Below are 230,686 nucleotides of genomic sequence, written 5' to 3'. Positions count from 1 at the left end.
GCCGGGCACCTCCGGCCCCCCGCAGCCACGTTCCCGCCCCCCGGCTCGCTCCCGCCGTCCCGGGAAGAAGATCCGCTCAAGCGGGAGCAGGGATCCCGCCTGGACCGCGCCACGGGCCGCGCGGCGTAGGCTGGGCTCGTCACCGTGAAAAGGGAGGCGATCCGAAGTTGCACGCCGTAGGCATCTCGCGGCAGGCAGGCACCTCCGCGGTCCGCACCGCGGTCGTCTGGGACGTCCTGAGCGCCGTGCTGGCCGAGCGGGCGGCCGCGACCGGCCGCGACCGGCTCGACATCGTCGACGCCGGAGGGGGCACGGGAGGGTTCGCCGTCCCGCTGGCCGGCCTGGGGCACACCGTCACGGTCGTCGACGCGAGCCCCGACTCGCTGGCCGCGCTGGAGCGACGCGCGGCGGAGGCCGGAGTGCGGGTGCGCGCTCTGCAGGGTGACGCCGCGGATCTGGGGGAGCTGCTCCCGTCCGGCGACGCCGACCTGGTGCTCTGCCACAGCGTGCTGGAGTACGTCGAAGACCCCACCGGCGCGCTGACGGCCATGGCCGGGCTGCTGCGCCGGGACGGCGTGATCAGCGTGCTCGCCGCCAACCCTCTCGCCGCCGCGCTGCACCGTTCGATCGCCGGCCGATTCGACGAGGCGCGCCAGGTCCTGGACGACCCGCAGGGCCGCTGGGGCGACCGCGACCCCACGCCCAGGCGCTTCACCGGTGAGGCCCTGGAGGGGCTGCTGGCCGCCGCCGGATTCACACCCGGGCAGGTCCACGGTGTGCGGATCTTCGCCGACCTGGTGCCCAGCCGGCTGCTCGACGGCGAGCCCGGCGCGGCGCGGGCCCTGGTCGCCCTGGAGCAGGCCGCGGCGGCGCACCCGGTGCTCCGCGACATCGCCACCCAGTTGCACGTGCTCGGCCATCGGTGAGCCCGGCGTCGAACGCGTGTTCCCGTAGGATGGCGGCGTGTCGAGGAAGCAGCAGATTCCGCGTCCGGAGTCGGATCTGGGATCCGACGACACCGGCTGCCCGATCCTCCATGTCGACATGGACGCCTTCTTCGCCAGCGTCGAGCTGCGCGAGCGCCCCGAGTTGCGGGGCCTGCCCGTCATCGTCGGCGCACCCGGCGCGCGCGGCGTGGTGCTCAGCGCGACCTACGAGGCCAGGAGGTTCGGAGTGCACTCGGCGATGCCGATGACCCGGGCTCGCCGGATATGCCCCCAGGCGGTGATCATCCCGCCCAGTCACGGCAAGTACTCGGAGGTCTCCCGGGGCATCATGGCGCTCTTCGGGACGTTCACCCTCGACGTCGAGCCGGTGGCCTCCGACGAGGCGTTCCTCGACGTGGGCGGGGCACGCAAGCGTCTCGGGCGGCCGGTCGAGATCGCCCGCATGATACGGGAACGGGTCGTGCGTGAGCACGGCATCACCTGCTCGGTCGGCGTGGCGAACAGTAAATTCATGGCAAAGCTTGCTTCGCGTCACTGCAAGCCCGACGGTCTGTTCGTCGTACCGGCCGACCGGGTGACCGACTTCCTCCACCCGCTGCCCGTCGCGGCCCTGTGGGGTGTGGGGGAGCGCACCGAACGCTCCCTGACCCGGCTGGGCGTCAAGACCGTCGCAGACCTCGCCGGCGTTCCGGTGGCCGCGCTCCAGCGCGAGCTCGGCCAGGCGATGGGCGCCCGCCTGTCGGCACTCGCGTGGGGACGCGACGAGCGTCCCGTGACCCCGCACGCACCCGACAAGAGCATCGGCGCGGAGGAGACATTCGCCACAGACGTCGACGACCCCGTGGAGATCCGCAGGGAACTGCTCCGCCTGGCGGAGCGGGTGGCGGCCCGGCTCCGCCGGGGCGGCCACGCCGGCCGCACGGTCAGCGTCAAGCTCCGCCGCGCCGACTTCACCACGGTCTCCCGCTCCCGGAGCCTCCGGGAGCCCACCGACGTCGCACAGGTCCTGTACGGCGTCGCCCGCGACCTGTACACCGCCTCCGGCCTGGAGGGCGTCCCGTTGCGCCTGGTCGGCGTACGGGTGGAGAACCTCCACCCGGCCGACGGGGCGAGCCGTCAGCTCAGCCTCGGAGAACGCGAGAGCGGCTGGCGTGAGGCCGAGCAGGCGATGGACAGGGCCGCCCGCAGATTCGGCCGGGATGCCGTGCTCCCGGCGTCGCTAGTTCGCCCGCCGTTTGATGGAATGGATCCATGACTCCGCCTCCGGTTTGGACTACGTTGGACGTTTTCTTTCGTCTACGTCTACAGCCTCGTATTCTGGGGATAACCGACCGCGAGGTTCGGACACCCCGAGTCGTCCGTCACCGTCTTCCCCGTCCTGGGGCTGTCCTTGGGAGGCGCCGTGCCGCTCTCTGAGCACGAGCAGCGCTTGCTCGACCAGATCGAGCAGGCCCTCTACGCCGAGGACCCGAAGTGGGCCAACACCGTCAGGATCAGCGATCCACGCAGCCATTACCGGCGCCGCCTGGTGAAGGCCTCCATCGGCTTCATCCTGGGCATCGTCCTGCTGATGGTGGGCGTTGTGATCATCAACATCCCGCTCGGCGTCGGCGGTTTCGTGGTCATGCTCGCCGCGTGTCTGTGGGGCCTGTCCAGCTGGAAGCGGATGAACGGCTTCGGTGAGACCGCGGCCACGCCGTCCGACCAGCTGCGAGGCCGGCCCGGACGCCGCGGCGGCCCCCGCCAGAGCTTCATGGAACGCATGGAGGAGCGCTGGCGCCGCCGCCACGACGAGCGCTAGCGGAAGACACCGGCCACCCCCGGCGGCCGGTGCCCTTCTGACGGACGATGGGCCACTCCCGGCGGGAGCGGCCCATGTCGTCGGTGGTGTCCTCCGGCTCTCCGCTCAGGTGCTCTTCCCGGCCGGCCACCGCAGCCGGATGTTCCCCAGCCGGTCGAAGCCGTCCAGAAGCCGCCCGCCCGCCGTCCGCGCCCGCAGCAGCGTCGAGGGCGGCAGCAGCGCCGCGCGGATCCGCCGGCCCCGGCTGACCGTGGCGGCCAGCGCCCGCCGTACCGTCCGCATGTCCTCGCGCAGCGAGCCGGTCTCCCCGGCCGTCCTGGCGAAGAGCATCCGCTCGACCGCGGTGGCGATCCCGGACAGCGCCGCCGCCGCCTCAGGGGTGAGGGAGTGCTCGGCGGACAGCCTCCTGGCCAGTGCCCGCGGGCTCTCACTCGCCTGCCGCGACATGCCGTAGTCGTACAGGATGTCGTCGAGCTCCGCCCAGGCGGCCGCGACCGCGGGGCTCCGGCGCGCGCTTCTGACGGTGACGGGACCGGCCGGATCCCGGGAGCCGGGCCGCCCTCCGGGGGAGAGGGAACGGAGCCGGCGGGTCCGCAGCGCCCAGCGGAGCAACGCCGGAACCAGCGCCACCAGCAGGACGCCCACGACGCCGAGGCCGATCCACACGGCCGTCGGCACGCCCTCGTCGACCTGGACCGTCCCGCCGCCGAAGTCCTGGTCCAGCAACTGCTCGCGGCGGTTGTTCGCCGGGCTGTTCGGCTCGGTCGAGCCGTCGGCGCTCGACGACGGGGCGGCGGCCGGCTCGTCCGGGGTGCTCGGCGCGGTGACCCGGGGCCGGGTGTACGACGGCACGGTCGCGCTGCCCTGGCCCGCCCCGCCGGCCGGGGTGGGTTCGAACCTGAGCCACCCGGTGCCCTCGAAGTACAGCTCGGGCCAGGCGTGCGAGTCGTGGGTGCGCACCTGCCACTCGCCGGAGGAGACGCTGCCGCCGGTGTACCCGATGGCGACCCGGGCCGGGATGCCGAGGACCCGCGCCAGCACCGCCATGGAGGCGGCGAACTGCTCGCAGTAGCCCGTCCGGCTGCGGAGCAGAAAGTCCGTCAGCGCAGGGCCGTCGTGGCCCTGGGTGGCCAGGCTGTAGGTGAACCCGCCGTCCGAGGTGAAGAACTTCTGCAGCTGCATCGCCTGTTCGTACGGGGTGGCGTCGCGGTCGGCCACCCGCGCGGCGAGCCCCCTGATCTCATCCGGCAGGTCGGCCGGCAGTTCCAGGTAGCGTTCCCGGATCTCCTCCGGCGCCGTGCCCGCCGCCTTGAGCCGGTCCGCGTCGGCCTCCGGCTCGCCGGTGACCACCTCGTACGTCAGTCCCTCGGCGGTGTCGCGGGTGGAGAAGACCATGAGGGTGTCGCGGTCGGGACGCCAGTCGCCCTCCACCGTGATCCGGGCGGCAGGGTAAGGCAGGGGCAGGAAGCTCATCCGCTTCACCTCCTGGCTCACCCCGATCCGCAGGGTCGCCGGTTTGACGGGGACGTCGGGGCTCTGTCCCGGGGGCGACGGCAGCGGCCCCTCCGAGGTGCGGTCCTCGGGGCGCCCCCTGGGCTCCGACATCGTCCACTGCTCGCCGTCGAAGACGTCCAGCGAGTACATCCGCAGGTAACGCGGCAGGCTGTCGCTGGAGGTGTAGGTCAGGACGGTGGAGTTGCCCGGCAGGGAGAGCTGGCCGCGCAGGTTGACCATCGGGTTGGGGACGCTGATGGAGTTGCCGCCGCGGCCCTTGCCGTTGCCGACGCCGAAGCCGAACAGCGGGTCGGGTTCCAGCGTGGGCAGCAGCGCGGGCAGCAGGACGGCCAGCGCGACCGCGGTGAAGCCGATGCGCTTGCCCGACAGCCGCGGCAGCCCGTTGCCGGAGGACCACTCGGTGGTGAAGGACGTCGTCCGGCGCGCTCGCACCGTCCTGCCCCAGTGGCTGACCCGCTCCCGCCCGTCGGCGACCAGCAGCCCCAGGTAGCCCAGGGCCGCGAGGATGAACGCGGGCCAGCCGATCGGCTCGGCCACCACCGCGGCCGGGACGGTGAACAGCGCCAGCAGGGGAAGACCGGTGAGCGCCGCCCGGCGCAGCCGGACGGCCAGCAGGTCGACCGCCACCGCGATCACCCCGACACCGCCGCAGGTCAGCAGGACGATGCCGGTGCTGTCCGGCACCGGGGCGGCGAAGCGCTGGATGTCGGCGAAGCCCGCGGCCAGCAGGTCGCCCAGTTCGGCGACCGACCTCCCGGTGGGCACCACCCGGGCCCATGCGTCCTCGCGGGCGAACACCGCCGTCAGGTAGACCAGCAGCGCCGTCAGCTGGGCCGGTGGGGCCAGCCAGGCGGGCAGCGTCCGGCGGCCGATCAGCGCGCCGACCCCGGCCACGACCAGGATGGCGCCGAGGCTGGTCCAGAACCAGTCGTCGCCCTGGAAGAGGGGGTAGAGCGAGACGGCGACCGCCGCGGTCGCCGCGCCCGACGCGATGGGAAGTCTCATGAGTCACCTCTGACTGCCGCGAACCGCCCGCTCTGCGCGGCCTCATGCCACACGCTCGCGATGGAGACGCCGGAGGGCAGCCGCACGACGCGCCACCCCGCTCCTGCGAGCACCGCCCGCGCCGCCTGGAACCCCTCGTCCGGGTGACCGGTGTCCGGACGCTCCCAGCCGGCCACGTCCAACATCACCGCCACGCCGGTCATGTTGCCGTGCCTGACCCTGGCCAGTGCCCGGGCCTGCTCGGCGTCCATCGCGCCGAGCACGGCCACGACCAGCCCGTCGCCGCCGCCCTGACGCAGCGCGCCGACGCCGAACTCCAGCGACCGCGCGGCGCTGGCCCGCACCACGGCCAGGGTGTCCAGCAGCGACCAGCTCACCCCGCCGTCGGCGAGGTGCTCGGCGCCCTGGTCGGTGACCAGGCGCAGGCCCAGGCCCTGGTGGGCGAGCTGCACGCCGATGGAGGCGGCGGCGGAGACCGCCGTCTCGAACGACGAGCGCGGGCCCTCACCCCAGTGGGCGGAGCGGCGCGTGTCGAGCAGCAACGCCCCCCTGCTCTGCCACTGCTGCTCCTCGCGCCGCACCATCAGCTCGCCGCGCCTGGCGGTCGAGCGCCAGTGCACCCGGCGCAGGTCGTCACCCTGCCGGTACTCGCGTGGCGCCACGTCGTCGTCCCCGGCCGCGGCCACGTTCCTGGCGCGGCTGTCGCCGCCGCCGGCCCAGTCTCCGGAGAGCCGCACCTGGGGGAGCGGCACCACCCTGGGCGTCACCACCAGGCTGTCGCTGATGGTGAACGACCTGGTCAGCTCGACCAGGCCGAAGGGGTCGTTGATCTGGACGGAGAGCGGGCCGATGGGGAAGCGGCCGCGCAGGTCGGAGCGGACCCGGTAGTCGATCTCCCGGACACCCTGCGCCTCGATCCGGTCCAGGACGAACCTGGGCCGGGCGCCCAGCGCGTAGGGAACGGTGTCCTCGACCATCAGCAGGCCGGTCGGCAGCCGGGTGACGTTCTCCAGCCGCAGCGTCACGACGGCTTCGCCGCCCGCCTCGGTCCGGGGCGGGTCAAGGCGCCGCGCGCAGCTCAGCCGGTAGCGCGTGCGGGCCACCACCATGGCCGCCAGCAGCGGCAGGGAGATGATCAGCACGGCGATCCTGAGCAGGTCGTGCTCGCCGAGGAGGAAGGCGCACAGCAGCGCCGCGACGCCCGAGGCGAGGAAGGACCTGCCGCGGGCGGTGAGCGCCTTGAGGCCCGAGATCACCGTACCTGGGCCTCGGGGACGGGCACCCGGCGGACCAGGTCGGCGATCACCTGTTCGGGCAGGCGCCGCTGCCCCTGCGCCTCGAGGCTCGGCAGCAGGCGGTGCGCCAGCACGGGGACGCACAGGTCCTGCAGGTCGTCGGGGATGACGTAGTCGCGGTCGGAGAGCGCGGCGTGCGCACGCGCGGCTCTGACGAGCTGGAGGGTCGAGCGCGGGGAGGCGCCCAGCCGCAGTTCGGGCGACTGGCGGGTGGCGGTGACCAGGTCGATGGCGTACTTCTTGATCGGCTGTGAGACGTAGACGCCGCGCACCGCCTGGATCAGCGCCTTCACCTCGGCGGTGGTGGCCACCGGCTCCAGCTTGTCCAGCGGGGAGGCGGCGCCGTGCACGTCGAGCATCTCCAGCTCGGCCGAGGGAGCCGGGTAGCCCATGGCGATCCGGGCGGTGAAGCGGTCGCGCTGGGCCTCGGGGAGGGGATAGGTGCCCTCCATCTCGATGGGGTTCTGCGTCGCGATCACCATGAAGGGACTGTCGAGCCGGTAGGTGGCGCCGTCGACGGTGACCTGGTGCTCCTCCATGCACTCCAGCAGGGCCGACTGGGTCTTCGGCGAGGCCCGGTTGATCTCGTCGCCCACCACGATGTTGGCGAACACCGGACCGGGCTTGAACTCGAACTCCCGGGTCTGCTGGTTGTAAGCGCTTACTCCGGTGATGTCGCTGGGCAGCAGGTCGGGTGTGAACTGCACGCGGCGCACCGGGCAGTCGATGGAGCGTGCCAGCGCCTTGGCGAGCATCGTCTTCCCCACCCCCGGCACGTCTTCGATGAGGAGGTGGCCTTCGGCGAGCAGTACGGTCAAGGTCAGGCGGATGACGTCGCTCTTGCCTTCGATCACCGACTCGATCGACTCGCGGATCCGGTGCGCGGTGACCACAAGATCATCGAGCGGAGGTGAGACGTCATGGGTTACTGCCACCAGGCCTCCATGAGGGTGCGGCGGTTGCGCGCCGGGGATTCGTATTGCGGGGCTTTGTCGGCCCATGGTTCATTCTGTGTGCCGACACTACGGCGCTGTGCGTCCAGCGGCGACTTTATGTGGTCATTAGGGATGATTTCGGGTGAACAGCCCCAACGCGTACACCGGTTGTCGTGTTCCCGCCGTTCCCGCCGTTCCCGTCCGCGCGGTGCGCCGGTGCCGCGGCGGGTGGCGGGACGAGACGTGAGTCGGTGCGTCTTCCACCATTCTTACCCCTCTTACGGTTAATCTCCGGATCTTCCCGTTATCCGGACACCTTTTCGACACTTCGCGGACACATGCCGCGCCGCTTACCCCCCTCCACTCCACGCCACCCCTTCTGAACTGGGAAAACGGTCATCCGACCCGCCGTCGCGGCGCCCGGAATCAGTTGACGGTGGAGAGAAGTGGAGTATGGTGGTGCGCAGTGGAGGGCAGAGGCAGCGATGCCTGGCGCTCCGCTGGGCACAGGAGGTGGAGCCGGTGTTCCTCGGCACCCATCACCTGCGCCTCGATGACAAGGGACGGCTGTTCCTGCCGGCGAAGTACCGTGAGGAGCTGGCGGAGGGTCTGGTGATCACCAAAGGCCAGGAGCGCTGCCTCTACGTCTTTCCCGTAGAGGAGTTCCAGCGCATAACCGAGGCTCTGCGCAACGCGCCGGTCACCGCCAAGGCGGTCCGTGACTACAGCCGCGTCCTCTTCGCCAGCGCGTCCGACGAGGTCGCCGACAAGCAGGGACGCATCACCGTGCCGCAGGCTTTGCGTGAGTACGCCAGCCTGAGCCGCGACTGCGTGGTCATCGGAGCCAACACCCGGCTGGAGATCTGGGCCGCGAACGCCTGGGAGACCTATCTGGCCGATCAGGAGCAGGCTTTCGCCGATCTGTCGGAGGAGGTGCTGCCAGGGATTCTGTGATGCCACGGTCGACTCATCGGTGAATACGTCGTTCGGCGAGGTCTCCACCCGCAACCACCTGTCGGTCAGCTGATGCACCTTCCCCGGTGTCAGGTGACCGACGGACACGCGGGTGCGGATGGGGACCTGGCCGGACGGCCCCGGGGGTGGGGGCCAGATCAGGGACACCGGTGAGCGTCCGCCGCATGTCCGCGGACGGGCGCGGCGAAATGAGGGGGTTCGCGCTTCATGCGCGCCGAAGACAACAGCAACGAGGTTCAGGCGTCCGGCGGGCACATCCCCGTCATGCTCGACCGGGTGCTGGAGCTGCTGGCTCCCGCGCTCTCCCGCCCCGATCCGGTCCTCGTCGACGCCAACCTCGGCCTCGGCGGCCACGCCGAGGCGCTACTGGCCGCGCATCCCGCGCTCCACCTGATCGGGATCGACCGCGATCCCTTCGCCATCGAGCACTCCACCGCCAGGCTCGCCCCGTACGCCGGCCGGATCACCCTGGTCCGGGCGGTCTCCGACGAGCTTCCCCGCGTGCTGGCGGAGCTCGGCCGCCCCCGCATCGACGGTGCCCTGTTCGACCTGGGTGTCTCCTCCCCCCAGCTGGACGAGGCCGAACGCGGTTTCGCGTACTCCTACGACGCGCCGCTGGACATGCGGATGGACCGCGACCAGGAGCTCACGGCGGAGACCGTCGTCAACACCTACCCGGTCGCCGACCTCATCCGGATCCTGCGGGATTACGGAGAAGAACGATTCGCCCCGCGTGTCGCGCGGCTCATTACCAAGGAAAGGGCCAGGGAGGCCATAACGTCGACCAAGCGGCTTGCGGAGATCGTCCGTGAGGCCATCCCGGCCGCCACCCGCAGGACCGGGGGCAACCCCGCCAAAAGGACTTTTCAGGCGTTGCGAATCGAGGTGAACGCGGAGTTGACGGCGCTGGAACGTGCGCTCCCCGCCGCGCTCGACGCGTTGACGCTGGGCGGGCGCGCCGTCGTGCTCGCATACCACTCCCTCGAAGACCGGCTGACGAAGCAGGTTATGACCACGCGAACCCGGGATAGCAGTCCCCCCGGGCTCCCTGTCCCGCTGCCGGCTCACCAGCCGCGGTTCGCGTTCCTGACGAGGGGAGCCGAGCTTCCGAGCGAAGAGGAGGTGGCCCGCAACCCGCGGGCGGCCTCTGCCCGGTGTCGGGCGGTAGAGAGGATCCGTGAGGCAGTTGACGAGGAGTGACACAGACGTCCGCCGCACCGCGCCCGGCCGCGGTGCGCGACCCGTGCGCGTCCCCCGCGCCACGCCGCAGCGACGCCGCGGCGGCCCGGCCGGGCCCGCGCCCGTCGCGGACCAGGCCCCGCCGGTCAGGGCCGTCCGGCGGCCCCGTCCGGCGCGCGCGCCGCGGACTCCTTTCGTGCTGCTCGTGGTCGGCCTGCTCGGCGGCGGCCTGGTCAGCCTGCTGCTGCTGAACACCGTCCTCGCGCAAGACTCCTTCCGGGCCAGCGAACTGCGCAGGGACACCAAGCACCTGCGCCTGGAGAAGCAGGAGAAGGCCAACCGCAACGCGCAGATGGAGATGCCGGGCACCCTCGCCGGCAACGCCGAGAAGCAGGGCCAGCAGCCCGACTGGGAGACCTCGCGCGTCATCGTCCCCGACGGTTCGGCGGGACGGACCGCCAGCGAGAGCCTGAACCCCGTCGGACGGGAGCGGGCGGAGGGCACGGGCCGGTGAGAGAGACCGGCGGACGGGACGCCGGACCGGATCGCGGAGCCCCCGGCACCCCAGCCGGGGGCTCCGGTCGCCGGGCCCCCGGCGGTCCGGGCCGTCCCGCGCGGCCGGGAGGCGCCCCCGACGCCACCGGCAGGCCGGGCCCGGCCCGCGCCGGAGGACCCGCGTCCCCGGGCGCGCAGGAGGCGTCTGAGGGCCGTCCCGGGTCCGGTTCCGCGGGCAGGACGCCCGCGGAGGGGCCCGCGGGCAGGTCCTCCGGCTCCGCGGCCAGGACGGGCTCCACGGGCCGGTCGTCGGCGCGCTCTTCCGGTGGCGCGGGCGGTTCCGGCAGGCCCGGCGCCTCCGGCCGGGCGGCCACCCCGGACGGTCCCGCCCGGCAGGGCTCCGCCGGACGGCCCCCGGCCGCCGGCGGTTCCGGCAGGGCCGGTTCACCCGGGAGGCCTTCCAGCGGCGCGGGCGGCTCCGGCAGGGCCGGCTCGCCCGGCAGACCGGCTTCGTCGGGCAAGACCTCCGCCGACGGCTCCGCGGGCAGATCCTCCGGCTCCGCGGCCAGACCGGGCTCCGCGGGCAGGTCCTCCGTCCCCGGCTCCGCGGCCGGATCCGGTTCCACGGGCAGGTCGCCCGCGCGGCCTTCCGGCGGCGCGGGCGGTTCCGGCAGGCCCGGCGCCTCCGGCCGCGGCGGGGCACCGGAAGGTTCCGACCGGCAGGGCCCCACCGGCCGGCCGGCGTCCTCGGACCGCTCCGGAAAGAGCCGGGGCACCGCCGGAGGCGGCAGACAGGCTTTCCCGGGCAGGGCTTCCGGCCCCGGCGGGCCGGGCTCCGCGAGACGCCCGGCCGCCGGCGGCTCCGGCAGGCCCGCCCCCGCTCCGAGGCCGCCCGCCACCGACGGCCCGGGACGACCCGGATCGGCCGGGAGGTCCTCCGGCGCCGGCCGTCCGCCCGCCTCCGACGGGAACGGCGGCTCCGGCCGGCCCGCACGTCCCGCGACCGGCCGGCCCGCACGACCCGGCGGCCCGGACAGGCGCGCCCGCCACGACACGACCGGCGGGCCGGGCCGGACCCGGGGGCCCGCCGACCCGGACCGCCCCGGAACGGGCGGGCCCGCTCGTCGCGAGCGGTCCGCCGGACCGGGTGCGGGACGGCCCGCCGGATCCGACAGGCCCGGCAGACCTCCCCGGCCCGAAGGCCCCGGCCGCTCCACCCGGCCGGAGGGGCCCGGCAGGCCGGGCAGGGCGGAGACGGGCAGGTCCGCGCGCCAGGAGGCGGCGGACAGGCCCGCCGGGCCGCCCGGTCCCGACCGGACACGCCGGCCGGGACGCCCGCGCGGCGACGAGCCTCCGGCGCCCGCCGGGCGGGGCCGCCCCACGCCGGGGCACAGACCCGAGCGGCCCGGCGAGACCGAGCACACGATCAACGCCGTGCGCGGCCCGGGCGGCGGGGGCGGAACGAGACCGCCGCGGCCCCCGGCGCGGCCGGCCGCGGTGCTGCGCCTGGGCAACCCCCGCAGGCGCATCAACGTCGGCCTGGTCGTGATGACCTTCGTGCTGTCCATCTTCGCGGGGCGGCTCGTCCAGTTGCAGGGCCTCGACTCGAAGATCTACACCGCGGAGGCGGCCAAGCAGCGCGTCCACGAGGAGACGCTCACCGCCAGGCGGGGGTCGATCACCGACGCCAACGGCCACGAGCTCGCGGTGACCGTGGAGGCGCGCGAGATCTTCGTCGATCCCGCCGAGGTCGAGGCGGCCAAGCGCGACCAGGTGGCGACCGTCCTGGCCAAGGAGCTCGGCGAGCCCAAGGAGCGCGTCGCCGGCCTGCTGGCCAACACCGCCAGCCGCTACCAGAAGGTCGCGGTCGCCGTCCCGTCCGTGGCCGAGCGGATCATGGCGCACGGGTTCAAGGGCGTCGGCAGCACGCACCGCTACCGGCGCGAATACCCCGGCGGCGACCTGGCGGGCACCCTGCTGGGGTTCGTCGGAGACGCCGGCACCGGACTGGCCGGCCTGGAGAGCACCTTCGACAAGGTCCTCTCCGGCCGCGACGGCAAGCAGCTCGTCGAGACCGGCGCCGCGGGCCAGCGCATCCCGATGACCCGAAGCACCCAGCAGGCGCCCGTCGACGGCAGGAACGTGCGTCTGACGATCGACCGCGACATCCAGTGGGCCGCGCAGAAGGCCGTCGGCGAGCAGGTCGCGGCCACCGGGGCCCGCACCGGCAGCGTCATCGTGATGGACGTGCAGACCGGCCAGGTGTACGCCATGGCCAACGCCCCCGAGCTGGACCTGAGGAACTGGGCGAAGACCCCCCAGGAGAACTGGGCCAACCGCGCGGTGACCGAGGTCTTCGAACCCGGCAGCACCAACAAGGTCATCACCGCCGCCGCGGCCCTGGAATCGGGCGCCGTACGGCCCGGCACCGCGTTCACCGTCCCCGACCGGATCAGGTGCGCCGACCAGGTGCTGAAGGACTCCCACCCGCACGCCACCGAGCGCCTGACCTTCTCCGGCGTCGTGGCGACCTCCAGCAACGTGGGCACGATCCTCGCCGCGCAGCGGATCGGGGACCAGAAGCTCCACTCGATGCTGGAGCGCTTCGGCTTCGGCGCCAAACCGGGCAGCGGCCTGCCCGGCGAGGAGGCCGGCCTGCTGCCCGACTGGCGGACCTGGTCCGGCAGCCAGCGCTGCACGGTCGCCTACGGCCAGGGCGTCTCGGTGACCGCGCTGCAGACGGCCAGCGTCTACCAGACCATCGCCAACGGCGGCGTGCGCGTCACCCCGCAGATCGTGGCCGGCACGACCACCGGGAACGGCGCGTTCACCCCCTCCGCCCCGGGCAAGAAGACCCGGGTGGTCGGCGAGCGCACGGCCAAGGAGGTCACCGCCATGCTGGAGGCCGCGGTGAGCGAGCAGGGCACCGGCAACCTGGCGGCGATCGACGGCTACCGGGTGGCGGGCAAGACCGGCACCGCGATGCGCTACGACCCCAGCTGCCAGGGCTACTGTGGATACACCGCGACGTTCGTGGGCTTCGCCCCGGCCGACAAGCCCCGCCTGGTCGTCCTGGCGGTCGTCCAGGACCCGCGTGAGGGCTACTACGGCGGTGAGATCGCCGCTCCCGTGTTCAAGAAGGTGATGACGTTCGCTTTGAAGAGCTTGAAGGTTCCGCCGACCGGAACCCGGCCGTCCCCGGTGCGGATACGCGCCGGAGGGTGACGAGTGCCGGTACGCTCTCGCCGTGCGTCCCCCGTCGTCCATGCGACCTTCAACCAGTCCACCCCGTCCGCTCTCGGGGCTGGCGAGTCTGCTCGGCGCGCCGTCCGGCACGTCGCGAGCACCGCTGGCCGCCGTCTCCGGGGTCACCATCGACTCGCGCCGGGTCCGGCGCGGAGATCTCTACGTGGCGCTGCCCGGTGCCACGGTCCACGGGGCAGGCTTCTCCGCGCAGGCCCTCGCGGCGGGGGCCTGCGCGATCCTGACCGACGAGGCCGGCAGGCCGGCCGCGGTCGCGACCGGCCTGCCGGTCCTCGTGGTGCCCGACCCGCGCGCCGTACTCGGTCAGGTCGCCGCCTGGGTGTACGGGCACCCGGCGGCGGACGTGACGGTCATCGGCGTCACCGGCACCAGCGGCAAGTCCACCTCCACCTTCCTGCTGGAGGCCGGACTGCGGGCGGCCGGGCACCGGACCGGCCTGATCGGCGGAGTGGAGATCCACGCGGGCGGGTTGCGCTTCACGCCCGAGCTCACCACCCCCGAGGCCAGTGACCTGCACGGCCTGTTCGCCCTGATGCGCGAGCAGGGCGTCACCGCCGCCGCCATGGAGGTCTCCAGCCACGCGCTGGCGCTGGGCCGCGTCGACGGTGTCCGCTACGACGTGGCGCTGTTCACCAACCTGTCGCAGGACCACCTCGACTTCCACCGCGACCTCGACGACTACTTCGCCGCGAAGGCCAGGCTCTTCACCCCCGAGCGGAGCCGCGCCGGCGTCGTCAACATCGACGACGCCCACGGGCGCGCGCTCCTGGGCATCGCCGGGATCCCGATGACCACGTTCTCGGCCGCGGGCGCCCCGGAGGCCGACTGGCGGGCCGCGGACGTGCGCCTGGGCCCCGACGGCAGCGAGTTCCGGGTGGTGGGCCCCGGCGGCGTCGAGGAGGCCGCCACGGTGGCCCTGCCCGGCCCCTTCAACGTGGCCAACGCCCTGGGCGCGATCGTCGCCCTGGTGGAGGCCGGGGTGCCGCTGCGGGTCGCGGTGGCGGGCGTCGGCACCATGACGGGGGTCCCGGGCCGGATGGAACGCGTCCCCGGCGGGGACGACTTCACGGCCATCGTCGACTACTCGCACAAGCCGGGCGCGGTGGAGTCGGTGTTGCGTTCGCTGCGCGAGGTCGCCGCGGGCAGGCTCATCGTCGTGCTCGGCTGCGGCGGCGACCGCGACCGGGGCAAACGCCCGATGATGGGCGAGTCCGCCGCCAGACTGGCGGATGTGGCCATTCTCACCAGCGACAACCCCCGTTCCGAGGACCCCCTGCGGATCCTCGCGGAGATGATGGACGGAGTGCTGGGCGTTCCCCAGGACGGCCGCGCGCATGTGATCATTGAGCCGGACCGTGCCGCGGCGATCGACCTGGCGATCGGTCAGGCGGGCCTCGGCGACGTCGTCGTCGTGGCCGGCAAGGGCCATGAGCAGGGCCAGTACGTCGGTGACAAGGTGCTCCCCTTCGACGACCGGCAGGTCGTGGCCGACGCGATCGCCAGGCGGCGGAACCGCACCCGACGCCGAAGCACACATGGAGAGTAGGGAAGACGCATCATGATCCCGTTGCCGCTGGCCAGGATCGCCGAGATAACCTCGGGCGCCCTCACGGGCATGGCCGATCCGCGCGCGGTGGTGCGCGGTCCGGTCGTCATCGACTCCCGCGACGTCCGGCCCGGGGCGCTGTTCGTCGCCATCAAGGGCGCCCGCGTCGACGGGCACGACTTCGCCGCCCAGGCCGTCCAGGCCGGTGCGGTCGCCGTGCTGGCGGCCCGGCCGGTCGACGCCCCCGCGGTCATCGTCGGCGACACCGTGCGGGCCATGACCGAGCTGGCCACCGCCGTCTGCGCGGACCTGCCGGCGACCACCGTGATCGGCGTCACCGGCTCGGCGGGCAAGACCACCACCAAGGATCTGCTGGCCCGCCTCACCGCCCGGGTCGGCCCGACGGTCGCGCCGGTCGAGTCGTTCAACAACGAGATCGGCCACCCACTGACCGTGCTGAAGGCCGGGGAGGAGACCCGCTACCTGGTGCTGGAGCTCAGCGCGCGCAACGTCGGGCACATCGCCCACCTCACCCGCGTCGCCCCGCCGTCGATCGGCGTGGTCCTCAACGTCGGCACCGCCCACCTGGGCGTCTTCGGCAGCCGGGAGACCATCGCGCGGGCCAAGGGCGAGCTGGTCGAGGCGCTGCCCGCCGACGGCGTGGCCGTGCTGAACGCCGACGACCCGCTCGTGGCCGGGATGGCCGAACGCACCGCCGCCCGCGTCACCTGGTTCGGCCGCGGCGAGTCCGCCACCGTGCGGGCCGAGAACGTCGTCGTCGACGAGCGCGGGCGCGCGTCCTTCACACTGCGCACCCCCTCCGGCGCCGCCCCGGTGACCCTGCGCCTGTACGGCGAGCACGCCGTGGAGAACGCGCTGGCCGCCGCCGCGGCCGGCTACGAGCTCGGCCTGCCGGTCGCCGTCATCGCTGAGGAGCTGTCGGAGGCCGAACCCCGCAGCCGCTGGCGGATGGAGGTCACCGACCGCCCCGACGGGGTGACGGTGATCAACGACGCGTACAACGCCAACCCCGACTCCATGCGCGCCGCCTTCGCCGCCCTCGACGCGTTCGCCGGATCCCGCCGCCGTCTCGCGGTCATCGGCGCGCTGCGCGAGCTGGGCGAGGAGAGCGACGCGCTCAACGAGGAGCTGGGCCGCCTGGCCGGGAGCTCCGGCCTCGCCGCCCTGCTCGTCGTCGGAGGCGCCGACGCCGGTCCGGTCCTGGCCGGGGCGCTGGCCGCCGCCGGGCGGGCCGCGGACCCCGTCCCGGCCGACGTCCTCGCGGGCGCGCAGGGGGCCCCGGACGGCGCCGGAGGCCCGCCGGGCGACGGAGCGGGCGGTCCACCCGGCACGGGCGCGGCGTACGACACCGGGGCGCCCGGCGCCGCCGGGGGCACGTACGGCGCTCTGGCGGGCACTGCGACGCTGGTCTCGCACGCCGCCGACGTGACGCAGGCCGCCGCCGCGCTGTCGGCCCTCCTCGTCCCCGGCGACGTGGTGCTCCTGAAGGGGCCGCGCGCCGCCGGTCTCGAACGTGTCGCCGAGGCGCTGCTCGGGGGTGACGGCCGATGAGGGAGATCCTTGTCGCGGCCACGGTCAGCCTGCTGATCTCCATGCTCGGCACCCCGCTGGCGATCCGCCTGTTCTCCCGGCGCGGCTACGGGCAGAGCATCCGGGAGGAGGGCCCCTCCGGTCACCACGACAAGCGCGGCACGCCCACCATGGGCGGCACCGTCTTCGTGATCGCCTCGCTCATCGGGTTCGCCTGCGCGCACCTGTACAGCTTCACCCCGCCCACGGCCTCCGCGGTGCTGGTGCTGTTCCTGATGACCGGCCTGGGCGCGGTCGGCTTCCTCGACGACTTCATCAAGATCTACAAACAGCGCAGCCTCGGCCTGCGCAGCGGCGCCAAGGCCCTGGGCCAGCTCATCGTCGGCGCGGTCTTCGCGGTCCTGGTGACCCGCTTCCCCAACGCCTACCAGATCACCCCGGCCGAGACGCGCCTGTCGTTCCTGCGGGACTTCGGCCCGTCCATCGGCATCGTGGTGTTCACCGTCTGGGTGCTGGTCATGATCGTCGGTTTCTCCAACGCGGTGAACCTCACCGACGGCCTCGACGGGCTGGCCAGCGGCGCCACCGGCGTGGTGCTGGCCTCGTACGTGCTGATCGGCAACTGGCAGCTGCGCAACAGCTGCACCACCCAGCTCAGCCCCAACTGCTACTGGGTCCGCGACCCGCTGGACCTGGCCGTGGTGGCCGCGGCGGTGCTCGGCGGGCTCGTCGGCTTCCTGTGGTGGAACGCCCCGCCCGCCAAGATCTTCATGGGCGACACCGGGTCGCTCGCCCTGGGCGGCGTGCTCGCCGGTCTGGCGATCACCACCCGCACCCAGCTCCTGCTGATCATCTTGGCCGGCATGTGCGTGCTCATCACGATGTCGGTGATCATCCAGGTCGGTTTCTTCAAGATGACCGGCAAACGCGTCTTCAGGATGGCGCCGCTCCAGCACCACTTCGAGCTGGCGGGCTGGGCCGAGACGACCATCGTGGTCCGCTTCTGGCTGATCGCCGCGCTCTGCGCCGCGACCGGGCTCGGGCTGTTCTACGTCGAGTGGACGCCCATCCTGTGAGCCGCCGGGGGACGGACCGATGAGCACGACCGAGCACGACGATTCCGGCCGCCGGGCCGGTGGGGGAGGCCGCATGATCTGCGTCGCCGGCCTGGGGGTCTCGGGCACGGCCGTCGCCCGTGTCATGGCCGCCCGGGGCGAGAAGGTGATCGTCCTGGAGGGGCGGGACGGGGAGCGGGCCCGGCGGACCGCCGCCGAGCTCGCGGGGCTCGGCGTCGAGGTCCGCTTCGGCGAGCCCGCCGAGCCGCCCGCGGGCACCTCGCTGATCGTCACGACCGGCTGGCCGCCGCACCACCCCCTGATCACCGCCGCGGCGGTCGCCGGGATCGAGGTGATCGGCGAGGTCGAGCTGGCCTGGCGGATCCGGCCGGCCGGATCCGCGCCATGGCTGGCGCTGACCGGCACCAACGGCAAGACCACCGCGGTCCGCATGCTCACCGCGATGCTCACCGCGGCCGGGCACCGGGCGCTCGCCGTCGGCAACGTCGGCACCCCCGTCGTGGAGGCCGTCACCGGGCCCGGCGACGTGCTGGCTGTGGAGCTGTCCAGCTTCCAGCTGCACCGTTCGCCGAGCATCGCCCCGCTCGCCGCCGCCGTGCTCAACGTCGCGCCCGACCACCTCGACTGGCACGGCTCCATGCAGGAGTACGCGCGGGCCAAGGGAGAGATCTTCGCCCGTGCCGGGACGGTCGTGTACAACGCCGACGACGAGTGGGCCGTCCGCCTGGCCGCGCCGTACGGGAACGCGGGCCGTCCGAAGGCGCCGCGCCACGTCGGCTTCACCCTCGACGTGCCCAGACCCGGACAGCTCGGCCTGGTCGACGACCTGCTGGTGGACCGGGCGTTCGTGGACGACCCGGTGAGCAACGCCGAGGAACTCGCCTCCTTCGCCGACGTCCGCCCGTTCGCGCCGCACAACGTGGCCAACGCGTTGGCCGCCGCGGCCCTGGCCCGGGCCTACGGCGTGCCCGCCGCGGCGGTGCGGCGGGGGCTGCTCGACTTCGTCCCCGACCCGCATCGGATCGCGCACGTCGCCCGGGTCGCCGAGGTCGACTACGTGGACGACTCCAAGGCCACCAACCCGCACGCCGCCGCCGCCTCGCTGGCCGCCTACCCGTCGATCGTCTGGGTCGCCGGAGGACAGCTCAAGGGGGCCGACGTCGGCGAGCTGGTGCGCCGGGCGGCGCCCAGGTTGCGCGGCGCGGTCCTGCTGGGCGCCGATCGCGAGCGAATTCGTGAGGCTCTGGCGCGACACGCCGGGAATGTGCCGGTGGTGGAGGTGCCCGGGCAAGACACTGGGGTCATGGACCGAGTCGTCAGCGAAGCCGCCAGGCTCGCCGCCCCCGGAGACACCGTGCTGCTGGCCCCGGCCGGCGCCTCCCTCGACATGTTCAGCGGCTACCCGGCCCGGGGGGAGGCGTTCGCCCGGGCCGTGCACCGGTTGCGTGAAGCGCAGAACGGCTCCCCGAACGCATGAGGTCACGCGTTCAGGCCCGCCACCGGACCCTCCGCCCGGCCCTCGGCCCCGCCCTCCGCCCGGCCCTCGGCCCGCGGACGGCGGGCCGGTCGCCGGGGCGGGGCCTCCGGTCGCCGGGAGAGGGGTGAGGAGTGGTCTCCGAGGTCGATCGGCCGCTGAGCGCTGACTCCCCCCGAAGTCAGCTCGCGCAGATGAGGGATCTGCTGGAGCGTCCCCTCTTCTCGTACCACCTGCTCAGAGGCATCACCGTGCTGCTCATGGCCCTCGGACTGATGATGGTCCTGTCGGCCTCCAGCATCGAGGCGCTCCAGACGCGGGGATCGCCGTTCGCGCTCTTCGGGCGCCAGTTCATCGCGATGACGCTGGGCCTGCTGCTGATGTGGATCTGCTCCAGGCTGCCCGTCAGGTTCTTCCGGCTCGCCGGCTATCCGCTCATGGCGTTCGCGACGCTGGGCCTGGTCCTCGTGCTCTTCATCGGCCAGTCCGAGCTGGGCGCGCAACGCTGGATCTACATCGGTGAGCTGACCATCCAGCCGTCGGAGCCGGCGAAGCTGGCGCTCATGCTGTGGGGGGCCGACCTGCTGGCCCGCCGGGCGCGCGAGGGGGTGATCGAGTGGCGCAACCTGTTCATCCCGCTGATGCCGGGCACCGCGATCCTGGCCGTCCTGGTCATGCTCGGAAGCGACCTCGGCACCACGCTGGTGCTGGTGATGATCTTCCTCTCCCTGCTCTGGGTGGTGGGTGCGCCGCTGCGGCTGTTCGGCGGGATCCTCGCCGTGGCGGTGCTCGGAGCCATCGTCATGATCAGCACCGAGGGGTACCGCGCCGACCGCATCCGGGGTTGGCTGGATCCGTGGGGCGACGCCGCCAAAACCGGCTACCAGGCCGTTCAGGGGCAGATCGCCATCGGCAGCGGCGGCTGGTTCGGCCTGGGGCTGGGGTCCAGCAGGCAGAAGTGGAGCTGGATCCCGCACGCCGAGAGCGACTTCATCTTCTCCATCCTCGGCGAGGAGCTCGGCCTGATGGGCACGCTGGTGGTGGTGCTCCTGTTCGGCCTGCTCGGGTACGCGGGGCTGCGGGTGGCCACCCGGGTCAAGGACCCGTTCATCCGGCTCGCCGCGACCGCCACGGTCGCCTGGATCGTGGGACAGGCGATCGTCAACATCGGCGCGGTCATCGGCGTGCTGCCGATCACCGGCATCCCGTTGCCACTGGTCTCCTACGGCGGCTCGGCCCTGCTGCCCACACTGGCGGCCCTGGGCATGATGCTGTCGTTCGCCAAGCAGGAACCCGGGGCGCGCGAGGCTCTGGCGGCCCATGGCCCCGGACCGGTGGCGCGGGGCCTAAGCTGGCTTGGCCTGGCCGGTCCGGCCCGCAAGCGCCGGCCGGACCGCGGAAGACGATAAAGCGAGCGGAAGACGATAAGCGAAAGGACCGACATGAGGGTGGTCCTCGCCGGCGGCGGGACAGCCGGTCATATCGAACCGGCACTGGCCCTGGCCGACGCGCTGCGCCAACTCGACCCCACCGTCGGCATCACCTGCCTCGGTACCGAACGCGGCCTGGAGACCCGGCTGGTGCCGGCCCGGGGGTACGAGCTCCAGCTGGTCCCGGCGGTGCCGCTGCCCCGGAGCCTGACGCCCCAGCTGCTGACGGTGCCCGGCCGGTTGGCGGGCGCCATCAGCACGACCGCGGCCATCATGGACCAGGTCCAGGCCGACGTGCTGGTCGGCTTCGGCGGCTACGTGGCGACCCCCGCCTACCTGGCGGCCCGGCGGCGCGGCGTGCCGATCGTGGTGCACGAGGCCAACCCGCGGCCCGGGCTGGCCAACCGGCTGGGCTCGCGCCTCACCGACCACGTGTTCACCGGCCACCCCGACACGCCGCTGGGCGCCCGCGCGGAGTACGTGGGCATCCCGCTCCGCCGGGACATCGCCAACCTGGACCGGCTGTCCATGGGCGACAAGGCGCGCTCCTGGTTCGGCCTGGAGGCCGACCTGCCGACGCTTCTGGTCACCGGGGGCTCCCAGGGCGCCCGCTCGCTCAACCAGGCGGCCCTGGCCGCGGGCCCGGCGCTGCGCCGGTCCGGGGTGCAGGTGCTGCACGTCATAGGCCCGAAGAACACCCTGGAGGTGGAGCCGCCGCCCGGCGACCCGCAGTACGTCGTGCTGCAGTACGTCGACCGGATGGATCTGGCCTACGCCGCCGCCGACTTCGCCCTGTGCCGCGGCGGCGCGATGACGTGCGCCGAGCTCACCGCGGTGGGCCTGCCGGCCGCGTACGTCCCGCTGCCGCACGGCAACGGCGAGCAGCGGCTCAACGCCGCGCCGATCGTCCAGGCCGGCGGTGGCATCATGATCGACGACGCCGAGCTGTCCGCCGAGTGGATCGTCCACAACGTGCTTCCCATCCTGTCCGATCCCGAGCGCGTGGTCAGCATGTCGGAGGCCGCGTCCAGGATGGGCCGCAAGGACGCGGACCTGGCGCTCGCACACAGGGTGCTGCAGATCGCGGCACAGGGGAGGGGACGATGAGAGTGGTGAACGACGGATGAGCCTCGTCAAGCTGGTCGACCCGGTCGCGGCCGGTGATCTCGGGCGGGTGCACTTCATCGGGATCGGCGGGGCCGGGATGTCCGGCATCGCGCGCATCCTGCTCAAGCGAGGCGTGCCGGTCTCCGGCAGCGACTCGCGCGGCTCGGACCTGGTGAACGAGCTGCGGGAGCTGGGGGGCCGGATCCACGTCGGCCACGCCGCCTCGCACATCAAGGGCGTCGACACCGTCGTGGTCTCCACCGCGATCCGCGACTCCAACCCCGAGCTGGGTGAGGCGCTCCGCCAGGGGGTGCGGGTCATCCCCCGGGCCGCCGCGCTGGCCTCCGTCATGGCGGGCCGGACCGGCGTCGCCGTGGCCGGCACCCACGGCAAGACGACCACGACGTCCATGCTCACGGTGGCGCTGCAGAAGTGCGGCGCCGACCCCTCCTACTGCGTGGGCGGCCAGCTGGTCACCACGGGCCTGGGGGCGGACGAGGGCACGGGAGAGGTGTTCGTCGCGGAGGCCGACGAGAGCGACGGCTCCTTCCTGATGCTGGCCCCGGACATCGCCGTGGTCACCAACGTCGAGCCCGACCACCTGGACAACTACGGCGACCCGCGTGCGGTCTACGACAGCTTCGGCCGGTTCGTCGAGAGGATCGCCGCGACCCTGATCGTCTGCGCCGACGATCCGGGGTCGGCCGCGCTGGCGCCGGTGGCCCGTGCCCGCGGCCTGAAGGTGATCACGTACGGCGAGACGGAGGACGCGGACCTGCGGGTGGGGGAGATCAGGCCCGACGGGCTGGGCGTCACCTTCGAGGTCCGTGGGCACGGGCAGGTGCGCCTGGCCGTCCCCGGCCGCCACAACGCGCTCAACGCCGCCGCGGCGATCGCCGTGGCGGGGGAGCTGGGGGTGTCCTTCGCCGAGATCCGCGACGGCCTGGCCGCCTTCACCGGCGCCAAGCGCCGCTTCGAGGCCAAGGGCGAGGCGGGCGGGGTGGCGGTCTTCGACAGCTACGCCCACCACCCGACCGAACTGGCGGCGGACCTGCGCGCCGCGCGGGACGTGGTGGCGTCCTTCTCGGGCAGCGGCAGGGTGATCGCGGTCTTCCAGCCGCACCTCTACTCGCGGACCCGGTTCTTCGCCGACGACTTCGGCACCGCCCTCGGGCTGGCCGACGAGGCCATCGTGCTGGACGTCTACGGCGCCCGCGAGGATCCCGAGCCCGGGGTGTCGGGGGCGCTGGTGGCCGGCAAGGTGCCGCTTCCCGCCGAGCGGGTGGCCTACGCCCCGCAGCGCGAGAGCGTGCCCGCCCTGGTCGCGGGCCGGGCCCGGCCGGGTGACATCGTCCTGACCATGGGTGCGGGTGACGTGACCGAGCTGGGGCCCCGGATCGTGGCGGAGCTGGCCGCACGGTGACCCGTGCCAGCGGGCGCGGGTCGCCGGAGGGGGAGGGACTGTGAACGGGGTGTGGCGCTCTGCCTTCCTGGTCCTGCTCACCGTCGGGGTGGTGGGAACCGCGGCGTGGCTGGTGTTCTTCTCCTCGGTCCTGGGAGTGCGGGAGATCCAGGTGGCGGGCAACGCGGGTCTGCCCGCCGAACGGATCCGGCAGGCGGCGGGGGTGGCCAGGGGCACGCCCCTGGCGACGGTGGACGTGGCCGAGATCGAGAAGCGGGTCGGCGGGATCCCCCAGGTCGAGTCGGTGGAGGTCGGCCGCAACTGGCCGGGCACCCTGCGGGTGGAGGTCGTCGAGCGGGAGCCGGTGGCGGTGGTTCCGGTGTCGGGCAGGTCGGCGCTGATGGACCGGCACGGGGTCGTCATAGAGGCCAGGGACGTCGCGCCGCCGACGTTGCCGGTGCTCCGTGTCGACCGGCCGGGACCGTCGGACCCGGCGACCCGGGCGGGGCTCACCGTCATCGGCGCGTTGCCGGACGATCTGGCCCGCCGGGTCGCGGAGGTTCTCGCGCCTTCCGCCGAAACGGTGTCGCTGCGGCTCAAGGACGGCCGCGCGGTGGTGTGGGGCGGCGGCGACCGTCCGGCGGACAAGGCCCAGATCCTCGTTACGCTGCTCAAACGGCCTGCGGACACCTACGACGTGAGTTCACCCGACGTCGTGACGGTGAAATGATCTACCGGGATCGGGCGCGGCGCCGAAAAGGACGCCCGGCGACACGCCGGGCGCGCTTGCGGCGCGGTTAGTTGACCCGCCAGGAGCGCAACTCCTACTGTCCGTATCACTCCTCAGGTTGACATAAAGCTAAATCTCAACTTGAGGGTGAGGGTTTGGGAAACGACGGCACGGGACCCCGTGCCGCATGAAATTGCAAGTCAACGAGCGGAAAGGCCCCTCGTCGTGGCAGCACCGCAGAACTACCTCGCGGTCATCAAGGTTGTAGGAATCGGCGGAGGCGGAGTCAACGCCGTCAACCGGATGATCGAGGAGGGACTCAAGGGCGTCGAGTTCATCGCCATCAATACCGACGCCCAGGCGCTGCTGATGAGTGACGCCGACGTCAAGCTCGACGTGGGGCGTGAACTCACCCGCGGCCTCGGCGCCGGGGCCAACCCCGACGTCGGGCGAAAGGCCGCCGAGGACCACCGTGAGGAGATCGAAGAGGTCCTCAAGGGTGCCGACATGGTGTTCGTCACCGCCGGTGAGGGCGGCGGCACGGGCACCGGGGGTGCGCCGGTGGTCGCCAACATCGCGCGGTCACTGGGCGCGCTGACCATAGGTGTGGTGACCCGCCCCTTCAGCTTCGAGGGCCGGCGGCGGGCGATGCAGGCCGACGCGGGCATCGAGACCCTCCGCGAGGAGGTCGACACCCTCATCGTCATCCCGAACGACCGGCTGCTGTCGATCTCCGACCGGCAGGTGAGCGTGCTGGACGCCTTCAAGGCGGCCGACCAGGTGCTGCTCTCCGGTGTCCAGGGCATCACCGACCTGATCACCACGCCCGGTCTGATCAACCTCGACTTCGCCGACGTGAAGTCCGTCATGTCCGGTGCCGGTTCGGCGCTCATGGGCATCGGCCACGCCCGCGGCGACGACCGGTCGGTCGCGGCGGCCGAGATGGCCGTCTCCAGCCCGCTGCTGGAGGCCAGCATCGACGGCGCCCACGGCGTGCTGCTGTCCATCGCGGGCGGCTCCGACCTCGGCCTGTTCGAGATCAACGAGGCGGCCCAGCTCGTCTCCAACGCCGCCGCGCCGGACGCCAACATCATCTTCGGTACGGTCATCGACGACGCCCTGGGCGACGAGGTGCGCGTCACCGTGATCGCCGCGGGCTTCGACGAGCCCGCCCCGCAGCCCAAGCCGCTGCCGCAGCAGGCGAACCGTGCCCAGTCCGCGCGTCCGGCGGCCTCGCCGCCGGCGGCGCCTGCGGTCCGCGCGGTGGCGCCCACGGTGAAGGCCGAGCCCCGCCCGGAACCGCGGGCCGAGCACGCGCCGCCGCTGGTGCGGCCCGTCTCCACCCCGGCGCCGCCGGTGGAGCCCCCGGCCCAGCAGATCCACCCGGTTCAGCCCGTCCCGGCGATCTCGCCCGCCCCGCCGGCGGCGCCTGCGGTGGAACAGGCCGAGCCGCAGCGCGCGGAGGAGCCGTCCGCCCCGCCGGTGTCGATCCCGCGTCCGGCTCCCGAGCCCGCGCAGCCGACCCCGATCTCGGCCCGGGTCCCCGACCCGGCCCGGCGTCGTCCGGTGATCTTCGAGGAGCAGGAAGAGGAGCTCGACGTCCCCGACTTCCTGAAGTGACATTGCTCACGGCCGGGTGGGCGACGGATCACCCGGCCGTGACGGGGAGAATGGACTCCGCCGGTTTCCCAGCGTTCGAGCGGCGGAGATGTGACGGAGACAACACGACGTGACGAGATCGCGGCCGGGCTGGCGCGCGTCGAGGCGGAGATCGCCGAGGCGTGCCGGGCCGCCGGCCGTGACCGCAAGGAGCTGACGCTCATCGCGGTGACCAAGACCTACCCGGCCTCGGACGTACGGCTGCTGGCCGGGCTCGGGGTGACCGACGTGGGGGAGAACCGCGACCAGGAGGCTTCGGCCAAGGCCCGCGAGTGCGCGGACCTGAACCTCTCCTGGCACTTCGTCGGCCAGTTGCAGACCAACAAGGCCCGTTCGGTGGTCCGCTACGCCGACGTCGTCCACTCGGTCGACCGCCCGCGTCTGGCCGAGGCGCTCGGCCGCGAGGCGGCCGGCGCCGGCCGGCGTGTCACCTGCCTGGTGCAGATCGCCCTCGACGACGACCCGGACCGGGGCGGCGTACGGCCCGCCGGGGCCGCCGCGCTGGCCGAGGCGATAGCCGGTACCGAGGGGCTCGTGCTGGGCGGGGTGATGGCGGTCGCGCCGCTCGGCGCGGATCCCGGGCGGGCCTTCGCCAAACTGAGGGAGATCGCCCAGGAGGTGCGAGAGGCCCATCCGGGGGCGGACGTCATCTCCGCGGGCATGAGCGGCGACATGTCCCAGGCCATTGCCAACGGGGCGACACACCTGCGTGTCGGTACGGCGTTGCTCGGTCGCAGGAAGCCCTTCGTCAGGTAATGTCCCTTCAAGTGGGCCTTGGCGGCCGCGTACCCGGATAGTGGTCGAACGGTGATGGGTTCAGGAAGGTGTCGTTCCGCCCCGAACACATCGAAGTAAGACGGAGGAAGAAGCAGCGATGGCCGGCGCGATGCGCAAGATGGCGGTCTACCTCGGTCTTGTGGAGGACGACCGCTACGACAGGTACGACGGTTACCCCGACGACGACTACGACGACTTCGAAGAGGCCCGGCGTGACGTCGAGGAGCGGCCTGGCACGGTCCACGAGCGCGACGACGACACCGAGACCGGCGTACCCGCCCAGCGGCCCGCGACGGCGGTCCTGGAGCGCCGCACGACCGATCTGGCCCGCATCACCACGCTCCACCCCCGCACCTACAACGAGGCCCGGACGATCGGCGAGCACTTCCGGGACGGCACCCCGGTCATCATGAATCTGACCGAGATGGTTGACAGTGACGCAAAGCGGCTCGTTGATTTCGCGGCAGGTCTTGTCTTTGGCCTACATGGCAGCATTGAACGTGTTACCAACAAGGTGTTCCTGTTGTCCCCAGCCAATGTCGAGGTGACCGCCGAGGACAAGGCTCGAATCGCCGAACGCGGATTCTTCAACCAGAGCTAGAGTGCCACCATGAACAGTGACCGGCCGGACGGGTCCCGACGGGGCCGAGGGCGGCAGAGCGAAGTGGAGGCGGGGGCAGGCCGTGGGGATCGTTAGCGGGATCTTGGTCTTCGTCCTGTCCATCTACCTCGTCCTGCTGATCGGAAGAATGATCTTGGAGACGGTGCAGGCGTTCGCCCGCCAGTGGCACCCCACGGGTGTCGTCCTGGTACTGGCGGAAGCCGTATACACGGTGACCGACCCACCTCTCAAGTTCCTCCGCCGTTTCATTCCGCCACTCCGGTTGGGTACGGTGGCCTTTGACCTAAGCTTCACAGTGCTGTTCATTGTGGTCTTGGTCTTGATCCAGCTCGTGTCCGCGCTTCGTTGATCGGGTACCGTCCCTCCGGACAGACTCCAGGCGCGCCAAGGAGACCGAAATGCCGCTGACGCCCGCAGATGTGCGGAACAAGCAATTCAGTACGACCCGGCTCAGGCCGGGCTATGACGAGGAAGAGGTAGACGCCTTCCTCGATGAGGTCGAGTCCGAGTTGGACCGTCTCATCCAGGAGAACGAGGAGCTCCGCGCCAAGCTCGCGGAGTGCATGCGGGGCAAGGTCCCCGGCGGGATGGGCATGGCCATGGCTCCGGCCCCGGTCGCCGAGCCCAAGCCGGAGATGATGATGCCGCCCCAGCCGGAGCCGATGCGGGCTCCCGAGCCGGTCCAGCACCAGCAGCCCGTTCCCGTCGGCATGGGCATGCCCCCGGCCGAGGACAACATGGACACCGCGGCCCGAGTGCTCGCCCTCGCGCAGCAGACCGCCGATCAGGCGATCGCCGACGCCCGCCGGGAGGCGGACGAGACGGTGACCCGGGCCCGCCGCGAGGCCGACGACATCCTGGGCAAGGCCCGCCGCCAGGCCGAGCAGATCATCGGCGACGCCCGCGCCCGCGCCGAGACCCTGGAGCGCGACGCGCAGGAGCGGCACCGCCAGGCCATGGGCACCCTGGTGCAGACCCGTGACGAGCTTGAGCGCAAGGTCGAGGAACTGCGCAGCTTCGAGCGTGAGTATCGCAGCCGCCTGAAGCTGTACCTGGAGAACCAGCTCGCGGAACTGAACGTCGCGGCCGAGGGCAGCGGCGGGTTCCCGATCGTGAGCGGTCCTCCGGCGATGTCGCACGCCGTGACCCCCGGCCAGCCCACCCTGCAGAGTGCGCCGAACCCGTTCGGCGGTGCCGAGCCGTCGCAGCACTCGGGCGCCTTCCAGGGCGTTGACGGTCCGCACAACGACCGCCGCTAAGGTGTCGGGTCATCGTCTTGACCCGCATCCGGGAGTCTCTCTGTGATCCTCATCAGCGCTGGCCTGGTCCTCACGGCCATCGTCCTGCTCATCGCGGGATTCGTGCTGACCAAGCCGTTTCTGGTCATGTGGTCGATCGCGGTCAGTGTGCTGTCCGCGGTCTTCCTGGTGATCGGGGCGTTGTTACGCCGCCACGAGTTGTTCCCCGGCGCTTCCGCCGGGGCCTCTCCGCCCCAGCCCCCTCAGGGGCCGTTGCCCCCCGGTGCCGTCCCCGCGCCGCATGGCGTGCCGAACCGGCCTCCGGCGCCGCACGGGATGGTGCCGCCCGGTGTGCCGCAGGCGGCGGTCGTGCCGCCCGGTGTGCCGCAGGCGGCCACCGTCCCGCCCCAGCCGCGGCGCGGCCCGGCGGCCGGTCCGGCCACCGCCGTGAAGCAGGGCGGTCTGGGCGCCGAGGCGATCGTCCTGGTCATTCCCGGGCGTAAGCGCTACCACATCGCGGGATGCCGCCAGCTGGCCGGCCGGGATCATGAGGAGCTCACCCACGAGGAGGCACGGGAGGAGGGCTTCACGCCCTGCACCACGTGCCTGCCCGAGTTCACCGCGGCCCCCCTGCCGCAGGAGGCCCCGCCCGGGGCCAAGGAGACCGCCGGTCCCCCGGCCGCCGCACGGGAGCCCGCTCCCGCCGGGGGCGTCCCGGAGTCAGGTCCCCGAGAGCCCGGACCGCACGAACCCCACTCCCGCACATCCGGTTCCCAGCCCCCCGGTTCCCCTGAGCCCGACCGGCACGAGGCCACGGCCCGCTTCGTCCCGCCGTACACCCCCGTCACCCGGCAGGGGCCTTCGCAGGCTTCGCCGGTCGCCCCCGAGGCGCAGCCGGTGAGGCGCGACCCCCAGCCCGCGGCGGCCGAGAACGCGGTGTCCCGGGCCACGGAGCCCGAGGCCACGGTGTCCCGGCCTGCGGGGCCCGAGGCGGCGGTGTCCGAGGCGGCCCCGCCGTTGCGCGCGGCGAAGCCCGCCGCGCCGGCCGAACCGGCCGAACCGCAGGTGTCCGCCGAGCCCACGGTGTTCCTCGAGCCGCTGGTGTCGATCGAGCCCCCTGCGCCGGTCGAGCCCTCAGCACCGGCTGATCCCCAGGTGCCGGCCGAGCCGCAGGAGCCCGCCGAGTCCTCGGCGTCCACGGTGACCTCGTTCCCGGTGCTGCCGCCGATCCCCGAGATACCGCACGCCGAGTCCTCGGCCACGAACTGGTTCAGCCGTGACGAGGCCACCCGGTCGCTCCCGCCGGAGTCCGCCGAACCGTCCGCGGACGAGGGCGGGACACCCTCCGAGCAGGAGGAGGCATCCGCGGGCCGTCCCGCGCCGTCCGGCTCACCGGCCGCCGCTGAGGGGCCCGTAGCCGACGCCGGGGAGAGCTCCGGCCCCGTGCCCCGCACGGGCTCCGGAACGGCCCCGGCCGAGCCTGTGGCGGCCGGGCCGGAGCCGTCACGGGCGACGGGGGCCGACCCCGAGCCGGTCCGGACCGAGACGACCGGGTCCGCCGGGCCCGAGTCCGGAGAGATCGAGATCGTCGACGACGAGCCGGAGACCGGCGGAGCCGTCTCCGCGGGTCACGCCGACGAGGACGCCGATGAGGACCCCGAGCCGGTGGAGCCGGCCGAGACCGAACCCGGGCGGCCGACGGCGGCCGACTCCGCCTCGCCGCGGCCGGCGACCCGGACCACGGCCCCGGTCGCGTCACCCGGCCCCGACGACGAACGCGACGAGGAGGTCACCTCGCCCGGCGGTCTACCGGTGATCAAGGATGAGCCGCGTCCCGTCCCCGGAACGGGGAAGGCGGAGCCCGAGGCGGGCGGCGCGACAGTGAAGATCATCTCTGGTACGCGCCGCTTCCACGAAGCCTCCTGCCCCATCGTCAAGGGCGCCGACATCGGCGGCACCGGTGTGGAGACCATGTCCCGCGCCGAGGCTGAGGAGGCGGGTCTGAGCGGCTGCCCGATCTGCCGGAACGACCGCTAGGCGCGCCGGTCACGAGCGTCGCCGGTGGCGGGGGATCACCCGATCGACGGTGAGGACCTCCGGGGATGGAGCAGCCGTGCTCCATCCCCGGAGGTCTTCGCGTTCCGCCGGGCGGAACATCCGCCTCCACCGGCCCGCGGCGGGGTTCGCCGCCGCGGGACGGTGGGGTCAGGCCGTGACGCGCCGGAGCTGGAAGGTCAGGCCCAGGTCGCCGTCGTGGTGGACGGGCAGGCCGTCGGCCGAGCCCTCGGTGAAGGAGACGGCGAGCACCTCGTCGGCCACGGCGCCGCCCTGGGTGCGCAGAGCCTCGGCCAGCTCGGGGTCGCCGGTGGACCACCAGACGTCGATCCGGTCGCTGATGGCCAGGCCGGTCGACTTGCGGGTGTCCTGGAGCAGGCGGACGACGTCACGGATCAGGCCGGCGCGGCGCAGCTCGTCGGTGATGGTCAGGTCCAGGGCGATGGTCTCGCCGGCCCCGGACTCCACCGCCCAGCCCGACCTCGGCTGCTCGGTGACGATCACGTCGTCGGCACCCAGCTCGACCGTGCCCAGCTCGCCCGCGTCCACCGTGACCGGCGAACCCGAGCGGAGCGCTCCGGCCAGTGCCGCGGGGTCGGCGGCGGTGACGGCCGCGGCGACCAGCTTGGTCTGCGAGCCGAACCGCTTGCCCAGCGCCCGGAAGTTGGGCTTGACCGTGTACGCCACCAGGTCGGCCCCGATCCCGGAGAGGTCCTCCAGGTTCTTGACGTTGAGCTCGTCGGCGATCAGCTCGCGCAGCTCCGCCGAGAGGCCGGCCCAGCCGGGGGCGCCGACCAGGGCCCGGCCGAGCGGCTGACGGGTCTTCACCCCGCTCGCCGCGCGGGCCGAGCGGCCCAGCTCCACCAGGCGGCGCACCAGCGCCATCTGCTCCGTCAGCGCGGGATCCAGCAGTTCGGCGTCCGCCCGGGGCCAGGAGGCCAGGTGCACCGACCCCGGGGCGTCGGCCTGACGGAGGACGTCCCAGACGTGGTCGGTGGTGAACGGCACCACGGGTGCCATCAGCCGGGTGACGGTCTCCAGGCACTCGTACAGCGTGGCGAACGCCGCGGTGTCACCGGCCCAGAAACGCCGGCGCGAGCGCCGGACGTACCAGTTGGACAGGTCGTCGAGGAACTCGGTCAGCCGCCGCCCGACCCGGGCGGTGTCGAAGACGTCCATCGACGCGGTGACCTCGCTGACCGTACGGTGCAGCTCGGCCAGGGCCCAGCGGTCGATCAGCGGGCGCGCCGCGGGAGCGGGGGCCTCGGCGAGCCGGGACGGGTCCCAGGACTCGGCGTTGGCGTACAGGGTGAAGAACGACGCGGTGTTCCAGTAGGTGAGCAGGACCTTGCGGACGATCTCCTCCAGGGCGCCGTGGCCGACCCGGCGGGCCGCCCACGGGGAGCCGGAGCAGGCCATGAACCAGCGCAGCGCGTCGGCGCCGTGCTGGTCCATCAACGGGATCGGCTGGAGCACGTTGCCCAGGTGCTTGCTCATCTTGCGTCCGTCCTCGGCCAGGATCAGGCCCAGGCACAGCACGTTCTCGTACGACGACCTGCCGAACACCAGCGTGCCGACCGCCATCAGCGAGTAGAACCAGCCGCGGGTCTGGTCGGTGGCCTCGCAGATGAACTGCGCCGGGTACGCCGCGTCGAGCATGTCGGCGTTGCGGTGCGGCGCCCCCCACTGGGCGAACGGCATCGAGCCGGAGTCGTACCAGGCGTCGATCACGTCCGGCACCCGGCGCGCCTCGGCGCCGCAGGCGGGGCAGGGCAGCGTGACGTCGTCGACGTAGGGACGGTGCGGGTCGAGGCCGGAGACGTCGCGGCCGGACAGGCGGCTCAGCTCCTCCAGCGAGCCGACGCAGGTCACGTGCGACTCGTCGGCGGTGCAGACCCACAGCGGCAGTGGGGTACCCCAGTACCGGGAGCGTGACAGCGACCAGTCGACGTTGTTGCGCAGCCACTCGCCGAAACGGCCCCACTTGATCGTCTCGGGGTACCAGTCGGTCTTCTCGTTCTCGGCGAGCAGTTCGTCCTTGATCGCGGTGGTGCGGATGTACCACGCGGGCAGGGCGTAGTACAGCAGCGCGGTGTGGCAGCGCCAGCAGTGCGGGTAGCTGTGCTCGAAGTGGTTGCCCCGGTACAGCAGGCCGCGCTCGGCCAGGTCGGCCGTCAGGCCCTCGTCGGCGTCCTTGAAGAACTTCCCGCCGACCTGCGGCACGCTGTCCAGGAAGCGGCCGTCGGGACCGATCGGGTTGACCACGGGCAGGCCGTACCGCTTGCAGGTGGTCATGTCGTCGGCGCCGAAGGCGGGCGCCTGGTGGACCAGGCCGGTGCCGTCCTCGGTGGTGACGTAGTCGCCGAGCACCACGTAGTGGGCGCCGGGGATGTCGACCAGGTCGAACGGGCGCCGGTAGGCGGTGTGCTCCAGTTCGGCGCCGGGGAAGGAGGCCAGCACCTCGGCGTCCTCGCCCAGTGCGGCGGTCAGCAGCGGCGCGGCGACCACCAGCACCTCCTCGGAGCCGGCCGGTCGCGCCGCGACGTAGGTCACGTCGGGGTGCACCGCGACGGCGGTGTTGGACACGAGGGTCCAGGGGGTGGTCGTCCAGATCAGCAGCGACGCGCCGAGCTCGGCGAGCGGGCCGGAGACGGCGGGCATGCGGACGTAGACCGACGGGCTGGAGACCGTCTCGTAGCCGCCCGGCTGGCCCAGCTCGTGGTCGGACAGGCCGGTGCCGCAGCGGGGGCAGTACGGGGTGATCCGGAAGTCGCGGAAGAGGAGGTCCTTGTCGAAGATCACCTTGAGGGACCACCAGACGGACTCCACGTACGCCGGGTCCATCGTCCGGTACGCCTGGGACAGGTCGATCCAGTACCCCATGCGCTCGGTCATCTCTTCGAAGGCGTCGACGTGCCGCAGCACCGACTCGCGGCACCGGGCGTTGAACTCGGCGACGCCGTACTCCTCGATGTCCTTCTTGCCGGACAGGCCGAGTTCCTTCTCCACGGCGACCTCGACGGGCAGCCCGTGGCAGTCCCAGCCGGCCTTGCGGGGCACGTTGTAGCCCTGCATCGACTTGTAGCGGGGGAAGACGTCCTTGAAGACGCGGGCCTCGACGTGGTGCACGCCGGGCATGCCGTTGGCGGTGGGCGGTCCTTCGTAGAAGACCCAGTTGGGGCCGCCGGAGTTCTGCTCCACCGAGCGTTCGAAGATCTTGCCGTCCCGCCACCGGCCGAGCATCTCGTGCTCGAGTGCGGGCAGGTCAACCTGCGCGGGAAGAGAACGGAAATAGGCGGACATAACGGGTGGGACCTCCACGCGACGCTGAAACGGGCAGTGGTGTGGAGGGACGAGACCTCGCGGCCCCGCGGTACCACCCTCCTTGACCTTCACGGGGAAGGCCCTCTTCCTTCGGTCTGCGGCCGGGTCTACTGGGCCGTCGCGACCGCCTCGGCGGGCGTCGGGCTGTTCTTCCGGCGGCTCCGGGGTGATTTTCCCTCCGCGCCTCGCCCCGGGCTCGCACCGTCCCCGGGTCGCTCCCGCGAGGGGCAGCGGAGGTAGTTGTCCCCATCATCGCTTTGCAGGTTCCACACGATAACGCACCCGCACTGCGGAAGCTTCCCCATATCGGTGAGGGCTGGGGGGAATCAGGGGGAAGGGGCTGGATGTTACGGGAGTGGTAAACAATGCGGCGGGTCGTTTGCCGTTCTGTTATGGCGGACCTATGCTGCCCGCACCGTTTACCGCATCGGAGACGGTCCGATCGAGCGAGGAGGCCGCCATGGCCGCGACTGTGCGCGCTGGTGAGAGCGCGGTATTGCCGTCACAGAACGGTGTCGTCGTCACGTGGTCGGCCGAGGAGCTCGCGGAGGTGCGCGCGCGACTGGCCGAGGAGATCCAGGAGCTCAACCAGGAGATCGCCAGAGCGGAGTCCGAGATCGCGTCCGCAGACGTGACCGACGGCGCGGGCGACGACCAGGCCGACGCCGGGGCCAGGACGTATGAGCGCGAGCGTGAGATCGCCCTTACCCTGAACTCGCGCGATCTGGTCGCGCAGAACGAGCGAGCGATCGCCCGGATCGACGCGGGGACCTACGGAGTGTGCGAATCGTGCCATCAGCCGATCGGAAAGGAGCGCCTGCAGGCGTTCCCGAGGGCGACGCTGTGCGTGACCTGCAAGCAGCGGGAGGAGCGCCGCTGACCGGCGACGCCGCGGACGGGGCGGCGCCGGCCGCCCCGCCCCTGGCCCGGCGGCGGGTCGCCACGCTCATGACGGTCTTCCCGATCGTCTACGTCCTCGACCTCGTGACGAAGACGATCGTGCTGCGGACCCTGGAGGGCAGGGAACCGCTCGTGATCATCCCGGACCTCCTCCAGTTCCGGGTGATCTTCAACTCCGGGGCCGCCTTCGGCCTCGGTACGGGCCTGACGATCGTGTTCACGTGTGTCGCGACGGGGGTCGTGGTGGCGATCCTGCGCACCGCCCGCAACCTGCGCAGCCTGCCCTGGGCGGTGACGCTCGGCCTGCTGCTCGGCGGGGCGCTCGGCAACCTGACCGACCGCGTCTTCCGCTGGCCCTCGGGCTTCGGCCCCGGCAGGCCCTCGCCGTTCCAGGGGCACGTGGTCGACTTCATCGAGACCTTCCCCGGGCACTTCCCGATCTGGAACGTGGCCGACTCGGCGGTCGTCTGCGGCGGTATCCTCGCTGTCCTCCTCGCCTGGCGGGGATACCAGATCGACGGCACCCGCGACATGGAGCAGGGCGGGCAGGACGGAGAGGAGAAGAACGATGGCTGACCGGCGGAGTCTCCCGGTTCCCGACGGCCTGGAGGGCGAACGCCTGGACGCGGCCCTGTCACGCCTGTTCGGGCTCTCCCGCACCCGCGCCGCCGAGCTGATCGTCGCCGGTGACGTCCTCGTCGACGGCTCGCCCGCGGCCAAGTCCGACCGGGTCCACGGCGGCGCCTGGCTGGACGTGCTCCTCCCCCCGCCGCCCAGCGCGCCGATGCCGGTGGCCGAGCCGGTCCCCGGCATGCAGATCGTCTACGAGGACGACGACATCGTCGTCGTCAACAAACCGGTCGGCGTGGCCGCCCACCCGACCACCGGCTGGACCGGTCCCACCGTGATCGGCGGCCTGCTCGGCGCCGGGCACCGGGTGGCCACCAGCGGCGCGGCCGAGCGCCAGGGCATCGTGCACCGGCTCGACGCCAACACCACCGGCACCATGGTGGTGGCCAAGAGCGAGCACGCCTACTCCCACCTCAAGCGGGCCTTCAAGGAGCGCACGGTCGACAAGCGCTACCACGCGCTCGTCCAGGGTCATCTCGACCCCCTCCGCGGTACGGTGGACGCACCCATCGACCGGCACCCCGTCGGCGACGGCCGATGGGCCGTGGTGGCCGGTGGCAAGGAGTCGGTGACCCACTACGACACGGTGGAGGCGTTCCGGTCGGCGTCGTTGCTGGACATCAAGCTGGAGACCGGCCGGACCCACCAGATCCGCGTCCACATGTCGGCGCTGCGCCACCCGTGCGTCGGTGACATGCTCTACGGTGCCGATCCCACGCTGGCCGCCCGGCTGGGCGTGAGCCGCCAGTGGCTGCACGCGGTCTCGCTGGCCTTCGAACACCCCACGACGGGCGAGTGGATGTCCTTCACCACCGACTACCCGGACGACCTCGCCCTGGCCCTGGAACTGGTCGCGGCCGACCACTGACACCCGCGGGCCGCAGCCCCCGGGCCGGGCCGGCAGGCGGCCGGCGCCTTCTCACTTCGCCTTCCCCTTCCCCTTCTTTCCCTTCGTCTTGCCGTGGCCCTTCCCCTTGCTCTTTCCCCTGCCCTGGCCGTTCGTGACGGGGCCGCCCACGCTGCCGGCGGGCTCCACCCGTTCGCCGGAGAGTTCGTCCTCCTGACCGGTGCCCTCGTCGGAGCCGTCGCCGGAACCCTGCCCGGTGTCCGTGTCCTCGCCGGTGCTCCCGGAGTCGTCCCGGCCGGAGTCCTGCTCCGACTCCTCACCGGAGCCGCCGGAGCCGCCGGAGTCGTCGTTCCGGGAGTCGTCGTTCCCGGAGCGGCCGCCCCCCTTGTCACCGCGTGAATCGTCGCGCGGGCCCCCGTCCGACGGCCGGTCGGACGGCTCGCCGGAGGGCCTCTGGGTGGGAGCGGGACTCTCCTGTCCGGATCGGTCGGGAACCGGGAGAGCGGGGGAGGCGGACCCCTCCCCGGTGCCTTCGGGCCGGGCCGGTGCGGAGTCCTTCCGCGTGGGCAGCCGGGCCTGCTCGGGCCTGTTCTCCGGGGTACCGCTCTCGGCGGGCACGCTCACCGGGGCCGGTGGGCCGGCCGGGGGCTGCTCGGAGCCGTTGACGGCGACCCAGGCCGCCCCGCCCGAGGTCAGGACGAGGGCGAGCACTCCCGCCACCAGCGCGGACAGCGCCGGACGCCGCCGCCTCCTGCGAGGGGCCTCACCCGTGCCGGACCCGGCCGAGGAGGCGGGCTCCGGGGCGGGGCCGGACGACGACAGGGACGCCGCCCCGGACGAGGCCGCGGGTGCCGGTACGGGCGGGGAGGCAGGTGCCGGCATGGGCGGGGAAGCGGACGCGGGCCCGTACGAGGGCCCGGGTGCGACGTCTCCGGTCGCCGGCATCGGAGCGGCGGCCGATGAGACGCCCGGACCGGGAACGGCCCCGGCCCCCGGCGCGGGCACCGGCGCCGACAGGTCGATGGGCATGGTCGGCTCCGGCGAGGTGCCGTTCACCAGGGAGGCCAGGTGAATCTGCAGGTCGTGCGCGGACATGCGCTCCGCCGGATCCTTGCGGAGCAGACCGAAGATCACCGGGCCGAGCGCTCCGGCACGCCGGAGCGGTGGCGGCTCCTCGTGCATGACGGCGCTGAGCGTCGCCAGCGGGTGGGCCCGCTCGAAGGGGGAGCGGCCCTCGACCGCCATGTAGAGCGTCACGCCCAGCGACCACAGGTCGGAGGCGAACCGCGCCGGCCCGCCGTTCGCCCGCTCCGGCGCGATGAACGCCGGGGTGCCGATGAGCGCGCCGGTCCTGGTGACCGAGGAGTCACCTTCCAGCATGGCGATGCCGAAGTCGGTGAGTACGGCCCGGCCGTCCCTGGCCAGCAGGACGTTGTCCGGTTTGACATCCCGGTGGAGCACGCCCGCCTGGTGCGCGGCGAGCAGCGCTCCGAGCACCTCCAGCCCGATCCGCGCCACCCGCGCCGGGGGCAGCGGCCCCTCCTGTCTGATCACCGCGCCGAGCGTGCGGGAGTCGACCAGCTGCATGACGATCCACGGCCGGCCGTGCTCCTCGACCACGTCGTAGACCGTGGCCACCCCCGGGTGCCCGATCCGTCCGGCGGCGCGTGCCTCCCTGAGCGTCCGAAGGGTGAAGACCTCGCGTTCGGGGCCGGTCAGGTCAGGGGATGGGATGACCTCCTTGACCGCCACATGCCGTCCCAGCACCTCGTCACGCGCCCGCCAGACCGTTCCCATGCCTCCCCGGCCGATGTGCTCCAGCAGGCGGTAACGGCCTCCGATGATCTCCTGAGAATCGGACATGCGCCTCGACTACCCCTGAAAAGTGGTGACAATCAGGGCCCGGCGGATGACCCGCCGGGGGAGGGACGCCCTCCGGTGATCACCTCTCCGCTCCGGCCCGGCGCTGACCTGCGGGGCCGGGCGCTCCCCACCGGGGCACCGGAGGACGTGTATCGGTGAGGTAGATCTTCTACGGGCGAGGCATGACGGTCGCCGCGGGGACGCCAGGCCCGGCGTGCGCCGAGGCTCAGCCCAGCAGATACCGCGTCGCGGCGGTCACCACGGCCGCCACCGCCAGGACCACCAGGAACGGGGCACGGGCCAGCAGGGCCACGACGGCCGCGCCGAGCCCCGCGGTGCGCGGCCAGTCGACGTGGAGTTCCTGCCCGTGCGCGAAGGACTGCACCGCGATCAACGCGGCGAGCAGCGCCACCGGGACCAGCGCCGCGAAGCGCTGCACCCCCGGATGGTCGAGGATCCGGCGCGGCGCCGACAACCCGGCCAGCTTCAGCATGTAACACGCGGCGCACGTGGCGGCGACGGCCCACCAGATCGTCACTTCGGCCTCCTCAGCAGGACGGCGAGCGCGGCCACGGCCGCCAGCAGCACCGGCACGCCCGGCGGGGTGAACGGGGTCGCGGCCAGTGCGACCGCCGCACCGCCGCCCGCGACCAACCGTGAGGTCCGGGCCTCCCGTCCCCGGCCGGTGAGCCGGGGCCACAGGATGGCCAGGAACGTCGCGGGGCCGACCGAGTCCAGCCCGAACACCGCGGGGTCGGCGACCTGCGAGGTGCCCACCGCCCCGAGCAGGGTGGTGGTGTTCCAGGTGAGATAGAGGCTGGCGAACGTGACGAAGAACCCGGTCCTGGCCGACCGCTCGTCCGGCTGGGCCAGGGCGACCGCGGCTGTCTCGTCGATCACTCCGTGGGCCGCCGGCAGCCTGGCCCAGCCCCGTACGCCGAGCAGATCGGCGAGACGCAGGCCGTACAGGCCGTTGCGAGCCCCCAGCAGTATCGCACCCGCGGTGCCCGCGACCAGGCTGCCGCCGCCCGCGACGACGCCGACCAGCGCGAACTGGGAGGCGCCGGTGAAGGCGAACAGGCTCAGCACGCAGGCCTGCATGACGGTCAGCCCGGCGGTGACCGCCGCCGCGCCGAAGGCCACCCCGGCGAGACCCACCGCGATCCCCACGCCCAGTCCGTCCCTGATCGCCGAGGAACGAGTGGTCTCTTTCATGAGAAACGAGCTTATGTCCGTCTGTTAACCCTGGTCATGGCCGGCATACGGGTGGAGGCGCGCCGTCCATCCGGCCGGGGCCGCACCCCGCGGCGGCTCACGGCCGGAAGGTCCTGACGAACCGGTCGAAGTAGGAGGAGTCCCACTCCGAATCGGGGCTCTCCCAGTAGATCGCGTACGGATTGTCCTCGCGGGTGCGGAAACCGCGGTCCAGCACATGCCTGCGGACGCCGTCCTTGACGTAGGTGAACTCCCAGTCGGCGGCGGGCACACCCTGGTAGGTCAGCTCGGTCAGGCCGACCCGCTCGTACTCGGGCCACACGTTCTGGGCCGTCCCGGCCTGCTCCACCTTCTCCCAGTGCCGCAGCGGGTCCTTCTCGGGGTCTTCGGTCGACTCGATCCACAGGAAGGCCTCGGACCCCGGCTCCCGGAACTCCACCCGGTTGCGGCCCTTGGAGTAGGTGACCTCCCAGCCGCGGGGCACCGCGACGGAGAAGCCCAGCGGGTCGCGGTGCACCTTCCAGCCGGCGGGGATCTTCGAGCTGGGGGTGGGGGTCGCCTCGGGGGTCTCCTCCGCAGACGGCTCGGGAGTCTCGGCGGAGTCCGTCCGGCCGCCGGCGACCGGAGCGGTCGTCCGCGTGCCGCCCGGGTCGTCCGTCGCGCCGCCCGTGCCGCGCACGGCCAGCCATCCGCCGACCCCGACCGCCGCCACCAGTGCGACCACCCCGATCAGGAGCACCGGCCGTCCGGCCCGCGACCGCCTCACCGGCTCGTGCCCGCCCTCGGCGCCGTGCGAAGCCTGCTGCGGCCAGACTTCCGGCCGCGGGGGCTGGGAGTCGTACGGTGAATACCCGTGCCGGGTCGGAGCGGCCGGGTACGGCGGTTGCGGCGGAGGGCCCTGGTGGCCCTGCTGGCCCTGGTGTCCGCTGTGGGTGGGGTGTTCCTCAGGGGGTGCTGCGCCGAAGGGCGGCTGTACGCCGTGGCCCTGGTGTCCGCTGTGGGTGGGGTGTTCCCCGGGGGGTGCTGCGCCGAAGGGCGGCTGTACGCCGTGGCCCTGGTGTCCGCTGTGGGTGGGGTGTTCCCCGGGGGGTGCTGCGCCGAAGGGCGGCTGTACGCCGTGGCCCTGGTGTCCGCTGTGGGTGGGGTGTTCCCCGGGGGGTGCTGCGCCGAAGGGCGGTTGCACGCCGTAGGGGGTGGGGAAGCCGTAGGCCGTGGCGTCGGGCTGCAGGGGCAGCGTCGGGCGGTGCGGGGTGTTCCCCCCGGGGGAGGTGCCGCCGCCCCGCTCGGCCTGGCTCAGCAGGGCCTCGGCCTGCTCCGCCGTCATCCGCGCGGCCGGATCCCCCGCCAGCAGGCCGAGGATCACGGTGGCCAGCGGGCCGGTGTGGGACATCGGGCTCGGCTCGCCGTTGAGGACGGCCATCATGGTCGCGGCGGGCGTGGCACGCTCGAACGGCGGCCGGCCCTCCAGCGCCGCGTACAGCGTCGCCCCCAGGGACCACAGGTCCGACTCGGGGGTGGCGGGCAGGTTGTGCAGCCGCTCCGGCGGCAGGAACGCGGGGGTGCCGACCACGCCGCCGGTGCGGGTGATGCCCGCCTCCTGCGTCATGGAGGCGATGCCGAAGTCGGTCAGCACCACCCGGCCGTCGTCGGCCAGCAGCACGTTCTCCGGTTTGACGTCGCGGTGCAGGACTCCGGCGTCGTGCGCGGCACGCAGCGCGCTCAACACGCGCAGCCCGATCGCCGCCACCCGCTCGGGAGGGAGCGGCCCGCCGGAGCGGACGGTCTCGCCCAGCGACCGGGACCGGACCAGCTGCATGACGATCCAGGGGCGCCCGTCCTCCTCGACCACGTCGTGGACGACGACCACGGAGGGGTGGTCGAGCCGCCCGGCGGTCCGGGCCTCGCGGATCGTGCGCCGGTTCAGATCGGCGCGAGCCTCCTCACCCACTCCCCGGTAGTGGACCTCCTTGACCGCGACGACCCGGTCGAGGAGCTCGTCGTGGGCACGCCAGACCACGCCCATGCCCCCCTCACCGAGGGGTTCGAGCAGCCGGTAGCGGCCCGCGACCTTTCTTTCCGTCATTCCCGCAGCTCTTTCCGTCGTTCCCCCGGCCCTCTCACAGGCCCACGAATCGTAGCCGGTGCGGAGCCTCCCTCACTTCTTCGAGGAGAACGTCGCGGCGAACCCCTCGAAGTAGTGGAAGTTCTTCTTCCAGTCCTTGGCCAGGGTGTGCCAGTAGATCGCGTAGCCCCGGCCGCCCTTGGTGACGAACCCCCGGTTGAGCACGCGGGCCTTGCCCGAGCTCATGTTCCAGGTGAACTCCCAGTCGGCGGCCTTCTTCATGTAGTCGGCCTTCTCGATCCGGATCCGCTTGTATCCGGAGAAGGAGCCGCGGACGACGGGCTCCTGGTCGTACCAGTCCTGCTTCGGGTCGGGGCCGGGGTTCTCGGTGTACTCGACCATGACGTAGCTCGACCGGTTCGGCCCGCGGAACCAGACCTGCTGACCGGGCCGCTTGTCCACCTTCCAGCCCTTGGGCAGGCCGATGGAGAAGCCGTTGGGGTCCTTGTGCGTGTGCCAGCCGTCGGGCAGGGCGGACTTCGGCTTCGACTTCGTGGGGCTCGGCGAGGACGGCGACTCGGGCGACTGGGAGCCGGCCGAGCTTCCCGGGGACGCCTTCTCCCCCTTGCCCCGGCTCCCGGACTCGCTCGACCCACCGGACGGCGACTCCGACGTGGCCGGGTGTTTCCGCTGGGTCCGCTCCATCTCACTGCTGCGCATGCCGAGCCACCCGGCGACGCCACCGACGATCAGCAGCGCGGGCAGGAGCACCAGCAGGCCCCGTTTGATCGGGGCCGGCCGGGATTCCGGCTCCCGCGAGGTGACCATGGGGATGCCGGAGCCGTAGTCGTCGTAGGAGGAGGTCGCCGGCTCCGGACGGGGAGCGGGTTCGGTGCGGGCGGCCGGGACGGGCTCCGGCGCGCGTGTCACGGGGGTGCGTCCCACCGGAGGGAAGGGGTTGGGCCGCGCGGACGGGGCGGGTTTCGTCCGCGCCGGGGTGGACGCGGGCTTGCCGCCGGACGGCGGAGCGGACGTGGGGCTCGCCGCCTCGGCCGCCGCCTTGGCCGCGGACCCGGCGGCGGGGGATCCGGCCGCGGACCCGGCGGCGGGGGATCCGGCCGCGGACCCGGCGGCGGGAGGTTCGGCCGTGGACCCGGCGGCGGACGCGGAGAAGCCCACCGGGGAAGAGCCGGTCGCGGACGCGGAGGGCCGGGCGGCGGTGGACCCGGCCGCGGCGGGGGGTTCGCCCGTCGCGGCGGGGAACTTGGCCGTGGGAGCGGGTCGGCCCGCGCCGGTCACCGGCCTGGCCTTGGTGGTGGGCCGGTCGGCCTCGGCGTCGTCGCCGGCGGAGACCGCGCCGGGCTTGCGGGCCGGTGCCGGGGCGGGCGGGTTCCCCGCCTTCCCGCCGCTCTTCCCCTCCCGGGCGGTGGCGGCAGGCGCCACGGCCGCGCTCTCCTCCGCCTCCTCGCGGCGCGACGGCGCGGGGGCGGGCTTCTCCGGAGCCGTACCGCCGGACGCCGCGGGTCCGCGCGTCTTCGGGGCGGGGGCACCGGAGGCGGGTGTCTTCGGGGCCGGAGCCCCGGGTGCGGCGGCCTTCGGGTCCGCGCCGCCGGACGCGGCGGGTACGCCGGGTACGCCGGGTACGCCGCCCAGCTTCGCGCCGGTCTCCGGCACCTCCTCGGACCGGAAACGGGCCCCCGGGTCGGTCTCGTCCGCCGGGCCCGCGACCGGCATGACGGCGGTTCTGGCGGGCCGGGGCCGCTCGGGCTTGCTCTCCTCCTCGATCGCCCTGCGCAGCAGCCGTTCGGCCTGGGAGTAGGTCAGGCGCTCGGCGGGATCCTTGCGGAGCAGCCCCTCCAGGACCGGGGACAGCCGTCCGGCGTGGACCGGGGGTGCGGGCTCGTCGTTCAGGATGGCGTGCATGGTCGGCAGGGCCCCGCCGCGGTCGTGCGGGGGCTTGCCCTCCACGGCGGCGTACAGGGTGGCGCCGAGCGACCACAGGTCGGACTCGCGCTGCGCGCTCGCGCCTTTGATCCGCTCCGGCGGGATGAACGCGGGGGTGCCGGCGATGCCGGTCATGGTCAGCGCGGTCTCGGCCTCCAGCGTCGCGATGCCGAAGTCGGTCAGCACCACCCGGCCGTCGTCGGCCAGCAGCACGTTCTCCGGCTTGACGTCGCGGTGCAGAACCCCCTGGGCGTGCGCGGCCCGCAGCGCGTCCAGCAGTTGCAGGCCGATCTCCGCGACCCGCCGGGGCGGCAGCGGCCCGTCCTGCCGCAGGACCTTGCCGAGCGAGCGGGACTCCACCAGCTGCATGACGATCCAGGGGCGCCCGTCCTCCTCGACCACGTCGTGGACGACGACCACGTTCGGGTGGGTCAGCCGCCCCGCCGCGCGAGCCTCGCGCTTGGTGCGCCGGTTGAAGTCGTCCTGGGTGGCCTCGCCGAGCATGTCCGCGTAGCGGACCTCCTTGATGGCGACCTCGCGGTCCAGGAACTCGTCATGGGCCCGCCACACGATGCCCATGCCACCCCGGCCGATGGCTTCGAGCAGGTGGTAGCGGGAGGCGATACGGCGCCCCTCGGGCTGTGCTTCGGCCATCAACCGGCTTACCTCCTTCTAAACCCCCGAATCCTCTCACAGCCAAGTAAAGTGATCGACTCGCACGAACCCGTGTTGTCCATATGTCGAGACTCGATGTCCAGTGGGTGGCGGGTGCCGGGGACATGACCTAAGGTGGAACCCATGACTTGCTGTTTCGCGTTTACCGAGCCGGCTCCGGAGGGCCGGTCGTGACAGCGTGATCTAGCGACCAGCCGGAGCCGGCACGAGGCGGAGACGCGGAGTCTCTGCCTCTTTTCTGTTTCTGACCGACCGCCGGCTCGCGGGACGCGCGCCGGCCGACCACGGGAGCCGACATGTCGACCGCACGTCCGGAACGCGGAGCCGTACGGGTGGGCACGCTCACGGTGGGCGCCGGACCGGCCGTGGTGATCGGCGGTCCCGGTGCGGACGCCCGCTGGGTCAGCCCGGCCGAGCATCGCGGGCGGGCCCGCGCCGCCGGGTCCCCGGCCGAACCGCCGACCGGCCCCCCGGCCCAGTCGCCGACCGGGTCGCCGGTCGAGTCCACCGCCGAGTCGATGGCCGAGGCTCTGGGCAGGGTCCGTGCCCGCTGGGCGGGGCCGGTCCTGGCCGAGCCCCGGTCGGCGGCCGATCTGCCGGCCGCGGCGGGTGCCGACGGCGTGGTGCTCGGCGCCGCTCAGATGCGGGACCCCGCGCTGGTGCGTGCCGCCGCGGGGCTCGGTCTGCCGGTGCTCCTGCGGCGTGCCCCGGCCGCGACGCTCCAGGAGTGGCTGGCGGTCGCCGACCGCTGCGCGGCCGGGTGCGGCGACCGGGTCATGTTGTGCGAGAGCGGCAGCCGCACCGAGCCGGGGGGCACGACCCTCGACCTGGCCCTGATGCGAGCCGCCCGCGAGCGGTCCGGCCGTCCCGTCCTGGCCGATCTCGGCGCCGATCCCGCCCTGGCCGCCGCCGCCGTCGCCGCGGGTGCCGACGGGCTGCTGCTGGCCCCGGACGCCGGTGCGGAGGAGACGCTCGCCGCCCGCGAGGCCGTCCGGATCGTGGGGGCCGTCACCCGCAGGGAGGTCCCCGAGTCCGTGGTGGCCGCCCGCGGCGCGATCGACCGGGTCGACGCCGCCCTCGCCGTCCTCCTGGAGCGCCGGGCCGAGCTGGCCGGCACCATCCAGCGGCTGAAGCCCGTCGGCGGCTTCGCCGGACGCGACATGGAGCGCGAGCGCCGCCTGGTCGCCGAGATGGCGCGCCGCGCTCCCACCCTGGGCGAGGCCCGCCTGGCCCCCATCATGAACGCCGTCATCGAGGCCGGTCTGCACCTCGCCGAGGAGCGGCGCGCCGCCGCCCGCGACTGAGAGCGTCTCCCCGGGCGGTTCCGCCGCCCCGGAGAGCGAAGAAATGTCCGATATATGGCTGTAAGCGTATTATCGAGCACGGGCGGGCCCCTCGACGCGAGGACGCCCGATACGCCGTTCCGGGTCCCGACGCGCCCCGGCCGACCCGAAGCGCATGAGTCACTTGGGCAACTCGGATTTAGGTACGCTTCCTTCGCCACGGCGCGACAAGGGGAGGGCGGGGCCGCATGTCAGACTCGTTTGTGCATCTGCATGTCCACACGGAGTACTCCATGCTCGACGGAGCCGCCCGTCTCAAGCAGATGTTCAAGCAGGTCGGCGACCTGGGCATGCCCGCCATCGCGATCACCGACCACGGCAACATGCACGGCGCCTACGACTTCTACCGGCAGGCCACCGGCGCGGGGATCAAGCCGATCATCGGCATCGAGGCGTACGTCGCCCCCGCCTCCCGCCACCAGAAGAAGCCGGTCCTGTGGGGCGAGCCCCACCAGAAGAAGGACGACGTCTCCGCGGGTGGCTACTACACCCACATGACCATCTGGGCCAGGAACGAACGCGGCCTGAAGAACCTGATGAAGCTCTCCTCGCGGGCCTACACCGAGGGCTTCGTCCGCAAGTGGGCCCGGATGGACGCCGACATCCTCGCCGAGCACGCCGAAGGGCTGATGGCCACCACCGGCTGCCCGTCCGGCGAGGTGCAGACCCGGCTGCGCCTGGGGCAGTACGACGAGGCGGTCGCCGCCGCGGCGAGGTACCAGGAGATCTTCGGCAAGGACGACTACTACCTGGAGATCATGGACCACGGGCTCGACATCGAGCGCCGGGTCCGCGACGGCCTGACCCGCATCTCCAAGGAGCTGGGCATCCCGCCGCTGGTCACCAACGACTCGCACTACACCTACGAGTCGGACGCCACCTCCCACGACGCGCTGCTGTGCATCCAGACCGGCAAGCAGCTGTCCGACCCCGACCGCTTCCGCTTCGACGGCAGCGGCTACTACATCAAGACCGCCGACGAGATGCGCGCCATCGACTCCTCCGACCTGTGGGCCGAGGGCTGCCGCAACACCCTGCTGGTCGCCGAGAAGGTCGACCCGGCCGGCATGTTCACCTTCAAGAACCTGATGCCGACCTACCCGGTGCCCGACGGCATGACCGAGGAGGAGTTCTTCCGCCGGCAGGTCTGGGAGGGCATGAGGCGCCGCTGGCCGGAGGGGTGCGACGAGGAGCACCGCAGGCAGGCGGAGTTCGAGCTGGACGTCATCCTCCAGATGGGCTTCCCGTCCTACTTCCTCGTGGTCGCCGACTTCATCATGTGGGCGAAGGAGAACGGCATCCGCGTCGGTCCCGGCCGTGGTTCGGCCGCCGGCTCGCTGGTGGCGTACGCCCTGGGCATCACCGACCTCGACCCGCTGCCGCACGGCCTGATCTTCGAGCGGTTCCTCAACCCCGACCGTGTCTCCATGCCCGACGTCGACATCGACTTCGACGAGCGCCGGCGCGGTGACGTGATCCGTTACGTCACGGAGAAGTGGGGTGCGGACAAGGTCGCCATGATCGCCACCTTCGGCACCATCAAGGCGAAGGCGGCCATCAAGGACGCGGCCCGCGTCCTGGGCTACCCGTACGCGCTGGGCGACAAGGTCTCCAAGGCGTTCCCGCCCGCGGTGATGGGCAAGGACATCCCGCTGTCGGGCATCTTCGACTCCGGCCACCCGCGCTACAACGAGGCCGGTGAGCTGCGCAAGCTCTATGAGGAAGACGTCGACGTCAAGGCGGCGATCGACCTCGGGAAGGGCCTGGAGGGCCTGATCCGGCAGACCGGCGTGCACGCCGCGGGCGTCATCATGTCGTCGGAGGTGCTGACCGACTACATCCCGATCATGCGCCGCGACTCCGACGGTGCGATCATCACGCAGTTCGACTACCCGACCTGCGAGACGCTCGGCCTGCTGAAGATGGACTTCCTGGGCCTGCGCAACCTGACGATCATCGACGACTGCCTGAAGATGATCGAGGCCAACACCGGCACCATGATCGACCTGCTCAAGCTGCCGCTGGACGACCGCAGGACCTACGAGCTGCTGGGGCGGGGCGACACCCTGGGGGTGTTCCAGCTGGACGGCGGCGGCATGCGCTCGCTGCTGCGGCTGATGAAGCCCGACAACTTCGAGGACATCTCCGCCGTCGGCGCCCTGTACCGGCCGGGTCCCATGGGTGCCAACTCGCACACCAACTACGCGCTGCGCAAGAACGGCCAGCAGGAGATCACCCCGATCCACCCCGAGTTCGAGGAGTCGCTGGCCGACATCCTCGGCACGACCTACGGCCTGATCGTCTATCAGGAGCAGGTCATGGCCATCGCGCAGAAGGTCGCGGGATTCTCGCTCGGCAAAGCGGACCTGCTCCGCCGCGCGATGGGCAAGAAGAAGAAGGCCGAGCTGGACAAGCAGTTCGAGTCCTTCGAGAAGGGCATGAAGGACAACGGCTACTCCGCTGCGGCGATCAAGACGCTCTGGGACATCCTGCTCCCCTTCTCCGACTACGCCTTCAACAAGGCGCACAGCGCCGCCTACGGCCTGGTCTCCTACTGGACGGCCTACCTCAAGGCCAACTACCCGGCCGAGTACATGGCCGCCTTGCTGACCTCGGTCAAGGACGACAAGGACAAGTCGGCGCTCTACCTGAACGAGTGCCGCCGCATGGGCATCAAGGTGCTCCCGCCGGACGTCAACGACTCCGACTTCGACTTCACCCCGCGCGGCACCGACATCCGCTTCGGCCTGTCGGCGATCCGCAACGTCGGCGGCAACGTCGTCGACGGGATCATCGCCGCCCGCAGGGAGAAGGGCCGTTTCGCCGACTTCAAGGACTTCCTGCGCAAGGTCCCGGCGATCGTCTGCAACAAGCGCGTCATCGAGTCGCTGATCAAGGCCGGCGCGTTCGACTCCTTCAGCCATGTCCGCAAGGGCCTGATGATGGTGCACGAGCAGGCCGTCGACGCGATCATCGACATCAAGAAGAACGAGGCGATCGGCCAGGACTCCCTGTTCGGCGCGGTCGAGGGCGCCGAGGACCAGACCTTCGACGTGCAGATCCCACCGGGGGAGTGGGACAAGACCACGCTGCTGGCCTTCGAGCGGGAGATGCTCGGCCTCTACGTCTCCGACCATCCGCTCTTCGGCGTGGAGCACATCCTCGCCTCCGGCGCCGACTGCTCGGTCGCCGCGCTCCAGGACGACAGCCGCCCCGACGGCCAGGTCATCACCGTCGGCGGCATCCTGAGCGGCCTGCAGCGCAAGGTCACCAAGAAGGGCGACACGTGGGTCCTCACCCAGCTGGAGGACCTGGAGGGTGCCATCGAGGTGATGATCTTCCCGTCGACGTACCAGCTCTGCGCGACCATCCTCGCCGAGGACGCCATCGTCTTCGTCAAGGGCCGCCTGGACAAGCGCGAGGACGTCGGCAAGATCATCGCGATGGAGGTCACCGCTCCCGACCTGACCCGCGAGGCCGGTGGGCCGCTCTCGGTCAGCCTCGCTCTGAACCGCTGCACGCCGCCGGTGGTCGGCCGGCTGAAGGAGGTGCTGACCGCCCACCCCGGCACCACCGAGGTGCACCTGCAGGTGCACAACGGCCCCAAGACCACCATCGTCCGCCTGGACGACCGGTTGCGCGTCTCCCCGTCGCCGGCGTTGATGGGCGACCTGAAGCAGCTGCTCGGCCCGGCGTGTCTGGGGGCTTGACGGGCCCTAACAGGTTAGGAAACTTTCCTAACTTCTATTGACGACGCGTCCGGCCGCTTGTCACCATGCCGATGAGCGGCTTGGCGCGGCGCCCCATGGGGCGTGACGCGCTCAGTGAGAGATGTGCTGTCCCGGCCGCACCGTCACACGGCGCCGGACGGCGCCGTGACCTTCGCCTCTCACCCCCAGGAGACAGTGCGTGCGTTCGACGATGCCTCAGTCACCTCCCCTACGCCTCCTCCCCGTCCTCGCCGTGGTCACCGTCCTCGTCGCCGGATTCCTCGTCGCGACCGGCCGCGCCGAGGCCGCCGAGACCCTGCTCTCCCAGGGCAGGCCCGCCGCCTCCTCCTCCAAGGAGGCCCAGTCATACAGCTCGGGCAAGGCGGTCGACGGTGACTTCACCACGACCCGCTGGGCCTCCCTGGAGGGCAGCGACCCGCAGTGGATCCGCGTCGACCTCGGCTCGGTCCAGCAGATCTCCCGCGTCAAACTGTTCTGGGAGGACGCCTACGGCAAGGCCTACCAGATCCAGGTCTCCGACGACGCGTCCACCTGGACGACCGTCTACTCCACCTCCGACGGCGACGGCGACGTGGACGACCTGAGCGGCCTGTCCGGGTCGGGACGCTACGTGCGCATGTACGGCACCGCCCGCGGCACCTCCTACGGCTACTCCCTGTGGGAGTTCCAGGTCTACGGAGGCCAGGGCGGCGGCCCCAGCCCGACCCCCACCGTCACCCCCACCGTGCCCCCGGGCGACCGCTTCACGGTGGTGGCGGCCGGCGACATCGCCGACCAGTGCACCGCGAGCTCCAGCTCCTGCGCTCACCCCAAGACCGCCGCGCGGGTCGAGGCCATCAACCCCGAGTTCGTCATCACCATGGGTGACAACCAGTACGACGACGCCCGGCTGTCGGACTACAAGAACTACTACGACAAGACGTGGGGCAGGTTCAAGAACAAGACCCGTCCCATCCCCGGCAACCACGAGACCTACGACCCGGCCGGCACCTACGCCGGTTACAAGGGCTACTTCGGCTCCATCGCCACCCCGCAGGGCAAGACCTACTACAGCTACGACCGCGGCAACTGGCACTTCATCGCGCTCGACTCCAACTACTTCGACGACTCGGCCCAGATCAACTGGCTCAAGGCCGACCTGGCCGCGAACACCAAGGGCTGCATCGCCGCCTACTTCCACCACCCGCTGTACAGCTCCGGCGGGCACGGCAACGACCCGGTGAGCAAGCCCGTCTGGAAGATCCTCCGCGCCGCCGGGACCGACCTGGTGCTCAACGGCCACGACCACCACTACGAGCGGTTCGCGCCGCAGAACGCCGAAGGGCAGGCCGACCCCGGCGGCATCGTGGAGGTCATCGGCGGCATGGGCGGCATGACCCCCTACGACATCGAGAACGTCCAGCCCAACAGCCAGAAGCGGATCAGCGGCATCTTCGGCGTGCTCAAACTGGACTTCGCACCCACCTCCTACTCCTGGCAGCTGATCGGGACGGACGGCGCCGTCAAGGACACCAGCCCGACCTACACCTGCCACTAGATGTACATCGCGGCAAACCGGACCGCGGACGGCGTTCGTCCGCGGTCGCGGTTCTCCTGGGCGGTCCCGGGGAACGTGCTGGCGCTCGGGGCGGTCAGCCTGGTCACCGACATCTCCTCGGAGATGGTCACCGCCGTGCTTCCGCTCTACGTGACGCTCTCCCTCGGACTGAGCATGCTCCAGTTCGGCGCGCTCGACGGGCTCTACTTCGGGGTGACCGCGCTGGTCCGCCTCGCCGGAGGACAGCTCGCCGACCGGTGGCAGCGGCGCAAACTGGTCGCCGGCGCCGGGTACGGGCTGTCGGCCCTGTGCAAACTGGGTCTCCTCGCGGCCGGCGGGTCGCCCGCCGCGCTGGGCGGGGTGATCGCCGCCGACCGGACGGGCAAGGGACTGCGCACCGCCCCGCGCGACGCGCTGATCTCGCTGAGCGCGCCGCCGGACCGGCTCGGGCACGCCTTCGGCGTGCACCGCGCGATGGACACCTTCGGCGCGCTGCTCGGCCCGCTGGCCGCCTTCGCCGTGCTCATGGGCACCGGCGGGGCGTACGACGCGGTGTTCGTGGTCAGCTTCTGCGTCGCCCTGCTCGGCCTGCTGCTGCTGGCCATGTACGTCCGCGACCACCGAGAGCCGCTGCCCGGCGGCCCGCGGGCGCCGGCGTCGGTCCGGGCGGCGTTCGGGCTGCTGCGCGACGCGCCGTTCCGGCGGCTGTGCGTGGCCGCGGCGGCCCTCGGGCTGGTCACGGTCAGCGACGCGTTCGTCTACCTGCTGCTGCAGAAGGGCGGCCGGATCGACCCGGCGTACTTCCCGCTGCTGCCCCTCGGCACGGCCGCCGCCTACCTGCTGCTCGCCGTGCCCGCAGGGCGGTTCGCCGACCGGCTGGGCCGGCTCCCGGTCTTCCTGGCCGGGCACCTCGCGCTGGTCGCGGCCTACCTCGTGCTGCTCGGCCCCGGCTGGCTGCCCGTGGTGCTCGTCCTGCACGGGGCGTTCTACGCCGCCACCGACGGGGTGCTCATGGCCGTGGCCGGGCCGATGCTCCCCGGGCACCTGCGGACCAGCGGCCTGGCCCTGCTCCAGACCGGGCAGGCGACGGCCCGGATGTTCTCCTCGGTCCTGTTCGGCGCGGTCTGGACGGTGTGGGGCGGCGCCCAGGGGCTGGCGATCATGGCGGCGGGGCTCACCGTGTGCGTGCTCGCAGCCTGGTCCGCCGTACGGGCCGGCGTGCTCCGGAGCGGCACGGCGCCGGGGCCCGCGGCCCCCGGTCCCGGAGAGTCCCGAGAGACCGGAGAGAGGAGCGGGCGATGAGCCCCGGCCGACGGCTGCTGGTCCTGATCCTGGCCGTCGCGGTGCTCGGCGGAGCCGCCGCGGGTTACGCCGTCTGGGCCGGGGCACGCACCCCGGCCCAGGGCCCGGTCCGGGCGGGACAGGACGCCGGCGTCGTCCGTCCCGGGCAGCTGGTGTTCCGCACCGAGGCCGGACGGGTCGCCGGGGTGCCGCTGACGGCCCCCTCGGCCCGGCCCACGGAGAGCGGCCTGACCTGCAACCGGTTCTCCACGGCGGCCGGCACCTCGATCTGCCTGGCCGCCAGGCCGGGGCCGGTGGCCATGACGGACGCGACGATCCACGACCGTTCGATGCGCGAGACCCGCCGGATCGAACTGGCCGGCATCCCCAACCGGGCCAGGATGTCGGGCAGCGGCCGGATGGCCTCCTGGACGGTGTTCGTCACCGGCGACTCCTACAACGAGGGCGGCTTCTCCACCTGGACCGGCATCCTCGACACCCGGACCGGTTACCTGGTGACCAACATGGAGGACATCCCGCTGACCCTGGGCGGCCGCCGCTACCACGCGGTCGACGTGAACTACTGGGGCGTCACCTTCGCCCCCGACGACAACCGGTTCTACGCGACCGTGTCGACGAAGGGCAAGACCTACCTCGTCGAGGGCGACTACGGCGCGTGGCGGGCCCGGACGATCCGGGAGAACGCCGAATGCCCCTCGCTCTCCCCCGACGGCACCCGCCTGGTCTTCAAGAAGCGCGTCTCCGCCGGAGCCGACCGGCCGTGGCGGCTCCACCTGCTCGACCTGGCCACCATGCGGGAGACGCCGCTGGCCGAGACGGAGAGCGTCGACGACCAGGTGGCCTGGCTCGACGATCGCACCGTCATGTACGGCAGGGACGGCGGTGTCTGGTCGGTGCCCGCCGACGGCTCCGGGGCCCCGGCCCTCCTGGTCCGCGGAGCCTCCTCCCCGGTGGCCGTCCGGTGACGGCCGCCGGGGGGAGCCCGGTCAGCGGAAGAAGCGGTCGCGGTGGTGGTCGCGGTGGAAGAAGCGGTCGTGCCGGCGGTGACGCCAGAACCACTCCCAGCGTTCGCGCTTCCTGAGGCGCTCGCGTTCCCGGGCGAGGGCCTCGGCCATGCCGGGGGTGTGGCCGCCGCCGAAGCGGCGCATGTCGGGACGGTGGAACGGGGTCGGCGGCGTGTCCCGCAGCGCCGCCGTCATTGACGCCACCCAGATCGGGCCGGGCAGGGAGGCACCCTGGACCTGGCCGTAGTACGAGCCGCCGATGACCACGTCGCGCAGCGGGTAGCGGTAGGAGCCCCGGATGTCGCCCACGCTGACCGCGGCGGCCAGGTCGGGGGTGTGGCCGGCGAACCAGGCCGACGTGTAGCCGTTGTTGGTGCCCGTCTTGCCCGCGGCGGGCCGGCCGATGCCCTGGCCGGCCATGGTGCCCTTGGTGAAGACCCCCGCCAGCAGGTGGTTGACCGCGTCGGCCACGTCGCGCTCGACGGCCTGCGCGCAGCTGGGCGGGACGAGGACGCTCCTGCCGTCCCGCTCGACGAGCTCGACGATGGCCACCGGGCGGCAGTAGCGACCCCGTGCCCCGAACGCGGCGAACGCCGCGGCCACGGTCACCGGGTCCATCTCGTTCACCCCCAGGGTGAAGGTCGGGACCTCGCGCAGCGGGGCGCCGTCGGCGCGGACGATGCCGAGGGCCCTGGCGGTCTCCACGACCGGGCACAGGCCCACGGCCTGCTCCAGCATCATGTAGAAGATGTTCACCGACTTCCAGGTGCCGGTGGACAGGCTCTGCGGGCCGCCCCTGCCCTCGCCGCCCGCGTTGTGGATCTCGGTGCCGGGGTCGTCGACCCGGCGGCCGGCGCAGTCGGTGAAGCCCGAGGCCGGCACGAACCGGCCCGGGGTCATGAACCCCTGGTCGAACCGCCAGCCCTGGCTGAGCGCGGTCGCCAGAGTGAACACCTTGAACGTGGAACCCGCCTGGAACCCCTGGCCGCCGCCGTGCGCGGTGTCGGCCACCAGGTTGTAGGTGGTCCTGGGGCCGTCGCCGGAGTCGCCGGGGTTGCGGCCGTACAGCTTGCTGGCGGCCATCGCCCGGATGCGTCCGGTGCCCGGTTCGACCATGGCCTCGGCCGCGACCTCGGTGTCCTCGGGGTCCACCCGGCCGGCGATGGCGCGTTCGGCGGCCCGCTGGACGTCCGGGTCGAGGGTGGTGCGCAGCACGACGCCGCCCCTGGTCAGGCGGCGTTCCCGCTCCGCCCGGCTGTGGCCGAACACCGGGTTCGTCAGCAGCTCGCGGTGCACGTAGAGACAGAAGTACGGGTAGCGGCTGCCGTCGCAGCCGCCGGGCTCCGGACGCATGTTCAGGCGCAGCGGGCTCCGCCGGGCGGCGTCCGCCTCGGCGCGGGTGACGAGCGACAGCTGGGCCATCCGCTCCAGGACGATGTCCCGGCGCTCACGGAGCCGCCGGCGGCGCTGGTCGCCCAGCGACGGGTCCGTGGCGTACGGGGTGCGGACCGCGCCGGCGAGCGCCGCCGCCTGCGGCAGGGTGAGCCGGGCGGCCGGGACGGAGAAGAACCGCTGGGCGGCGGCCTGCACCCCGAACGCCCCGGCCCCGAAGTAGGCGATGTTGAGGTACCGCTCCAGGATCTCGTCCTTGGTGTACTTCTTCTCCATGGCCAGCGCGTACCGCAGCTCAGTGATCTTGCGTTTGAGGCTGGGTGCGCGGGCCTGGGCCCGCTCGGTGTCGCTCTCGGCGTTCTCGACCAGGATGTTCTTGACGAGCTGTTGGGTGAGGGAGGAGCCGCCCTGCCGCACCTCACCCGCCCTGGTGTTGGTCACCAGGGCCCGCAGGGTGCCCTTGATGTCCAGGCCGCCGTGCTCGTAGAAGCGCGAGTCCTCGATCGCCACGATCGCCGACCGCATGACCGGGGCGACCCGGTCCAGCGGCACGATCGTCCGGTTCTGCGAGTAGAACTGGGCGAACTTCCGGCCGTGCCGGTCCAGCAGCACGGTGCGCTGGGGGAGCGGGTTCTCCCGCGGGCTGGGCGGCAGGTCCAGGACGGTGGCCGCGACGTCGTTGACGGTGAGGCCCGCCGTGCCGACGGCGGGCAGGGCCGCCGCGGCGGCCAGCAGCCCGCCGAACACGCCGCAGGTCACCAGCCCGCGCAGGCACGCGGCCCGGCTGCGCCTGCCCGGTGGTCGCGATGTCACGCATAGTAAGGTGCAACCGGATGATCAGCTACAAACACCCGATTGCCAATCCTTACTCGTCCTGCACCTTTTCTCTACTGATCTTCAGGCCGAGCGAGGCGAACTGCTCGAACGGCCGGTGGTAGCCCCGCTCGATGTGGTGCACTCCGCGCAGCGTGGAGGTGCCCTCCGCGGCCGCCGCGGCCAGCACCGCGGAGAACCCGGCCCGGATGTCGGGCAGCGTCACGTCGGCGCCGCTCAGCTTGGACACCCCGCGCACGACCGCCGAGTGCTTGGCGTTGGTGTCGTGGTAGCGGCAGGCCGGGCCGCCGAGGCACACGTCGAAGACCTCGATCTCGCAGCCCATCTTCTGCAGCGCGGGCACGTAGACCAGCCGGTTCTCGAACACCGTCTCGTGCAGCACCGACATGCCTTGGGCCTGGGTGAACAGCACCATCAGGGGCGTCTGCCAGTCGGTCATGAACCCCGGGTGCGTGTCGGTCTGCACGGCGGCGGCGCGCAGGCCGTTCGGGGCGGACGCCGACAGGTACTCGTCGGTGATGTCGACCTCCGCACCCATCCTGGCCAGGGTGGTGATCGCGGTGACCAGCCGGTCCTGCGGGCAGCCGTGCACCCGGACCTGCCCACCGGTGATCAGACCGGCCGCCAGGTAGGAGAACGCCTCGATCCGGTCGCCGGCCAGCCGGGTGGACGCGCCGTGCAGGCGCTCCACGCCCTCGATCACGATGCGGCGGTCCGGGCTGAGCTCGATACGCCCGCCCATGCGCTGCAGGAACAGGGCGAGCTCCACGACCTCGGGCTCCATCGCCGCACCCTTGAGCACGGTCTTGCCCTCGGCGAGCACGGCCGACATCAGGACCGTCTCGGTGGCGCCGACGCTGGGGTAGGGCAGCTCGATCCGGGTGCCGCGCAGGCGGCCCGCCTTGGCGTAGACGCCGGTGTCGCTCACCTCGACCTCGGCGCCCATCGCGCGCAGCGCCTCGACGTGGAAGTCGACGGGCCGCCGGCCGATCGGATCGCCGCCGACCAGCGGCACGAACGCCTCACCCGCCAGGTGGAGCAGCGGGCCCAGCATCAGGATGGGGATCCGGTTGAGGCCGGTGAACGCCGCGGGGACATGGGGGTTGATCCGCTCGCCGGGAGCGATGGCGATCTCCCCGGAACTGATCTCCACGTCGATGCCCAGCGCGCGCAGCATCTGCGCGGTGATGCCGACCTCGCCCACGTCGGGGGCGTTGTGGATCCTGCTCTCCCCGGTGCCGAGCATCGCGGCGACCATGTGCTTGGAGACGCCGTTCTTGGAACCGCGGACCTCGACGTCACCGCGGAGCGGCCCGGAGGGTTCGATCAGCCATACCTCTTCGTTCACCCCGCAAGAGTAACGGGATTCGGACGAAACCTCGGGTGGCGCCCTGCGGGCCGATGGGTAACATCGGGCACATCAGCACAGAGGGTGAGGGGACCGCATTGCGCAACGCGCGTGACTTCATGATCACCGTGCTGGTCCTGGCCCTGGCCGGAGTCGCCGCCGGGGCCCTGTGGTCCTTCGCCGCGCCGCGTCCGCCGTACGTGATGACCGAGCAGGGCCCGCGGCTCGCCGATCCCTCGACGCAGGCGCTCATCGCGGCCGACGGCTGGTTCGCCGTCGTCACCGGCGTCGTCGGGCTGGCCTGCGGAGCCGCCGGGTACAGCGTGTCCCGCAGGGGCCGCCCACTGCCGACGGTGGTGGGCCTGGCGGCCGGCGGCCTGCTCGGCGCGCACCTCGCCCGGCTGGTGGGGGAGGCGGTCAACGTCGGCGCGGTGAGCGTCACCGCGTCCGGGCCGTCCGCGTCGCTGATGCCGGGACCGCTGGCGGTGACCGCCCAGGGCGTGCTGTACGCCTGGCCGACGCTGGCCGTCGGCCTCTTCTTCGCCCTGGAGGGCATCACCGGCTACCTCGACTCGCCGCTGCGCCGCCCGTTCGGCGGCGCCGACCCCTACGGGCCGCTGTCGTCGTACGACATCAGCGGCCGGTAGGGCGGGCGGCACGCTCCAGGGCGGGCCGGGACGATCCGCGCGCGGGGACAGGTGGGGGTCCACCGGAGCCGCACTCAGGGCAGGGGCGGTCTGCGGGAACCGTGCCCGGTGGCCCGTTCGAAGGCGTGTGCCAGCCGCAGGACCCGCATGTCGGCGAAGGGCGGCCCGATGATCTGCACGCCCACCGGCAGCCCGCCCGCGGTGAACCCGCAGGGCACCGACGCGGCGGGGGCGTGCAGCACGCTGACCCAGTAGGCCGAGCGCATCCAGGCCAGGTAGTCCGGCAGCGCCTCCCCGTTGATCTCCGAGACGTACGGCGCCTCCACCGGGAACGGCGGCACCTGGCTGACCGGGGCGAGGATGAAGTCGTACTCACCGAAGAAGTCGTGCATCCGCCGGTACAGGCCGCTGCGCAGCCGCTCGGCGCGGGCCAGGTCGGCGCCGGTCACCTCGCGTCCCCGCTCCACGTTCCAGCGCACGTTCGCCCCCAGCCGCTCCTGCGGCAGCTCGCCGTAGGCCAGCGCGTAGTACCACGCCCGGTAGATCCGGAAGGCGTCCTCCGCGTCCGACAGGTCCAGCTCCACCGGCTCGACCCGCGCACCCAGCCCCGCGAGCACCGCGGGCGCCCGGGCGGTGACCTCCGCCGTCTCCGCGTCGACCGGCAGCCCGCCCAGGTCGGGGCTCCACGCGATGCGCAGCCCGGCCGGGTCGATCTCCAGCGGCCCGGCGAAGACCTCACCGCCCTCGGTGATCGACAGCGGTGAGGCGGGGTCGAATCCGGAGATCACGCTCATCAGCAGCGCCAGGTCCTGCGCGCTGCGGGCCATCGGCCCCGGCACGCTCAGCGTGAACCAGGCCGCCGTGGGCGAGGGCGACGGCACCCGGCCGGGGGTCGGCCGGAGCCCGGTCACGTTGCAGAAGGAGGCGGGGTTGCGCAGCGAGCCGCCCATGTCGGAGCCGTCGGCCAGGGGCACCATGCCGGTCGCCAGCGCGGCGGCGGCCCCGCCGCTGCTGCCCCCGGCCGACCTGGACAGGTCGTAGGGATTGCGGGTGGCGCCGAAGATCTCGTTCACGGTGTGCGAGCCGGTGCCGAACTCCGGGGTGTTGGTCTTGCCGACGGTGATCGCCCCGGCCTCGCGCATCCGCCGCACGAGCGGTGCGTCCGAGGCGGGAACGTGGTCGGCGAAGAGGGGGGAACCGTACGTGGTGCGGATCCCCGCCGTGTCGGCGAGGTCCTTGTGCGCGACCGGCAGCCCGTGCAGCGGTCCCCGCCACCGGCCCCGCGCCAGGTCGCGGTCGGCCTGCGCCGCCTCGGCGAGGGCACGTTCGGCGGCCAGGGTGACGATCGCGTTGACGCGCGGGTTGACCTCCTCGATCCGGCGCAGGTGCGCCTGGAGCAGCTCGACCGCGCTGACCTGCCGCGCGCGCAGCAGGGTGAGCATCTCGGTGGCGGTGAGGTAGTGCATCTCTCCCCCGATCCGGCCCGCCCGCGCGGCGCTCGCCCGCGGGTACGGCCTGCGCCGAGTCTGTCCGACGGCCGGCGTCCGGCGCGTCGGCAACCTTCGACAGGATCACCCGCGCTTCCCCGGCCCGCCTTGCCCGGCCTCCTCCTCGGCCCGTCCCGTCCGGCCTCCCCGGGCCGCCCTCGCCATGCCGGCCACCCGCTCGTCCCGCCGGGCCGCCGCTCCGGGCCGGGGACCGCCGGCTCAGCCCGTCTTGCCGATGGGGGCGGTGACCGCCCCGGTGAGCCGTACCAGCTCCGACGGCGCGGTCTCGATCTGCAGGCCCCTCCGCCCCGCGGAGAAGTAGACCGTCTCGAAGTCCAGCGCCGAGGAGTCGACGACCGTCGGCAGGCGCTTGCGCTGCCCCAGTGGGCTGATGCCGCCCACCACGTAGCCGGTGACCCGCTCCACCTTGGCCGCCTCGGCCATCGCCGCACGCTTGCTCCCCAGCGCCGCGGCGAACGCCTTGAGGTCCAGCTTCCCGGCGACCGGCACGACCGCGACGGCCAGCCCGCCCTCCACCTCGGCCACGAGGGTCTTGAAGATCCGCTCGTACGGCACGCCGAGGGCGTCGGCGGCCTCCTCGCCGTAGGCCTGGGCGTTCGCGTCGTGCTCGTAGGGGTGGAGGGTGAAGACGACCTTCGCCTGGGTCAGCGCGACCGTCGCGGGGGTCCCCTGGCCTCCCTTGCCCTTGCTCTTGCTCATGGGGGAGAAGCGTAGCGGCCGATTAAAATCTACATAGTAAAGGCATTGTCCGGATAATGGACGAGGCGGTACCGCTTGCCTGACCTCCGTAGACTGGACGGGTGATTTCCCGTACCGACCTGCGAGGGGCCCTCCCCGAGGACCTCCGCGACGTGCTGCCCCGTGCCGACCTCGACGTCGAAGCCGCCCTGGAGAAGGTCCGGCCCATCTGTGAGGACGTGCATCATCGCGGGGTCGCCGCGGTGCGGGAACTGACGGCCAGATTCGACGGAGTCGAACTGGAGTCGACCCGGGTGCCCGCCGAGGCGATCACCTCGGCCCTGGCCGGGCTCGACCCCCGGGTCAGGGCGGCCCTGGAGGAGTCGATCCGCCGCGCCCGTCTCGTCCACCGCGACCAGCGGCGCACCGACGTCACCACCCAGGTCGTGCCCGGCGGCACCGTCACCGAGCGGTGGGTCCCGGTCGAGCGCGTGGGCCTGTACGTCCCCGGCGGCCGGGCGGTCTACCCCTCCAGCGTGGTCATGAACGTCGTGCCGGCCCAGGAGGCGGGGGTGCCCTCGCTCGCGGTCACCTCGCCCGCGCAGCGCGAGTTCGACGGGCTGCCGCACCCGGCCATCCTGGCCGCGTGCGCGCTCCTCGGCGTCGAGGAGGTCTACGCCGTCGGCGGTGCCCAGGCGGTGGCGATGTTCGCCTACGGCACCGAGGAGTGCCCGCCGGTCACCATGGTCACCGGGCCGGGCAACATCTGGGTGGCCGCGGCCAAGCGCCTGCTGAAGGGCCGCATCGGCATCGACTCCGAGGCGGGCCCGACCGAGATCGCGATCCTGGCCGACGCCACGGCCGACCCGGTGCACGTCGCCGCCGACCTGATCAGCCAGGCCGAACACGACACGATCGCCGCCGCGGTGCTCGTCACCGACTCGGCGGAGCTGGCCGACGCCGTCGAGCGGGAGCTGCCCCGCCAGGTCGCCGCCACCAAGCACGGCGAGCGCATCACCGAGGCCCTGTCCGGGCGCCAGTCGGGCATCCTGCTGGTCGACGACATGGAGGCCGGGTTGCGCGTCGTCGACGCCTACGCCGCCGAGCACCTGGAGATCCACACCGCCGGGGCACACGAGCTGGCCGCCCGGGTCCGCAACGCCGGGGCGATCTTCGTCGGCCCGTACGCGCCGGTCTCCCTGGGCGACTACCTGGCCGGCTCCAACCACGTGCTGCCGACCGGCGGCTGCGCCTGCCACTCCTCAGGGCTGTCGGTGCAGACGTTCCTGCGCGGCATCCACGTCGTCGACTACACCCGTGAGGCCCTCGCCGCCGCCGCCGCCCACGTGTGCGTGCTGGCCGACGCGGAAGACCTGCCCGCGCACGGCGCGGCCGTCCGCGCGCGTTTCGACTGGGAGGTGCCGTCGTGAGGACCTGCCCGCACGCGTTCACCGGGTGCGCGGCCGTCCGCGCGCGTTTCGACCAGGAGGTGCCGTCGTGAAGCTCGGCGACCTGCCGATCCGCGACGACCTGCGGGGCCGCACGCCGTACGGTGCCCCCCAGATCGACGTCCCGGTCAGGCTGAACACCAACGAGAACCCCTACGGCCCCTCCGCCTCCCTGGTCGGCGACCTGGCCGAGGCGGTGCGCCGGAGCGCGGGCGACCTCAACCGCTACCCCGACCGCGACGCCCTGGAGCTCCGCCGGGAACTGGCGGCTTACCTCGGCCACGGGCTCGCCCCGGAGCAGGTCTGGGCCGCGAACGGTTCCAACGAGGTCATCCAGCAGATCCTGCAGGCGTTCGGCGGGCCCGGCCGCGTCGCGATGGGGTTCGAGCCGTCCTATTCGATGCACCCGATCATCTCCACCGGCGCCTCGACCGAGTGGGTCGCCGGGGCACGGGAGGACGATTTCGGCATCGACCCGGCCAAGGCGGTCGCCGCGATCGAGGAGCACCGGCCCGACGTCGTCTTCCTGACCTCCCCGAACAATCCGACCGGCACCGCGCTCGACCCGGAGGTGATCGCCCGGATCGTCGGGGCCGCGCCGGGCATGGTCGTGGTCGACGAGGCGTACTTCGAGTTCGCCCGCACCGGAACCCCGTCGGCGCTGACCCTGCTGCCGGACAATCCCCGGCTCATCGTGACGCGGACGATGTCCAAGGCGTTCGCGATGGCGGGCACCCGGCTGGGTTACCTGGCAGCGCATCCGGCGGTGGTCGAGGCGCTGCTGCTGGTCCGGCTGCCCTACCACCTGTCCTCGCTGACCCAGGCGGCGGCGCTGGTCGCGCTGGCCCACCGTGACGAGCTGCTCGGCACGGTCGACGCGCTGCGCGCCGAGCGCGACGCCGTCGTGGAGTGGCTGCGCGGCAGGGGGCTGACGGTCGCCGACTCCGACGCCAACTTCGTGCTGTTCGGCCGTTTCGCGGATCGCCGTGCCGTCTGGCAGGGGTTGCTGGAGCACGGCGTGCTGATCCGCGAGGTGGGCCCGCCTGAGTGGTTGAGAGTGTCCGTCGGAACGGTCGAGGAGATGGCGGCCTTCCGCGCCGCCCTGGAGGAAGTCCTGTGAGCATCACCACCGGCGCCGGGTTCGCGCCCCGCCGCGGTCGTGTCGAGCGCGTCACCAAGGAGACCTCGGTGCTGGTCGAGGTCGACCTCGACGGCACCGGGAACGTCGAGGTGTCCACCGGTGTCGGTTTCTTCGACCACATGCTGAACCAGCTCGGCAAGCACGGCCTGTTCGACCTGACGGTGAAGACCGAGGGTGACCTGCACATCGACTCCCACCACACGATCGAGGACACCGCGCTCGCGCTGGGGGCCGCGTTCCGCGAGGCCCTGGGGGACAAGTCGGGTATCCGGCGGTTCGGCAACGCGTCGTGCCCGCTGGACGAGTCGCTGGCCGAGGTCACGGTCGACCTGTCCGGCCGGCCCTACCTCGTCCACAGCGAGCCCGAGGGCATGGCCCCGATGATCGGCCCGGAGTACGACACGACGATGACCAGGCACATCCTGGAGTCGTTCGTGGCCCAGGCCGCGATCTGCCTGCACGTGCGCGTCCCGTACGGCCGCAACGCCCACCACATCGTGGAGGCGCAGTTCAAGGCGCTGGCCAGGGCGTTGCGGGCGGCGTGCGAGCGTGACCCGCGGGCGGGCGGGGTGCCCAGTACCAAGGGCGTGCTGTGACCGGGCGGGCCGCCCGGTGCGGCCCGCCCGGCGCGCCGGGGAGGGAGGGGGAGTGACCGGCAACTGGACGGCCGTGGCGATGGCCTTCGTCGCGCTCTTCCTCGTCGGCGGGATTGTCTCTTTCCTCAAACAGGGCCTGAAGAAGGGGGCGGTGCTGCTCGCCGTCCTCGCGGCCCTGGCGACTACGGCGGCGGTGCTCTGGTGGTGAAGGTAACCGTTCTCGACTACGGCTCGGGCAATCTGCGCTCGGCCGAACGCGCGCTGGCGCGGGTCGGCGCGGAGGTCACGGTGACGGCCGACTACGAGGCGGCGATGGAGGCCGACGGCCTCGTCGTCCCCGGGGTCGGCGCGTTCGCGGCGTGCATGCGCGGGCTGCGCGAGGTGCGCGGCGAGCGCATGATCGGACGCCGGCTGGCGGCGGGCCGCCCGGTGCTGGGCATCTGCGTCGGCATGCAGATCCTCTTCGAGACCGGCGTCGAGCACGGCGTCACCACGGAGGGCTGCGGCGAGTGGCCGGGCACCGTGGAGCGACTGGAGGCACCGGTCCTGCCGCATATGGGATGGAACACCGTCAAGCCGCCCGCCGGGAGCCTGCTGTTCGCCGGGATCGACGCCGACACGCGCTTCTACTTCGTGCACTCCTACGGGGTCCGCACCTGGGAGCTCGACCCCGGGCCCGGTTTCGCCGCGCCGCTGGTCACCTGGTCGGAGCACGGCGCCCCGTTCGTCGCGGCGGTGGAGAACGGCCCGCTGGCGGCCACCCAGTTCCACCCCGAGAAGTCGGGCGACGCCGGCGCGCAGCTGCTGTCGAACTGGCTCGGAACCCTGAAGTGATCCGTTGAGCAGGGAGCGGGCCAGGCGCAGGGCCGAGCGCGAGGCCGAACGGGCGCGCGCGGCGGCCCTGCGCGCCGAACGGGAGGCGAGGCTGGCGCGCCGGCGCGCGCTGACCGGCCGGGTGGCCGCCCTGCTGCCGCGGCGGTCCGCGCGGATCGTCTCCCAGGGGGGGATCATCGCTCGTCGCCGCCGGACGCAGAACGGGGTCGTGGCGGTCCTGTTCCTGATCGCCCAGGCGATCGTCTGGCTGCTGTGGTCCTCGTGGGCGGCGCGGCTCGGCGCGCTCGTGCTGTCGCTGTTGTTCGTACCGCTTTTCGTCACCCTCGTCTTCGACCGGAGGTCTTGAAACAGATGTCGCTTGAGCTGCTCCCCGCGGTGGACGTCGCCGACGGCCAGGCGGTCCGCCTGGTCCAGGGCGAGGCCGGCACCGAGACGTCGTACGGCGACCCTCTGTCGGCGGCGCTGGCCTGGCAGGAGGCCGGCGCCGAGTGGATTCATCTGGTCGACCTCGACGCGGCCTTCGGCCGTGGCAGCAACCGTGAGCTGCTGGCCGCGGTGGTGGGTGCGCTCGACGTGAAGGTGGAGATGTCCGGCGGCATCCGCGACGACGCCTCCCTGGAGCTGGCGCTGGCCACCGGTTGCCGCCGGGTGAACATCGGCACCGCGGCGCTGGAGAACCCCGCCTGGTGCTCCAAGATCATCGCCGAGTACGGCGACCGGATCGCGATCGGCCTCGACGTCCGCGGCACCACGCTGGCCGCCCGCGGCTGGACGAAGGAGGGCGGTGACCTGTGGGAGGTCCTGGCCCGCCTGGAGGCCGACGGCTGTGCCCGTTACGTCGTCACCGACGTCACCAAGGACGGCACGTTGCGCGGTCCCAACCTCGACCTGCTGCGGGAGGTCTGCGCCCGTACCGACAAGCCGGTGGTGGCCAGCGGCGGCGTCTCGTCCCTGGACGACCTGCGAGCCCTGGCCGAGCTGGTGCCGATCGGCGTCGAGGGTGCGATCGTGGGCAAGGCGCTGTACGCGCAGGCGTTCACCCTGGAGGACGCCCTGGCCGCGGTGCGGTCCCACCCGTCGCGGTGAGACCCTGGAGGCGGGGCCACGGGGGAGACGCCACGGCCCGCCCGTCCGCGCCGGGACGCGGAGCGGGCCCGGCCACGGTGGTCGCCGGTCGGGCCGCCGGAGCGGCGGTCCGGTGCCGGGGCCGCGGCGTACCGGGAGTTCGAGGCATACCGGGAATGAGGAATGGCAAGTGAGTGTCGCGGTACGAGTGATCCCCTGTCTGGACGTGGACGCGGGGCGGGTGGTCAAGGGCGTCAACTTCGAGAACCTTCGTGACGCGGGCGACCCGGTCGAGCTGGCCCGCCGCTACGACGAGGAGGGGGCCGACGAGCTGACGTTCCTCGACATCACCGCCTCCAGCTCCGACCGGTCCACGATGTACGACGTGGTGCGCCGGACGGCCGAGCAGGTGTTCATCCCGCTGACCGTGGGCGGGGGCGTGCGCTCGGTCGAGGACGTCGACCGGCTGCTGCGCGCGGGCGCCGACAAGGTCGGCCTGAACACCGCGGCGATCGCCCGGCCGGAGCTGCTGACCGAGGCGGCGCAGCGGTACGGCGCGCAGTGCGTCGTGCTGTCGGTGGACGCCCGGCGGGTGGTCGACGGCCCGCCGACCCCGTCGGGTTTCGAGGTGACGACCCACGGCGGCCGCCGCCGTACCGGTCTCGACGCGGTCGAGTGGGCCCGCCGGGGCGAGGAACTGGGGGCGGGGGAGATCCTGCTCAACTCGATGGACGGCGACGGCACCCGCGACGGCTACGACCTGGAGCTGCTCCGCGCGGTGCGGAAAGTCGTGTCGGTCCCGGTCATCGCCAGCGGTGGCGCGGGCACGCTGGCCGACTTCCCTCCGGCGATCGAGGCGGGAGCCGACGCGGTGCTGGCCGCGTCGGTGTTCCACTTCGGCCAGCTCAAGATCGGTGAGGTCAAGGAGACCATCCGCCGGGCGGGGTACCCGGTCCGCTGACCGCGTCACCGGCACGAGACGGCCGTGGCGGCCGGCCTCTCGCGCTCAGGTGAGCGTTCCAGGGGCGATGGTCAGGGGGACGGGGCCGGGCAGGGGGGCCGCGGTGCCGAGGGCGATGGCGGCCGCCTGCCGGCAGAGATCTCCGTCGAGCCGGTGTACATCGATGACCAGAGTGTTCTGGTCGATGATCCGGTACCACCCGCACTCGGCCCAGGCGTAGCGGTTCATCTTCGTGAGGCGGTCACGGTCGGAGCCGGTGGACGTGACCTCCGCGAGGATCTCGATCTCGTGCGGTTCCACGTGCAGGTCGCTGTCGGTGCCGCGGCGGAAGACGGGGATGTCGGGGGCGAACACGGTGTCGGAGTCGAGGCGGTCGTTGACCGGCCCTGTCTCCGGCGGCCTGCCGGCCCGGAGGCGGCGGCGGGCCCGGAGGCGGCGGCGGGCCCGCTCGGACGCGGAAGCACGGCAAGCCGCCGGTCCGCATGAAGAACAGCCATACCCTTTATTGCATATGCTCAAATGTCCCCTTGGGACGCATGCTTTATCCGTTCACTGAGCTACGGGTGGTAACGAGGTGGAGTTCCGGGTTCTCGGTCCGGTGGAGGCCTACGGCGACGACGGTGCTCCTGTCGACCTCGGAGGCCCGCGGCAGCGTGCGGTGCTCGCCCGGCTACTGGCCGCACGGGGAGTGGTCGTCTCCACCGACATGCTGATCGACGACGTGTACGAGAACGACCCGCCGGCGAGCGCGCTGGCCACGATCCAGGCGTACGTGTCGCACCTGCGGCGTGCGGTGGAACCCGACCGGGCCCCGCGCGCACCCGCCAGGCTGCTCGTCGGGCGACCGCCCGGCTACGCGCTCGTCGCCACCGACGTGGACGCGATCCGTTTCACCAAGGCCGTCGCCCAGGCGGAGTCCATTCCTCCCGACGAGGCGCTCACCCTGCTGGACGGGGCCCTGAGGCTGTGGCGCGGCCAGCCGTACGGCGAGTTCACCGACGAACCGTGGGCGGCGTCGGAGACCAACCGGTTGCGGGAGCTGCGCCTGGTCGCGGTCGAGCGGCGCGCCGAGGCGCTGCTGGCCCTCGGACGCCCACAGACCGTGATCACCGACCTGGAGGCCGAGACCGCCGCGTATCCGCTGCGTGAGCGGCTGTGGTGCCTGCTGGCCCTGTCCCTGTACCGCACCGGACGCCAGGGCGACGCCCTGGCCGTGCTGCGGCACGCCCGGCGGATGCTCGCCGACCAGCTCGGGCTGGATCCGGGGCCCGAACTGCGGACGATGGAGGACGACATCCTCCGGCAGGCCGACTCGCTCGCCCCCCTCATCCCCGCCCGGCCCGCCGTGCCCTCCCCCATCGTGCCTCCCCCGCCTGTCGTGCCGACGGTGGAGGGTCTGGTCGGCAGGGAGCGGGAGCTCGGGGAACTGGCGGCGCTGGTGAGCCGGACGGCCCGCCCCGGCCCGGCCCTGGCCGCGGTGACGGGGGAGCCGGGCATCGGTAAGACCCGCCTGCTGGAGGCGTTCGACGAGCACTGCACCGGGTCGGGGCACCTGGTGCTCTGGGGGCGTTGTCACGACACCGAGGGTGCTCCGCCGCTGTGGCCGTGGCTCCAGGTGCTGGGCGCGCTCGACCGGATCTGCCCGCCCCGGGACCGGACCGCGCTGGCGGGGCTGCTCGAGGAGGAGACGCCCCGCGGGTCCGGTGGGACGGTGTTGCTCCGCCGCAACCAGGCCGTCGCCGACTGGCTGACCGAGGCCGCACGGCCCCGCCCGCTGGTGATCGTCCTGGACGACCTGCACTGGGCCGATCCGGCCTCGCTGGAACTCCTGCGGGACCTGGTCGTACTGATCGGCGGTTCGGCGCCGGGCGGTGCCGTCACACTGGTCGCCGCCTTCCGTGATACGGAGGTCCGGCGGACGGCCCTGCACCACGACGCGCCGGGTCTGTCGGTGAGCGAGCTGCTGACCCGCCTGGCCCGTTACGACCTGCTCCGCCTGCACCTCACCGGTCTCGCGCCGGAGGCGGTGCTGACCGTCGCGGAGAGCATGGGCGGCGAGGTGGACGAGCCCACCGCTCGCGCGCTGGCCGAGCGCACCGGGGGCAACCCGTTCTTCGTCAGGGAGAGCGCCCGGATGCTCGCCCAGGGCCGTTCGCTGGACACGGTGCCCGACGCGGTGGCGGACCTCATCCGCTGGCGGATCGACGCGCTCGGCCCGCGTACCGGCGAGGTGCTCACGGTCGCCGCGGTCGTCGGCCGCGACTTCGACCCGGCCGTCGTCGCCGCCGGCCACGCCGACGCGTACGAGGCGCTGGACGGGGCCGAGCGGGCCGGGCTGGTCGTCGCCGGGTCCGGCCGGATGGCCTTCGCCCACGACCTCATCCGGGAGACCCTGCTCGCGGACGTCGCGCCGATGCGCAAGGCGGCGCTCCACCGTGAGGTGATGGACGTGCTGTCCCGCAGACCCGGCACCGATGTGGCCGTCATCGCGCATCACGCGGTCGAGGCGGGTCCCACGGCGTACGCTGAGGCCGTGCGCTGGGCCCGTGCCGCCGCCGAGCAGGCCTCCCTGCGCCTGGCCTACGCGGAGGCGGCCATGTGGTGGGGACATGTGGTGGCCGCGCACGGGGCCAGGGAGGGTGACCCTGCCGAGCACGTGGAACTGCTGCTGTGCCAGGTGCGCGCTCTGCTGGAGGCCGGGGACGCCCTCGGGGCACGGCAGGCCAGGGCTGCCGCCGTCCGGGCCGCCGACCGGGCCGGGGCCGGCCCCGAGACGACCGCCCGTGCGCTGACCGCGCTGGACGCACCCTCGGTCTGGACGCTGCGCAACCCGTACGAGGCGGTGGAGCTGCGGCTGGTGCACCGCTTCGAGGCGGCGCTGCGCGAGCTTCCGGAGACCGACAGTCCGGAACGCGCCCGCCTGCTGGGCGGCCTGGCGCAGGAACTGTACGACGGGACCGACGACCCGTCCCGGGCCTTCCTGTCGTTCCAGGCGATCGAGATGGCCCGCCGGTTGCGTGACCCGCACCTGCTGATGGCGGTGCTCAACGCCCGCTACCTCTCACTGCCGACCCTGCCCTCCTACATCTCCGAGTACCTGGGCATCGCCGAGGAGATCCTGGAGTTGGCGGTGCGCACCCAGGCGCCGGCGTTCGAGCTGCTCGGGCAGATGATGCTGACCCACCACAAGCTGGAGATGGGCGACCTCACCGGCGCCGACCGGGCCGCCACCTGCTGCGACGCCCTGCTGGAGCGGCTGCCGCTGCCCTGGCCGCGCTTCCAGCACACGGTGTGGCGGGCGGCCCGGCTCGCCCTGGCGGGCCGGTTCGACGACGCCGAGATCCTGTACGACGAGGCCGGGGAGCAGGCCGAGCGGATCGGCATGTGGTACGCGGGCGCCGTGGTGGCCACGGGCCGCATGTGCATGAACCACCAGCGCGGCACCATGGCCGACGTCGGACCGCTCGTCGAGGCGATCACCGGTATCCACGCCTCGATGGACCACGACGCCCGGGTGCTGCACCTGTGCGCCCGGGGACGCGTCGAAGAGGCCCGGGAGCTGGTCTCCGGCGGCTGGCCCACGCCGCCGGCGGACTGGTCGTGGCTGACCATGACCTGCCTGCAGGGGGCGGCGCAGGCGGCCGTCGGCGACGTGCCCGCCTGCCAGGTGACCTATTCGGCGTTGCTGCCCTACAGCGGACGCATCTCGGTGGGTTCCGCGGTGGCCTCCCTCGGGCCCGTGGACTGGTTCCTGGCCCTGCTCGCCTCGGCGCTGGGCGACCACGACGCCTGCGTCCGGCACCTGAAGACCGTGGGACGGCTGGCCGGCCAGACCGGGCTCATGGTGTGGCGTGACCGGGCCATGGCCGCGGTGCCCGGGCCTTCCCAGACGCGGCCGAACGTGCCCTTCCAGGGCGGCACCGTCCAGGGCGGGTAGTTTCCGGCGGTTCCCCCGGCCGGCGGGACCGCCGCGGCCGGGGGCGTCAGAAGACCCGGAAGTGGTGGAACAGTTCGTACGCCTCGTCCCGGGCCGCGAAGGCCCTGGCCTCGGAGCGTTTGACGGCCAGGTAGGCGGAGCCGCGCAGTGGGCCGAGGGCGGTCATGAGCACGTCGTCGGCCTCCAGGGCGTCCAGGGCCTCGTCGAGGGAGCACGGGAGGCGGGGGACGCTTCCCTCCGGGAGTGTGGCGGGGTCGACGTCGACCGCCTCACCCGGATCGAGCCCGCGGCGGATGCCGTCCAGGCCGGCGTGGATGACGGCCCCCAGTGACAGGTAGGGGTTGGCCGAGGAGTCGGAGGGTTTGAACTCCAGGTTGGCGCCCGCCGCGGTGTCGCCGCCCAGGGGGGAGCAGATCCGCACCGCGGCCTCCCGGTTGTCCATGCCGTAGCAGGCGTAAGCGCTCGACCACGTCCGCGGCGCCAGACGCCGGAAGCTGTTCACCGAGCCGCAGGTCAACGCGGTGAGCGCCGGGAGGTGGGCGATGAGGCCGCCGATGAACCGGTAGGCCGCAGCCGACAGGCCGTACCGGCCGGAGGGATCGGCGAAGGCGTTGGCGCGGAGTTCGGGATCCCAGAGGGACAGGTGCAGGTGGGCGCCGTTGCCCGCCTGGTCGCTGAGGGGCTTGGGGGCCAGGGACGCCCACATGGACATCCGGGCGGCGACGCCCCGGACCGTCTCACGGTAGATCACCTGGTTGTCGGCGGCGCGCACGGCGGGGGCGTGGTGGATCGACAGTTCCTGCTGGCCGTGGCCGAGCTCGGGGTGGTAGTGCTCGACCTGGAGGCCCTGGATCTGCAGGGCGTGGATCAGGCTCATCGTGTAGTCGTGGGCCCGGTCGAAGCCGGTGGTGGCGTAGCACAGGCTGTCGTCGACGGGGACCAGCCGGTCCGGGCCGTCGCCAGGGCCGGCGACCCGGTGGCCGAGGGTGAACTCCGGTTCGTAGGCGGCGATGAGGACGTATCCCTCGGCGCCGAGGGCGGCGACGGCCTCGCGCAGGAAGGTGCGGGGGCAGACGGGCCATGGGGAGCCGTCGATCTGGCGCAGGTCCGAGAGCATGGCCGCCGCGCCGGGAGCGTAGGGCAGCCGGACGAACGTGGTGGGGTCGGGGACGAGGCGGACCTCGCCGACCGGGCCGAGGTGCTCGACGTCCTGGAGTTCGTCGAGCATGTTCATCGCCATCATCGCGACGGTGTGCCCGATGCCGGTGCTGAGCCGTTCGGCCAGCCGGGAGCGTGCGGACGCCTTGCCGCGGATCACGCCGCCGTGGTCGGCGTAGAGGAAGCGGATCAACTCGACGCCCTCGGTCCCGGCGCGCTCGACGACGCGCCGTGCCGCGGGATCAAGCGTGTGAGCTGCGATGATGTCGCGCCGGTCTCCCATGCTTCCTGGGTAACACGTCAGCGCGGACGGCGGAAGCACCCCGCGCACCGGCCGGTGTGCCGCGGTGTGTCCGCGCCCGGCCGGGGAGAGCGGCCGGACGCGGGATCCGGGTGCGGCGGCTTCGATCCGCGGGCCGGGGAGGTGTGGTGTGCGGGAACGAGGGTAGGGAGGCGTGGCCGGGACGCCGCCCGGGGGCGTTTCGCGGTCCGCGAGAGGCGTGCCGCGATGGTCTTCGGGGAACGGCTCGGCGGTGCGACGTTGGGGGGTGCCGCGCTCCCCGGGGCGATCGGCCGGGAGCGCCGAGGTGATGTGGTGTTACAGGGCGGGGGCGGGCCTCCGCCAGGCGGTCATCCGAGTACGCGTGTCACGAACAGGGCCAATTGGTCCGCTCCTCTGATGATCCCGTCGAAGACTCCGTTGACCGCGCTCGCCGCTTCGGCGGGCTTGGTGAACAGATAGAAGACCACGAACGCTACCCCTAGGTAGGTGAGGACCTTCTTGACCTGCATGGGGGCCTCCTGGCAGTTCCAATCCCAGCCGTATATACCCGAATTTTATCGATCTTTGGCATTTGCGGCCCGGGGGGCTCCCGGATTTTGAGGATCATATCCGTCTCGCGACGGCGACCCGCGGCCGGGTCGCGGGGTTGGCATGGCTCACACTCGCCATCGTGGGGTCGCGGGGCGTTCCTGTCCAACGTTCACTGCTACTTGTACCGATAGAGGTAGGAAGGTGGGGGTTCCGCCTCTCGGCGGCGGACGCCCGGGGCCGCGGTGGAAGGCGTGACGGGAGGGGTTCAGGCGGGAAGGCGCTCGGCGGCGGGGCCCTCGCCGGGGGGCTGCGCGGTGAGGTTTCCGCCGGGGGTCTGCGCGGCGAGGACCCCGGCGGAGGTCTGCGCGGCGGGGCGCCCGGCGGGAGGGGCACCGGCGGGAAGGCGGAAGGAGAGCAGCGTCGCCACGGCGACTCCGGCGAGGAGCGCGGCCGCCGCGACCAGCGTGGCGGCGTCGGGCCGCAGCAGCGGCTGAGCGCGCAGCGCCTGCCAGGTGACCAGGGCCACCAGTCCCGCGTAGCCGCCCCCGGCGACGAACACCAGCCGCAACCGGACGGTCTCCCCGCGCAGTGGCGCCAGGGCCATGACGACCAGCGGCAGTACCTGGATGGCGTGCATGCCGACGAAATGCGGGACGCGCAGGTCGCCGCCGACGGTGCTCCAGCCGGCCAGCGGCAGGCCCGGCCCGCCGTCGGGAACGCCCACACTGTGCGCGCCGATGACGGTGCCGGCGACGTCGGCCAGCTGCGCGGCGGTCGGTACGGTCATCAGGTAGCCCAGGCCGATGCCGACCGTGGAGATCACCAGCCCGAGGCGGATCGCCCAGGTCTGGGCCGGGTCGCCCTGTCGCTCGCGCAGCACCAGCACCGCCGCCGCGATGTTGGCGATCATGAGGATGACGACGGTGAGGCCCATGATCGAATACAGGGCGGAGTCGAGCGGGGTGGCGAAGTTGAAGTGGCTGCGCCGCCCCCGGGCGGCCTGTGCCGTGATGAGCAGCACCTCGGCGGTGCCGGCGACCGCCAGGACGGTGCCGAGCCGCCGGCCGGCCCGGGGGGCCCGTCGCCGAAGGGACAGCAACCAGGCCCAGGTGAGGGTGTAGAGGCCGAACGAGACGGCGAACTTCAACGGTTTGGCCCAGACGGGCATGCCGTCGAGCATGCGGTCGTCGAGCAGCAGCCCGGCGAGGGAGACGACCGCGACGACGGCCATGATCACGGAGGAGTACACGAGGGGACGGTGGAGACGGGTCATCGGGATGACTCTCTAATAGATAATGGATAGATCCGTTATCTATCACTAGGGTGGGGAGGGTCCACAAGAGGGGGTGGGAACGTGCGGATGGCGGAGCTGAGCCGGGTCACGGGTGTCTCCGTGCCGATGATCAAGTACTACCTGCGGGAGGGGCTGCTCCCCGCGGGGGAGCGGACCGGCCCCAACCAGGCGCGGTACGGCCCGGAGCACGTCCGCCGCCTCAAACTGGTCCGGGCCATGGCCGAGTACGGCGGCCTGTCGCTCGCGAGCATCGCCACGCTGCTGGAACAGCTCGAACGGCCTGAGCTGAGCCTGCACGACCGGCTCGGCGTCGCCCAGCGGACCGTGACGCCCCGGCACGAGCCAGGGGAGGGGGAGCGGTGGGACCTGGCCGCGCGGCAGGCCCGGGAGCTGATCGCCCGGCACGGATGGCACCACCACTCCGACAGTGAGGCCATGCGGGCCGTCGCCGGTGTGCTGTTCACCCTCGGTGCCCTGGGCTACGACGGCGTCCTGACCCGTCTCGACGAGTACGCCGAGGCGGCGGCGCGTACCGCGCGCGCGGACGTGGCGGCCCTGATGGACGAGCCGGACCTGGAGCGGATGGTCGAGCTGGTGGTGGTCGGCACCCTGCTCGGCGACACCCTGATCGCCGCCCTGCGCCGGATCGCGCAGGGCAACATCTCGGCCGGCGCGCTCGGGCAGAAGCTGCAGGAGTGCCGGGCGGAGCCCGGCGGCGAGAGGCCCGGAGGTGCCGGGGGCCGGCCGCTGACGGACACCGGCGGTGAAGGGCCCGAGCGGTGAAGGGCCCGAGCGGTGAAGGGCCCGAGCGGTGAAGGGCCCGAGCGGTGAAGGGCCCGAGCGGTGAAGGGCCCGAGCGGCGCCGGCGGCCCTGGCGGACCTCGGGGGTGCCGGGGGCCTCAGACGCCCAGCGGGGCGTCCATCAGCCCGGCCACGGTCTCCTCGGCGCCGCTGAGCTCGACCCTGGCGTGCGCCTGGCGGCCGAAGCAGAACAACAGCAGCTCCCCGGCCCCGCCGGTCACCTGCACCGGTGGGGCGTTCCTCGGCCCGCCGATGGCGATGCCGCCGCCGGTGCGGCGCAGCACGACGCGGGCCGGAGCCTTGCGCAGGAAGACGCCCCTGCCGGCGCGGACCTGCGACCAGAACGTCTCCTCCAGGTCGGCGGGCAGCTCGCGCGGCTCCCAGACCCGCTGGGCACGCCGGACGTCCTCGTGGTGGATGAAGTACTCCGCGGTGTTGACCAGCCGGTCGAGGCCCGGCACCAGGCGGTAGAGCCCGGCGGGGCCGGTGCGCATCAGCTCGACGAGGCCGTCGTAGCCGTACCTGGCCTTCATCGACTCCTGCACCGAGGCCGTGTGGCCCGCCAGCCGCTCGAACATGATGCCCGGGGCGGCGTCGGGGCGGTGTTCGCGCAACACCAGGTGGGCGGCGAGGTCGAAGGTGGTCCAGCCCGCACAGAGCGTGGGGGCGTCCGGGCCGAGCCGGGACAGCAGGTCACCGAGGGCGGCTCGTTCGGTGCGGGCGTGATTCATCCGCTGATCTTAGCAAGATTGTCGTATGGGCCCTCGGAGGATGATTTATCCGGACGGGCCCCTGGGGAATAAGACGTTGATCAGAAGTGATAGGCACTTATGTAGCAATGTTCCCCTTCGAAAGGACAGCCCCCGAGTGGCGAGTGAAGTGACTTCCGCAGTCATGCGCCAGGGGCTCCGGCTCCTCGGGGTGGCCATCCGGACGGAGAAGGCGGTCTTCGCCGCCGCGGCCCTGTCCAGCGCCCTGTACGGCGTGATGACGGTCGCCTCGGCCTGGGCGCTGGGCTGGGCCACGGAGAACGCCGTGCTCCCCGCCTTCCGGCGCGGTGACATCACGACCGCGACCCTGACCCTCGGCACGCTCCTGATCCTCGGGACGGCGCTGCTGAAGGCGCTGGGGGTGTCCGGCCGCAGATACTTCGCCGGAGTCATGCAGTACCGCATGCAGGCCCGCTCCCGCCGCGACGTCACCCGGCAGTACCTCAGGCTCCCGCTGGCCTGGCACCACCGGCACCCGACCGGGCAGCTGCTCTCCAACGCCAGCGCCGACGTGGAGGCCGCCTGGGCGCCGCTCGCCCCGCTGCCGATGGCCGTCGGGGTGGTGATCATGCTGGTCACCGCCGCCGTGGGGCTGGTGATCACCGACCCGGTCCTCGCCCTGGTCGGTTTCCTGATCTTCCCGGCGATCGCCGTGCTCAACCTGGTCTACCAGCGCAGGCTCAACCCGCTGGCCACCCGGGCCCAGCAACTGCGCGCGGAGGTCAGCGAGATCGCCCACGAGAGCTTCGACGGCGCCCTGGTCGTCAAGACCCTCGGCCGTGAGGACGAGGAGGCCGCCAGATTCCGGGCAAAGGTCGACGAACTGCGCGACGCCAACATCGCCGTCGGCCGGGTGCGGGGCCTGTTCGACCCGGTGCTGGAGGCGCTGCCCACCATCGGCGTGCTCGCCGTGCTGCTGATCGGCGCGGCCCGGTTGGAGAGCGGCGCCATCGAGGCGGGCGTCCTCGTCGAGGTCGCCTACCTGTTCACCCTGCTGGCCTTCCCGATCCGCGCGCTCGGCTGGGTGCTCGCCGAGCTGCCCCGCGCGGTCGTCGGCCACGAGCGGGTCACGTCCGTGCTGGAGGCGACCGGGTCCATGGAGCACGGCGCCGCCGAGCTGCCCGGCAGCGGCCCGGCCCGGCTGGAGGTGCGCGGCCTGGAGTACGCCTACGACGACTTCCCGGTGCTGCGCGACGTCGACCTCGCCGTCGAGCCCGGCCGCACCGTCGCCCTGGTCGGCCCCACCGGCTCCGGCAAGTCCACGCTCACCCAGACCCTCGTCCGGCTGGTCGACCCGGTGCGGGGGGCCGTCCTCGTCGACGGGGTGGACCTGCGCGACGTCGCCCGCGGCGGGGTCAGCGACGCGGTCGCGCTGGTGCCGCAGCAGACGTTCCTGTTCGACGACACCGTGCGCGGCAACGTCACCCTCGGCCTGCCGGTCGGCGACGACGAGGTCTGGGCGGCGCTGCGCCTGGCGCAGGCCGAGGGGTTCGTCAGCGCTCTGCCCTCCGGCCTGGACACCCGGGTCGGCGAGCGCGGCGCCACCCTGTCCGGCGGCCAGCGCCAGCGCATCGCCCTGGCCCGTGCCCTGGTGCGCCGCCCCCGCCTGCTCGTCCTGGACGACGCCACCTCCAGCGTCGACCCCCAGGTCGAGGCCAGGATCCTGTACGGCCTGCGGGACGCCGCGCACGCCTCGACCGTGGTCGTGGTCGCCTACCGGATGGCCACCATCGCGCTGGCCGACGAGGTCGTCTACCTGCACCACGGCCGGGTCGTCGACCGGGGCCCCCACCGGGAGCTGATCGCCCGCTGCGAGGGCTACCGGAACCTGGTCACCGCCTACGAACGTCAGGAGGCCGAGCGCGAGGCGCTCGGCGCCGAGGAAGAGGAAGAGGTCACCGCGTGAGGGAGCACAACCGGCCACGGAGCCGCCGCGACGCCGCGGCGGGCGCCCGGAGCGGCGCGGCACGGGGCGGTCGGTGCCGGTGAGCTCGTTGCAGGGGGTCGAACGCTCCGCGCTGGCCACCGTCCGGCACGGCCTGGCGCTCACCCCGGAGTTCCGCAGGGGGATCGTCGTGACCCTCCTGCTGGCCGTACTGGCCACCGCGGGCAGGGTGATCGTGCCCATCGCCGTGCAGCAGACCCTCGACACCGGTCTCGCCGGTCCGGTTCCGGACCTGGCCTTCATCCGCACCGTCGTGCTGCTGTGCGCCGCCGCCGTGGCGGTCACCGCGCTGTGCGCGTACCTGATGAACGTCCGCCTCTACCGGGCCACCGAGTCCTCCCTCGCCACGCTCCGGGTGCGCGGCTTCCGGCACGTGCACGACCTGTCGGTGCTGACCCAGAACTCCGAGCGGCGCGGAGCCCTCGTCTCCCGGGTCACCGGCGACGTCGACCAGATCAGCGTGTTCATGCAGTGGGGCGGGCTGATGTTCATCATCGCCATGGGCCAGCTGCTGGTCGCCACCGTGCTGATGTTCGTCTACTCCTGGCGGCTCGCCCTGCTGGTGTGGGCCTGCTTCCTGCCGCTCATGGTCATGCTGCCGCGCTTCCAGCGCTGGCTGTCGGGCGCCTACACGCGGGTCCGCGAACGCACCGGCGACCTGCTCTCGGCCGTCAGCGAGTCGGTGGTGGGCGCGGCGGTCATCCGGGCACACGGCGCGGAACGCCGCACCGCCGAGCGGGTCGACGCCGCGATCGAGGCCAACAAGGCGGCGCAGGCCCGCACGCAGCGGATCGTGGCGACGGTCTTCCCGCTGACCGACGTCGTCGCGGCCGTCGCCCTGGCCGCGGTGGTGCTGCTCGGGGTCCGGCTGGGCCTCGACGGTGACATCAGCGCCGGCCGCCTGGTCGCCTTCCTGTTCGTGATCACACTGTTCATCTCGCCGATGCAGATCGCCACCGAGGTGCTCAACGAGGCGCAGAACGCGGTCGCCGGGTGGCGGCGGGTCCTCGGCGTGCTCGACACCCCGCCCGACGTCGCCGACCCGGGCCCGGCCGGTGTCGAGCTGCCGCGCGGCCCCATCGAGGTCTCCTTCCGGGACGTCGGGTTCTCCTACCCCGGCGGGGTGCCGGTGCTGCACGACGTCAGCGTGGACATCCCGCCGCGCTCACGGATCGCCGTGGTGGGGGAGACCGGTTCGGGCAAGACCACCTTCGCCAAGCTGCTCACCCGCCTGATGGACCCCGTCTCCGGCCGGATCCTCGTCGACGGGCACGACCTGCGGACCGTCCGGTTCTCCTCGCTGCGCCGCCGGATCGTGATGGTGCCGCAGGACGGATTCCTGTTCGACGGCACCCTGGCGGAGAACATCCGCTTCGGCCGTCCCGCCGCCACCGACGACGAGATCCGCCTGGCCATGACCGAGCTGGGCCTGACCGACTGGCTGGAGGGGCTTCCCGCCGGCCTGGAGACCGCGGTCGGACAGCGCGGCGAGTCGTTGTCGGCCGGGGAGCGCCAGCTCGTCGCGCTCGCCCGCGCCTATCTGGCCGACCCCGACCTGCTGCTGCTGGACGAGGCCACCTCCGCGGTCGACCCGGCCACGGAGGTGCGGCTGGCCCGCGCGCTGGAGGGGGTCACCCGGGGCCGGACCGCCGTCTCCATCGCGCACCGGCTGTCCACCGCCGAGGCGGCCGACGAGGTGATCGTCTTCGAGCGGGGCCGTGTCGTGCAGCGCGGCCCGCACGCCGAGCTCGTCCGGCAGCCCGGCGTCTACGCGGAGCTGCACGCCTCCTGGGTCTCCGCGGCCCACTCCTGACGGGCCGCCGCCCGCCGAAGCCGGAGGATTAGACGTCCCGTGGCGAGGTAGGGGACGGGAAAGGGGCGGTCTCCCCGCCGGGGGAGACGGTCCGCCACCCGGGGAAGTAGGGGACATGACAGAGGTGCTGGGGGAGGATCCGCAGGCGCAGACCCCGCGGTTCTCCGTTCTCGACCCGCAGTCGGCCGCCGCCCGCAGCGACCTGCTCGACGACATGCCCAACCTGCGGGTCATGGACGACGACGACGACGATCCGGTCCTGGTCCGGCTGGACGGCTCCCCGGTCGACACCTGGCGGGAGAAGTATCCCTACGCCGAGCGCATGGGGAGGCCGGAGTACGACCGGCTCAAGCGGCTGCTCCAGATCGAGCTGCTCAAGCTCCAGTACTGGATCAAGGACACCGGCGGACGCCTGGTGATCCTCTTCGAGGGGCGTGACGCGGCCGGCAAGGGCGGCACGATCAAGCGGTTCATGGAGCATCTCAACCCGCGCGGGGCCACCGTGGTCGCGCTGGAGAAGCCGAGCGAGCGCGAGAGCACCCAGTGGTACTTCCAGCGGTACGTCTCCCACCTGCCGGCCGCGGGGGAGATGGTCTTCTTCGACCGCTCCTGGTACAACCGCGCCGGGGTGGAGCGGGTGATGGGCTTCTGCACCCCGGAGGAGTACCTGGAGTTCATGGAGCAGGCGCCCGAGTTCGAGCGCATGCTCGTCCGCGACGGCATCCACCTGGTCAAGTTCTGGTTCTCGGTCTCGCGCTCCGAGCAGCGCACCAGGTTCGTGATCCGCCAGGTCGACCCGGTGCGCCAGTGGAAGCTCTCCCCCATGGACCTGCAGTCGCTGGACAAGTGGACGCAGTACACCGAGGCCAAGGAGGACATGTTCCTGCACACCGACACGGAGGAGGCCCCGTGGACGGTGATCAAGAGCAACGACAAGAAGCGGGCCCGGATCGAGGCGATGCGCCACGTGCTCAGCCTGTTCGAGTACGAGGACAAGGATCACGAGGTCGTCGGAGTCCCCGACCCCAACATCGTCGTCCACGCCGCCGACGTGCTCGACGACGACCGCGCGCACTGAGCGGCGGGGCCCGTCTCCCCGGGGCGGTGTCCCGGGGATCCGTGCCGTGCCGGACGCCGGCCCTCTCCCCGGGTGCGGCACAATTACCGCATGTCCCTTGACCCCGCCATCGCGGCCCGGCTGAAGCGCACCGCCGACGGGCTGGTGCCCGCCGTCGTCCAGCAGTACGACACCGGCGAGGTGCTCATGCTCGCCTGGATGGACGACGAGGCGCTGCATCGCACGCTCACCACCGGCCGGGCCACCTACTGGTCGCGCAGCCGCGGCGCCTACTGGGTCAAGGGCGACACCTCCGGCCACGTCCAGCACGTCAAGTCCGCGGCCCTCGACTGCGACGGCGACACGATCCTGCTCAGGGTCGACCAGGTGGGCGCCGCCTGCCACACCGGCGACCGGACCTGCTTCGACGCCACGCCGCTGGCGGTGACCGGGGCGTGAGAGCCGGGCGCGAGCCGTGGATCTGGGCGGCCGTCTGCGCGGCGGGCGCCGCGCTGGTGCTGCTCGCATCCGGCCGCGAGTGGTTCGCCGTGACGTACGGGGCGCGGCGGGTGCCCGTGTCCGCCGCGGATCTGGCACCCGCGCTCGGCCCCGCGGCCTGGGCCTCGCTCGCCGCGGTGGTCGCCGTGCTCGCGACGCGGGGGGTCTGGCGCCGGGGCGTCGGCGTGGTGATGGCGCTCTGCGGGGCCGGGGTGGTCGCCGGCTCCTGGTGGGGGAGCGGCGCGGACGCGGCACTGCGGATCTCCGCCGAGCAGGTGCCCGCGGCGGCGGGAACCGTTCCGCAGGTCGTCCCGGCCCTCGTCTGGCCGGTCCTCGCCTCCGCGGGCGGCCTGCTGCTGGTGGCCGGCGGCGTGCTGGCGGCCCTGCGGGGCGCCCGCTGGCCCGGCATGTCCGGCCGCTACGACCGGCCCGGGACGGCGGCCGGCGGCGAGACCGCGGCCCCCGGAGCCCTCAACGAGCGGGCGTTGTGGGACGCCCTCGACCGCGGCACCGACCCCACGGCCGGCCCGGACGACGAGGACCGCTGACGGCCACGGGCCCATGGTGTGCGCGAATCCCCCAATAAATGGGAGGATTTTAGCTAGTATTCCGCCTTTAAAGCGGATAGTTGGAGTCATTTATGAGCTATGGCAATCAGCCCGGTGGTCACCAGCAGCCCCCGGGGGGTGGTCACGGCCCGGCCGGTGGCTACGGCCCTCCCGGTGGTTACGGGCCGCCACCCGGGGGCTACGGGCCGCCGCCCGGAGGCCATGGCCCGTACGGGGGCTACGGAGGGCCCCCGCCCCGGCGCAACAACGGCATGGCCATCGGAGCCCTGATCCTGGGCATCGCCGGTCTGTTCCTGTGCGGTCTCCCCTCGCTCCTGGGCGTCATCCTCGGCCACGTCTCGCTGGGGCAGATCAAACGGACGGGTGAGGACGGGCGTCCCATGGCCATCATCGGCCTGCTCCTGTCCTACGGCGGGATCGTGCTGTGGCTGCTTCTGCTGCTGACCTGGTCGTTCACGATCGGTGAGTTCGTCGACTCGGTCGTCGACTCGAATCCGGGTGAGGACTACTACGGCGTGCCCGACGTGCCCGACGTGCCGCTGGATCCGGAGCCGTTCGACGTGCCGACGGCCGAGGAGACCGCGCCGGCGCTGTGACCGGCGCGCCGGCCGGTCGGGCGGCATCGGGCCGAAAGGCCGCCCCGGCCCCGGAGCCGTCCGGTTTGAGTATCGTGGCCGTCGAGGGGGCGTCGGCGGAGGGGGGCACACCATGGCGACGGGGAAGGTCACGGGGCCGCGCGCGTCACGGGCGCGGGCGCTGGCGGCGCCTCTCGGCGCCGCGCTGGCGGCGGGCGCCGCGGTCGCGTTCGTGGGGGCGGTCGACCCCAACGAGCCCGGCCACTACCCGACCTGCCCGTTCCTGATGCTCACCGGGCTCTACTGCCCGGGCTGCGGCGGTCTGCGGGCCGTCCACGCGCTGGTCCACGGCGACCCGGCCGCGGCCCTGGGGCTCAACCCGGTCGTGGTGGTCATGATCCCGGTGCTGGCCGTGCTCTGGTCGCGTTGGACGCTGCGCTCCTGGCGCGGCGGTCCGCCTCCCGGTGAGTCCGTTCGCCCGGTCTATGTCTGGCTGTTCCTGGCCCTGCTGATCCTCTTCTGGATGGCGCGGAACCTTCCTTTCGCGGAATTCCTGGCCCCGTAGTCACCCATAGGTCTCACCCGATGGCGGGGCGACTCCGGTCGGGCCGATAGCATCGGCGAGACAGGGCAGTCGATCGGGAGGGGCCTTACTCGTGAGCGAGCGGAGCGAGCGAACCATGAGCACGGCGACGTTCGCGAACCTGGCCTCCGAGCTTCGCGAGGAGGGCAAGTGAGCGTTCTGGAAGAGATCCTCGAAGGGGTCCGCGCCGACCTCGCCCAGCGGCAGGAGAGCGTGTCGCTGGCCGAGCTCAAAGAGCGTGCCCAGCGGGCGCCCGCCCCCCGTGACGCCTACGCGGCGCTGGGCGGCGACCAGGTGGCGGTGATCGCAGAGGTCAAGCGGTCGAGCCCGTCCAAGGGGGCACTGGCGGCGATCGCCGACCCCGCCGCGCTGGCGGCCGACTACGAGTCCGGCGGCGCCCACGTCATCAGCGTGCTGACCGAGAGGCGCCGCTTCGGCGGGAGCCTCGACGACCTGGCCGCCGTGCGCGCGGTGGTCGACATCCCCGTCCTGCGCAAGGACTTCATCGTCACCTCCTACCAGCTCTGGGAGGCCCGCGCCTACGGCGCCGACCTGGCGCTGCTCATCGTCGCGGCGCTCGACCAGAACGCGCTGGTCTCCCTCATCGAGCGGGCCGAGTCGATCGGCCTGGCCCCGCTGGTCGAGGTGCACACCGAGGAGGAGCTCGACCGGGCGCTCGCCGCCGGAGCCAAGATCATCGGCGTCAACGCGCGGAACCTCAAGACCCTGGAGGTCGACCGCGAGGTGTTCGCCAAGCTCGCCCCCAAGGTCCCCGACGGCATCATCAAGATCGCCGAATCGGGCGTGCGCGGCCCCCACGACCTGCTCGCCTACGCCAGAGCCGGCGCCGACGCCGTCCTGGTCGGCGAGAGCCTGGTCACCGGCAAGGACCCCCGGGCAGCCGTGGTCGACCTGGTCACCGCCGGCGCCCACCCCGCATCCCGACCTGAGGGGCAGTAAGCGAAGTGACAACGCAAGAAGGAACCGTCCTGACCGCCGCGGACCTCGCCGGGAACGGCGTCCACGGCGACGACCCGGACACCCAGGGCAAGTTCGGCGTGTTCGGCGGGCGCTATGTGCCCGAGGCGCTGATCCCCGCGCTCGACGAGGTCGCCGCCGAGTACGACAAGGCGAAGAACGACGCCGAGTTCATCGGTGAGTTCGACCGCCTGCTGCGCACCTACGCCGGGCGGCCGACCACCCTCACCGAGGTGCCGCGCTTCGCCGAGCAGGCGGGCGGGGCCCGGATCATCCTCAAGCGCGAGGACCTGACCCACACCGGCGCACACAAGATCAACAATGTGCTCGGCCAGGCCCTGCTGACCAAGCGACTGGGCAAGACCCGGGTGATCGCCGAGACCGGCGCCGGCCAGCACGGCGTCGCCACCGCCACCGCGGCCGCCCTGATGGGCCTGGAGTGCGTCATCTACATGGGGGCCGTCGACTGCGAGCGCCAGGCGCTCAACGTCGCCCGCATGAAGCTGCTCGGCGCCACCGTCGTCCCGGTCACCAACGGCAGCCAGACCCTCAAGGACGCCATCAACGAGGCGTTCCGCGACTGGGTCGCCAACGTCGACCACACCCACTACCTCTTCGGCACCATCGCCGGGCCGCACCCGTTCCCGGAGATCGTCCGCGACTTCGCCCGCATCATCGGCGTCGAGGCCCGCCGCCAGATCATGGAGCTCACCGGCCGGCTGCCCGACGCGGTCGCCGCGGCCGTCGGCGGCGGCTCCAACGCGATCGGCATCTTCCACGCCTTCATCGGCGACGAGGGCGTGCAGTTGCACGGCTTCGAGGCCGGCGGGCGCGGCCTGGAGAGCGGTGAGCACGCCCTGACCCTCACCGCGGGCTCCGTCGGGGTGCTGCACGGCTCGCGCACCTACGTGTTGCAGGACGACGAGGGCCAGACGGTCGAGTCGCACTCGATCTCCGCCGGTCTCGACTATCCGGGCGTCGGCCCCGAGCACGCCTGGCTCAAGGACAGCGGACGCGCCACCTACCACGGCGTGACCGACGCCGAGGCGATGGAGGCGTTCGCGCTGCTCGCCCGGACCGAGGGCATCATCCCCGCGATCGAGTCCTCGCACGCACTCGCCGGAGCCCTCAAGCTCGGCCGTGAGATGGGCCCCGACGCCACCATCCTGGTCAACCTGTCCGGCCGGGGCGACAAGGACATGGGCACCGCGATGAAGTACTTCAACCTCTGACGACCGACTTGCTTCCCCTCCGGCGTCGCCGGCGGGGACGGCGGCCCCGACCCGCAACGGAACCAACGATGACGACTCTTCAGACGGTGTTCGCCAAGGCGAAGGCGGACGACCGCGCCGCCCTCATCGGCTACCTCCCCGCTGGATTCCCCAGCAAGGACGGCGCGATCGCCGTCGCCACCGCCATGGTGGAAGCGGGCTGCGACGTGATCGAGATCGGCCTGCCGTACTCGGACCCGCTCATGGACGGCCCGACGATCCAGGACGCCGTCCACCGGTCCCTGGTCAACGGCACCCGCATCGCCGACGTGCTGCGCACCGTCGAGGGCGTGGCCAAGACCGGCGCCGCCACCCTGGTCATGACGTACTGGAACCCGATCGACCGCTACGGCGTCGACCGGTTCGCCCGCGACCTGGCCGCCGCGGGCGGGGTGGGCACCATCACCCCCGACCTCACCCCCGAGGAGGCCGGGCCCTGGCGCGCGGCCAGCGCCGACGCCGGGATCGACACGGTCTTCCTGGTGGCACCCAGCTCCACCGAGGCCCGCATCAAGGCCGTCGCCGACAGCTGCACCGGCTTCGTGTACGCCGCCTCGCTGATGGGCGTCACCGGCGCCCGCGACCAGGTCGGCACCGCCGCGCAGGGCCTGGTCGAGCGGACCCGCCCGCACACCTCCCTGCCCGTCTGCGTCGGCCTGGGCGTCGGCACCGGCCGGCAGGCCGCCGAGGTGGCCGGTTACGCCGACGGCGTGATCGTGGGCTCGGCGTTCATCCGCCGGGTCCTGGACGCCCCCGACGAGGCGTCGGCCCTGGCCTCGGTCCGCGAGCTGGGCGCCGAGCTGGCGGCCGGCGTCCGCGCCTGACCGTAGTCGTTCTCCCGGATGCGGCCCCCCGGAAAGGGACGGCCGCATCCGCCGCTCTTCCTGCCCGTTCCCCCGCTCGGCCGGCTTATCCGACGCTTATCGCGCCCGTGATGGGGTTTCCTCGGATACCGTGCACCCGCCGGAGACGTCCGTGCCGAGGCACCGGAAAGGAGACGAAGGTGCTCTTGACTTCTGAAAGCTCGCGCCCGTGAGGTCGCGCAACGTCATTTCAGCGATACCCTGGGTGACGACCGTCTCGCGGCTGGTTATGGCGGGCGTACTGATCGTCGCCGGGTGGGGCAAGATCGGCACGCCGGTTCTCTCGGTCCAGGCGGTCGAGGCATACGAACTGCTCCCGGAATCGCTCGCCAGGGTGGTCGGCTACGGCCTGCCCATCCTGGAGATCGTCGTAGGGGTGTTGCTGGTTCTCGGGTTGCTCACCCGTGCCGCGGGCGTCGTCTCGGCGCTGCTGATGCTCGCCTTCGTCATCGGCATCGCCTCGGCGTGGGCGCGCGGGCTGCGGATCGACTGCGGCTGTTTCGGCGGCGGCGGTCAGCTCGCCGCGGGGGAGGAGCCCAGCTACCTCATCGACATCCTGCGGGACTTCGGTCTCTTCGCGCTCGGTGTGATCATCGCCTGGTTCCCGCCGGGCCGCTTCGCGCTGGACTCCGCGCTGGGACTGACCCCGGATCGGGGACCGTACGACGACGCCGAGATGATCGAGGACGAGGAGCCCCTGGAAAAGGAGAACGACTGATGGGCAAGGGCGCGCGGGAACAATCAGCCCGTGATCGGATCAAGGCGCAGCGCGAGGAACAGCAGCGCAAGGACAGGGCCCGGCGGATCACCACCATCGCGGCCGCCGCCGTGGTGGCGATCGCCGCGGTCGGGGCCGGCTGGTGGTACGCCGCCCAGAGCAGCAAGTCCGAGGAGGCCACCGCCGCGCTCGCGCCGGTCACCGTGGCCGCGGACGGTTCGGTGGTCATGGCCAAGGCCGGCGTCGAGAAGCCGGTCCTGGACGTCTACGAAGACTTCCAGTGCCCGGCCTGCCAGTCGCTGGAGAAGGCCGTCGGCCCCACGATCAAGAACCTGGCGGCCGAGGGCAAGGCCAAGGTGGTCTTCCACCCGATCACGATCTTCCCCCAGGAGATGAACAACGGCATCACCCGGGGCAACTCCGTCCGGGCCGCGGTCGCCGCCCGCTGCGTCCCCGGCGGCGCCCCGTGGCTCAAGCTCCACGACAAGATCTTCGAGGAGCAGCCCGCGGAGACCGCCAAGGGCTTCGAGGTCGCCGACCTGGTCGCGTGGGGCAAGGAGGCGGGCGTCACCGACGCGAACTTCGAGAAGTGCGTGACCGGTCAGGAGAAGGCCGCCGACCACGACGCCTACAGCAAGAAGATCCTGGAGACCCAGAAGCTCCAGGGCACGCCGACGCTGAAACTCGACGGCACCGAGGTCCCCAACGACGTGGCGTTCTCCCCCTCGGCGTTGCGCCAGACCGTGCTCGATGCCGCCAAGTAGCCCGCAGACACGGTAACGTCACCTGACATGCCCCTCGCCTCGATTCCCAGCCCCTCCCAGGGAGTCTGGTATCTCTTCGGCGTGGTCCCCCTCCGGGCCTACGCACTGTGCATCGTGCTCGGCGTCATCGCCGCCGTGGTCCTCGGTGAGCGCCGCTGGCGCGCTCGCGGCGGCGAGCCCGGGACGATCGTGGACCTCGCCGTGTGGGCCGTGCCGTTCGGCCTGGTCGGCGGACGGCTGTACCACGTCATCACCGACTGGCAGCTCTACTTCGGTCCCGACGCGCCGAAGGAGCCGATCGAGGCGCTGTTCATCTGGCAGGGCGGGCTGGGCATCTGGGGTGCCATCGCGCTCGGCGCGCTGGGCGTCTGGTTCGGCTGCCGCGGCAGGGGCATCTCCCTGTCCGCCGTGGCCGACACCGTCGCCCCCGGCGTCGCGCTGGCCCAGGCCATCGGCCGCTGGGGCAACTACTTCAACCAGGAACTGTTCGGCAGCCCGACCGACCTGCCGTGGGGCCTGGAGATCGACCCCGACCGGCCGGGCACGGTGCCGGGCGAAGACACCTACCACCCCACGTTCCTGTACGAATCGATCTGGGACCTGGGCCTGGCACTGGTCCTGATCTGGGCCGGACGCAGGTTCGCGCTCCGGCACGGCCGGGTGTTCGCCCTCTACGTCGCGGGCTACACCGTGGGCCGCTTCTGGATCGAGGGCCTGCGCGTCGACCCCGCCCACCACATCCTGGGGCTGCGCCTCAACCAGTGGACCTCGATCATCGTGTTCCTGGGAGCCGTGGCCTACTTCTGGTACGCCAGGAACAAGAGCAACGAGGAGAAGGTCCGGGCGACGCCCGACCCCACCGCCGACCCCGCCGCCGACCTCGGCGACCCGGCCGATCCGGCCCACCCGTCGGACCAGGCGGACGAGGCGGACGAAGCGGGCGAGAGCGACGGGGCCGAGCCGGCCGGTGACGCCGGCGACCACGGCTCCGGGAAGGCCGGGGCGGAGACCCCCGCCGGGGCGTCCCCGGCGCCGGTCTCCGCCGCACCCGCCGAGGGTGACCGGTCCGACGGCGACGCGGAGGGCACGGCCCGCGAGGAGGCGCCGCGTGCCGCGCTTGGTACGCTCGCAGCCGAGGGCACGGTCGACCCGGCGCACCCGGCGGGCGAGGCCGAGCCCGCCGAGAACGACGACCAGCCCGGGAAGGCACCCGGCGCGTCCGCCGGGGCCGCCCGCGATGACGACCTCCACGAGGAGGTCACGGGCACGACCGCGTCCGAAGGCGGGAAAGAGCGACGATGAGCGCAGGCGGCGCGGGCGACCGCGCCGAGATCCACCACCAGCACCGCGACGTCAACGGCGGCTGGCTGCGGCCGTCGGTGTTCGGTGCGATGGACGGCCTCGTCTCCAACTTCGCCCTGATCGCGGGGGTCGCCGGCGGCACCGACAGCACCAAGGTCGTCGTACTCGCCGGTGTGGCCGGTCTGGCGGCCGGCGCGTTCTCCATGGCCGGCGGCGAGTACGTCTCGGTGGCCAGCCAGCGGGAGCTCGCCCTGGCCGAGATCGACGTCGAGCGGCGTGAGCTGGAACGCCACCCCGACGCCGAACAGCAGGAGCTCGCCCAGCTGTACGAGGCCCGCGGCGTCGAGCCCGCCGTGGCGGCCGAGGTGGCCCGGCAGATCTCCCGGGATCCCGCCAAGGCACTTGAGGTGCACACCGAGGCTGAGCTCGGCGTCACCCCCCGCGATCTGCCCTCACCCAGGACCGCGGCGTTCTCCTCGTTCCTGTCCTTCAGCGTTGGCGCGATCCTGCCGCTTCTGCCGTACCTACTGGGGGTCACCAGCCTGGTGGCCTCGGCGGTGCTCTCCTGCCTGTCCCTGTTCGGCGCGGGAGCGCTGGTCTCCCGGGTCACCGCGCGCAGCTGGTGGTACAGCGGGCTGCGCCAGCTCCTCGTCGGGGTGGTCGCGGCCGGGCTGACCTTCGCTCTGGGCAACCTGCTGGGAGGGACCGGACTGTGACCACCCCCACCCCCACCCCCACCCCCACGCGCAAACGCCGCCGCTCCTCCGGCAAGGAGGAGAGCTGGAGCATCCCTCTGCTGGAGGAATGGGGTCTGACCCCGATGCAGCAGCGGGTGCTGGTGGTCCTCGCCTCGGTGGCCGGCGTGCTGGTCACCGTGGTGGGGCTCATCGTGGTGATCGAGGGGCTCGGCGGCGACCGCGCACCCGAGCGGGCCGCCGCCGGCGCGGCCGTCGTCACCCAGCCACGGCCCGACACCTACCAGGCGTGGGCGTCGTCGAAGGTGTTCGCGCCGCTCGCGCAGAGCACGTCCGATTCCAAGCCGGTGACGCTCAAGGAGCTCTTTCCCACCAAGACCCTCAAGGAGGGCAAGGTCACGCTCCGGCTGGCCGGCACCGGCCTGGAGACCGACTGCGCGGCGGCGGTCTGGGGCCAGGGGCTCGTCGACCTGCTCGCCGGCGGCGGCTGCACGCAGGCGGCCCGGGGCCTTTACGTCAGCGCCGACGGCCGCTACGTCGCCCAGTACACCTTGTTCAACCTCCGCGACGCCGCCTCGGCCGACCGGCTCGTGGCGGAGCTGACCACCCTGTACCGCGGCGGCTGGGTCCATCCGCTCCAGACGGGCCGGGCGACCTTCCCGACCGGCGGCCACACCGAGTCCAGCGGGCACGCCATGGGTCACTACGCGGCCCTGGTCTGGATCGGGAGGGCCGACGGCGCCGACCCGGGGCCCCGCGACGACTTCGTCTCGCTCTCCCTGACGGTCCGCGGCGTGGAGAAGGCGATCTTCCGCCGCGTCGTCGCCGTCACCGACGGCTCGCCGTAGCCCCGGCGCGTCGTCCGCCGCAGTAGGCTCACTCGTCATGCGCAAGTGGATCGCCGGCGTGGCCGTGCTGGTCGTGGCCGCCGGGGCGGCGGCCTTCCTGTGGCTGGGGGACGGCACCGCAGACGTCCGCCCGGCCGTCTTCCGGGCCGAGTCCAGCACGGCCCACTACGCGCCGATCGCGACCCGTGCCCTCGACCCCGAGCCGCTGACCGCGGCGGAGATGTTCCCCGGCGCGTCGGTGACGGCCGGTGAGGTCACGCTGGAGCGCAAGGACACCGAGTCCCTCGACGACTGCGCCGAGGCCGTGTGGGGAGCCGCGGCGGACGCGCTGGCCGGGTGCACGCAGGTGCTCCGCGCCCGCTACGCCACCGCCGACGGGAAGGTCACCGGCCAGTTCCTCATCTTCAACCTCGCCGACTCCGCCGCAGCCGACCGGCTCGTGGCGGCCTTCAAGGGCGACGGGTTCGTCCGGCCCGCCCCCGGAACACCCGAGGGCTTCGACGCCCCCCGCAGCTGGGCCCAGGCCCGCGCTCTGGGCCACTACGTCACGGTGAGCTGGGTCGGCCCGGCGGTCTCCGGTACGAAGGCGGACCTCACCTACCCGCAGGTGGCGGTCGACGGCGTCGGCCTGGTCATCCAGCGCCGCCTGCTGCGCTGACGGCCGCCGACGGTGCCGGGCTCCGCTGCCCCCTCCCGTCTCACGCGTCGTCCCGGTCTGACCCCGCTCCCGCGGCCGTGCCCGCCGCGTCGAGGGAGCGGGCCACCGCGGCCGGCAGCTCGCGCAGGCGATGGGCGGGCAGCTCCAGCACGGTGACGTCGCCCGCCCAGGGAGCGACGCCGGCGACGACCGCGCGGGCCTGCTTCTTCGTCAGCCCGCTCCCCGACCTGGTGAGGGCCTCGCGCCAGGTGTTGGCGAGCTTGCCGTGCGCGTTGTCCAGGATGCGGCGCAGCACCCGGTCCGCGTCCGTCTCGGGGGCCGGCAGCCGGACGGCGCGCACGGTCCGGCCGTCGACGGTGAGCCGGTAGACGGCCGACAGCAGGTCGGCGGGCAGGTCCCGGGGCGGGGCGGCCAGCGTGAGGCGGACCTCACGGGCTCGGGTGGCCAGCAGCAGCCGGGGCAGCGCCGCCTCCAGCCCGGCCGGCACGGCGACCGCCACCCGCTCCGGGTCGCCGGCGTGCGGCTTGGCCAGCCAGGTCGCCAGCCGGGTCCGGGGAACCTTGGGCAGCAGGTCGCGGGGCCACTCGCCGACCAGCACCTGCGGTGCGAAACCATCGCCGGTCTCGCCGGGCACGGCGGGGGACACCGTGGGAGACACGGCGGGAGACACGGCGGGAGAGGAGCCCGCGGACTCCACCGACTGCGGGCCCTGCGTGTAGATGGCGGTGCCGGAGGACTCGACCCGGGCGGTCACGGCCGGCCAGGTCTTCGTGGTGGGACGCAGGACGTACAGGTCGGCGGCCGAGCCGATGGCCTCCGCACCGAGGTAACGGTTGAAGTCGGGGTAGACGGCCTCGCTGAGCAGGTTCAGCCGGGACAGGGCCTGCTGCACCTTCAGTGCGAGGGCGGGGGTGCGCTCGCTCGCGCCGTACGCAAGCAGGATCCGGCCCTGCTCGCGGTCGCGCAGCCCCTCCGCGCCTCGGGCGACGAACAGCCCGACCCCCTCGGGGGTGTAGGGCGGGTCGGTGATCGCCAGGTCGGCCCAGCCCTGCACGGAGGCGGGCAGCCCCAGGCGGAGGTCGGCCCAGCGGGTGCGCACGGCGAGGCCGAGCCGGTCGGCGTGGCCGGCGATGTAGCCGAGGATGCGCTCGTCGACGTCGACGACGGCGACCTCGACGCCGGGGTGGAGCATCGCGGTCGCCAGCGAGGTCAGGTCGTGGTCGCCGACGCACAGCAGCCGGGCGCCGTCCAGCCAGAACCGGGCGTCCATCAGCAGGGCCCGCCGCACCACGGTCTCGCCGGTCGCGGCCACGTGGTCCAGCGTGTGGCGCCCCCGCGGGGCCTTGGCGATCAGCTCGTCCAGGCGCGCGACGAGGTCCGTGTGGCCGGCGAGCAGGTGCTCCACCGGATCGGCCGGTGTGAGACTCCTCACGCCCGCCGACGGCGGCGGTGCGGGGAGGCGGAAGCGGTCGCCGGACCGCTCCAGCTCCGGTTCCACCGCGCGCAGCAGCGCCTCCACGGTCCGCCGGGAGGTCGCGGTCCGGCGGACGAGATCGCCGAGGGTCCACCAGCGGCCCTCGCCCAGCGCCGCCAGCACCCCGCGCGGCCGCCTGCCGTCCACGCCCGCCCGCGCGAGCAGTTCCGTCACCGGGTCGTGCGGAACGCCGGTTCCGGCGGGGTTCTCCGGGGTCGCGGGCCGCGTCGGCACGCCCGGCGTGTCTGGCGTGTCCGGCCTGCCTGCGGCGCTGGCGCCGGTCGGTCCGGCGGGGCTGCTCGATTCCATTGGCCCACCTTAGAGCCGGACGGCGGGCACGGCGGGGCCCGCGGGAATGCGGGAGCGGCCGCGGCGTGTTGGCCGAACCAGGCGAAATGAGTGCTATCGAGACCGGGTAGGCAGGTAACCGACAGGGTACGGTAATCTCTACCCACCACGCAGCAGGGCCAACGTCGTCCCTTGCTTGTTCCAGCGAAGCAAGACGACGGGAGGGATTCAATGCCTGCTGCCCACCTCGGCTTTCCCGAGCCTCAGGGCCTTTACCACCCCTCGCACGAGCACGACGCCTGCGGTGTCGCCATGGTCGCGGATGTGGCCGGTCGCCGTAGCCACGACATCGTCGAGAAGGCTCTGACCGCGCTGTGCAACCTTGATCACCGGGGGGCCCAGGGTAGCGAACCGGACACCGGCGACGGCGCCGGAATCCTGACGCAGATCCCGGATGCCTTCTTCCGTGCGGTGGTGGACTTCCCGCTGCCCGGAGCGGGCTCGTACGCCGCCGGCACGGCCTTCCTGCCGGCCGACGCCGAGGCGCGCGAGAGTGCGGTGCGGACGATCGAGGAGATCGCGGCGGATGAGGGCCTGACGGTCCTCGGCTGGCGCGACGTCCCGACCGACGTGACGCTGCCCGGCCCCAGTGCCCGCGCCGTCATGCCGTTCTTCCGGCAGATCTTCGTCGCCTCGCCGAACGGCGAGAGCGGCCTCGCGCTGGACCGGCTGGCCTTCTGCCTGCGCAAGCGGGCCGAGCACGAGGCGCGCGTCTACTTCCCCTCGCTGAGCTCCCGGACGATCGTCTACAAGGGCATGCTCACCCCGATGCAGGTCGAGCGGTTCTTCCCCGACCTGACCGACGAGCGCTACGAGACCGCGATCTCGCTGGTCCACTCGCGTTTCTCGACCAACACCTTCCCCTCGTGGCCGCTGGCGCACCCGTACCGCTACGTCGCCCACAACGGTGAGATCAACACGGTCAAGGGCAACCGCAACTGGATGCGGGCCCGCGAGGCGATGCTGGCCACCGCGAACATCCCGGGTGAGCTGTCGCGGCTCTTCCCGATCTGCGACCCGGACGGCTCCGACACCGCCTCCTTCGACGAGACGCTGGAGCTGCTCCACCTCGCCGGGCGTAAGCTGCCGCACGCGGTGCTGATGATGATCCCCGAGGCGTGGGAGAACCACACCGAGATGGACCCCGCGCGGCGGGCGTTCTACGAGTTCCACTCCACCCTGATGGAGGCGTGGGACGGCCCCGCCTCCATCACCTTCTCCGACGGCACCCTGGTCGGCGCGGTCCTCGACCGCAACGGCCTGCGTCCGGGACGGTTCTGGGTCACCGCCGACGGCCTGGTCGTGCTGGCCTCCGAGGCGGGCGTGCTGGACATCGCCCCCGAGCAGGTGGTCCGCAAGGGCCGCCTGCAGCCGGGCAGGATGTTCCTGATCGACACCGCGCTCGGGAAGATCATCGAGGACGACGAGATCAAGGCCGAGCTCGCGGCCGAGCTGCCCTACGAGGACTGGCTGCACGCCGGGCTGGTCCGCTTCGAGGAGCTGCCCGCCCGCTCGCACGAGGTCCCGACCCACGAGGCGCTGATCAAGCGGCAGCAGACCTTCGGCTACACCGAGGAAGAGCTGCGGATCATCCTGACGCCGATGGCGGCCACGGGCGCCGAGCCGATCGGCTCCATGGGCACCGACACCCCCGTCGCCGTGCTCAGCGAGAAGCCCCGGCTGCTGTTCGACTACTTCAGCCAGTTGTTCGCGCAGGTCACCAACCCGCCGCTGGACGCGATCCGCGAGGAGCTGGTCACCTCGCTGGCCAGCACCCTCGGCCCCGAGGGCAACCTGCTCGACCCGGGCCCGGCCTCCTGCCGCCAGCTGGTGCTGCCCTACCCGGTGATCGACAACGACGAGCTCGCGAAGATCATCCACATCAACGACGAGGGTGCGCTGCCGGGCTTCCAGCCGCGCGTCGTCAGTGGCCTGTACGAGGTCGCGGGCGGCGGGGAGGCGCTGCTGCGCCGCCTGGAGGAGATCCGCGCCGAGGTCTCCGCGGCGATCCGGGGCGGGGCTCGGATCATCGTCCTGTCGGACCGCGGCTCCTCCGAGACGCTGGCGCCGATCCCGTCGCTGCTGCTCACCGGCGCGGTCCACCACCACCTCATCGCGGAGAAGACCCGCACCAGGGTCGGGCTGGTCATCGAGACCGGCGAGGCCCGGGAGGCGCACCACATGGCGCTCCTCATCGGCTACGGCGCGGGTGCGATCAACCCCTACCTCGCCATCGAGACCGTCGAGGACATGGTGGACACCGGCGTCCTGGCGGTCGACCGGCACAAGGCCGTGCGCAACCTCATCAAGGCGTACGGCAAGGGCGTGCTGAAGATCATGTCCAAGATGGGGGTGTCCACGGTCGCCTCCTACACCGGCGCGCAGATCTTCGAGGCGCTCGGCCTGGGCAGGGAGGTCGTCGACGCCTGCTTCACCGGTACCACGTCCCGCCTGGGCGGTATCGGGTTCGACGTCCTGGCCCAGGAGGTGGCGCTGCGCCACCGGCGGGCCTACCCGCGCGTCGAGAACGCCCACCGCCGCCTGGAGGTCGGCGGCGAGTACCAGTGGCGTCGCGAGGGCGAGCCGCACCTGTTCAACCCCGAGACCGTCTTCAAGCTCCAGCACGCCACCCGCTCGCGCCGTTACGAGATCTTCAAGGAGTACACCGGGCTGGTGGACTCCCAGGCCGAGAGGCTCATGACGCTGCGCGGCCTGTTCAGGTTCAGGGAGGGCGTCCGGGAACCGGTACCGATCGACGAGGTCGAGCCGGTCAGCGAGATCGTCAAGCGGTTCTCCACCGGCGCCATGTCGTACGGCTCCATCTCGATGGAGGCGCACGAGACCCTCGCCATCGCGATGAACCGGCTGGGTGCCAAGTCCAACACCGGTGAGGGCGGCGAGGACCCCGAGCGGCTCTACGACCCCACCCGCCGCTCGGCCATCAAGCAGGTGGCCTCCGGCCGCTTCGGCGTGACCTCGGAGTACCTGGTCAACGCCGACGACCTGCAGATCAAGATGGCCCAGGGCGCCAAGCCCGGCGAGGGCGGCCAGCTGCCCGGCCACAAGGTCTACCCGTGGATCGCCAAGACCCGGCACTCCACCCCGGGCGTCGGCCTCATCTCGCCGCCGCCGCACCACGACATCTACTCCATCGAGGACCTCGCCCAGCTCATCCACGACCTGAAGAACTCCAACCCGGCCGCCCGCGTGCACGTCAAGCTCGTGGCCGAGGTCGGCGTCGGCACGGTCGCGGCGGGCGTGTCCAAGGCCCACGCGGACGTCGTGCTGATCTCCGGTCACGACGGCGGCACCGGGGCCTCCCCGCTGACCTCGCTCAAGCACGCGGGCGCCCCCTGGGAGCTCGGGCTGGCCGAGACCCAGCAGACGCTGCTGCTCAACGGCCTGCGCGACCGCATCGTGGTGCAGGTGGACGGACAGCTCAAGACCGGCCGCGACGTGGTCATCGCGGCGCTGCTGGGGGCGGAGGAGTACGGTTTCGCCACCGCCCCGCTGGTCGTCTCCGGCTGCGTGATGATGCGCGTGTGCCACCTGGACACCTGCCCGGTCGGCGTGGCCACCCAGAACCCCGAGCTGCGCAGGCGCTTCAGCGGCAAGCCGGAGTTCGTGGTCAACTTCTTCGAGTTCATCGCCGAGGAGATCCGCGAGTACCTCGCCGAGCTGGGTTTCCGCAGCCTGGACGAGGCCATCGGCCATGCCGAGCTGCTGGACACCACCGCGGCCGAGAACCACTGGAAGGCGTCCGGCCTGGACCTGGCGCCGATCCTGCACCAGCCCGAGCTGCCCGCCGACGCCGCGCTGCGCCGCACGGTCGAGCAGGACCACGGCCTGGACAAGGCGCTGGACAACACGCTGATCCAGCTCGCCGAGGGTGCGCTCAAGGACGGCTCCCGGGTCACGCTCGACCTGCCCATCCGTAACGTCAACCGGACGGTCGGCACCATGCTCGGCCACGAGGTGACCAAGCGGTACGGCGGTGCGGGCCTGCCCGACAACACCATCGACGTGCGCTTCACCGGTTCGGCGGGCAACTCCTTCGGGGCCTTCCTGCCCCGGGGCGTCACGCTGCGGCTGACCGGCGACGCCAACGACTACGTCGGCAAGGGCCTGTCCGGCGGCCGGATCGCGATCCAGCCGCACGACGAGGCGCCGCTGGACGGCCACATCATCGCCGGCAACGTCGCCCTGTACGGCGCGACCTCCGGTGAGGCGTTCATCCGCGGCGTCGCGGGGGAGCGGTTCTGCGTCCGCAACTCCGGCGCCACCGCGGTGGTCGAGGGCGTCGGCGACCACGGTTGCGAGTACATGACGGGCGGCAGGGTGGTCGTCCTCGGCCCGACCGGCCGCAACTTCGCGGCGGGCATGTCGGGCGGCGTCGCCTACCTGCTCGACCTCGACGTCGCACGGGTCAACCGCGAGATGGTGGAGATCGAGGAGCTGACCGAGGCCGACTCCGAGGCGCTCCGCGAGGTCGTCGAGGCGCACCTGGCGGAGACCGGCTCGACGGTCGCCAAGACGCTCGTCGCCGACTGGGACCCGTCCCGGTTCAGCAAGATCATGCCGACGGACTACAAGCGGGTCCTGCGGGCCGCCGAGTCGGCGCGGCTGGAAGGCCGCGACATCGACGAGGCCGTCATGACCGCCGCGGTTCAGGGATAAGGGAGGTACGACCGATGGCAGACCCCAAGGGTTTCCTCACTCACGGGCGCGAGCTGCCGGCGCGCCGCCCGGTGGACGTGCGCATCCGCGACTGGAGGGAAGTCTACGAGGACTTCCCCCGGCCGGCGCTCGCCAAGCAGGCGTCCCGGTGCATGGACTGCGGCATCCCCTTCTGTCACAACGGCTGCCCGCTGGGCAACCTGATCCCCGAGTGGAACGACCTGGTCTACCGGGACGACTGGCGGGAGGCCGCCGAGCGTCTGCACGCCACCAACAACTTCCCGGAGTTCACCGGCCGCCTGTGCCCGGCTCCGTGTGAGGCGGCGTGCGTGCTCGGGATCAACTCCGACCCGGTGACGATCAAGCGGGTCGAGGTGGAGATCATCGACCGGGCCTTCGCGGAGGGCTGGGTCACCCCGCAGCCGCCGGCCTCCAGGACCGGAAAGCGGGTCGCGGTCGTCGGTTCGGGCCCCGCCGGCCTGGCCGCCGCCCAGCAGCTCACCCGGGCGGGGCATGACGTGGTGGTGTTCGAGCGCGCCGACCGGATCGGCGGCCTGCTGCGCTACGGGATCCCCGAGTTCAAGATGGAGAAGCGGCACATCGACCGCCGGCTGGCCCAGATGCGGGCCGAGGGCACCGAGTTCCGCACCGGCGTCAACGTCGGCATCGACATCACCGCCGCCCGGCTCCGCGAGGAGTTCGACGCGGTCGTCCTGGCCGGTGGCGCGACCCGGTGGCGCGACCTGCCCGTCGCCGGACGCGACCTGGCGGGCATCTACCAGGCGATGGAGTACCTGCCGCCGGCCAACAAGGTCCAGGAGGGCGACTTCCCGGTCTCGCCGATCAGCGCCGAGGGCAAGCACGTCGTGGTGATCGGCGGCGGTGACACCGGCGCCGACTGCATCGGCACCGCGATCCGGCAGGGGGCGGCCTCGGTCACCCAGCTGGAGATCATGCCCCAGCCTCCGGCGGAGCGTCCCGGCAACCAGCCGTGGCCGACGTTCCCCATCTTGTTCAAGATGGAGAGTGCCCACGAGGAGCTGGCGGACGGGGGCGGCGACCGGGTCTACGCGGTCTCCACCACCGAGTTCGTCGGCGACGCCGACGGCAACGTCCGGGCGCTGCGCCTGGTCGAGGTGGAGGGCCCGCAGACCGGGTTCCGGCCGGTGCCCGGCACCGAGCGGGAGATCCCGGCCGAGCTGGTCACGCTGTCGATGGGCTTCGTCGGGCCGGAGAAGGAGGGACTGCTGGAGGACCTCGCCGGGCTCGCCGGCGGCGAGTTCTTCGACGCCCGGGGCAACGTGGCGAGGAACGCCGACTACATGTCGTCGCTGGAGGGCGTCTTCGTCGCCGGTGACACGGGCCGAGGGCAGTCGCTGATCGTCTGGGCGATCGCCGAGGGCCGCTCCGCCGCCTCCGCGGTGGACCGCTACCTCACCGGCCGGACGGCCCTGCCGGTCGCGATCCCGCCGACCGCCCGGCCGCTGGTCTGACAGTCGCAGGGGCCGCTCCCGAACCTCCGGGAGCGGCCCTTTCATATGCCATAAAAGGCAAAAATGGGCATACATGGCCTTCAAGTTGCTTTGTCGCTTGTATCACTGAAGGATGCTTGTCTGTGATCAGGTACGGCATGGAGGGTCGATGAAACGCGGGATCAGGAGCCTGGCGGGCGGGACGACGGTGCTGGCTCTGGCGGCGACCCTCACGGTGGGCGCCCTGGGCGGTGGAAGCCCCGCCCTCGCCGAGCAGAACCGCGAGTACCTGGTCTTCTATGCCGACGGCGCCCGCGACCGGGCGCTGGCCGCGATCGGCGAGAGCGGCGGCACCGCGCTGTCCACCGAGCCCAGGCTCGGCTACGTCGTCGCCCGCGGTCCCGGCTCGCGCTTCGTCGAGAGCCTGGCGGGCAGCGACGCCGTCGAAGGGGTGTCCTCCGACCGGAGGATCGGCCAGGCCACCTCGGTCCGCGTCGCCCCCGCCCCGGCCAAGGCCGGCCCGGCCAGCCCCCGGGCGTCCGACATCCGGTCGGTCACCGTGGTCGCCGACGAGCCGCTGGCCGGCCGGCAGTGGGACATGAAGATGATCGGCGCCACCGCCGACGGTTCCTACGCCACCGCACCCGGGGACAAGAAGGTGCTCGTCGGCGTCATCGACACCGGCATAGACGGCAAGCACCCCGACATCGCGCCGAACTTCAACCGGGAACTGAGCCGCAACTTCGTCGTCGACCGGCCGAAGGACCCCAACGGCAAGCTCCTCGACGGCCCCTGCGAGTTCAAGGACTGCAAGGACCCGGCCGACTGGGACGACGACGGCCACGGCACCCACGTGGCCAGCACCATCGCCTCCCCGATCAACGGGCTGGGCATGGCCGGCGTCGCACCTCAGGTGTCCCTGGTCAATCTGCGCGCGGGCCTGGACTCCGGCCTGTTCTTCCTCAAGCCCAGCATGGAGGCGCTCACCTACGCCGCGGACGCCGGCATCGACGTGGTCAACATGAGCTTCTACGTCGACCCGTGGCTGTTCAACTGCAAGGCCAACCCGGCCGACTCCAAGGCCGAGCAGCTGGAGCAGCGGGGCGTCATCACCGGCATGCAGCGCGCTCTCGACTACGCCCGCAAGCGCGGTGTCACCCTCATCGGTGCCATCGGCAACAACTCCACCGACCTGGGCAAGCCCAAGAAGGACACCCAGAGCCCCAACTACCCCAAGAAGACCGAGCACGACCGGAAGATCAACAACTCCTGCCTCAACGTGCCGGCCGAGTCCGAGGGTGTCATCTCGGTCTCCGCCGTCGGCCCGACCAAGCGCAAGGCGTACTACTCCGACTACGGCATCGAGCAGACCGACCTGGCGGCGCCCGGCGGTGACGAGTTCGACGGCGGCAAGGAGTACGACCCGGCCAAGGGCATCCTGGCCGCGGCCCCGGAGAACATGCTCCGTGCCCAGGGGCTCATCACCCTGAGCGGCGTCCCGAAGAGCGAGTCGGTCGTGCAGGACTGCCGCAACGGCACCTGCGCCTACTACCAGTACCTGGTCGGCACCTCCATGGCCGCCCCGCACGCCACCGGCGTCGCCGCCATCCTGATCAGCCGCTTCGGCAAGCCCGGCAAGGGGGGCCTCACCATGAAGCCCGCCGAGGTCCAGCGCCTGCTCTACTCCACCGCCGAGCGGCGCTCCTGCCCCTCGCCGCGCAAGTACACCTACGACATCGAGCTGCTGACCAAGGAGACGCACAAGTGCGAGGGGTCGAAGTCGCGTAACGGCTTCTACGGCCACGGCATCGTCGACGCCGCCAAGGCCGCCGCCGTCACCCGCTGAACCGGCCGGGACACGCGGGGGCGGCCATGGGGGACGCCGGGCAGGTTCAAGAAAGGGCTAAGCCCCGGGTGGCCGGTGGGAGGCGGGGGAAGGACCGCAGCAGGCGAGCGGGGCCGCCGCCTGCTGAGACATGGGAGCAATCATGAGGATCATGACCCGCCCGCACCAGTTGCCGCCCAGGGTCGCCGCCGGTCTGGTCATTCTGAACTCGGGGCTGACCAAGAGAGGGGCCGACGCGGAGACCGCCGCCGGGCTGCACGGGATGGCCGTCGGGACCTACCCGTTCCTGAAGGACCAGGACCCCGAGCGGTTCGTCGGGCTGCTGTCCAAGGCGGAGATCGCGCTCGGTGTCGCGCTGCTGGTCCCGGCGGTGCCCTCGGTGCTGGCGGGCGCCGCGCTGACGGCCTTCGCCGGCGGGCTGATCGGCCTCTACCTCAAGACGCCCGGCATGCGCGAGGAGGGCAGTCTGCGTCCGTCGCCGCAGGGGATCAGCATCGTCAAGGACGTCTGGTTGCTGGGCATCGGCGCCGGGCTGGTCATGGAGGAACTGACCTGCGACTGACCCGTGCCCGGTCCGGTCCGGCCCCTTCCCGCGGGAACGGGTGGCCCGAGGCGCGACGGGGACCTACCGTCGAGACATGGGCTACCGTCTCATCGGGGAAGCCACGATGGTCGTGCACTTCCTCTTCCTGGTGTTCCTGGCCGTCGGCGGGTTCCTCGCCTGGCGGTGGCCGCGGCTGATCTCGGCCCACCTGGCCGTGGCGGCATGGGGTCTGCTGTCCCTCACGACGGGCGTCGAGTGCCCGCTGACCGTCGTCGAAGACTGGGCCAGGCGCAACGCCGGGCAGCGGGGGCTGCCCAGTGGCGGGTTCATCGACCACTACATCGAGGGCGTCGTCTACCCCGGAGAGCACACCGTCCTGGCCCACGTCGTCGTCCTGCTCCTCGTGCTCGTCTCCTGGTCGGGATACCTGCGCCGGCGTCCGATCGTGCTCCTCTCCTGGTCGGGATGCCCGCGTCGGCGTCCGAGGGCCGGTTCACCGCCCGCGGCCCGCCAGAGGTAGCGTTGTGTCACCGAATTTTTCACCGGCGCTCCGGGCAACGTCACAACCAAGTGGTCTGTACCAATTAGGGTGGGATCCGTGACTCGTCGCGCGAAAATCGTCTGTACTCTCGGCCCCGCCACCTCCTCCCCCGAACGCATCCGCGAGCTGATCGCGGCGGGGATGGACGTGGCCCGTTTCAACCTCAGCCACGGCAGCCACGAGCTGCACAAGGAGGTCTACGACAGGGTGAGGGAGGCTGCCGAGGAGCTCGGACGTGGCGTGGGCGTGCTGGCCGACCTCCAGGGCCCCAAGATCCGTGTGGGCAAGTTCGAGGAGGGCCCGGTCCGGCTCGGTTTCGGTGACGTGTTCACGATCACCACCGAGGATGTCCCCGGCGACCGCGAACAGGTCTCCACGACCTACCAGGGCCTGCACAAGGACGTCCGGCCCGGCGACAGCATCCTGGTCGACGACGGCAGGGTCCGGCTGGAGGTCACCCGGATCGACGGCCCCCGCGTCACCACCCGCGTGATCATCGGCGGCATGATCTCCGACAACAAGGGTCTCAACCTGCCCGGCGTCAACGTCAGCGCCCCGGTCCTGACCGACAAGGACGAGACCGACCTGCGCTGGGCGTTGCGCACCGGTTTCGACATCGTCGCGCTCTCCTTCGTCCGGCGCCCCTCCGACGCCGACGTGGTGCGCAACATCATGGAGCAGGAGGGCATCCGTCTCCCACTGCTGGCCAAGATCGAGAAGCCGCAGGCCGTGGAACGGCTCCCCGAGATCATCGAGGCGTTCGACGGCATCATGGTCGCCCGCGGCGACCTCGGTGTCGAGCTGCCCCTGGAGGAGGTGCCCATCGTGCAGAAGCGCGCCATCGAGCTCTGCCGCGAGAAGGCACGCCCGGTCATCGTCGCCACCCAGATGCTCGAATCGATGATCACCGCCCCGCGTCCCACCCGCGCCGAGGCGTCCGACGTCGCCTACTCGGTCATGGACGGCGCCGACGCGGTCATGCTCTCCGGGGAGACCTCGGTCGGCAACTACCCGATCGAGGCCGTCGAGACGATGAGCCGCATCGCCCGGGCCGCGGAGGTCTCCTCGCTGGAGGCCACGCACAGCCTCGACCGGCTCCCGGAGACCACCGGCGGCGCCATCGCCCGTGCCGCGGCCGAGGTCGGCGCCATCGTCGGCGCCAAGGCCCTGGTGGCGTTCACCATGTCCGGTGAGACGGCGCGCCGGCTGGCCCGCTACCGCTCGCCGATCCCGCTGCTGGCCTTCACCTCCGCCCCGCACGTCCGCAACCAGCTGGCGCTGACCTGGGGCGTGGAGACCTTCGAGGTGCCGTTCGTCCACCACACCGACGACATGGTGCGCCAGGTCGAGGCATCCCTGCTGGCCAACGCCCGGCTGGAGAAGGGCGACAAGGTCGTCATCGTCGCCGGTTCGCCTCCCGGCACGGCCGGCTCCACCAACGCGCTGCGGGTGCACACCATCGGCGCGGCGGTCGCCCACCCCGCCTGACGTCCCCCGTCCGCCCCGTCCCACCCCGTCTGACCCGCCCCGAGACGGCCACCGCTCCGGCGGTGGCCGCGCACGGCCGATCGCGCCAGGTCATCGGCCGGCCGAGCCGGGCCACCGATCGGTCGAGGTGGGCCACCGGCCGGTCGAGGTGGGCCACCGGCCGGTCGAGGTGCATCGCCGGGACCCGGCGTCTCAGGCCCCCTGATACTCCCAGGTCTGCAGCAGCAGCCGGCGGCCCGCCTTCCCCTCGGCCGGGATGGGCGGCGCGTCCGTCAGGCGGTATCCCGCGGCGCGGGCCACCCCCGTGCTCGCCGTGTTCTCGGCCTCGATCTTCAGCAGTAGCCGCGACAGCCCGGCCGTGCCGAGAGCGAACTCCGTCATCATCCGCAGGGCCCGGCTCGCCAGCCCCCGTCCCCGCCAGGCGGCTCCCACGCTGTAGCCCAGATCGGCGACCTCCGGGTCCGCCCCGTTCAGCATCAGCAGCACCTCGCCGGCCGGTTCTTTCCCGTCCACGGTGATCGCCAGTTGCACCCGCTCCCCGGCGGCCCGCTTCTGCGCCGCCGACTTCAGGTAGGCCCGCGCGGCCTCCAGATCGAATGGCGAGGCCAGCGGCGTCCAGTGCGCCACCTGAGGGTCGTCGAACAGCTTCGCCATCGCGGCCAGGTCGCCGTCCTCCCACTCCCGGAGCACGATCCCGTCCTCGCTCAGCCTGATCTTCGCCGGAAGGCGCACCAAGCCGCTTTCCTGTCCATCTCTACTGTTCTCCACCGTTTCCACACCGTCCTCCTTCGATCAACCGTTTCCCGGCAATCTACTGCTCGACAGAGGGGCAGCAGGACGGGTGTGCGGCCGTCCTGGGATCGGCGTGCGATGGCGGGCCGCCTGCGGCACGCCGTGTGACGGGCGGGGGAGGCGGCTGCCGGGGAAACGGGGGAGGGACGACCCGCCGGGTGGGGAGAACGGCGCTCTCCGCCGCTCCGCCGCGGTCGGCGGGCTCCGTCCGTGGCCGGGAAGACGACAGGCCGCAGAGGCGGCAAAGCCGGAGAGTCAGCAAAGCCGCCCGGCCGGGTGGCCGGGCGGCTGAGATGTGCCCCGGGTGGGACTCGAACCCACACTGTACGGGTTTTGAATCCGCTCCCTCATGCCAATTGGGGTACCGGGGCGTGGACCCAGACTTGTCCGAATCCATCCGAACTTCTTCCGTGCAGCATAGCCAACAACGATCATTGACCGTAACCGGCGTGGTCCTAATCTAGCGGACGTCGGTACCCTCTTGCTCGTGAGTACGCAGCGGCGAGTGGTGATCGCGGAAGACGAGGCGCTGATCCGCCTCGATTTGAAGGAGATGCTGGAAGAGGAGGGGTATGCCGTCGTCGCGGAGGCAGCCGACGGGGAGACCGCGGTCAAGCTGGCGATGGAGCACCGGCCGGACCTGGTGATCCTGGACGTGAAGATGCCCGTCCTGGACGGGATCTCGGCCGCGGAGCAGATCGTGACGCAGCGGGTCGCGCCTTGCCTCATCCTGACGGCCTTCTCGCAGCGTGACCTGGTCGAGCGGGCCAGAGACGCCGGTGCGATGGCGTATCTGGTCAAGCCGTTCACCAAGTCCGACCTGGTGCCCGCGATCGAGATGGCGGTCAGCAGGCACCAGGAGATCGCCGCGCTGGAGCGCGAGGTCGGCACGCTCTCGGAGCGGCTGGAGACCCGCAAGCTGGTCGAGCGGGCCAAGGGGCTGCTGATGGAACGCCACGGGTGGAGTGAGCCGCAGGCGTTCCGCTGGATCCAGAAGGCGTCCATGGACCGCAGGCTGAGCATGCGCCAGGTGGCGCAGATCGTGGTCTCCGACGCGCCCGCGGCCTCCGGGGACGACTCCTCCCGGGAGGTCACGCCGGAGGCCTGACCGCGGTCCGTCACCCTGTCTCCTCCCGGCCGGACCTCGTCCCCGGCCGGGCCGGACGCGTCCCGTCCGGGCCCGTCTCCCCGCCCGGCCCCTCGCGTCCGCTTCCTCGCGTCCGCTCCTCATCCGGTCCTTCGCGTCCGCTTCCCGTTCGGTCGCCCCGCTTCCCTGCGCTCGCTCCGTTTCTCTACGCCAGCTCTGGCCCTCGCGTCCGCCCTGTTTCTCCACGCTCGCTCCGGCCCTTGCTCCGGCGCCCCGCCCGGCCGTCCCGCTTCTCCGCCCCAGGGGTCCCTCGGGCCGCTTCTGTCTTCCCTCTCGGCCCGCCTCGTAGATTTTTGCGAAAAATGTCCAAGACGCCGGTGAGGCCGGGTTTTCCGGGGTTCTCCGTGCCCTCCCGGCACTGGTGGCGATCTTCGCTCTGTACATAACCTTGCCAGTGACCACGGCTTTTGTGTCTGATAGCCGAAAAGGATCGGTGTAATAACGAAGCAGTAACGGCGGGCCGTCCTGTATCGACCCGTGACATCCGCTAGCTGTACTAACCGACACGACCCCCTGGCCACCCCGCCAGGGGAGGGCATCTGTGAACTCGGTCCTGACGAGGGACTGGGCGAAAGGAAGGCAACCTTGCGGCCTAAGACTGCACGCCTCGGTGGAGTGCTTGCCGCCGGTGTGGCGCTCACCCTCGGTCTCGCTGCCTGCGGTGACGGCGGTACTGAGGCTTCCCCGGCGGGCGGCGGCTCGGGTGGTGCCGCCGGCAACACCGTCAAGCTCGGTTTCATGGGTGACCTCACCGGCCCGAACGCCGGCATCGTCATCCCGCCCCGCAACGGCGCGAAGCTCGTCATCGACGAGTACAACAAGACGAACCCCGCCGTGAAGATCGAGCTTGTCGAGTACGACAGCCAGGGTGACCCCTCCAAGGCTGTCGCGCTGGCCCAGCAGGCGATCAAGACCGACAAGATCGCCGGTCTGATCGGCCCTGCCTTCTCCGGTGAGTCCGCCCAGGTCGGGCCGGTGCTCGAGGAGGCGCAGCTGCCGAGCATCTCGGCCTCGGCGACCAACGCCAAGCTGTCGCAGAACGGCTGGAAGTTCTGGCACCGGGTGCTGCCGAGCGACAGCGTCCAGGGCCCTGGCATCGGCGAGTTCATCGCCACGGGCCTCGCGGCCAAGAACGTCTTCGTGATCGACGACAAGTCCGAGTACGGCAAGCCGCTGGCCGACGCCGTCCGGACCACGCTCGAGGGCAAGGGCGTCAAGATCACCACTGACTCGCTCGACCCGACGGAGAGCGACTTCTCCTCCGTCGTGAACAAGGTCGCCGCGGCCAAGCCCGACGCGGTCTTCTTCGGCGGCTACTACGCCGCGGGCGGCAACCTGCTCAAGCAGATGCGTGACAAGGGCGTGAAGGACGCCAAGTTCCTGTCCGGCGACGGCTCGCTGGACAAGGGCCTGATCGACGGCGCCGGTGCCACCAACGCCGAAGGCGCCCTGGTCGGCTGCCCGTGCTACATCGCGACCCCGGACGTCACCGACGCCAAGGTGAAGTCCTTCGCCGAGGCGTACAAGGCCGCCTTCGGCGCCGACCCGGCGATCTACGCGGCCGAGGGCTACGACGCGGCGACCGTCTTCGTAGAGGCGATCAAGGCGGGCAACACCACGCCCGACAAGATCAACCAGTTCATCTCCACGGTCGACCTGGCCGGTGTCTCCAAGCAGGTCAAGTTCGAGGGCAACGGCGAGGTCGCTGCCAAGGACATCTACATCTACCAGGTCAAGAACGGCGTCATCGGCCTGCTCGGCAAGGCCAACGAGGCCAAGCTGGGGTAGCCGGAGACTCGGAGGAGAGTAGGTAGTCGACGCGCGGGGAGCGGGAACGCCGCGATGCGTTCCCGCTCCTCTCGTACCTCCACCAGAGTCCACGAGGTTCTGCTCGGAGGCGGTGTGCTACCGGCAGTGCAGGCGACCCCCGCTGGAAGTGGTAAACCCTAGTGTTCAATGACTTCATCGCTCAATTGTGGCGAGACTTCACCGATCAGTTCTGGCCGGCGACGATCGACGGCCTGTCCTTCGGTTCGATCTACGCCCTGATCGCGCTCGGCTACACCATGGTGTACGGCGTGCTGCGACTGATCAATTTCGCGCACTCCGAAGTGTTCATGATCGGAACCTTCGGCGCGATGTTCGTGCCCTTCATCCTGGGCATCAACACCACGCTCACCGGCATCGCGCTGGTCGGGATCATCCTGGCGATGATCCTGGCGGGCATGCTCGCCTCGGCGGGCACCGCGATCGCCCTGGAACGGATCGCGTACCGGCCGCTGCGCCGGCGCGGCGCCTCCCGGCTGGCGGCCCTGATCTCCGCGATCGGCGCCTCCATCTTCCTGCAGGAGCTGTTCGCCCTTCTGGTGATCCCGAAGGTCTTCGAGCGGCCCGGACAGGGCGGCCGGGTCCAGATGGGCCTGCCCCGGCTGATGGAGCGGACCGAACTCTTCTCGATCTTCGGACACACCGTCCGGGTCGACCAGGTGTTCGTCGTCGTCGCCGCGGTCGCCATGATGATCGCGCTCGACGCCCTCGTGAACCGCACGAAGATCGGCCGGGGTATCCGCGCCACCGCGCAGAACCCCGAAGCGGCCGTTCTGATGGGCGTCGACATCGACAAGATCGTCCGGATGACGTTCCTCATCGGCGGGGCCATGGCCGGTGTGGCCGGTGCGCTCTACCTCATCTCGTACGAGAACACGAACTACCTCATCGGATTCCTCTTCGGCATCAAGGCGTTCACCGCGGCCGTCCTCGGCGGCATCGGCAACCTGCGCGGTGCCCTGGTCGGAGGTGTCGTGCTGGGTCTGGTGGAGAACTACGGAGCCATCTTCTTCGGCTCCGACTGGAAACACGTGATCTCCTTCACGATCCTCGTCCTGGTCCTGATGTTCCGTCCCACCGGCATCCTCGGTGAATCACTCCAGCAGGCGCGCGCATGAAGCAAAAGAATCCGGCGAAAGGCCCCTCTTACCGGCTGGGTGAGGTCATCGCCCGCGTTCTCAGTCCGCTCGGCCGTCTCTTCGCTCCGCTGCGTCTCGCCTTCCGCTGGCTCGACCGCGCCGGCGACGCGCTGCGGGACCGCTGGGCGGGCGCTTCGGGCTGGCAGCGCTGGACCGTCTACCTGCTCCTGATCGTCGGCGCACTGCTGCTGCCGTCGGAGAGCCTGGCGCCCATCATGTCGCCGTACACCGACTGGGGGAGCATCCTGTTCTTCCCGATCGGGACGTACGTGCTGCTGGCCATCGGCCTGAACGTGGTGGTCGGCCAGGCGGGCCTGCTCGACCTGGGCTTCGTCGCCTTCTACGCGGTGGGCGGCTACGCGATGGCGCTCCTGGGCACCCGGCTGGGCTGGAACTTCTGGCTCATCCTGCTGGTCGGCATCGGTATCTGCGCGCTGTCCGGCATCACGCTGGGTGCGCCGACGCTGCGGTTGCGCGGTGACTACCTGGCGATCGTCACGCTGGGCTTCGGTGAGATCATCCGCATCACCGCCCGCAACACCGACGAGATCGGCGGCCCGAACGGCATCCGCGACATCCCGCACCCGCCGAGCATCGAAGGCGTCGAACTGTTCGGCATCAAGATCTTCAAGTATGGGGTGCTGGACCCGCGGCCGTACTACTACCTGCTGGTCGCGCTGGCCGTCATCGTGATCATCCTGGTGAAGCGCTGGGAGAAGAGCCGCGTCGGGCGCGCCTGGGCGGCGATCCGCGAGGACGAGGACGCGGCCGAGGTCATGGGCGTGCCGACCTTCCGCTTCAAGATGCTCGCCTTCGCCATCGGCGCGTCGATCGGCGGCGCCATGGGTGTGCTGTGGGCCTCGAAGGTCGTCTCGATCAACCCGAACGACTTCCAGTTCCTGCTCTCGGCGACGATCCTGGCCGCCGTGGTCATGGGCGGCGCAGGCAACCTGCCCGGCGTCATGCTGGGTGCGTTCGTGGTGGCCTGGCTGCCGGAGCGGTTCCGCGGCCTGGCCGAGTACCGCATGCTGATCTTCGGCGCGGCGCTCGTGGCACTGATGATCTTCCGTCCGGAGGGCCTGCTGCCCTCGCGTCAGCGCAAGGCGGAGCTGAAAGAAGGGACCGGCGGAATGGGCAGCCTCGGAGCAGAGGTGCCCGGGCCGGAGACGAAGGGGCAGGAGGTGGCGGTCAAGTGAGCACCGAGGTGAACCCGTCGGCCGAGGCGGGCCCGGAGGCCGGGCAGGGCTCGAAGACGGTGACCGCGCGGCAGACCGGTCGGCCCATGCTGGAGCTGCTGAACCTCGTCATGCGCTTCGGTGGCGTCACCGCCCTGCGCGAGGTCGACCTGACCGTCCACGAGGGGGAGATCTTCGCCCTGATCGGCCCGAACGGCGCCGGCAAGACCACGGTCTTCAACGTGGTGACCGGCGTGTACCAGCCGACCGAGGGAGAGGTGCGCTTCCAGGACCAGAGGATCAGCGGCGTCAAGCGCTTCAAGATCACGAAGCGGGGCATCGCCCGGACGTTCCAGAACATCCGGCTCTTCCACAACATGACGGCCCTCGACAACGTCCTGGTAGGCGCGGACGCGCACCACAAGTCGGGCATGGTGAGCGTCGCGCTGGGGCTGCCCTGGCACCGGAAGGCGGAGAAGGAGGGGCGCAGGCTCGCGATGGAGCTGCTCGACTTCGTCGGCATCTCGCACCGCGCGCACGACTACGCCAAGAACCTGCCCTACGGCGACCAGCGCCGCCTGGAGATCGCCCGCGCTCTGGCGACCAACCCGAAGCTGCTGCTGCTGGACGAGCCCGCCGCCGGTATGAACCCGGCGGAGAAGATGGCCCTGCAACAGCTGATCCTGGACATCCGCGCCGCGGGCCGGACGATCCTGATCATCGAGCACGACATGAGCCTCATCATGGGTATCAGCGACCGTATCGCGGTGCTGGACTTCGGTCAGAAGATCGCCGACGGCCTGCCGGACGAGGTGCGGAACGACCCCCGGGTCATCGAGGCGTATTTGGGAGCTCCCGCAGATGCTTCTTGAGGTCAGCAACATCCACGTCCACTACGGCAAGATCGAGGCGCTGAAGGGCATCTCGGTCGAGGTCAACGAGGGCGAGATCGTCACGCTCATCGGGGCGAACGGGGCCGGCAAGACCACGACCCTGAAGACGATCTCGGGCCTGCGCGGCCTGACGTCGGGGAGGATCATCTTCGACGGCCGGGACATCAGCAGGATGCCCGGTCACCTGCGCGTCATCGCGGGCCTGGGACAGGCGCCCGAGGGGCGGGGCGTGTTCCCCGGCATGACGGTCCACGACAACCTGCTCATGGGCGCCTACACCCGCTCGGGTGACTTCACCGCCGAGCTGAACGAGGCGTACGAGCTGTTCCCCCGCCTGGCGGAGCGCCGCAACCAGGCGGCCGGCACGATGTCCGGCGGTGAGCAGCAGATGCTCGCCATCGGACGGGCGCTGATGGCCAAACCGAAGGTGCTGCTGCTGGACGAGCCCTCGATGGGGCTGGCGCCGCTGCTCGTGCAGCAGATCTTCTCCATCATCGAGGAGATCAACCGGCGGGGCACCACGGTCCTGCTGGTGGAGCAGAACGCCCAGCAGGCGCTGAAGCTCGCCCACCGTGCCTACGTGCTGGAGACCGGGAAGGTGGTCAAGAGCGCCCCCGCCGACGAGCTGCTCAACGACCCCGACGTGCGGGCCGCCTACCTGGGCGGCGGGCACGACGCCCCCCAGGACAAGGGGCCGGACGCCGCCCAGGACACTTCGGACACGCCGAACCCCAAGGCGTGACCGGTCGCATGCGGCCCGCGTCGCAGTGACCGTCCCGCGGGGCGGGGCAGCCTCGGCCGCCCCGCGGGACGGTCTCCGGCGACCGGGGGAGGTACGTCCGGGTGGTGGGCGGCACGCGGGCGGCAGGCCGCCGGCGCGCCGTCAGGGCGGCGTCGGTGCGCCGCCCGCGTGCCGTCACCGCGGCGCCGCAGCGGCGTCAGGGCAGGGTGACCTGAACCCCCCGGGTCTCGCCCACCACGCCGAGGGGCGGGTCGCCGAACAGCTTGATCGCGCTGACCTTCGTCCCCTCGGGGATGTCGAACCACAGGTCCATCTCGATCCTGACCCCGGCACCCAGCGGGAGCGTGTCGGGCTGGCGCTTGATGGCCTGGGCGAACCTGTCGATCCCGTAGGTCTTCCCGTCGGCCGCGATGAGGCGCTGCCGTTTGGCGTCGAAGCGCGAGTTGGTCCGGCCCGGGTTCTCCGCCACGATCCGCACGACCACGTACTGGCCCTTGGCCTTCCATTCGGCGTGGCTGCCGAAGAAACCCTCCAGGCCCTTCTGCAGGCCGATCACCTGGAAGCGGGTGTCGCCGTCGTCCACCGGAGCGGAGGTGATGGGTGTCTCGCCGGGGCGTACCGGCCGCGCCGGGAGCGGGTAGTGGGTCGGGGCCGGCGTGGCCCGCGGGGACGCGGCGGACCCCGGCGCGTCCGTCTCCGTGCAGCCGGTCAGGACGGCGACGGCGAACGCGGCACCGGCGAACAGGGTTGGGAGGTTGCGCACACCGGGCAAGGTAACCGAGACGGGTTCCGCGGATCAACGCTCTGCGGTGTCCGTTTCCGGCGCGCGCCGCGGCCCCGGCGGACCCGCTCGGCGGACCCTGGTCCGTGGTGGACGGGCGGGTCGTTCACCATTGGATGAACGGCCGGCCTCTGATCCGGCACCGGAAGCGGGTATCGAGAAAGAAGCCCCGAACGTGGTTGTTGTCCGAATTGTGTCGTGGCGGTGACCTGCATGATTATGCAGGTGAGAGAGCATTACCTGCACTGAGGTATCCATACAAGACGCGACATTGACCGAAGGAGGCCTTCGTGGGCCTGAGTTTTGTTTCCCGTCGTGCGCTCGCGGTGGGCGCGATGGTCGTCGCCGGTGCGCTCGGCCTGTCGGCCTGCGGTGGCGGTGAGTCCACCACCGCGAGCCCGGGTAACGGTGCCTCGGGAAGTGCCCCCGCGGCTGCGGGCGGTGTCAAGCTGGTCAAGCCGGGCAAACTGACCACCTGCACCAACCTGCCGTACGAGCCTTTCCAGTTCAAGCAGGGTGACAAGGTCGTCGGGTTCGACGTCGACATCGTCGACCTCGCGGCCAAGAAGCTCGGTCTGACCCAGGAGATCGTCGACATCGACTTCGCCGTCATCAAGAGCGGCGCGGCGATGGCCGCCGGCAAGTGCGACGTGGCCGCCGCCGGTATGACGATCACCGAGGAGCGCAAGGCGAACATCGACTTCTCCGAGCCCTACTTCGACGCCACGCAGGCTCTGCTGGCCAAGAAGGGGCTCGGCGTGAAGACCCTGGAGGAGATCAAGGCGAAGAACCTGCGGCTCGGCGCCCAGGCCTCGACCACGGGTCTCGACTACGTCAAGAAGCAGGGGCTCGACCCCAAGGAGTTCGCCGACTCGCCCAAGGAGCTGCTCGGCCTGCAGTCCGGCCAGGTCGACGTGATCGTCCAGGACCTGCCGGTCGTCCTGACCTGGCTGAAGAAGCCCGAGATCGCCGACAAGTTCGAGCTGGTCGCCAGCCTCGACACCGGCGAGCAGTACGGCATCGGCCTGAAGAAGGGCGCCGACCCGGTCCTGCTCAAGACGATCAACGAGACGATCGCGCAGGCCAAGTCGGACGGCACCTACGATGAGATCTTCGTCAAGTGGTTCGGCAAGAAGCCCGGCGAGCTCGGCTGATCGATGACCGAGAAGTCGACGACGACTGAGTCCGTCCCCGCCGGGGGACCCTTCGGCAGGAGCGGACTCAGTCCCCGTAAGCGGCAGCGCATCAGCAGGGCCGTCCAGTACGTCCTGCTGATCGTCGTTGTCGCCTTCCTCATCTGGCGCATCGAGTGGGGCCAGCTCGCCGCCAACTTCGCCAAACCCGAGGTCGCCGAGGAGACGCTCCCCGAGCTCTTCACGATCGCGCTGAAGAACACGATCATCTACTCGGTCGGCGGATTCCTCTTCGCCTTCCTGCTCGGCCTGCTGTTCGCGCTGATGCGGCTGTCGTCGGTGCGGCCCTACCGGTGGATCGCGATCGCCTACATCGAGATCTTCCGGGGCCTGCCGGCGCTGCTGGTCTTCCTCCTCATCCTGTTCCTGCCGCTCGCGCTGCCCGGGTTCGAGGTACCCGGCGGCACCTACGGCCAGGGCATTCTGGGCCTGACCGTCGTCGGCTCCGCCTACATGGCGGAGACGCTCCGCGCGGGTCTGCAGGCGGTGCCGAAGGGCCAGATGGAGGCGGCGCGCTCGCTGGGCATGTCGTACAGCCGCTCGATGGTCAGCATCGTCATCCCGCAGGCCGTGCGCATCGTCATCCCGCCCACGACCAACCAGTTCGTGTCCCTGCTCAAGGACTCCTCGCTGGTGCTGTTCCTCGGCGTCTCCGGCGAGTACGTCGAGCTCACGAAGTTCGGCAACGACATGGCCTCCACCCACGCCAACGCCACCCCCATCCTGGTCGTCGGCGTGACGTACCTCCTGGTCACCATCCCGCTGGGCTACCTCGCGTCCCTGCTGGAGAAGCGTCAGGCGAAGGGACGGTGACTCCGATGACCCTGGTGATGCGCGCGGTCGAGATCCGCGACCTGCACAAGTCGTTCGGCCATCTGGAGGTGCTCAAGGGAATCGACCTGTCCGTCGACTCCGGCCAGGTCGTCTGCATCATCGGCCCCTCCGGCTCGGGCAAGTCCACGCTGCTGCGCTGTGTGAACCTGCTGGAGCAGCCCACCCGGGGCAACGTGATCGTGGAGGGCGTCCACCTGACCGATGAGGACGCCGACATCGACGCCGTCCGCCGCCGCATCGGGATGGTCTTCCAGCAGTTCAACCTGTTCCCGCACATGACCGTGCTGCAGAACGTGATGATCGCCCAGCAGCGGGTCCTGAAGCGGGGCAAGGCGGAGGCGGAGCGGATCGCCAGGGAGAACCTGGACAAGGTGGGCGTCGGTGCCAAGGCCGACTCCTATCCGATCCAGCTCTCCGGCGGTCAGCAGCAACGGGTGGCCATCGCCCGTGCCCTGGCCATGAACCCGGCGCTGATGCTCTTCGACGAGCCCACCTCGGCGCTCGACCCGGAGCTCGTCGGCGACGTGCTCACGGTCATGCGCAAGCTCGCCGAGGAGGGGATGACCATGCTCGTGGTCACCCACGAGATGGCCTTCGCCCGGGAGGTGGCCGACCGGGTGGTCTTCATGGACGGCGGGGTGGTGGTCGAGGACGGCCCCGCCGAGCAGGTGATCGGAGACCCGCAGCACGAGCGGACCCGGACCTTCCTGCGCCGTGTGCTCGACCCGACGCACCACGAGATCTGAAGGGCCCGCCCCTTCCGAAGGAGCGACCCGCCCGTGGCACGGCCCGCGTCCTTGCGGCGCGGGCCGTGCCGTCGTACGGGGCCTGCGCGGGCCTGTGGGCGACGCAGCGCCGCCGCGAGCCGTCACCTGACCAGAGGCGGCCGGTACGTGCGCGGGGGCCTCACGGTCGCTCTGAGGAGAAGTGAGAGCGGGGGTGCGGAGGCGGCGCGGGCAGGGGCCAGGTGGATCCCGGCCGCCCCGCCGGCCCGACGAGCCCGGGGGAGGCCTTTGGCGCCGTATGGAGCTTCCCCGACTCCGTACGTTTTCTACTCGGCCGCCCCGCGGGCATCGTCGTGACCCACGGTAGCGGACCCGTCGCGTCGGGAAGGCAAAAAAGCGCCCGGAATATGATCGAGTCCGAGATCTGCTCAGATGTCGCGGAGCATGCAGGTCAGACGGGAGGTGCACACCCGGCGGCCCTGCTCGTCGGTGATCTCGATGTCGTAGGTGGCGAGCGTCCGGCCACCGTGCAGACGGGTCGCCACACCGGTCACCAGGCCCGAGGTCGCGGACCTGTGGTGGGTGGCGTTGATCTCGATGCCGACGGCGATACGCCCGGGGCCCGCGTGGATGGCCGCGCCGGTCGAGCCCAGGGTCTCGGCGAGCACGCAGGAGGCGCCTCCGTGCAGCAGACCGTAGGGCTGGATGTTCCCCTCCACGGGCATCGTCCCCACCACCCGCTCCGCGGTGGCCTCGGTGATCTCGATGCCCATCCGCTCGACGAGGGTGCCGCGGTGGGAGGCGCCGAGCTGTTCCTCCAGACGGCGGGCCGCTTCGCCGGGATCTGTCATGGTCAAGGGGGCGTCTCCTGTCGCACGAGGCACGGTTTTCTGTCGCACCAGGAGACTAGGCTTCCGTTGTGCCGAAGAGTGAAGCGACCCCCGATCGTCCGTGTCTCCTGTTGCTGGACGGCCATTCGCTGGCCTACCGGGCCTTCTACGCGCTGCCCGAGGAGAACTTCTCCACCACGACGGGCCAGAAGACCAACGCCGTCTACGGCTTCACCTCGATGCTGGTCAACGTGCTCCGCGACGAGCGGCCCACCCACGTGGCGGTCTGCTTCGACCGGTCGGAGCCGACGTTCCGCCACGAGGAGTACTCCGAGTACAAGGCGAACCGCAGCGCGAGCCCCGACAGTTTCCGCAGTCAGGTGAGCCTCATCCACGAGATGCTCGACGCCCTGCGCGTGCCGCACCTGTCGCTGCCGGGCTACGAGGCCGACGACCTGATCGCCACCCTCGCCACGCAGGCGTCGGCCCGTGAGATGGACGTGCTGATCGTCACCGGTGACCGCGACGCCCTCCAGCTGGTCGACGAGCGCGTCACCGTGCTGATGACCCGCGTCGGGATCAGCAACATGACCCGCTTCACGCCCGAGGCCGTCCTGGAGAAGTACGAGCTCACTCCGGCGCAGTATCCCGACTTCGCCGCCATCCGCGGCGACAGCAGCGACAACCTCAAGAACATCCCCGGCGTGGGCGAGAAGACCGCCGCCAAGTGGATCCGCGAGTTCGGCTCGCTGGAGGAGCTGGTCAACCGGGTCGACGAGGTCAAGGGCAAGGTCGGCGACAAGCTCCGCGAGCACCTCGACCAGGTGCTCATGAACCGCCGCCTGACCCAGTTGATCCGCGACGTCCCGCTGGAGCGGGGGATCTCCGAGCTGGAGCTGGGCCCCGCCGACCGCGACGAGATCAACAAGATCCTCGACACGCTGGAGTTCCGCGGCGAGATCCGCGACCGGCTGTTCAAGATCGTCGGATCGGCCGAGCCCACGAGCGACGAGGGCTTCGAGGGCGAGGTGGTCGTCCTCGGTCCCGGCGACGTGGCGGCCTGGCTGCGGGCACTGCCCGAGGGCCGCGCCGGTCTCGCCTTCAGGGGCGAGTACGCCAAGGGCACCGGGCGTCTCGACGGCATCGCCGTGGCCGCGTCCGCCGGGACGGGCGGGCGGGCCGCCGCGTTCCTCGATCCCGCCGCGCTGACCGAGGACGACGAGACGGCCCTGCGCGAGTGGCTGGCCGACCCGGCCAGGCCTAAGGCGGTGCACGACGCCAAGGGCCCGATGCTGGCGCTGTGGTCGCACGGCATGGAGCTGCGCGGGCTCACCTGCGACACGGCGCTCGCGGCCTACCTGGCGATGCCCGGGCAGCGCGCCTTCCCGCTGGAGGAGCTCGTCCGGGTCTACCTCGGGCGTGAGCTGCGCGCCGAGGCGGGCGGCGGGGGCCAGGTGAGCCTCTTCGACGAGGACGACGACGCCGCCCGCGAGCTGGCCCTGCGGGCCCTGGCGGTGACCGAGCTCGCCGACGCCCTGGAGGCGTTCCTGGAGCCGCGCGGCGGCACCGGCCTGCTGCGCGACGTGGAGCTGCCGCTCGTCACCGTGCTGGCCGAGATGGAGCGGGCCGGCATCGCCGCCGACCGTGAGTATCTCGAGGGGCTGGAGACCGAGTTCGCCGCCGCGGTCAAGCAGGCCGTCGAGGCGGCGCACGCGTCGGTGGGCGAGCAGTTCAACCTGGGCTCGACCAAGCAGCTGCAGGAGCTGCTGTTCGTCAAGCTCAACCTGCCCAAGACCAAGAAGACCAAGACGGGCTACACCACCGACGCCGAGGCGCTGGCCTGGCTGGCGGCCCAGACCGAGCACGAGCTGCCGACCATCATGCTCAGGCACCGCGACCAGGCGAAGCTGAAGGTCACGGTCGAGGGCCTGATCAAGGAGATCGCCGACGACGGCCGCATCCACACCACGTTCAACCAGACCGTGGCGGCCACCGGGCGGCTCAGCTCGGAGAAGCCCAACCTGCAGAACATCCCGATCCGCACCGCCGAGGGCCGCCGCATCCGGCAGGGCTTCGTGGTCGGTTCCGGCGGTCCCGGCGGGGCCTTTGAGACCCTCCTGACGGCCGACTACAGCCAGATCGAGCTGCGCATCATGGCGCACCTGTCCGGCGACGAGTCGCTGATCGCGGCCTTCGAGTCCGGGCACGACTTCCACAAGGCCACCGCGGCCCGGGTCTTCGGCATCGAGCCGGAGCAGGTCAACGGGGAGATGCGAGCCAAGATCAAGGCGATGAACTACGGCCTGGCCTACGGGCTGTCCGACTACGGCCTGGCGGCACAGCTCAACATCCCGACCGGCGAGGCCAGGACCCTGAAGGAGGAGTACTTCCAGGAGTTCGGCGGCGTCCGCGACTTCCTCAACGCCATCGTCGCCCGGGCCAGGAACGACGGCTACACCGAGACCATGATGGGCCGGCGCCGCTACCTGCCCGACCTCAACAGCGACAACCGCCAGCGCCGCGAGATAGCCGAGCGGATGGCGCTCAACGCCCCCATCCAAGGATCGGCCGCCGACATCATCAAGGTCGCGATGCTCAACGTGCACCGGGCGCTGAAGGAGGCCGGCCTCACCTCCCGGATGCTCCTGCAGGTCCACGACGAGCTCGTGTTCGAGGTGGCCCCCGGTGAGCTGGAGCCCCTGCGTGAGCTGGTCGTCGGCCGGATGAACGCCGCCTGCTCCCTGCGCGTCCCGCTGGAGGTCTCCGTGGGCGTCGGCCGCACCTGGGAGGATGCCGGGCACTAGCGCGATTGCCCGGACCTGTCCAAGTCTGTTCTAGGCTTGTGCGGCATCGAAAAGCTCGACGGGCATGGGAGTTTTGTGCGGAGCCGGATCCCCCTGACACAGATCATCCTGCTCGCCAACGTGGTGGTCGTCGTGGTCGCGGTGGTGGCGCTCCTGGCGCTCCCCACCGCTCCCGTGCCCTCCGGCGAGCCCCGGGCCGGCAAGACGGCCGGTGGCTCGCCGCCGCCGTCTTCGCCCCCGGCGTCGCCGACGCCGACGCCGGACATGCCCTCGGCCGAGCTGCCGCCGCCGGTCACCGCCTCTCCGGAGTTCGCCCGGCAGGTCAAGGCCAACGAGGCCGGGATGGTGCCGATCCTGATGTACCACCGGATCATGAAGAAGCGGCTGGCGTCGATCGACCGCACGCCCGACCAGGTGCGCAAGGAGATGGAGCGGCTCGCCAGGGACGGCTACGTGCCGATCACCGCGCGGGAGTTCGTCACCGGGAAGATCGACATCCCGGCGGGCAAGTATCCGGTGGTGCTGACCTTCGACGACGGTCACCACAGCCACTTCGCCCTGGGCGCCGACGGCATGCCGGCCAAGGACACCGCGGTCGGCATCATCTACCAGGTCGCCAAGAAGTATCCGGACTTCCGGCCCGTCGCCACCTTCTGGGTGAACCGCCAGCCGTTCGGCCTGCAGAGCGCGCAGGACCAGGCCCGGGCGGTGCGCTGGCTGACCTCCCGGGGTTTCGAGGTGGCCAACCACACCTGGAGCCACCCGTACCTGCCCGGGCTGACGAAATCGAAGATCGCCGAGCAGATCGTCCGGGTCGAGCTGATGCTCCGCAAGCTCGGCGGCGCCGCCTCGGAGACCCTCGCGCTGCCGTTCGGCGCGATGCCGCGCACCCGGTCCACCGTGCAGTCGGGGAAGTGGAAGGGCAACGACTTCGCCTTCAAGGGTGTTTTCCTGGCCGGAGCCCAGCCGTCGGTCTCACCGTTCGCCAAGGACTTCGACCGGCGTTCCATCCAGCGCGTCCAGAGCAACGGCAAAAAAGGCGAGTGCCGCAAGTGGTGCTCGCAATACTGGCTGGAGTGGCTGGACAAGCACCCCCGCGAGCGCTACACGGCCGACGGCGACCCCGACCGCATCTCCATACCACGCGGGCTTCGGGGTAATATCAGACCCGACCGGAGGCGTCAGATCAACGCCTACTGAGCGAGATCGTCGTCTCTTCGGTCCATGAACGCGTAGCCTCGTCGAATTGACCGTACCCGTCTGGTCTCATATGCTGATCGCTGCGTTGTGGGCTCGCGCGTGTCTCGGACGGAGTGGGCTCGCGCTCGATCACGCCGATGCCAATCCCTTCGGCTGAACGGTAAGAGGCCTGCCGCGCGTTCGCCACATCGACATCTGTCCGCGTTCGGAGCAACTCCACACATGACGAGCAGCACTGAGGCCACCTCGAGCACCCCGCAGGTAGCGGTCAACGACATCGGCTCTGAGGAAGAGTTCCTCGCAGCGATCGACCTGACCATCAAGTACTTCAACGACGGCGACATCGTCGAGGGCACCGTCGTCAAGGTCGATCGAGACGAAGTTTTGCTCGACATCGGCTACAAGACCGAGGGTGTCATCCCCTCGCGTGAGCTCTCGATCAAGCATGATGTCGACCCGGCGGAGGTCGTCGAGGTTGGCGAGCACGTCGAGGCCCTCGTCCTCCAGAAGGAGGACAAGGAAGGTCGCCTGATCCTGTCCAAGAAGCGCGCGCAGTACGAGCGCGCCTGGGGCACGATCGAGAAGATCAAGGACGAGGACGGCATCGTCACCGGTACCGTCATCGAGGTCGTCAAGGGCGGTCTCATCCTCGACATCGGCCTGCGCGGCTTCCTCCCGGCCTCCCTGGTCGAGATGCGGCGCGTGCGCGACCTCCAGCCCTACGTGGGCCGCGAGCTCGAAGCGAAGATCATCGAGCTCGACAAGAACCGCAACAACGTGGTCCTCTCCCGCCGCGCCTGGCTCGAGCAGACCCAGTCCGAGGTTCGCCAGACGTTCCTCAACACCCTGCAGAAGGGTCAGGTCCGCAAGGGCGTCGTCTCCTCGATCGTCAACTTCGGTGCGTTCGTCGACCTCGGCGGCGTCGACGGTCTGGTGCACGTCTCCGAGCTGTCCTGGAAGCACATCGACCACCCCTCCGAGGTCGTCGAGGTCGGCCAGGAGGTCACGGTCGAGGTCCTCGACGTCGACATGGAGCGCGAGCGCGTCTCCCTGTCGCTCAAGGCCACGCAGGAAGACCCCTGGCAGCAGTTCGCCCGCACCCACCAGATCGGGCAGGTCGTCCCGGGCCGCGTCACCAAGCTGGTGCCGTTCGGTGCGTTCGTCCGCGTCGAGGAGGGCATCGAGGGCCTGGTCCACATCTCCGAGCTGGCCGAGCGCCACGTGGAGATCCCCGAGCAGGTCGTCCAGGTCGGCGACGAGATCTTCGTGAAGATCATCGACATCGACCTGGAGCGTCGCCGGATCTCGCTGTCGCTCAAGCAGGCGAACGAGACCGCGCTCGGCGCCGACGTCGAGTTCGACCCCACGCTGTACGGCATGGCGGCGACCTACGACGAGTCGGGCAACTACATCTACCCCGAGGGCTTCGACTCCGAGACCGGCGAGTGGCTTGAGGGCTTCGACAAGCAGCGGGAGGAGTGGGAGCGGCAGTACGCCGAGGCCCAGAACCGCTTCGAGGCTCACAAGCGGCAGATCGAGGAGGCCCGCAAGGCCGAGGCCGAGGCCGGCGAGGCCGCGCCGACGTCCTACTCGGGTGAGACCCCGTCCTCCGGTTCCGGCTCCTCCAGCAGCGGCTCGTCCGCTCCGGCGTCCGGTGCCCTCGCCTCCGACGAGGCTCTCGCGGCCCTGCGCGAGAAGCTCGCGGGCGGCCAGAGCTGACCGGTCAGGACAGAGGGTAGACAGAGATACACGGAAGGGCCCCGCTCCGGCGGGGTCCTTTCCGCGTTCCGGGGTCTTTTCCACGCTCTCACGCCCTCCGGGGGTTTCCGCGTTCTCGCGGACATCGGGGGGACGCCGTCCGCCGGGTTAGGGTGGCGCCGTGACGGTCATCGAGTGGGCCAGGCCCGGCGACGAGGGAGAGATCCTGACCGTGCAGCGCGCCGCCTACGTGAGTGAGGCCCAGCTGTACGGCGACCCGTTCATCCCGCCGCTGGTGGAGTCGGCCGCCCAGGTCCGCGCGGCCGTCGAGACGGGCACCGTGCTGGTGGCCCGGGAGCGGGCGAGGATCGTGGGTGCGGTGCGCGGCCGGGTCTCCGACGCCGCCTGCCTGGTCGGCCGTCTGGTGGTCGCACCCGACATGCAGGGCGGGGGGATCGGTGGCGCGCTGCTCGCGGCCCTGCACGAGGAGGTCGCCGCGCCGGTGTTCGACCTGTTCACCGGACACCTGTCGGAGGCCGGCCTGCGGCTCTACCGCCGCCTCGGCTACCGCGAGGCCGGCCGGGAGCGGATGAGCGACCACCTGACCCTGGTCCACATGCGCAGGGAGCGGCCCGCGGGGTCGTGACGGGGCGTGGAGCCTTGGAGGGCCGCGGGGTCTTGAAGGACCATGGGCCTTGGAGGGCCGTGGGGCCTTGACGGGCGATGCCGGGTCCGCACCGCGTATGCTGCGGATCATGTTGAAGGTGGGGCTTACCGGCGGGATCGGATCGGGCAAGAGCGAGGTCTCGCGGCGACTGGGTGCCCGGGGAGCGATGGTCATCGACGCCGACAAGATCGCACGCGAGGTGGTCGAGCCGGGAACCGACGGCCTGGCGCGCGTCGTCGCCGTCTTCGGCCCGCAGGTGCTCCGCGAGGACGGCTCGCTCAACCGGGAGAAGCTGGGCTCGATCGTCTTCGCCGACTCCGAGAAGCTCGCCGCCCTCAACGCCATCGTCCACCCCCTGGTCGGAGCCCGGGTCGCCGAGCTCCAGGCCGCCGCCGACCCCGGGGCCGTCGTCGTCTACGACGTGCCGCTGCTGGCGGAGAACAACCTGGCCCCCATGTACGACGTGGTGATCGTCGTGGACGCCTCCGACGACGTGCGCCTGGCCCGCCTGGTCGGGACGCGGGGGATGAGCGAGCAGGACGCCAGGGCCAGGATCGCCGCCCAGGCGACCCGGGAGGAGCGCCTGAAGGTCGCCGACATCGTCATCCCCAACGAGGGCACCCTGGACGACCTGGAGGCCCGGGTGGCCGAGGTCTGGGCCGAGCTGACCGCCCGCGTCGCGACCTGAGCGGCCGAGGTCGAAGGGAAGGGCTGAAGTCAACTCCCCGGGGAGCGTGATCGGCCCGGCGCGGTCATGCCGCAAGCACGGGGAACCCCGAAGGCGGCGGGCTGACCGCCGCACACCAGAGGCTCCGCGGACCGGTCGTGCCGGTGCGGGCCGGCTGGCGCCGCGGCCCGCACCCGTTCGACGCGCGTCGGAGGGCGGGGTTTCGTCCGCGTCCGATGATCACCGGGGGCCGTTCGTCTGCAGCAGGTGAACGCCGAGCCCTCTCCCGAAGACGGGAGTGTTCACGCCGACATCGAGGCCGTGGACGACCTGGGCGGCGGCGGTGGAGATTCCCCCGGAGGTGCCGCGCAGGACGGTCAGCATGCCGCGGCCTCCGTTCTTGCCGGGGGCACCGATGACGACCTCGGCCTTGCCGTCACCGGTGACGTCGAGGATCGAGATCGCCAGGCCGAAGTTGTCGTAGGCGGCGGACTGTTCTGCGATCGGGTCGGCGGATGCCGAGGCGGGATCGTGGGGAGAGGTGATGCCGTCCTGGCTGATGATCTGTACGTCGGACAGGACCGGGCCGGTGGGCGAACCCGAGACCAGCGCGATGTGACCGGCCTCCTGCTGCCCGGAGACCGTAACCCGAGGGGCGCCGATGGCGATCTCGGCGGCGCCGTCGCCGTTGACGTCACCGACGGCCAGGTTGCGGGGGAGCGGAGGGGGGCTGCCGAGGGGGTGCATCCACGACACCCGTGAGACGAAGTTGGGATAGGAGGCGAATCCCGAGGCCGAGCCGTACCAGATCTGCAGCCGGCCGGTACTGGGGGTGGACATGACCAGGTCGGCGCGTCCGTCGGCGTTGACGTCACCCAGGGCCACCTCCGAGTCGGCTTTCGGGCAGATGTCGATGGACGACAGAGCCGGCGGGCTGCAGTGGTCCGGTGACCCGAGCGTGGTGACCGTCCCCGACGCGCTGTGCGGCTCGTCGAGGACCAGCAGGTGCACGTCGCCGTTCCAGCCGTTCTCGAAGACGGTCGCCACCTCCAGCTTGCCGTCGCCGTCGAGGTCGGCGGCGTCCATCGAGTGGAAGGCACCCTGCTCGCTGCCCGGAAGCGACGGCCCGGTGTAGGTAGGTGACTGTGCCCCGTTGTACCACCCGATGAGCTTTCGGTATTGGCTCTCCGCGGAGACGATGTCCTTTCCGGGCTGGCCGTCGATCTGCCCGGCCACCAGATGGCCGCTACGGCCGGCGGAGTCGAGGGACACATGCGTGCGCCGCATGATCGTGGTGATCCGTGGCTTCCACGCCAGGACCTCCATGTCGGCGGCGCCGGCGAAGACGAGGTCGGTCCTGCCGTCGGCGTCGAAGTCCGTCGCGCTCAGACCCCGACCCCACAGGTAACAAGGCGCGGGGCTGCCGTCGGGGTATTTGGTGCTGACGCAGCCGGGCCTGGGGCGGATGGTGTAGTGGGGGCCCAGCCCGTCGGGTCCGCCGTACAGCACGCCGACCAGGCCGGCGTTGCTGGCTCCGCCCGGGAAGCCGGGATAGGTGGGAACGCCGAAGGCCAGGTCGTTGTAGCCGTCGCCGTTGAAGTCGGTGTTCGGGCCGGCGGCCGCCTGCGCGGGGCCGGCCGGGATGGTGAGGGCCGCGGTCAGGGCGAGTACCGCCGCCGACTGGGTGATCTTGCGGATGTTCATGGACCGGAGTATGACGAGCCAGAGCGAACCTGGCGTCACCTGTACGGCTGACCGGCCATGCGTGGTGAGGATGACACGGCCTGGCCGCACCGTCCACGCCGCGGAGACGTCGCATCCTCCTTCGAGGACCAGGGACCTACCTGCCGGGGATCTCCGCGCTGCCTGCGACGACCCGGTGATTCGGTGGCACCGGAATCGCGTCCGGTTCACCTGCCGCGATACGAATTGACGCGCGGAGCGCTGAAGCGATCACTGCTCCTCGATCACCTGGATTCCGGGCCAGGAGGAAGCTCGAACACCGGCACCCGACCGCCGGAACGATCGGGTGCGTTCGATCCTCGGGAGAAGACGAACTCTCCGGCAGTGTGCTCGGAACCGAGAGCCGGGAGCGGTCTCGCCGGTCAGTCGAAGCGGCCCGACTTCACGGCATTGAGGAAGGTCTGCCAATCGCCTGAGGTGAAGGTGAGGGCCGGGCCGGTGGGGTTCTTGCTGTCGCGGACGGCGACGACCCCAGGAAGGTTTCCGGCGACCTCGACGCAGTTTCCACCGCTGTCACCGCTGAGGGAGCTCTTCTTCCAGGCGGCCCCGGAGAGGTCAAGGCCGATCAGGTCTGCTGCTTCCATTGGTCCCTCGCTTCTTTGATCATTTCTAGCGACTGCCCGGGACGGTGCGCCTCTGCTCGGATCCTGTCATATCTATCCCATACGGCGGTTACCAGATGATGATCCGCTGAAACCTCGCCCTCTCCTGCGGACTCTATGGAAACGGCGGTCGGTGCGTCCGGCAGTTGGGCGAGTACGAATCCGGACATCAGGCCGGTCGTGCAGCAGGTGTCGTGAGGGACGATCTGCACCTTCACATTCTGCTGATCGGCGACGGTCGCGAGGTGGTCGAGCTGCTCGTACATGACCTCCGGGCCCTCGATTCGTGGGGCCGGCACGAGGACACGGTGGGACGGGTCGTCTGGTGCCGGGTGGCGTGGCGATGACCGGCACGCGGAGCGAAGGCGCACCGGGCCCCGGGACGATCGCCGTCCTGATCGCCCGCTACGGCCTTTCCGCTCCAGCGGGTCACCACCCGCCTGACAATTCGATCCGTTCAATCAGAGGTGGAGCCGTGGACGTACCGCTCTTCGAACGGAAGGGCGGGATCACGTGGATTTCCATTGGGCGGAGGGACCGGCTCACGCGGGTTTTCATGGTGGCGGGCAATAGGGCATACGGCTGTATTCGATAAAAACGGGTGTGCCCTGGCGACCAGGGCACACCCGTACGCGGAAAAGCTCAGAACCAGCCGCGCTTGTGGGCCATGGCCTGCAGGCCCGCCCTCAGCGACTGCTCCACCTGGCCGGGGTGGTCGGTGTAGTGGACGGTGAAGCGGCTGTAGGTGTCGTGGCTGGAGCCGAAGCTGCCGCGCTTGTCGGCCTCCAGGATCACGTCCATCGCCTGCGGGCCGGCGATGAAGGTGAGCTCCAGCTCGTTGAAGTGGCGGTGGTACTCGCCACCGGCGTAGTACTCGATCTCCTGGAAGAACGGCATGTGCGAGCCGTGCAGGGTGCCGCGCTCCAGGTCGGCCTTCTTGAAGCGGAAGCCCATGTTGTCCAGCGCGCCGAGCAGGTGGTCCTGGGCGGGCAGCGGGTTGACGAACAGCGGGTCGAGGTCGCCCTTGTCGAGCGCGCCGGCCAGGGCGAGCTCGGTGGAGACGCCGAGCTGCATGCCGCGCAGCGGGTAGCCGCCGATGGCGCTGATCGGGGTCTCCCAGGGAACCTGGATCTCGAACGGAGCCGACTGGGGGGCGCCGGCGGCGAGGTGGAACGGCCCGGTGATCTGCTGACGCAGGAAGCTGTAGGTCGTCTTGTACTCGTTGTCACCGCTCTCGACCTCGACGACCGCGGTGAAGTCGATGAAGATGCCCTCCACCTTGTAGTCGGAGCCGCCGCCGCGGAAGTTGACCTGCCCGCGCAGGAGCTCACCGGGACGGACCTGCGAGTTCTGCAGGACGGTGTCGACCTCGACACCGGCCCCGAACGCGGCCATCAGTTTGCGGAACACCATCTGGACTCCCAGGGGATAGAGACTTCTCAGTGAGACTGTGCGGGGGGCTTGACCTGGCCGTTCGTGCCGCCGAGCTGGGGCAGGATCTGAGCCAGGAGCATAGTGGACAGGGCGGAGGCGTCGCCGGAGGCGCCGGAGGTGCGGACGACGACGGGACGCGGGGCGCTCTCGGCCAGCTTGGCGCCCACGTCGAGCCGGCGGCGGGCCAGCTCGTACTGGAGCACGGCGCGGTTGTCGCGGTAGGAGTCGGCCAGCCTGCGCAGCCCCTTCGCCTCGTTCTCCGCCGCGGTGAGCTCGGCGCGGCCCTTGGCCTCGATCTCCCAGCGCACCCGCTGCGCCTCGGTCTCGTGTTCCTCCAGCATGCGGGCGACGTCCTTACGCGCGGTGTTGGCGGCGGCTCTCACCTCGACGATACGCGCGTCACGCGTCTTCTTGGCGCGTTCGATCTCCATCAGGAGGGTGTCGATCCGTCGCTTGCGGGTGAGCTCCCACTCCCGCTCGAAGGCCGACAGCTCCTTGGCGACCTTCTCCCGGGTGGCCAGGTGCTGCTGGTACTGGTCGGGCAGCTGCACGTCCGGGATGTTGGCGCCGGTGATGCGCACCCCGTACCGGCCCAGCTGTCGGGTCAGCAGCTCCTGCATGTCACCCACGTCGGAGCCGCGCAGGTCGTAGGCGCGCTCGGTGTGGACCAGGCGGCTGCGCTGGCGGATGGCGTCCTGGACGGCGCTGCTGAGCACCAGGTCGAAGTTACCGGCGCCGATGGTACGGACGAAGGCCACCGGGTCGACGATGCGGAACTTCAGGAAGAACTCGATCGACTTCAGTGGGACGTTCTCCGCCGTCGGGCAGGCGGCGATGGGCGCCGAGTAGGGGATCTCGGTGGAGGTGTCGACCACCGCGTCCACCCGGTCCCACGGCAGCCACAGGTAGTGCCGTCCGGGCGGCAGGGTGCCGACGATGGCGCCCCACCGGCTGCGCACGCCGGTGGTGCCCTCCTCGATCTCGATGATCGCCCGGCGCCACATCCACACCAGGCCGACCACCAGGGAGAACACGGCGGCGACCGCGGCCAGGAGCGCCAGCGCCCCACCGGCGAACACGGCCGTGCCGGCCAGGTAGAGCGCCAGGAGCAGCATCGTCACCCAGGCGAAGCCCCGCCGGTCCTTGGGGATCACGACCGGGACCAGCTGCCCTGACTCGCCGCCGCGCAACAGCTGGCGGATCTCCGACCACGAGGCCAGGGACTCCTTGATCTTCGAAAACTCCCTGCTCACCGGTCGCTCACCCTTCCTCGCCCGCCGCGCGGGCCGCTCGTCCGCCGTGGATCGCTCCGCTCACCGTGCCGGGGCCGTTCCCCGGTCGCCGGCCGTGCACCGTTCTTCACACCTGTCATGACCCGGTCGCCCATGCGCCTCTCACATCTCCTCCCGCGCGGCGGCGTCCGCTTCCCGTACGGAAGGGGCCGGCGTCTCCCGGGCCGGGGCGGACGCGGTCGCGGTGGTCGCGGTCGCGTCGGGCACGGTCGCCTCGGCGGGCGGGTTGAGCAGGGCGCCGATCTCGGCCGCGCGTCCCTCGACACGGTCGCCGATCTCGACCATCCGTGCCCTGATCGCGGCCATGTCCGCCTCGGAGAACAGCTGCGTCTCGCGGGTGCCGACCAGCTGCCGGGCCAGGGCGAGCAGGTCGATGTCGGTGGTCTCGCCCACCTGGACCACCCGGGGCAGGTGGGCGGCGACCGCCTCCAGCTTGTCGAGCAGGTCCTGCTGGAAGCGGTAGTCGAGGATCTCCGGGGCCTCCGCGGCGCTCAGCGCCCGGATGTCCAGCGCCTGGGCCTCCAGCAGCGCCGCGTTGGCCTTGGCGGTCGACTCCGCCTCCACCATCCGCTGGCTGGCCTGGGCCTTGGCCTGGTGGGACGCCCGCTCCAGCGCGGTGTCCATCCGGGCCTGGTAGCCGGCGATCTCGGCCTGGATGGCGGACAGCTGCTCCTGCAGGCCGGCCAGCTCCTTGACCAGGTCACCCTCGTTCTGCTCCTTGCGGAGCTGGAGCTCGTACTCGTAGGTGTACGCCTCCTTGGCGACCCTGATCATCTCCGGGGCGGCCAGGTCCATCCGGTACTCCTGGCTGGACGGCTCGGCGTGGGTGATGTTCACATCGGTGAGCCGGACGGCGGGCAGGAACTGCTGGTTGAGGCTGTCCAGCATGCCCATGGTGCTCTCGCCGACCAGGTCGTAGATCTCCTCGGCGCGCTGGGCGTAGATGAGGGAGCGGGTGACCTCGCTGATGGCGTTCTGCAGCTTGGCCTGGAAGCCGCTGACCGAGCCGAGCACGAAGATGAACTCGGCCGGATTCTCGATCCGGAACTGCAGGAAGAGGTCGACGCTGGCCTTGACGCCCTGCTGGGTGGGGGCCTCGCGGATTGGTGCGTTGAAGGGGTACTCGCGGGTGGTGTTGACGATGTAGCTCACCCGCTTCCACGGGTTGAACAGCGTCACCCGGCCGGGGTCGGCGACCTGCACGAGCTTGCCGAACTTGGTGATGAGGGCCTTGCAGCCCTCGGGCACCATGACCACGCTCCGGCGCCACCACAGGAACGCCGCGGCCAGCACGAGCACCGCCCAGTAGTGCGGGCCGAACAACGCGCGGGCGCCGTCGGGCAGGCCGGTGGCGAGGAGCCCGGCCAGTCCGAGCACCGCCAGGACGACCAGCGGGAGGACCATCCGGGCGGTGCCGCTCTTGGGGATCACGACCGGAGATATGACGTGGACCGGCTCGCCGCCCGGGCCCTTGGCGGTGAAGCTGCGGTTGACGACCTCCCCGGCCTCGCCGAGCGACACGCTGCGCGCCTCGATGAGCGTCCCCACCGAGGCCGCCTGGTCGCGGGCGGCGACGAAGTCGGAGGCGTTGAGTGCGAAGCCCTTCTCCCCGGGCAACTGCCCGGCGAGCTGTTCGACCGCCTGCCCGACCACCTGGCGTACGTCTCCGCCCTGTCCTATCGCCTGGGCCGCGGCGAGCGCGGACTGCATGGCTTCTCTTGGCCGGGACATCAAACCTCCGGAGTCATCGCATGTCGAAAGGCCGATATATCACGCTTGGTGAGCGTTCGCACGACAACAGTCAAGTAGGTGACGCTTGCGGCTCGCTTGTCGCGCGGTTGAACCCGGCGCGGCCTTCCGGGGAAGAACTGTCGGGGGCTCCGCCTACAGTGGGTCAGGTGAGGCCGGTAACTGATTTGCAGCGCAAGGTGGCTCCCATCGAGGTCGTCACCGACATGATCCCCTCGGGTGACCAGCCCGCCGCGATCGCCGCGCTCGAGCGGCGTGTCAAGGCCGGGGAGAAGGACACCGTCCTGCTCGGCGCCACGGGCACGGGCAAGACCGCGACGGTCGCCTGGCTGATCGAACGCCTCCAGCGGCCGACCCTGGTCATCCAGCCCAACAAGACGCTCGCCGCGCAGTTCGCCAACGAACTGCGCGAGATGATGCCCAACAACGCGGTCGAATACTTCGTCTCCTACTACGACTACTACCAGCCGGAGGCGTACGTCCCGCAGAGCGACACCTACATCGAGAAGGACTCCTCGATCAACGAGGAGGTCGAGCGGCTCCGCCACTCGGCGACCAACTCGCTGCTGACCCGCCGCGACACCATCGTGGTGGCGTCGGTGTCGTGCATCTACGGTCTGGGCACCCCGCAGGAGTACGTCGACCGCATGGTCCGGCTCAACGTCGGTCAGGAGATCGAGCGCGACCGGCTCCTGCGCCGTCTCGTCGACATGCAGTACACCCGCAACGACATGGCCTTCACCCGCGGCACCTTCCGGGTCCGCGGCGACACCATCGAGATCATCCCCAAGTACGAAGAGCTCGCCGTGCGGATCGAGATGTTCGGCGACGAGATCGAGAAGCTCTCGACCATGCACCCGCTGACCGGCGAGGTGATCACGGAGGACGACGAGCTCTACATCTTCCCCGCCTCCCACTACGTGGCGGGCCCCGAGCGGATGGAGAAGGCCGTCCGGGGCATCGAGGCCGAGCTCGCCGAGACCCTGGAGACGATGGAGCGACAGGGCAAGCTGCTGGAGGCCCAGCGGCTGCGCATGCGCACCACCTACGACCTGGAGATGCTGCGCCAGATCGGCAGCTGCTCCGGTATCGAGAACTACTCCCGCCACATGGACGACCGCCCCCCGGGCAGCGCACCCAACACCCTGCTCGACTACTTCCCCGAAGACTTCCTGCTGGTCCTGGACGAGTCCCACCAGACCGTCCCGCAGATCGGCGCGATGTACGAGGGCGACGCCTCCCGCAAGCGCACGCTCGTCGACCACGGCTTCCGCCTGCCGTCCGCGATGGACAACCGCCCGCTGAAGTGGGAGGAGTTCCTGGAGCGCGTCGGCCAGACCGTCTACCTGTCGGCCACCCCCGGCCCCTACGAGCTGGGCCGCACCGGGGGCGAGGTGGTCGAGCAGGTCATCCGCCCCACCGGCCTGGTCGACCCCGAGGTGATCGTCAAGCCGACGAAGTCGCAGATCGACGATCTGGTGCACGAGATCCGTGTCCGTACGGAGAAGGACGAGCGGGTCCTGGTCACCACGCTGACCAAGAAGATGTCCGAAGACCTCACCGACTACCTGCTCGAGATGGGCATCCGGGTGCGCTATCTGCACAGCGAGGTCGACACCCTGCGCCGCATCGAGCTGCTCCGCGAGCTGCGGATGGGCGAGTTCGACGTGCTGGTCGGCATCAACCTGCTCCGCGAGGGCCTCGACCTGCCCGAGGTGTCGCTGGTGGCCATCCTCGACGCGGACAAGGAGGGCTTCCTCCGTTCGGAGACCTCCCTGATCCAGACCATCGGCCGCGCGGCCCGTAACGTCTCCGGCCAGGTGCACATGTACGCAGACCGGATCACCCCCTCCATGGAACGGGCGATCGAGGAGACCAACCGCCGCCGGGCCAAGCAGATCGCCTACAACGAGGCCAACGGCATCGACCCGCAGCCGCTCCGCAAGAAGATCGCCGACATCCTCGACTCGCTGACCCGGGAAGACGCCGACACCGCCCAGCTCCTCGGCGGCAGCGGCCGTCAGCAGTCGCGCGGCAAGGCGCCCGTTCCCGGCTTCGCGGCCAAGCAGGTCGGCCAGCACGCCAAGGCGATCGCGGGGGAGATGCCCCGGGCCCAGCTGGAGGCGCTGGTCGAGTCGCTCACCGAGCAGATGCACCAGGCCGCGGCCGACCTCCAGTTCGAGGTCGCCGCCCGGCTCCGCGACGAGATCAAGGAACTCAAGCGGGAGGTGCGTGACATGCGGGAGGCCGGAGTCTCCTGACGGGCCTTTCCGGCCCGTTTCTGCCCCGGCCCCGCGGAAGGAACGGGCCGGGGCCGGGACTCAAGGGCCGATGAACTTCTCGAGATCCAGCTCGATGTCGACCTCGAACCCGATGTCCGTCCTCAGTCGCCCTCGGTGGATGCCGGTCGGGACATAGGCCCTGACCGAGGGTTCCAGCTCGAAGGTGTAGACGACGGGCCGATCGTCTTCCTGCTCCACACGCCAGAGGTGTTTGATCCCGGCGTCGGAATACTTGATGGGTTTGGTACTCCGATCCCGCTCGACCGACTCCGGAGAGACCACCTCGACCACAAGACGAACGTCCTCCGGCTTGAACGAGGTCGTCTTCAGGCTCGTCAGCGCCGATCTCGTGACCACCATGATGTCGGGTTCGGGCCGCTGCCGGATGCCGAGCGTCACGCTCATCTCCCGGACGACGATGAGGTTGTCCGGGGGGGTGAGCGCACGCTCAAGGAGCCGGAGCATGAGCATGTGGACGGCGGTCTGCGGAGACCTCGTGATGAGTGACCCGTCGATCAGTTCGACGTGCGGGGGCGCATCGGGAGGAAGACGATCGAGCATGTCGGCGGTCCAGCCGCCCTCCGGCCCCAGGTGGAACCACTCAGGCAAGGCGGCTGTCATCAAAGGTTCTCCTTCGGCGACACCCCGAGATATCGCTCGACGGGGTCATCATGCCACCGTCCGTGCCCGCTTCGCAGGAATGCCGCCACGGACGCGGATCGAGGCCGGGCCGGGCAGGAGCCCGGCCCGGCTTCGCCCACCGGTGGCTCCAGGCGGGGGGTGTCGGCGGGGGCGGAGCGGTCTGCGCGGGTGATCCGCTCGACCGGCTCCGGAGAGGCCGCCTCGACCGGGTGCCGGCCCGGCCGTGGATCAGTCGCGGATCAGCGCAGCTCGTCCGGCTGGGAGCGGTTGATCATCGTGCGGTTGTAGAGCTCGTCGATCTCGTCGAGCGGGTCGGGGGCCCGGCGGCGCGCCTCGATCTCCAGATTCGTGCGGTTCTGGATCTCGTCGATGTTCCCGGCCGTGTGCGCCATCTGGTCATTGCGCAGGTCGGCGCGGATCCGGGCACAGGACGTGGTCAGCTTGGCGTGGTGCTCGCGCAGGCGGCCGAGGGCGGTGTGGTCGACGTAGGCCGACACGCGCCGCTCCTGGGCGTACCGGGCGAGCTGGGCGTCCAGTTGCTCGGCGTGCGCCGAGATCTCGGCGACGAGCTGGGGGAGGTCGCCCAGGCCCCATCCGTCGCCCAGCGCGCCGTCGACGGCCTGGCGGGTCAGTGAGACCTCGCGACGCAGGTCCAGGCGCATCCGTTCGGTCTCCGCGGCGTCACCGGTGCCCATGGCCGCCATGTTGGTGGCGACACGGGTGGAGACCTTCCTGGCCTTCTTCGCTGCCTTCTTGCCGACCTTGACGAGCAGGTAGAGCCCAGCCGCTCCCAGCAGGAAGAGGAACAGCAGGATCACCAGCAGGACGATGAGCAGATCGCCGATCGGAGCCACCTCCCGACAGGGGCTGGACGAGATGCTTCGAGCATATCCCGCGTGCCCGTGTGGTCGCGGGTGCCGAAGCCGTGGGGACAAGGGGGCCGGACGGTCCGGAACCGGCCGCCGAGGGGGCCGGCGACGAAGTCCGGGGCCGTGCGGCAGAGGGGCGGGCACGGCCGTGGTGCGGGGAGGGCGGGGCCGGGCCGCGGCGGTCGCAGACAGTGAGCGCCGGCGACGGTTGTCTGGACCACGCGGTCGAGGTGCGGGGGAGGAGAAGACGGGGGTAACCGCCGGAGACGGGTCATGCCGGGCCCAGTCCGGTGGGGCGACGCCGGCGGCGGATCCGCCGGGTCGCCCACCAGGCCGACAGCGCCAGCCCCGCCACCACCACGACGACCAGGACCGGCAGGAAGACCGCCACCAGGCTGATGCCGAGTGACCCGGCGTCCTCCACCGTGCTGACCACGGGTGCGCCGACCCCGGCCGTGCCGGCGTTGACCACCGGCCTGGTGACCGACTTCATCACGTGTACGGCCAGTGCGATCCCGATGCCCAGCACCCAACCGATCCAGGGGCGGTCACTCATCCAGGACGACCCGTCCAGCCGGGCCGCGGCCTCCGTCGCGCTGAACACCACTCCGCCGGACGCCGGGCGGACGACGGTCTGGATCATGTCGTTGACGCTGTCGACCACCGGCACCTTGTCGAGCACGAACTCGGCCAGGAGCAGCACGCCGATGATGCCCAGCACCCACCCGTCGGCCAGCCAGGCGAACTCCGGCGGCAGTCGCACGTGGTCGGTGAAGTTGGCCAGCAGGCCGACCACCAGCAGCGGGATGTAGGCGTTGAGCCCCGCCGCGGTGGAGAGCCCGAGCCCGGTCAGCGCCGCGAGCATCGCACCTCCGTCGTGTCCTCTTCTCCCCCCAACGATCGCGGACCCCTCATCGATCCCGGGCCTCGCGTATTCCCGTTGCCGAACTCATGGATTCCGTAGTTCGGCGGGTTCGATCTGCCCGGCGGGTTCGATCTGCTCGTGCGGCTCGTGCGGCCCGGCGGGTTCGTGCGGCCCGGAGGGTTCGATCTGCCCGGCGGGTTCGTGCGGCCCGGAGGGCTCGGCCCCGATCGCGGCGTTGCCGCTCAGGTGGGGCGGGAGCCATCCCTGGCCGGGCGTGTAGCGGCGCACCACCTTGGCCGGGATGCCGGCGACCACGCTGTGGTCGGGAAACGTCCCGCGTACCACGGCCCCGCCCGCGACCACGCACTGCCTGCCGATCCGGGTGCCCGGCAGGATGATCGCGCCGGTGCCCAGCCACGACCCCGAACCGATCACCACGGGGTTGTTGCGCGGCCACTGGCGGCCGATCGGCGTCTCCGGGTCGTCGTAGACGTGGTTCTGGTCGGTTATGTAGACGTACGGGCCGGTGAAGACGTGGTCGCCGATGTCGATCGACTGATGGCCCACGATGTGGCTGCCCCGGCCGATCGAGCAGCTCCCGCCGATCCGCACGATCGAGTCCGGGCCCAGGTCGACCCCCGGGCCCATGCCGGCGGAGATGGAGACCCGCTCGCCGATGAGGGTGTGGTCGCCGATCTCGATCCAGGCCTCGCCGAAAATGGCTCCGGGCGGGAACGACAGACAGGCGCCCTCGCCGAGCCGCCGGAAGCGGTAACCGGCGGGGCTCGCGGGGCTGACGGCGCCGGCCCTGCGGACCGCCGCCCAGCTACGGTGGATGAGAGTGCCCACGGCGCGCCGTACCGCACCACGAAGTGACATAACGGCTCAAGTTACCGCTTGGTCGGGTTCGGCGGGAACGCGGGGCCGGATATCCGGGCACTTCACCGGCGTCGTTTGATATTCTGAGAGCCCGTGGACCTTACGGCCATTCATCAGGATGTGCCGACTGATCTGTAACGACCACGGGAGCCCCTCTTGCGTAGCGCCGCACACACCAAACATCTGTTCGTCACCGGCGGCGTCGCCTCCAGTCTTGGCAAGGGGCTGACGGCGTCGAGCCTCGGGCGCCTTCTCAAGCTGCGTGGCCTGCGCGTCACCATGCAGAAGCTCGACCCCTATCTCAACGTCGACCCGGGCACCATGAACCCGTTCCAGCACGGCGAGGTCTTCGTCACCGACGACGGCGCCGAGACCGACCTCGACGTCGGCCACTACGAGCGCTTCCTCGACACCGAGTTGCACGGTTCCGCCAACGTCACCACCGGCCAGGTCTACTCCAACGTCATCGCCAAGGAGCGCCGCGGCGAGTATCTCGGCGACACGGTCCAGGTCATCCCGCACATCACCAACGAGATCAAGGACCGGATCCGGTCCATGGCCGGTCCCGACGTCGACGTGGTCATCACCGAGGTCGGCGGCACCGTGGGCGACATCGAGTCGCTGCCCTTCCTGGAGGCGGTCCGTCAGGTCCGCCACGAGGTGGGCCGGGACAACGTCTTCTTCCTCCACGTCTCCCTCCTGCCGTACATCGGGCCGAGCGGGGAGCTGAAGACCAAGCCGACCCAGCACTCGGTCGCCGCGCTGCGCAGCATCGGCATCCAGCCCGACGCGATCGTCCTGCGCTCCGACCGGCCGGTCGGCACCTCGATCAAGCGCAAGATCAGCCTCATGTGCGACGTCGACGAGGACGCGGTGGTCTCCGCCGTCGACGCGGCGAGCATCTACGACATCCCCAAGGTCCTGCACTCCGAGGGGCTGGACGCGTACGTGGTGCGCCGCCTCGGCCTGCCCTTCCGCGACGTCGACTGGAAGGAGTGGGAGCAGCTCCTGCGCCGCGTGCACCGCCCGGCCAAGGAGGTGACGATCGCCCTCGTCGGCAAGTACATCGACCTTCCCGACGCCTACCTCTCGGTCACCGAGGCGCTACGCGCGGGCGGCTTCGCCAACGACGCCCGGGTCAACATCCGCTGGGTCAAGAGCGACGACTGCGAGACCCAGGAAGGCGCGGCCCGAGAGCTCGACGGCGTCGACGGCGTGCTCATCCCCGGCGGTTTCGGCGTGCGCGGCATCGAGGGCAAGGTCGGCGCGATCCGGCACGCGCGGGAGAACAAGGTCCCGCTGCTCGGCATCTGCCTGGGCATGCAGTGCATGGTCATCGAGGCCGCCCGCAACCTGGCCGGCGTCGACGGCGCCGGCAGCACCGAGTTCGACCCCGACGCCCCCCACCCGGTCATCTCCACCATGGCCGACCAGGAGGACGTCGTCTCCGGCGAGCGCGACATGGGCGGCACCATGCGCCTGGGTCTGTACCCCGCCAAGCTCGCCGAGGGCTCCCTGGCCCGTCAGCTGTACGGGATGGCCAAGGTCGACGAGCGCCACCGCCACCGCTACGAGGTCAACAACTCCTACCGCGACCAGCTGGAGAAGGTCGGTCTGGTCTTCTCCGGCCTGTCGCCCGACGGCCGTCTGGTCGAGTACGCCGAGCTGCCCACCGACGCGCACCCCTTCTTCATCGGCACGCAGGCTCACCCCGAGTTCCGCTCCCGGCCGACCCGCTCCCACCCGCTGTTCAAGGGCCTGATCGGTGCCGCCCTGGCCTACGCCGACGTCCGCGGCACCGTCGTCAAGGCCGGACGGGGCAAGTGAGCGCGTCCGGGGCGCGAGCCGAGGAGGCCGGGGGCGTCCCGGAGGTCCGTGACGTCCCCGAGGAGTGGAAGACCGTCTCCTCCGCCGAGCACTTCCGCGGGTACGTCATCACCGCGGTGACCGACGCCGTCGTGATGCCGGACGGGGAGGCCGTCAAGCGCGACTACGTCCGTCACCCCGGGTCGGTGGCCGTGGTGGCTCTCGACGACCGGGAGCGGGTCCTGATGATCCGTCAGTACCGCCACCCCGTCCGGCGCCTGCTGTGGGAGCTGCCCGCCGGCCTGCGCGACGTCGAGGACGAGCCCCTGCACGTCGGCGCGGCCCGCGAGCTGGCCGAGGAGGCGGGCTACCGGGCGGCCACCTGGCACACCCTCGTCGACGCGTTCACCTCGCCGGGGATGACCGACGAACGGACCCGCGTCTTCCTCGCCAGGGATCTCGAACCCCTCGCCGAGGGGGAGCTCGACTTCGTCCACCGGCACGAGGAGGCCGACATGCCGGTGGTCTGGATTCCCCTGTCCGAAGCGGTTCGGCGTGCCATGGCGGGAATGATCCACAATTCCCAAGCCGTGGCCGGTATTCTCGCCGCATACGCCGCTTCGGCGGACGGATTCGCCTCGCTGCGGCCCGCCGACGCACCGGAGGCATGACAGGAGGAGATTCTGAGCGAGACGGAGGCCGTCCTGTCCAGCTACCTCACCCACCTGGCGGTGGAGCGTGGTCTGGCGGCCAACACCCTGGCCTCCTATCGCCGTGATCTCGTCCGGTACGTGGAGTACCTGAGGCGCCGTGGCCGCGCCACCTTCCGGGAGGTGGCGCAGGACGACGTCGCCGCCTTCCTGACCGTGCTCAAGGAGGGCGACGACAAGCACCAGGCCCTCGTCGCCAGCTCGGCGGCGCGGGCCGTCTCCGCGGTGCGCGGCCTGCACCGGTTCGCGCTGAGCCGGGGCGTCTGCCCGCACGACCCGGCCCATGACGTGCGACCACCGCGCCAGCTCCGCAGGCAGCCCCGGGCGATCAGCGTCGACGAGGTGGAGCGCCTGATCGCCGCCTCCGGCCCCGACGGCGCTCCGCTGACGCTGCGCAACCGCGCGCTGCTGGAACTGCTGTACGGCACCGGCGCGCGGATCTCCGAGGCGGTGGGGCTCACCGTGGACGACGTCGACCTGACGGCCGGCGCCCAGCGGGTGCGGCTGCGCGGCAAGGGCGGACGCACCCGGCTGGTGCCTCTGGGCCGTTTCGCCAGGGACGCCATGGGCGCCTACCTGACCGGGGCCCGCCCGTGCATCGCCTCGCGGGGCCGGGGCGGGCCGGGGCTCTTCCTCAACGCCCGGGGCGGGCGGCTGACCCGCCAGGGGGCCTGGGAGGTTCTCCAGGCCGCCGCCGAGCGCGGCGGGCTGGAGGGCGTCTCGCCTCACATGTTGCGACATTCGTTCGCAACGCACCTCCTGGACGGGGGTGCGGACGTTAGGGTGGTTCAGGAACTGCTCGGCCACGCCTCGGTGACCACCACCCAGGTGTACACCCAGGTCACGGTCGACGAGCTCCGCGAGGCCTGTGTCGCCGCGCGCCCGCGCACGCGGCATTGACCTTACTTGTGTCCGGGCGTGCCGCCTTGCCGCATACGTGTTGACGCCATAGTGTCCGTCCGGACGGTCCGGTTCGAGGCCGTCAGGGAGGTTCGACTGGTGACTGTGACCACCGACGGTTCTATCCGGGGAACGACCCCCGCAAACCCCGAGAATCCCTGGGGTGACACCAAGACCGCCGGGGCCCCTCACAGTGGGGGTGTCCTCGGCCCGACCGGGCGGCCTCGCCCGGTCTTCCCCGACCCGCCCCCCCGGACCGTGCACGGGCCGGCGCGGGTCGTCGCCATGGTCAACCAGAAGGGCGGCGTCGGCAAGACGACCACCACCATCAACCTCGGCGCCGCGCTGGCGGAGGCCGGGTTGAAGGTCCTGCTGGTCGACTTCGACCCCCAGGGCGCTCTCTCGGTGGGCCTCGGGATCAACCCTCTCCAGCTCGACCTGACGGTCTACAACCTCCTCATGGAGCGGCAGATCACCGCCAGGGACGTCCTGCTGGAGACCGGCGTCGAGGGCATGGACCTGCTGCCCAGCAACATCGACCTTTCGGCGGCCGAGGTCCAGCTCGTCACCGAGGTCGCCCGCGAGCAGGTGCTGGGGAGGGTGATCAAACCCCTGCTACCCGAGTACGACGTGTGCCTGATCGACTGCCAGCCCTCCCTGGGGCTGCTCACGATCAACGCCCTGGCCTGTGCCCACGGCGTCATGGTCCCCCTGGAGTGCGAGTTCTTCGCGCTGCGCGGCGTCGCGCTGCTCATGGACACGATCATCAAGGTCCAGGAGCGCATCAACGACGAGCTGGTCATCGAGGGTCTTCTCGCCACAATGTACGACGCCCGCACCTTGCACGGCCGCGAGGTGCTGGCCCGGGTGGTGGAGGCGTTCGGCGACAAGGTCTTCCACACGGTGATCAACCGGACGGTCCGCTTCCCCGACGCGACCGTGGCCGGAGAGCCGATCACCAGCTTCGACTCCTCGTCGCTCGGCGCCAGCGCCTACCGCGAGCTCGCCCGCGAGGTCCTCGCCCGGTGGGCCGCGCTGGAGCGCTGACCGCGTCCGCCGGCGTGCCCGCCGACGCGCCTGCCGCGACCCGCGGATGCGGGACAATGGCGGGATGACCGAGACCGAGCAGCCGCAGGCCGCCGACGACACCTTCAAGGTGCACCTGGAGGTCTTCGAAGGTCCCTTCGACCTGCTGCTGGGTCTGATCTCCAAGCACAAGCTGGACATCACGGAGGTCTCCCTCAGTCAGGTCACCGACGAGTTCATCGCCTACATCCGGGCCAGAGGCCCGGAGTGGGACCTGGACCAGACGAGTCACTTCCTGCTCGTCGCGGCCACCCTTCTCGACCTGAAGGCCGCCCGGCTGCTGCCGTCCGGCGAGGTCGAGGACGAGGAGGACCTGGCTCTGCTGGAGGCGCGCGACCTGCTTTTCGCGCGTCTGTTGCAGTACCGGGCGTACAAGGAGGTCGTGAAGGTCTTCTCCACGCGGATGGCCGAGGAGGCCCTGCGGTTCCCCCGGTCGGTGCCGATGGAGGCCCCGTTCGCCGACCTGCTTCCCGAACTCGTCCTGGGCATCGGCCCGGAGCGCCTGGCGGAGATCGCCCGGCGGGCGTTCACCCCCAAGGCGCCGCCCTCGGTCTCGGTGGCCCACATCTACCAACCGCTCGCCAATGTCCGCGAGCAGGCGGCTATCCTTGTCGAGCGGCTGCGGCGCCTGCGCCGGGCGACCTTCCGGGCCCTCACCTCCGACTGCTCCGGCACCTTCGAGGTCGTCGCGCGTTTCCTGGCCGTCCTGGAGCTCTACCGGGAGGCGGCCGTCTCCTTCGAACAGGTCGAGGCCCTCGGGGAGCTGCACGTGACCTGGACCGGAAGCGACGACGGTGACGTCACCGTCGCCGATGACTACGACGAGAGCCCGAAGAGGAAAGAGCCCGCCGATGACTGACGTGGCACCCGAGCCGGACCTGCGTGCCGGGCTGGAGGCCATCCTCATGGTGGTCGACGAGCCGGTCGCCGAGGTGACCCTCGCGCAGGTGCTGGAGCGGCCCACCCAGGAGGTGGCCAGGGTGCTGCGGGAGCTGTCCGCGGAATACACCGGCGCCGGACGGGGTTTCGATCTGAGAGAGGTCGCCGGCGGCTGGCGGTTCTACACGCGGCCCGAGTGCGCGCCTCTCGTGGAGCGGTTCGTCCGCGACGGCCAGCAGGCACGGCTCACCCAGGCCGCGCTGGAGACGCTGGCCGTGGTCGCCTACCGGCAACCGGTCAGCCGGGCCCGGGTCGCGGCCATCCGCGGCGTCAACAGCGACAGTGTCATGCGCACGCTGGTGACCAGGGGGCTGGTCGAGGAGGCCGGCACCGAACCGGAGAGCCAGGCCGTCCTGTACCGGACGACCCCCTACTTCCTTGAGCGGATGGGCCTACGGGATCTCGACGAGCTTCCCGAACTGGCACCGTTCCTGCCCGACGACATGGAATCCCTAGAGGAGCAGAAGCAGTGAACAACAGGCGCAGCACCCCGTCCGGTGATGGACGCGGTCGAGGCCGTGGCGGAGCCCCGCGCGGCGGCGACCCCCGAGGGAGCGGTGGCTCCAGGGGGGCCTCGCAGTCCGGCGGCTCCCGGGGCGGTTTCCGTTCCGATGGTCCGCGTCGTGATGAGCGGGGTGGTTTCCGTTCCGACGGTCCGCGTCGTGATGAGCGGGGCGGTTTCCGTTCCGACGGTCCGCGTCGTGATGAGCGGGGCGGTTTCCGTTCCGACGGTCCGCGTCGTGACGACCGCGGCGGCTTCCGCGCCGACCGTGACGGCTCGCGCGACCGGTACGACCGCCCCGCGGGCGGCCCCCGCGGAGCTCTCCGGTCCGGTTCCGGACGTCGCGACGACCGTGACGACTTCCGGCCGCGTCAGAGCGAGCGTGACGACTCCCGGGCCGGTTTCTCCGGTCGCGGCGGACGCGACCGGTCCGGCGACGCTTTCCCGCGGGGTGACGAGCGGGATGCTCTCCGCTCCGAGCGCGGTGGTTCGCGGAGCCGGTACGGGCGCCCGGAGGGCGGTTCCCGGCCCGACGGTCCGCGCCGCGACGACCGCGGCGGGTTCCGCGACGACCGGGGAGGATTCCGCGCCGACCGTGACGGGTTGACGTCCGGCTCCTCAGGCGAGGGCGAGCGCGGTGGGTTCCGCAGTGAGCGCGGCGGGTTCCGGCCGGAGCGCGACGGGCGCGGCCGACCGGCCGCCACCGGTCAGCGTGGCCGGTACGGCAGGACGACCGGTCGCCGTGACGAGGTCCAGACGATCGGCGGCGGCCGTGCCGACGCGTACGGCGAGCGTCGTGGCGCGGCGGGTCGCACCGGCGCCGCCAAGGCCGGGCAGCGTCCCGGCGCGGTCGACAACGACCGCTTCAAGACCTCCCGTCAGCCCCGGCGCGACTCCGCCTTCTACGACCGCGACTACACCGACGAGCGCGACACCACCGAGGTGCCGGACGGTGTCCGTCTGCAGAAGGTCCTCGCCCAGGCGGGCGTGGCCAGCCGCCGCGCCTGCGAGGAGATGATCGGTGAGGGCCGGGTGACGGTCGACGGTCAGGTGGTCCGCCGCTTCGGCGCGCGGGTCGACCCGGCCAAGCAGGTCATCCACGTCGACGGCAAGCGCCTGCCGACCATGCCCGACCTGGTCTACCTCGCCATCAACAAGCCGATCGGCGTCGTCAGCACCATGTCCGACCCGGAGGGCCGCCCCGCGCTGGCCGACTACGTGGCCGACCGCCCCGAGCGGCTGTTCCACGTCGGCCGCCTCGACACCGAGACCGAGGGCCTCATCCTGCTCACCAACGACGGCGAACTGGCCAACCGGCTCACCCACCCGAGCTACGGCGTGCAGAAGAAGTACTGGGCGAAGGTCCCCGGCAAGATCGAGCGGGACCTGGTCCGTCGCCTGAAGAAGGGCGTCGAGCTGGAAGACGGCATCGCCAAGGTCGACTCGTTCACCGTCGTCCAGGAGCACGGTCAGCAGGCGCTGGTGGAGATCGTGCTGCACGAGGGCCGTAAGCACATCGTCCGCCGGATGCTGGAGGAGGTCGGGCACCCCGTCATCGACCTGGCCCGCATCGAGTTCGGTCCGGTCAAGCTCGGCCGCCTCAAGCCGGGGACGGTCCGTGCGCTGACCTTGAAGGAAGTCGGTGACCTCTACTCCGCCGTCGGCCTGTAACCTTCCCTGATACGCGCGTTCAGGACACGCCGGGCCGCCCTCGCGGGGGCCCGGCGTGAGTCGATATGGAGGAACGAGGATGGTGCGGGCGATCCGCGGGGCGATCCAGGTCGAGGCGAACGACCGGGACGCGATCCTGTCCGGGGTGACCGAACTGGTCACCGAGGTGATGGGACGCAACAGGCTCACCACGGATGACGTGATCAGTGTGATCTTCACGGCGACGCCCGACCTCACCGCGGAGTTCCCCGCTCTGGCGGCCCGCAAGCTCGGTTTCCACGATGTCCCGTTGATCTGCGCGTCCGAGATCGACGTCCCGGGCGCGCTCCCGCGGGTGGTCCGGCTGATGGCCCATGTGGAGACCGACCGGCCGCGTCACGAGATCCAGCACGTCTACCTGCGGGGTGCGGTCGCCCTGCGAGTGGACATCGCCCAATGATCGTCATACCGGCGCACGGTCGGGGAACACCCGTGAGTGAGCGAGCCGGTGGTGGCGTCGCGCGGACACTGCTGGTGGGGGAGCTGTGAGCGAGCGGAGCGAGCGAGCCGGTGGGTGCAGTAGCGTCGCGCGAGCGCTGCCGACGGAGGAGGCGGCGTGAGCGTCCTTGGGAGTGTCCTCGTCGTCGGCACGGGCCTGATCGGCACCTCGGTGGCCCTGGCCCTGCGTGAGCAGGACGTCACCGTCCACCTGGCCGACCGTGACGCGGGCGTGGTCCGGCTCGCCCGTGAGCTGGGCGCCGGTATCGAGTGGGCGGAGGGCGTGACCGTGGACATGGCGGTCATCGCGGTGCCTCCGCACGTGGTCGCCGACCAGCTCGCCGCGCTGCAGAAGGCCGGCGCGGCCCGCTTCTACACCGACGTGGCCAGCGTCAAGGCGCTCCCGCTCCGGCGGGCGGCGCACCTCGGCTGCGACCTGACGACCTACGTCGCCGGGCATCCGCTCGCCGGCCGTGAGCGGTCCGGTCCGGCGGCGGCGCGCGCCGACCTGTTCCTCGGCCGTCCCTGGGCGCTGTGCCCGACGCCGGAGACCTCCCCCGAGGCCCTGGAGGCGCTGCACGGGCTCGTCAAGCTCTGCGGGGGCGAGCCGGTGACCGTGGACGCGGCCGAACACGACAGGGCCGTGGCGGTCGTCTCGCACGCCCCGCATGTGACCGCCTCGGCGGTGGCCGCCCGGCTGGCAGACGCGCCCGGTGTCGCGCTCAGCCTGTCCGGGCAGGGGGTGCGTGACGTCACCCGCATCGCCGCGGGCGATCCCGCTCTGTGGACCGGGATCCTGGCGGGCAACGCGCTGCCGGTGGCCGAGGTGCTGGAGGCGGTGGCGGACGATCTGGCCGCCGTGGCCGCGTCGCTCCGCGCCGTGGCCGACGCCCGCACCGGGCCGGCCGGCATGGCGCGGGTCACCGAGTTGCTGCATCGCGGTGTCGAGGGCACCGGGAGGATTCCCGGCAAGCACGGCGGTCCCGCCAGGGCCTACGCGATCGTTCAGGTGATCATCGGTGACCGTCCCGGTGAGCTGGCCCGGTTGTTCCGGGTGGCCGACGAGGTGGGCGTCAACATCGAGGACGTCCGCCTGGAGCACGCCCCCGGGCTGCCGCTGGGTGCCGCCGACCTCTCGGTGCAGCCCGAAGCGGCGGAGGTGCTCTCCGCGGCGCTGCGGGAACGCGGCTGGCACCTGCCGTAGGGACGCGCGACGGCTCGATGCGCGCTTCCCGGCCCGGTCCCGGTAGCCTCGTACGGACAACTGAACCGGGCTGCAAGGGAGAGGCGTCGTGACCGGACTGGTCGTCGCCATGGACGGTCCTTCGGGATCGGGCAAGTCGAGTGCGTCGCGCGGGGTCGCGCGGGCGTTGGGGCTGCGCTACCTCGACACCGGGGCGATGTACAGGGCGATCACGTGGTGGATGCTCCAGCAGGGTGTGGACCTGACCGATCCGGGGGCGGTCGCCGCCCAGGCGCTCCAGCCGGTCCTCACCATGGGCACCGACCCGGACGCCCCCGCGGTGGCGGTCGACGGCACCGACGTCGGCGGCCCCATCCGCACCGCGGAGGTCACCGCGGCCGTATCGGCGGTCAGCGCGGTCCCCGAGGTGCGCCGGCGGCTGGTGGCCGAGCAGCGTGAGATCATCGGTGCCGGGGGCATCGTCGTCGAGGGCCGCGACATCGGCACGGTGGTGGCGCCCGACGCACCGGTGAAGATCTTCCTGACCGCCAGCGCGGACGCCAGGGCGGTCCGCCGCACCGCGGAGCTCGCCGGCACCACGGTGGAGGCGCAGCGGGCCGCGATGGCCCGCCGCGACACCCTCGACTCGACGCGGAAGACCGACCCGCTCGCCAAGGCGGCGGACGCCGTCGAACTCGACTCCACGGCGCTGAACCTCGAAGAGGTCATCGCCGAGATACTGCGCGTTATTAAGGAAAAAGAGTGACCGGGGAATACGACGACGACAGCGGCTGGATCGATGCGGAGCTCGCCGATCCAGGTACCGACGACAGCTCCGAGCAGGCCGGTCCCGACACCGGCCCGCAGCCGGTCGTGGCCGTGGTGGGCCGCCCGAACGTGGGCAAGTCCACGCTGGTCAACCGGATCATCGGCCGCCGCGAGGCGGTCGTGGAGGACGTGCCGGGCGTGACCCGCGACCGGGTCACCTACGACGCCACCTGGCGCGGGCGCCGGTTCACGGTGGTCGACACCGGAGGCTGGGACCCCGACGCGACCGGCATGGCACTGAAGATCGCCGAGCAGGCGCAGGTCGCGGCCGAGCTGGCCGACGTGATCCTGTTCGTGGTCGACGCCGTGGTGGGGGTCACCGACGCCGACGAGATCGTCGGCCATGTGCTGCGCGGTTCCGGCAAGCCGGTGATCCTCGCCGCCAACAAGGTCGACAACCAGCAGATGGAGATGGAGGCCGCGGCCCTGTGGTCGCTGGGCCTGGGCGAGCCGCACCCCGTCTCCGCTCTGCACGGCCGTTCCAGCGGTGATCTGCTGGACGTGATCCTCGACAGACTGCCGGAGACCCCCGGGCAGCGGTTCGGCGTCGAGCGCGGCCCGCGCAGGATCGCCCTGGTCGGCAAGCCCAATGTGGGCAAGTCCTCGCTGCTGAACAAGCTCGTGGGGGAGGAGCGGGTCCTCGTCGACCCGATGGCGGGCACCACCCGCGACCCGGTCGACGAGCTGGTCGAGCTCGGCGGCAAGGTGTGGCGTTTCGTCGACACCGCGGGCATCCGCCGGCGTGACCGCGAGCTCAAGGGCGCCGACTTCTACGCGAGCATGCGCACTCGGGGGGCCCTTGAGCGTTCCGAGGTGGCCGTGGTGCTCATCGACGCCGAGCAGGTGCTGACCGAGCAGGACCTGCGCATCATCTCGCTGGTGATCGAGTCCGGCCGGGCCATGGTCGTGGCGTTCAACAAGTGGGACCTCCTCGACGAGGACCGCCGCTACTACCTGGAGAAGGAGATCGACCGCCAGCTCGTCCGCGTGCCATGGGCGCTGCGGGTCAACATCTCCGCCAAGACCGGCTGGCATGTCGACAGGCTCGTCCCGGCCATCGAGAAGGCCCTCGACTCGTGGTCCACCCGGGTGCCGACGGCCCGCCTCAACGCCTTCCTCAGCGACCTGGTCGCGGCCACCCCGCCCCCGGTCCGCGGCGGCAAGCAGCCCAAGATCCTCTTCGCCACCCAGGCGTCGACGGAGCCGCCGAAGTTCGTGCTGTTCACCTCGGGTTTCCTGGAGGAGACCTACCGCCGCTTCATCGAGCGCCGTATCCGCGAGGAGTTCGGCTTCGCCGGCTCACCGATCGAGGTCACGATGAAGATCCGGGAGAAGCGGCAGTCCCAGACGCAGAAGAAGAAGTAACGCCTTGCGGGCGTTCCCTCCGAGGGATCCCCCGGAGGGAACGGTCCTCACGAACGGCCCGGCCCACGCCGGGCCGTTCGCCGTTTTCCCGGCGTTCTTCCCGGACCGCCCGCTGTCTCCCCGGATCGTCAGTTCCTCGCAGATCACCCGCTGTCTCCGCGCGGTGTCCGCCCTTCCCGGATCGACCTTCTTCCGTATCGTCTGCCCTTCCTGGATCACCCGCTTTTCCCCGGTTCGGTTGGCTTTCCTCGTGCCCGGCCCTCCCTGTCCGGACTTTTCCCCACGCCCACATGGTCTCCGGTGGATCGTCCGCGACACGAGCTCGATCACAGAGGGCAACTGTTCGATACGCTCCGTGATTCGTGCTACGAAGATCAGGTTGATCTCTCAAGCGCCCGAGGAGGCCTGATGAAACTCGTCAACGCTGGTCGTGCCCTGTCTCTCGCAGCCGTCTCGCTCATGTTCTCCGCCACCACGGTGTCGGTCGCGGACGCCGCCGCCGAACCGGCGGAGCGGTCGGGGGCGAGGTTCACCGCTACCCTGGTGGCCCGTCACAGCAACAAGTGTCTGGATGTGCAGGCCGTCAGCACGCAACAGGGGGCCAACGTCCACCAGTGGACGTGCATCGACGGCCAGCCCAACCAGCAGTGGCAGCTGGTGGCCACCAGCGGCGGCTACTACACGGTCCGGGCCGCGCACAGCGGCAAGTGCCTGGACGTCTCCGGGGTCAGCACGCGTGACGGCGCCAACGTGTACCAGTGGACCTGTCTGCCCAACCAGCGCAACCAGGAGTGGAAGCTCGTCCAGAGGGACAACGGCTACTTCACCGTGGTGGCCCGGCACAGCGGCAAGTGCCTGGACGTCTCCGGGGTCAGCACGAGCGACGGCGCCAACGTCCACCAGTGGACCTGCCTGCCCAACCAGCGCAACCAGGAGTGGCGTCTCGGCTGACGGCAGAGGAGCACCCCGCAGTGGTTCCGGCCGGATGACCGCAAGGTCTCCGGCCTGGAGCCACCGGTCCCGGCCGTGAGGCGTCCACCGCCGGAGACCCCGGCGACCGTGAGGACCGGGGCGGCACCGGTAGCACCGCGGAGCCTCAGCCGGCGTCCGGGCGGGAACGGCCTGGCAATGCCGCCGCGACCAGCACCCCCAACGCGCACAGGGCCGCGGTGATCAGGAAGATCTCGGTGTACTCGGTGTGCAGGGCGGCCCGGATGCGGGCCTCGTACCCGGCGAGCCGCTCGGCGTACACGGCAGGGTCGACGCCGAAGGGCAGCGGGGTGTCGAGGTCGGCGGTGAGCGACTGGAAGCGGTGGAACCCCCAGGCCGACAGTCCGGCGACGCCGAGCAGCATGCCCATCATCCGGGCCACGACCACCGCCGCCGAGGCCACACCGTGCTGGGCGGCGGGAGTGGCCCGCAGCACCGCGGAGGAGACCGGCGCGATCACCAGCCCGAGGCCCAGCCCGGCGACGACCAGGTCGGCGTCCACGCGGTAGCCGGCGGAGGCCAGGTCCAGCGGCCACTGGCCGATGCGCACGTAGCCGACCGTGGCCATCGCCAGCCCGATCACCGTCACGGCGCGCTCACCGTACCGGCGGGCCATGACCCCGCCGACCAGCGCGGCCACCGACAGTGCGACGAGGAAACGCGACAGCACCAGCGCACCGGCCAGGGTGTCCAGCCCGAGCAGCGTCTGCGCCGCCAGTTGCACGTCGACGAGGGTGACCAGCAGCGCCGCACCGGTCAGGAAACTCACCGCGAGGGTGGCGAAGAACGGGCCGCGCAGGACCCCCGCCATGTCGACGAGCCGGGTCGCGGAACGGGTCTCCCAGACGACGAAGGCGACCCCGGCCACGGCACCGGCGACGACCGCGGGCGGACCCCAGGGCGGCAGGACCGACTCGCCCGGATCCGGGTTGTACAGGCCCGCCACGAGCAGGCCCAGCGCGAGCGCCAGCAACAGCCCGCCGACCACGTCGACGCGGGCGGCGTGGTCGGCGCGACCACCGCGGGCCCGGTCGCGGCCGGGCGGCGGCACGGACCGTTGCACGGCGAACGCGGCCAGGGCGACCAGCGGGACGTTCAGCCAGAAGATGGACCGCCAGCCGCCGAGCTGGACACCCCCCACCTGGAGCGCGGGCGGGACCAGGGCGGTCAGGGCCGCGCCGTACAGCGGGCCGAGCACGCTGCCCAGCTCCTGGGCCGACCCGACGGCGCCCAGCGCCACCGGGCGTTCGTCCTCGTCCCACAGGTCGCCGATCAACGCCATGGTGATCGGCAGCAGCGCACCGCCGGCGACGCCCTGGAGAGCGCGGCCCGCCACCAGCCAGGCGACGCTGTCACCCAGCGCGGTGACGACCGACCCGGCGGCGAAGCCCGCCAGGCAGAGCTGGATGAGCGGCCGCCTGCCGTACCGGTCGGAGAGCTGGCCCAGCAGCGGCATCGCCGCGATGTAGCCGAGCAGGAAGCCGGTGACGATCGGGGTGGCCCGCTCCAGGTGGTTCAGCGGGACGTCGACGTCCTTGGCGACGTCGACGAGGACGGTGACCACGACGTAGGCGTCCAGGGCCGCCAGCAGCACCGCGGTGCCGCCGACGCCGAGGACGATCCGCCGCCGGGCACCGGTGCCGCCGTCGAGGGCGGGGCGGGTCACCGTCACTCCGCCGGCGCGGTCACCTGGACCGGCACGTCGTAGTCGCTGAAGGAGACCAGCACCTTGCCGCCGGTCAACGGCAGGTCCGCCTTCAGCAGGCGGTTCGTGGCCTTGTCGATCCAGAGCTTGCCGGTGACGTCCTGGCCGAGGCCGGGCACCATCGTCGCGAGCACCTGCCGGGAGAGGGTGGCCGAGACCCGGTAGGCGTCGACGCCACCGACCTTCTCCGCCGCCTCCGCCTTCGGATCCAGCGCGTTCGTCAGCAGCTGCACCACCCCCCGGTCCGGATTGAGGATGACGGACGGGTCGTAGATGGCGGCCAGCTGGCTGCGGGTCATCTTCTGGAACCCCCCGGTGACGCCCTTGAAGTGCACGGTGTCACCGATCAGCACGAAGCTGATCTCCTGAAGGTTGCCGAGCACGTCGACCTGGATGGTGCCGTCGCCGTCACCGGTCTCGTTCAGGCGGCCGTCGGCCTTCTTGACCTGGACCGGAGGGGTGCCTTCCGTCTCCATCGAGAAGGCGGCGGATTTGACCGTCCGCATCGCCTCCGCGGCCTTCTTCACCAGCTCGGGACCGCTGGGCAGAGCCGCGCCCGGGTTGGAGGCTCCGTCGCCGCTGCACGCGGTGACCATGGAGAGGGCGGTGATCACCGCGGCGATGAAGATCCGGCGAGGGGACATGGGCGGATCGTAGCTACCGGTCGGTCTATTACCGGCGAAGTCGCGGTATCGGTTTCGCGTCGGAGCGCGTTTCCCTCAGCGCAGGCTTTTGAGGTGCTCCACCACGGGCGTGTAGGCCGTTTCCAGCTCTTGGAGCTGATCGTCGGTGAGCAGGTCGATGAAGTGCCGGCGGACGCTGGCCACGTGGTGCGGGGCGACCTTCTGGATGGTGGCCCAGCCGTGGTCGGTGAGGACGGCGAAGGTGCCGCGCCGGTCGTCGGCGCAGGTCTCCCGCACCACCAGACCGGCCGTCTCCATGCGGGAGATCTGGTGCGACAGGCGGCTGCGTGACTGGATCGTGGCGTCCGCGAGGTCGCTCATGCGCATGCGGTGGCCGGGGGTCTCCGACAGGTTCACCAGGATCTCGTAGTCGTTCACGGAGAGCCCGAAAGCCTGGAGCTCACGGTCGAGCCTGTGCTCCAGGAGCTTGTGCGCCGCCAGGTGTGTGCGCCATGCCCGCTGCTCCACTGACGACAACCAGCGGGGAGACCCGTCGTTCACCGCTTGCTCACCGCTTTCGCTCGTCGCGCGGGTGGAGGTGCTCCCCGGCCGGCCACTCCGCTCGCCGGGCGGGGCTTGCTTCAGGCTCATGGCTCAGAACTTACCCCAGAAGACGGCCGTCCCCCCGTGACAGGCCGTGCAGGCACGGCGACAGGTCGCCCCGGCCCCTCCCCGCCGTCAACGCAGCGCGGCCATCCACCCCTCGACCTCGTCCGGGTGGCGTGGCAGGCCGGACGACATGAGGCGGGCCCCGTCGGCGGTGATGACGAGGTCGTCCTCGATGCGCACGCCGATGCCGCGCAGCTCCGGGGGGAGGGTCAGGTCGTCGGGCTGCAGGTAGAGGCCGGGCTCGACGGTGAGCACCTGTCCTTCCTCCAGCACCCCGTCCAGGTAGGTCTCCGCCCGTGCGCGCGCGCAGTCGTGCACGTCGAGGCCGAGCATGTGGCCGCTGCTGCACAGGGTGTAGCGCCGGTACAGGCCGTTTCCGGGTTCCATCGCCTCGTCGACGCCGATCTTCAGCACACCCCAGTCGTGCAGGCCCTCCGCGATGACCCGCATGGCCGTGCGGTGGAAGTCACGGAAGCTGGCGCCAGGCCGCAGGGTGGCGATGGCCGCGTCCTGGGCCTCGTAGACCAGCTCGTAGACCTGCCGCTGGATCGGGGTGAACCGCCCGGACAGCGGCAGGGTCCTGGTGATGTCGGCGGTGTAGAGGTGGTCGGTCTCCACGCCGGCGTCGAGGAGCAGCAGCTCGTCCTCGTTCAGCCTTGCGTCGTTGCGGATCCAGTGCAGCACACACGCGTTGGCGCCGGAGGCCACGATGCTCTGGTACCCGACGGCGTTGCCCTCCAAGCGGGAACGCAGGCCGAAGACCCCCTCCAGGTAGCGCTCGCCGCGCCGGTGGCCGAGGGCGGCCGGCAGGGCCCGCACCACGTCCTCGAAGCCGCGGGTGGTCGCGTCGACCGCGAACTGCAGCTCGGCGATCTCCCACTCGTCCTTCACCAGTCGCATCTCGGAGAGGAACGACTCCAGCTCCGCGTCGCCGTCGTGGGGCGTGATCCGCGCGTCCACCGAGGCGTCGACCCCGCGCAGGACCCGCGCGGGCCCGCCGAGCACCCCGTCCAAGCGGTCGATCGGCGCGCAGTCGATCTGGTACAGCGTCTCGGCCTCGGCCAGGTCGGCGCGGCGGCCCACCCAGAACTCGCCGTAGCGGCGGTCGCGGTAGAACTCCTGCCCGGCCGTGCCGGGTGCGGAACGGGGTGAGCGCGGACGCAGGAACAGCGTGGCCTCGCCGGAGGGCTCGACGACCAGGACGTGGTCGGGTTCCTGGGCGCCGGTGAGGTAGGCGAACGCGCTGTGTGCCCGGAACCGGTAGTCGTCGTCGTTGCTGCGTGCCTTGAGCGTGCCGGACGGGATGACGAGCCGTTCGCCGGGGAAGCGGGCGGCGAGCGCGGTGCGGCGTTTGGCGGTGTAGGCGGCCTGGGGGAGGGGCGCCAGGTCGTCGCGGTGCGTGTCGGCCCAGCCGGTGCTCATGAACGCGGCGAGGGCGTCGGACACCGGAAGGTCGTGGCTGCCGGTGTTCAGTTTCTCGGTCATCGTGGTCCCGGGAACGATAGGTGCTTGTGGTATTTCACACGCTATCTCGGGGTGGTGCGGCTCGCATCCTCCGGACGCGGGCCGCACCTCGGACCGATGCTCAGCCGACCGGAACCTGGTACTCCTTGGCCAGGTCGGACGCGGCGGCCTCCTTGAAGATCACCGCGCCGCCCAGGGCGGCCTTGTCGGGTTTGGCGACGTAGGACAGCAGCGAGGCGGGCTTGTCGAACCGGGTGAAGTCCATCGTCGTGCCGAACTGCTCGCCCCACGCGGACTGGCTGCGGTGTGCGCCGACCACGCCGGCCCGGGTGAGGTCCTTGCCCTCGCAGGCCTTCTTGAGCGCGTCGACGACGATCGCCGCCGCCGCGTAGCCGGAGGAGACGCCGCTGTCGATGGGCGTGTCCGGGTATTTCGCCGCATAGTCGGCGGCCAGTTTCTTCATGGCGGGCCGGTCGGAGCTGATCGGGGCGCCGCCCGTCATGTAGTAGAAGTCCTTCAGCAGCGCGGGCCCGGCCGGGGTGGGCAGCAACTGCGGGGAGTAGGCGGAGTTGCTGCCGACGAACGGCACGTCCATGCCCTTGGCGAGGGAGACGCCGACGAGCGAGGCGGTCTGCTTGGGGCCGACCGAGACCAGCACGGCCTTGACGCCTTCGGCCTTGAAGGCGGCCACCTGAGCGCTCATGTCCTGGTCGGTGGCCTTGATCTTCTGCTCCACGATCTTCAGGCCGAGCTTCTCCGCGGCGTACTTGGAGCCGTTCAGCGCGCTCTCGCCGTAGTCGCCCTCGAAGTACAGGTGCCCGATCTTGTCCCCGGACTTGATCCCCTTCTCCTTGGCCAGGAAGTCCACCCCGTTGATCATGTCGATGTCGTAGGTGGTCGCGGTGACCTGGATGGGCTTGCTGCCGAGCAGTCCGGTCGCCCATGCCTGCGGGATGGTGAGCATCTGGTCGGTCTCGATGCGCTGCTTGATCGCGTTGACCATGGGCGACCCCACCACGTGGGCCAGCGCCACCACCTTGGGGCCGATCTCGGTGTAGGCGGCCACGGCCTTCTGCGCGTCGTACCCGTGGTCGCGCACCACGGCCTCCAGTTGCCGTCCGCACACGCCGCCGGCGGCGTTGGTCTGCTCGAAGTAGAGCTGCTGCGCCTGGGTGAGGCTCTTGCCGAAGGAGGCGTACGGGCCGGTGAGGTCGGTCATGAGACCGATGGAGATCTTGTCGGCGGTGACGCCGGGGCCGGTCTTCACGCCGTCCCCGCCGACGGCGGAGGGGTCGGCCGCGCCTCCGGTGGCCTTCTGGCTGGCGCATCCGGCCAGGGCCAGGGCCAGGACGGCGAACGCGGCGATCCGGCGGGCCGGATTTCGGGGGATCGACATGTCATCAGTTCCTTGCGTCGGGGGCGGGAGAGGGGGAGAGCGAGGCCGGGTGCCCGGCCGGGGAGGCGGCGCGGCGGGTGGTGGCCTGGCGGAGCCGGGCGGCGAGGCCGGCCAGCCCGCCGGGCAGGAAGAGGACGGTGACGACGACGGCGGCCCCGTACAGGAGCCGCGCGGCCTCGGCGGGCGTCACCCCGCCGGAGCCGGGCTCGGCCACCAGCGGCAGGGCGTCGCTGTAGCGGCTGAGCAACTGGGGCAGCATCGAGATGAAGACCGCTCCGGTCACCGCACCCGCGACCGAGCCGAGCCCGCCGATGACGATCATCGCCAGGTAGTCGAGAGAGAGCAGCAGGCCGAAGTAGTCCGGGACGGTGCGCTGGAAGACCAGGGCGATCAGGACCCCGGCCAGCCCGCCGTACATGGACGACAGCACGAACACCCCGGCCCGGTAGCGGGCCACGGGCACGCCCATCACCCCGGCGGCGATCTCGTGGTCGCGGATGGTGTTCATGGCCCGCCCGGGACGGCCTCGCAGCACCCCCCGGGCGAACAGCGCGGCACCGGCCAGCAGGGCGATCCCGAGGAACCACAGCCGTTCCAGCGCGCCGAACGGCACCTGGGCCACCACCAGCTCCGGGGAGTCGGCGAAGACGAACCCGAACAGCTCCATCGGTGGCACTGCCCGCCCGTTGTAGCCACCGGTCACCGGTTCGGCGTTGAACAGCACGTGCTGACCGAGGAAGATCAGCGCGAGGGTGGCGATGCCGAGGTAGGCGCCTTTCAGGCGCCCCGCGATGGGGCTGAACAGCCCGCCGGCCACGCCCGCGGCGAGCACCGCGAGCAGCGCCGCCAGGGGGGCGGGCAGGCCGAGGCCGCCCAGGCCGTGCGCGCCGCCTTCGGGCTCGGCGGCGAAGTAGACGTAGGAGTAGGCGCCGACGGCCAGGAAGAACGCGTGTCCCATGGACAGCTGGCCGGTCGCCCCGGTCAGCAGGTTGATGCCGATCGCCCCGATCGCCGCCGACATCGCGAACAGCCCGGCCTGCAGCCAGAAGCCCTCCAGGTAGAACGGCACCGCGACCGCGGCGACCAGGGCGGCGCAGCAGAGGATGACCTTCTTAGACACGTGCCAGCTCCCTCGTCCCGAACAGCCCCGCGGGGCGGATGAGCAGGACCACGATCATCACGAGGAACGGCGCGACGTCGCCGATGCCCCTGCCGAGGAAGGCCAGGTCGTTCTGGTAGCCGCTCATCATGGCCTCGACGACCCCGATGATCAGCCCGCCGGCCAGCGCTCCCGTGGTGGAGTCGAGCCCGCCGAGGATCGCCGCGGGGAACGCCTTCATCGCGGCGAAGGTCGTGCTGCGGTCCAGCCCGGGGGTGGGGAAGACGCACAGGAACAGGGCGGCCACGGCGGCGAGCGCCCCGGCGACCGCCCAGGCCCCCATGGAGACCCGTTCGCGCCGCACGCCCATCAGGGCGGCGGTCTCGGGGTCCTCCGCGGTGGCGCGCATGGCGACGCCCCAGCCGGTGTACTTGAACGCCAGCAGGAACGCGGCGATGAGGACCACCGCCACCGCCAGCGCGACCACGCGGGTCTGCGCGATGGCGACCGGTCCCAGGTGCAGCACCCGGTCGCGCCACGGGTCGCCCAGGGCGAGCACCTCGGTGCCTATCCGGCGGGTGAGCTCGGTCGTCAGCACGATGTCGACGCCGATCGTCACGATCGCGAGGACGCCGTGCGAGGAGACCTTCGCCCGCCGGATGACCAAGAACTCGATCAGCGCACCCACGACGGCCGCCGCGGCGACGCCCAGCGCCAGGGCCGCCCAGAAGCCGACGGACGGGTGAGCCCTGGCGACCACGTAGCCGCCGACCAGCAGCAGCGAGGCGTGCGCGAAGTTCACCACCTCGGTGGCCTTGAAGATGATGACGAAGCCGAGCGCGATCAGTGCGTAGACGGCTCCGACGGAGAGCCCGTTCGCCAGGAGCTCGAGGAAAGTGATCATGATGCGTTCTCCCGGGTGCCGTCCTCGGCCGCGGCGCCCAGGTAGGCGCGGACGACCTCGGGGTCGCGCTGGACCTCGCCGGGCGGCCCGCCGGCGATGCGCCGGCCGAAGTCCAGGACCGTCACGGTGTCGGCCAGGCGCATGACCATCCCCATGTCGTGCTCGACCAGCAGGATCGAGATGCCGAGGCTCTCCCGCACCGCGACGACGAGCTCGGCCATGTCGCGCCGCTCGCCGCCGTTCATGCCGGCCACGGGCTCGTCGAGCAGCAGCAGCCGCGGCTCCATGCACAGTGCCCGCGCCAGCTCCACCCGTTTCTGCACCCCGTACGGCAGCAGCCCGACGGGGGTGGCCAGCCGACCGGCGATTCCGACGAACGCCGCGATCTCGGCGACCCGCTCGCCGTGCGCGGCGGCCTCGCGCCGGGCGGACGGCAGCCGTAGCCCGGCCGCCAGGAACCCCGCCCGGGTCAGCCGGTGCCGGCCGAGCATCAGGTTGTCACGCACCGACAGGTGGGGGGAGAGGGCGATGTTCTGGAAGGTGCGCGCCACGCCGAGCGCGGCGATGCGGTGCGGGGCGAGGGCGGTCAGTTCCGCGTCGCCGAACCGTACGCTGCCCGCCGAGGCGCGGTAGACGCCCGACAGGACGTTGAAGCAGGTCGACTTGCCCGCCCCGTTGGGCCCGATCACCGCGTGCAGGCTGCCCGGTTCGACGGTGAAGCCGACCGCGTCCAGCGCGGTGAGGCCGGCGAAGCGCACGGTGACGTCCCGGACCTCCAGCCGGGGGACGGAGATGTCCATACCGCCTGGTTGGTATGTCGTGCTCACGCCGACCACCTCGCCAGGACCGGTCGCGGGGACGCCGAAAGGTCCCGGCGGGCACCGCCCGAGGTGCGCGCGGCCGGTCCGCCGTCCCCACCCCCGCCGTTCCCGTCGTCGCCGTCGTCCTCGACGCCCAGGTAGCGGCGGCGTACCTCGTCGCTGGCGGCGAGCTCGCCGGCCGGGCCGGACAGCACCACCTCGCCCACCTCCAGCACGTACGCGTGGGAGGCCAGGGACAGCGCCATCGCGGCGTTCTGCTCCACCAGGAGGACCGTCGTGCCCTGGCCGTTGATCTCGCGGACGGTCTCGGCGATCCTGGCCGCCATCATCGGGGCCAGGCCCAGGGTGGGCTCGTCCAGCAGGAGCATCCTCGGCCGGGCCATCAGAGCGCGGCCGATGGCGAGCATCTGCTGCTCGCCCCCGGACAGCAGGCCCGCGCGCTGCCGGGCACGTTCGGCCAGCACCGGGAAGAGCGTCAGCACGCGGTCCCTGGACTCGGCCGCCGCCCGCCGGTCGCGCGCGCCGAGCGCGCCGGCCCGCAGGTTCTCCTCGACCGTCATCCGTGCGAACACCCGGCGGCCCTCGGGGACCTGGACGACGCCGGCGGCCACGACGGACGAGGCGGCCGTCCCGGACAGTCTCGCCCCGTCGAAGCGGACCTCACCCGCGGTCACCCCGCCCCGGTGGAAGCCGAGCGTGCCCGACACGGCGCGCAGCAGGGTGGACTTGCCCGCCCCGTTGCCGCCGAGCACGGTGACGATCGAGCCGCGCGGAACCTCCAGCGACACCCCCCGCAGGGCGGCGACCGGGCCGTAGCTCACCGCCAGGTCCCTGACGATCAGCCCGGAGCCCTCGGGGGGGCGAGGGTCGTGCACGTCCATGTGTATGCCTCCTGAGAGCCGATGACCGCACCCAACCCAGGTGGTTCACCGGCGTCCAGGGGGCCCGGTGAAGTCGGGGCGGGTGCCCACGCCGGGCGTGCGCTGGTTGTGCGCGGGCACAGCCGAGGGTCACGAAACATAACAGAACCTTGTTCCGGTGCTGGTCGCGCTGACACCATCACCGGATGGGGACTCGCGACGTCACCGAGGAAGAAGTGCGCAGGATCATGCGTCTGGCCGCCCAGCGGCTGATGGGACGGCTCCCCGAGCTGGCCGACGAGCTCACCGCGAAGATCCGCGACACCGACGAGGCGTACCGCCGGATGGTGCCCACCGACGACCACTGGCAGAGCGTCTACGACGCCATGCACCACGGCATCGGCGCGATCCTGCTGCCCCGGTCCGAGCGGCGCGACGTGCCGCAGGCGGAGAAGACGGCGCGGCGCAGAGCGGAGCAGGGCCTGCCCATGGACTCGCTGCTGCGCAGCTACCGGCTCTCCGCCGAGGTGATGTGGGACGCCCTCATCGACGTGGTCACCGAGGAGGAGCTGGAGAACCTGCCGGTGCTGACCCGCAGCGCCACCAAGGTGTGGCACGCCATCGACCGGCAGGCCATCGCCGCCGCGGACGCCTACCGCAGGCGGGAGGCGGAGATGTTCGGCCGCACAGCCGAGCGGGTGCAGTCGCTGCTCGACGCGCTCCTGCGGGACCGGGCCGACGCCGCCCTGGTCCGCAGCGCGGCCGCCGCGCTGGACCTGCCCGAACGCGGCCGGTACGCGGTGGTCGTCACCCGGCTGCCCGGCCGCTCCGACCACGGGGACGAGGCCGTGCGACCGGCCGCCCTGGGGGCGATGCGGCTGCTGTGGCGGATGCGTCCCGACGACGAGGTGTCGGTGGTCCTGCTGCACGACGCGGGTGCCGACGACCTGACCCGTGAGCTGCGTCCGCACGTCGCCGGGTACGCGGGGATCAGCCCGGTGGTCGAGGGCCTGGCCGAGCTGGGCCGTGCCCGCCGGCTCGCCGAGCTGGCCCTGCGGACCTGCGTGGGGGAGGGGCCGCAGATCGTCAGGCTGGAGGACAGGCTGCCGGCGGCACTGGTGGTCAGCCAGCCGGAGCTGGCCGGTCACCTCAGCGCGGCTGTGCTCCGGCCCATCCTCGCCCTCGACCAGGCCGACCGGGAGGTGCTGCTGGGCACCCTGGAGGTGTGGCTGCGGTGCGAGGGCTCGGCCGTACGCGCCGCCGGGCAGCTGTACTGCCATCGCAACACGGTCTTCAACCGCATCCGCCGCATCGAGCAGCTCACCGGCCGTTCGCTGTCGCGTCCCCTGGACATCGTGGAGCTCGCCCTGGCCCTCGACGCGGTGCGGCTGCTGCCGGCGACCTGAGGGTCACGGGCTGGGCCGGCCCCCGGCGGTCGCACGCCCCGGCCGGCACCGACCCGGCGATCACCGGTTTCCGCGCCGGCGACGGCCCGGGACCGCACGCTCCACCGCTGTCCGCGCTTAGCGGGATGCCCGGCGGGGCAAGGGATATGAATACCCCGCAGGCGTGAACCGAGGTGGTGTCGATGCTGATCGGTAGGATTCTGCAGCACAAGGGAACCGAGGTGACGACCGTCCGTCCCGACGTGACGGTCGCCGAACTCCTGGCCGTCCTGGCGGACAACAACATCGGTGCCGTGGTGGTGTCCGAGGACGGCTCGTCGATCGCCGGCATCGTCTCCGAGCGTGACATCGTGCGCCGGCTCCACGACCGCGGCGCGGGCGTGCTGGACGCCCCGGTGTCGTCCATCATGACGGCCGAGGTCCGCACCTGCTCTCTCGACGCCGACGTCGACGAGCTGCGACACACCATGACCACGCACCGGATCCGGCACGTGCCGGTCATGCGGGACGGCGGGCTGGCCGGGATCGTGAGCATCGGCGACGTGGTCAAGAGCGCCATCGAGGAACTGGAGACCGAGAAGGCGTACCTGGTCGACTACCTCCACCGCTGACGCCCACCGCCCGCCGGGCCGGGGCTCCGGGCCGGCGGGCGGCTGCCGCCGACGCGGGAAGCCGAGGCCGTCCGGGCCGCGGCCGGGGGCACGTCGTCAACGGCGGGGGACCGTTCACGGCGGCCGGCCACGGCGGGGGAGCGTCCGGGAGGCGCGTGCCCGCCCGGACGCCCCCCGGTCAACCGCCGAACCGGCCGAACGTCGTGACGGAGTCGGCCCAGCGGCCCAGCAGGACGTCGTCGTGGCTGATGGCCAGCACACCGGCGCCGGTCCGCTCCCGGTAGGCGTTGACGACCGCCACCAGGTGGGCCTGGGTGGAGGCGTCCAGCATCGTGGTCATCTCATCGCAGATCAGGTAGCGCGGTTCCAGCGAGAGAGCCCTTGCCAGGCAGGCCCGCTGGAGCTGGCCGTCGGAGACCTCGTGCGGACGCCGGGTCAGCAGGTCGGGGGTGAGGCCGACCTCGGCGGCCAGCTCGCCCGTCCGTTCCGGATCCGGCCTGCCCACCGCGGCCCGCGGCTCGGCGATGATCTCGGTCAGCGTCAGCCGGGGGTCCACCGCGAGCCGCGGCTGCTGGTAGACCAGCGCCACCGAGATGCGCAGCTCCCGGTCGGCGCGTTGCCGCCAGCCCCGTACGGGGTGGCCGTCCAGCGTCACCGTGCCCGAGGCGGGCCGGAGCATCAGTGCCAGCACCCGCGCCAGCGTCGACTTGCCGCAGCCGCTGGGCCCGCCCAGACCGGTCACCCGGCCCGGCTCCAGGGTGAAGCCGACCCGGTCCAGCACCGTCTGCCTGCCGTACCTGACGGTGACGTCACTGGCCTTGAGCACGGCCGGCCTCCAGGGGACGCTCCAGTGGGTGGTGACAGGCCACGCCGTCCGCCACCGGCGGCGGTTCCCCGCAGGCGGGGCTCGCCGCCGGGCAGCGCGGGGCGAAGGCACAGCCGTCCGGCAGCCGGGTCAGCTCGGGCGGCATCCCGGGGACGGGGACGAACGCCCGGTCCGGCCGGGCGTCGAGGAGCCCGGCGGTGTACGGGTGACGGGGGCGGTTCAGGACCCGCTCGGCGGGCCCGGTCTCGACCAGACGGCCGGCGTACATCACCGCCAGGTCGTCGGCCACCTGCTCGGCCGCGCGCAGGTCGTGGGTGATCAGCAGCACGGCCCTGCCCTCGTCGCACAGCCCGCGCAGCGCCGCCATCGCCCGGTCGACCAGCGGCCGGTCCAGCCCGCTCGTCGGCTCGTCGGCCAGCAACAGCCACGGGTCCCCGGCCAGCGCCATCGCGTTGGCCACCCGCTGGGCCATGCCCCCCGACAACTCGTGTGGGTAACGGTCGAGGTCGGCCGGTCGCAGCCCGTACCGTTCGGCGAGGACGTCCGCCCGCTCCCTGACCTGCGCGGCGGGCGTGCCCAGCTCCCGCAGCGCCTCCTGCAACTGCGCTCGCGCGGTCCGCACCGGGGTGAGATGGGTGGCCGGGCTCTGCGGGATCAACCCGATCGAGCGGCCGCGCACCCGCCGCGCCAGCACGGCCTGCGAGGCACCGAGCAGCTCCACCCGCTCGTCCCCCTGCTCCAGCCACGCCTTCCCGGAGACCGAGGCGTTGCCGGGCAGCAGGCCGAGCAGCGCGTGCGCCAGCACCGACTTGCCGCAGCCGGACTCACCGACCAGCGCCAGGCAGCGGCCGGGCCGCGCCTCGAAACAGGCGCCGGTCACGGCCCGCACGGTCGCCCCCGGAATCCGGAAGGAGACCGTCAGATCCTCCACCACGAGCGCGTTCACAGATCCTCCAGCACGGACCGGTTCACAGGGACAGCTCCGATCGCCGGCGGGGGCTGAGCCGGTCGCGCCAGTACTGCGCGAGCACCGCCACGGCCAGCGTCGGGACCAGCACGAACAGGCCGGGCACCAGGCTCGACCACCAGTCGCCGACCAGCAGCGAGTGCCGTCCGTCACTGATCATGTTGCCGAGCGAGGCCAGGTGGGCGGGGAGCCCCAGGCCCAGGAAGCTCAGCGCGGTCTCGTGCCAGATCGCGTGCGGCACCATCAGCACCGTGGCCAGCAGCAGGTGCGGCAGCAGGTGGGGCAGCAGATGACGGCGGATCACCCGCGAACGACCCGCGCCGCCGGAGATCGCCGCCTCCACGAACGGCCGTGACCGCAGCGACAGCACCTCCGAGCGGATGATCCTGGCGGCCGTCGTCCAGTGCGTGACGCCCACCGAGACGACGACCGCGACCGGGCTCGGCGCGAACAGCGCCACGATGAAGATGCCGAACAGCAGGTGCGGCACCGAGTTGAAACCGTCGACGACCCGCATGAGCAGGCGGTCGGGCATGCCGCCGAGGCTGCCCGCGGCCAGGCCCACCAGGCCGCCGATCACCATGCTGACCAGCGCGGCGACCAGGCCCACCAGGAACGACACGCGCAGGCCGTAGACGGAGCGCAACAGCACGTCCCGGCCCACCTGGTCGGTGCCGAACGGGTGCGCGAGGGACGGCGGCAGCCCCGCCGAGCGCAGCTCGACCAGTTGCTGGTCGAGCCGGGCGAACGGCGGCACCAGCAGCACGGCCAGGCCCAGCAGGACCAGCGTCACCGCGGCCAGTCGCGCCGTACGCGGAGCCTCGGTCCACCACCGCATCTCAGCCCACCCCCAGGGTTCGCACGCGCGGGTCGGCGACCGTGTACGCCACGTCGGCCAGCAGGTTCCCGCAGACCACCGCCAGGGTGCCCAGCAGGGTGAGCGCGGCCAGCAGCGGGAAGTCCACGGCCAGGGCCGCCTGCACCGAGGCCGAGGCGACCCCCGGCCAGGAGAAGACGGTCTCCACCAGGATCGCCCCGGTGACCAGCTCGGGCACCCGCGCGCCGAGGAGGGTCAGGAAGGGCAGCAGCGCCGAGCGCAGCGCGTGCCGGACGACCACCGTCCGCTCGCGCAGGCCGCGGGCACGGGCACCCACGACGAAGTCCTCGCGCAGGGTGCCGATGACCGACTCCCGGACGTACAGCACGAGCCACGACGACTGGGAGACCGCCAGAACCGTCACCGGCAGGATCATGTGCGCGGCCACGTCCCCGGCCTCCACGGTCGACGACCCGGCGCTGGTCAGGCCGCCCGCGGGCAGCCAGCCGAACTGAACCGAGAACACCCACACGGCCAGCAGACCGAGCCAGAACACCGGGGCCGCCTCGTTGGCGAACGCGCCACCGGTGATCAGCCGGTCCGCCCACGAGCCCTCGCGCCACGCCGCGAGCGTGCCCACCAGCAGGCTCCCGGCCAGCATGAGGACGATCGCCGCCGAGGTGGCGAGCAGGGTCCACGGCAGGCGTTCGGCGATGACCTGGGTCACCGGCAGATGCAGCGAGCGCGAGTCGCCCAGGTCGCCGCGGAACAGGTTGCCCACCCAGGTCGCGTACTGCTCCAGGACGGGCCGGTCGAGGCCCCAGTTGGCCCGGATCCGCTCGACCACCTCGGGGTCGGTGACCGTCGCCCGATCCCCCAGGTACTGGCGGACCGGGTCGAACGGGGACGCCTTGGCCAGGGCGAACATGCCGGCGGTCACCGCGATCAGCAACGGCACGGCGAACGCCAGCCGCCAGGCCACCAGGCGCAGGACCACCGCCCCCAGGCCGCCGGAGGAGGGCCGCCCTCCCCCGCCGGCGCCGCCGGGGGAGGGGAGGGGCTCCGGCGCACCGGGGACGCCGGGTCCGGCGGGGACGGCGCCGAGGGGTTCGGCCGGGACGGTGCGGAGGAGCCCGGGTGCGCCGGGAGCGGAGGGGAGCCCGCTCTCCGTGCCGCCGGGGACGTGCTCCCCGGAGGACGTGGCCGGTTTCACGACGCGGGCCTCCAGGTGTGGATGTCGCGGAACAGGCCGCCGGTGGCGTGCTCGTGGGCGTCCACCCCGGGCCGGACGCCGGCGGGGTTGCCGCGGATCACGTAGACGTGCTTGAGGAAGACGAGGTACGTCCACACCTCGTCGTCGTGCACGATCTTCTGGAAGTCGCGGTACACCTGCCTGCGGACGGCCTCGTCGCCGGAGGCGCGGCCGGTCTCCAGCAGTTCGTCCACCTTCGGGTTGGCGTACCCGCCCGGGTTGAAGAAGCCCTTGCCCGCGTAGGCGGAGTGGAAGAGCTCGTAGTTGACGTAGTCGGGGTCGTACGGGCTGCCCCAGCCCATGATCAGAGCGTCCTCGGACATGCGCGGCTCGATCGCGTCCCAGTCGAGCCCGGCGAGCCGCACGTCGACGCCGACCTTCCGGGCGTCGGAGGCCACCGCCAGCGCGAGCTCCTTGCGGAGCGTGTCACCGGCCGGGTACATCAGGGAGAACTCGGCCCGCCTGCCGTCCTTGACCCGGATGCCGTCGTCGCCGGCCTTCCACCCGGCGTCCTGCAGGAGCTTCCTCGCCGCCTCGGGGTCGCCCGCGGCCGGACCGGTCACCTCGGGATTGTGCCAGGCGGTGTCGGGGGAGACGGGCCCGAAGGCGGGCCGGCCCGCCCCGGCGAGGATGGTGTCCACCATCGCGCCGCGGTCGATGGCCAGGCTCAACGCCCTGCGGATCGTCCGGTCACCGGTGACCGGCTGCTTCAGCGGGAACATGATGCCGCGGTAGTCGGCGCTGGGCACCCGGTGGACCGTGATGTCCGGCTGTCCGTCGAACCGGGCCGCGGCCTTGGGCGGGAGGATCGTGGCGTCGAACTCCCCGGCCGACATCCGCGCCGCCCGGACGTTGTCGTCCTCGGCGAAGGCCAGGACCAGCCGGGTGATGGCCGGGGCACCGGCCCAGTAGCCCCGGTTCCCCTCCAGCACGATCTTGTCGCCGGGCGTCCGCGACACGAACCGGTAGGGCCCGGCGCCGGGCGGCGGGTCACCCGTCAGCGGACTGCCCTTGGGCACGACACCGAGCGTGGTGCGCTGCACGAGCGGGGCGTACGGGTGCTTCAGCGTGAAGACCACCGTCTTGGCGTCCGGTGCGGCGACCTCCTCGATCGCCGTGTAGTCGCCCCGGATGGGGGAGTTGTTGGCCTCCTCCAGCAGCGCCTCGTAGGTGTACTCCACGTCGGCGGCGGTGACCGGCCTGCCGTCGTGGAACTTCACACCCTCGCGCAGGGTGAAGGTGACGGTCTTGCCGTCGGCGGAGGTCACCGGCGCCGTCGCGGCCAGCGCCGGTTTCATCGACAGGTCGGGTTCGCGGCTCATCAGGCCCTCGTAGATCAGCGACCCCCCGTCGGGGGAGTAGCCCATCACCGGGTTGAGGGTGTCGAACTCGGAGCTGAGACCGATCACGAAGGCGTCGCCGGGGGCGGGGGTGCCGGTGGTCGGTGCGGAACAGGCTGCCGTGAGCAGGCCGAACACGGCGGACAGGGTGGCCAGGCGTCGAGCCAGCCTCATTTGACCCCTTCCAAAAATCGACAAAACCACCCGGAACATAACCTTATTGCGACTTGGTGGCAACTACCATCGCGTTGCGGACGGCGGCGATGCGTACACTGACCCCAGGTGACGCGCGGGAGGCCTGGTGAAGCTCAAGCTGGATCTGCACCCCATCTACAACCGGGGCGGAGAGATCGACAAAGCACTGCGGGACGTCGTCGACGAGGCCATCAGGAAGCGGGCCACCGAAGTCGAGATCATCCCGGGCAAGGGCTCCGGCCAGCTCAAGAAGAAGGTCCTGCGTTTCCTGGAGCAGAAGGAGATCAAGGCCCTCTACCACCGCATCGACAAGGACTCCAAGAACCACGGCCGGCTGTTCGTCTACTTCCGGCACAAGTAGGAAAGGGGGTCTCCGGCCTGCGGAGACTCCCGCCCTACCCCGTCTGAGCTGGGGTTTCTTGTCCTGCTGGATCTCGTTTGATCTCAGGTCGTCTGGGGGTGGTGTGCCCGCCGTGTGCCCTGAGACGCAAGAGCCCCGCCCCTTCTCGGGTCGGGGCTCTTGCTGTCCGGTCTCGAATCATCGCTCGCCCGGCTACTCCTTAAGAGCTGCTAACACAATGAGCTGAGGCGGCGCCAGCAGATCAACGCGCACCCAAGCTTGAGGAAGGCCTCATGGATGTCGGCGCGGACCTCCCGGCGGATCCGCAGCCGGCGGAAGTGGTGCAGCAAGGCGAAGGCCTGCTCCACCACCCGGCGCTGTGTGCCCAGACCGGAGCCGTGTTCGGTGCCGCGGCGGGCGATCAGCGGGCGAATGCCGAGGGCACGAACCTGCCTGCGGTGCTTGTCGTGGTCGTAGCCGCGATCACCTGGGACGACCTCGGGGCGCCGACGCGGGCGGCCGCGCTTGCCGCGCACCGGCGGGACGGCCTGCAACAGCGGCACCAACCGGGTGACGTCGCCCGCGGTTGCCGCCGGTGAGGACGGCGGCGTGTGCGAGACGCTCCTGCGCTCCTCGGCCGAGGAACTCGCGCAGGAGCTGGCCATCCAGGTGGAACTGGTGCAACGGACGCGGGCCGTGGACACCTTCACCTCATGAGCCGGCGCGGCGGCCCGGACGCCCCCGTGCCGTGTCGTCGCGCTTTCCAACTCCCCGCGGGCGATGGTGCGCAGACCAGGGACCGCCAGCGGGGGGGGCAGACGCGGCTGGATGGCATCCAGGCGAGACGTCGTCGAGCGCCAGCCGTTGGCGGTGCCCCGTCAGGGGTGGCGGGGCACCGCCAACGGCTGGCGCTTCCGGGAAGATCCTCAAAATCGCGACAGCGGAAGGCTGCGATTCTCCAGGGCTGGGCATATCGTGGGCATTGCAACTGGGCATTTACTGGGCATCGTCCTCACAAGGAGGTGGAACCCCATGCCGCCACCCGATCCGCAGCCCTCTGACATCGCCACCGAGCTGCGATCTTTCCTCCACACCGGCCTACCGGTGCCCTCCACTCTCACCGCGCCGGCCCTGCTGGCTCTTTCCGGGGTCGCTCTACGCGCCACCGACCCGCGCAGCACGGCGAGCCGGGCCCGTGCCCTGGACGGGGTGCTGCGCTGGCAGCTCGCCCAGCTCAAGCACGACCTTGCCGACGCGGCCCGGATCCTGTTCGGAGCCTCACCAGGGACGGCCGGAGCCTCATTGACCGACCGCAGGGCCGCAGCGGCGCAGGCCGCCGGCTATGAGGTCCACCACTTCCGCAAGCGTGTCGAGCCGCGGCTGTGCCGGCTCCTGGCCGACATGCTCGCAGCCGACTCCGAGGAGGTCACCGCCGTCCACGTCGCACCGCCGATGCTGACCGCGGCCAGCCGCGGACCGCTGCACCTGCCCGCCGACGTCTTCGCCTGGGAAGCAGTCGAACACGAGCGGATGCTGTCCACCTTGTGGGCGGCGATCTACGCGCTGCGTGCCGAGCTGCTCGACCTGGCCCGGCTGATCAGCATGGACGCCCCCGCCTCTGACCGCCGACGCGCGGCCGAGACCACGATGTGGCGTTACGCGCAGGTGCTGGCCGCGGCCGACGATTACCGCACCGCCTACGGCGATGCGCTCCTGCACGCCGAGACCACCCTCACCCCGCGCGGCATGGCCCGATTGGCCGGATGGATCCCGCCGCTGCCCGACGACGTGATCGATCACCTGTCGGCCGCCGCGCACCTCGCCGCCACCCGGGAGGACTTCCTGGCCCGGGTCGACGCCGCAGACCGCGACGTCTGGCACACCGCGATCAGCACCACCAGCACGACCGAAAGGACGGCATCGTGACCCCTCCCACGACGTCAGCCCCGCGCCGCTACGTCATCACCGGCGGCCCCTCCACCGGTAAGGACAGCCTCTTCACCTGCCTGCACGAGCGGGGGATCCCCTGCTCGGACGGAGAGATCGCCCGGGAGATCTACCGCGCCCACCGGGAACGCCTCGGCCGACACCTACAGGTCGGCGACCGGCGGGAGTACTCCCGCGAGGTCCTCGCCGGCTTCATCTCCGAGTACAGCTCCCACAAGCACGGCCCCCGCTTCTACAACCGCGGCATCCCCGACGGCTACGGCTGGGACCGCTTCTTCGGTCTCAGCCCGTACCCGGAACTGGAGGAGGCCAGCCGCGCTTACCGCTACGACCGGGTGTTCGCCTTGGACCCGCTGGACAACTTCACCAGCGCCGATGACCTGGTCTGGGCCAAGGAACGCGAGATCGCCCGCGTCCACCAGCTCATCATCCAGGGCTACTACGACGCCGGATACCAGCCCATCTTCGTGCCCGCCGACGACGCCGCCGCGCGCGTCGACTTCATCATCGCCAACCTCCCCGTCCCCTTATGACCCGTGTCCGAGGAGAGCCATGAACTCCATCTCGCTCGTCTCGCCGAACAACGTCACCGCCAACGCCATGGTCCGGGCGATCGACATGATCCGCCCGCAGATCCAGGCCCGTCGGCCGGCCCTGGTCGCGTTCTGCGTCGGTACGCAGATCAACGGCACCCCGCACCTGGGCACCTCCCTGGTCCAGACGGCCGCGTTCCTGCTGGCCGCCACCGCCCGCCGCGCCTTCGCCGTCGAGGCCGTGGTGCGCTTCGGCGCCCTGGACAACGCCCCCTACGACGTTCAACTCGACCCGGAAACCCACCACGCCTACCAGGTCACCTATCACCACGCCCTCGGCGCCGACGGCGTGAACGACATGATCGACAAGAACTACCGGGCGTTCTTCGACTCCCTGGCCGACGCCACCGGCATCGACTACTAGATCGAGACCTACACCGAGCAGCAGACCACCCCAGCGTTCCGCGCGGAGTTCCTGCGCACCCTGCGCCACCTGGACGCCATCCGCTGGCCGCTGTCACCCTCCCACGGCGTCGTGCACCTGCGCCTGCCCTGCCCGGCCTGCGGATGGGCCGAGAAACGCGCTGAGCGGACCAGGCTGATCCATATCGGTGACGCCTCGGCGACGCTCACCGCGGTCTGCACCGACCACGGCGACTACGAAGTCACCGTGATCCCCGAGGACAACGCCTACATCGACCTGGCCACCCTGTACCGCAACCTGGTCAAGGAGCGCGTCCTGGCCGGCGAGGCCGCCACCCTGCCCGTGATGGTCAAGGGCGGCGACTGGGCGCCCGGCTGCCAGCTCGTCGACACCGCATTCGCTGCCCTGCACGGCATCCACCCGCCGGCGCGCATCTTCACTCCGATGATCCTGACCGACACCGGGGCCAAGCTGTCGAAGTCTCTGATCCGAGACAACAAGGTCGCCCCGCCGCCCGGCGCGCAGCCGTGGATGCTGAACGCCACCGAGTGGAACGGCAGCATCGACGACTACGTGGACGCGATGGTCTGGCTCGTCCGGCTCATGCTGTCCGACCCCAAGCACTTCTACCGCTCCTACACGACCTTGGAGGTCGACCGCCTTATGAGCGCCCGCACCGTCACCCCGACCAGTCCGCCCCGTGCCCGTCACATGAACCTCTACCGGCGCTACTTCGACCTGGTGGTCTCCGGCCGTAAGGCGATCGAGGTCCGCGTGCAGTACGCCAACCTGCGCAACCTCGCCGCCGGTCAGTACATCCGCTTCGCCTGCGGTACCGACGAGTGCTTGGTACAGGTGAAGCGGGTGGCTCGCTACACCTCATTCGAGGAGATGCTCGACACCGAGGGGCCGGCCAACGTCAACCCGGACAGCCCACGTGAGGAGCAGCTGGCCAACATCCGCCGCATCTACGGCCCGGAGAAGGAAGCCCTGGGTGTTCTGGCGATCGAGATCACGCGGGTGTGAGGAAGGGCCAGTGCTCCCTGAGCCGCACATGGGTAGCCCGGTACGGGCGGGCCGGAAAGCGCCCCGCCCCGTCGCCGGTCGGCGCGGAGACGGACTTGTCAGGCGGGATCCGGCGCGGCGGCCCGTTCCGCGAGACGTTCCAGGGCCGCGTACCCCCGGGCGTCTCACCCGCGTCGTTCCAGGACCGTCGTTCCAGGACCGTGGAATCGCCGAATTCCGGATATGAGGTGATGTCAATGGATCGACGGCGAGTGGGGTGGTACGGCACCATTATGTGATCGCCTGATGGCAACGTCCCATCTGGTGATCGGTGAAGCTTTCGGCGGGTCGCGGGGGCGGTGGGGTCCTGCCCGGGCGGTGACCGCGTCCCGGTTGGAACGATCTCGCAGAGAGCCCGCCGTTCCCGACCGCACACGTTCCACGTTCCCGAAAGGCCCTCCCCCCATGACCGATATCAACGCCCTCCTCGCCCAGCGCGCCGAACTGGACCGCCAGATCGAGGAACTCCAGTACGGCGACCTGAAGGAGCGCGAGAACGTGCTCGGCGGCATCCTGACCGCCGTCGCCGAGTGGGCCACCTCGCGCGGCCACGAGGCGCTGAGAAGGGACCTGAAGAACTGGGAGTACATCACCTTCTCCGGCATCGAGGTCGGCGTGGGCCACGACGGCGGCGACCGCTGGGGGCTGCCGCAGACCTCGGTCACCGTGATGGACTCCGTCAGCGGCACCGACGTGGAGTTCGGCGCCACGCCCCCGCCGGTCCAGGCCGTCATCGGGCTGCTGGACGGTCTTCTGGCCACCCGCTGACCGGTACGCCGCGCCGGTGCCCCGCCCCCGTCGAGGGCGGGGCCGCCTTCCCCTGCCCGGTCTGAAGGACCGCCCGAGCCGTGACTCCGGTCCGCCCTGCGACTCTGGTCCGGCCCGCGGCTCCGGCCCGCCCCGGAGGACCGCCTGAGCCACGGCTTCGGCCCGGCCCGCGGGTCAGAGCTTGCGGAAGGTCCTGGCCTCCTCCGCCGCCGCCAGGACGGCCTCCAGCGGGCTGTCCGCGCCCGCGGACACCGCGGCCGCGATCGCCCCCTCCACGAACGGCACGTCGGCGATCACCACGCGCTCCTCCTCGAAGAGCCGAGCGGTGAGCACCGAGCTCCCCAGGTCGGGGATGAGGATCACCCCGTCCCCCCGGTCCACCTCCTCGATCGCCGCGGCCACCAGGTCGGGGCTGGTGCCGAGGCCGCCGTCCTCGGCGCCTCCCGCGGCCGCCAGCGGAACGCCCGCGCCGCCCAGTTGCGCGGCCAGCAGCGCGACCTCCGCCGCGAGCGGGCCGCTGTGCGAGATGAGGACGATCCCTACCACCGCCGCGTCCCCTCCCGCCGGGCGAGGGCGTCGCGAACGCGGGCGGTGCCCGGTGGACGCGGGTGCCGGGTCATCGCGCCGCCACCGTGTGCAGGGCGGTGAGGATGAGCGCGGTGGAGGCGGCACCGGGGTCCTCGTGACCCACGCTGCGTTCGCCCAGGTAGCTGGCCCGCCCCCGGCGGGCCCGCATCGGGATCGTGGCCTCCGCCCCCTCGCGGGCCGCCGCCGCGGCGGCGGCCGCCGCCTCCCGGGGTTCCGAGCCCTCCTCCAGGGCCCGCCGGAGCGCCCGCACCGCGGGGGCGAGGGCGTCGACCATGGTCTTGTCGCCCTCCGCCGCGGATCCGAGCCTCCGGACTCCGGCCAGCCCGGCTTCCAGGGCGGCGCACAGCTCGCCGGGGGACACCTCGGCGGTGTCGCCCAGGTCGCCCAGTGCCCTGCCCATCTCCCGGAACGCGGTACCGTACAGCGGGCCGGAGGCGCCGCCGACCTTGCGGATCAGCGTCGTGCCCACCACGGTCAGCAGTGCGGCGGGGGTGTCCGGCTCCTTGACGGCGAGAGCCCGGACGACCGCGGTGAAGCCCCGGTCGAGGTTGCTCCCGTGGTCGGCGTCGCCGATCGCGGCGTCCAGGTCGGTCAGCCGCTCCTTTCCGGCGGCGACGGACCGGGCACTCTCCTCGATCCAGGCGGCGAAGAACGCGGTGTCCATCTCAAACCCGGTGGCCATCTCAACGGCCCCAGCGCAGGGCGGGTGTCTCCACGGGCGCGTCCCACAGGCGGACGAGCTCGTCGTCCAGCAGGCAGACCGTGATCGAGAATCCCTGCATGTCGAGGCTGGTGACGTAGTCACCGACCAGGCTCCTGGCCGCCGTCACGCCCTTCTCCGCGAGGTAGGCCGAGACCTCGGCGAAGGCGACGTACAGCTCGATCAGCGGGGTGGCGCCCATGCCGTTCACCATGACCAGGACGTCGCCGGAGAGCGGCAGGTCCTCGTGGAGGGCGTCCATCGCCACCCGGACCAGTTCCGCGGCCGGTCGCATGGCCGAGCGGGCCCGGCCGGGTTCGCCGTGGATGCCGATGCCCAGCTCGACCTCGGTGTCGCCCAGTGCGAAGGTGGGCCTGCCCGCGGCCGGGGTGGTGCAGGCGCTGAGCGCCACCCCGAAGGAGCGGCTGCGGGCGTTGACCGTTCCGGCCACCCGCGCGACCTCGGCCAGCGGGGCACCGCTCTCGGCCGCCGCACCGGCGATCTTCTCGACGAAGACGGTGGCGCCGGTCCCCCGGCGTCCGGCGGTGTGCAGGGAGTCGCGCACGGCCACGTCGTCGTCGACCAGCACGCTCGCCACCTCCACCCCCTCCTCGGCGCTCAGCTCGGCGGCCAGCTGGAAGTTCAGCACGTCACCGGTGTAGTTCTTCACGATGTGCAGGACACCGGCCCCGCCGTCCACCGCCGTGGTGGCCTCGATCATCTGGTCGGGCACGGGAGAGGTGAAGATCTCACCGGGGCAGGCCGCGTCGAGCATCCCGTACCCGACGAATCCGGCGTGCAGCGGCTCGTGCCCGGAACCGCCGCCCGACACCAGGCCCACCTTGCCGGGGCGGGGCCCCGAGTCCCGGAACACGATCTGGTTCTCCACGTCCACCCGCAGCCCGGGATGGGCGGCCGCGATGCCGCGCAGCGCGTCGGGCACGACCGACTCGACACCGTTGATGAGCTTCTTCACGTCTCCCAACGTCGCTCTGTTCGCCGGAGATGGCAAGCACCGGCGCCGACGGACACCGGCCGGGCCCTTCGGCCGGAGAACCGCCGACGGACACCGGCCGGGCTCTTCGGCCGGAGAACCGCCCCCGTGCCGGGCCCGTGGAGGTGGCGGTGACCGCGACGCTGTAGGAGGATCTGGCCAGGCCGTTTTCCGGTGCCGGAGGTGGGAGGCGTCATGTCGGTGTTGCGGGATCTGGTGCGGAGCATCCGTGACGGCGGGATCGAGGTCGTCGACCTCACCGCGCCGCTGTCGTCGCAGACGCCGATCCTGCGGCTGCCCGAACCGTTCGGCAACACCGTGCCGTTCACGTTGAAGGAGATCAGCCGGTACGACGACCGCGGCCCCGCCTGGTACTGGAACGACTTCGAGACCGGCGAGCACACGGGAACGCACTTCGACGCACCGGTCCACTGGGTCACCGCCAAGGAGGGCGAGGACGTCTCGCAGGTGCCGGTCGGCCGCCTGATCGCCCCGGCCGTGGTGCTCGACTTCGCCGCGGAGGCGGCCGAGGACCCCGACTTCCTGCTCCGGGTCGAGCACGTCAGGGCGTGGGAGGAGGCCAACGGGCCGCTGCCCGAGGGCGGGTGGCTGCTCTACCGCACCGGCTGGGACGCCTACGCCCACGACCAGGAGCGCTTCCTGAACGCCGACGAGACGGGCCCGCACACGCCCGGCGTGTCGGTCGAGTGCGCCAGGTGGCTGGCGGAGGAGACGCCGATCGCCGGGCTGGGCGTGGAGACCGTGGGCACCGACGCGGGCGCCGCGCACGGGTTCGACCCGGCCTTCCCGTGCCACTCGTTCCTGCTGGGCGCCGGGAAGTACGGTCTGACCCAGCTGCGCAACCTCGACCGCCTCCCGGCCGTCGGCGCGGTGGTCGTCGCCCCGCCGCTCCCCATCGTCGGCGGCTCCGGCAGCCCGGTGCGGGTGCTGGCCCTGGTCGAGCGGTGAACGTCGCCGAGGCGGTGGGCCGGGCCCTCGCCTCCCTCGGGGTCGAGACCGCCTTCGGGGTGGTCGGCAGCGGCAACTTCCACGTGACCAACGCCATGGTCGCGCACGGCGTGCGCTACGTCGCCGCGCGCCACGAGGGCGGCGCGGCGACCATGGCCGACGCCTACGCGCGGCTGAGCGGGCGGGTCGGCGTGCTCACCGTGCACCAGGGGCCCGGCCTGACCAACGCGATGACCGGCATCGCCGAGGCGGCCAAGAGCCGCACCCCGCTCGTGGTGCTCGCCGGCGAGACGACCGAGCGCCGCTCCAACTTCTTCGTCGACCAGGCCGCGCTCGCCGAGGCGGTGGGTGCGCGCTCCCTGCGCGTCACCTCCGCCGAGACCGCCGTGGCCGAGACGGTGGAGGCGTTCCGCACCGCCCGTGACGGCCGCCGCACCGTCCTGCTCAATCTGCCCCTGGACGTGCAGTCCCGGTCCGTCCCCGCCGTCCGTGCGCCGGGTGTCGCCGGGGGATCCGGACCGGATCCGGCGCCTGCGGCGGTGGGCGTGCCGGGGACGCCGGTCGCGGCGGAGGGCGGCTCCGGCGGAGAGGCGGACCGGCCGCCGGCGGAGCCCCCGGGCACGGAGGCGGCCCGGCTCGCGGCGCTCCTCGCGGGAGCGCGCCGCCCGGTCTTCGTGGCCGGGCGGGGAGCGCGCGGTGCCCGGCGCGAGCTGGAGGAACTGGCCGGCCGGACCGGCGCGCTGCTGGCGACGTCCGCGGTCGCCAAGGGCCTGTTCCGGGGCAGCCCGTGGGACCTGGACGTCAGCGGCGGCTTCGCCTCACCGCTCGCCGCCGAGCTGATCCGTGGCGCCGACGTGCTCGTGGGCTGGGGCTGCGCGCTCAACATGTGGACCACCCGCCACGGCACGCTGATCGGCCCGGACACCGTCGTCGTCCAGGTCGACCTGGACGACGACGCCCTCGGCGCGCACCGCCCGATCAGTCTCGGCGTCACCGGTGACGTCGCCCGCACCGCCCGGGCGGTCACCGGCCTGCTCGACGACGGGCCGTACGCCCCCGGCGGCGGCCCGCACGCCGCGGACCGGGACTCCGGGGGCGGGCCGGGGGAACGGTCCGGGCTGGAGGAGCAGTTCGGGCCGAAGGAACGATCCGGGCCGGAGGAGCAGTTCGGGCCGTGGGAGCGGCCCGGTTCGGGGGAGCGGCTCGGATACCGTTCGGCGGAGCTGGCCCGCCGGATCGCGGCGGAGGTCCGGTGGCGGGACGTGCCCTACGCCGACGAGGGCGGCGCGGGCAGGATCGACCCGCGCACCCTGACGATCGGGCTGGACGACCTGCTCCCCGCGGAACGCGTTGTCTCCGTCGATTCCGGAAATTTCATGGGATATCCGTCAATGTTCCTCGATGTCCCGGACGAGGAGGGCTTCTGCTTCACGCAGTCGTTCCAGTCGATCGGCCTCGGTCTGGCCACCGCGGTCGGGGCGGCCCTGGCCCGCCCGGACCGGCTCCCGGTGGCCGCGCTGGGTGACGGCGGCGCGCTGATGGGCGTCGCGGAGCTGGAGACCGTCGTCCGGCTCGGCCTTCCGATGGTGATCGTGGTCTACGACGACGAGGCGTACGGTGCCGAGGTGCACCACTTCGGCCCGGACGGGCACCCCTTGGCCACCGTGACCTTCCCGCCCGCCGACATCGCGGCCATCGCCCGGGGCTTCGGCTGCCGGGCGGTCACCGTACGGGACCGGGAGGACCTCGCCGCGGTGGCCGGCTGGCTGGACGGGCCCCGCGACCGTCCGCTCCTGGTCCACGCCCTGGTGAGCCGCTCCGGCGGCTCATGGTGGCTTCAGGAGGCGTTCCGGGGTCACTGAGACACGGGTCCGGGCCCGCGTCTCCCGGACGACCCTTCTCCCGCACGGCGGGCGGCCGGTCAGGAAGGGGGCGGGCGGGAGGGGCCGGGGGGCGGAGGGCTGGGGTACGGTTCAGCCATGGCTGAGATCGTGTACCCCCCGGTCATCGGGGCGGCGTTGACCATGTTCCGCGCGCTGGACCTCAAGATCCGCATCGAGGGTGCCGACCGTATCCCGCGTACCGGCGGAGCCGTGCTGGTCAGCAACCACATCAGCTATCTCGACTTCATCTTCGCGGGCCTGGCCGCGCGTCCCGCCGGGCGCCTGGTGCGCTTCATGGCCAAGAAGGAGGTCTTCGACCACAGGATCTCCGGTCCGCTGATGCGCGGCATGCACCACATCCCGGTCGACCGCGCGGCCGGCGCCGCCGCGTTCGGCGCGGCGCTGAAGGCGCTCCGCGGCGGCGAGGTCGTGGGCGTGTTCGCCGAGGCCACGATCAGCCGGTCCTTCACCGTCAAGGAGATCAAGAACGGTGCGGTCCGGATGGCCGTCGCCGCGAACGTCCCGATGATCCCGATCGCACTCTGGGGCACCCAGCGGCTGTGGACCAAGGGCCGTCCCCGCAGGCTGCTCCAGCGGCACGTGCCGATCACCATCGTCGTCGGCGAGCCGATGACCCCCAAGCGCGGCGACGACTACGACGCCGTCACCACGGACCTGCGCGGGCGGATGAGCACGATGCTCGACGAGGCCCAGCGGGGCTACCCGGAGATCCCGCCGGGCGTGTGGTGGCAGCCCCGCCACCTCGGCGGCACCGCGCCGACCCCGGAGGAGGCCGCCAAGCTCGACGCCGAGGAGGCGGAGGCCAGGGCGGCACGGAAGGCGCCGTGACGTTCCCATGAGCGACGCGCTGGAGAACCTCGCCCGCGCCTTCCAGCCGGGGCCGCGCCCCGGCCCCGGCCGCACGCCGGGCCCGATCGGCATGACGATACTGCTGCTGCTCTGGGTGGGCCTGGGCGTGCTGCCCTTCGTGTCCGCGGTGTCCGACCTGAAGCTGGCGACCGGCTCCGTCGGCACCCCCGGCACCCTCACCGTCGTCTCGTGCGAGGACCTGGGCGAGGGCCGCTACGACTGCAAGGGCAGTTTCACGCCAGACGGAGGGGGAGCGGCGATCCCGGTCGACGCCTCGCCCGACTCCTCCGCCGGTGACGTCAAACGGGCCCGGCTCACTCCCGAGGGCGACCGCGCGGTGCCCACCGGCACCCCGGGGATCCTCGCCGCGCTGACCCTGCCGTTCCTCGGCGTCGGCGTGTTCGCCTTCCTGCCGTACGTGGTCATGTACGTCTTCGGGGTGCGCCGGGGCCGCCGCGCCGCGGTGGCCTTCGGTGGTCTCCTGGTGGCCGTCTCACTCGTCGGGGTCGTCGTCGGCATGGTGGCCGCCTACTCCTGAATCCCCATCCCGCCCACCCGCCTCACACCGGGTGGGCGGGGCAGTCGTTAGCATCGTCGGCGGGCCGTGTGGGGGTGCACCCCCACCATCCATCTGCGAAGAGGAAACAAATGATCTTCATTACCGCGAAGTTCCGGGTGCTGCCGGAGCACGCCGACCGGTGGCCCGAGATCACCGGGGAGTTCACCCGGGCGACCCGCGCCGAGCCGGGCTGCCTGTGGTTCGACTGGTCCCGCAGCGTCGACGACCCGTCCGAGTACGTCCTGGTCGAGGCTTTCCGCGACGCCGACGCCGGGGCGGAGCACGTGCGGTCCGAGCACTTCAAGCAGGCGCAGCGGACGCTCCCGCCGCATCTCGCCGAGACGCCCCGAATCGTCAACGCGACGATCCTGCAGGACGACTGGTCCCTCCTCGGGGAGATGGAGGTTCCCGGGCGGGGCTGACCCGCCGGGAGAGGGCTCGTTCTGGTCGTTCCCGCCCTTCGGATCAAGCCGCTTGTACGGTGCTTTCCATGCAACGGATGACCGCTATGTTGATCGGCGCAGTTTTTGGAACAGTCTTCGTATATGTGAACTCGGGTGCCCCGCTCAACCCGATCGCCGCTCTGGCCTTCCGGGTGGCCGCGGCCGTCGCCCTGCTCGCCGTCGTCGTCGTGTGGTTCCTGGCCGCCGGGCAGGGCCACCGGCGCTGAACCCGGAGTCGCCGGTGGCCGGAGCGGCGGGAAGATGTTCGGCATGGGCTTCGCGCTCATCGTCGTGATCGAAATGGTCCGCCGGCCCGCGGCGGCCGGCGTACGGCACGTGTGCCCGGCACGATTCGTCGGCCGTGAGTCGCGTCGTTTGATGTAAAGAAAATTAGACATCGTGTCCACGTTGCTTTACATTCATGGCATGCCGTTCGAAGAGAAGCTCGCGTGGATCATGGCGGGGGTCAGCACCGCCGCCTACGCGACGTACCTCACCCTGCTCCTCGTACGGGCGGGCTCCACCCCGCTCGCCGAGGTGCCCTATGTGCCGGCGATGCTGTGGACCATCGGCGCCGCGATCCTCGCCGGGATCGTGCTCCGTGTCGTGGCCGCGGCCATGGCCCCCCAGGACGCGGGCCAGAGGGACCAGCGCGACCGGGAGATCAACCGGTTCGGTGAGCACGCCGGCCAGTCGTTCGTCGTCGTCGGCGGCGTCGTGGCCTGTGTCCTGGCGATGGCCCGGGTGGACCAGTTCTGGATCGCCAACGTGCTCTACCTGGCGTTCGTCCTGTCCGCGATCCTCGGATCCGTCGCCAAGATCGTCGCCTACCGCCGTGGCTTCTGGCCGTGGTGAAGCCGACCAGGGTCACCAACTCGATCCGGTCCCTCCGGTTCACCCACGGCGAGATGACCCAGGCGGAGCTGGCCAAGCGCATCGGCGTGACCCGCCAGACCGTCATCGCCATCGAGCAGGGCCGCTACTCGCCGTCCCTGGAGATGGCCTTCCAGATCGCGCGGGTGTTCGGGGTCCCGCTCGACGACGTGTTCCAGTACCCCGGCAGCGCTGAGGAGAACTCATGAAGGCGATCGTCCAGGACACCTACGGCCCGGCCGACGTGCTGAAGCTCGGGGACATCGACCCGCCGGTGCCCGGGGACGACGACGTGCTCGTCCGGGTGCACGCGGCCGGCGTCGACGCGGGCGTCGTGCACCTCGTGACGGGCCGGCCGTACCTGCTGCGCCTGTTCGGCTTCGGGCTGCGCGCGCCGAAGACACGGGTACGCGGCATGGACGTGGCGGGCCGGGTGGAGGCGGTGGGCCGCAACGTCACCCGCTTCCGGCCGGGGGACGAGGTGTTCGGCACCTGCGAGGGCTCCTTCGCCGAGTACGCCCGCGGGCGGCAGGACAAGTTCGCGCCGAAGCCGTCCCGTCTCACCTTCGAGCAGGCGGCGGCCGTACCGGTGTCCGCTCAGACGGCCCTGCAGGGTCTCCGCGATCGAGGCGCGGTCCAGCCGGGCCAGAAGGTGCTGGTCATCGGGGCCGGAGGCGGGGTGGGGACGTTCGCGGTGCAACTGGCCAAGGCGTTCGGCGCGGAGGTCACCGGCGTGTGCGGCCCGGACAAGACGGACCTGGTCCGTTCGATCGGCGCCGACCACGTCATCGACTACACGCGCGAGGACTTCACCGACCTGCCGTCCCGCTACGACCTCATCCTCGACATCGCGGGCAACCGCCCGCTGTCCCGGCTGCGGCGGGTCCTCACCCCGCGCGGGACGCTCGTCATCATGGGCGGTGAGGGCGGCGGGCGGTGGATCGGCAGCATCGACCGTCAGCTCCGGGCGGTGCTGCTGTCGCCGTTCGTGGGCCACCGGTTGCTCATGCTGATGTCGATACCGCGTGAGCAGGACCTTCGTCTCCTGGCGGAGCTGATCGAGACCGGCCGGCTCACCCCGGTCGTCGGCAGGACGTACCCGCTGGACGAGGCCCCCGACGCGGTCAGGTACGTGGGCGAGGGCCACACGCGGGGCAAGGTCGTCATCACCGTGTGAGGCGGCCACGCCATCCACATGATCTTCGTGGACGACTTCGACGCGCGCGTCGCGCGGATCGCCGAGCGGGGGATCGTCCCCGCAGAGCGGGAGACCTCCTCCAACGGAGCGCAAGGCCGTCTACCGCGATCCCGAAGGGAACGAGATCAGGTTCGGCGGCGCTCCGCTGTGACCGGCCCGGCCCGCGGATCACCCGATCACCGGAGCCCGCCGGTGCCGCACCTCTACTCGTGCCCGGCCTGTTCTCCTCGCCCGCCGGGAACGGTCCGAGTCAGGTTTCGCGCGGGTCGTGACAGCCGCCAGACCACATCGACGCCGTCGTCCCCGGGAGCCGGCGGCGGCTGGGGAGTCCGGCGGCCGACCTCATGGAAACCCGCACGCCGGGCCACCGCGCCACTGGCGGCGTTGGCGGCATCATGAACGATCTCGACGTAGGCCACCTGCGGCAGTGCGAAGGCCTGCTCGGTCAGGGCCGTGACGGCTACCGTCGCCAGGCCGTGACCGGTGGCGGCGGGATGCAGCCAGTATCCGACCTCCCACCCGCCGGGTTCCGCACCGCCGAACAGCGAGCAACTGCCGACGACCGTGCCGCGGTGGACGATCGCGTAGTTGTAGGCCTCACCCTGCTCCCAGCGCAGCTCGTGGCGGGCCAGGGTGTCGGCGGTGGTCTGGCTGCTGTGCCCGGCCGCCCACGGCAGCCACATGCGGAGATGATCCAGTGACTCCTCGATCAGCCGGAACAGGGTCTCGAAGTCCTCCGGCCGCCAACGCCGCAGGACGACCTCTCCGAGATCGATCACCGGTCGCGGTCTCATGCCTCGATGGTCACGAATACCGCGGGGCGTCGCAACGTGATTATCGATCGAGCGCACCGTCCGGTGTGGGGCACCGCCGGACAACGTGGCGTGCTGCTGTGAACGCAGGTGTCACACCGGGACTCGCCGAGTGCGTCGGCCGGGGAAACCTTCCGCCGCCGCTGGTCCTTCAAGTATCCCAGCCTTCTGGCTTTCTGAAGGCTCATGTATTCCAGGCCCTGCTGCCCGGCCTCATTCTGGGAACACTCGGAGCCTTCTTCCGGCCCGTATTCTTCCACCCTCGCTGGGGCACCTCCAATCCGTCGCTGACGATGGCCGCCCTCGCACTTCGCAGCACCGAACACATGCATCAGGAGCTCTTGTGCCGCCGCAGGTGCGCCATCCGGTGAGCCTGTTCCGCTCTGCCCGTACAGGCCCCGGGTGTCCGTGCGGTCAGTCCGTGCGGTCAGTCCGTGCCGAGTCGCACGCAGGCGCGGGCGAGTTCGAGCGAACGCTCCAGGTCGCCGCGATCCCACGTCCTTGCGGGGTCCACCCCCCTGCGGGAGTCCAGCACCCGTTCAAGGTGCGGGCCGAACTCCGGGAACCTGTCGGCGGCCAGCTCCCCGCCCTCCGACTTCGAGACGATGCGTCCGGTGAGGACGGTCGCCAGCAGGCGAGCCGGTCCCAGGGACATCCACTCGATCTCGAACGTCGGTACCGACTGATCTGCTCTGTGCTGCGGATACATCTGTTCGGACAGGTCGGCCCTGTTGCGCCAGTACTCGTCCAGATTCGCGCGGGAGAACCTGACAGCCCCTTCGCGCAGGGTTTCCTCCCGGATGGGGATCCCGCTGTCCTGCGGATCGACCGTCGTCATCACGCCGTCCGGTGTGAGCGGAACGCTCACACCGGACTGCACGATGTTGAGCCAGGTCACCCAGTTCAGCGGTCCGTCCGTCGACTCGGCCTGCAGAGTTCCGGCGACCGACGCCACGACGGACGGGATGCCTTCGGGGCCCTTGGCCAGAGCGTCGCTCGTCACGTACATCGCGTCGATCGTGTGACCGTATTCATTCCAGGAATTCCCGTGCAGCGGTGAGACGGCGTCACGCGCCTGTGAATCCAGCTCCCGCCCGACCGTGCAGACGAGGTCGATATCGCTGTTCGCCTGCCAGTCCCCGAGCGATGCGGACCCTATCACCACGACATCGCGGAGAACGCCGTCCAGGGCGTCGGCCAGTCGATTCGCGAAGTGCCGCGCGAGACTCCACGGCTCCCGGGCGGGGTCGATCTCACGTGAAGAAATCAATGTTCGCCTTTCCTCGTGCTGTCGGTCGTGCCGTACGCGGTGGCGCTTGCCGGAGCAGACGGCATCCCGCCGCGGCGGGCACGATCCTCGCGCCTCGTCGTCCCGATCGCGGTCGATCGAGGGGCCACGGCATGTCGAAAACTGGTGACCAACCTTCGGCCAAGGGTAGAGAGATACCGCGATCACACGTGTGAGAGGCTGCCACTCATGTTCTCGGACCAAGACACCGGCATTGTGGGTATCGGCTACGAGGGAAGAGATCTTGAATCGGTCGTGAAGGACGCGCTGGCGTATGACCTGACAACGCTGATCGACGTTCGCCTCAATCCGATCTCTCGCAAGCCGGGTCTCAGCAAGCGGCGACTGGCAGCCGCTATGGCCGAGAACGGCATCGAATATGTCCACATGCCCCAGCTCGGCAACCCCAGGTGGAACCGTGCGGGCTTCGCCGGCTCGGCGGCCGAACTCACTGAGGCCCGGGACAACTACGCGGCCCACGTCGCCTCTTCAGAGGCTGAAGCCGCGATGGATGAGATCGCGGTATGGGCGCAGAAAGGCCTCGTGGCCGTGCTCTGCTTCGAGGCGGACGAGCGACGCTGTCACCGCTCGGTGGTGCTGGACCAGGTCCGTCGGCGCCTGCCGGGCATACTCTAACGCGGTGGGTAGAAGAGGCCAAGCACGCTGAACACATGCTGGCGTTTGGCCTGGTTCCCGATGTAGAAGACCGTGTCCTTGTCGTCCCCGCACATCTTGTCGAACCAACGGGCCCGTAGTTCGGCCTTCGCGCTAGCCTCGTCCCAGTCGGAGAGGCGCCGCTGATGCAGGACGAACTCCCAGTCCAGAAGGCCCTGCCGATGCCCCTTGCACTGCCGTGAATCGCAGCGGTAGCGGTACCAGGCCTTGAAACGGGGAGCCTCCAGAGCTCGCCGAGGAGCATTGTCGAACAGACCGAGCTGGTTCACATAACTTTGGATCTTCGCCCGCTCCTCCTGGCTCCACCCCGGGTGGTTTTCGATGATGATGTCGTCGATCTCCTGCGGTCGGATCGCCGCCAGTGACCGTGCCGGTGGATCGTTCCTTACCGCGTTGAGCACGTCGCACATCGAGCCTTGGACATGGTCCTCGACCCAGGTGGCGCGCTTCTTCCAGTCCCTCAGGTGGCCGACGGTGTTCATAGTCGTCAGTGCAGGTCGCCAGCTCTCGCAGCGAGGGTCGTTACGAGCCGGCCGGGCCTCGAAGTCAACGAAGTCATACTTCTTGAACTCGTTGGGGTCGTCGAGCGCACGAAAATTGATGGGGTACAGGCGAAGCCAGCCGGTGGCCTGAAAGTCGGCGCGAAGGCCGGCCACGCATACCGTCTCCCCATAGGTTTGGGATGGATTCGGCGCAGCCTTCACCAGGATCAGCACCTTCAAGCGCTGTGGTTGATCTCCGGGAGGTTTGGCCCTGGCGGCGTCTGGCTCCGGCCCGAAAAGCGATTGCTGCGTCACCGTACGGCTCCTCCAAGCGTCAGTGAACGGGCAACCGCCTATCACCGCACGGGTGCACCTCTTCGGTTGTAACTCCAAATCTCGCTCAAGTCACCTGTCAGTCGACGCCACTATGGACATGCGAGCCGTTCAGAATGCCGTCAGTCAAGTCACTTCGACTCACCTTCACAGGCGTGGAGTCAGCCGTCCCGGGAGCCTGATGGCACACCGCCGGCGTCCGGGCTACGGGGGAAAGCTCACTCCAGGTCTAACGGCCTCCGGAAAGTCGGCGCTGTTGAGTCATCACCAGAGTGTCAACCGTTTACTCATGTCACACGTCGGATAGAAGCGCAGACGTCACTTTTAGATCTGACTGCCTTGGCTGCGCAGTGTTTAACCCGATCTGATATGCATTCGAGCGAAGGTAACTGGCTTCCATGGCGCGCCGCTACAACCCACCCCCCAACTGGCCAGTCCCACCAGCGGGATGGAGCCCGCCTGCCGGATGGCGACCTGACCCCTCTTGGCCGTCTCCACCACCCGGCTGGGAGCTGTGGATCGAAGACCGAGAACCTGCATGGTTGCTGATAGGCAAGCGAATCTACCTAGGTCCCGCACACAACCCGCCGGTACGCAAAGTTGTGCGGGCGGGCCTTCTGGGGCTGGTGACGATCAGCATCCTGGTAGCACCCTTCGGTGGCGCCAATCCCAACCCCGGTGGTACTGACCGAGTCGCCGTACAGGGCTCGGCATCACCCGGTGGAGGCGCCAACCCAGCGCAGGCTCTGGCGCAGCCCACCCTGCCGCCTGCGACCGTCTCTCAGGAGGCTGCATCGATCCTGATGCCCGACCTCGTTGGCCAAGATGGGGCGAATGCTCGGGACCTGCTGCGGAAGCTGGGTGTCCGGGGTGTCGGTGTCGTGGCGGCGAATGGCAAGCCGGTGATCATAGCGTCCTTGTGGACCGTGGTCGGTCAGTCTCATGTACCGGGTACACCCATCGCCGCGGATACCGCGATCACGTTGACGGTGGACAAGATCCAGACGTCGGAACCGGCGCAGGTGGAAACGGCCCAACCGCAGCAATCCCAACAGACGGAGCCGACGAAACCCGCACTGCCGACAGTGCCAGCGAAATCTACGGAGCCAGCCAGACCGGAAAAGCCGAAAAAAACTGAACCGCCAACATCACCAGAGCCGCATCCTTCGTCGGAGAAGCCGACACAGCCTCCGCCGCCTCCCCCGCCGAGTACCGATCCTCACTACGGCACGTGTGCTGAGGCGAACGCCAACAACTACGGGCCTTACCAGAGGGGAGTGGACCCCGAGTACGACTGGTACCAAGATCGAGATGGTGACGGCAAGGTCTGCGAGCCGCGATGACGTCCCGACGGCGCCATCATGATGATCAATCTGACGGTGTCTGACGGCGGATGTGTCGCGGGCGGAACCTGATGAGAGCTACCGGATCGCCTTCGGGCAGACTCGAGCCCGGTAGCCGCCGCCTTCGTGACGAAGGCTCATGGCCCTTGACGATCATCAGTGGAGCACCGCCTAGCGCATGCGCGGGGATGGCAGCCCGGCACTGATGGTGCCGGACGGGCGAGGAAGGGGAGCTTGGCGTAGGTCGTGACGAGCGGTGTGGTGGGTCAGCTTCAGTGGCTTCTGGTCGCCGGGTGTGTCGAGGTGCTTGGACTGTGGCGGCCACGCCGACACCAGTGACCGGCTCCTGATCGTGATCTGGAGCGGCCGGGGAAGAAACGGCGATGCCCGGGACTCGGATTCGTGAGTCCCAGGCATCGCCGTTACCCGTCGCTCGGGTAGCCGAACTTCCTCAAGTCGGGCTCCCGCCGGCCGCTCTGCGGAATGTCAGCCCATGTGCGGGTAGCGGTGGTCGGTCGGCGGGACGAACGTCTCCTTGATCGTGCGGGCGTTGACCCAGCGGATCAGGTTGAGGATCGACCCGGCCTTGTCGTTGGTGCCCGAGGAGCGGGCGCCGCCGAACGGCTGCTGGCCGACGACCGCGCCGGTGGGCTTGTCGTTGACGTAGAAGTTGCCGGCGGCGAAGCGCAGCCGCTCCGATGCCGTGGCGATCGCGTAGCGGTCCTGGGCGATGATCGAGCCGGTCAGGGCGTACTGGGAGACGTTCTCCATCTGGTTCATGACCGTGTCGAAGTCTGCGTCGTCGTAGACGTGCACGCCGAGGATCGGCCCGAAGTACTCCTTGGCGAAGATCTCGTCCGTCGGGTCGGCGGACTCGATGACGGTCGGCTTCACGAAGTAGCCGGTGGAGTCGTCGTAGGAGCCGGTCAGCACGTTGGTCGAGTCGAGCGAGCGGGCCCGGTCGATCGCCTCCCTGTGCTTGGCGAACGCCCGGTGGTCGATGACCGCACCCATGAAGGTGGACAGGTCGGCGGCCACGTCGCCGATGGTCAGCGACTCGGCGGTGGCGACCAGTTCGTCGCGGATGGCCGACCAGATCGAGCGCGGGACGTACGCGCGGGAGGCGGCCGAGCACTTCTGCCCCTGGTACTCGAACGCGCCGCGGATGAGCGCGGTGGTCAGCACCGCGGGGTCGGCCGACGGGTGGGCCAGCACGAAGTCCTTGCCGCCGGTCTCGCCGACCAGGCGCGGGTAGGACCGGTAGGAGGCGATGTTGGCGCCGACCGTGCCCCACAGGTGCTGGAAGGTCGCGGTCGAGCCGGTGAAGTGGATGCCGGCCAGTTCGGGGTGGGTGAGGGCCACCTCGGAGACACCGGCGCCGTTGCCGGTCACCATGTTGATGACGCCCGGCGGGAGCCCGGCCTCCTCCAGCAGGCGCATGGTGAAGTGCGCGGCGAACTGCTGGGTGGGGGAGGGCTTCCAGACGACGACGTTGCCCATCAGGGCCGGCGCGGTCGGCAGGTTGCCGGCGATGGCGGTGAAGTTGAACGGCGTGATCGCCAGGACGAAGCCCTCCAGCGGCCGGTACTCCATCCGGTTCCACGCCGCGGACGTGGACAGCGGCTGGTCGGCGTAGAGCTGGCGGGCGAAGGCGACGTTGAACCGCAGGAAGTCGATCAGCTCGCAGGCGGAGTCGATCTCGGCCTGCTGCGCCGACTTGGACTGGCCGAGGATCGTCGCGCCGTTCAGCGTCTGCCGGTACGGCCCGGCGAGCAGCTCGGCGGCGCGCAGGAAGACCGCGGCCCGCTCGTCGAAGGGGAGAGCGCGCCAGGCGGGCGCGGCCTTCAGCGCCGCGTCGATCGCGGCGCGCACATCACCCGCGGTGGCCTCGGCCGTACGGCCCAGCACCGATGCGTGGTTGTGCGGCTGCACCACGTCGATCGAGGCGCCGCCGCCCATCCGCTGCTCGCCGTCGATCGTCATGGTCAGGTCCAGCTGGGCACCGGCCAGTTCCTTGACGCGGTTCTCGAGCGCGGCGCGCTCGGCGCTGCCCGGCGCGTAGCCGAGCACCGGCTCGTTGGCCGGGGTCGGGACCGTGGAGATGGCATCCATCACTTGCCTCCAAGAGCGCGAAGAAAGAAGGCGATGTTCGCCGGGCGTTCGGCCAGCCGGCGCATGAAGTAGCCGTACCAGTCGTCGCCGTAGGGGATGTAGACACGCATCGTGTGGCCGGCCCCGGCCAGGGCCCGCTGCTTGTCGGTGCGGATTCCGTAGAGCATCTGGTACTCGTACTCGCCCCGGGAACGTCCGAACCGGTCGGCGAGCGTCTCGGTGATCGAGATCAGGCGGTCGTCGTGGGTCGCCACCATCGGGTAGCCCGCGCCGGACATGAGGATCCGCAGGCAGCGCACGTAGGCCTTGTCGACCTCGTTCTTACTCTGGTGCGCCACCGAGGCCGGCTCGGCGTAGGCCCCCTTGACCAGCCGGACCCGCGAGCCCTCGTGCGCCAGGTCACGACAGTCGGCCTCGCTGCGGAACAGGTAGGCCTGGATCGCGACGCCGGTGGCGGGGAAGTCGTGGCGCAGCGCCCGCAGGATCTCCAGGGTGGAGTCGACCGTGGTGTGGTCCTCCATGTCGAGGGTCACGTTCGCGCCGACGGCGTGGGCGGCCTCGCAGATGCGCAGGGCGTTCTCCAGCGCGATCTTGCCGCCGTCGGACCCGAGTGCCTGGCCGACGGCGGAGAGCTTCACCGACGCCTCGGCGCGGTCGCCGAGTCCCAGTCCGCTCAGCGCGCCGAGCAGCGCGACGTACGCGTCGGCCGTCTGCGTGGCGGCCTCGGCGTCCTTCGTCTCCTCTCCCAGGTGGTCGACGGTGACGGTCAGGCCGGCGGAGGTCAGCCTGCGGACCGCGTCGACCGCGTTCTGGGTCGTCTCGCCGGCGACGAAACGATCGACGACCTTGCGCGTCAACGGCACACCGGACACCGCGCGCCGGACCAGCGGCACCCGGGATGCGCCGAGAAGTAGGGAACCGAGCATGCTTCCACCCTAAAACTCCAGCTCAGCGGAGCGTGATGTGCATCTGCCACGATACGCGGCAAAAGTGTTCATACAAATGCACAACAATGGTGAGGTGCTACAGGAGACAGTCGATGAGATAGCCGCCAGGCTCGGTGCTTCGGCCACCCTGGAGGACCGCTCGTTCCAGCTCCTGGCGTACGCCGCGCAGAGTGGTGACATCGACGCGGTGCGTCAGGAGTCCATCCTCCGCCGCCGCGCCACCGAGGAGGTGCGGTCCTACTTCGAGGGGTACGGCATCGCCACCGCCCGCGGGCCGGTCCGGATTCCGGCGGACGCCGACCTGCGGGTGCTCGCCCGGGTGTGCGTGCCGCTGCGGCACCGGGAGGTGACGTACGGCTACCTGTGGCTGCTCGACGACGGCACGCTCGGCGACGACGCCCTCGCCTCGGTGGCCGGTCTGGTCTCCCGGGCGGCGGCGGCCCTCGCCCAGGAGGCCCGCCGCCGCGAGGACCTGGGCAGGTATCTGCGGGAGCTGTTCTCCTCCGACGCCGAGGAGCGCTCCTCGGCGCTGGCCCGGCTCGACCTGCGCGGACCGGTCGCGGCGATCGCGGTCCACGGCTCCCCGGACCGGGTCGCCGCGCTGTGGACGCTCCCGCGCGGCATCCTCGCCGACCCGGCCGTCGGAGCCCAGGACGAGCCGATGGTGGCGCTCCTCGCCCCGGCAGGCCAGGCCTGGGAGCTGGCCTGCCGGATCCAGGCCATGTACGCCACCGCGGCGGGCGTCGGCGACTCCCGGGCCGACCCCGCGCAGGCGTGGCGGAGCTGGCGGGAGGCCGTGCACGCGCTGCGGGTGGCCGCGCGGGTGCCCGCGTTCGCGCCGGTCGCGACCTGGTCCGGCCTCGGGATCTACCGCGCGCTGGCCCGGATGTCCCCGGTGGAGCTCCGGGAGCTGGCCGCCGAAACCGGGATCCTGGCCGGTGACCCGGAGCTGGCCAGGACGGTGGAGGGCTATCTGGACCGCGCCGGCCATGTGCAGAAGACCGCGGCCGCGCTCGGCGTGCACCGTCAGACGCTGTACTACCGGCTGGCCAAGGCCGAGCGGCTGACCGGCCGGGATCTGGCCGACGGTGAGGACCGGCTCCTGCTCCACCTCGGCCTCAAGGCGGCCCGGCTGCTCTGACTGCGCGGGGGAGGAGCGCTATCTATCCAGATTTATCCACTTCTATGTCACTATTCCGGACATGAGCAGTGCTGATCCCGTACGGCGGGCACTGGAGCGGCTGGTGGACTCCGGCGAGCTCCGCGCCGACCAGGTCGAACCGGTCGCCCGCGCGGTGGCCGGGGCACTGCGGGAACACCAGGACGGAGCCGGGGGCCGGGCACCGTGGAGCGAGATCGTCGCCTACGTCGGCGGAGGGCTCGTGCTGGCGGGCGCCGCCGCCTTCCTCGGCCTCGGCTGGGACCGGATGGACCAGCCGGCCAGGATCACCGTCCTCGCGGTGATCACCGTCCTGCTGCTCGGGACGGCCGCCGGCCTGGGCCGGGCCGCACGGTCGGCGACCGGCCGGACGGCCGTCGTGGAGGGCAGGGTGGCCGCCACGCTCGCCGCGCTGGGCGCGGTCGCCGCCGCCTTCTGCACGGGAAGCGCGGTCGGCGGCCCCGACGGACTGGAGAGCTACCGGGAGGCGGTCAGCGGCGCCGCCGGACTGGCGGTCGCGGTGGCGGGGTACACGCTGCTTCCCACCGCCGTCGGCCTGCTGACCTGCGGGGCGTTGGCCGTCACCACAGTCGCCGGCCTGGTCGCCGAGCTCGCCGCGGACTCCTCCACCGCCGTCTTCGGAGGCTTCGCCTACGTCGCCCTGGGCGCTCTCATCGTGACGCTCGCCCTCACCGGCCGGCTCGTCCCGCGTGACCTGGGCACCGGCATGGGCGCCGCGGTCGCGCTCGGCGGCGGGCAGTGGCCGCTGCTGTGGGACGGCGGCGCTCTCGGCTACTGGCTGACCGCGGCGGTCGCGCTGGCCTGCCTCGCGCTGTACGCGCGTGAACGCACCTGGGTGCTGCTCGTCAGCGGTGTGGCCGGGCTGACGCTCGCCGTGCCCGAGGCCGTCTGGGACTGGACCGACGGGGCCGTGGGTGGCGCGGTGGTCCTGGTCCTGGCCGGGGCCGTCCTGCTGACCGCGAGCGGCGTCGGCGTGGTCCTCCACCGTCGCGTCGGGACGCGCTCCCGGCGTCCGTGACCCCGGTCCCCGGGAGTACGGCGGTCTGCGGGACCGGCGTGGACGGCGCTGACCTCCGTGACTCCCGGTCCCCGGAGACGGCCGACCCGGGACACGGACCCGGGCGGCGAACACGGGTTACGGGCCCCGGGTGGTGAACGCGGGACAAGGGCCTGGGCGGTGAACACACGACCGGGGGCCCCGTTTCGGGGCCCCCGGTCGTCGTGGTTCCGGTGCGGGGGGACAGGCCGCCACCGGCGGCCCGCCCACACCTCAGCGGACGCCGGCCAGCGCGTTCTCGTAGACGTGCACGAGCTCCTGGCTGATCCGCTCCCACGAGTAGCGGGACCGGGCACGGTCGGCGCCGGCGAAGCCGAGAGCCGTACGGCGGGTCGGGTCGGCGAGGAGCTCCCGGGTGAGGCGGGAGGTCCGGGCCGGCCGGTCGGCAGGCACCAGCAGACCGGTCACACCGTCCACGACCGAGTCGAGGTGGGCGCCCACCGCCGAGGCGATGACCGGCACGCCGCAGGCCATGGCCTCCAGTGCGACGACCCCGGCCGGGGCCTCCTGCGGCAGCGACAGCACCACGTCGGCGCTGCGCATCAGCTTGGGCACCGAGGAGTGCGGGACGTGCCCGAGCAGCGTGATCCGGTTCTCGACGCCGACCTCCTTGGCCAGCAGCATCACGCGGTGCGCGTCGGCGTCGTGCTCCAGCTCGGTGGCGGCGGGCCCACCGGCGATGACCAGCTCGGCGTCCGGGATGCCCTCCAGTGCCCGGATCGCGGTGTGGACGCCCTTGTCGTACGTCAGCGGGCCCACGTGCAGCAGCCGCGGCCTGCCGTTGCGCGCGGCGGCCGGACCCTGGCGCTTGAAACGCTCGACGTCGACGCCGCAGGGGATCACCGCGATGTTGCGGCGCGGCACGCCCAGCCGGATCAGCGAGGACTCCTCGTCACCGCACCCGGCGATCACCGCGCTGGCCCGGCGGCCGATGGCCCGCTGCAGACGCACCTTCTTGGCGTCCTTGGCGTCGTGGGCGTGCTCGCTGCCGAAGGTCTGGGTGAAGGGGACGTTCAGCCCGTTCGCGCCGGCGATGGCGGCCAGGCCGCCGGTCCAGGAGTGCGCGTGGATCACATCCGGCCGGTCCTGTCCCCAGCGGCGCATCAGCTGGTCGCCCAGGTCGGACAGGTAGGGCAGCACGCCGTCTTCGGGAAGCTCGGTGGCGGGGCCGGCGGGCAGGTGCTCGACGGTGACGCCCTGCGCCACGCGGACCCGGTCCTTGCCGCTCTCGGAGTTCTTCCGGGTGTAGATCGTGACCTTGTGCTCGCGGCCGAGCTCGCGCGCCATGGCCAGCAGGTGGGCACGCTGGGCGGCGAGGTCGGACTCGTCCTGGGCAGGAGCGAGGGCTTCGGAAGAGACGAACGCAATATTCACGGCACACCTCTGGGAGGAGATAGGCATGACAAGCCTGTGATTCCTTCAGGGGTGCCTGCGTCTTAGGCACACGTCTGTATGCCGCCTACCATACCCCGATCTCGGGGAAAGCCAAACCTCAGTACTTCCGGCTCTGCCGGAGCTCCTCGGCGCGTGCGCTCGGGAAGCACAGCTGCACGGTGCATCCGTCCTGGTCGTGATGGATGTCGAGGCGGTCGCAGAGCTGCCGGGCGATCCACAGCCCGTCACCGGGGTCGGCCGACGACCCCGGCGGGAGGAACCCCGCGGCCGGATCGGGCACGCGTCCGTCGGCGCAGTGGACCCGGCAGGTGACCGCACCCAGGCGTTCCCACAACCGGACCGTCAGCGGAGTCCCGAGCATCCCGGCGGCCTCGTTGGCGGCCACGGCGAGCAGTGCCGCCCGGTCGTGGTTCAGCCCCATGAAGGACGCCTGGTCGGTGACGAACGCCCGCAGTTCGTGAAGCGTGCCCACCCGGGCGTGCGCCGCGTCGTCCGGCGGCTCCGGCGGAGGCACCGAGTCGCACTCGCTGATGAACTCCGCCGGGTCGGTGTACTCGGGGCAGGGAACCGGCGAGCGGCCGTCCGGTGACAGGGCGGGATGGGTGCGTCTGGCGGCGGCCACCACGTGCCGGTCCAGGACCCTCGCGTCGTACGGGCAGATCATCCACACGTTGGTGTCCCGCAACAGCAGGTTGAGCGCCGCCTCCAGGCGCTGCCAGGCCCGCACCTGGGCCGGCGCCCGGCCGCCCCACACCGGCTCGGCGAGGATCCGCACGTGCCCGCCGCGGGACACCTCGGAGCCGCGCCGCTGCCAGTAGCGGTGGAAGGCCGTGGCACGTTCCACGGTCCGCCGGCCCAGGAAGCCGCTCTCGGCGTAGTCGACCAGGCGGCCGTCCCTGCCCAGCGTGTCACCGAGCAGTTCCAGGTTGGCCGAGGTGACGGCGACCAGGACCGGGTCGCCCCGGTCCAGTCCGTCGCGGACGAACGGCACCGCGACGTCCAGGAAACGCCGGTCGGAGTCGTAGACCGCGGCCTGATGGATGGAGCTCATGAAGGACCGTCCCCACTCCGTTGCGCGCGGACGTCGCCGGAGACGGGCGATCGTCACGCGGCGAGACCACCTGTCACGCCAAGTCAGCAAACCTATACGACGCGGAGCGCGAGAATCACGATCTCGTCCCACACCCGTCCGCCGGAGAACGCGTGCCGGTCCTCCTCGACGGTCTTGACGACCTCGGCGGGGGAGCGTCCCGCGCACCGCGCCAGCACGTCGGCGAGCCGGGTCTCCCCGTACGCCTCGCCCTGCTCGTCGCGGGAGGCGACCAGGCCGTCGGAGTAGAAGACCAACGTCTGGCCGGCGGTCAGCGTCAGCTCCTCGGAGAACATCTCAGCCTCCGGGCCGATGCCCAGCGGGACACCGCCTCCCGCAGTGAAACGCACCCCGCCGTCGGGCCGCAGCAGGGCCGCCGGATGGTGCCCGGCGCTGGCCAGCCTGATCCTGCGTCCCCGGATGAACCCGGCCACGGCCATCACGAACATGCCGCTGTGCTGCGCGGCCAGCGCCTGGTTCAGTTTGCGCAGGGCCTCGCCCGGGTCGGACTCCCAGACGCTGAGCACCCGCAGCCCGTTGCGCACCATGGCGCTGACCGACGCGGCCTCCTCGCCCTTGCCCGCGGCGCCGCCGAGGGCGAACCCCCAGCCCTCCCTGACCGGGAAGACGTCGTAGAACTCGGCGCCCACCAGGCTGGAGCCGGCGTGGTAGATCGCCGCGGCCTCGAACCCGGGAATGTCCGGCAGCGTCCGCGGCACCACGCTGGTACGCAGCGCCTCGGCGGCCTGGGACCGGGTCTGGAAGCTCTCGCGGGCACGCAGGGCCAGCCCCAGGTGGGCGCCGATCTCCTCCATCAGCCCCAGATCGGCCAGTGAGAACGGTTCGCGGTCGCGCAGCCGCACCAGGGACAGCGTGCCCAGCACGGCGCCGTCGCCGCCGCAGATCGGCACGATCAGCGCGGAGGCGGCCCCCATCACCCGCAGCAGCGGAGGCCCGCCGGGGACGTCGCCGAGCAGCGTCTCCTCCTCCAGCATCTCGTGCACCACGCCGGAACCGCCGGTCAACACGTGCGCGACGGCCGGAGCGGTCAGCGGGTTCATCGTCTCGGTCACCCGGACCAGCTCGGTCACCGGCTTGTCGCTCGGCCCGATCACGCAGGCCCGCCGGGGCATGCCGTCGCGGACCACGTCGGCGATCACCCAGTCGGCCCACTCGGCGGCGAGCAGCCGGGACGCCCGGGTGACGGTCACCGGCTGGCGCAGGCTCTCCTCGTCCAGCAGCAACCGGCCCATCCTGGCCAGCAGCTCCTGGCGGCGCGCCGCGGCCAGCACCAGGGCCGCGTCCGACCGGTCGGCCGGGCCCGGAGGCGGACCGGGCACCTGCGTCTCCAGCGGCAGCACCATGACCGCGACCATCTCCTGCGGCTCGCCCGGCATGGTCAACCGGGTCAGCGCCAGCTGGACGGTGTGCGCACGGCCCTGGTGGGCCAGCCGGGTCTGGAACGTGGCGGTCTGGCCGCCCTGCTGGACCGCGGTCAGGTGCGAGCGGAAGGCCGCCCGCCGGGAGACGTCGACGAACAGGGGGAACGAACGGCCGATCAGGTAGCCCGCCGGGCTGCCGAGCATCCGGGAGGTCTCGTTGCTGATCCTCCGCACCACCCCCGAGGCGTCCAGCACCACCACCGGCACCGGGAAGGTCCGGAACACCTGCCGCAGCAGCTTGAGCTCCCGCTGCGACCCGCTCTCCCGCTCACCCGACCTCCTGGGTGCCCTGCGCAGCTCCCGCAGGGATGCCTCCAGCAGCTCGCGGGCCGTGTCGAGCTCGGCGAGGGCCGCGTCGAGTGTGGACCGGGGGTCGGCGGGGTAGGCGGACTTGGCCTCGCGCAGGGAGGAGACCCTGGTGGTGAGTGCGCTCAGCGCTTGTTCCAGGGCCTGAAGGCCGATGGCGTCGGTCAATGCACGTCCTCGTCAGGAGCCGGAATGGGCCTCGTCCCGTCGTAGACGGTACGCCACCCGGTGGGCCGAATCGATGCGCGGTCGGATAGTGATTAAGTTAGCGAAAGCAGGAAGGGGGCTCGCGGGATGGATATGGTGACACCCGTGCTCGCCAGGGATCTGGCGTCCCTCGGCAGGGTCAGCGAGGAAACCTCCAGCGAGAGCGTGCTGCGCGGCCTCACCGCGACCCTCGCCGGGGGGGTGCCCGGCTGCGCCGGCGGCTCCGCCGAGCTGTGGCGCGAGGAACGGATGGTCGTCTCCGCCTCGCACAGCGAGCTGATCGTACTCGTCGACAGCGAGGGGGACATGGGGGAGGGGCCCTCCGCGGAGGCCCGCGCCACCCGCCGCCACGTGATGATCCAGGACACGCTCCGTGAGCCGCGCTGGCCCGCCTACGCCGCGATGGCCGTCCGCTGCGGCGTCCGCTCGGTCCTGACCCTGCCGATCACCGTCGAACGCGCCGTGCTGGTCCTCGGCCTGTACGGGGTGCGGCCCGGCGTCTTCGCCGCCAGGAACGTCCCGCCGCTGGCCGACATGCTCGCCGGGCAGGTCGGCGTGGCACTGGCCAACATGTGGGACTACGACGAGGTCCGCACCGACGCCGCCCAGATGCAGGAGGCGCTCGCGGGCCGGGCCATCATCGACCAGGCCAAGGGCATCATCATGAAGTCCAGCGGTTGCTCGGCGGAGGCCGCCTTCGACGAGCTGCGCCGGGTCTCGCAGCACCACCAGGTGAAGGTGGCCGACCTGGCCAGGCTGCTGGTCGAGGAACACCAGCGCAACCGGGGCGCCGCGAACTCCTGAGGCCGGCCGCGGGAGCCGCCGGAGGGAGCCCGGCCGTGGGGAACCCGGCCGTGGGGGAGCCGCGGACCGGCCGCGGCCGGTCCGGTCCGCGTCCCCGGTCAGCCGAAGGCGGCGAGCGCGTCGTCGATCGTGTCGTACATGGGAAGCCGCTGGGCCAGACCGGTGATCCACATGACCTTGGTCTTGGCGTACTCGACCCCGATGAGGGCGAACTTGGCACCGGCGTCGGTGCTGAGCTGCCAGTGGTGGACGATCAGCCCGAGCGCCCGGGAATCCATGAAGGTGACCCCGCCCAGGTCGAGGGCCATGTCGGGCCCGTGCTCACTCGTCTCGGCCGCCAGGTAGTCGGCGAACTGATCTCTCGTCGTCGCGTCCAGCAGGCCCGTCACCCGGATCACGTTGATCCCACCGACCAGCGCCGACGTGAGCGTCAGGGCTGCCGATCTCTCGCCGTTCTCCGACACCGTCACTCATAGCCTCCTCGCGCCATTCGATTAGCAACCTTACTGTTACCTGCGGGCGAGGAATACTCCTGGAATCGGGGTAATACTGGAACCAGAGGTCCAGCAGAGGGCCTCGCCTCGAAACGTGGTCGAGGCGATGCCGTCTGCCCGGATATGGCTCCGTGGTCTCGGCTCGCCCGACAGTAATACCAGGGAGCAGCAATGTCTGTTCAGGCACTCGAAATCATCGACATGACCGCCGAGGAACTCCTGGCGGAGATGGCCCTGCCTGAGATCTCCGAAGAACGTGCCGAACGCCTGCGTGAGCGCATCGTCGAGATGCACCGCCCCCTCGCACTGGAGATCGCCCGCCGCTACCGCTACCGCGGCGAGCCCCTGGAGGACCTGCTGCAGGCCGCGTACGTCGGCCTGATGAAGGCCATCAACGGCTACGACCCGACCCTCGGGCACGCCTTCCGCGGATACGCCGTAGTTACCATGACCGGCGAGGTCAAGCGTCACTTCCGCGACCGCACCTGGGCCATCCGCGTTCCCCGCGTCTACCAGGAGCGCAGGGCGGAGCTGAACCGGCTGGTCGCCGACCTCAGCCAGGTGCTCGGCCGTTCCCCCACGGTCTCCGAGCTGGCCGCCAAGATGAACATCTCCGAAGAGGACGTCCTGCTGACCCTGGACGCCTCCGCCGCCTACAGCGCACTGTCGCTGGACGCCCCGCTCGGCGCCGACGACGACGCTGCGGCGCTGGGCGACGTCATCCCCGACGAGGACGACGCGCTGGGCACGCTGGTCGACCGCGAGGCGGTCAAGCCGCTCATCGGCAAGCTGCCGGCCCGCGAGAAGAACATCCTCCTGCTGAGGTTCTTCGGCAACATGACCCAGGCCGAGATCGCGGCCGAGTTCGGGATCTCCCAGATGCACGTCTCCCGCATCCTGCGGAAGGTGCTGGACCAGCTTCGCGAGGAACTGGTCGCCGAGTGCTGAATACACCGTCGGTAACCGGGCACCCCAGTCGGCGACGACACGGCTGTAGGGTGCGGTTTGGAAATCCCCCATGCTGATGAAAACGGCGGAACGGAACAGGGGAGGCGGATTCCGGGTGAACGAGGACGGTGCTCGTCCTGCTCGCTTCATGGCGGGCGGCGACCGTTCCCGTATCCCCTCTGTCACGGCCTCGGTGGCAGAGCTCGCCTTCTGCCTCCCCGATCTTCCCGATGTCCGCGACTTCGCCGCCGCCCACGCCGTGCGCAGCGGCATGTCACAGGAGCGCCTGGCCGACTTCCTGGTCGCCGTGAACGAGGTGGCCACCAACGCCGTCACCCACGGGCACGCCACGGCCAAGGCGGTGCTGCGGATGTGGACCGTCGGGCGGACCCTCGTCGTGGAGATCCGCGACGAGGGTCACTGGGAGCCCGAGACCACCCCCGGCGAGACGCCTCCCGGCCCCTACGCGACCAGCGGCATGGGGCTGTGGGTGGCCCGGATGGTCAGTTCCGACATCAGGTTCACCACTGGCGCTTCGGGCACGTCCATCGTCATGTCGTTTAAGGTCTGACCTGCTTTTTCGGGGTACGCCCGGTTCATGAGGCAACCCGTTCACATAGTGATCGTCGGCGGCGGCTACGTGGGCATGTACACCGCCCTGCGGCTCCAGCGCCGGCTACGCCCGCACGAGGCGCGCGTCACCGTCGTCGGCGCCGACTCGTTCATGACCTACCAGCCGTTCCTGCCCGAGGCGGCGGCGGGCAACGTCGAGGCCAGGCACGTCGTCGTACCGCTCCGCCGGGTCCTGTCCCGTTGCGCCGTCCTCAACGGCTGGGTGGTCGCCATGGACCCCGCACGGCGCACCGTCGAGCTCCAGCCGCACACCGGACCCGGCCGCACCCTGGAGTACGACCTGCTGGTCTTCGCGCCGGGCTCGATCTCCCGGCTGCTGCCCGTCCCCGGCCTGGCCGAGTGCGGTGTCGGCTTCAAGACGATCGAGGAGGCCATCCGCCTGCGCGACCACGTGCTCGCCCAGCTGGACCTCGCCGTGTCGACCACCGACCCGGCGGTCCGCGCCAAGGCGCTGCACTTCGTCTTCGTCGGCGGCGGGTACGCCGGTGTCGAGGCCCTGGCCGAGCTGGAGGACATGGCCCGCGACGCCTGCCGCTACTATCCGGGCCTGGACCCCGGGGACCTGCGCTGGCACCTGATCGAGGCCACCGGCCGCATCCTGCCGGAGGTCGGCCCCGAGATGGGCGTGTGGACGCTGGAGCAACTCCGTCAGCGCGGCGTCGACGTGCGCCTGAACACCCGGCTGGAGTCGGCCGTGGACGGGCACATCGTCCTCGACGACGGGACGAGCTTCGACACGGCCACCCTGGTGTGGACCGCGGGGGTCAAGCCGCACCCGATCGTCCTGCGCAGCGGGCTGCCGCTGGACGCCATGGGCCGTGTCAGGGCGACCGCGGAGCTCACCGTCGAAGGCTCCGCCGAGATCTTCACCGCCGGCGACTGCGCGGCCGTGCCCGACCTCACCCGGCCGGGGACGACGTGCGCACCCAACGCCCAGCACGCCGTGCGCCAGGCGCACACGCTGGCCGACAACATCGTGGCGACGATCCGCGGCGGCGGACTCACCCCGTACCGGCACGCCTACGCCGGATCGGTCGCCTCCCTCGGCCTCAACAAGGGGGTGGCCCAGGTCTACGGCCGCAAGGTGCGGGGCCGGGCGGCCTGGTTCATGCACCGCACGTACCACCTGTCGCGGGTGCCGACCGTCAACCGCAAGGTGCGGGTGCTGGTCGACTGGACGCTCGCGCTGTTCTTCCGCCGGGAGATCACCTCGCTGGGGGCGCTCACCCAGCCCCGCCGGGCGTTCGAGCACGCCGTCCGGTTCGCCGAAGCCGAAGCCGGAACCGAAGCGGAGGCGGGGGCGGGGGCGGGGCGGGGAGCCTGACACGGTGGTCGCGGTGCTCCGGGCGTCCCGGGAGCTCTCGCCGGGAGAGTCAGCGGACCGAGGGGAGGGGGACCGGGGACACGAGGGCCGGCGGGGGATCGGTGGAAGGGGAGGCGAGGGGAGAGGACTCCGGTGCGGAAGCACCGCAAGCGCAGACGTGGAAGGGAGACGTCGAAGGGGCCCGTCCACGTGGACGGACCCCTTCGACGTCTCCCGGCGAGCCGCCCCCGAGGGACCTGGGCGAGGCCCCGGCCGCCGTCTAGCGCCTCATGCGCCATCCTCCGCCCCGCGGACCCGCGGAGCCGATCCCGGCCTGGTGCAGCGCGAGCAGCAGCAGCCCGAGAAGCAGGAACGTCGTGCCGGTGATCCCGCCGATCCTGGTGTTGACCAGATCGAGCAGGAGACCGAGGCCGAACACGACGGCGGCGGCGATTGCGAGCATTGGTCACCTCGTTCCCGTGGAGATGTTCAACAGTTCTTCCAGGGCCGCCCGGTAGTCGCGCAGGGCGGTGCGGAGCTCCTCGGTGTCACCGGAGTCCTTGGCGTCGCCGGAGCCCTTCCACCGTCCCCGAAGCTCGGCGGTGCGAGCCTCCAGCGCGCTGCGGAAGGCGTTCACGACCTCGTCGAGCAGTGCGTCGGCCCGTTCCACCGAGTCACGTGGGTCGTCGACGAAACTCGCCTGGACCGCCTGCCAGCGCCGCCGCACGTCCTCGGCGTCCTGCCGGAGCAGGATCCCGCGGGTGCCGCCCGCGTGCGCGGGGACACCGGGCTCGGTGCCGGTACCGGTGCCGGGCAGGTCACTGCCGGCGTCGGGCAGGCCGGTGGCGGCGTGCGCGGGGACACCGGGCTCGGTGCCGGGCAGGCCGGTGGCGGCGTGCGCAGGACCGGTGTGCGCAGGACCGGTGTGCGCAGGGCCGGCGTCGGGCAGATCGGCGTCGGTGAGACCGGTGCCGGCACCGGTGTCGCCCGGGGTGGCCACGTCGTCGGGCCGGCCCGCGGTGGCCTCCGGGAAACCGGCGGTCGCCGGAGCGCCGGCGGGCACATGGCCGCTGGAGCGGACGTCGGCCGGCGAGGCTCCCCGGCCCGAGCCGTCCGGAGCGTCTCCGGGACGAGGGTCCCCGGTGGCCGGGGCCGTGTCGTCGGTACGCTGCGGCGGTACCGTCAGATCTTCCTCATCACGCTTGTAGACCAGGCGGTCGTGGCCGTGGCCGGACCGGTCCTCCATCTCCCGTCACCATCCTCGTGTGTCGCGGCGGGCGGCTGGCGCGTCGCCGTCGGTGGTCTCCCGCAGTCCCGGGCCCCCCTGCCGGGGGACGCTGCCGCCGTCGACCCCGTTCACGCCGTCGGCGGAGTTCCCGAGAAGCTCCTCGAACAGGGCCCGGTAGTGCACCATCGCCTGCCGGAGCTCCTCGGTCGAGGCCTCCTTGCGGACGGCCCGGCCGCTGATCTCGTGAGCCCGCCGGTAGTGGTCGAGCGTGCGGCCGTGCGCGACGGACAGGTCCGAGAGCCGCTGCTCGAAGTCCTCGGTCGGGTAACCCCGCTCGGCCATCACGGAGGTCACCAGATGGTCGGCCTCGGTGACCGAGAAGCCCGGAGCGTCCACGAACCGCTCCTGAACCTCCATCCACTTCTTGGCGTAGACCTCACGGGTCCTGGGGTCCAGTTCACGGATGTCGAGGGAGTCGACCCGCTGCTGGCGGGCCATGAGTTCCTGCTCCGCCTCCCGCCTGGAGTCGTGCTCCTGTACGGTGCGTTCGTATTCGGGGCCGAATCGGTCACGGAGGCGGTGCCGGCGCTGTTGCCGCAGCAGGAAGTATCCGACTGCCACGATCGCCACCACCGCGACCACGATCACGACCACCCAGCTCACGGTGGACATGTCTGCCTCCGGTTGTATAGGCGCTTGTCCCCGTGCGCTGCCCCAGAGGCAGGGCTCGAAACCGGCTACCGCCGTTCATGGTTTCCGGTGACTCGACACTCGTTTCGGGTTTTATTGCTTTTTATTGGGCAATGTGGATTCTTTTGCAAGTCTTCACTTACGGGGCGGTTCCCGGTTTTCCGGAGCCTGCGGTGGCGTCGGTGACTCTTGTGCTCGGGCGGCCCCTGCGGCTCGGGTGACTTCCGCGGCCTCGGTGGCGTCCAGTGCCCGCCGCGCCTCGGCCAGCACCCGCCCCACCAGCCAGTCGTCCTCCGTCGCCGGAACCTCGTGAAACCCCAGCCCGGGGTCGTACGAGACGTCCAGTTCGGCCGCCACCAGTCGCTCGGCCCAGCGGAGCGCCGTGTTCAGCCTTTCGGAGGCGACCGGCCGCCCCTGTGCGACGGCCGACAGGTTCCGCAGGTTGGTGGCCGGACCGGACTGGTTGTGGGCACGGTTCAGCTTCCAGGGAATGGCGCGGGAATGGTCGAGCATCGGCTTGGAGAGCCCCGCCGCCCGCTTGGCCTGGAGAATTCCGGACTCGCTCACCCCGAACCGCACCGCCAGCTCAGCGTTCGACAACCCCTGCCCGGCCAGTCGCCGCAGCTCATCGTGGTCGATCACCGCCTTGCGTCCCATTCGCGCCTCGCCCTTCTCGTGATCACATGCCCTGCCGGGCACCATGGCGTGCACATGCCCGTCCGATCTGCGCTAAGGTTATGACGTCCGCCCGAGAGGGAGCCGGACAACCGGGACGTAGCGCAGCTTGGTAGCGCACTTGACTGGGGGTCAAGGGGTCGCAGGTTCAAATCCTGTCGTCCCGACCACGCTTCGGCTGGTCGGCAAGGGTGTCACCCGCAAGGGAGACACCCTTTCTGCATTCCGGGTGACTGTCACCCTGTTCGTAACCGCAGGCGCGGCCGGGCCCTGTGGAAGGCCCTCGTCATCTGTGCTCATACCGTGGACAGGACCGACGAGGAGGCCGCGGGGGCACGGCGCGTCCTCGGTAAGATCCTTGCCGAATACGAGGCCGGTAGCCGCTCGGCAGCGCCGACCGCATCGTGCGACGCGGCAGGCGTACGTGGCGTTACCTGACATTTTGTGACTGCCTGATTACGATCGGTGCTGAATCGCAGTCGTCCTCTGACACCATGGCGAGCGCCGTCGCACCCGTGCGGTAGTGCCCATCCCGAGGTCATGACCATGGAGGGCGTGACCGAAGGAGAACTCATGTCCATCCAGGAAAGACCGGCCGACGAGACCATGGACGGGCCGCAGTCACAACCGCAGTCCACACTGCCGCCGACGCCGTCGGCGGTCCACGTGACGCAGCGGATCGCCTCCGGGCACACGTCGCCCGGAGAGGGCTGGGAGAACTACTACGGCACGGGCATCTGCATCCAGGTGGACACCAGCTCGGCGGGCTTCAACGGCGCCCCGATCTACACGACCTCCATCGGAGGTCTCGCCCATCACTGGCTGCTGTCGGGCACCAACGCCATCTACAACTCCAGCCCGACCGGATTCACCCTGTACATCCGGCGCAGCGACGGCGGCCACCTGGAGCCCGCCGACGCGCAGAGCCAAGGGTGGTACGTCAACTGGATCGGTATCGACACCCCTTAGGTCGGCCGGTACGAACGCGGGAGGACGGGGAGGCCGATCCCTTGGCGGAGGCAGGCCGTGACCCTGAACCGGGCGGAAGGCACGGCGGCGGGGATCGTCGGATCGGGAGTCGCCGACAGCCTTCCCGCGGGAGCCCCAGGACTTCCCGCGGAAGCACCAGGGCGAGGAGCGCCGGGCACGGAACCGGATTCCGTGCCCGGCGTCCGCCCCGTGAACAGGGGGACAGGCGGCCGGTCGGCTTCGGTGCCTACCGGCGGGGAAGGAGCGAGCGGACGGCCTCCTCGCTCCGGGCGACGGCGGCCGTTCCGTCGTCGGCGGTGATGATGGGGCGCTGGATGAGGACCGGGTGGGCGGCCAGCGCCTGGATCCAGCGGTCGCGGCTCTCCGGGGTGCGGGGCCAGTCGGCCAGGCCGAGCTCGGCGGCCACGCTCTCGCCCGTCCGGGTGATGTCCCACGGTTCGAGACCGAGCCTGGCCAGCACCTCGCGCAGTTCCCGTTCGTCGGGCGGGTCGTCCAGGTAGCGGCGGACGGTGTACTCGGCCTTCTCGGCGTCCAGGACGGACAGCGCGGAGCGGCATTTGGAGCAGTCGGGGTTGATCCAGATCTCCATGTCGCCTTCCTTCGGGAGTCGGGGTCATCGGCGGGAGAGCGGCGTCCGCCGCCGGAGCGGGCGCCGTCGCGGGCGTTCCCGGCAGGGTAGCCGTCGGGTGCGTTCCCGGGAGGACACGAGGTGACGGTACGGGAACCCGACGCGGCGCGGCTGCGGGAACACGCCGGCCACCTCCCCGCACCGCTTCGGGACCGCCGGCGGGCCGGGGCCCGTCCGGGACGGGAGCCGGGTACCCTCGCAGGGTGAACGCCGCCTCCCGCTCCCGTCGTACGTCGCCGCGCGCCGGCGCGCGGCCCTGTCCCTGCGGCCTGCCCGCCGCCTACGGCGAGTGCTGCGGCCGGTTCCACGCCGGGCAGGCGGCGCCGACGGCGGAGGCGCTCATGCGTTCGCGCTTCGCCGCGTTCGCGGTCGAGGACGAGGCGTACCTGCTGCGAACCTGGCATCCCACCACCCGGCCGGCCCGTGTCGGGTTCGAGCGGGGCATGCGGTGGACCGGGCTGGAGATCGAGGACGTTTCCGGCGGGAGCCCGTTCCACACCGACGGCACCGTCACCTTCCGCGCCCGTTACGCCCATGGCGGGCAACCCGGCGAGCTGCACGAGCGAAGCCGGTTCACCCGGCATGAGGGTGCCTGGGTCTATCTGGACGCCGTCTTCACGAACTGACCGGCCCGGCGGGTGCCCTCCCGGCTCAGGGAAGTCAGGGAAGCCAGTATCGGGCGGGAACAGCCGTCTCCCGGTGCTTGCCCGCCCCGTCGGCCTCGACGAACCACGCGTTCCGGTCAGGAAGGACACCGAGGGCTTCGTGGAGGCCGGTGCCCACGTAGTGGAGGGCGACACCGTCCTCGGTGGCGTATCCCGACGGGAGGACCCCTTCGCCGACGAGCCGGCGGAAGCGCGACCGCCGGGGCTGGTCGCCCAGGTCGTCGTGGACGCCGTTGCTGAACGGCAGGAAACCCAGGCCGTCGCCGACGGCGTCGAGGCCGTCGCCGTAGGAGTCGGTCACCCCGGCCAGGTGCCAGCACAGGCTGCCCGCGCTCTGGCCGGCCAGCACCACGCCCGCCTCCCAGCACTCCCGCAGGATCGCGTCGAGCCGGTGCGCGCGCCAGACCGCCAGCAGGTTCACCACACTGCCTCCCGACACGAAGATCACGTCCTGGGCCAGAAGGTGGGCCCGGACGTCGGTGACGTTCGGCTGGGTGAACAACTGGAGGTGGGACAGGTCGGCGTCTCCGAACGACCCGGCCCGCGCGTACCAGTGGTCGATGTGCTCCCTGGAGTCGCCGACCGCCGTGGCGATGAAGCACATCCGCGGCCTGCGCACGTCGGCCAGCCGCATCGCCTGCCATATCTGGACGCCCGGGGGAAACCCTTCCGGGGGATACAACACTCCGGAGCACGCGAGAATCTGTCGCTCTCTGATCATGAGCACATTGTCCGAGTGGCGAAGGACGCCGGCAACGGCTGCCTCGCGGGCGTTGCGGTCTCCGGCCGGGTTCCGCGCGGCAGGCCGGTCATCGTGGCCGCCGTGACGTCCCGCCTCGTCCTCGTCCTCGCGGTCCGGGGTCTCGTCCCCGCGGTCCGGGGCTGAGGCCCCGGACCGCGGGGGCGGTGGGCGGTGACCGGTCAGGACGTCTCCACCCGGCGCAGCTCCAGCAGCTCACTGCGGTAGTCCGGGCCGTCCGGGAGCCTGGTGGACAGGACGAGGCCGAGGGACATCAGCGTGCGGCCGTGCCAGCGGGAACCGACGGGTGCGGTCGCCCCGGCCTCGCTCGTCACGACCTCGTAGCGGGCCTCGGGGTCGAGCCCGGCCAGGCGCAGCCGCCTCGGAGTCTCCCGGTCGAGGCCGAACGGGTTGTAGGCGAGCACCACGACCCGGTCGTCCAGGACGTACTGCACGGCGGAGGCGGTCAGGCCGGGCGTGCCCCCCAGGCGGTGCAGGCGGCCGTGTTGCACGACGGGGCGGACCGCCTTGTAGGCCGCGACGAGGTCACGGGCCTCGGCGAGCTCCTCCGCGCTCCACGTGGCCAGGTTCCCGCCGATGCCGAGGACGCCCGCCATCGCGACGTGGAAGCGGTAGCGCAGCGGCACCCGCCTGCGGGTGTGCGGGTTGGGGCTGTCGGTCACCCAGGCCGACATCACCCCCGCCGGGTACAGGTACGTGAAGCCGTGCTGGATGGCCTGCCGGTCGCGGGCGTCGGTGTTGTCGGAGGTCCACACCTGGTCGGTGCGGCGCATGACGCCCAGGTCCACCCGGCCGCCGCCGCCCGAGCACGACTCGATGCGCAGGGCGGGGTGGCGCCGGCGCAGCTCGTCCATGACGGTGTAAACGCCGTGGGTGTGCTCGATCCACAGCATGTCCGCCCGGTCCCCGGCGTCCGGCCAGCCGGCCTGGCTGAAGCTCCGGTTCATGTCCCACTTCAGGTAGGCCAGGTCGTACGCGCGGACCAGCCCGTCGAGCCAGTCCGTCGCCCACTCGCGCACATCGGGGCGGGCGAAGTTGAGCACGAGCTGGTTGCGCATGGTGTCGCGGCGCCGCCCCGGATGGTGCAGCACCCAGTCGGGGCGGCTGCGGTACAGGTCGCTGTCGGGGTTGACCATCTCCGGTTCGACCCAGAGTCCCGCGGCCATGCCGAGCCCGCGGACCTCGTCGAAGAGGCGGGTCAGCCCGTCGGGGAACCGCTCCGGGTCGGGCCACCAGTCGCCCAGGCCGCGCGAGTCGCAGTCGCGGGAGCCGAACCAGCCGTCGTCCACCACGAACAGCTCGACGCCGAGCGCGGCGGCCTTCGCGGCCAGTTCGAGCTGGCCCGCCTCGGAGAGGTCGAAGCCGGTGGCCTCCCAGGAGTTGTAGAGGACCGGCCGCTCCTCGCCCGCCGCCGGCTGGACGTGGCGGCGGGCGTGGTGGTGCCAGGCGCGGCTGGCGGCGCCGTACCCGCCGTCGCTGTAGAGGCCGAGCGCGGACGGGGTGCGCAGGTGCTCACCCGGTGCAAGGTGCCAGGACGGCCCGTCGTGGCCGAAGCCGGAGGTGACGGCCACGTCACCCTCGGGGCGGCGCTGCGCGGTGAGCCGCCAGGAGCCGCTCCAGGCGAGCGCCACGGTCCACACCTCGCCGCTCTCCTCGGTGGCGTCACCCGCGTCGATCATGATCCACGGGTTGGCGCGGTGGCTGGTGGCGCCGGTCCTGCTGGTGAACGTCGTCTCCCCGACCGGCAGTTCGGCCCGCTGGAGCTGCGTCTCCCGGGCCCATGCCCCGAACACCCCGGTGCAGCGGTAGGCGGGCTGCTCGGGGATGACCCAGCTGCCGGAGTCGAGCCGGCCGAACCGGACGGGGGCCGTGCCCTCGTTCGCCACGGTGACCCACCGTTCGATGACGTCGGTGTCACCGGCGCAGCGCACGTGCAGGCCGACCCGCAGGCCGTGGGCCTCGTCGCGCAGGACCAGTTCGATCTCGTCGGGGCCGGGCACGGCCTCGGAGAAGGCGAGCTCGACCGAGCGCACTCCGCCCTCGTAGGTGGCCTGCAGGGACGGCACCCCCCAGCGCCGTCCGCCGTCCACCGGCAGGAGCTCGTCGATGTCACGCGGGTCGAGGAAGCTCGACCCCTGCCGTGGCGGCACGAGGAGCGCGGCCTCGGCCAGTGCCGCCTCCGGCAGTCTCGGCCCCCAGTACCACTGGACGACGCGGAGGTCGTCCCCATCGGTCTCCACACCGAACAGGTAGGTGGAGGCCGGGGTGACGGCCGCCCAGGTGTGCTCTGCCACCGGGATGATGGACATGCGCTGCTCCGGTCATAATATATTCACGGATTTAACCAACCCTGAGGAAACCAGAGAGACATAGACTTGCCAAGGGCGGAGTTGATTCACGCCGTGAATGAATCTGTATCGTGACAGTGTTCTCCGAGTTCTCCGAGTTCTCCGATCTCTCGCCGACCGCGCGGGCGGTCTTCGCCGAACTGCTCGTGCACGGGCCGCTGTCGCGCGCGGAGGTGGCCCGGCGGCTCGACCTGTCGCCCTCCGTGCTGACCAAGCTGACCCGCCCGCTGCTGGACGCGGGCCTGCTGTGCGAGGAGCCGCAGGGCGGTGGCGGCGCGGCGCCGGGACGGCCGTCCTTCCCGTTGCGAGTGGATCACTCCAGGCGTTCCTACGTGGGCGTCAAGATCACCGCCGACGAGCTGTTCGCGGTCCGTACCGATCTCGGCGCGACCGTGCGCGAGCAGGTCGGGCTCAGCCTGCTGGGGCACGAGGTCTCCCAGGTGGCCGACCGGGTCGGACAGGCCGTGGAGCTGCTGTCCGGGTCCGGCGCGCCCGCCGCCGTCGGGGTCGGCCTGGCCGGTACGGCGGCACGTGACGACCGGGTCGTGCGCCGCTCGCCCTTCCTCGGCTGGCGCGACGTGCCGCTCGCCGACCTGGTGGAGCGGGCCGTGGGCGTGCCCACCGTGCTGGAGAACGATGTGCGGGCGCTGACCGCGGCCGAGCACTGGTTCGGCGCGGCGGTGGGACGCCGGACCTTCGCCCTGGTCACCGTGGGTGAGGGGCTCGGTTGCGGTCTGGTCGTGCACGACCGGCTGGTGTCGGGGAAGGACGGGGTGAGCGGACTGATCGGCCACCTGCCGATCGACGACCGCGGCCCGCTGTGCGAGCTCGGTCACCGTGGCTGCGCTCGCGCGTACGTCGCCGCGCCGTCCGTGCGCCGCTCCGTGCGGGCCGCGCTCGACCGTCCGGAGCTGAGCTTCGACGACTGCCTGCGTCTCGCCGGTGCGGGCGACCCCGCCGCCCGCCGGATCTTCGACGAGGCGGGCGCGGCCCTGGGCCGTGTGGTCGCCACCGTCGCCAACCTGATCGGCCCCGAGGTCGTCGTCCTGTCCGGTGAGACGGTGCACATGTACGACGTGTGCGCCTCCGCCTTCGCCGAGTCCCTGGCCGCGCACACCCACTGGACCTCCGAGCCGGTGGCGATCCGGGTGCAGCCGTTCGCCTTCACCGAATGGGCCCGCGGCGCGGCGGTCATCGCCATCCGCCACGACCTGGGAGCCGGGTGAACGGGGCCCGCCGGGTCGCGGGGAGTTCGGTCCCGGGAAGGGGGCGGCCCATGGGAGGTTGTCACCGGCCCGGGAGGGCGTCGGCCCGCGGAAGGTCATGGGTCCGGGGAAGGGGCCGGCCCGCGTGAGGTCGTCGGTCCTTGGAAGGTCACCGGTCCGAGGAAAGGCGGTGGCCGGGCAGGGTCACCGGTCCGCGGAGGGGGTAGGCGGGCTGGGAAGCTCGATCTCGTCGGCCGTCCCGTCCGGCCAGGTGACGCGCGCGGCCGACGGGCCGGTCCACGCGACGGCCGGTGTCCCGCCGGGCCCGTCCGGCGTGGCGGTCCGCCCTGCCCGGTCTACCCGGGCTGCGGAGCCGTCGTCCGGATGATCCGCGGAGCCGTCGTCCGGGCGGTCGCCCCAGCCCAGGAACACCGCCGCCTCGTACCAGGTGTCCAGCCGCGCCTGCGCGCGCGTCGCGCACCACGGGACGAGCGTCCACGGCGCCAGCGGCGAGGCCGCCCCGGCCGACGTCACGCCGGACGCCTCCAGCCCGGGGCCGCCGACGACCTGTGAGCGCAGCCTGCCGTTCTCCGCCGTACCCTCGCCGGTGACGTGAGGGGCACCGACGTGGGAGGCACCGGTGGCGAGGGCGGGGGATGCGTGGGCGGCGAGGGCGGGCAGGGGCCACCCTCCGACGCGCAGCACCCCGTACTCCTCCCCGCCACGGCCCTCACCGTGCTCTCCGGTGTGCTCCCCGGTGTGCTGCTCCCCGGTGTGGTCTCCGGCGTGTCCCTCACCGCGCCTCACCTCGCGTCCTCCACCGTGTCCTCCATCGTGTCCCCCGCCGTGTCCTCCACCGTGTCCCTCGCCGCGCTCCCCGGCGGCGGGTGCCGACAACCGCACGAGGCGCACCTCCCAGGCGCCGCGCACGACGGAGAACACGCAGATCCACGGCCCGAGACGGACCGGTCCGGAGCGCCCGAGGCCGTGGTCCGGGCTCTCCCGCTCCGGGTCGACCCAGTGGGCACGCCAGCGTGACCCGCCGGTCAGCGTCCCGGAGGGGAGGCGCCCGGCGGCGAGCGTCTCGAAGCCCGTCCGGTGGCTGGGGCGTCCGAGGGCGTCGAGGAGCACGACAGACTGGTCCAGCGGGTGCTCGGCGTGCTCGCCTGCGAGGACGGGGGAGGTCGCCGTCGAGTACCCGAGCCGCGCGTACAGCGGGGAGTCGGTCAGGTGCGATCCGGGACGGGAGTGGTCGGTGCCGTGGTTGGTCGCCCGGACGACGCCGTCCCGGCGGGTGCCGGTGACGAGCCACCCCGCCGAGGGGACGACGAGGCCGTAGTCGCCCGACTCGACCGGCAGCGGCTCCTCGACGGCCGTCCACACCGGGTGGTCGGCGGGCAGCGCCAGGCCGAGGAAGCCCTTGGCGGCCCAGTACGGGGAGCCGGGCCCGGAGTACGACTGCGCGATCGGCCGCCACGGCCCGTGCCAGCCGAGCGTCAGCACCCCGTCGGCGTCGGGTGCGCCGTGTTCGGCGAAATGGCGTACGACGCCGGACGCCGCCCGGCGCAGGAGCCCCGGAGCCGGGGTCCGGACGCCCGCGCGCGCACCGGACCAGAACTGCGCGGCGGCGGCGAACCGGTAGGTGAGGCTTCGCCCCTGGACGAGCGGCGACCCGTCGGCGCCGACGAGGTGTACGGCGTCGTGCAGGTACTGCTCCAGGTGACGCAGGTACGCCGGGCGTCTGGACTCCGCCCGGGGGTCTCCCGCGGCCATCTCGCTCCACAGCAGCGGGTAGAAGTGCAGCGCCCACCCGGCGTAGTGGTCGTAGGAGCGTTCGGGACCGTCGGCGTACCAGCCGCCGTCCCGGGCGAAGCCGTCGGCGAGGGCGAGACCGTCGTCGATGTCCCCGTCGTCGAAGGGGCCGCCGACGGACGCGAGGAACTGCTCGACGACGATCTGGAACCAGATCCAGTTGATCGGCGGGTACTCCGACCCGATGGCGGGGCTCAGGTAGTCGACGACCTGCTCCCGCACCGTCGGCGTCAGGCGGTCCCACAGCCACGGCCTGGTGAGATGGAGCACCAGCGCGATGGAGGCGGCCTCCACCTTCGCCTGATGGTGCTCGTCGAGGCGCACCCAGCGCTCCGGGGAGTGGGGATCGGTGCCGGCGGCGATCCCCTCGGCGTACCACTCCATGAGGCCCAGCGGGTCGTGCCCGCCCTCCCCGGCGACCCGGAACCCGGCGGCCAGGAAGGTGCGGGCGAAACCCTCCAGGGCGTCGACGTCGGCGCCGTACCCGCCCGGCGCCCCCGGGAAGGAGACGCGGGCGTGGGAGGCGGAGGCGTATCGGCGGGCCGACAGCAGGAGCCGGTCGGCGAGGGCCGCCCAGTGGTCGCGGGTCCACCCCGTGAAGGGGGAGAGCCGGTGGTCGTCGAACTCCCGCAGGGAGTCCGTCAGGGGGGAGGGGCGGGCGGCCGTCGTCATACGCGGATCTTCCTGCTCGGACCGGAGCCGGACCCGGCTCACCGCGAGGTTTCCGGGCCGGTGCGGGGACGTCCCGGCCAGTAGAGCCCCGGCGGCCCGGGGAGTCAACGCGTGCCGGGGGAAACGATCAGAAACGATCCATGGCGGGTCCGGGCGGCGGCCCGCTCGAGTCACGCACGTTCAGCACCGGGAGCAGGCGGACGCGCTGGGCGGGGAAGGGCTCCGCCTGCGGCGCCGAGTGGGCGACGGCGCGCAGGCAGGCGTCGATGGCGGCGAACCCGATGGCCTTCTTGGGCGGCGCGACCGCGGTCAGCGGCATCTCTCCCAGCCCGGCCACCTCGTCGTCGTAGGCGACGATCGTGATGTCCCCGGGGATGTCCAGGCCCGCCTCCAGCGCCGCCTGCGCGAACTGCAGCGCGAGCCGGTCGGGATGGACGAGGGCGGCCGTCACGCCCGCGGCACGTGCCTCCGCCAGGTAGCGCCGGACGTTCTCGGCGGGTGCGATGGAGCTCCAGTCGGGGTGGCCGTAGTCGAACTCGGGAACGTGCATCCGGCAGCCGTGCGCGCGGGCGGCCGCGCGGGCGCCCGCGGAGATCTCCTGGACGTGCGGGTTGTCGTAGGTCCAGACCGCGATGCGCCGGTGCCCCAGCCCGACCAGGTGCGCCACGGCGATCTCGGCGCCGTGCCGGTGGTCGGACCGGACGGAGTCGACCACACGCCCGCGCGTGGGGAACTCCCAGATCCGCTCGACGACCGTGACCGGTATCGGGGACGCCTCGATGAGCGCGCGCAACGGGCTTCCGGCCAACTCCGACTTGCTCGGCGTGATCAGGATGCCGTCGAGGCCGATCGTCGTCATCCGTTCGAAGAGCCTGCGCTCCTCGACCTCGTCGTACTCGGAGACGGCCAGCACCAGGCGGACCCCGGCCAGGCGCGCGGCCAGCTTCGCGCCTTCGATGGCCTCGGCGTAGTAGTAGGCGCCCGTGGGGGCGATCATGCCGATCGTCGCCACCGGCGGGTCGTCCCCGCTCCGGTGGGGCGAGAGGCCGAACGTCGCGGCGAGCTGCTTCGCCGCGCGTTCCGGGCCGTCGTCCGCGGGCCGCTGGAGGTGCCGCGCGCCGCCGTGCACACGCGAGAGCCGCCCGGCGCGTTCGAGCTCGCGCAGGTCGCGGCGGAGCGTGACGTTCGCCACCCCGAGCCTGGCCGCGAACTCGGCGACGCTCAACGTGCCGCGCAGCCGGAGCTCGCGGAGGATCGCCTCCCTGCGCTCGGCGCCGATCACGATGATCTCCTCCGTCTGGTCGGGGAAGGGGAATGGGGCAGGGGAAAGGGGAGAACAAAGGGGAGAACGAGGAAGAAGGGGAAACGGACCCGGATCGGTCGACTGTTTTGGATCGGACGATCCGGAACGGGCAGGTGGTCCGGGCGGGCCGATGCCAGCGTAACGGCTGCCGTGCTCCCCGCAGGCTGACCGTGCTTCCCGCAGGCTGACCGTGGACGGAACCCGGATGGGCCCCAGATCGATTTTGATCGTTTCATCCTGCCCGTATTGACCCCCGCTCGACGCCGAACGAAGAATCAACCCGCGCGACATCCAGCCGTAGCACCCCCGCGCGGACGGTGGAGATCCGGCGTGCCGTCCCGGCCCGGGCCGAGGAGCCAGAGAATGCGAGCGTCAATGAAGCCAGTGGTGTCAGGCCGCCCCGACTGGGCGGTGGGGACCTGCATAGGCCGGGAGTGGTCCCGGTCGGTCCTCGCCGACCGGGTGAGGACCGCCATCCGGCACCGGGTCGATCTCGTGGAGGTCGACCCGGCCGCGGGCGGCGCGCGCGACGACATCCGCGTCCTCATCACCGGCTGGGGGTCGCCGTCGCTGACCGGCGACGTCCTGGACCGCCTGCCCTCACTGGAGCTGGTGCTCCACGCGGCGGGCAGCGTCCGCGGCATCGTCACCGAGGCCGTGTGGGAACGGGGCATCCGGGTGTCGACGGCGGTGTCCGCCAACGCCGTCTCGGTCGCCGACTTCACCTGTGCCCAGGTGCACCTGTCGCTGAAGAACGTCTGGCGGCTCGCCCTGGACGCGCGGGCGGCCGGCGGGCCGGTGGAACGGACCGGTGTCCGCGGCGTGGACGGCGCGACGATCGGCTTGGTCGGGCTGGGCCACATCGGACGTCTCGTCGCGCGGCGCCTGGCCGCGCACGACCTGCGTGTCCTCGCCTACGACCCGTTCACCGGACGGGAGGAGGCCGCCGAGCTCGGCGTGGAGCTCGCCGACCTGGCCACCGTCATCGCCGGCAGCGACGTGCTCACCCTGCACGCCCCGCACAACGACACGACGCACCACATGATCTCCACGGCGGAACTCGACCTGATGCCCCCGCACGGCACGCTCCTCAACACCGCCAGGGGCGGGCTCGTCGACCACGACGCGCTGGTGGAGTTCCTGACCCGCCGGCGCGACGTCTTCGCCGTCCTCGACGTCACCGAACCCGAGGTGCTGCCCGTCGGCCACCCGCTGTTCCGCCTGGGCAACGCGCTCGTCACCCCGCACATCGCCGGCAGCCTCGGCACGGACGAGGCGAGACTGGGCGATCTCGTGGCCGCCGAACTCGTCCGCTTCATCGAGGGGGACGCCCTCGAACACGAGGTGAACGAGGAGCGCCTCGCCCTGTCCGCGTGACCCGGCCGCGAAGCGGTTCCCTGGTACCCGGCACGTGAGCCTCGTGAGGTGCCGCCCGTCACGGGCGGCGGGGGAAGCACCCCGTCACGCGTTTCTCCAGACGATCGGCGTGTCGAGTGCCTCGGGGAACTTGCGCTCGGCGTGGCGCAGGTATTCCTCGATGTGCCCCGCCATCGCGGTGGCGGCGGCTTCGGGATCACGGGTCTTGAGCGCCCGGTAGATCTGCAGATGAGCTTTGTGCACCGTGGCTTGGCGGGCCTCCGGATAGTCGGTTCCGATGGCGGACCCGTCGAGGATCTCCAGAAGGGCGTCGACCAGGTATCCGAATACGGCGTTTCCCGATCCGTGGGCGATGATGTCGTGGAACCGCTTGTTCTCGTCGAGGAAAACCGCGTGGTCGCCGAGGTGCTTGCGCATGGTGTCGACGCTGTCTTTCAGGGCGGTGAGCCGTTCGTCGCTCATCCGCTCGGCCGCCAGCCGCGCCGTCATCGGCTCAAGGCCGGCGCGTGCCTCCGCGATGGTGCGGAACGGCGCGTTCTCGAACTGCAGCAGCAGGCTCAGCGTGGTCGCCAGGCTGGCCGCGTCCGGCCGCTGCACCACCGGGCCGCCACCCGGCCCGGGCTTGAGGGATATGACGCCCTGGAGTTCCAGAAAACGGAGCGATTCTCGCAATGTTCCGCGACCCACGTCGTACTCGTCGAGCATTGCGCGTTCGGGAGGCAGCCGATCGCCGACGGTGTTGCCCCGGCGATTGATGTCCGCGACGATTCGCTGCGCGACGAGCATGGCTGTCTTCTGCGGACGTAATGACACCGGCGCCATTTTCGAGACCTCCGACCGAGCCGCCCCGGCGTCTCATGCGACGCCGGTTTCCGAAAATGATCCCATAACTCGCGTGTGGCCGTTGCCGCCGATAATGGAATCCGTCCGGTTTGAATGGCCGGGTGAAACCGGGCGGCCGGGAGGGGGACCGGGATTCCCCGGAGATCCAAGTGGGTTGCCATTGGGAGGCAAGTGGCGGCCGGGACAGTGGTCCCGGCGGAACCGGTGATCGGACGCCACGCGACCACGACCGCAGGAAAGAGATGACGGCACCAGAACGCGACCCGGACACCACCGCGACGACCGCGACGACCGCGACGACATCGCCACCAGTGGGCACCTCTCGGCGGTGGGGGCCGCGACGGGAGATGAAGGCGTCCAGCATCATCACCCTGCTCACCGTCGGGGTGGTCTCCTTGACGGTCGTGGCGTCCTGCCTGGCCGGTGAGAACGACAAGGAGATCACCGCCGACTGCGTGAACATCGACTCCCGCGAGGACGACGGGTCATACGAGGTCGTCGACGAGGCCCTGTGCGACCTGTACGACTTCGACGACCTCGAAGACCCCCACGGCTCCGACGACTCCGGTCTCGGCTACTCCTACCGCGCCTACCAGTGGTACTACGGCGGCGTACGTGACGGTTTCCGGGCGTCCGGAGGCACCACGGTCCGTCCTTCGGACGCCCGCGTCTCCAGCCGCGGCGGCATCGTGATCCAGCGTGGTGGTTTCGGCGGTCGCGGTTCGAGCGGGAGCTGACAGCGGGGTCACCCGCTGACCGCATGGCCGGCGCGCGAGAAACCCTTGTCGGAGATAGGGTGATGAAACAGAAGTAATGCCTGCCGTTGTGCGTGGTGCCTCCCCGCGGTCCGCGGCCGGTGCCACAGGTTCCCGCCCCAGCGGGCCCCGGCGGGCCCCGGTGGAGGTTCCGCCGCCCCGGCGGGGGGAGGCGGGTCATCGGCTCGGAGCCCGACATGAGGATGGAGCCCGGCCGGCGGATCGGGCCTGGAGGTCACGATGAGCGAGCCCAGCGACGCCGACATCCGGGCGATGCTGCTGGTGATGATCCATCGGGCGGGCGGTGTCGTGGAGATCGGCAACGCCGAGCTGTACGACGCGATGATGCCGGCGGGCGGCAGTTCCACCGCGCGCTTCACGGTGGAGGAGACCTCCTCCGGCATCCGGGTGCACCTTCATGAGGATCCGTCGGTAAAAGGGTGATTCCCGCCTGGGGCGGGGCCTGACGGGTGACGACGGGGTCATTACCCATGAGATTGACATCCCCTAAATCAGGGGGGTAGCTTGCACGTGTTGCAGTCTGGTTTTCCTCGAACGTTTTTATCTTCGAAGCGCCCGTGGGAAGTTTTTGACAGCGGGCTTCTCGCTTCTCCCGAACGGGTCGGCGCAGGCGGCCCGTGATGCAATCTCCTGACCGCCGCGGTGGCGGTCCGGTGAGATTCTCAGAAGGAGAAGTAGTGGCTGAAGGCACCGTGAAGTGGTTCAACGCCGAAAAGGGCTTCGGTTTCATCGCCCCCGATGACGGCAGCCCCGACGTTTTCGTGCACTTCTCGGCGATCACCACGGGCGGCTACCGCAGCCTGGAGGAGAACCAGCGCGTCGTCTTCCAGACGGCGAACGGACCGAAGGGGCCGCAGGCCGAGCAGGTCACGCCGATCTAGCCGGTCGCCCGGCGGATTCCCCGTCGAGCCCGCCTCCCCCGGGGAGGCGGGCTCGACGGCGTTCACCGGGTGTTTCCGTGCCCTGTCCACGACCCCGTGATGGCCCAGCACGAGGTCGAGGTTCAGCCGGACGGTGAGAGAGCCGGTCGTCGAGACGGCGGTTGAGGAGGCTGTGCCCGGTGCGATGCGGTAGAGCAGTTTCGGCGTCATGATCGGCAGGTCTGTCCGGGCACGGGAAGGCCGTGGTCGCGAATCGCCTTGGGCGTCGTTGGCTCTGATACCAGCGCACGGGATGTCCTCGGTGACCTCAGCCGACCCCGTCGGCGCCACTGCCGGGGGGAAGGCGGTCGCCGCGGTCATCGGGAACCGGGGATCGGAGCCGGGCGGCCCCGGGAAGAACGGGACCGCCCGGCCGGGATCTCCCGCCCGGCCCGGGGAGGCTAGCCGATGCCCGGCTCGGCCCAGAAGAGCGTGCCGGAACCGCGCAGCTCGACCGGGCCGGAGCCGGCCGCGGTGAAGGCTGCCTCACCGGGACGCAGCGTCAGCCCGCCGGCCTCCACCTCGCCCTCGGTGCACAGCAGGATGCGCGGCAGCCCGCCCTCCAGCGTGAGCCCGGAACCCGGGGTGGCCGTGCCGAGGCGGAACTCCGGTGCCGGGGTCCGGTAGAAGGCGCCGGACGGTTCGATCGGCAGCGGCGAGACCGAGGGGTCGGTGACCCGCAGCAGCTCCTCGACGTCCATCGGCTTGCCGGTCAGCCCGGCGCGCAGCACGTTGTCGGAGCCGCCCATGACCTCCACCCCGAGGCCGCTCAGGTAGCAGTGGAGCACTCCCGCGTCCAGGAACAGCGCCTGCCCCGGCCGGAGCTCGTGGCGTCGCAGGAGCAGCGGGGCCAGGCAGGCCGGGTCTTCGGGGTGGATGCCGGCCAGCCGGACGACCAGTTCGTGGTCGGGACCGCCGGTGACCGACGCGGCGCGTACGATCGCGTCGACCAGGCCGGGCCTGGCGTCCTTCGGCCACTCCACCAGCTCGCGCAGCGCCGCGGAGACGTCCCGCGCGGCCAGCGACGCGACGACCGACTCCAGCTCGGGCACGCCCAGCCCGCCGACGAGCGCCGCCGCCTCGTCCGCGGGACGGAACCCCGCCAGCGCGGTGAACGGGGTGAGCGCGCAGATCAGCTCGGGCTTGGGAAACGGGTCGACGTAGGTTCCCCGGGCGAACCCCGCCTCCGCCTGTTCCCGCGACGGGTGGACCTGGAGCGAGAGGGGGAGGTCAACGGCGATCAGCTTCAGCAGGTACGGCAGGCGCTCGCCGAACCGTTCCACGGTCGCCGCACCCAGCTCGGCCCGGGGGTCGGCGGCCACCGTGTCGGCGAGGGAACGCCACGTCCCCGCCCGCAGCACCGACGAGGAGCCGGACGGGTGGGCGCCCAGCCACATCTCCGCCTCGGGCAGCTCGGTGGGGGCGGGACGACCGGTCAGTGTGGCGATGGCCGTACGCGACCCCCAGTCGTAGTTCTTGACGGGATTGCGCAGCGGGTCCGTCATGACGCCTCCGTCCGGGTGGGCAGAGTGGTGTCGGGCCGTTCGCCGCCGGTCTCCGGCCGGCGGGACCGCCGCACGGGGATCTCGACCGGCCCTGCCGTTCCTGCCGCCGGGCGGGCGGCGAGGGTGAAGGAGTCGTCCATTGTCCTCTGGGTCCGTGAGCGCGAAATGAATGAATGCCGCAGAACGCTGATGTTACGCGCGTCCGGCGCGCCGCGGCTGCCGGGGCGCCGTCCGGGCCGGGGCGGGGCGTGCCGGGGCCGGTGCGGGGCCCCGCCCCGGCGGGTCCGCAGAACCCCTACCGCGGGCGCCTCGGCAGGGGGTGCGGTGGCGTGCCCACCGTTCCGGGAGGATTCCCGCAGGCCGGACGGGGGGCACGCGGCCGGGTGGCCCCCCTTCGCGCTCCTGGGGCGATCAGGGGTTCCCAACGCGGCGGCGGTCCTGGAGACTCCGCTCGGGGAGTCCGGCGGGGAGACTCCGCTCGGGAAGTCCGGCGGGCTCCCGGGCGTGGGGAGGCGCCCGGTGCGCGTACCCCGGCCTCGCCACCCCCTCCCGCGCCTGTGACCTCGCGCTCCGGACCCGCCGGGGCGGGCGTCCCACGGGGCGGGGCGAGCCGGCCTCAGGGAAGGAAGAGCAGCATGCGTCCACTCGGCATCGACGGTGCGTGGGTGTTCGAGCCCAGGGTGTTCCCCGACGATCGGGGCAGTTTCCACGAATGGTTCCGCGGCGGGGCCTTCCGCGAGGCCACCGGTCACGACCTGAACCTCTCCCAGGCGAACTGCTCGGTCTCCCGGCGGGGCACGCTGCGCGGCGTTCACTTCGCCGACGTGCCGCCGAGCCAGGCCAAGTACGTCAAGTGCGTGCGCGGCGCCGTCCTCGACGTGGTCGTCGACATCCGGGTGGGATCTCCCACCTTCGGGCGGTGGGAACCGGTGCGCCTGGACGATGAGGACCACCGCGCCGTCTACGTCTCCGAAGGGCTCGGTCACGCGTTCATGGCGCTCAGCGACGACGCCACCGTGGTCTACCTCTGTTCCGAGGGGTACGCGCCGGAGCGCGAGCACGGGCTGCACCCGCTCGACCCCGAGCTGGGCATCGAGTGGCCGGCGGGGGTGGCGCCGCTGCTGTCGGAGAAGGACGCCGCGGCCCCCACCCTCGGTGAGGCCCTGCGCAAGGGTCTGCTCCCCGACTACGAGGAGTGCCGCCGCTTCTACGCCGAACTCCGCGGCTGACGGGCCTCGCGGGGCCCGGCCCCTCCGCCGGGCCCCGTGCCCGGCGGTCAGGTGGCGCGCAGGCCGGACTTGAGCGGCTCCCACCAGGCGCGGTTGTCGCGGTACCAGGCCACCGTCTCGGCCAGGCCCGTCGTGAAGTCCTTGCGCGGCCGGTAGCCCAGCTCATCGCGGATCTTGCTCCAGTCGACCGAGTAGCGGCGGTCGTGTCCCTTGCGGTCGTCGACGTAGTCGATCATGCTCTCGTCCGCGCCGCAGGCCGCGAGCAGCATGCCGGTCAGCTCGCGGTTGGTCAGCTCGGTGCCGCCGCCGATGTTGTAGACCTCGCCGGGACGGCCCGCCGCGCGGACCAGCTCGATGCCCCGGACGTGGTCGTCGACGTGCAGCCAGTCGCGTACGTTGAGGCCGTCGCCGTAGAGCGGGACCTTCCTGCCGTCGAGCAGGTTCGTGATGAACAGCGGGATGACCTTCTCGGGGAAGTGGTGGGGTCCGTAGTTGTTCGAGCAGCGGGTCACCCGGACGTCCAGCCCGTGGGTGCGGTGGTAGGAGAGCGCGAGCAGGTCGCCGGCCGCCTTGGACGCGGCGTAGGGGGAGTTGGGCCGCAGCGGGTCGGTCTCCGGCCAGGAGCCCTCGGAGATCGAGCCGTAGACCTCGTCGGTGGAGACGTGCACGAAGGTCGTCGGCCCGCCGTGGAGCGCGGCGTCCAGGAGCGTCTGGGTGCCCGTCACGTTGGTCCTGACGAATTCGGCGGCGCCGAGGATGGACCGGTCGACGTGGGACTCGGCGGCGAAGTGGACCACCTGGTCGTGTTCGGCGACGAGCTTGCCGGTCAGCTCCACGTCGCAGATGTCGCCCTGGACGAACGTGAAGCGGTCGCTGCCGCTGACCGCGGCGAGGTTGGCGAGGTTTCCGGCGTAGGTGAGCTTGTCCAGGACGGTGACCGTCTCCGGCCCGTCCGTCCCGAGGAGGGTTCGCACGTAGTGCGAGCCGATGAACCCGGCACCTCCGGTGACGAGAATCCGCATGGAAAGATCCACCTCGCTGTGGTCACTGGGCAGGGGAGGCGCCGATCTCCGTTCCGCGGTTCCGGAAGGCGCGGTTTCCGACTGTAAAGGGTGGGCTCCGGCGTGAGAAGCCCCGATCACCGCAGTGAATTCGTCACCCGGGAATAGGGGGACGGGAGGCGCCGGTAGGGGGTTGATGGCGTCTATGGCCCGTGTGAGTCTTCTCCCCAACGGTCAGCCATCCATCTACTCCCGCCGGCTGGCTTCGCCACGAAGGGCTTTTCCATGAAAGGCATCATTCTCGCGGGCGGTCACGGCACGAGGCTATATCCGCTGACGCTTGCCGTCTCCAAGCAGCTTCTGCCCGTCAACGACAAACCGATGATCTATTATCCGCTGTCGGCGCTCATGCTCGCCGGCATCAGGGACATCCTGGTCATCTCCACGCCCACCGACCTGCCTCAGATCGCCCGCCTGCTGCGGGACGGATCGCATCTCGGTCTCACCATCAGCTACGCCCAGCAGGACGAGCCGAGGGGCCTGGCGGACGCGTTCATCGTCGGAGCGGACCACATCGGCGGCGACACGGTGGCCCTGGTGCTCGGGGACAACATCTTCCACGGGCACTCCTTCTACGACATCCTCCAGGAGAACGTCACGGACGTGGACGGGTGTGTGCTGTTCGGCTACCCGGTCAGCGATCCCGAGCGCTACGGCATCGGGGAGACGGACGCCGAGGGCAGGCTGCTGTCCATCGAGGAGAAGCCCGAGCGGCCGCGGTCCAACCGCGCCATCGTCGGCCTGTACCTCTACGACAACGACGTGATCGACATCGCCAAGAACCTCAGGCCGTCCCCCCGGGGCGAACTGGAGATCACCGACGTCAACCGGACCTACCTCGACCGGGGCAAGGCCCGGCTGTACGACCTGGGCAGGGGGTTCGCCTGGCTGGACGCCGGGACCCCGGAGTCCATCCTCCAGGCCAGCCAGTACGTGCAGGTGCTGGAGCACCGGCAGGGTGTGCGCATCGCGTGCGTCGAGGAGATCGCCCTGCGCATGGGCTTCATCGACGCGGAGGCCTGCGACAGGCTGGGGGCCGAACTCGCCGCCTCCAGCTACGGGCGGTACGTGCGCGCGGTCGCCGCGGAGTTCGGCTGAACCACCGGCACCGGGCGGTGGCCGGCCCGGGAACACGGATCACATCAGGTGAGAACACCGATCGGAGGTATTCCAGGTGCATGTTTCCACCGGTCCGGCCGACGGCGCCCCAGGCGCCGGGACGGAAAGCCGTATTCATCCCGGATTTGTTTCCCCGGCGTCCGACCGGGCGGATGTCGACGTCATACTCGAGGGCGGCCCGGCCGATATTCCGCGTACGCTCCGCGTCGACGGGGTGATGGCCGCGGGGGGAAAGATAAAGATTCCCCGTAACAATGGCTACGAGCACTTCGAGTGGCATGAGGAGTCGCCGGGGGCCGACGGCCGGGAACCGTTGCTCTTCCGGTGGACGACCCGCACGAGAATCGCCGAATGACGGGCCCGGCCGGACCGCCCTCTCCCCGCTACCCGACCATCCCGCCCACCGGGTCCGCCCCCCTGCCGCAGGGTTCTCCCTCCCGGTGCTCGATCAGCACGGCGAGGCCGTCGAGGAGACGCCGCAGGCTGAACTCGAACCACTCGTCGATGTCGATCTGGTCGCCCTGCTCGGCGTAGAACCGGGACAGCATCGGGAACCGGCCGGATTCCAGGATCTCCCGGAGCATCGGCGTCTTCGACGCGCGCCACTGCGGTGTCGTGACGCCGGTGCGCCGCTCGGTCTCCGCCTCGTTCACCAGCATCAGCGCCGCGCCTTGCACCTGTGCGCTCACCATGGTGGCCACCCACTGCATCGTCCTGGAGTCCAGGCCCAGACCGTCCAGGGCTCGCATCGTCCACTCGACGTCGGTGAGCAGATTCGGCCCGAGGGGAGGGCGGGGCGTGGCGATGACCCGCAGCACCCAGGGGTGTCTGGAGTACATCGTCCACTCCCGCCGCGCGGCCGCCTCCAGCCTCGCGCGCCAGTTCCCGGGAACGGGAGCCGGGTATGCGTTCTCACCGAAGACGGCGTCCACCATCAGCTCGATCAGCGCGTCCTTGCCCAGCACGTAGCGGTACAGCGACATCGTGCCCGCACCGAGCTCGGTCGCGACCCGGCGCATGGACAGCGCGTCCAGTCCTTCGGCGTCGGCGATGCGGATCGCGGCGCGTACGATCCGCTCGGTGCTCAACCCGCTCCGGAGTTCGGAGCCCTCCGGCGTGGCCGCCGCGTGCTCGCCCGTCACGGGGCGGGCATCGCCGAGATCGTCGTAACCCGCGGACTCGCCGGTTCCGTCCGCGGACGGGAGAACGGTCCGGACGGCGGGCACCGCCGTCCGGGTGGCGGCCGGCTCGGCGGCGGGCGGCGCGACGCGTTCGGCGGCGCGGGACCGGTACGCCCGCGCCTGGCACGCCCGCGAACAGTACCGGGGGCGCCGCCCCCGGGGCGCGGCCTGCAACGGCTTTCCACACTGTGCGCACATCAACATGGGTCCCTCGCTCGGCTCTGTCTCACCAGGCTGTGCGTGACGAAACTCTAACACATGTGTTCTGTGACGTAATTGGGAGCCGGCGTGTGACGTTAATGTACGCCGGACGGCTGCGGATGGATTGACTCCCCCTTGTTTCCTGGGATTTCCCGGGGAAACCGGGAGGTGTCCCGGACGGGTGGGCGTTGTGCGTCCCGCAGGAGTGTGCGTACGATGTATGCACCTTCATGCGTACAAAGTACTTGAGGAGTGAGACCGTGGTACGAGACGTGACGACGGCCGGACGGAAGGAGTGGCTCGGGCTCGCCGTGCTGGTCCTGCCTGTCTTGCTCATCTCGGTGACGGTGACAGTGCTGTACTTCGCACTGCCCTTCCTGAGCGCCGACCTGTCCCCCACCGGGTCGCAGCTGTTGTGGATCGTCGACATCTACGCCTTCCTGCTGGCCGGCCTGCTGATCACGATGGGCACCCTGGGCGACCGGATCGGCCGCCGCAAGCTGCTGCTGCTCGGCGCCACGGCGTTCGGGATCACCTCGGTCATCGCCGCGTACGCACCCAACGCCGACCTGCTCATCGCGGCCCGCGCTCTGCAGGGAGCCGCGGCCGCGAGCCTGATGCCGCCCACCCTCGCGCTGATCCGCAACATGTTCCACGACCAGCGGCAGCGCCGGATGGCCATCGCCCTGTGGGCGGCGAGTTTCGCCGGCGGAAGCGTGCTCGGGCCGATCGTGGGCGGCTGGCTGCTGGAGCACTTCTGGTGGGGTTCGGTCTTCCTGATCAACGTTCCCGTCATGTTGCTGCTGCTGGTGCTGGGGCCGATCCTGCTGCCCGAGTACCGTGACCCCGACCCCGGCAGGTTCGACCTGCTCAGTGCCGTACTGTCGCTGGCGGCGGTGCTGCCGATCGTCTACGGGGTCAAGCAGTTCGCCGCCGACGACTTCGGCGCCGTGTCGGTGCTGAGCGTCGTCGCCGGACTGCTGATCGGGGCCGCGTTCCTGAACAGGCAGCGCAAGCTGCCCGACCCGATGCTCGACCTGCGGCTGTTCGCCGGTCGCGGCTTCACCATGTCGCTGATCACGAGCACGCTCGCGATCTTCGCGCTGGTCGGCCTGTTCTACTTCATCGCGCAGTACCTGCAGATGGTGCTGGGGCTGCGGCCGTTCGTCGCGGGGCTGCTGACGCTGCCGGCGGCCGGTATGGCCCTGGTCGGCTCGATCCTGGCCGCCGCGCTGGCCCAGCGGGTCCGTCCCGGGCACATCATGGGCGGCGGCATGGCGCTCGGCGCCGCGGGCTTCCTGGCGATGAGCCAGGTCGACGTCGACTCCGAGCGGTGGGTGCTGATCGTCGGCCTGGTCCTGCTGGGAGCGGGGATCGGCGCGGTGCAGGCGCTGGCCTCCGACATGATCGTCGCGGTCGCCCCGCCGGAGCGCGCCGGTTCGGCCTCCGCCGTCCTGGAGGCCGCGACCGAGCTCGGCGGTGCGCTCGGCATCGCCATCCTGGGCAGCGTCGGCCTCGCCGTCTACCGCGACGAGTTCACCACGGCGGCCCCGGCCGAACTGTCCCCCGAGGACGCCGAGGCGGCCCGCGAGACCCTGGGCGGCGCGGTCGGGGTGGCCGGCCGGCTGCCGGAACAGGCCGGGGCGGAGCTGCTCGACGTCGCACGGGCGGCGTTCACCGGGGGTATGCAGGTCGCCGCGCTCATGGGCACGGTCCTCATGGCGGCGACGGCCGTACTGGCCACGATCCTTCTCCGGAAGGTGCGGGTGGACGCCTCCACCGCGGACGCCCGCACCGAGTGAACCGCTCGCCGCCCGCGTACCCCCGGTCGTCCCCCACCGGCGGCGGACGCGGGCGGCGAGCCGGTTCCACCCCGGACGGGGTGCGCCTGCACCGGGCCGCCCCCGGCGGGGACGTCGCGCCGGGGCGGCCGGCGTCACATCTGGGAGAACTGCGCGGGCAGGTCCCTGCGGCCCCGCACGTTGAGCTTGCGGTAGATGCGGGTCAGGTGCTGCTCCACCGTGCTGACGGTGATGTAGATCTTCCTGGAGATCTCGCGGTTGGTGTAGCCCAGGGCGGCGAGCGAGGCCACGCGCTGCTCGGCGTCGCTGAGCACGCTGATCGCCTCCGGGCCGCCACCGCTCTCGCCGCCGTCGGTGCTGTGCCGCACGGCCTGCCGCAGCGGTTCGGCCCGGCACTCGCCGGCCACGCTGTCGGCCCGGTAGCCGATCATCCGTGCCTTGTTGGGCTCGCCCAGCTCGTTGAGCGTGTGGGTGAGGTCCACCAGCGCGTAGGCCATCTCCAGGCGGTCTCCCGCGGTCTGGAGCATGTCGATCGCCTCGCGGAGCAGCGGGGGCCGCTGCCGCAGGTCGCTGGCCGCGGCGAGCAGGCGCTGCGCGATGCCCCGGATCCGCAGCGAGTCGCCGCTCGCCAGGTCGTAGGGCTGCTCCAGGAGCGCGCGTGCCTGCTCCTGCTGACCCATCTGGAGCAGCGCGGCGGCGGCACCGTGACGCCAGGGCACGAGCGTGGGGGTGTCCAGCTCCCAGTCGCGCATCAGCCGCCCGCAGTCGGAGAAGTCGCTGAGCGCGGCGTGCGCCTGGTCGGTCGCCAGATGGTAACGGGCCCGCGCCTGCAGGTAGTACAGCCCGAACCGGGTCTCGAAGATCGTGTCCGGGACCGGCTGCCTGAGGTACTGCGCGGCGACGTCGTACTTGCCCATCTCCGTGGTGGCGCTCACCAGCGCGGCCAGCGGCAACCCGATGCGGACGCCCAGGCTGCGCGGCGGCAGGATGTCCAGCGCCGTGCGGGCGTACTTCTCGGCCGCCACCAGGTCACCCTGGCGGATGGCGATGCTCGCGCGCAGGGAGGCGAACAGGGCACGCCAGGTGGGGGAGCGGCGCCGGACGGCCTCGGCGTACAGCACGTCGCACCAGGAGGCGGCCTTGTCCGTCCGATCCGCGTGTATCAGGGAGAACAGCGCCGACTCCGCGGCGTCCAGGTTCGCCTCGTCCAGGGTGGCGGAGCGCAGGACGCGCTCGGCGGCGTCGGCCGTGCCGGCGTCCGGGCCGTCGCGCAGCATGGAGGCCAGCAGCGTGGCCCCTGCTCCCCGCGGGTGCGAACCCGGGGCCGGGGTGTCCGCCCCGCCGGTGACGGTGCCCCCGCCGGCACGGGCGAGCACGGAGGGGTGCGTGCACGACAGCCAGCGGCGGACGGCGTCGAGCCGGGCGGCGGCGTCGTCCGCTCCCGGTTCGGCGGCCCGCCCGGCCATCCGCCCCAGCACCTCCACGGCCTCGTCGTGCTGCCCGTACCAGAGCAGGAACCTCAGCAGCGCGTACAGTCCGCGGAAGCTCAGCCGCTCCTCGCGGGCGGCATCGAGGAGCGGCTCGACGTGCCGGTTGGCGGCGGCCGGGTTGATGCGCCACTCCGCCTGCGCCAGCATCGTCGTGGTCCGCGTGCGCTGCCTGTCGTTGTCGGTCAGTTCGGCGGCGAGCCTGAGGCACTGCACCGCGAACTCGTGCCGGTCGTCCCGCAACGCCTGGTCGGCGGCCTCGCGCAGCTCGGCCAGTGCCCAGGGCTCCTGGAAGCGCTCGGCCTCGATGAGGTGCGCGGCGACCACCGTGGCCGCCGCACCCTCGGCGTGCAGGAGCTGCGCGGCCCGCCGGTGCATCTCCCGGCGTTGTGAGGGGTCGAGGTCGTCGAGCACCGCCGCCTGGGCCGCGGGGTGACGAAAACGCAGGGAGTCGAGGATCCCGACGGCGTCGAGGCAGTTCAGCGCCTGGTTGACGGTGGTCGTCCTGATGTCCAGTAATTCGGACAGCAGAATGGGAAGGGCGAATTCCCCGAGCACCGCGAGAGCGCGGGCGACCATCAGCATCGTCGGGTCGCTGCGGTGCAACAGAGCGCGGACCGACCGGGAGAAACCGTCGGACACGGCCGGTTCCCTGTCACCGGCGCCCGCGCCGCGGTGGTCGTCCATCAACGCCTTGACCAGCAGCGGGTTACCCCCGGTGATTCTGTGGAACGCCGGTCCGAGCGCGACCGCGGCGGCGTCGCCCATGGACGCGGAAACCATGCCCATGACGCCCTGGAAAGAGAGGGAGGTCAGCCCGATGCGCTCGTAATGGGGGTGGCGCATGAGGTCGATCTCGATAAGGGGGTCCATGCCCTGCGGGCCCTCGGCGGCGGTGAGGATGATGAATACGTTGGCGCTCTTCAGGCGGTGCACGAAATTGAGAAGAATCTGCCACGACAGCGAGTCGGCGTATTCGACGTCGTCCACCGTGATGAGGACGGTGTTTTTATTTGATATTTCAAGGATGACCGACCACAGGCCCTGGGTCGTGCGCAGCCACTCGGACTCCTGGGGCCGCGCACCCGACGCCCCTGCGCCGAGGGAGGCGTCCTCCACGAGCCTGGCCGCCCGGGAGGCGTGGTCGATGGAGAGCGCCGCGCTGTGGAAGAGCTGGCTCACCACGCCGAACGGCAGGTTCCGGTCCGCCTGGGAGCAGGTCGCGCTCAGCCAGGTGACCCCGGCCTCGGCCGCGCGGCGGCTGAAGGCGTACACGAGTTCGGTCTTCCCCGTCGCGGTGGGGCCGGTGATCGTCGCGACGCGACCCCTGCCCCTCCTGCACTCCGTGAGCAGATCTGTGAGATGCGTGATATCGGTATCCCGCTCAATTAACGTCATCGGGCTCCCCGTTCGCCCCTGCATGCCTAGATGAAAGGAGGTGGTGGAACGGCGGCGGCCGGCGGGCGAAAGGCGGGAGCTCCTTCTTCGCCTGCCTTCTCCTGCTGGCCGGGTCGAGATTTACGCTTCTCCGGAAGGGTCTTGCCGGAGGACGGCGGCTCTCCCGGGTTTCATCACGTCGCAGCGTGTTATTTCATCATTCCTCTGTACGTAGTTTCATCACGATGTCGTGTATATGGTGCGGAAGCGACTTCGTATACGCTCCTGCGGGATCATCTCCATGATCTGTCAAAAATGCAAACCCCCTATTCACCCTTATGGAGTCCCGGGATTTAGGGGGGCTTGGCGTACGGCGCCGCTGGATCGTCGCAGGTAGCTCGGAATATCGTGGTCCGCGTCGGCGGTGGAATATCGCCTTAATGTGATCGCGAGGAGACGTTGGGTAACGGGTTCTTCCGGGTTAAATGTACGTGACATGTTTGACAGAACTTAATTCTGGACCAGTTCGACAAATGTACTGGCCGCATATGTTGTTTAAGATGTCCGAAATCGGGGCGCGCGGTGCCGGACGGAAGGCCGTGGACGTCCCGGTGAACCAGAAGGAAACGGATCTCATGAATGAGCTCAACGACGTCGATGCCTGGATCCGGCGTTTCCCCCAGTCCGGCGGTCACGCCGGGGCGTCCGCGGTGCTGGCCTGCTTCCCGCACGCCGGAGGTTCGGCCAGTTTCTACCTGCCGGTCTCGCGCCTGGCCCCGTCCTCGGTCGAGGTCGTCGCGGTGCAGTACCCGGGCCGGCAGGACCGGCGCGCGGAGCGGTGCGTCGACGACATCGGCGAGCTGGCCGACCGGATCGCGGAGGCGCTGCGGCCGTGGACCGGGCGCCCGCTGAGCCTCTTCGGGCACAGCATGGGGGCGACCGTCGCCTTCGAGGTGGCCCGCCGGCTGGAGGCCTCGGGAACCGCGCCGTTGGCCCTGTTCGCCTCCGGCCGCCGGGCCCCGTCGATCCACCGTGAGGGGCGGGTGCACCTGCGGACCGACGAGGGGCTCCTGGCCGAGCTGCGCGGGCTCGGCGGGACGGCCTCGGCGGTGCTCGGCGACGAGGAGTTCATGCGGGCCGTGCTGCCCATGCTCAGGAGCGACTACCGGGCCATCGAGACCTACCGCTACCGGCCCGGGCCGAAGCTGTCGTGCCCGATCACGGCCTTCGCCGGCGCGGACGACCCCAAGGCCCGCCCGGAGGAGGTGGGGGCCTGGCGCGACCACACCGAGGCGGGGTTCGAGATGCGGACCTTCCCCGGCGGTCACTTCTACCTCGCCGACCACGCCGCCGAGATCGTGAACCTCGTCGCGGCCCGGATCTCCTCGGCCCTGGACGCGCTCCGCGCCTCCTCGGCCGGCACCTCCCGAGCGTAATTCGTACACCATCTCGATCGTGACGAAACAGCGTGGCCCCGCGTTGAAAACCCCCGGCGGCGCGTCGAAAACGTCCGGCGGCACACCGCAGGGGCCCGGGACGGCGGGAACGGTGCCCCGGGACGACCCCGAAGACGCGTGAACGGTCCCGGACCGGGTCCGGGACCGTTCGGAGAAGCCCCCGCCGCGCACCCGCCGGACGTCCGGCGGATGCGCGGGCGTCCGGGAGCGGGCGTTCAGGGGCGGCGGATGCTCGCAAGCAGCGGGCGTTCAGGAGCGTTCAGGAGTAGGAGTGGAAGCCCCGCCCGGTCTTCCTGCCGAGAAGACCGCCCTCGACCATGCGCAGCAGCATCGGCGGGGGAGAGTACTGCGGATCCTTGAACTCCTCGTACAGGGCCACGGCGATGGAGGCCACCGTGTCCAGCCCGATCAGGTCGGCGAGCTTGAGCGGCCCCATCGGGTGGGAGCAGCCCAGCACCATCCCCTGGTCGATGACGTCGGCGGTGGCGAAGCCCGTCTCCACCATCCGGATCGCCGCCAGCAGGTACGGGATGAGCAGCGCGTTGACCACGAAGCCCGCGCGGTCGGGTGAATGGATCACCTGCTTGCCGAGCGTCACGGCGACGAACGCCTCCGCCCGGACCCGGGTCTCGTCCTCGGTCAGCAGCGAGCCGATCAGCTCCACCAGGGGCAGCACCGGGACCGGGTTGAAGAAGTGCACGCCGATCACCTGGCCGGGCCGCCCGGTGGCGCGCGCCATCCTGATGATCGGGATGGACGAGGTGTTCGACGCCAGGATCGCGGCGGGATCCTCCACGATCTTGTCCAGCGCGCCGAACACGTCGAGCTTGACCGACTCGTTCTCCGGGGCGGTCTCGAAGACGATCTGCCGGTCGGCGAGGTCGCCCAGGTCGGTGGTGAACGAGACCCGCTCCAGGGCCCCGTCCCGCTCCGCCTCGGTGATCACCGCCTTGCGCAGGCCGTAGTCGAGCGACTTCGACAGCCGCCGGCGGCCCCGGGCCGCCGACGCCTCACCGGACACCGCGACCCGCACCTCCAGCCCGGCGCGGGCGCACACGTCGGCGATGCCCGACCCCATGACACCGCATCCGACGATGCCGACCCTCCGGATCTCGCTCATCTCGCCTCCCCGGACGCCGCCGCCGACCAGCGGAGCAGGGCCGCACCCACCGCCATGCCGCCGCCGAACCCGGCGAGCAGCACCAGGTCGCCGTCCCCGATCATGCCCGTCCGGCCGGCCTCGTCCAGTGTCACCGGCACCGAGGCGCTGCCCACGTTGCCGTACCTCTCCAGCGTGCGCGCGGTGCGGGCGCCGGTGAGCCCGGCCTGCTCGACCAGCTGGCCCAGCAGCACCCCGTTGGGCTGGTGCGGGACGAACACGTCGACCTGGTCGAGCCGGTGTCCGGCCCTCCGCACCAGTCTCTCCAGCACCGGTGAAACGTTCTCCATCACGAAGTCCCTCACCCCGCGGCCGTCCATCCTGAAGTAGTGGTCACCGGCCGCGACGGTCTCGTACGAGGCCGGCAGCCGGCTGCCGCCGGCCCTGACGCCGATGAGCCCGCTCGCCTCACCCCGGCTGGACAGGTCGCAGGCGATGATCCCGTACGGTTCCGGCACCGTGCCGACCACCGCGGCACCGGCACCGTCGCCGAAGAGCACCGCGGTGCGCCGGTCGGTGGGATCGAGGATCCGCGAGTAGACGTCCGCTCCCACCACGAGCGCGCACGTGTCCGGGCGGAGCGCGATCAGGGACCGGGCCAGCTCCAGGGCGTACACGAACCCGCTGCACACGACGTTGACGTCGAAGCAGGCGGCACCGTGGACGCCGAGCGCGTCCTGCACCAGGTAGGAGGTGGGCGGCTGCGGGGAGTCACCGGTCGAGGTGGCGACGATGACGTAACCGATCCGGTCGGCGCCGACGCCGCTCCGCCGCAGGGCGTCGGCCGCGGCCCGCGCCGCGAGGTCCGAGGTGGCCTCGTCCGGTGCGGCGCGGCGCCGGAAGGCGATCTGGGTCTTGCGCAGGATCCACTCCGCGGTGACCCCCGCCCGCTCCGCGACCTCCTCGTTGCCGACCTCCTCCTTCGGCAGGTACGAGCCGGTCGCGAGGATCCCGACGGTTGGTGTGGCCACCGCCGGTTACGCCTTCCTGGCGGAGACGAGGTCGCCGTGCCCGTTCGCGAGCGCGCCCGGAGCCGGGGCGGCCGGGAAGCCCGGGCCGCGCAGCGGGTTCAGCCGCTCCTCGCCGATCCTCGCGCGCAACCCCGGATCGGTGACGCCCAGGCCGGCCTCGGGAGCCATGCACAGCACCCCGACTTTGCCGAGGTGCCCGTTGGTCTGCACCAGCCGGGTGGCCTCGGCGACCTCCGCGAGCGGGTAGACCGTCGACAGGGTCGGCACCAGCATGCCCAGGTCGAACAGGCGCAGGCACTCCCACAGCTCCTGAAGGTTCGCCGCGTGGCTGCCGACGATGCGCTTGAGGTTCATCCACAGGTAGCGGTTGTCGAAGTGGTGCTGGTAGCCCGTGCTGGAACCGCAGGTGACGACCACGCCGCCGCGCCGGGCGACGAACACCGAGATCCCGAACGTCGCCTGGCCGATGTAGTCGAAGACGATGTGCGGGTCACCGCCCGCCCGCTCCCGGATGACCTTCCCCAGACGCCTGCCCAGCTCGATCGTCCGCTCCGGGCTCGGCGGGCCGTCCTCGCCCATCCCGATCTCGTTGCGGTTGATGACGATGTCGCAGCCGAGCCGCTCCAGTGCCCTGGCCTTCGTCTCGGAGCCGACCACCCCGACCGGGATGCCGCCGCCGTTCTTGACCATCTGCACGGCGAACGCGCCGAGCCCGCCGGTCGCCCCCCAGATCAGCACGATGTCGCCCTGCTTCATGCACGCGCCTTGGCGGCTGACCAGCATGCGGTAGGCCGTCCCCGCGCACAGCGTGATACAGGCGGCCTCCTCCCAGGTCAGGTGGGCGGGCTTGGGGACCAGCTGGCTGGCGCGCACCACCGTGTACTCGGCCAGCCCGCCGAAGTTCGTCTCGAAGCCCCAGACGCGCTGCTCGGCGCCGAGCATGCCGTCGCCGTGCGTACCCGGTTCCTGGTCGTCGACCTGGACCGGGCTCATCACGACGTGATCGCCCACCCGCCAGCGGCGCACCCCGCTGCCGACCCGGACGATCACCCCGGCGCCGTCGGAGCCCAGGACGTGGTACGGCAGGTCGTGCCGGCCCGCGAACCCGCCCGTGGCGCCGAACCGCTTCAAGAAGGAGAACGTCGGCAACGGCTCGAAGATCGCCGACCAGACGGTGTTGTAGTTGATCGAGCTGGCCATCACCGCGACCAGGACCTCGTCCGGGGCCAGCTCGGGCATCGGCACCGCGCCGACGCGCAACGACTTGCGCACGTCCTTGTCGTCGATGCCGGTGAACATCTCGACGTCCTCCACCCGCAGGTGGGCGGCGACGTACTCCTCGGGAAGCGGGGTCCGCGCCAGCTGCTCGGGGGTCGCCCCGCCGAGCAGCGCTTCGGCCATGGGGTCCATGTGAGTCCTTCCTTCGTCGGGGGACGGGCCCGGCCACGCGGCGGGGCGGCCCTCCGGAGGCGGTCAGAGAGGGATGTTTCCGTGGCGGCCGCGGTCGGCCGGGGCGGCGGCGAGGGCCTCGGCGAGCCTGCGCCGGGTGTGCACCGGTTCGATGACCTCGTCGACGACGCCGATGGACATCGCCCGGCCGACTCCTCCGGCAGTGCGGGTGTGCTCCTCGACGAGCCGGAGCCGCAGCGCCTCCCGCTCGTCCTCGGGGGCGGCGGCGAGCCGCTTGCGGTGCAGCACGCCGACGGCGGCCTCGGCGCTCATCACCGCGATCCGCGCCTGGGGCCAGGCGAACACCGCGGTCGCCCCCAGGGAACGGGAGTTCATCGCGATGTACGCGCCGCCGTACGACTGGCGGGTGACCAGCGTGACCCGGGGGACGACGGCCTCGGCGAAGGCGTGCAGGAGCTTCGCCCCGCGCCGGATCACCCCGCCCCACTCCTGCCCGACGCCGGGCAGGTAGCCGGGCACGTCGACGATCACCACCAGCGGCACGCCGAACGCATCGCACATGCGGACGAACCTGGACGCCTTCTCCGCGCTCAGTGAGTCCAGGCAGCCGCCCTTGCGCAACGGGTTGTTGGCGACCACGCCGACGCTCGCCCCGGCCAGCCGGCCGAGACCGACGACCACGTTGGCCGCCCAGCCGGGCTGCATCTCCACGAACGGCGCGTCGCCGTCGAGGATCTCGCGCACCAGTGGCCGCACGTCGTAGGCCCGCCGGGGGTTGTCCGGCAGCAGTGCCCGCAGGTCGGAGCCCTCACCCACCGCGCCGGGGTCGACGACCGACCTGCGGGCGAGCAGCTCGGTCGTCGCGCGCGCACGCTCGTAGGCCTCCTCCTCGGAGCCGACCACCACGTGCGCCACCCCCGACTTGCGGCCGTGCGCGACGACGCCGCCGAGGGACTCCATGTCGATCTGCTCGCCGGTGACCGCGCGCACCACGTCGGGGCCGGTCACGAACATCCGGCCGGCCGACGCCATGATCACGACGTCGGTCAGCGCGGGCCCGTACGCCGCGGCGCCCGCCGCCGGCCCCAGGACGACCGACACCTGCGGCACCCGGCCCGAGGCGCGGGTCATCGCGGCGAACACCCTGCCCACGCCGTCCATCGACTCGACGCCGTCGGCCAGCCGTGCGCCGCCCGAGTGCCACAGGCCGATCACCGGCAGGCCCTCCCGCAGGGCCGTGTCAATGGCGTCCACCATCCTGCGGGAGCCCGCGGCGCCCATCGCACCGCCCATGTCGGTGGCGTCGGTGCAGTAGGCGATCACATTGAGGCCCGCGACACGGCCGCGCACGGCGGAGACGCCGCTGTCGTCCCGCTCGTGCAGCGGCACCACTGAGCCGGGGTCGAGCAGGCGGGCCAGACGCACGGCCGGCGTGCGCGGGTCGAGCCCGCTCTCCGACTCGGTGCTCGGGTAGCCGACGGTCAACGCCATCATCCATTCCCAGGAAAAATAGATACGGTACGGGGCGTATTTCCGTGCACGTGGGGCACCCCCAGGAAAGTCGGTTAAGGGAGCGGCCGTTCGACGACGGCCGGGAAACGTTCGGGGTCACGGGGCAGAAATCCGCCGTGTTCTACCCGGCCCGTGCCCGAAACGCTATATGCCGGCGATGCGCGCACCAACCCTTATCGCACCCCTAGTGGATTTCCTGTCCGCGTTCCCGCCGCCGGCCGGACGGGTACCGCGAGGTCACCGGGGCCGCCCCCGCCGTTAAGGGGCGGCTAGGGGTTGTCCGGAGGCGGACCGCCGACCAGCATGAGCGATGTCGGCGGGAAGCGACCGCCGGGCGCCGTCCCGCCGGGCCGGTGAGACGCCCGCCGGATCCGTCCCGGCGGCGGACCGGCGACGGCGGGAAGACGACGTGAAGGGGTGGGAACGCGCCTTCCGGAAAGGCGGCGTGAGGCGGCGGACACTTTATCGGCAGGACGTGCCGAACCGAGTGCGCTCGCGCGCGCTTTTCCCGGCTTCTTTCCCGGTTGTTTTCCCGGAGGTGCGATTCCGCGCGTTTTCCGCCGGGAAGGCGCCCGCCGGTCGCACCGGTCGGTTTCCTGGAAGCGGTTCCCCGGCAGACGACAGATCCCCAGAAAGGTTTCGGACATGCAGATCCACCAGCTCGCGGTGGACGGCTCGTACCTGGTCACCCCCAAGGTCTTCTCCGACGACCGGGGCCTGTTCCTGGAGACGTTCAGCCAGCCGGCGTTCCGCGAGGCGGTCGGCCACCCGCTCTCGGTCGCCCAGGTCAACTGCTCGGTCTCCCGGCGCGGGACGATCCGCGGCTTGCACGCCGCGGCCCTCCCCGGCCAGGCCCGCTACGTGACCTGCGCGCAGGGGGCCATCGTCGACATCCTCGTCGACATCCGGACCGGCTCGCCCACCTACGGCCGGCACGTCGCGGTGGAGCTGAGCGCCGACAACCGGCAGGCCCTGTACCTGGCCGAAGGACTCGCGCACGGCTTCGCGCCGCTGACGGAGCACGCCACGGTCGTCTACCTCTGCTCCAGCACCTGGTCCCCCGAGCGGGAGATCCAGATCGACCCGCTGGACCCGGAGCTCGCCCTGCCCTGGCCGACCGGGTACGAGCTGCTGCTGTCGGACAAGGACCGTGCCGCCCCCTCCCTGCGTGAGCTCGCCGAGCGCGGGCTGCTGCCCGCGTACGCCGACTGCAGGGCCCGTTACGCC

General features: G+C 71.5%; 204 protein-coding genes, 2 tRNA genes and 1 pseudogene (1 of these 207 only partly in view). 129 read left to right on the top strand and 78 right to left on the bottom strand.

What is annotated here, in order from left to right; genetic code table 11:
* The first annotated feature begins 167 nt into the window (after positions 1–167).
* The 3 genes from F4562_RS06835 (at position 168) to F4562_RS06825 (ending at position 2,748) form a co-directional block, all read left to right on the top strand.
* The gene (locus tag F4562_RS06835) at positions 168–926 is read left to right on the top strand and encodes a class I SAM-dependent methyltransferase (protein ID WP_184543727.1); all 759 of its coding nucleotides are present in this window, start codon (positions 168–170) and stop codon (positions 924–926) included.
* A 37-nt stretch (positions 927–963) separates the two neighbouring features.
* On the top strand, positions 964–2,202 hold the full coding sequence (gene dinB / locus F4562_RS06830; protein ID WP_184543729.1) for a DNA polymerase IV: 1,239 nt from the start codon (positions 964–966) through the stop codon (positions 2,200–2,202).
* Positions 2,203–2,349: 147 nt separating this feature from the next.
* A complete protein-coding gene (locus tag F4562_RS06825) occupies positions 2,350–2,748 on the top strand; it encodes an SCO2097 family morphological protein (protein ID WP_184543732.1) in 399 nt (132 codons plus the stop codon).
* A 105-nt stretch (positions 2,749–2,853) separates the two neighbouring features.
* On the opposite strand, the gene F4562_RS06820 is transcribed toward F4562_RS06825, so the two are convergent.
* The 3 genes from F4562_RS06820 to F4562_RS06810 are packed head-to-tail and all read right to left on the bottom strand — an operon-like array spanning position 2,854 to position 7,564.
* Entirely contained in the window at positions 2,854–5,268 is a 2,415-nt protein-coding gene (locus F4562_RS06820; protein WP_184543734.1) for a transglutaminase TgpA family protein, read from the bottom strand.
* Entirely contained in the window at positions 5,265–6,524 is a 1,260-nt protein-coding gene (locus F4562_RS06815) for a DUF58 domain-containing protein (RefSeq protein WP_184543736.1), read from the bottom strand. The genes F4562_RS06820 and F4562_RS06815 overlap by 4 nt, the downstream gene beginning before the upstream one ends.
* Entirely contained in the window at positions 6,521–7,564 is a 1,044-nt protein-coding gene (locus F4562_RS06810; protein WP_375782481.1) for an AAA family ATPase, read from the bottom strand. Before F4562_RS06810 ends, F4562_RS06815 begins: the two co-directional genes overlap by 4 nt.
* A gap of 456 nt (positions 7,565–8,020) precedes the next feature.
* Here F4562_RS06810 and mraZ point away from each other — a divergent pair, with 456 nt between their 5' ends.
* The 18 genes from mraZ to F4562_RS06720 all read left to right on the top strand — a co-directional run bounded on the left by mraZ (position 8,021) and on the right by F4562_RS06720 (position 30,060).
* Positions 8,021–8,452: a division/cell wall cluster transcriptional repressor MraZ gene (gene mraZ / locus F4562_RS06805; protein WP_184544107.1), complete on the top strand. Its 432-nt coding sequence runs from the start codon at positions 8,021–8,023 to the stop codon at positions 8,450–8,452.
* A gap of 228 nt (positions 8,453–8,680) precedes the next feature.
* Positions 8,681–9,673: a 16S rRNA (cytosine(1402)-N(4))-methyltransferase RsmH gene (gene rsmH, locus F4562_RS06800; RefSeq protein WP_184543740.1), complete on the top strand. Its 993-nt coding sequence runs from the start codon at positions 8,681–8,683 to the stop codon at positions 9,671–9,673.
* Positions 9,674–9,848: 175 nt separating this feature from the next.
* Positions 9,849–10,166 (top strand): cell division protein FtsL, encoded by a 318-nt coding sequence (ftsL, locus tag F4562_RS06795; protein WP_184543742.1) that lies wholly within the window; start codon positions 9,849–9,851, stop codon positions 10,164–10,166.
* 1,478 nt (positions 10,167–11,644) lie between these two features.
* Positions 11,645–13,372, top strand: a complete 1,728-nt coding sequence (locus F4562_RS06790) for a peptidoglycan D,D-transpeptidase FtsI family protein (protein WP_446459028.1) — start codon at positions 11,645–11,647, stop codon at positions 13,370–13,372.
* A gap of 40 nt (positions 13,373–13,412) precedes the next feature.
* The gene (locus tag F4562_RS06785) at positions 13,413–14,957 is read left to right on the top strand and encodes a UDP-N-acetylmuramoyl-L-alanyl-D-glutamate--2,6-diaminopimelate ligase (protein ID WP_184543746.1); all 1,545 of its coding nucleotides are present in this window, start codon (positions 13,413–13,415) and stop codon (positions 14,955–14,957) included.
* 12 nt (positions 14,958–14,969) lie between these two features.
* On the top strand, positions 14,970–16,529 hold the full coding sequence (locus tag F4562_RS06780) for a UDP-N-acetylmuramoyl-tripeptide--D-alanyl-D-alanine ligase (RefSeq protein WP_184543748.1): 1,560 nt from the start codon (positions 14,970–14,972) through the stop codon (positions 16,527–16,529).
* Entirely contained in the window at positions 16,526–17,584 is a 1,059-nt protein-coding gene (gene mraY / locus F4562_RS06775) for a phospho-N-acetylmuramoyl-pentapeptide-transferase (protein ID WP_184543750.1), read from the top strand. Before F4562_RS06780 ends, mraY begins: the two co-directional genes overlap by 4 nt.
* A 19-nt stretch (positions 17,585–17,603) precedes the next feature.
* Entirely contained in the window at positions 17,604–19,061 is a 1,458-nt protein-coding gene (gene murD, locus F4562_RS06770; protein WP_246473373.1) for a UDP-N-acetylmuramoyl-L-alanine--D-glutamate ligase, read from the top strand.
* Positions 19,062–19,252: 191 nt separating this feature from the next.
* Positions 19,253–20,467, top strand: coding sequence for a putative lipid II flippase FtsW (gene ftsW, locus F4562_RS06765; protein WP_184543752.1), 1,215 nt, complete (start codon positions 19,253–19,255; stop codon positions 20,465–20,467).
* 33 nt (positions 20,468–20,500) lie between these two features.
* Complete coding sequence (gene murG, locus F4562_RS06760; RefSeq protein ID WP_184543754.1) at positions 20,501–21,595, top strand: undecaprenyldiphospho-muramoylpentapeptide beta-N-acetylglucosaminyltransferase; 1,095 nt, start codon at positions 20,501–20,503, stop codon at positions 21,593–21,595.
* Between the two features lie 16 nt (positions 21,596–21,611).
* Positions 21,612–23,018, top strand: coding sequence for a UDP-N-acetylmuramate--L-alanine ligase (gene murC, locus F4562_RS06755; RefSeq protein WP_184543756.1), 1,407 nt, complete (start codon positions 21,612–21,614; stop codon positions 23,016–23,018).
* A 40-nt stretch (positions 23,019–23,058) separates the two neighbouring features.
* On the top strand, positions 23,059–23,727 hold the full coding sequence (locus F4562_RS06750) for a cell division protein FtsQ/DivIB (protein ID WP_184543758.1): 669 nt from the start codon (positions 23,059–23,061) through the stop codon (positions 23,725–23,727).
* A gap of 225 nt (positions 23,728–23,952) precedes the next feature.
* Positions 23,953–25,347 carry a cell division protein FtsZ gene (gene ftsZ / locus F4562_RS06745; protein ID WP_184543760.1) on the top strand — a complete coding sequence of 465 codons (1,395 nt, stop codon included), beginning with the start codon at positions 23,953–23,955 and terminating at the stop codon, positions 25,345–25,347.
* Between the two features lie 90 nt (positions 25,348–25,437).
* A complete protein-coding gene (locus tag F4562_RS06740) occupies positions 25,438–26,142 on the top strand; it encodes a YggS family pyridoxal phosphate-dependent enzyme (RefSeq protein ID WP_184543762.1) in 705 nt (234 codons plus the stop codon).
* Positions 26,143–26,260: 118 nt separating this feature from the next.
* Positions 26,261–26,764, top strand: coding sequence for a cell division protein SepF (locus tag F4562_RS06735; protein ID WP_184543764.1), 504 nt, complete (start codon positions 26,261–26,263; stop codon positions 26,762–26,764).
* Between the two features lie 82 nt (positions 26,765–26,846).
* Positions 26,847–27,134 (top strand): YggT family protein, encoded by a 288-nt coding sequence (locus F4562_RS06730; protein ID WP_184544111.1) that lies wholly within the window; start codon positions 26,847–26,849, stop codon positions 27,132–27,134.
* A gap of 49 nt (positions 27,135–27,183) precedes the next feature.
* Positions 27,184–28,044 (top strand): DivIVA domain-containing protein, encoded by an 861-nt coding sequence (locus tag F4562_RS06725; protein ID WP_184543766.1) that lies wholly within the window; start codon positions 27,184–27,186, stop codon positions 28,042–28,044.
* A gap of 42 nt (positions 28,045–28,086) precedes the next feature.
* On the top strand, positions 28,087–30,060 hold the full coding sequence (locus tag F4562_RS06720) for a hypothetical protein (protein ID WP_184543768.1): 1,974 nt from the start codon (positions 28,087–28,089) through the stop codon (positions 30,058–30,060).
* A 168-nt stretch (positions 30,061–30,228) separates the two neighbouring features.
* Here the strand turns inward: F4562_RS06720 and ileS are convergent, their stop codons facing one another.
* A complete protein-coding gene (ileS, locus tag F4562_RS06715; RefSeq protein ID WP_184543770.1) occupies positions 30,229–33,381 on the bottom strand; it encodes an isoleucine--tRNA ligase in 3,153 nt (1,050 codons plus the stop codon).
* Between the two features lie 493 nt (positions 33,382–33,874).
* Between ileS and F4562_RS06710 the strand changes: the two genes are divergently transcribed.
* From F4562_RS06710 to F4562_RS06700, 3 genes are read left to right on the top strand one after another with little or no spacing between them, the layout of a single operon-like run.
* On the top strand, positions 33,875–34,282 hold the full coding sequence (locus F4562_RS06710; protein WP_311734117.1) for a TraR/DksA family transcriptional regulator: 408 nt from the start codon (positions 33,875–33,877) through the stop codon (positions 34,280–34,282).
* Positions 34,246–34,878: a signal peptidase II gene (locus F4562_RS06705; RefSeq protein WP_311734097.1), complete on the top strand. Its 633-nt coding sequence runs from the start codon at positions 34,246–34,248 to the stop codon at positions 34,876–34,878. Before F4562_RS06710 ends, F4562_RS06705 begins: the two co-directional genes overlap by 37 nt.
* Positions 34,871–35,800, top strand: a complete 930-nt coding sequence (locus F4562_RS06700) for an RluA family pseudouridine synthase (RefSeq protein WP_184543774.1) — start codon at positions 34,871–34,873, stop codon at positions 35,798–35,800. The genes F4562_RS06705 and F4562_RS06700 overlap by 8 nt, the downstream gene beginning before the upstream one ends.
* Before the next feature lie 51 nt (positions 35,801–35,851).
* Here F4562_RS06700 and F4562_RS34675 read toward each other — a convergent pair whose 3' ends face one another.
* The 5 genes from F4562_RS34675 to F4562_RS35680 form a co-directional block, all read right to left on the bottom strand.
* Positions 35,852–37,642: a serine/threonine protein kinase gene (locus F4562_RS34675; RefSeq protein WP_246473372.1), complete on the bottom strand. Its 1,791-nt coding sequence runs from the start codon at positions 37,640–37,642 to the stop codon at positions 35,852–35,854.
* Between the two features lie 226 nt (positions 37,643–37,868).
* On the bottom strand, positions 37,869–38,180 hold the full coding sequence (locus tag F4562_RS06690; RefSeq protein WP_184543776.1) for a branched-chain amino acid transport AzlD family protein: 312 nt from the start codon (positions 38,178–38,180) through the stop codon (positions 37,869–37,871).
* Entirely contained in the window at positions 38,177–38,857 is a 681-nt protein-coding gene (locus tag F4562_RS06685; RefSeq protein WP_184543777.1) for an AzlC family ABC transporter permease, read from the bottom strand. Before F4562_RS06685 ends, F4562_RS06690 begins: the two co-directional genes overlap by 4 nt.
* 97 nt (positions 38,858–38,954) lie before the next feature.
* Positions 38,955–40,940 (bottom strand): serine/threonine-protein kinase, encoded by a 1,986-nt coding sequence (locus F4562_RS06680; protein ID WP_184854764.1) that lies wholly within the window; start codon positions 40,938–40,940, stop codon positions 38,955–38,957.
* Positions 40,941–41,012: 72 nt separating this feature from the next.
* On the bottom strand, positions 41,013–43,517 hold the full coding sequence (locus F4562_RS35680) for a serine/threonine-protein kinase (protein ID WP_184543779.1): 2,505 nt from the start codon (positions 43,515–43,517) through the stop codon (positions 41,013–41,015).
* Between the two features lie 317 nt (positions 43,518–43,834).
* Here F4562_RS35680 and F4562_RS06670 point away from each other — a divergent pair, with 317 nt between their 5' ends.
* The 5 genes from F4562_RS06670 to F4562_RS06650 all read left to right on the top strand — a co-directional run bounded on the left by F4562_RS06670 (position 43,835) and on the right by F4562_RS06650 (position 52,416).
* On the top strand, positions 43,835–44,842 hold the full coding sequence (locus F4562_RS06670; RefSeq protein WP_184543780.1) for a chorismate mutase: 1,008 nt from the start codon (positions 43,835–43,837) through the stop codon (positions 44,840–44,842).
* A gap of 227 nt (positions 44,843–45,069) precedes the next feature.
* Positions 45,070–48,591 carry a DNA polymerase III subunit alpha gene (gene dnaE / locus F4562_RS06665; protein WP_184543781.1) on the top strand — a complete coding sequence of 1,174 codons (3,522 nt, stop codon included), beginning with the start codon at positions 45,070–45,072 and terminating at the stop codon, positions 48,589–48,591.
* A gap of 199 nt (positions 48,592–48,790) precedes the next feature.
* Positions 48,791–50,149 carry a discoidin domain-containing protein gene (locus tag F4562_RS06660; RefSeq protein WP_311734098.1) on the top strand — a complete coding sequence of 453 codons (1,359 nt, stop codon included), beginning with the start codon at positions 48,791–48,793 and terminating at the stop codon, positions 50,147–50,149.
* The gene (locus tag F4562_RS06655) at positions 50,150–51,451 is read left to right on the top strand and encodes an MFS transporter (protein WP_184543782.1); all 1,302 of its coding nucleotides are present in this window, start codon (positions 50,150–50,152) and stop codon (positions 51,449–51,451) included.
* Positions 51,448–52,416: a TolB-like translocation protein gene (locus F4562_RS06650; protein WP_184543784.1), complete on the top strand. Its 969-nt coding sequence runs from the start codon at positions 51,448–51,450 to the stop codon at positions 52,414–52,416. The genes F4562_RS06655 and F4562_RS06650 overlap by 4 nt, the downstream gene beginning before the upstream one ends.
* Positions 52,417–52,437: 21 nt before the next feature.
* Here the strand turns inward: F4562_RS06650 and F4562_RS06645 are convergent, their stop codons facing one another.
* Complete coding sequence (locus F4562_RS06645; protein ID WP_184543786.1) at positions 52,438–54,660, bottom strand: transglycosylase domain-containing protein; 2,223 nt, start codon at positions 54,658–54,660, stop codon at positions 52,438–52,440.
* 52 nt (positions 54,661–54,712) lie between these two features.
* Positions 54,713–56,029, bottom strand: a complete 1,317-nt coding sequence (murA, locus tag F4562_RS06640; RefSeq protein ID WP_184543788.1) for a UDP-N-acetylglucosamine 1-carboxyvinyltransferase — start codon at positions 56,027–56,029, stop codon at positions 54,713–54,715.
* Positions 56,030–56,127: 98 nt separating this feature from the next.
* Here murA and F4562_RS06635 point away from each other — a divergent pair, with 98 nt between their 5' ends.
* A complete protein-coding gene (locus F4562_RS06635; protein WP_184543790.1) occupies positions 56,128–56,676 on the top strand; it encodes a hypothetical protein in 549 nt (182 codons plus the stop codon).
* A 74-nt stretch (positions 56,677–56,750) separates the two neighbouring features.
* Here the strand turns inward: F4562_RS06635 and F4562_RS06630 are convergent, their stop codons facing one another.
* Positions 56,751–58,142: an amidase gene (locus tag F4562_RS06630; RefSeq protein WP_184543792.1), complete on the bottom strand. Its 1,392-nt coding sequence runs from the start codon at positions 58,140–58,142 to the stop codon at positions 56,751–56,753.
* A 240-nt stretch (positions 58,143–58,382) separates the two neighbouring features.
* Entirely contained in the window at positions 58,383–58,883 is a 501-nt protein-coding gene (gene ybaK, locus F4562_RS06625) for a Cys-tRNA(Pro) deacylase (protein WP_184543798.1), read from the bottom strand.
* 101 nt (positions 58,884–58,984) lie between these two features.
* Between ybaK and hisD the strand changes: the two genes are divergently transcribed.
* The 8 genes from hisD (at position 58,985) to hisF (ending at position 64,907) form a co-directional block, all read left to right on the top strand.
* Complete coding sequence (gene hisD / locus F4562_RS06620; RefSeq protein WP_184543799.1) at positions 58,985–60,292, top strand: histidinol dehydrogenase; 1,308 nt, start codon at positions 58,985–58,987, stop codon at positions 60,290–60,292.
* A 67-nt stretch (positions 60,293–60,359) separates the two neighbouring features.
* Positions 60,360–61,430 carry a histidinol-phosphate transaminase gene (locus F4562_RS06615; protein WP_184543800.1) on the top strand — a complete coding sequence of 357 codons (1,071 nt, stop codon included), beginning with the start codon at positions 60,360–60,362 and terminating at the stop codon, positions 61,428–61,430.
* Complete coding sequence (hisB, locus tag F4562_RS06610) at positions 61,427–62,047, top strand: imidazoleglycerol-phosphate dehydratase HisB (protein WP_311734099.1); 621 nt, start codon at positions 61,427–61,429, stop codon at positions 62,045–62,047. Before F4562_RS06615 ends, hisB begins: the two co-directional genes overlap by 4 nt.
* A 52-nt stretch (positions 62,048–62,099) precedes the next feature.
* On the top strand, positions 62,100–62,255 hold the full coding sequence (locus tag F4562_RS06605) for a CG2302 family histidine operon protein (RefSeq protein ID WP_184544164.1): 156 nt from the start codon (positions 62,100–62,102) through the stop codon (positions 62,253–62,255).
* Positions 62,246–62,881 (top strand): imidazole glycerol phosphate synthase subunit HisH, encoded by a 636-nt coding sequence (gene hisH / locus F4562_RS06600; protein WP_184544118.1) that lies wholly within the window; start codon positions 62,246–62,248, stop codon positions 62,879–62,881. The genes F4562_RS06605 and hisH overlap by 10 nt, the downstream gene beginning before the upstream one ends.
* A 4-nt stretch (positions 62,882–62,885) precedes the next feature.
* Positions 62,886–63,227, top strand: a complete 342-nt coding sequence (locus F4562_RS06595; RefSeq protein WP_184543801.1) for a hypothetical protein — start codon at positions 62,886–62,888, stop codon at positions 63,225–63,227.
* 5 nt (positions 63,228–63,232) lie between these two features.
* Positions 63,233–63,967, top strand: a complete 735-nt coding sequence (priA, locus tag F4562_RS06590; RefSeq protein WP_184543803.1) for a bifunctional 1-(5-phosphoribosyl)-5-((5-phosphoribosylamino)methylideneamino)imidazole-4-carboxamide isomerase/phosphoribosylanthranilate isomerase PriA — start codon at positions 63,233–63,235, stop codon at positions 63,965–63,967.
* A 169-nt stretch (positions 63,968–64,136) separates the two neighbouring features.
* Complete coding sequence (gene hisF / locus F4562_RS06585; RefSeq protein WP_184543804.1) at positions 64,137–64,907, top strand: imidazole glycerol phosphate synthase subunit HisF; 771 nt, start codon at positions 64,137–64,139, stop codon at positions 64,905–64,907.
* Positions 64,908–64,952: 45 nt separating this feature from the next.
* Here hisF and F4562_RS06580 read toward each other — a convergent pair whose 3' ends face one another.
* The gene (locus tag F4562_RS06580; protein WP_246473371.1) at positions 64,953–65,426 is read right to left on the bottom strand and encodes a Uma2 family endonuclease; all 474 of its coding nucleotides are present in this window, start codon (positions 65,424–65,426) and stop codon (positions 64,953–64,955) included.
* A 55-nt stretch (positions 65,427–65,481) separates the two neighbouring features.
* Here F4562_RS06580 and F4562_RS06575 point away from each other — a divergent pair, with 55 nt between their 5' ends.
* A complete protein-coding gene (locus F4562_RS06575) occupies positions 65,482–68,844 on the top strand; it encodes an ATP-binding protein (RefSeq protein ID WP_184543807.1) in 3,363 nt (1,120 codons plus the stop codon).
* Positions 68,845–68,890: 46 nt separating this feature from the next.
* Here F4562_RS06575 and F4562_RS06570 read toward each other — a convergent pair whose 3' ends face one another.
* The 3 genes from F4562_RS06570 to F4562_RS06560 form a co-directional block, all read right to left on the bottom strand.
* The gene (locus F4562_RS06570; protein ID WP_184543809.1) at positions 68,891–70,285 is read right to left on the bottom strand and encodes a glutamine synthetase family protein; all 1,395 of its coding nucleotides are present in this window, start codon (positions 70,283–70,285) and stop codon (positions 68,891–68,893) included.
* Between the two features lie 347 nt (positions 70,286–70,632).
* Positions 70,633–70,794, bottom strand: coding sequence for a hypothetical protein (locus F4562_RS06565; RefSeq protein ID WP_184543811.1), 162 nt, complete (start codon positions 70,792–70,794; stop codon positions 70,633–70,635).
* 287 nt (positions 70,795–71,081) lie between these two features.
* Positions 71,082–72,089, bottom strand: a complete 1,008-nt coding sequence (locus tag F4562_RS06560; protein WP_184543813.1) for a hypothetical protein — start codon at positions 72,087–72,089, stop codon at positions 71,082–71,084.
* Between the two features lie 87 nt (positions 72,090–72,176).
* Here F4562_RS06560 and F4562_RS06555 point away from each other — a divergent pair, with 87 nt between their 5' ends.
* The gene (locus F4562_RS06555; protein ID WP_221207379.1) at positions 72,177–72,893 is read left to right on the top strand and encodes a MerR family transcriptional regulator; all 717 of its coding nucleotides are present in this window, start codon (positions 72,177–72,179) and stop codon (positions 72,891–72,893) included.
* 116 nt (positions 72,894–73,009) lie between these two features.
* Here the strand turns inward: F4562_RS06555 and F4562_RS06550 are convergent, their stop codons facing one another.
* Positions 73,010–73,642: a TIGR03085 family metal-binding protein gene (locus F4562_RS06550; protein ID WP_184543818.1), complete on the bottom strand. Its 633-nt coding sequence runs from the start codon at positions 73,640–73,642 to the stop codon at positions 73,010–73,012.
* 163 nt (positions 73,643–73,805) lie between these two features.
* Here F4562_RS06550 and F4562_RS06545 point away from each other — a divergent pair, with 163 nt between their 5' ends.
* The 16 genes from F4562_RS06545 (at position 73,806) to F4562_RS06470 (ending at position 88,818) form a co-directional block, all read left to right on the top strand.
* A complete protein-coding gene (locus tag F4562_RS06545) occupies positions 73,806–75,587 on the top strand; it encodes an ABC transporter ATP-binding protein (protein ID WP_184544120.1) in 1,782 nt (593 codons plus the stop codon).
* Between the two features lie 79 nt (positions 75,588–75,666).
* Positions 75,667–77,439, top strand: coding sequence for an ABC transporter ATP-binding protein (locus F4562_RS06540; protein ID WP_184543820.1), 1,773 nt, complete (start codon positions 75,667–75,669; stop codon positions 77,437–77,439).
* Positions 77,440–77,554: 115 nt separating this feature from the next.
* A complete protein-coding gene (gene ppk2 / locus F4562_RS06535) occupies positions 77,555–78,517 on the top strand; it encodes a polyphosphate kinase 2 (RefSeq protein WP_184543822.1) in 963 nt (320 codons plus the stop codon).
* A gap of 90 nt (positions 78,518–78,607) precedes the next feature.
* Complete coding sequence (gene hisI / locus F4562_RS06530; protein WP_184543824.1) at positions 78,608–78,955, top strand: phosphoribosyl-AMP cyclohydrolase; 348 nt, start codon at positions 78,608–78,610, stop codon at positions 78,953–78,955.
* Complete coding sequence (locus F4562_RS06525) at positions 78,952–79,542, top strand: Trp biosynthesis-associated membrane protein (RefSeq protein ID WP_184543826.1); 591 nt, start codon at positions 78,952–78,954, stop codon at positions 79,540–79,542. The genes hisI and F4562_RS06525 overlap by 4 nt, the downstream gene beginning before the upstream one ends.
* Before the next feature lie 272 nt (positions 79,543–79,814).
* The gene (locus tag F4562_RS06520; protein WP_184543828.1) at positions 79,815–80,159 is read left to right on the top strand and encodes a DUF4190 domain-containing protein; all 345 of its coding nucleotides are present in this window, start codon (positions 79,815–79,817) and stop codon (positions 80,157–80,159) included.
* 112 nt (positions 80,160–80,271) lie between these two features.
* Positions 80,272–80,703 (top strand): DUF2752 domain-containing protein, encoded by a 432-nt coding sequence (locus F4562_RS06515; protein WP_184543830.1) that lies wholly within the window; start codon positions 80,272–80,274, stop codon positions 80,701–80,703.
* A 168-nt stretch (positions 80,704–80,871) separates the two neighbouring features.
* Entirely contained in the window at positions 80,872–81,681 is an 810-nt protein-coding gene (gene trpC / locus F4562_RS06510; RefSeq protein WP_184543832.1) for an indole-3-glycerol phosphate synthase TrpC, read from the top strand.
* Between the two features lie 29 nt (positions 81,682–81,710).
* A complete protein-coding gene (gene trpB / locus F4562_RS06505) occupies positions 81,711–82,931 on the top strand; it encodes a tryptophan synthase subunit beta (protein ID WP_221207420.1) in 1,221 nt (406 codons plus the stop codon).
* Between the two features lie 68 nt (positions 82,932–82,999).
* Positions 83,000–83,794 (top strand): tryptophan synthase subunit alpha, encoded by a 795-nt coding sequence (trpA, locus tag F4562_RS06500; RefSeq protein WP_184543835.1) that lies wholly within the window; start codon positions 83,000–83,002, stop codon positions 83,792–83,794.
* Positions 83,795–84,038: 244 nt separating this feature from the next.
* Positions 84,039–84,551: a MauE/DoxX family redox-associated membrane protein gene (locus tag F4562_RS06495; RefSeq protein WP_311734101.1), complete on the top strand. Its 513-nt coding sequence runs from the start codon at positions 84,039–84,041 to the stop codon at positions 84,549–84,551.
* Positions 84,551–85,315, top strand: a complete 765-nt coding sequence (locus F4562_RS06490; RefSeq protein WP_184543839.1) for a DsbA family protein — start codon at positions 84,551–84,553, stop codon at positions 85,313–85,315. The genes F4562_RS06495 and F4562_RS06490 overlap by 1 nt, the downstream gene beginning before the upstream one ends.
* 27 nt (positions 85,316–85,342) lie before the next feature.
* Positions 85,343–86,617, top strand: coding sequence for a prolipoprotein diacylglyceryl transferase (lgt, locus tag F4562_RS06485; RefSeq protein WP_184543841.1), 1,275 nt, complete (start codon positions 85,343–85,345; stop codon positions 86,615–86,617).
* Positions 86,614–87,333 (top strand): VIT1/CCC1 transporter family protein, encoded by a 720-nt coding sequence (locus F4562_RS06480; protein ID WP_184543843.1) that lies wholly within the window; start codon positions 86,614–86,616, stop codon positions 87,331–87,333. The genes lgt and F4562_RS06480 overlap by 4 nt, the downstream gene beginning before the upstream one ends.
* Positions 87,330–88,160: a hypothetical protein gene (locus F4562_RS06475; protein WP_184543845.1), complete on the top strand. Its 831-nt coding sequence runs from the start codon at positions 87,330–87,332 to the stop codon at positions 88,158–88,160. The genes F4562_RS06480 and F4562_RS06475 overlap by 4 nt, the downstream gene beginning before the upstream one ends.
* 37 nt (positions 88,161–88,197) lie before the next feature.
* The gene (locus tag F4562_RS06470; RefSeq protein ID WP_184543847.1) at positions 88,198–88,818 is read left to right on the top strand and encodes a hypothetical protein; all 621 of its coding nucleotides are present in this window, start codon (positions 88,198–88,200) and stop codon (positions 88,816–88,818) included.
* A 40-nt stretch (positions 88,819–88,858) separates the two neighbouring features.
* Here the strand turns inward: F4562_RS06470 and F4562_RS06465 are convergent, their stop codons facing one another.
* Positions 88,859–90,601 (bottom strand): bis-aminopropyl spermidine synthase family protein, encoded by a 1,743-nt coding sequence (locus F4562_RS06465; RefSeq protein WP_184543849.1) that lies wholly within the window; start codon positions 90,599–90,601, stop codon positions 88,859–88,861.
* 210 nt (positions 90,602–90,811) lie between these two features.
* On the opposite strand from F4562_RS06465, the gene gltB reads away from it, so the two are divergent.
* From gltB to pyk, 6 genes are all read left to right on the top strand, one after another.
* Complete coding sequence (gene gltB, locus F4562_RS06460) at positions 90,812–95,317, top strand: glutamate synthase large subunit (protein ID WP_184543851.1); 4,506 nt, start codon at positions 90,812–90,814, stop codon at positions 95,315–95,317.
* A gap of 14 nt (positions 95,318–95,331) precedes the next feature.
* On the top strand, positions 95,332–96,810 hold the full coding sequence (locus tag F4562_RS06455; protein WP_184543853.1) for a glutamate synthase subunit beta: 1,479 nt from the start codon (positions 95,332–95,334) through the stop codon (positions 96,808–96,810).
* 148 nt (positions 96,811–96,958) lie between these two features.
* Complete coding sequence (locus F4562_RS06450; protein ID WP_184543855.1) at positions 96,959–98,635, top strand: S8 family peptidase; 1,677 nt, start codon at positions 96,959–96,961, stop codon at positions 98,633–98,635.
* Between the two features lie 142 nt (positions 98,636–98,777).
* A complete protein-coding gene (locus tag F4562_RS06445) occupies positions 98,778–99,197 on the top strand; it encodes a hypothetical protein (protein ID WP_184543857.1) in 420 nt (139 codons plus the stop codon).
* A 76-nt stretch (positions 99,198–99,273) separates the two neighbouring features.
* Complete coding sequence (locus F4562_RS06440) at positions 99,274–99,699, top strand: DUF2784 domain-containing protein (RefSeq protein ID WP_184543859.1); 426 nt, start codon at positions 99,274–99,276, stop codon at positions 99,697–99,699.
* Positions 99,700–99,777: 78 nt separating this feature from the next.
* Positions 99,778–101,208, top strand: a complete 1,431-nt coding sequence (pyk, locus tag F4562_RS06435) for a pyruvate kinase (protein ID WP_184543861.1) — start codon at positions 99,778–99,780, stop codon at positions 101,206–101,208.
* Positions 101,209–101,400: 192 nt separating this feature from the next.
* On the opposite strand, the gene F4562_RS06430 is transcribed toward pyk, so the two are convergent.
* Entirely contained in the window at positions 101,401–101,940 is a 540-nt protein-coding gene (locus F4562_RS06430) for a GNAT family N-acetyltransferase (RefSeq protein ID WP_184544122.1), read from the bottom strand.
* Between the two features lie 356 nt (positions 101,941–102,296).
* Positions 102,297–102,371, bottom strand: a tRNA-Leu gene (locus F4562_RS06425).
* 116 nt (positions 102,372–102,487) lie between these two features.
* Here F4562_RS06425 and F4562_RS06420 point away from each other — a divergent pair.
* The 6 genes from F4562_RS06420 (at position 102,488) to F4562_RS06395 (ending at position 108,923) form a co-directional block, all read left to right on the top strand.
* Positions 102,488–103,108 (top strand): ANTAR domain-containing response regulator, encoded by a 621-nt coding sequence (locus F4562_RS06420; RefSeq protein ID WP_311734102.1) that lies wholly within the window; start codon positions 102,488–102,490, stop codon positions 103,106–103,108.
* Positions 103,109–103,732: 624 nt separating this feature from the next.
* Positions 103,733–104,935 (top strand): branched-chain amino acid ABC transporter substrate-binding protein, encoded by a 1,203-nt coding sequence (locus F4562_RS06415; RefSeq protein WP_184543863.1) that lies wholly within the window; start codon positions 103,733–103,735, stop codon positions 104,933–104,935.
* A gap of 161 nt (positions 104,936–105,096) precedes the next feature.
* Positions 105,097–106,092 (top strand): branched-chain amino acid ABC transporter permease, encoded by a 996-nt coding sequence (locus F4562_RS06410; RefSeq protein ID WP_311734103.1) that lies wholly within the window; start codon positions 105,097–105,099, stop codon positions 106,090–106,092.
* On the top strand, positions 106,089–107,309 hold the full coding sequence (locus F4562_RS06405; protein ID WP_184543865.1) for a branched-chain amino acid ABC transporter permease: 1,221 nt from the start codon (positions 106,089–106,091) through the stop codon (positions 107,307–107,309). Before F4562_RS06410 ends, F4562_RS06405 begins: the two co-directional genes overlap by 4 nt.
* The gene (locus F4562_RS06400) at positions 107,306–108,160 is read left to right on the top strand and encodes an ABC transporter ATP-binding protein (RefSeq protein WP_311734104.1); all 855 of its coding nucleotides are present in this window, start codon (positions 107,306–107,308) and stop codon (positions 108,158–108,160) included. Before F4562_RS06405 ends, F4562_RS06400 begins: the two co-directional genes overlap by 4 nt.
* Positions 108,150–108,923, top strand: a complete 774-nt coding sequence (locus tag F4562_RS06395) for an ABC transporter ATP-binding protein (RefSeq protein WP_184543867.1) — start codon at positions 108,150–108,152, stop codon at positions 108,921–108,923. The genes F4562_RS06400 and F4562_RS06395 overlap by 11 nt, the downstream gene beginning before the upstream one ends.
* 196 nt (positions 108,924–109,119) lie before the next feature.
* Here the strand turns inward: F4562_RS06395 and F4562_RS06390 are convergent, their stop codons facing one another.
* Positions 109,120–109,686, bottom strand: a complete 567-nt coding sequence (locus F4562_RS06390; protein ID WP_184543869.1) for a DUF4352 domain-containing protein — start codon at positions 109,684–109,686, stop codon at positions 109,120–109,122.
* 308 nt (positions 109,687–109,994) lie between these two features.
* Here F4562_RS06390 and F4562_RS06385 point away from each other — a divergent pair, with 308 nt between their 5' ends.
* From F4562_RS06385 to F4562_RS06375, 3 genes are read left to right on the top strand one after another with little or no spacing between them, the layout of a single operon-like run.
* A complete protein-coding gene (locus F4562_RS06385) occupies positions 109,995–110,858 on the top strand; it encodes an ABC transporter substrate-binding protein (RefSeq protein ID WP_184543871.1) in 864 nt (287 codons plus the stop codon).
* A gap of 3 nt (positions 110,859–110,861) precedes the next feature.
* The gene (locus F4562_RS06380) at positions 110,862–111,710 is read left to right on the top strand and encodes an amino acid ABC transporter permease (RefSeq protein WP_184543873.1); all 849 of its coding nucleotides are present in this window, start codon (positions 110,862–110,864) and stop codon (positions 111,708–111,710) included.
* Positions 111,711–111,715: 5 nt separating this feature from the next.
* Positions 111,716–112,477 carry an amino acid ABC transporter ATP-binding protein gene (locus tag F4562_RS06375; protein ID WP_281402930.1) on the top strand — a complete coding sequence of 254 codons (762 nt, stop codon included), beginning with the start codon at positions 111,716–111,718 and terminating at the stop codon, positions 112,475–112,477.
* 407 nt (positions 112,478–112,884) lie between these two features.
* Here F4562_RS06375 and F4562_RS06370 read toward each other — a convergent pair whose 3' ends face one another.
* Entirely contained in the window at positions 112,885–113,307 is a 423-nt protein-coding gene (locus tag F4562_RS06370; protein ID WP_184544132.1) for a PaaI family thioesterase, read from the bottom strand.
* Between the two features lie 68 nt (positions 113,308–113,375).
* Here F4562_RS06370 and polA point away from each other — a divergent pair, with 68 nt between their 5' ends.
* From polA to coaE, 5 genes are all read left to right on the top strand, one after another.
* Complete coding sequence (gene polA / locus F4562_RS06365) at positions 113,376–116,090, top strand: DNA polymerase I (RefSeq protein WP_184543875.1); 2,715 nt, start codon at positions 113,376–113,378, stop codon at positions 116,088–116,090.
* A 36-nt stretch (positions 116,091–116,126) separates the two neighbouring features.
* Positions 116,127–117,290, top strand: a complete 1,164-nt coding sequence (locus F4562_RS06360; protein ID WP_246473368.1) for a polysaccharide deacetylase family protein — start codon at positions 116,127–116,129, stop codon at positions 117,288–117,290.
* A 222-nt stretch (positions 117,291–117,512) separates the two neighbouring features.
* A complete protein-coding gene (gene rpsA, locus F4562_RS06355) occupies positions 117,513–119,009 on the top strand; it encodes a 30S ribosomal protein S1 (RefSeq protein ID WP_184543877.1) in 1,497 nt (498 codons plus the stop codon).
* Positions 119,010–119,169: 160 nt separating this feature from the next.
* Positions 119,170–119,634 carry a GNAT family N-acetyltransferase gene (locus tag F4562_RS06350; protein WP_184543879.1) on the top strand — a complete coding sequence of 155 codons (465 nt, stop codon included), beginning with the start codon at positions 119,170–119,172 and terminating at the stop codon, positions 119,632–119,634.
* Positions 119,635–119,743: 109 nt separating this feature from the next.
* Positions 119,744–120,343 (top strand): dephospho-CoA kinase, encoded by a 600-nt coding sequence (gene coaE, locus F4562_RS06345; RefSeq protein WP_184543881.1) that lies wholly within the window; start codon positions 119,744–119,746, stop codon positions 120,341–120,343.
* Positions 120,344–120,562: 219 nt separating this feature from the next.
* On the opposite strand, the gene F4562_RS06340 is transcribed toward coaE, so the two are convergent.
* The 6 genes from F4562_RS06340 to F4562_RS06315 all read right to left on the bottom strand — a co-directional run bounded on the left by F4562_RS06340 (position 120,563) and on the right by F4562_RS06315 (position 127,103).
* Positions 120,563–122,026 carry an FG-GAP-like repeat-containing protein gene (locus F4562_RS06340; protein WP_184543883.1) on the bottom strand — a complete coding sequence of 488 codons (1,464 nt, stop codon included), beginning with the start codon at positions 122,024–122,026 and terminating at the stop codon, positions 120,563–120,565.
* Between the two features lie 401 nt (positions 122,027–122,427).
* Positions 122,428–122,649: a DUF397 domain-containing protein gene (locus tag F4562_RS06335; RefSeq protein WP_184543885.1), complete on the bottom strand. Its 222-nt coding sequence runs from the start codon at positions 122,647–122,649 to the stop codon at positions 122,428–122,430.
* Positions 122,631–122,966: a Scr1 family TA system antitoxin-like transcriptional regulator gene (locus tag F4562_RS35670; protein ID WP_312872082.1), complete on the bottom strand. Its 336-nt coding sequence runs from the start codon at positions 122,964–122,966 to the stop codon at positions 122,631–122,633. Before F4562_RS35670 ends, F4562_RS06335 begins: the two co-directional genes overlap by 19 nt.
* A gap of 343 nt (positions 122,967–123,309) precedes the next feature.
* On the bottom strand, positions 123,310–124,080 hold the full coding sequence (locus F4562_RS06325) for a sporulation protein (RefSeq protein WP_184543889.1): 771 nt from the start codon (positions 124,078–124,080) through the stop codon (positions 123,310–123,312).
* Positions 124,081–124,106: 26 nt separating this feature from the next.
* Positions 124,107–125,354, bottom strand: a complete 1,248-nt coding sequence (locus tag F4562_RS06320; RefSeq protein WP_184543891.1) for an SPFH domain-containing protein — start codon at positions 125,352–125,354, stop codon at positions 124,107–124,109.
* 141 nt (positions 125,355–125,495) lie between these two features.
* A complete protein-coding gene (locus F4562_RS06315; RefSeq protein WP_246473367.1) occupies positions 125,496–127,103 on the bottom strand; it encodes an SPFH domain-containing protein in 1,608 nt (535 codons plus the stop codon).
* Positions 127,104–127,291: 188 nt separating this feature from the next.
* Between F4562_RS06315 and uvrB the strand changes: the two genes are divergently transcribed.
* A complete protein-coding gene (gene uvrB / locus F4562_RS06310) occupies positions 127,292–129,403 on the top strand; it encodes an excinuclease ABC subunit UvrB (protein WP_311734106.1) in 2,112 nt (703 codons plus the stop codon).
* A 60-nt stretch (positions 129,404–129,463) separates the two neighbouring features.
* On the opposite strand, the gene F4562_RS06305 is transcribed toward uvrB, so the two are convergent.
* The 4 genes from F4562_RS06305 to F4562_RS06290 all read right to left on the bottom strand — a co-directional run bounded on the left by F4562_RS06305 (position 129,464) and on the right by F4562_RS06290 (position 132,679).
* Complete coding sequence (locus F4562_RS06305) at positions 129,464–130,045, bottom strand: Uma2 family endonuclease (protein WP_184543895.1); 582 nt, start codon at positions 130,043–130,045, stop codon at positions 129,464–129,466.
* Positions 130,046–130,305: 260 nt separating this feature from the next.
* Entirely contained in the window at positions 130,306–130,920 is a 615-nt protein-coding gene (locus F4562_RS06300) for a hypothetical protein (protein WP_184543897.1), read from the bottom strand.
* A 286-nt stretch (positions 130,921–131,206) separates the two neighbouring features.
* Positions 131,207–131,800, bottom strand: a complete 594-nt coding sequence (locus F4562_RS06295) for a DUF4126 domain-containing protein (RefSeq protein ID WP_184543899.1) — start codon at positions 131,798–131,800, stop codon at positions 131,207–131,209.
* 84 nt (positions 131,801–131,884) lie between these two features.
* Positions 131,885–132,679, bottom strand: coding sequence for an acyltransferase (locus tag F4562_RS06290; protein ID WP_246473366.1), 795 nt, complete (start codon positions 132,677–132,679; stop codon positions 131,885–131,887).
* A 156-nt stretch (positions 132,680–132,835) separates the two neighbouring features.
* Between F4562_RS06290 and pyrG the strand changes: the two genes are divergently transcribed.
* The 12 genes from pyrG (at position 132,836) to F4562_RS06230 (ending at position 145,097) form a co-directional block, all read left to right on the top strand.
* Positions 132,836–134,506, top strand: a complete 1,671-nt coding sequence (gene pyrG / locus F4562_RS06285; protein ID WP_184543901.1) for a CTP synthase — start codon at positions 132,836–132,838, stop codon at positions 134,504–134,506.
* On the top strand, positions 134,503–135,156 hold the full coding sequence (locus tag F4562_RS06280) for an NUDIX domain-containing protein (protein WP_184543903.1): 654 nt from the start codon (positions 134,503–134,505) through the stop codon (positions 135,154–135,156). The genes pyrG and F4562_RS06280 overlap by 4 nt, the downstream gene beginning before the upstream one ends.
* A gap of 12 nt (positions 135,157–135,168) precedes the next feature.
* On the top strand, positions 135,169–136,095 hold the full coding sequence (locus F4562_RS06275; RefSeq protein ID WP_184544138.1) for a tyrosine recombinase: 927 nt from the start codon (positions 135,169–135,171) through the stop codon (positions 136,093–136,095).
* Positions 136,096–136,194: 99 nt separating this feature from the next.
* The gene (locus F4562_RS06270; protein ID WP_184543905.1) at positions 136,195–137,142 is read left to right on the top strand and encodes a ParA family protein; all 948 of its coding nucleotides are present in this window, start codon (positions 136,195–136,197) and stop codon (positions 137,140–137,142) included.
* A gap of 64 nt (positions 137,143–137,206) precedes the next feature.
* On the top strand, positions 137,207–138,040 hold the full coding sequence (locus F4562_RS06265; protein WP_184543907.1) for a segregation and condensation protein A: 834 nt from the start codon (positions 137,207–137,209) through the stop codon (positions 138,038–138,040).
* The gene (gene scpB / locus F4562_RS06260; RefSeq protein WP_184543909.1) at positions 138,033–138,593 is read left to right on the top strand and encodes an SMC-Scp complex subunit ScpB; all 561 of its coding nucleotides are present in this window, start codon (positions 138,033–138,035) and stop codon (positions 138,591–138,593) included. The genes F4562_RS06265 and scpB overlap by 8 nt, the downstream gene beginning before the upstream one ends.
* A gap of 632 nt (positions 138,594–139,225) precedes the next feature.
* The gene (locus tag F4562_RS06255; protein ID WP_246473365.1) at positions 139,226–140,293 is read left to right on the top strand and encodes a pseudouridine synthase; all 1,068 of its coding nucleotides are present in this window, start codon (positions 139,226–139,228) and stop codon (positions 140,291–140,293) included.
* A gap of 79 nt (positions 140,294–140,372) precedes the next feature.
* Positions 140,373–140,732, top strand: coding sequence for a chorismate mutase (gene aroH / locus F4562_RS06250; RefSeq protein ID WP_184543913.1), 360 nt, complete (start codon positions 140,373–140,375; stop codon positions 140,730–140,732).
* A gap of 156 nt (positions 140,733–140,888) precedes the next feature.
* On the top strand, positions 140,889–141,974 hold the full coding sequence (locus F4562_RS06245; protein ID WP_184543915.1) for a prephenate dehydrogenase: 1,086 nt from the start codon (positions 140,889–140,891) through the stop codon (positions 141,972–141,974).
* 109 nt (positions 141,975–142,083) lie between these two features.
* Entirely contained in the window at positions 142,084–142,719 is a 636-nt protein-coding gene (cmk, locus tag F4562_RS06240) for a (d)CMP kinase (protein ID WP_184544146.1), read from the top strand.
* Complete coding sequence (der, locus tag F4562_RS06235) at positions 142,716–144,146, top strand: ribosome biogenesis GTPase Der (RefSeq protein ID WP_184543917.1); 1,431 nt, start codon at positions 142,716–142,718, stop codon at positions 144,144–144,146. The genes cmk and der overlap by 4 nt, the downstream gene beginning before the upstream one ends.
* A 408-nt stretch (positions 144,147–144,554) precedes the next feature.
* Positions 144,555–145,097 (top strand): RICIN domain-containing protein, encoded by a 543-nt coding sequence (locus F4562_RS06230; protein WP_221207381.1) that lies wholly within the window; start codon positions 144,555–144,557, stop codon positions 145,095–145,097.
* A gap of 145 nt (positions 145,098–145,242) precedes the next feature.
* On the opposite strand, the gene F4562_RS06225 is transcribed toward F4562_RS06230, so the two are convergent.
* From F4562_RS06225 to F4562_RS06185, 9 genes are all read right to left on the bottom strand, one after another.
* A complete protein-coding gene (locus F4562_RS06225) occupies positions 145,243–146,802 on the bottom strand; it encodes an MFS transporter (protein ID WP_184543919.1) in 1,560 nt (519 codons plus the stop codon).
* A gap of 2 nt (positions 146,803–146,804) precedes the next feature.
* Complete coding sequence (locus F4562_RS06220) at positions 146,805–147,485, bottom strand: LppX_LprAFG lipoprotein (RefSeq protein ID WP_184543929.1); 681 nt, start codon at positions 147,483–147,485, stop codon at positions 146,805–146,807.
* A gap of 75 nt (positions 147,486–147,560) precedes the next feature.
* Positions 147,561–148,115 (bottom strand): MarR family winged helix-turn-helix transcriptional regulator, encoded by a 555-nt coding sequence (locus F4562_RS06215; RefSeq protein WP_246473364.1) that lies wholly within the window; start codon positions 148,113–148,115, stop codon positions 147,561–147,563.
* Between the two features lie 87 nt (positions 148,116–148,202).
* Positions 148,203–149,618: an aminopeptidase P family protein gene (locus F4562_RS06210; protein ID WP_184543931.1), complete on the bottom strand. Its 1,416-nt coding sequence runs from the start codon at positions 149,616–149,618 to the stop codon at positions 148,203–148,205.
* A 100-nt stretch (positions 149,619–149,718) separates the two neighbouring features.
* The gene (locus tag F4562_RS06205; protein ID WP_184543933.1) at positions 149,719–150,993 is read right to left on the bottom strand and encodes an ABC transporter substrate-binding protein; all 1,275 of its coding nucleotides are present in this window, start codon (positions 150,991–150,993) and stop codon (positions 149,719–149,721) included.
* Positions 150,994–150,997: 4 nt separating this feature from the next.
* Positions 150,998–152,113 carry a branched-chain amino acid ABC transporter permease gene (locus F4562_RS06200; RefSeq protein ID WP_311734107.1) on the bottom strand — a complete coding sequence of 372 codons (1,116 nt, stop codon included), beginning with the start codon at positions 152,111–152,113 and terminating at the stop codon, positions 150,998–151,000.
* Positions 152,106–152,996, bottom strand: a complete 891-nt coding sequence (locus tag F4562_RS06195) for a branched-chain amino acid ABC transporter permease (protein ID WP_184543935.1) — start codon at positions 152,994–152,996, stop codon at positions 152,106–152,108. Before F4562_RS06195 ends, F4562_RS06200 begins: the two co-directional genes overlap by 8 nt.
* Positions 152,993–153,796 (bottom strand): ABC transporter ATP-binding protein, encoded by an 804-nt coding sequence (locus tag F4562_RS06190; RefSeq protein ID WP_184544154.1) that lies wholly within the window; start codon positions 153,794–153,796, stop codon positions 152,993–152,995. The genes F4562_RS06195 and F4562_RS06190 overlap by 4 nt, the downstream gene beginning before the upstream one ends.
* A gap of 23 nt (positions 153,797–153,819) precedes the next feature.
* Positions 153,820–154,698, bottom strand: a complete 879-nt coding sequence (locus F4562_RS06185) for an ABC transporter ATP-binding protein (protein WP_184543937.1) — start codon at positions 154,696–154,698, stop codon at positions 153,820–153,822.
* 185 nt (positions 154,699–154,883) lie between these two features.
* Here F4562_RS06185 and F4562_RS06180 point away from each other — a divergent pair, with 185 nt between their 5' ends.
* Positions 154,884–156,083, top strand: a complete 1,200-nt coding sequence (locus F4562_RS06180; RefSeq protein ID WP_184543939.1) for a PucR family transcriptional regulator — start codon at positions 154,884–154,886, stop codon at positions 156,081–156,083.
* Between the two features lie 182 nt (positions 156,084–156,265).
* The gene (locus tag F4562_RS06175) at positions 156,266–156,694 is read left to right on the top strand and encodes a CBS domain-containing protein (RefSeq protein ID WP_184543941.1); all 429 of its coding nucleotides are present in this window, start codon (positions 156,266–156,268) and stop codon (positions 156,692–156,694) included.
* 178 nt (positions 156,695–156,872) lie between these two features.
* Here F4562_RS06175 and F4562_RS06170 read toward each other — a convergent pair whose 3' ends face one another.
* Genes F4562_RS06170 through F4562_RS06150 form a run of 5 tightly spaced genes read right to left on the bottom strand, consistent with a single transcriptional unit; the run spans position 156,873 to position 162,070 of the window.
* A complete protein-coding gene (locus F4562_RS06170; protein ID WP_184543943.1) occupies positions 156,873–157,520 on the bottom strand; it encodes an ABC transporter ATP-binding protein in 648 nt (215 codons plus the stop codon).
* On the bottom strand, positions 157,504–158,466 hold the full coding sequence (locus F4562_RS06165; RefSeq protein ID WP_184543945.1) for an ABC transporter ATP-binding protein: 963 nt from the start codon (positions 158,464–158,466) through the stop codon (positions 157,504–157,506). The genes F4562_RS06170 and F4562_RS06165 overlap by 17 nt, the downstream gene beginning before the upstream one ends.
* Before the next feature lie 22 nt (positions 158,467–158,488).
* Positions 158,489–159,325, bottom strand: a complete 837-nt coding sequence (locus tag F4562_RS06160) for an ABC transporter permease (RefSeq protein ID WP_184543947.1) — start codon at positions 159,323–159,325, stop codon at positions 158,489–158,491.
* Between the two features lies 1 nt (position 159,326).
* The gene (locus F4562_RS06155; RefSeq protein WP_311734108.1) at positions 159,327–160,517 is read right to left on the bottom strand and encodes an ABC transporter permease; all 1,191 of its coding nucleotides are present in this window, start codon (positions 160,515–160,517) and stop codon (positions 159,327–159,329) included.
* On the bottom strand, positions 160,514–162,070 hold the full coding sequence (locus F4562_RS06150) for an ABC transporter substrate-binding protein (RefSeq protein WP_184543949.1): 1,557 nt from the start codon (positions 162,068–162,070) through the stop codon (positions 160,514–160,516). Before F4562_RS06150 ends, F4562_RS06155 begins: the two co-directional genes overlap by 4 nt.
* A gap of 127 nt (positions 162,071–162,197) precedes the next feature.
* On the opposite strand from F4562_RS06150, the gene F4562_RS06145 reads away from it, so the two are divergent.
* Positions 162,198–162,452, top strand: a complete 255-nt coding sequence (locus tag F4562_RS06145) for a Smr/MutS family protein (protein WP_184543951.1) — start codon at positions 162,198–162,200, stop codon at positions 162,450–162,452.
* Between the two features lie 209 nt (positions 162,453–162,661).
* Here the strand turns inward: F4562_RS06145 and F4562_RS06140 are convergent.
* Positions 162,662–163,040 (bottom strand): annotated as a pseudogene (locus F4562_RS06140) (transposase); the annotation flags it as partial.
* Positions 163,041–163,463: 423 nt separating this feature from the next.
* On the opposite strand from F4562_RS06140, the gene F4562_RS06135 reads away from it, so the two are divergent.
* The 5 genes from F4562_RS06135 to F4562_RS06115 all read left to right on the top strand — a co-directional run bounded on the left by F4562_RS06135 (position 163,464) and on the right by F4562_RS06115 (position 167,168).
* Entirely contained in the window at positions 163,464–164,357 is an 894-nt protein-coding gene (locus tag F4562_RS06135) for a hypothetical protein (protein ID WP_184543955.1), read from the top strand.
* A complete protein-coding gene (locus F4562_RS06130) occupies positions 164,354–164,911 on the top strand; it encodes an AAA family ATPase (RefSeq protein ID WP_184543957.1) in 558 nt (185 codons plus the stop codon). The genes F4562_RS06135 and F4562_RS06130 overlap by 4 nt, the downstream gene beginning before the upstream one ends.
* Positions 164,912–164,930: 19 nt before the next feature.
* Positions 164,931–165,335, top strand: a complete 405-nt coding sequence (locus F4562_RS06125) for a hypothetical protein (protein WP_184543959.1) — start codon at positions 164,931–164,933, stop codon at positions 165,333–165,335.
* Positions 165,336–165,446: 111 nt separating this feature from the next.
* Positions 165,447–166,361 carry an ASCH domain-containing protein gene (locus tag F4562_RS34665; protein ID WP_311734109.1) on the top strand — a complete coding sequence of 305 codons (915 nt, stop codon included), beginning with the start codon at positions 165,447–165,449 and terminating at the stop codon, positions 166,359–166,361.
* 444 nt (positions 166,362–166,805) lie between these two features.
* Positions 166,806–167,168 (top strand): hypothetical protein, encoded by a 363-nt coding sequence (locus F4562_RS06115; protein ID WP_184543961.1) that lies wholly within the window; start codon positions 166,806–166,808, stop codon positions 167,166–167,168.
* Between the two features lie 174 nt (positions 167,169–167,342).
* Here the strand turns inward: F4562_RS06115 and F4562_RS06110 are convergent, their stop codons facing one another.
* From F4562_RS06110 to dhaK, 3 genes are all read right to left on the bottom strand, one after another.
* Positions 167,343–167,714 carry a PTS-dependent dihydroxyacetone kinase phosphotransferase subunit DhaM gene (locus F4562_RS06110; protein WP_184543963.1) on the bottom strand — a complete coding sequence of 124 codons (372 nt, stop codon included), beginning with the start codon at positions 167,712–167,714 and terminating at the stop codon, positions 167,343–167,345.
* Between the two features lie 70 nt (positions 167,715–167,784).
* Positions 167,785–168,438: a dihydroxyacetone kinase subunit DhaL gene (gene dhaL, locus F4562_RS06105; protein WP_246473363.1), complete on the bottom strand. Its 654-nt coding sequence runs from the start codon at positions 168,436–168,438 to the stop codon at positions 167,785–167,787.
* Between the two features lies 1 nt (position 168,439).
* On the bottom strand, positions 168,440–169,432 hold the full coding sequence (gene dhaK, locus F4562_RS06100; protein ID WP_184543966.1) for a dihydroxyacetone kinase subunit DhaK: 993 nt from the start codon (positions 169,430–169,432) through the stop codon (positions 168,440–168,442).
* Between the two features lie 213 nt (positions 169,433–169,645).
* On the opposite strand from dhaK, the gene F4562_RS06095 reads away from it, so the two are divergent.
* From F4562_RS06095 to F4562_RS06060, 9 genes are all read left to right on the top strand, one after another.
* Entirely contained in the window at positions 169,646–170,419 is a 774-nt protein-coding gene (locus tag F4562_RS06095; protein ID WP_184543968.1) for a cyclase family protein, read from the top strand.
* Positions 170,416–172,281: a thiamine pyrophosphate-binding protein gene (locus F4562_RS36220; RefSeq protein ID WP_184543970.1), complete on the top strand. Its 1,866-nt coding sequence runs from the start codon at positions 170,416–170,418 to the stop codon at positions 172,279–172,281. Before F4562_RS06095 ends, F4562_RS36220 begins: the two co-directional genes overlap by 4 nt.
* Positions 172,282–172,398: 117 nt before the next feature.
* On the top strand, positions 172,399–173,151 hold the full coding sequence (locus F4562_RS06085; protein ID WP_184543972.1) for a lysophospholipid acyltransferase family protein: 753 nt from the start codon (positions 172,399–172,401) through the stop codon (positions 173,149–173,151).
* A gap of 7 nt (positions 173,152–173,158) precedes the next feature.
* On the top strand, positions 173,159–173,710 hold the full coding sequence (locus F4562_RS06080; protein WP_184543973.1) for a hypothetical protein: 552 nt from the start codon (positions 173,159–173,161) through the stop codon (positions 173,708–173,710).
* 110 nt (positions 173,711–173,820) lie between these two features.
* On the top strand, positions 173,821–174,153 hold the full coding sequence (locus F4562_RS06075) for a putative quinol monooxygenase (protein WP_184543975.1): 333 nt from the start codon (positions 173,821–173,823) through the stop codon (positions 174,151–174,153).
* 77 nt (positions 174,154–174,230) lie between these two features.
* Positions 174,231–174,401, top strand: coding sequence for a hypothetical protein (locus F4562_RS06070; protein ID WP_184543977.1), 171 nt, complete (start codon positions 174,231–174,233; stop codon positions 174,399–174,401).
* 199 nt (positions 174,402–174,600) lie between these two features.
* Positions 174,601–175,029 (top strand): hypothetical protein, encoded by a 429-nt coding sequence (locus F4562_RS34645; protein WP_246473362.1) that lies wholly within the window; start codon positions 174,601–174,603, stop codon positions 175,027–175,029.
* Complete coding sequence (locus F4562_RS34640; protein WP_375782482.1) at positions 175,023–175,256, top strand: helix-turn-helix transcriptional regulator; 234 nt, start codon at positions 175,023–175,025, stop codon at positions 175,254–175,256. Before F4562_RS34645 ends, F4562_RS34640 begins: the two co-directional genes overlap by 7 nt.
* On the top strand, positions 175,253–176,224 hold the full coding sequence (locus F4562_RS06060; protein WP_184543979.1) for an NAD(P)-dependent alcohol dehydrogenase: 972 nt from the start codon (positions 175,253–175,255) through the stop codon (positions 176,222–176,224). Before F4562_RS34640 ends, F4562_RS06060 begins: the two co-directional genes overlap by 4 nt.
* A 224-nt stretch (positions 176,225–176,448) precedes the next feature.
* Here F4562_RS06060 and F4562_RS06055 read toward each other — a convergent pair whose 3' ends face one another.
* Positions 176,449–177,039, bottom strand: a complete 591-nt coding sequence (locus F4562_RS06055; protein ID WP_184543981.1) for a GNAT family N-acetyltransferase — start codon at positions 177,037–177,039, stop codon at positions 176,449–176,451.
* 445 nt (positions 177,040–177,484) lie between these two features.
* Positions 177,485–178,327 (bottom strand): DUF4111 domain-containing protein, encoded by an 843-nt coding sequence (locus tag F4562_RS06050; protein WP_184543983.1) that lies wholly within the window; start codon positions 178,325–178,327, stop codon positions 177,485–177,487.
* Between the two features lie 207 nt (positions 178,328–178,534).
* Between F4562_RS06050 and F4562_RS06045 the strand changes: the two genes are divergently transcribed.
* On the top strand, positions 178,535–178,981 hold the full coding sequence (locus F4562_RS06045) for a DUF488 domain-containing protein (RefSeq protein WP_184543985.1): 447 nt from the start codon (positions 178,535–178,537) through the stop codon (positions 178,979–178,981).
* Here F4562_RS06045 and F4562_RS06040 read toward each other — a convergent pair.
* Entirely contained in the window at positions 178,978–179,817 is an 840-nt protein-coding gene (locus F4562_RS06040) for a DUF8757 domain-containing protein (RefSeq protein ID WP_184543986.1), read from the bottom strand. The two genes, F4562_RS06045 and F4562_RS06040, sit on opposite strands and share 4 nt — an antisense overlap.
* A 644-nt stretch (positions 179,818–180,461) precedes the next feature.
* Here F4562_RS06040 and F4562_RS06035 point away from each other — a divergent pair.
* Positions 180,462–181,178, top strand: a complete 717-nt coding sequence (locus F4562_RS06035; protein ID WP_184543988.1) for an excalibur calcium-binding domain-containing protein — start codon at positions 180,462–180,464, stop codon at positions 181,176–181,178.
* A 486-nt stretch (positions 181,179–181,664) separates the two neighbouring features.
* Here F4562_RS06035 and pruA read toward each other — a convergent pair whose 3' ends face one another.
* Positions 181,665–183,290 carry an L-glutamate gamma-semialdehyde dehydrogenase gene (gene pruA / locus F4562_RS06030; protein ID WP_184543990.1) on the bottom strand — a complete coding sequence of 542 codons (1,626 nt, stop codon included), beginning with the start codon at positions 183,288–183,290 and terminating at the stop codon, positions 181,665–181,667.
* Complete coding sequence (locus F4562_RS06025; RefSeq protein WP_184543992.1) at positions 183,290–184,216, bottom strand: proline dehydrogenase family protein; 927 nt, start codon at positions 184,214–184,216, stop codon at positions 183,290–183,292. The genes pruA and F4562_RS06025 overlap by 1 nt, the downstream gene beginning before the upstream one ends.
* Positions 184,217–184,310: 94 nt before the next feature.
* Here F4562_RS06025 and F4562_RS06020 point away from each other — a divergent pair, with 94 nt between their 5' ends.
* Complete coding sequence (locus F4562_RS06020) at positions 184,311–185,378, top strand: PucR family transcriptional regulator (protein WP_311734110.1); 1,068 nt, start codon at positions 184,311–184,313, stop codon at positions 185,376–185,378.
* A 61-nt stretch (positions 185,379–185,439) separates the two neighbouring features.
* Positions 185,440–186,435, top strand: coding sequence for a hypothetical protein (locus tag F4562_RS06015; protein WP_184543996.1), 996 nt, complete (start codon positions 185,440–185,442; stop codon positions 186,433–186,435).
* A gap of 252 nt (positions 186,436–186,687) precedes the next feature.
* Here F4562_RS06015 and F4562_RS06010 read toward each other — a convergent pair whose 3' ends face one another.
* The 3 genes from F4562_RS06010 to F4562_RS06000 form a co-directional block, all read right to left on the bottom strand.
* Positions 186,688–187,848, bottom strand: a complete 1,161-nt coding sequence (locus F4562_RS06010; protein WP_311734111.1) for a glycosyltransferase — start codon at positions 187,846–187,848, stop codon at positions 186,688–186,690.
* A gap of 118 nt (positions 187,849–187,966) precedes the next feature.
* A complete protein-coding gene (locus tag F4562_RS06005) occupies positions 187,967–188,920 on the bottom strand; it encodes an anti-sigma factor RsbA family regulatory protein (RefSeq protein WP_184544000.1) in 954 nt (317 codons plus the stop codon).
* 92 nt (positions 188,921–189,012) lie between these two features.
* Complete coding sequence (locus tag F4562_RS06000; protein WP_184544002.1) at positions 189,013–190,875, bottom strand: SpoIIE family protein phosphatase; 1,863 nt, start codon at positions 190,873–190,875, stop codon at positions 189,013–189,015.
* 144 nt (positions 190,876–191,019) lie between these two features.
* On the opposite strand from F4562_RS06000, the gene F4562_RS05995 reads away from it, so the two are divergent.
* Complete coding sequence (locus tag F4562_RS05995) at positions 191,020–191,718, top strand: ANTAR domain-containing response regulator (protein ID WP_311734112.1); 699 nt, start codon at positions 191,020–191,022, stop codon at positions 191,716–191,718.
* 98 nt (positions 191,719–191,816) lie between these two features.
* Here the strand turns inward: F4562_RS05995 and F4562_RS05990 are convergent, their stop codons facing one another.
* On the bottom strand, positions 191,817–192,188 hold the full coding sequence (locus F4562_RS05990; RefSeq protein WP_184544006.1) for an STAS domain-containing protein: 372 nt from the start codon (positions 192,186–192,188) through the stop codon (positions 191,817–191,819).
* 195 nt (positions 192,189–192,383) lie between these two features.
* On the opposite strand from F4562_RS05990, the gene F4562_RS05985 reads away from it, so the two are divergent.
* From F4562_RS05985 to F4562_RS05975, 3 genes are all read left to right on the top strand, one after another.
* Positions 192,384–193,160: a SigB/SigF/SigG family RNA polymerase sigma factor gene (locus F4562_RS05985; RefSeq protein WP_184544008.1), complete on the top strand. Its 777-nt coding sequence runs from the start codon at positions 192,384–192,386 to the stop codon at positions 193,158–193,160.
* 193 nt (positions 193,161–193,353) lie between these two features.
* Positions 193,354–193,731, top strand: coding sequence for an ATP-binding protein (locus tag F4562_RS05980; protein WP_311734113.1), 378 nt, complete (start codon positions 193,354–193,356; stop codon positions 193,729–193,731).
* A gap of 27 nt (positions 193,732–193,758) precedes the next feature.
* Positions 193,759–195,117, top strand: a complete 1,359-nt coding sequence (locus F4562_RS05975; RefSeq protein ID WP_184544012.1) for an NAD(P)/FAD-dependent oxidoreductase — start codon at positions 193,759–193,761, stop codon at positions 195,115–195,117.
* Between the two features lie 259 nt (positions 195,118–195,376).
* Here the strand turns inward: F4562_RS05975 and F4562_RS05970 are convergent, their stop codons facing one another.
* The 4 genes from F4562_RS05970 to F4562_RS05955 form a co-directional block, all read right to left on the bottom strand.
* Positions 195,377–195,559, bottom strand: a complete 183-nt coding sequence (locus F4562_RS05970) for a hypothetical protein (protein ID WP_184544014.1) — start codon at positions 195,557–195,559, stop codon at positions 195,377–195,379.
* 3 nt (positions 195,560–195,562) lie between these two features.
* Positions 195,563–196,342 (bottom strand): hypothetical protein, encoded by a 780-nt coding sequence (locus tag F4562_RS05965; RefSeq protein WP_184544015.1) that lies wholly within the window; start codon positions 196,340–196,342, stop codon positions 195,563–195,565.
* 6 nt (positions 196,343–196,348) lie between these two features.
* Entirely contained in the window at positions 196,349–196,996 is a 648-nt protein-coding gene (locus F4562_RS05960) for a hypothetical protein (protein WP_246473361.1), read from the bottom strand.
* Positions 196,997–197,149: 153 nt separating this feature from the next.
* A complete protein-coding gene (locus F4562_RS05955) occupies positions 197,150–197,671 on the bottom strand; it encodes a hypothetical protein (RefSeq protein WP_246473360.1) in 522 nt (173 codons plus the stop codon).
* 111 nt (positions 197,672–197,782) lie between these two features.
* Between F4562_RS05955 and F4562_RS05950 the strand changes: the two genes are divergently transcribed.
* Positions 197,783–197,859: transfer RNA gene (locus tag F4562_RS05950), tRNA-Pro, on the top strand.
* A 403-nt stretch (positions 197,860–198,262) separates the two neighbouring features.
* On the top strand, positions 198,263–198,658 hold the full coding sequence (locus tag F4562_RS05945; RefSeq protein WP_184544017.1) for a hypothetical protein: 396 nt from the start codon (positions 198,263–198,265) through the stop codon (positions 198,656–198,658).
* Between the two features lie 247 nt (positions 198,659–198,905).
* On the opposite strand, the gene F4562_RS05940 is transcribed toward F4562_RS05945, so the two are convergent.
* Entirely contained in the window at positions 198,906–199,268 is a 363-nt protein-coding gene (locus F4562_RS05940) for an arsenate reductase family protein (RefSeq protein WP_184544019.1), read from the bottom strand.
* A 242-nt stretch (positions 199,269–199,510) separates the two neighbouring features.
* Between F4562_RS05940 and F4562_RS05935 the strand changes: the two genes are divergently transcribed.
* On the top strand, positions 199,511–199,933 hold the full coding sequence (locus tag F4562_RS05935) for a YchJ family protein (RefSeq protein ID WP_184544021.1): 423 nt from the start codon (positions 199,511–199,513) through the stop codon (positions 199,931–199,933).
* Positions 199,934–199,967: 34 nt separating this feature from the next.
* Here F4562_RS05935 and F4562_RS05930 read toward each other — a convergent pair whose 3' ends face one another.
* Positions 199,968–200,693 carry a Type 1 glutamine amidotransferase-like domain-containing protein gene (locus tag F4562_RS05930; RefSeq protein ID WP_184544022.1) on the bottom strand — a complete coding sequence of 242 codons (726 nt, stop codon included), beginning with the start codon at positions 200,691–200,693 and terminating at the stop codon, positions 199,968–199,970.
* Between the two features lie 15 nt (positions 200,694–200,708).
* On the opposite strand from F4562_RS05930, the gene F4562_RS05925 reads away from it, so the two are divergent.
* Positions 200,709–200,858: a hypothetical protein gene (locus F4562_RS05925; protein ID WP_184544024.1), complete on the top strand. Its 150-nt coding sequence runs from the start codon at positions 200,709–200,711 to the stop codon at positions 200,856–200,858.
* A gap of 35 nt (positions 200,859–200,893) precedes the next feature.
* Here the strand turns inward: F4562_RS05925 and F4562_RS05920 are convergent, their stop codons facing one another.
* Complete coding sequence (locus tag F4562_RS05920) at positions 200,894–203,041, bottom strand: alpha-galactosidase (RefSeq protein WP_184544026.1); 2,148 nt, start codon at positions 203,039–203,041, stop codon at positions 200,894–200,896.
* A gap of 110 nt (positions 203,042–203,151) precedes the next feature.
* Here F4562_RS05920 and F4562_RS05915 point away from each other — a divergent pair, with 110 nt between their 5' ends.
* Positions 203,152–204,306 carry an ROK family transcriptional regulator gene (locus F4562_RS05915; RefSeq protein ID WP_184544028.1) on the top strand — a complete coding sequence of 385 codons (1,155 nt, stop codon included), beginning with the start codon at positions 203,152–203,154 and terminating at the stop codon, positions 204,304–204,306.
* A gap of 183 nt (positions 204,307–204,489) precedes the next feature.
* Here F4562_RS05915 and F4562_RS05910 read toward each other — a convergent pair whose 3' ends face one another.
* Together F4562_RS05910 and F4562_RS05905 are read right to left on the bottom strand one after the other, a co-directional pair.
* Complete coding sequence (locus tag F4562_RS05910) at positions 204,490–206,769, bottom strand: DUF2264 domain-containing protein (RefSeq protein WP_184544029.1); 2,280 nt, start codon at positions 206,767–206,769, stop codon at positions 204,490–204,492.
* Positions 206,770–206,896: 127 nt separating this feature from the next.
* Positions 206,897–208,051 (bottom strand): substrate-binding domain-containing protein, encoded by a 1,155-nt coding sequence (locus F4562_RS05905; protein ID WP_184544030.1) that lies wholly within the window; start codon positions 208,049–208,051, stop codon positions 206,897–206,899.
* Positions 208,052–208,447: 396 nt separating this feature from the next.
* Here F4562_RS05905 and F4562_RS05900 point away from each other — a divergent pair, with 396 nt between their 5' ends.
* Complete coding sequence (locus F4562_RS05900; protein WP_184544032.1) at positions 208,448–209,449, top strand: hydroxyacid dehydrogenase; 1,002 nt, start codon at positions 208,448–208,450, stop codon at positions 209,447–209,449.
* Between the two features lie 84 nt (positions 209,450–209,533).
* On the opposite strand, the gene F4562_RS05895 is transcribed toward F4562_RS05900, so the two are convergent.
* Complete coding sequence (locus tag F4562_RS05895) at positions 209,534–210,235, bottom strand: FadR/GntR family transcriptional regulator (protein ID WP_221207383.1); 702 nt, start codon at positions 210,233–210,235, stop codon at positions 209,534–209,536.
* 404 nt (positions 210,236–210,639) lie between these two features.
* Here F4562_RS05895 and F4562_RS05890 point away from each other — a divergent pair, with 404 nt between their 5' ends.
* The 3 genes from F4562_RS05890 (at position 210,640) to F4562_RS05880 (ending at position 211,949) form a co-directional block, all read left to right on the top strand.
* Complete coding sequence (locus tag F4562_RS05890; RefSeq protein ID WP_184544035.1) at positions 210,640–211,029, top strand: hypothetical protein; 390 nt, start codon at positions 210,640–210,642, stop codon at positions 211,027–211,029.
* 258 nt (positions 211,030–211,287) lie between these two features.
* Positions 211,288–211,491, top strand: coding sequence for a hypothetical protein (locus F4562_RS05885; protein ID WP_184544036.1), 204 nt, complete (start codon positions 211,288–211,290; stop codon positions 211,489–211,491).
* A gap of 254 nt (positions 211,492–211,745) precedes the next feature.
* The gene (locus F4562_RS05880; protein ID WP_311734114.1) at positions 211,746–211,949 is read left to right on the top strand and encodes a cold-shock protein; all 204 of its coding nucleotides are present in this window, start codon (positions 211,746–211,748) and stop codon (positions 211,947–211,949) included.
* A 440-nt stretch (positions 211,950–212,389) separates the two neighbouring features.
* On the opposite strand, the gene manA is transcribed toward F4562_RS05880, so the two are convergent.
* Positions 212,390–213,493, bottom strand: a complete 1,104-nt coding sequence (gene manA / locus F4562_RS05875) for a mannose-6-phosphate isomerase, class I (RefSeq protein ID WP_184544040.1) — start codon at positions 213,491–213,493, stop codon at positions 212,390–212,392.
* Positions 213,494–214,128: 635 nt separating this feature from the next.
* On the opposite strand from manA, the gene rfbC (F4562_RS05870) reads away from it, so the two are divergent.
* The gene (rfbC, locus tag F4562_RS05870; protein ID WP_184544042.1) at positions 214,129–214,722 is read left to right on the top strand and encodes a dTDP-4-dehydrorhamnose 3,5-epimerase; all 594 of its coding nucleotides are present in this window, start codon (positions 214,129–214,131) and stop codon (positions 214,720–214,722) included.
* 47 nt (positions 214,723–214,769) lie between these two features.
* On the opposite strand, the gene rfbB is transcribed toward rfbC (F4562_RS05870), so the two are convergent.
* A complete protein-coding gene (rfbB, locus tag F4562_RS05865; RefSeq protein WP_184544044.1) occupies positions 214,770–215,744 on the bottom strand; it encodes a dTDP-glucose 4,6-dehydratase in 975 nt (324 codons plus the stop codon).
* A 264-nt stretch (positions 215,745–216,008) separates the two neighbouring features.
* Here rfbB and rfbA point away from each other — a divergent pair, with 264 nt between their 5' ends.
* Together rfbA and F4562_RS36625 are read left to right on the top strand one after the other, a co-directional pair.
* The gene (gene rfbA / locus F4562_RS05860; RefSeq protein WP_184544046.1) at positions 216,009–216,881 is read left to right on the top strand and encodes a glucose-1-phosphate thymidylyltransferase RfbA; all 873 of its coding nucleotides are present in this window, start codon (positions 216,009–216,011) and stop codon (positions 216,879–216,881) included.
* A 76-nt stretch (positions 216,882–216,957) separates the two neighbouring features.
* Positions 216,958–217,257 (top strand): DUF5988 family protein, encoded by a 300-nt coding sequence (locus tag F4562_RS36625; protein WP_221207384.1) that lies wholly within the window; start codon positions 216,958–216,960, stop codon positions 217,255–217,257.
* A gap of 28 nt (positions 217,258–217,285) precedes the next feature.
* On the opposite strand, the gene F4562_RS05855 is transcribed toward F4562_RS36625, so the two are convergent.
* Entirely contained in the window at positions 217,286–218,257 is a 972-nt protein-coding gene (locus tag F4562_RS05855; RefSeq protein ID WP_184544048.1) for a TetR/AcrR family transcriptional regulator, read from the bottom strand.
* Positions 218,258–218,514: 257 nt separating this feature from the next.
* Here F4562_RS05855 and F4562_RS05850 point away from each other — a divergent pair, with 257 nt between their 5' ends.
* Positions 218,515–220,086, top strand: a complete 1,572-nt coding sequence (locus F4562_RS05850; RefSeq protein WP_184544050.1) for an MFS transporter — start codon at positions 218,515–218,517, stop codon at positions 220,084–220,086.
* Between the two features lie 134 nt (positions 220,087–220,220).
* Here the strand turns inward: F4562_RS05850 and F4562_RS05845 are convergent, their stop codons facing one another.
* Entirely contained in the window at positions 220,221–222,971 is a 2,751-nt protein-coding gene (locus F4562_RS05845; protein ID WP_184544052.1) for a helix-turn-helix transcriptional regulator, read from the bottom strand.
* 614 nt (positions 222,972–223,585) lie between these two features.
* Between F4562_RS05845 and F4562_RS05840 the strand changes: the two genes are divergently transcribed.
* The gene (locus F4562_RS05840; RefSeq protein WP_184544054.1) at positions 223,586–224,386 is read left to right on the top strand and encodes a thioesterase II family protein; all 801 of its coding nucleotides are present in this window, start codon (positions 223,586–223,588) and stop codon (positions 224,384–224,386) included.
* 280 nt (positions 224,387–224,666) lie between these two features.
* Here the strand turns inward: F4562_RS05840 and F4562_RS05835 are convergent, their stop codons facing one another.
* The 4 genes from F4562_RS05835 to F4562_RS05820 form a co-directional block, all read right to left on the bottom strand.
* Positions 224,667–225,527, bottom strand: coding sequence for a 3-hydroxybutyryl-CoA dehydrogenase (locus tag F4562_RS05835; protein ID WP_184544056.1), 861 nt, complete (start codon positions 225,525–225,527; stop codon positions 224,667–224,669).
* Positions 225,524–226,537 (bottom strand): 3-oxoacyl-ACP synthase III family protein, encoded by a 1,014-nt coding sequence (locus tag F4562_RS05830; protein WP_184544058.1) that lies wholly within the window; start codon positions 226,535–226,537, stop codon positions 225,524–225,526. The genes F4562_RS05835 and F4562_RS05830 overlap by 4 nt, the downstream gene beginning before the upstream one ends.
* 6 nt (positions 226,538–226,543) lie before the next feature.
* Positions 226,544–227,947 (bottom strand): crotonyl-CoA carboxylase/reductase, encoded by a 1,404-nt coding sequence (gene ccrA / locus F4562_RS05825; protein WP_184544060.1) that lies wholly within the window; start codon positions 227,945–227,947, stop codon positions 226,544–226,546.
* Between the two features lie 63 nt (positions 227,948–228,010).
* Entirely contained in the window at positions 228,011–229,441 is a 1,431-nt protein-coding gene (locus F4562_RS05820) for an acyl-CoA carboxylase subunit beta (protein ID WP_246473358.1), read from the bottom strand.
* Between the two features lie 663 nt (positions 229,442–230,104).
* On the opposite strand from F4562_RS05820, the gene rfbC (F4562_RS05815) reads away from it, so the two are divergent.
* Positions 230,105–230,686: the 5' portion of a dTDP-4-dehydrorhamnose 3,5-epimerase gene (gene rfbC / locus F4562_RS05815; protein ID WP_184544064.1), read on the top strand. The gene runs 30 nt beyond the window's last position; 582 of the gene's 612 nt are visible here — the first part of the coding sequence; its start codon is at positions 230,105–230,107; the stop codon falls past the right edge of the window.

The sequence above is a fragment of the Streptosporangium becharense genome (assembly GCF_014204985.1).
Taxonomy (GTDB): domain Bacteria; phylum Actinomycetota; class Actinomycetes; order Streptosporangiales; family Streptosporangiaceae; genus Streptosporangium; species Streptosporangium becharense.
Note: the sequence above shows the minus strand (reverse complement) of the source record. Positions and strands in the feature narration are given on the sequence as shown.

What these genes read in the sequence shown, in the direction of transcription:
- F4562_RS06820 (WP_184543734.1), bottom strand. Translation starts at nt 5,268, where the DNA reads ATGAGACTTCCCATCGCGTCGGGCGCGGCGACCGCGGCGGTCGCCGTC.
- F4562_RS06810 (WP_375782481.1), bottom strand. Translation starts at nt 7,564, where the DNA reads ATGGGCCGACAAAGCCCCGCAATACGAATCCCCGGCGCGCAACCGCCG.
- rsmH (WP_184543740.1), top strand. Translation starts at nt 8,681, where the DNA reads ATGCGCGCCGAAGACAACAGCAACGAGGTTCAGGCGTCCGGCGGGCAC.
- F4562_RS06785 (WP_184543746.1), top strand. Translation starts at nt 13,413, where the DNA reads ATGCGACCTTCAACCAGTCCACCCCGTCCGCTCTCGGGGCTGGCGAGT.
- F4562_RS06780 (WP_184543748.1), top strand. Translation starts at nt 14,970, where the DNA reads ATGATCCCGTTGCCGCTGGCCAGGATCGCCGAGATAACCTCGGGCGCC.
- mraY (WP_184543750.1), top strand. Translation starts at nt 16,526, where the DNA reads ATGAGGGAGATCCTTGTCGCGGCCACGGTCAGCCTGCTGATCTCCATG.
- murD (WP_246473373.1), top strand. Translation starts at nt 17,604, where the DNA reads ATGAGCACGACCGAGCACGACGATTCCGGCCGCCGGGCCGGTGGGGGA.
- ftsW (WP_184543752.1), top strand. Translation starts at nt 19,253, where the DNA reads ATGAGGGATCTGCTGGAGCGTCCCCTCTTCTCGTACCACCTGCTCAGA.
- murG (WP_184543754.1), top strand. Translation starts at nt 20,501, where the DNA reads ATGAGGGTGGTCCTCGCCGGCGGCGGGACAGCCGGTCATATCGAACCG.
- murC (WP_184543756.1), top strand. Translation starts at nt 21,612, where the DNA reads ATGAGCCTCGTCAAGCTGGTCGACCCGGTCGCGGCCGGTGATCTCGGG.
- F4562_RS06735 (WP_184543764.1), top strand. Translation starts at nt 26,261, where the DNA reads ATGGCCGGCGCGATGCGCAAGATGGCGGTCTACCTCGGTCTTGTGGAG.
- F4562_RS06725 (WP_184543766.1), top strand. Translation starts at nt 27,184, where the DNA reads ATGCCGCTGACGCCCGCAGATGTGCGGAACAAGCAATTCAGTACGACC.
- ileS (WP_184543770.1), bottom strand. Translation starts at nt 33,381, where the DNA reads ATGTCCGCCTATTTCCGTTCTCTTCCCGCGCAGGTTGACCTGCCCGCA.
- F4562_RS06700 (WP_184543774.1), top strand. Translation starts at nt 34,871, where the DNA reads ATGGCTGACCGGCGGAGTCTCCCGGTTCCCGACGGCCTGGAGGGCGAA.
- F4562_RS34675 (WP_246473372.1), bottom strand. Translation starts at nt 37,642, where the DNA reads ATGTCCGATTCTCAGGAGATCATCGGAGGCCGTTACCGCCTGCTGGAG.
- F4562_RS06685 (WP_184543777.1), bottom strand. Translation starts at nt 38,857, where the DNA reads ATGAAAGAGACCACTCGTTCCTCGGCGATCAGGGACGGACTGGGCGTG.
- F4562_RS06680 (WP_184854764.1), bottom strand. Translation starts at nt 40,940, where the DNA reads ATGACGGAAAGAAAGGTCGCGGGCCGCTACCGGCTGCTCGAACCCCTC.
- F4562_RS35680 (WP_184543779.1), bottom strand. Translation starts at nt 43,517, where the DNA reads ATGGCCGAAGCACAGCCCGAGGGGCGCCGTATCGCCTCCCGCTACCAC.
- F4562_RS06670 (WP_184543780.1), top strand. Translation starts at nt 43,835, where the DNA reads ATGTCGACCGCACGTCCGGAACGCGGAGCCGTACGGGTGGGCACGCTC.
- dnaE (WP_184543781.1), top strand. Translation starts at nt 45,070, where the DNA reads ATGTCAGACTCGTTTGTGCATCTGCATGTCCACACGGAGTACTCCATG.
- F4562_RS06655 (WP_184543782.1), top strand. Translation starts at nt 50,150, where the DNA reads ATGTACATCGCGGCAAACCGGACCGCGGACGGCGTTCGTCCGCGGTCG.
- F4562_RS06650 (WP_184543784.1), top strand. Translation starts at nt 51,448, where the DNA reads ATGAGCCCCGGCCGACGGCTGCTGGTCCTGATCCTGGCCGTCGCGGTG.
- F4562_RS06630 (WP_184543792.1), bottom strand. Translation starts at nt 58,142, where the DNA reads ATGCACTACCTCACCGCCACCGAGATGCTCACCCTGCTGCGCGCGCGG.
- ybaK (WP_184543798.1), bottom strand. Translation starts at nt 58,883, where the DNA reads ATGAGCAAGAGCAAGGGCAAGGGAGGCCAGGGGACCCCCGCGACGGTC.
- priA (WP_184543803.1), top strand. Translation starts at nt 63,233, where the DNA reads ATGTCGCTTGAGCTGCTCCCCGCGGTGGACGTCGCCGACGGCCAGGCG.
- F4562_RS06570 (WP_184543809.1), bottom strand. Translation starts at nt 70,285, where the DNA reads ATGGGAGACCGGCGCGACATCATCGCAGCTCACACGCTTGATCCCGCG.
- F4562_RS06565 (WP_184543811.1), bottom strand. Translation starts at nt 70,794, where the DNA reads ATGCAGGTCAAGAAGGTCCTCACCTACCTAGGGGTAGCGTTCGTGGTC.
- F4562_RS06560 (WP_184543813.1), bottom strand. Translation starts at nt 72,089, where the DNA reads ATGACCCGTCTCCACCGTCCCCTCGTGTACTCCTCCGTGATCATGGCC.
- F4562_RS06555 (WP_221207379.1), top strand. Translation starts at nt 72,177, where the DNA reads ATGGCGGAGCTGAGCCGGGTCACGGGTGTCTCCGTGCCGATGATCAAG.
- F4562_RS06550 (WP_184543818.1), bottom strand. Translation starts at nt 73,642, where the DNA reads ATGAATCACGCCCGCACCGAACGAGCCGCCCTCGGTGACCTGCTGTCC.
- F4562_RS06545 (WP_184544120.1), top strand. Translation starts at nt 73,806, where the DNA reads ATGCGCCAGGGGCTCCGGCTCCTCGGGGTGGCCATCCGGACGGAGAAG.
- ppk2 (WP_184543822.1), top strand. Translation starts at nt 77,555, where the DNA reads ATGACAGAGGTGCTGGGGGAGGATCCGCAGGCGCAGACCCCGCGGTTC.
- hisI (WP_184543824.1), top strand. Translation starts at nt 78,608, where the DNA reads ATGTCCCTTGACCCCGCCATCGCGGCCCGGCTGAAGCGCACCGCCGAC.
- F4562_RS06520 (WP_184543828.1), top strand. Translation starts at nt 79,815, where the DNA reads ATGGCCATCGGAGCCCTGATCCTGGGCATCGCCGGTCTGTTCCTGTGC.
- F4562_RS06515 (WP_184543830.1), top strand. Translation starts at nt 80,272, where the DNA reads ATGGCGACGGGGAAGGTCACGGGGCCGCGCGCGTCACGGGCGCGGGCG.
- trpA (WP_184543835.1), top strand. Translation starts at nt 83,000, where the DNA reads ATGACGACTCTTCAGACGGTGTTCGCCAAGGCGAAGGCGGACGACCGC.
- F4562_RS06490 (WP_184543839.1), top strand. Translation starts at nt 84,551, where the DNA reads ATGGGCAAGGGCGCGCGGGAACAATCAGCCCGTGATCGGATCAAGGCG.
- lgt (WP_184543841.1), top strand. Translation starts at nt 85,343, where the DNA reads ATGCCCCTCGCCTCGATTCCCAGCCCCTCCCAGGGAGTCTGGTATCTC.
- F4562_RS06480 (WP_184543843.1), top strand. Translation starts at nt 86,614, where the DNA reads ATGAGCGCAGGCGGCGCGGGCGACCGCGCCGAGATCCACCACCAGCAC.
- F4562_RS06470 (WP_184543847.1), top strand. Translation starts at nt 88,198, where the DNA reads ATGCGCAAGTGGATCGCCGGCGTGGCCGTGCTGGTCGTGGCCGCCGGG.
- F4562_RS06465 (WP_184543849.1), bottom strand. Translation starts at nt 90,601, where the DNA reads ATGGAATCGAGCAGCCCCGCCGGACCGACCGGCGCCAGCGCCGCAGGC.
- gltB (WP_184543851.1), top strand. Translation starts at nt 90,812, where the DNA reads ATGCCTGCTGCCCACCTCGGCTTTCCCGAGCCTCAGGGCCTTTACCAC.
- F4562_RS06455 (WP_184543853.1), top strand. Translation starts at nt 95,332, where the DNA reads ATGGCAGACCCCAAGGGTTTCCTCACTCACGGGCGCGAGCTGCCGGCG.
- F4562_RS06450 (WP_184543855.1), top strand. Translation starts at nt 96,959, where the DNA reads ATGAAACGCGGGATCAGGAGCCTGGCGGGCGGGACGACGGTGCTGGCT.
- F4562_RS06445 (WP_184543857.1), top strand. Translation starts at nt 98,778, where the DNA reads ATGAGGATCATGACCCGCCCGCACCAGTTGCCGCCCAGGGTCGCCGCC.
- F4562_RS06440 (WP_184543859.1), top strand. Translation starts at nt 99,274, where the DNA reads ATGGGCTACCGTCTCATCGGGGAAGCCACGATGGTCGTGCACTTCCTC.
- F4562_RS06405 (WP_184543865.1), top strand. Translation starts at nt 106,089, where the DNA reads ATGAAGCAAAAGAATCCGGCGAAAGGCCCCTCTTACCGGCTGGGTGAG.
- F4562_RS06395 (WP_184543867.1), top strand. Translation starts at nt 108,150, where the DNA reads ATGCTTCTTGAGGTCAGCAACATCCACGTCCACTACGGCAAGATCGAG.
- F4562_RS06380 (WP_184543873.1), top strand. Translation starts at nt 110,862, where the DNA reads ATGACCGAGAAGTCGACGACGACTGAGTCCGTCCCCGCCGGGGGACCC.
- F4562_RS06375 (WP_281402930.1), top strand. Translation starts at nt 111,716, where the DNA reads ATGACCCTGGTGATGCGCGCGGTCGAGATCCGCGACCTGCACAAGTCG.
- F4562_RS06370 (WP_184544132.1), bottom strand. Translation starts at nt 113,307, where the DNA reads ATGACAGATCCCGGCGAAGCGGCCCGCCGTCTGGAGGAACAGCTCGGC.
- rpsA (WP_184543877.1), top strand. Translation starts at nt 117,513, where the DNA reads ATGACGAGCAGCACTGAGGCCACCTCGAGCACCCCGCAGGTAGCGGTC.
- coaE (WP_184543881.1), top strand. Translation starts at nt 119,744, where the DNA reads ATGTTGAAGGTGGGGCTTACCGGCGGGATCGGATCGGGCAAGAGCGAG.
- F4562_RS06340 (WP_184543883.1), bottom strand. Translation starts at nt 122,026, where the DNA reads ATGAACATCCGCAAGATCACCCAGTCGGCGGCGGTACTCGCCCTGACC.
- F4562_RS06335 (WP_184543885.1), bottom strand. Translation starts at nt 122,649, where the DNA reads ATGGAAGCAGCAGACCTGATCGGCCTTGACCTCTCCGGGGCCGCCTGG.
- F4562_RS06325 (WP_184543889.1), bottom strand. Translation starts at nt 124,080, where the DNA reads ATGGTGTTCCGCAAACTGATGGCCGCGTTCGGGGCCGGTGTCGAGGTC.
- F4562_RS06315 (WP_246473367.1), bottom strand. Translation starts at nt 127,103, where the DNA reads ATGCAGTCCGCGCTCGCCGCGGCCCAGGCGATAGGACAGGGCGGAGAC.
- F4562_RS06305 (WP_184543895.1), bottom strand. Translation starts at nt 130,045, where the DNA reads ATGACAGCCGCCTTGCCTGAGTGGTTCCACCTGGGGCCGGAGGGCGGC.
- F4562_RS06295 (WP_184543899.1), bottom strand. Translation starts at nt 131,800, where the DNA reads ATGCTCGCGGCGCTGACCGGGCTCGGGCTCTCCACCGCGGCGGGGCTC.
- F4562_RS06290 (WP_246473366.1), bottom strand. Translation starts at nt 132,679, where the DNA reads ATGTCACTTCGTGGTGCGGTACGGCGCGCCGTGGGCACTCTCATCCAC.
- F4562_RS06265 (WP_184543907.1), top strand. Translation starts at nt 137,207, where the DNA reads ATGACCGAGACCGAGCAGCCGCAGGCCGCCGACGACACCTTCAAGGTG.
- scpB (WP_184543909.1), top strand. Translation starts at nt 138,033, where the DNA reads ATGACTGACGTGGCACCCGAGCCGGACCTGCGTGCCGGGCTGGAGGCC.
- aroH (WP_184543913.1), top strand. Translation starts at nt 140,373, where the DNA reads ATGGTGCGGGCGATCCGCGGGGCGATCCAGGTCGAGGCGAACGACCGG.
- cmk (WP_184544146.1), top strand. Translation starts at nt 142,084, where the DNA reads ATGGACGGTCCTTCGGGATCGGGCAAGTCGAGTGCGTCGCGCGGGGTC.
- F4562_RS06230 (WP_221207381.1), top strand. Translation starts at nt 144,555, where the DNA reads ATGAAACTCGTCAACGCTGGTCGTGCCCTGTCTCTCGCAGCCGTCTCG.
- F4562_RS06220 (WP_184543929.1), bottom strand. Translation starts at nt 147,485, where the DNA reads ATGTCCCCTCGCCGGATCTTCATCGCCGCGGTGATCACCGCCCTCTCC.
- F4562_RS06215 (WP_246473364.1), bottom strand. Translation starts at nt 148,115, where the DNA reads ATGAGCCTGAAGCAAGCCCCGCCCGGCGAGCGGAGTGGCCGGCCGGGG.
- F4562_RS06210 (WP_184543931.1), bottom strand. Translation starts at nt 149,618, where the DNA reads ATGACCGAGAAACTGAACACCGGCAGCCACGACCTTCCGGTGTCCGAC.
- F4562_RS06205 (WP_184543933.1), bottom strand. Translation starts at nt 150,993, where the DNA reads ATGTCGATCCCCCGAAATCCGGCCCGCCGGATCGCCGCGTTCGCCGTC.
- F4562_RS06195 (WP_184543935.1), bottom strand. Translation starts at nt 152,996, where the DNA reads ATGATCACTTTCCTCGAGCTCCTGGCGAACGGGCTCTCCGTCGGAGCC.
- F4562_RS06190 (WP_184544154.1), bottom strand. Translation starts at nt 153,796, where the DNA reads ATGGACATCTCCGTCCCCCGGCTGGAGGTCCGGGACGTCACCGTGCGC.
- F4562_RS06185 (WP_184543937.1), bottom strand. Translation starts at nt 154,698, where the DNA reads ATGGACGTGCACGACCCTCGCCCCCCCGAGGGCTCCGGGCTGATCGTC.
- F4562_RS06180 (WP_184543939.1), top strand. Translation starts at nt 154,884, where the DNA reads ATGGGGACTCGCGACGTCACCGAGGAAGAAGTGCGCAGGATCATGCGT.
- F4562_RS06175 (WP_184543941.1), top strand. Translation starts at nt 156,266, where the DNA reads ATGCTGATCGGTAGGATTCTGCAGCACAAGGGAACCGAGGTGACGACC.
- F4562_RS06160 (WP_184543947.1), bottom strand. Translation starts at nt 159,325, where the DNA reads ATGCGGTGGTGGACCGAGGCTCCGCGTACGGCGCGACTGGCCGCGGTG.
- F4562_RS06150 (WP_184543949.1), bottom strand. Translation starts at nt 162,070, where the DNA reads ATGAGGCTGGCTCGACGCCTGGCCACCCTGTCCGCCGTGTTCGGCCTG.
- F4562_RS06135 (WP_184543955.1), top strand. Translation starts at nt 163,464, where the DNA reads ATGCCGCCACCCGATCCGCAGCCCTCTGACATCGCCACCGAGCTGCGA.
- F4562_RS06125 (WP_184543959.1), top strand. Translation starts at nt 164,931, where the DNA reads ATGAACTCCATCTCGCTCGTCTCGCCGAACAACGTCACCGCCAACGCC.
- F4562_RS06115 (WP_184543961.1), top strand. Translation starts at nt 166,806, where the DNA reads ATGACCGATATCAACGCCCTCCTCGCCCAGCGCGCCGAACTGGACCGC.
- dhaL (WP_246473363.1), bottom strand. Translation starts at nt 168,438, where the DNA reads ATGGCCACCGGGTTTGAGATGGACACCGCGTTCTTCGCCGCCTGGATC.
- F4562_RS06095 (WP_184543968.1), top strand. Translation starts at nt 169,646, where the DNA reads ATGTCGGTGTTGCGGGATCTGGTGCGGAGCATCCGTGACGGCGGGATC.
- F4562_RS06085 (WP_184543972.1), top strand. Translation starts at nt 172,399, where the DNA reads ATGGCTGAGATCGTGTACCCCCCGGTCATCGGGGCGGCGTTGACCATG.
- F4562_RS06080 (WP_184543973.1), top strand. Translation starts at nt 173,159, where the DNA reads ATGAGCGACGCGCTGGAGAACCTCGCCCGCGCCTTCCAGCCGGGGCCG.
- F4562_RS06075 (WP_184543975.1), top strand. Translation starts at nt 173,821, where the DNA reads ATGATCTTCATTACCGCGAAGTTCCGGGTGCTGCCGGAGCACGCCGAC.
- F4562_RS06070 (WP_184543977.1), top strand. Translation starts at nt 174,231, where the DNA reads ATGACCGCTATGTTGATCGGCGCAGTTTTTGGAACAGTCTTCGTATAT.
- F4562_RS34645 (WP_246473362.1), top strand. Translation starts at nt 174,601, where the DNA reads ATGCCGTTCGAAGAGAAGCTCGCGTGGATCATGGCGGGGGTCAGCACC.
- F4562_RS06060 (WP_184543979.1), top strand. Translation starts at nt 175,253, where the DNA reads ATGAAGGCGATCGTCCAGGACACCTACGGCCCGGCCGACGTGCTGAAG.
- F4562_RS06055 (WP_184543981.1), bottom strand. Translation starts at nt 177,039, where the DNA reads ATGAGACCGCGACCGGTGATCGATCTCGGAGAGGTCGTCCTGCGGCGT.
- F4562_RS06045 (WP_184543985.1), top strand. Translation starts at nt 178,535, where the DNA reads ATGTTCTCGGACCAAGACACCGGCATTGTGGGTATCGGCTACGAGGGA.
- pruA (WP_184543990.1), bottom strand. Translation starts at nt 183,290, where the DNA reads ATGGATGCCATCTCCACGGTCCCGACCCCGGCCAACGAGCCGGTGCTC.
- F4562_RS06025 (WP_184543992.1), bottom strand. Translation starts at nt 184,216, where the DNA reads ATGCTCGGTTCCCTACTTCTCGGCGCATCCCGGGTGCCGCTGGTCCGG.
- F4562_RS06015 (WP_184543996.1), top strand. Translation starts at nt 185,440, where the DNA reads ATGAGCAGTGCTGATCCCGTACGGCGGGCACTGGAGCGGCTGGTGGAC.
- F4562_RS06005 (WP_184544000.1), bottom strand. Translation starts at nt 188,920, where the DNA reads ATGAGCTCCATCCATCAGGCCGCGGTCTACGACTCCGACCGGCGTTTC.
- F4562_RS05985 (WP_184544008.1), top strand. Translation starts at nt 192,384, where the DNA reads ATGTCTGTTCAGGCACTCGAAATCATCGACATGACCGCCGAGGAACTC.
- F4562_RS05975 (WP_184544012.1), top strand. Translation starts at nt 193,759, where the DNA reads ATGAGGCAACCCGTTCACATAGTGATCGTCGGCGGCGGCTACGTGGGC.
- F4562_RS05970 (WP_184544014.1), bottom strand. Translation starts at nt 195,559, where the DNA reads ATGCTCGCAATCGCCGCCGCCGTCGTGTTCGGCCTCGGTCTCCTGCTC.
- F4562_RS05965 (WP_184544015.1), bottom strand. Translation starts at nt 196,342, where the DNA reads ATGGAGGACCGGTCCGGCCACGGCCACGACCGCCTGGTCTACAAGCGT.
- F4562_RS05960 (WP_246473361.1), bottom strand. Translation starts at nt 196,996, where the DNA reads ATGTCCACCGTGAGCTGGGTGGTCGTGATCGTGGTCGCGGTGGTGGCG.
- F4562_RS05955 (WP_246473360.1), bottom strand. Translation starts at nt 197,671, where the DNA reads ATGGGACGCAAGGCGGTGATCGACCACGATGAGCTGCGGCGACTGGCC.
- F4562_RS05945 (WP_184544017.1), top strand. Translation starts at nt 198,263, where the DNA reads ATGTCCATCCAGGAAAGACCGGCCGACGAGACCATGGACGGGCCGCAG.
- F4562_RS05940 (WP_184544019.1), bottom strand. Translation starts at nt 199,268, where the DNA reads ATGGAGATCTGGATCAACCCCGACTGCTCCAAATGCCGCTCCGCGCTG.
- F4562_RS05930 (WP_184544022.1), bottom strand. Translation starts at nt 200,693, where the DNA reads ATGATCAGAGAGCGACAGATTCTCGCGTGCTCCGGAGTGTTGTATCCC.
- F4562_RS05920 (WP_184544026.1), bottom strand. Translation starts at nt 203,041, where the DNA reads ATGTCCATCATCCCGGTGGCAGAGCACACCTGGGCGGCCGTCACCCCG.
- F4562_RS05910 (WP_184544029.1), bottom strand. Translation starts at nt 206,769, where the DNA reads ATGACGACGGCCGCCCGCCCCTCCCCCCTGACGGACTCCCTGCGGGAG.
- F4562_RS05900 (WP_184544032.1), top strand. Translation starts at nt 208,448, where the DNA reads ATGAAGCCAGTGGTGTCAGGCCGCCCCGACTGGGCGGTGGGGACCTGC.
- F4562_RS05895 (WP_221207383.1), bottom strand. Translation starts at nt 210,235, where the DNA reads ATGCTCGTCGCGCAGCGAATCGTCGCGGACATCAATCGCCGGGGCAAC.
- F4562_RS05890 (WP_184544035.1), top strand. Translation starts at nt 210,640, where the DNA reads ATGAAGGCGTCCAGCATCATCACCCTGCTCACCGTCGGGGTGGTCTCC.
- F4562_RS05885 (WP_184544036.1), top strand. Translation starts at nt 211,288, where the DNA reads ATGAGCGAGCCCAGCGACGCCGACATCCGGGCGATGCTGCTGGTGATG.
- manA (WP_184544040.1), bottom strand. Translation starts at nt 213,493, where the DNA reads ATGACGGACCCGCTGCGCAATCCCGTCAAGAACTACGACTGGGGGTCG.
- rfbC (WP_184544042.1), top strand. Translation starts at nt 214,129, where the DNA reads ATGCGTCCACTCGGCATCGACGGTGCGTGGGTGTTCGAGCCCAGGGTG.
- rfbB (WP_184544044.1), bottom strand. Translation starts at nt 215,744, where the DNA reads ATGCGGATTCTCGTCACCGGAGGTGCCGGGTTCATCGGCTCGCACTAC.
- rfbA (WP_184544046.1), top strand. Translation starts at nt 216,009, where the DNA reads ATGAAAGGCATCATTCTCGCGGGCGGTCACGGCACGAGGCTATATCCG.
- F4562_RS05850 (WP_184544050.1), top strand. Translation starts at nt 218,515, where the DNA reads ATGCGTACAAAGTACTTGAGGAGTGAGACCGTGGTACGAGACGTGACG.
- F4562_RS05845 (WP_184544052.1), bottom strand. Translation starts at nt 222,971, where the DNA reads ATGACGTTAATTGAGCGGGATACCGATATCACGCATCTCACAGATCTG.
- F4562_RS05840 (WP_184544054.1), top strand. Translation starts at nt 223,586, where the DNA reads ATGAATGAGCTCAACGACGTCGATGCCTGGATCCGGCGTTTCCCCCAG.
- F4562_RS05835 (WP_184544056.1), bottom strand. Translation starts at nt 225,527, where the DNA reads ATGAGCGAGATCCGGAGGGTCGGCATCGTCGGATGCGGTGTCATGGGG.
- ccrA (WP_184544060.1), bottom strand. Translation starts at nt 227,947, where the DNA reads ATGGACCCCATGGCCGAAGCGCTGCTCGGCGGGGCGACCCCCGAGCAG.
- F4562_RS05820 (WP_246473358.1), bottom strand. Translation starts at nt 229,441, where the DNA reads ATGATGGCGTTGACCGTCGGCTACCCGAGCACCGAGTCGGAGAGCGGG.